Genomic DNA, 169,437 nt, shown 5'->3' with positions numbered 1-169,437 from the left:
ATTGCCGAGTTTCAAACAGCGGTTTCGGGTCTGGGCGGGGTGATTATCAATTCCGCCAACAGTTTCCGCACCGCTGAAATGTTTGTGCCGGTGTTGCTGATCATGATTGTTGCGGTGTTGCTGACCGCGATGGTCGGCTGGCTGGAAAAATTCGTCGCCCCGTGGCAGGCCGAAATTACACAGCATGAAAATGCCTGATCGTATGGGGCCGGTCCAATGACGGTCGTGCGATTGTCGATATAGGAAACCGGGCGTCTGTTATCATTTCAGACGCCCGGTTTTTTGTTTTCATATCAGATGGCGGTATTACAGCGCCTTGCCATCCGGTCCGAAGACGTGGCAGTGCGCAACATCGAAATGGGCCGGAATGGTGCTGCCGTTAAATATAACCTGTTGCCCGGCCAGCGACATGTTAATGGGCTGGCCATCGGGGCTGCGTGCATAAAGCAGGGTTTCATCCCCCAGATTTTCAACCAGATCTATTTGCAGGTCGGCCAGTTTGATCCCGCTACTTTCTTCCCGGTCCAGATGTTCCGGCCGAATGCCCAAGGTTACCGGCATGTCGGTTTCTACATGGCGCAAACCGCGTGGCAAAGTAACAGATGCCCCGCAGACGCGTATGGTTGTTGTTTCGCCATTTGTGGCTTCAACCATTCCTTCTAGAAAGTTCATTTTCGGGCTGCCGATAAAGCCTGCCACAAACCGGTTGACCGGATGATTATATAAATCAAGCGGGCGTCCCACCTGTTCAATGCGCCCGGCATTTAACACCACAATTTTATCGGCCATGGTCATGGCTTCGACCTGGTCGTGGGTAACGTAAATCATGGTGTTGCCAAGCTGACGATGCAGGCGGGCAATTTCAACCCGCATCTGCACGCGCAATTCGGCGTCCAGGTTCGATAGTGGTTCATCAAACAAAAACAGCTTGGGTTCGCGCACAATGGCGCGGCCAATGGCAACCCGCTGGCGCTGCCCGCCCGATAATGCCTTTGGCTTGCGTTGTAATAACGGCTCAATTTGCAACACGCGGGCTGCCTGTTGCACGCGTGGTTCAATATCGGCCTTTTTATAGCCCGCCGTTTCCAAACCGAATGCCAGGTTTTTATAAACCGACATATGCGGATATAGCGCATAGGACTGGAACACCATCGCAATACCGCGTTCGGATGACACGACTTCGTTCATCCTTTCGCCGTCCATCATCAAGGCTCCACCGCTGATTTCTTCCAATCCGGCAATCATGCGCAGCAGGGTCGATTTACCACAGCCCGACGGACCCACAAAAACGGCAAACTCACCCGGGTCGATTTGCAAATCTATGCCATGGATAACGTCAAATACACCGTACCGCTTTTCAACTTTTTCGAGAACCACGCTGGTCGTCATGATAGGCCTCCTCCCGAAGGGCTGGTCGTTTTGACCAGTGTTATTTGGTTTTTGCGCGCCATGACGCGTATTTGGGGCTATCGGTATTTACCGGTAACGCCACTTGCGCCCCGCTGTCCGATGACTGATAAATTGCGGTTACCAGTTCCAGCGCACGCCTTGCATCGCTGCTGCTAACGGGCAGGGGGCCATTGCCGCATAAATAACGATGAAAATGGTCCATTTGGGTGGTGAAACGCGGGCTTACCGGTTGCCAGTCGCCAATGACTTCGTCAATCTGGCGCTGAACGGCATCATTTGCGGCCAAAATTTTCCACGGGTCCTTGCCCGGGGCATAGGGTTCGTGGCTGCTTTCGAACGTCACATTTTCAAAATGTAACCGCAGGCGGCTGATCTGTTCTTGTGACCCAAGGGTGCAAGACAATGTAACAAAGGCTCCATTCGCCATTTCAAGGCTGGCACTGGCGCAATCTTCCACTTCAATGTCATTGACGCGCGTGGCAACCCTGCCAAAAACCTTGGCTGCTGGCCCCATCAGGTGCATCATCATATCATGGAGATGCAGGGCATGGGTCACCAAAACCCCGCCAAGTTCAGTGTCCCATTTACCCCGCCACGGCACAGCGTAATAATCTGCCGTGCGCAGCCAAAATGTTTCAACCGACCCCATATAGGCTTTACCGGCAATTCCGGCTTCGATAATGCGTTTGGCCTTTTCAATGCCATCGCCATACCGATACTGAAAAATCGGCATCAGGGTGCCTTTGGCGGTTTTCTCTGCTGCCATAATTGCATCCACATCGGCTAGCGACCCGGTCAGCGGCTTTTCGCAAATCACATGTTTGCCGTTGGCAAGGGCCGCAACCACCTGTTCGCGGTGAATGCCCGGCGGGGTGCAAATGTCGATAATATCGATATCGTCATTTTGCAAACATTCCTCAAACGATGTGGTGCGAACAGGAATGTCAAATTCATCGGCAACAGCGTTCAGGCGGTCTTCATTTAAATCGCAAATGGCGGCGACTTTGAATTTGTCGGGGTGGGGCACATATCCTTCGATAATGTGCGATTTGCCAATGCCACAGCCGATAACGGCAACGTTTTTGCGGCTCATGTTATTTATCCTCCGAACTGGCAGTGTTTTCGGCTATTTTTTGCGCGCTTAAAGCCAGTTCCATGGCGTTAAAAACCCGGCTTTGCGGAATGGCGGTTTCGGTGCGATCGCGACTATCGGCCAAAAACTGTTTGCCAAACGGTAATTCGACATCGTTGCAATCAATATGGCGCACACCTTTCTTGTCGGTCAGGAACAAATGGTTTGGCCCCTCGCGTCCGCCAATATCGATGTTTTTGCGAATTTCAATTGCCCCATGCGTGCCCGTAATCATCAACCGGCCATCGCCCCAGCTTGGCAATCCTTCGGGGGTAAACCAGTCCACATGGATCAGGCCATTGGCATTGTCGGTTGCCATGTGAATATCGCCGCTATCTTGCAATCCTGGGCTGTCGGGATTGGCGCGGTTGCTAACACTGGCCGACAGTATTCGGGCGCTGTTGCGATTGGCAAAAAACAAAAACTGTTCGCACTGGTGTGATGCAATGTCGGTTAAAATGCCGCCATAAAGCGACCGGTCAAAAAACCAGCCCGGCCGCGTTGGTTTGCGCAAACGATGCGGGCCAATGCCCACGGTATGAATGACCTCGCCAATGGCCCCATCCGCCACCAGTTGTCCGGCCTTTACCGTGGCGCGGTTTTCAAAATGTTCGGAATATAAAATATTATATATCCGTCCGGTTTCGGCCTGCACGCGCTTTACATCAGCCAGTTGATCAAAGCTGACCATGCCGGGCTTGTCGCTTAAAACGTCCTTGCCATGCTGCATCGCCTTAATTGAAATACCGGCACGTTCGGCCGAAATTGCGGCGGTAACAACGACGTTAATGCTGCTATTTTCGAGAATGGCGGCAGGGTCCGTTACACGTTTGGCATCGGGGTATTTTTCACCAAATTCCCTGGCAAAAGCCTCGTCTTTTTCAAAAAACGACACCAGTTTCGCCCCGGCCCGGATCAGGCAGTTGCACTGCCCGTAAATATGGTCGTGTTGAATGCCAATGGCGGCAAATTTTATGTCAGTCATGATTACTCCACATCGGTGTGGTCACATCAAAGATGTATGGGGCTCAGCGTTTCAGGCCGGTTGTGGCAATGCCTTCAATCAGCAGGCGCTGGAAAAACAGAAAGAAAAAAAACACTGGCACCAGCGACAGGGTCGACATGGCAAACAACCCGCCCCACTGCGATGATCCCGAGCTATCGACAAAGGACCGCAAGCCAAGCTGCACCGTGTAATTGTTCATATCGTTCAGGTAAATCAGCGGGCCAAAGAAGTCGTCCCAGGTCCAGAGGAAGGAAAATATCGCCGCTGTTGCCAATACTGGTGTTGAAAGCGGCAGCATGATTTTCCAATAAATGCGCCAGGCGCTGCAGCCATCCATGCGGGCAGCTTCGTCCAGTTCACGCGGAATGCCGCGAAAAAACTGCACCATCAGGAAAATGAAAAACGCGTCGACGGCCAAAAATTTTGGTACCACCAGCGGCAATATCGTGTCGACCCAGCCCAGTTTTAAAAACAGCACATATTGCGGGATCAGCGTCACATGATACGGGATCATCAACGTGCCCAGCATGATGGCAAACCAGAAATTGCGACCGGCAAATTTTAGCCGGGCAAAGGCATAGGCGGCCAGTGAGCAGGCAACGACATTGCCCGCAACCGACAACACCGAAATCACCAGCGAATTCCAGAAAAACTGGCCAAATTCAACCCGCAGCCCGGTCCAGCCTTGCCAGTAGGATGAAAGGTCGATGCTGGACGGCAACAGCGAGGTTGAACTGAAAATCTCGGCTTCGGGCCGGATGGATGCTGATAACATCCATAACAACGGATAGAGCATGATGATGGAAACCACCATCAACAACGTATGGAAAAGCAGGCTGACAAACCGGCTGCGGCGCGGTGAAATGCTGTCATCCTTGCTGAAAATAGCCAGACTAGTCATCGTAATGCACCCAGAAACGCGCGGTTAGGAAGGAAAATGCCGTGAACAGCGCAATGATCACCACCAGCACCCATGCCAGGGCCGAGGCATATCCCATGCGGAAAAAGCCGAACGCTTCCTGATACAGATACAGGGTATAAAACAGCGTCGAGTTGATCGGGCCGCCCGTACCGCCTGAAATGATGAAGGCGGGTGTAAAGGCCTTAAAGGCATCAATCGTTTGCACAACGGCGTTAAAGAAAATCACCGGCGTTAACAAAGGCAGGGTGATTTTGATGAACTGGCGCAGTTTCGATGCCCCATCAAGGCTGGCAGCTTCATACATGTCGGTCGGGATTTGGCGCAGACCGGCCAGAAAAATGATCATGGGCGAGCCAAACTGCCAAATGCTGAGAATAATCAGTGTCCAGATCGAATAGCTGGGATGGCTGATCCAGCTTGGCCCCTGAATGCCAAATTCGGCCAATATGCTGTTAACCAACCCGTCGCTGGCAAAAAGCTGGCGCCACAAAACAGCAATGGCAACGCTGGTGCCCAAAAGCGATGGCAGGTAAAACACGGCCCGATAAACCGGCAGGCCACGAATGCCACGGTTAAGAACCACAGCGACGCCAAGGGCAAACGCCAGTTTCAATGGCACTGAAAACAGCACGAAAAACAGCGTCACGCCCATGGAGGCGGCAAATTTCGGATCAGACGTTGCGATCCGTACATAATTTGCCATGCCGACCCAGTTCGGGGATCGCAGCAGGTCAAAATCGGTGAAGGACAGATAAAACGACACAATCGCCGGACCCAGCGTTAGCCCGAAAAAACCGATAAACCACGGCAGCAAAAACATATATCCCGGGCCGCTGCCTTGCCATGTCCGGCCAAACCAGCTTGTCGGTTGCGGTTTGCGTTGCCGATGTTGGGGAACTTGGGGCGGGTGGTGCGGCGGGCCAGCGGCGGCGATTGCCACCGCAGGCCGCCCGGTCATCTTGTTTCCCATAACGCCTAGCTCCGCTCGAGGATGGCCTGGGCATCGGAAACGAAGGCCGCACCGGCATCTTCGGGCGATGCAGTATCAAAGCCGACTTCTTCGTTTTTGCGTTTGATCATTAGCTGGATTTCACCAGCCCCCTTGGGCGGCGGAGGTGGCAACGGACCGACAAATTTTTCCCCTAGCGATCCAATATATTCAATCTGGATGCGATCGGCTTCTTTGGCTTCCTTTTTAAGAACGGCGCGCATTTTCGATGATTCCGGCACACCGCGTTCCACGTCGAGCACGCGTGCTGCATCGGGATCATTGACAAAAAAGCTGACAAATTTTGCCGCCGCTTCCGGGTTTGCGGTATCGCCGGCGATGCTAAACAGCATCGATGGCTTGCGATATTGCCCGGGATGTGATTCCCCTGATTTTACCGGGTAGGGGCCCATGGTTAGCGGGTCCTTGTTAATCGCTTGATAGCCAACCAACTGATTGGAATGGGCAAAACACGCACCTGCCCGGCCTTGTGATAACGGGCTGGTTTCAATGGTTAACTGGTCAAGCGACTGCACATCGGCCGGGACACAGGCGCCCCGCTTGCGCATATCGACCCAAAAGGCAAACCATTCGCCAGCATCTTTTCCATCAAATCCCAGCTTGCCATCAGCATCATAAAGTTGCTTGCCGCGCTGACGCAGCCAGGTTTCAAAGGCAGGTTCAAGCCCACCCTGATCGGCACACCCATAAAAACGGCTACGTTTGGTGGTGTTGGTCAGTTTTTCACACTGGTCGCCAAATTCTTCCCATGTCTGGCCGGGCTGGGGCATATCCATGCCTGCTTCTTGCCAGGCCGCCTTGTTAATCATCATGGCAACCGAATTGGCCCCCAGGCTAATGCCATAGGTTTTGCCGTTCACCTGGCCGCCCGCAACGCTGTCCTTGCTGAAATCCGACACATCAAGCGTGCCGTCTTTCATATATTTATCAAGCGGCAGCAACACATCGCGCCGGGCATATTCAAAAATATAGCGGTAATCCATCTGCATTACATCCGGGGCATTCCCCCCCGATGTCTGGGTGGCCAGCCGGGACCAGTAATTGTCCCAGCCCGCACTTTCACCATCGACCTCAATTTCCGGGTGTGCCTTTTTAAAAAGTCCGACTACCTTGTCGGTTCGTTCTGATCGGGCCTGTGATCCCCACCATAAAAGACGCAAGCGAACATCCTGGGCCAATGCAATGCGCGGATTAAGCATACCAACAGCCAGCGCACCCGCCCCGCTTGCCAGAAATGCACGCCGGTTAATCGAAAACGTCATCGTCATCCTCCCTGCTGCTTCGCCATTCAAGTGGCGTTTTTTGTGGTGTGATGGATATAAATAACTGTTTGGTTACAATTAGGGCGATTGCTTTGTCAGGTGTCAATACTTTCCTGAAAGGAAATTTTATAATAAAACGTCTGTATAGGTAGATATTAATTAATTGAGAGAAGTCTCCGTCACATGCCGTTCCAAAGAGCGACAGTATGGGCGGAATGTATATTTATGCCGCATTGCATTGTTATTTGTGCGGTGCAAAAGGTCATGGTATTCCGGCCTCGAAAAAACACCATGACCTGTATTTTTATTCTGGCGTGATCAGTTCCGTTCCAGAATTTGTGACGCCTGCTCAACAAGTCGTGCCCCGGCTTCTGCCGGGCTCATGATATCAAAGCCAACCTGTTCGTTGACCTGCTTGAACAAAACTTCGATCTCTCCAGCACCAAGAGGCGGTGCTGGCGGCAACGGCCCCACCAGGTCATCGCCAAGCGATGCGATATATTCAACTTGCATTTTATCGCCGTCGCTAAGCTCGGATTGAACCGTTTTGCGAACAGCTGCAGAAACCGGCACGCCGCGTTCAACACCCAGTATTTTGGTTGCCTCGGGGTCATTGACAAAAAAGCTGACAAATTCAGCCGCTTCCTCGCCATGGTCCGAACTGTTTGCAATCGAGAAAAACTGCGATGGTTTTAGATACTGCCCGGGATGTTCTTTGCCCGCCATAACCGGATAGCAGGTCATGGCAAGGGGATCCTTGTTAATCGCGATATAGCCGACAATCTGGTTTGAATGCACAAAACAGGTGGCCGCGTGGCCGGTCGACAGCGGGTTGGTATCGATGGTGTCTTTATATAATGACTGAACATCTGCCGGGACACATGCCTTGCGTTTGCGCATATCGGCCCAGTATTCAAACCATTCGGTGATTTCCTTTTCACCAAAATCCAGTTTGCCGTCAGCGGTATAAAGCTCTTTGCCGTGCTGGCGTTGCCAGCACTCAAACGCTTTGTCCTGGCCGCCTTCATCGGTACAGCCATAAAAATTGCGTCTTTTTGTTTTGGCCGTCAGTTTTTCACATTGATCGCTATAGTTATCCCAGGTCATGTCAGCATGGGGAATATCTATGCCTGCTTCTTCCCAGGCAGCCTTGTTGATCACCACGGTGGCGGAGTTTTGCCCGAGATTGACGCCATATAGCTTGCCGTCAACCCGGCCACCATCAAGGCCGATTTTGCTGAAATCCGAAACATTCAACGCACCCGATTCAATAAACGGGTCCATCGGTGCCAATACACCGCGCCGGGCATATTCGAAAATATAGCGGTAATCCATTTGGATCACGTCGGGCGAATTACCGCCAGATGTTTGTGTCGCCAGCCGGGGCCAATAATTGCTCCAGCCTGCACTTTCGCCCTCGATGGTAATGTTCGGATGGGCTTTGGTGTAAAGATCGATCACCTTGAATGTGCGTTCAGCACGGTTTTGCGAGCCCCACCATAATAAACGCAAGGCTGTTTTATCCTGGGCCAGCGCAATACGCCCGCCCAATATCGTAAGGGATGTGGCACACGCCCCTCCGGCAATAAATTGCCGACGATTGATATTTAAATTCATTGGTTATCCTCCCTGAGTAGCCGTTTTTTGTTGTGAGGCCTGCGGTAGAACTTGAATTAAATAACCAATTGGTTACAATTAAACGGATGCATCCGGCACCTGTCAAGAAGTTGTTTGTAATTTAAGCATGTGTTGTTGATATTTTTTACAAGTGTGCCCGTTGAGGGCACCTGATATGGTTTTTCAGGCCAATTTGAATACTGACAATTAACAACCGGGGGATGAATGACCGACTCGCCGACTAAGCCGAAACCGGTTAAAGCCAAATCAAAAACCAGCCAGCGCGACCCCGAACGAACCCGCGCCCAGATCCTGGAGGCGGCGACAAGCGAATTCGCCGAAAAAGGAATTGGCGGCGCACGCGTTGATGCCATTGCCGCGCGCGCGGGTACCAATAAAAGAATGCTGTATCATTATTTTGGTGACAAGGATCAGCTCTATACAGCGGTTTTGGGCAATGCCTATGCCGGTATCCGAAATGCGGAAAAAAAGCTGAACCTTGCCGGGCGTACGCCGGAGGACGGCATTCGGGAACTTGCTTTATTTACATGGCATTATTTCGTTGATCATCCCGAATTTCTCAGCCTTTTGGGAACCGAAAACCTGCACCGCGCGGCATATCTGAAACAGCTTTCCTATATTCCTGAAATGCATTCCCATTTCATCAGCGAACTTGCGCAGGTGCTTGAACGCGGTGAGGCAGCAGGCATTTTTCTGGCCGGGACTGACCCCCTGAATGTTTATCTGACAATGGCTTCAATGACCTGCTTTTATCTGAACAACCATTACACATTATCGACGATTTTCGGTCGGGAACTTATGGCGCAAGATAGCCTCGATGCGTGGAAACAGCAAATCGTCTCTGTGACCCTGGGATCTATCCGGCGGCGTTAAATAGTATCTCCCTGTTGTTTTTTCTGTTGACAAGAAGGTCAGTGCTTGGCCTTCTTGTAACCAGTTAGTTACGTCGATGAAGGTGCCATCAAACAGGTATCGACAAAGACAGGCGAACGGACGGGAGGAACAAATGACCACTATCGGGACCATCCTGCACGGTGTTACCGGGCGCATGGGTTATAATCAGCATCTGGTGCGCTCTATACTCGCCATTCGCGACCAGGGTGGTATTGAATTATCCTCGGGCAAACGGCTTCAGGTCGATCCGATCATTGTCGGTCGCAACGCCGATAAAATCGCAGCTCTGGCCAATAAACACGGCATAGAACGCTGGACGACAGATCTTGATGCTGCCCTTGCTAACCGCAACGACAGGATCTTTTTCGATGCCGGTACCACCTTGATGCGGGCCGAATTGCTGTCAAAGGCGCTTGATGCTGGCAAGCATGTTTATTGCGAAAAGCCGATATCGGATGATTTGCAGGTTGCCCTTGATCTTGCCAAAAAGGCGCGGTCATCGGGCCTGAAGCACGGGGTCGTGCAGGACAAGCTGTTTTTGCCCGGCCTGCGCAAACTGGCCCTTCTGCGGGATTCAGGTTTCTTTGGCGAAATCCTCTCGGTGCGTGGTGAATTTGGCTATTGGGTTTTTGAAGGGGACTGGGGCGTTCCCGCCCAGCGACCATCATGGAATTACCGCAAAGGCGATGGCGGCGGTATCATCCTCGATATGCTGTGTCACTGGCGCTATGTGCTCGATAACCTGTTTGGCAATGTAAAATCGCTTTCGTGCATCGGGGCGACACATATTCCCAAACGTGTTGACGAAAACGGTCAGCCTTATGCGTGTGATACCGACGATGCCGCCTATGCCACGTTCGAGCTTGAGGGCGGGGTTATTGCGCAAATCAATTCTTCATGGGCAGTACGGGTGCGCCGCGATGATCTGGTGACTTTTCAGGTCGATGGGACCCATGGTTCCGCCGTGGCCGGGCTTACCAAATGCTGGACCCAGCACCGGGTCAATACCCCTAAACCGGTCTGGAACCCTGATCAGCCCCAAACGATTGATTTTTACAAAACCTGGGACGAAGTTCCCGATACGCAAAATTTCGACAACGGCTTTAAGGCCCAATGGGAAATGTTCCTGCGTCACGTCGCCGAAGATGCCCCGTGGCCCTATGGCCTTGAAGCGGGTGCCAAGGGCGTGCAACTGGCCGAACTTGGCCTTAAATCCTGGGCCGAACGCCGCTGGCTTGATGTTCCCGATCTGGAGTTTTAAGCCATGCCTGCGCTTGATTTGCCCCAAAATGGTAAACTGGTTTCCTATCAGCTTGTCGGTGATCCGATTGCCTTAAAAAAACGGCCAGCATCGTGTTTTCCGCGTATTGCCTATGCTGCCGCCCATGTTGTTGCTGACCCCATGGTGGAACATAATCCGTGGCTGGAACCCGCGATCGATTGGGATCGTAGCTTGGCATTTCGCCACCGGTTATGGGATTTGGGCCTTGGCGTTGCTGAATCGATGGATACCGCCCAGCGCGGTATGGGCCTTGGCTGGAACGAGGCCCGCGACCTGATTGTGCGCTCGCTGGCGGAGGCGCAAAACCGCCCCGGTGCCCTCATTGCCTGCGGGGCCGGGACAGATCATTTGGCTGTTAGCCCTGATGTCACAATTGACGATGTGATCGCCGCATATGAACACCAGATCGAGGCGGTTGAAACCCATAACGGGCAAATCATTTTAATGGCCAGCCGTGCGCTTGCTGCCATTGCCCAAGGGCCAGACGATTACGCCCGTGTGTATGGCCGTATCCTGTCGCAGGTCCGCCAACCGGTGATTATCCATTGGTTGGGGGAAATGTTCGACCCTGCCTTGCAAGGATATTGGGGCAGCAACGACCACATGGTAGCAATGGAAAACTGCCTTGCCGTTCTCAATGATAACGCCGCTAACATTGATGGCATCAAGGTTTCCCTTCTGTCGAAAGAAAAGGAAATCATCATGCGCCGCAAACTGCCCGACGGCGTGCGGATGTATACCGGCGATGATTTTAACTATGCTGACCTGATCGCAGGCGATGACCACGGCCATTCCGATGCCTTGCTTGGCATTTTTGACGCCATCGCCCCGGCCGCTTCGGCTGCTCTGGAAGCCTTGGGGGCAGAAAATCACGATCAGTTCTATGATTTGCTAAATCCGACCGTGCCGTTATCACGCCATATCTTTTGCGCACCGACGCGGTTCTACAAAACCGGCGTGGTCTTTCTGGCCTATCTCAATGGTTTGCAGGATCATTTCACCATGATCGGCGGTCAGCAATCGACGCGCTCGATCTCGCATCTGGCGGAACTGTTCCGTCTGGCTGATCAGGCCCGCGTGCTGGCCGACCCGGACTTGGCAATTGCGCGGATGAAACCGGTTCTTGCCATGCATGGCATTGGCAACGGCAACGGCAACGGCAACGGGCATCAGAGGCATAAATAATGGATATTTCACCCATTCATATTGTTGATATTTCAGCCTTCGAGCGCACCACGCCCTTTCGTTTTCCATTTCGTTTTGGCGTGGCAAAGGTCACACAGGCACCGCAATTGTTTGTCCGCGCGGTAATAGAGGACGGGCAGGGACGCACCGCCACCGGACAAGCCGCCGAAATGATGATGCCCAAATGGTTCGACAAATCGGCAAATCTTTCGACCGATGACAACATTAACCAACTGCGCCTGTCGGTTAAGCTCGCCATGCAGGCGATGATTGCAGCCGGGCAATCCAGCCCGTTTGGCCTTCATGCCCGGGTCGAGGCCGCCCATCATGAAACCTGTGCCAGCCATCAATTGCCGGGGCTGGTTGCATCATATGGGTTGGCGTTGGTGGATCGTGCCATTATCGACGGTTTTTGCCGTTTGCATGGCCTGACCATTGCTCGGGCTATACAAACAAACGCCCTTGGCATTTCAACCGACACGGCCCCTGATTTACATGGCTTTGATCTGACCGGATTTTTGGCAAGCCTTGCCCCGCAACCCACAATAGCCATTCGCCATACCGTTGGTTTGGGCGATGTTTTGTGGAACCGCGACCTTACCGATGCCGAACGATTAAACGACGGCCAGCCGCAAACACTGGAAGACGTGATTGCTGCCTATGGGCATACCTTTTTCAAACTAAAGGTATCGGGCGAGGTTGGTGCCGACCTTAACCGGCTTGTCGCGATTGCCGGGGTTCTTGATCAAAAGGTGGGGCAATATCAGTTGACCATCGATGGGAATGAACAGTTTGAAAATGCCGATCAGGTGGCCGGACTGATTGACCGGATTATGACCGAACCGCGCCTGAAAAATCTGTGGCAATCGACTTTGTTTCTTGAACAGCCCATTGCGCGGGCCAACGCCCTGATGCGCCCGCTGGGCGATCCTGGGGCGCGGGTGCCCTTTGAAATTGACGAAAGCGACGACAGTATGGGCGCTTTTCTGGCGGCAAAGGATATGGGTTATCGCGGTATTTCGTCAAAATCCTGCAAGGGGTTTTATCGCGCCCTGTTAAATTGCGCCCGTGTGGCTCATTGGAATGCCAAAGCGGGAGCAAACCGGTTTTTCATGTCGGCCGAAGACCTTACCACCCAAAGCGGCCTTGCCTTGCAACAAGATCTGGTGCTGGCCAGTTTAACCGGTGCGCGCCATATCGAACGCAACGGCCATCATTATGTTGCCGGTATGGCCGGGGCACCGCAGGCCGAACAGAACGCCTATCTGGCACAGCATGGCGATCTTTATCACGCCAATGCGGCAGGGCAGGCGCGCCTGAACATTCAAAACGGGCAGGTATCATTGGCAACGGTTGCGGCGGCAACGGGCCTTGGCTGTGCAGTGACACCGGACTGGTCGGAAATGACGCCATTGGCGGACTAGGCGACATCAAAATACATTCCGGCCACACCGGGTAAATGCAGGGAGGATAAACATCATGTCTGTCGATGGATTATCGATTAATCTGGCCACCGTGCGCGAACAATGGGGCTTTGCCGCGGCTGTTGACGGCTGTTTGCGCCATGGCATCACCGCCATTGCCCCGTGGCGCGAACAAATTGCCAAAATCGGCCTGGCCGAGGCCTCGCGCATTGTGCATCAAAATAACCTGCATCTCACCGGGCTCTGTCGCGGCGGTTTTTTCCCGGCCGCCACGGCTGAAAAACGCTCCGCCGCGCTTGACGATAACCGCCGCGCCGTTGACGAAGCCGCCGAACTGGGCGCCGATTGTCTGGTGCTGGTGGTGGGCGGGCTTGCCGAAAATTCCCGCGATATTGTTGCCGCCCGGCAAATGGTGGCAGACGGACTGGATGCATTATTGCCCCATGCGCGGGCCTGTAATGTGCCGCTGGCGATTGAGCCGCTGCATCCGATGTATGCGGCGGATCGGGCCTGTGTAAACACATTGGGACAGGCGCTTGATATGTGCGAATTGCTGGGCGAGGGGGTCGGTGTTGCCATTGATGTTTATCATGTCTGGTGGGACCCGGACCTTGCCGCACAAATTGCCCGGGCGGGTAAAATGAATGCCATTCTGGCCCACCATATTTGTGACTGGTTGGTGCCGACCCGCGACATGCTGACCGACCGGGGCATGATGGGTGATGGTGTGATTGACCTTCCCGCCATTCGCCGCATGGTCGAGGCTGCCGGGGGGACACCCAAACAGGAAGTCGAAATTTTTTCCGCGCAAAACTGGTGGCTAAAACCCGGCGACGAAGTTTTGAAAGCCTGTATCGACCGATATGAAAATTGCTGTCAGTCCGATAGCCCCGCCTAGATAACACGACAAAAACAACCGGAAATCCATCTCTCGCCCGAACCGGGGGATGAAAAACCAGAATTTCCAAACCGCGTCTGGATGGCATTTTTGCATAACGGGAGTTTTCACGTCGTCCCGCACGCGCGGCGACCTGTCAGAGAGGATCAACGTCATGGCTGAAACTGATACAATATCTGGAACAGAAAGAAGAAGTTACGTTTTAATTGGCACGGGTAACCGGGGCACGACCATGTGGGGGCGTGATTTGCTCGCAGGCTGGTCGGAACATGTCGACCTGGTCGCGATCATCGATAAAAACCAACTACGCGCCCAACGCGCCCGCCACATGATCAAAAGCAACGCACCGATATTTTCCAGTGTCGAAGATATGCAAAAAGCAGGCATTTCCCCGCAACTGGCCATGGTCTGCACGCCCGATGACACCCACGACGAAATTGTGGTGAAAATGCTCGATGCCGGGGCGGATATCATCACCGAAAAACCGATGACGACCACGGTTGAAAAAATTCGACGGATGTTGGAGGCCGAGGCGCGCAGCGGCAAACGCATCGACGTATCATTCAATTATCGCTATTCGCCGACAGCGGCGCGCATCAAGGAACTATTGATGTCCGGCGTGATTGGCAAGGTGACATCGGTTGATTTTCACTGGTATCTTGATACCGCACACGGGGCGGATTATTTTCGCCGCTGGCACGCCTATATCCGCCATTCCGGCAGCCTGTTTGTCCATAAGGCCACCCACCATTTTGATCTGCTCAACTGGTATCTCGACAGCACGCCACAAACAGTGTCTGCCTTTGGTAAACTGCTAAATTACGGCAAAAATGGCCCGTTTCGCGGTGAGCGCTGCCAAACCTGCCCGCACACGGCTAATTGCGATTATTTCTTCGATATTTCGAGCGATCCATTCCTCGATGCTCTGTATGAAGACCCGGCATCGGAAGACGGATATTACCGGGATCGGTGCGTTTTTCGCGAAGATATCGACATTCCCGATACCATGGTTGCCACTATCGGCTACGCCAATGATGTTCAGGTGTCTTACTCGCTCAACACATTCCAGCCGATTGAAGGGCACCATATTGCCTTTAACGGCACCCAAGGCCGGATCGAGTTACGCCAGCACGAAGATCAACCGTGGGATATGCCCGACCAGGATGAAATTTTGCTGATCCGCAACTTTCCCAAACCGGGCGAAGAAAAACTTGAACGCATCATTGTGCCGCACGCCGAAGGCGGCCATTACGGCGGCGATAATCTTATGCGCGATATGATCTTTAAATCCGGCCAAAATGATAAATTGCATCAACGCGCCGGAGCCAAAGCAGGGGCGTATTCCGTCCTCTGCGGTATCGCCGCGCTCAAAAGTGCGCAAACCGGCGAAATCGTTAAAATTGACGACTTAATGCCCGATATCGGGACGTAAACTTCTGGCCAAAAGGCAATAAAAGCAAAGCAGGGATACACAGCGGGTGTCCCTTCTTTGCGGCGTTTAAACCCTAATTTGATATATTTTTACGGCAAAGCCGCATATGCTTGTTACGAACCATATCGCAAAATCGCAGGACAAAATCGCAGGACAAACGTTATGACGGATAAATCTGTACGTGTTCCCGGTCCGGATCATCCAATTGATATCGCACCTGCCACAACCCGGATGACGGTGACGTTTGCCGGGCGTATCATTGCCGATAGTGCAGCGACCCTCATCCTGCGCGAGGCGGGATATCAGCCGGTTTATTATTTCCCGCGTGGCGATGTAGACGCCGCCATTCTCGTTTCGTCCGATAAAACCAGCTATTGTCCTTATAAGGGCACGGCAAGTTATTTTACGATCAATGCCGACGGGAAAACGTCGCCAAATGCAATCTGGACATATGAAAATCCCCATGATGCCGTTCTGGCGATCAAGGACTATGTCGCATTTTATCCTGATCGCGTGGCGATTACGCACGTCGAATAAAGCGGTGATCATTGCGCAAATGCGGGCGGTTATTGTCTTGAAAATCGGCGTTTTTCGCTTGTAAATGAACTTTTGGCAGGGTGATTTGAACCTCCTGACATAACGGTGGCAGTTTTGCATTGATGCTGTGAAAATCATGCACGATCCTGCAATCGGGTTAGTTCCTGCCTTGTGCTTTTCGCAGTCTCGGGCATTCTTGCCTTCTAACCTGACCGGCGGAGGACTGTTTGAGCCAATCTGAACCCCTTGCAGAAATTGTCCGTATTATTGAACGCTTCGTCAACGAAGATGGTCAAATTCCTACAGCGATCGACAATCTGACGATTGGTCGCAAAACTGAAACCACCCAACCCGTGCATACCGCCCAGTGGCCGTGTTTTGCCATGATTGTTCAGGGTTCCAAGCAGGCAACTGTAGGTGCCCAAAAACTGTCTTACGGGCCGGGCGATTATGTGGTGGTATCGCTCGATATGCCGGTCCAGTCCTGGGTCGTGCAGGCAAGCCCGGAAAAACCGATGTACGGGCTGGGTCTGGCGATTAACCATGATGCCCTTAAAACCGTTATGACGCGGATCGCCTTTGATAAACGGCATCTTGATAAAAGTCCCGGTTTTGGCATTGCCGTGCATAAAGCCCCTGACGGGTTACTTGACGCGGTATTGCGCATGATGCGTTTGCTTGAACGCCCCGATGACGTGGCTGGACTTGCTTGTCTGATCGAGGAAGAAATCCTTTATCATTTATTGCGTGGGCCATTTGGCAGCACCCTGTTGCAAATTGCCACCGCACAAAGCCCGGCCAACCGTGTTGCTGGCGCCATTGCGTGGCTGCGCGAGAATTTCAAGCAACCTTTGCGCATTGAAGACCTTGCGAAACATGTGGGTATGAGCGCGTCATCGCTGCATCACCATTTTAAAGCAATCACTGCGATGACGCCGATGCAGTACCAGAAACAGTTGCGTTTGCGTGAAGCCCGGCGGTTGATGCTGGTGGAAAAGCAGGATGTTGGCATGGCTGGATTTATGGTGGGCTATGACAGCCCGTCACAATTCAGCCGGGAATATAGCCGCCTGTTTGGCCTGTCGCCGTCGCGCGATATTGCCGCCCAGCACCGCACCGTTCATACCTGACCGGGCGGCCTGAAAGACAGGCTTGGCAGAGTGACAAATTGAGCAGTAGGCATTGGCTGATAATCTGTAATTTGAGGTGCTTCTATCATGCGTCTCCCGTTCCAAAGTCAGGCCAGGTGCCGATTTGGGCGAACATGCCCAGCAAATCTTCAAGGTGCCATGTTCGCGACAGACGGTCGCCGGTAAATTCGTGAAATTCATGAATAACGATATCAATGGCCTTGCCGGTGGGAGCAATGCCCATAAGGGGACCATCATGGGTGCCGGTCATGCGCAGGCGCACAGCGGCACGGTCGGCCTCGGCGACGATGTTTTCAATAGTCAGGGCAAGGTCGGGAAAGGCGGTTCGGAACATGCGAAACACCGGCTTGATGCCGTCGCGGCCCGGTTGCTGGCCCGGCCCCAACGGGATGTCATCCCAGTTTTCGATCAGAGCGTGATCGACAAGGTCGACATTATCGCTCGCAAGGGCGGCGTATAAGTTTTCCAGGGCGCGTTTTTGGCCGTTGGTAAGTGCCATTGCTTGTGATGCGGGAATTGTTGGAAGGGTCATTTCAGGCTCCGGTTCAAATTGTGATGACCCGAAGGTAGGGCATGGCTTATCATAATTGAAATCGATATTAGTTATTTGGAATTATCAATTTAATGAATTATGCAGGATTTGATTTGAACCTGATTGTGGCGTTTGATGCCTTGATGGCGGAACGCCATGTGACGCGGGCGGCCCAGCGGATTGGATTGACACAACCCGCCCTGAGCGCGGCCCTGAACCGGTTGCGCCATATTACCGGCGACGAGCTTTTTATTCGGGCACCAAGAGGTTTGATGCCAACGCCGCGTGCGATGGATCTGGCACCAGCATTTCGCACCATACTGGCAACCGTTGATGGTGCCTTGTCCTTGCAAACCGTATTCGAACCGGCCTCGTCGCAACAGGTATTTTCGCTGGCATTGGCGGAGCACCCAACCCAGGTGTTGCTGGTGCCGCTGGAAAAGGCATTACGCGCCATCGCCCCTGGCATGGATTTGCGTATTCGGGCTTTGCGCAATCGTCAGGATGCCATTCGGATGCTGGATGAAGGGCAGGCTGATTTGGCAATTGGGGTGTCGCCGGGCAGTGAAGCGCGTATTTTATCGCGCCATTTATGGACCGAAGAGTTTGTTGGCATTGCCCGCAAGGGAACCGATGTTTCGCGGTTTGAAAAATCGGCACGGGACTATGCAGAAGGCCGCCATGTGCTGTTTTCGCCCGAAGCCGAGGATCGCGGACTTGTGGATGCGGCCCTTGCCAAAGAGGGGCTTAAACGCCGTCTTGGCGTTACGGTGGCTTATACATATGCCGTGCCGTCGCTGGTGGCGCAAAGCGACATGCTGGCAACCGTTTTAGGCGGTATTGTGCATGGAAGCGGGTTTTCCGATCAACTTACTGTTTTTAAGCCACCGTTTGAATTGCCGAGCATATCCTATCAGTTGCTTTGGCATCGCCGGACCGATGCCCACCCGGCGCATTGCTGGTTCCGGGATGTAATTGGAACGTTATGTGGAAATTTTTAACGCGAAAGTGACAGCCGTTATGCCGAGGGCCACGCGTTGAGGGCCTGCTCGGCCACAGTTTTCAGTGTTTCGCGGCTAAAACCGGCTTTGGCCTGAATGGCCATGCCATGCACAACAGCCATCAGGAAAGTCGCCAGGGCTGCGGGTTTTGCTGTTTGGGGTAAATCGCCTTCGGACTGCGCCTGCTCAAATCGGGTGCGAACTTTTACTTCGGCTTCGGCGCGGGCGTCGATCAGGGCCTGGCGCACGGGTTCGGCGTCATCCGAACCGGCAAGAGCGCCATTTATGCCCAGACAGCCGGTATGCTCCGGATAGCGGGTATTAAGCTCGATCGATTTATACAGCAGATGGGCGGCAACCGCGCGGGCGGTTGGCAATTGCAGTGCTTCGGGAATGAAATCCATATAGCGGTCATAATAGCGTGCCAGGACGCGGCGAAACAGTTCTTCCTTGTTTCCGAATGCCGAATACAGCGCGGGACGTTCAACGCCGGCAGCTTCTGTCAGGTCGGTATAAGACGCACCTTCATAGCCTTTGCGCCAAAAAACGCACAAGGCAGCATCCAGTGTTTTTTCCACATCTATCTTGCGGGGGCGTCCCATCAGTTTGAACCGTCATTTTTCATAATGACCATTATTAAACAACTTGACAGCCCATGTCCAGTTTCGTAACAGTCGTTATTATAATGATCATTACAAAAGTAAGTCCCGGATTTTTCCCCACAGGAAACCGGGGGTTTCAAATGGAAAGAACTGACAATGACCAAATCTCTGAACGGAAAAGTTGCTCTTGTTACTGGCGGATCACGCGGCCTTGGGGCCGTGGTTGCAGAACAACTTGCAGATCGCGGAGCAGCTGTCGCCATTACATATGCAGCATCTGCAGACAAGGCTGAGGCTGTGGTGGCGAAACTAAAGGCCAAAGGGGCACGGGCGATTGCGATCAAAAGTGACCAGTCGGACCTTGCATCGGCAAAGCCGTTGATTGAGACCGTGATTGCCGAGTTTGGCCAGCTTGACATACTGGTTAACAATGCCGGTATCGCTATTCAGGGGCAACTGGTGGATGATCCTGAACTGGATGGGGATAAGTATAATCGCCAGTGGCAGGTCAATGTTCTGGGCACCATTGCCAATACGCGCGCTGCCGCGCTTAAACTGAGCGATGGCGGGCGTATTATCTTTATTGGTTCTTTGCTGGGATCGTATGTGCCGTTTGCCGGTGTTGCCGATTATGCCGGTAGCAAAACCGCACTTGTCGGCTATGCGCGAGGCATTGCCCGTGATCTTGGCCCGCGCAATATTACGGTCAATGTTATTCAGCCGGGCATCATGCCAACCGATATGGCGGCGGATGTGGCAGGCGAATTGCCTGATCGTGACGCCATTTTGAATATGCATCCGATCCGCCGGATTGCGACATTGGAAGAAGTGGCCGAAACGGTTTGTTTCATTGCTGGGCCTTCGGCAGGCTATATCACCGGTGAAACCATCAATATTGCTGGTGGGCTGGCGATTTAAGCGCCTTTCGGGGGGTGTTGGGCCCGTGTCGGGTATGTGATTGTGACGTGATTATCAGCGCATAGCAGCATAGGCCGGGATTTTGCAATAAACGGCATCGATCAAAGGTCGATGCCGTTTATGTTTTTCTCATGCCAAAGTGAAAGCGCTTTCACTTTGGCATTTGATGCCGGGGCGGGGGCATTTGCCGTCATACTTACAGGCACCGCCAGCTTGTTCAATCGGCACTTTGGGCGGCTTTCATCAGGCGGTCAAACGTGAAGGCTTCAATCGGGAAGTCGGTGCCGCCTTTGGTGGCAAGGTCGGCCAGAATTTCGCCAATCACGCTGGTGAATTTAAAACCGTGGCCCGAACAGGGCGATGCGACTATGACGCGGTTTTCGCCCGGCAAATGGTCGAGCAGGAAGTTTTCGCCGGGCAGCATGGTGTAGCGACAGGTGGTTTCGTTAACCCGGCGCCCCTGCATGCCGGGCAGGCGTTTGGCGGCGAAATCGTCAAGTAGGGCGCGGTCGGCGTCATTGACAGCACAGTAGGGGGCGTCGGGGTCGATGCTTTCCATAAAATGGGCATGACGGCCAATTTTAACCCCATCCGGGCCGATTTCGGGGAAGCCGAAAAACGAGCTGTCGGTGCCTTCGTCGCGCAAAAAGGCGGGCATGCGCAGCGGGTCGGTGACAAAGCCGTTGGCGGGGCGATACCACGCCACAACCTGACGGATGGGGTTGGTGATGTTTTGCAGTGCCGGGATCAACTGCGATATCCAGGAGCCGGTGGCAACAATGACCCGGTTTACCCGGTACTTCTGGTCGCCCACAACAATGTTAACGCCATTATCATCGGGTGCAATTTCCTCGACCTTTTCACCCAGATGCAGGGCTGCACCATCGGCGGCAGCCATGCGCAGATATCCCCAGATGGCACTTTCGGGTTTGAGCCAGCCGCCATTGGGGTCGAGGATCGCGACTTCGTCGTCGTCGAGCCCGAAAACCGGAAACCGTTTGCGCATCTGATCGGCGAAAAGCGTGTCGCTGGCGAGACCGTAAAGGTCGCATGAAGCGCGGGTGCCGGTGATGATTTTGCTGTCGGGCTTGCCGATTTGCAAAACGCCGGTGACGTGCAAAATGCGTTCGCGCAGGCGATTTTCAAGGCCGCGCCAGTTTTCATAGGCGCGGTGCAACAACGGCACGTAACTTGGGTCTTCAAAATAGCCAAGCCGGATCAGGCGGCTGTCGCCGTGCGAGGAGCCAAGGCCGTGGGCGGGACTGGCAGCCTCAAACCCGATAACACGGACACCACGGGCAGCCAGAAAGGATACGGCGGCACTTCCCATCGCGCCAAGGCCGATAACGGCAACATCATACGGGTTCGACATGTGGAAATCCTTGTTACCTGACGGTTTGTGGCTTGATCTTTGGCATACAATATTAACGCCAAAAGGCAAGTGCTGGAGGTGGTTTTAGCAGCGGTAAAAGGGTTTAGGCCATTGCCGGGATGGGGGCAGGTTCGCTGGTGGCGATGAGATGACGCAGGGTTTCAAGATCGTCGCCCAAGGCGTGATCGTCGCGATAGAGGGGCAACAGATTACGGACCTGATGATAGATGGCGTTGGTGCCCGGGGCGCGCATGGCGGCACTGTCGCCAGCATCGGCATCGGCGCTAACCAGATCGGCGGCCTGAACGGCGGCCATGAGTTCGATCGCCAGCACCTGTTCGGCGTTATCAAGGACCACAAGCAGTTTGTTGGCGGCTGCCGTGGGGTGGGCAAGGTAGTCTTCCTGAAGGGCAGATGTGATGCCGCCATCGAGGCTGGCCGGGGCACCCAAACGGCGGTTTTCAGCGGCAAGGGCGGCAGCGGTATATTGGGCGATCATAAGACCGGAGCCGACGCCGGGATCGTTGGTGAGAAAGGCCGGAAGGTCACTGACCAGCGGGTTTACCAGCCGATCCAGCCGGCGTTCGGACAACATGGAAAGCTGACAAACGGCGATGGCGAGGCCGTCGAGCGCCAAGGCCAGCGCGGGGGCGACAGCGTGGGCCTCGGAGGCGACTTTGGGGTCTTCCGGGGTGCCGTGAACAATCGGGTTGTCGGTGACAGAGGCCAGTTCCTGATCAACGATTTGGGCGGTATTGGCAAAAACATCGCGCACAGCGCCGTGGGCGTGCGGGGTGGCACGCAAACTGAGCGCGTCCTGGGTGTGTTTGCCAATCGAAAGGTCAATCCGGCGGCTGTGGGCCAGACGGGCGCGCAGTGTTTTACCGACCTGCTGAATGCCGATGGATTTGCGAAGGGCGAGAATATTTTCATCGAACGCCGCCATTTGTGCGCCTGATGATTCCAGTGTGATGGCGGCAACCGCATCGGCCCAGTCGGCCAGACGATAGGCACGTGCCAGCGCAAAGGACCCCAACCCTGCCGAACATGACGTGCCGTTAACCAGACTGAGGCCTTCCTTGGCTTGCAGGACCAGCGGGGCAACGCCGATTTTTGCTAGCGCATTGGCACCTGACAGCATTTCGCCGTTCAGCGTTGCCCGGCCTTCACCAATCAGCACCAGCGCAATATGCGCCATGTGAATGAGATAACCCGCCGACCCCTTGGAAGGAACGGCGGGGATGCAATTGTGATTTAACAGGGCCTGAAGGGCGGCGACGGTAGCCGGGCGGACACCGGAGTAACCATGGGCGAAATTGTTGATTTGGGCGGCAATGATGGCGCGCACTGCCGGGGCGGGCAACAAAGGACCGGTACCGCAGGCATGGCTGAGGATGATGTTGCGCGACAATTGCGCCTGCGCGTTTCGGCCCACCACCGTATCGGCCAGCGCACCGACGCCAGAGGTAATGCCATAGGCATGGATGCCGCGGCTGACCAGGGCTTCGACAATCTGGCGGCCTTTGACGACGCGGTCATTGGGGGCGCGGGCAATTTCAAGCGGGGCACCGTGGGCGATGGCGGAAACATCGTGCCAGGTCAGGGTGTTATCAAGGACAACATTACGCAGCATGATGTTCGGTTTCCATATGACGGATGAATTGCCGGAAATGAGGGGAGCCTTTGCCGCCAAACATGTCTTGCGGGGGTCCGTCGCAATCGATTTGGCCGTCGCGCATGAAAATGACGCGGTTCGACACATTGCGGGCAAAGCCCATTTCGTGGGTGACGACCAGCATGGTCATTTTTTCAGCCGCCAGATCGCGCATGACGTGCAGAACTTCGCCCACCAGTTCCGGGTCCAGTGCCGAGGTGGGTTCGTCAAACAGGATGACCTTGGGGTGCATGGCAAGGGAGCGGGCAATGGCGGCACGCTGTTTTTGCCCGCCCGACAGATGGGCGGGGTAGTAATCCTTGCGATCGGCAATGCCGACTTTTTCAAGCAGGGCTTCGGCCTCGGCCACGCAGTCGGCACGGGGGCGTTTTTGCACCTGAACCGGGCCTTCGATGATGTTTTCAAGAATGGTCATGTGCGACCATAAATTAAACGATTGAAACACCATGCCCAGTTCGCTGCGGATGCGGTCCAGTTGTTTGCGGCTGGCGGCACCGCGCCCGCGTGGCGTGGTTTTCATGGCAATTTCTTCGCCATTGACCACGATGTCGCCATCGTCGGCGGTTTCGAGCAGGTTGATGCAGCGCAAAAAGGTAGATTTTCCTGACCCACTGGCGCCTAGCACACTGATAACATCGCCGTCATGCGCATCAAGCGAGATGCCGCGCAAAACCTCGTGGGTGCCAAAACTTTTGCGGATATTGCGAACGGAAAGCCTGGGGGTGGCGGACATGGGACGATCCTTTTTAAAGAATGCCGGTGTTGGTGCTGGTTCAGGGGGGGGGTCGGTACAGGGCCGATTGCGGGTTACGGGCGCGCCCCGAAAAACGCCGACATGACCGAGGGCTTGCGCTCTGCCGGGCGGAGATTGTGGCGGTTCAACCGGTGTTCGATCAGGGCCAGCACCTGTAAAATCAGGAAATTAAGGATCAGATACAGGGCGGCCGCACACATGAAAACTTCCATGGTGCGATAGGTTTGCGAGATCAGCCGTTGGGCAACGCCGGTTATTTCCCAAACCGTGACCAGACTTGCCAGCGCGGTAGATTTCACCATCAAAACGATTTCGGTCGAATAGGCGGGCAGGGCATGGCGAAAGGCGATGGGGGCGATGATCCGGCGCAGCAACAAAAAGCCCGACATGCCGGCAGCACGGGCGGCTTCGATTTCGCCCGGTGGAACAGCGCGCAGGCCGCTTCGGAAAATTTCGGCGGAATAACCCCCGGTGCACAGCGCCAGCGACAAAACCGCACAAACAAAAGGTTCGCGAAGGGCAGGCCAGACAATGCTGTGGCGAATAACGCCAAACTGGCCAAGACCATAAAACACCAGAAACATCTGGATTAACAGGGGAGATCCGCGAAAGACAAAGATGTAACCTTTGGCAAAGTTACGCGCGACGATGTTGTTGCTGACCCGCATGGTGACGATTAATAACGCCAGCAAACCGCCAAAGAAAATGGACAGCGAAAACAGCCCCAGCGTGGTGGGGGTGGCGGCCAGCAGGGACTTCATCGTGGACAGAAGAAACGGAAAATCCATGATCGCCCCCTATACCTGACCCATGCCGCGTGGCATGGATTTGTTGCTTTTGCGTTCGGCGGAATTAAACACCCGCTCGGAAAAGCTGGTCAGCACCAGATAAAGCACCCCGCCAACGATATAGAACAGGAAATATTGGCGGGTGGAGCCCGCTGCGACCTGGGTGGTGCGCATCAGTTCGGCCAGACCAGTGACGGAAATAAGGGCTGAATCCTTAAGCGACAGCTGCCAGACATTGTTAAGCCCCGGAATGGCAAAGCGCAGGATTTGCGGCAAAATGATGCGGCGAAGGCTGCGGAGCGGCGGCATGCCGATGGAAGCGGCAGCTTCGATTTCGCCCACGGGTATGGCGCGATAGGCGCCGCGGTAAACTTCGGCCTGATAGGCACCGGAAATAAGACCCACGGCGAGCGCCCCGGCGAGAAAAGACGGCATGCCAAGAAAGCCTTCGATGCCGATGGCCTGACCAATGGCCGTCACGGCACTGGAGCCGCCAAAATAGATTAGATAAATGATCAGCAGTTCGGGGACGCCACGAAACACGGTAGTATAGGCCGTACCCAGCATGCGTGACCACCAGCGATCGGACAGTTTGGCCGCCGCAACAATGGCGCCAATAACCGCCCCGATTGCCAGAGAGGCCAGGGTGACACAAAGGGTTAGCGCCATGCCAGTCAGGATAAGGACGCCCCAGCCTTTGTCGCCAAAACCAAGTAGATCAATGATTTCCATGTGCCAGGCCTTCGTGTTCCAGGATGGCTTGGGGCGGTACTGTGTGCGCCGGTTGCACCAACAGTAACGACGACGGAAAGGGAGCAGAAAGCGCGGTTTCATCGCGCGGCGAAAACGCGCTTTCTGCCTTGGTATCGGCCGGGATTATTGCGGGCTGACGTCGGTGCCAAACCATTTCATCGACAGTTCTTCAAGCGTGCCATCGGCAATGGCGGCTTTTATCGCGTCGTCAAACATGGCTTTGAGGTCGGTATCTGCCTTGCGCAGGCCCAGGCCTTCGCCGGTGCCAAAAACGTTACCGGCGATTTCGGGGCCGGTGATGGCCATTTCTTCGTCGGCGGTTTTAAAGGATGCCAGAAGGTTGGTGGTGTCGTCGAAGCCAAGATCGATACGACCGGTTTGCAGGTCGAGATCGCGTTCGGCGCCGTTTTTGTATTCGCGGATGGTGGCGACATCCTTGAAATTGTCATAGATGAATTTGGCGTAAACCGTACCGGCCTGAATGCCGATGGTTGCGCCATCAAACGCCTTGCGCATGGCGGCGATCTGTTCTTTGCCGCCGGAATAATCCGGGGCCATTTTAATAACTTCGCCGGTGCCAAGCGCCTGGGCATAGTCGCTTTCGACCGGGGCGGCAAAGGCGGCATGGGTATTGGCATAGGGGATCGAGAAGGCGATGATTTTTTCACGTTCCGGCGTGATCGACAGGGCATCCATGACCACATCGTATTTGCCAGCATTAAGGCTGGTGATCATGCTGTCCCAGTCGGATGCGACCAGGGTGCATTCCACTTTCATGTGGTCGCACAGATAGTCGGCCAGTTCGGGTTCAAACCCGGCCAGCGAGCCATCGGGGTTGGTGCTGTTCCAGGGCGCATAGGCCCCTTCGAGCGTGATGGTTACGTTTTTCCATTCTTTTGCCTGTGAGGGCGTAACACCGGCAACGGCGCAAAGGGCAGCGGCTGCCAAAAGAACTTTCCTGAACATCTTTTAAAATCTCCTGCGAACGACTGAAGCGAATAGACCCTGATAAATTCCGACACACCCTGATATATTTTTTACGTCGACTTGTCAGCGTCAGGGGTGGGGCTGGAACATTTTTCTTTGTGGTTGTATATGTAACATATGACACTTTTTTACGCTCATCAAATAAAAAGTGTATTATATGTGCAGTGCAAAAACCACGCAGGAACGGGTGATAATGACAAAAATCAACGCGCAGCGGCCAGCCCGGCAAAAAAAGACCACGTCACTGTTTGCGGGTGAAACATTGCGTGAGGGGCGGGAGGGCGGCGGACCGTTATATATTGAGGTCAAGCAGATGATTTTAGACCGGATCCACCGTGGAGAATGGCCGCCTAATCATCGTATTCCGTCAGAAAACGAACTGGTATCCGAGCTTGGTATTAGCAAGATGACTGCCAACCGGGCATTGCGCGAACTGGCCCACGAGGGCGAGCTTGTACGGGTGCAAGGGGTTGGGTCTTTTGTGGCGCAGAAAAAGGGGTATTCGGCCCTGTTTGAAGTGCGCAATATTGCCGAGGAAATCGCCGAACGCGGCCATGTTCACGCGGCATCGGTGGTGGTTTTAGCCGATCAGGCAGCATCACCCGATGTGGCGGATGCGCTTGATATTCCCATCGGGGCGGCGGTGTTGCATTCGCTGATTGTGCATCGTGAAAATGATGTGCCCGTGCAAATCGAGGACCGGTTTGTAAACCCCGAACTGGTGCCCGATTATTTATCGCAGGATTTTGCCGCGATTACGCCAAATGTGTATTTGTCGCAAGTCGCCCCGCTGACCGGCTCGGAGCATGTGGTTGAGTCGATATTGGCCCAGCCGTGGGAGGCAAAGTTGCTGGTTATTTTGCCAAACGAGCCATGTTTAATGATCCGTCGACGGACCTGGTCGGCAAACGGAATCGTTTCGGCGGCCCGCCTTGTTTATCCCGGCACACGGTATCGGCTGGAAAGTCGGCAGGGTAAAACAACCACAGGCTAAAAACAGGCCGAAATTTAGATTTAGTTGTATATGGGACTAAATCCCTGAGGATTTTCCCGTCGGGTCGCTCGGGGTGAAACGGGCCACCAGCGCGTGGCGGTCACCCGGATAGGTCAGGCGGACATGGGTGACCGGGCCGTTATGACTCCAGGTGCGGCGTTCGATAACCAGACAGGCGGTACCGGGATTAACACCCAGGGCCTCGGCATAGTGGCTGTTTGCGCCAACGGATTTGATCAGATGTTCGGCTGTGGTCCAGGGGATGTGGCTGGTGAGCCACGGACCGGGGGCGGCGTCGACGAAATCCTCGTCGCGGGCGTCGGGGACAACGGCAAGGTTGATCAGGCGTTCTTCAAGGCAAAAAACACCCGGCCCGGCATAGTGTTTGCCAATCACTTCAATCACATTCCCCGCATCGGGCAATTCCAGATTTTTCATGTCAATGGTGGTGCTTGTGCGCTCGACACGGCTGGCACGGGTATAGCCATAGTGCAGGCCCAGTGACTGAACCTCGGACTTGATATCGTGAATTTCGAGGACGGCCGATTGTGCTTGCGGCTGGGTCACAAAACTGCCCGATTTTTTGCGCCGCTCGATCAGATTGGCTTTGGCAAGCTGGCTAAGCGCCTTGTTCACCGTCATGCGCGAACAGCTATAATGTTGAGCGAGGTCCATTTCATTGGCGATGCGATGGCCCGGCGGCCATGTGCCAGAAAGAATGTTGCCTTCGATATCGTTTATGATCTGCTGATGCAGGGTGGGTGCCTTATTTGCCCGCATGGATTATTTTTCATTTCCGGTTGGTATGCCTGCGATCTTTTTAACCGATAGGGCAGGGCAAAGGAAAACAAACTCGTGAAAACCATGCCGACTTATTTTGACAGCAGATTACACATGGTTTTTTGAAAACGCGGTGCGATCTGGTCGCGGGCGATGTGGCGGCCATCCTGAACAACTTTTTTGCCGCGCACCCAGACATCGCCGACCGTGATGGTTTCAGCAAAAATCCATGCATCGAGGATATGATCCTCAGCCAGATAGGACGCCTCGCGCGTATCAAGGGCGATGAAATTGGCGGGTTTGCCGGTGGCAATGCCGCTATCGGTTGCCAGGGCCGTGGCCCCGCCAGAAAGCGCATGGCTAAACAGGGTGCGCCCGGTGGAGGAGGATATATTGGCAATGGCATTGCGCGAGTTGTGGTGCAGGCGCTGGGAATATTCCAGTTGGCGCAGCTCGGACGGAATGCTGATTTGCACGTTTGAATCCGACCCGATGCCAAATTTGCCGCCCTGTGCCAAAAAGGGTGCGGCGGGGAAAGTGCCATCGCCAAGGTTGCCTTCTGTAATGGGGCACAGCCCGGCAATGGCACCGGTTTGCGCCATGCGGGTTGTTTCATCGTCGGTCATATGGGTGGCGTGGATCAGGCACCATTGTGCGGACAGATCGGCGTGGTCTAATAACCACTCAACCGGGCGCTGGCCCGACCATGCAAGGCAGTCTTTGACCTCGAGAAGTTGTTCGGCGATGTGAATATGGACCGGGTTGGGGCCGACCATTTGCGAGATTTTGGCGAGTTCATCGGGGGTGACAGCGCGCAGGCTGTGCGGGGCGACACCAACGACCATGCCATCGTGATTTTGTGCCGTGATGTTGCAGGCCGCAATCAGCTTTTCGAACTGATCGACAGAATTGATGAAGCGGCGCTGCCCGTCGGTGGGGGCGGTGCCGCCAAAACCGGCATGGGCGTAAAACACCGGCAGCAAGGTAAGGTCAATGCCGGTGGTGGCACTGGCACTGGCTACACGGTCGGCCATTTCGGCGATATTGGCAAAGGGGGTGCCGTCTTTATCGTGATGTAGATAATGGAACTCGCCGACACGGGAAAAGCCTGCTTCGAGCATTTCCATGTAAAGCTGGCTGGCGACGGCCTCGACATCGTCGGGCGTCATCGACAGGGCGAAGTGATACATGTTGGTGCGCCAGCTCCAGAAGCTGTCGCTGCCGGTGCCGCGCATTTCGGCGAGACCGGCCATGGCGCGCTGAAAGGCGTGGCTGTGCAGGTTGGGCATCGCAGAGACAATAACGTTATGGCATTCGTCGCCGGGCCGGGCCGGGCAATCGGCTTCAAGGGTGCTGATATTACCATCTGTCAGGGTCAGGCGGACATTTTCTAGCCAGCCATTTTCACCCAATAGCGATTTTGCGTGCAGCGTTGCCGTACCTGTTGCCATGTCCCTGATCTCCGCTTCGTGCCCGATTTATGCGGGCGGCAAGAAATATGTTGTTTTGCGTTCTATTATGTATATACATAAAAACAAGTAAGGAAAAGATACAATTCCAATCAGGTGATCGCAAATTTTACGCCCGGCGACGGCAGGCCCTAATAAAACGGCCCTGTTGCCACTGGCGAAAAACACGCAAACGAGGCGGGAGACATTCCAGCATGAGTGTTTTTGACGTTAAAACCGGTTCATCGCCGGTGATATTGGCCTTTCCCCATACCGGTACCGATGTGCCAGGCGATGTGTGGGCAAAGCTGAACGATAATGGCAAGATCCTTGCTGATACCGACTGGCATATACACAATCTGTATGGCGACTTGTTGCCCGGTGCGACCATGGTGCGCGCCCTTTTTCATCGTTACGTGATTGATGCCAACCGCGATCCGTCGGGGCAAAGCCTGTATCCGGGGCAAAATACCACCGGGCTGGTGCCAGATACCGATTTTGATGGCAAAGCGATTTGGCAAGACGGGTTAAAGCCCGATGAAGCCGAGATCAAACGCCGCTATGAGCTGTTTCATGTGCCCTATCATCAGGCGTTAAAAGCCGAGGTTGAGCGGGTGAAAGCGCAGCATGGTGTGGCGGTTTTATATGATTGCCATTCGATCCGCTCGCATATTTCGTTTTTGTTTGACGGCACGCTGCCCGATTTTAACATTGGCACCAATAACGGCACCACTTGCGACCCCCGAATTGAGCAGGCGGTTGTCGATGTGTGTGAACATGCCGACGGGTTTACATCGGTGTTAAATGGCCGGTTCCGGGGCGGCTGGACGACGCGGCATTATTCGAACCGCGATAATAATATTCACACGATTCAAATGGAACTGGCGCAGGCGTCGCATCTGGCGCGTGAGACCCCGCCCTTTGACTATGACGCCGCCCGTGCGGCCCCGCTGCGCAGCCACCTGAAATCCATTTTGCACAACATTGAACAGATCGCCTTTGATCTTGCTAGGGGAAATTGAACCATGACCAATTCGCGCCACAATATCCGTGAGATTATCGCGCCGCATGGTAGTGAAATTACTGCCAAATCGTGGCTGACCGAAGCGCCAATGCGCATGTTGATGAACAATTTGCACCCCGATGTGGCCGAAAACCCGCATGAACTGGTGGTTTATGGCGGCATTGGCCGGGCAGCGCGCACCTGGGAAGATTATGACCGCATTATTGTGTCGTTAAAATCGCTGGAAGATGACGAAACATTGCTGGTCCAGTCGGGCAAGCCGGTGGGGATTTTTCGCACCCACAAGGATGCGCCCCGGGTGTTGATTGCCAATTCAAACCTGGTGCCGCATTGGGCGACCTGGGACCATTTCAACGAACTCGATAAAAAGGGTTTGATGATGTATGGGCAAATGACCGCCGGATCATGGATTTACATTGGCAGCCAGGGCATTGTGCAGGGCACTTATGAAACCTTTGTCGAAGTGGGACGCCAGCATTACAATGGCGATCTGGCCGGCAAGTGGGTTTTGACTGCGGGCCTTGGCGGCATGGGCGGGGCACAGCCGCTGGCCGCTGTTATGGCCGGGGCGTGTTGTTTGGCGGTTGAATGTAACCCTGAGAGCATCGATTTTCGCCTGCGGACCGGCTATGTCGATGCCAAAACCGACAGCCTTGATGAAGCCCTTGAGATGATCGCGCGCTGGACCAAAGCCGGTGAAGCAAAATCGGTTGGGTTGCTGGGCAATGCGGCCGATGTATTGCCCGAACTGGTGCGCCGGGGGGTGAAGCCCGATTTGGTAACCGACCAGACATCGGCCCATGACCCGATAAACGGGTATTTGCCCCAAGGATGGACCATGGGCGAATGGAAAGCCACGCGCGAAAGCGACCCCAAGGCGGTTGAAAAAGCTGCCCGTGCATCGATGCGGGTGCATGTGGAGGCGATGCTGAAGTTTCATGAACAGGGTATTCCGACCATTGATTACGGCAATAATATTCGCCAGATGGCCAAGGAAGAAGGGCTGGAAAATGCCTTTGATTTTCCGGGGTTTGTCCCGGCCTGTATTCGCCCGCTTTTTTGCCGGGGCATTGGGCCGTTCCGCTGGGTGGCCCTGTCGGGCGACCCGGAAGACATTTACAAAACCGATGCCAAGGTGAAAGAAATTTTGCCCGATAACCACCATTTGCATAACTGGCTGGATATGGCGCGCGAACGTATTTCGTTTCAGGGCCTGCCGGCACGTATTTGCTGGGTTGGGCTGGGGGAGCGTCACCGGCTGGCCCTGGCATTCAACGAAATGGTGGCATCGGGCGAGCTGAAAGCCCCGATTGTGATTGGTCGTGACCACTTGGATAGTGGATCGGTGGCATCGCCGAACCGCGAAACCGAAGCCATGCAGGATGGATCGGACGCAGTTTCGGATTGGCCGTTGTTAAACGCGCTGCTTAATACCGCGTCGGGGGCAACCTGGGTGAGTTTGCATCATGGCGGCGGGGTGGGCATGGGCTTTTCGCAACATGCGGGCATGGTGATTTGTGCTGATGGCAGCGCAGATGCCGCACGACGCCTCGAACGTGTGTTGTGGAATGACCCGGCAACGGGGGTGATGCGCCATGCCGATGCCGGTTATGACATTGCCATTGATTGCGCGCGCGAACATGGCCTGCGCCTGCCCGGTATTTTGGGCAATTGATGATGGCTGATCATTCGGCCATTCGCATTTTGCGCGCGCAGGATTATCGCCGGATGCCGTGGAAAAACGGCGGCGGGGAAACGGCGGAAATCGCCGTTTTCCCCGCCGGTGCCGGGCTGGAGGATTTTGTCTGGCGGATCAGCATGGCAACGGTTGCCAGTGATGGCCCGTTTTCCAGCTTTTCCGGGATTGACCGGACCCTGTCAATTTTGCAAGGGGCGGGGATGATGTTGACAATCGGGGATGAGGGGCCGGTAACCCTGACCCCAGGCGCACAGCCATTTGCATTTCCGGCCGATGTTGCGACATCGGCGATTTTGATTAATGACGTGATCACTGATTTGAACGTGATGACCCGGCGCACAAAATGCGACCATAGGGTGACCCGGCATCGATTTTCTGGCAAATGCCAGCTTGAAACGGTTGCCAGCGGCATTCGCATATTATTGTGCCAAAGCCCGGTTACCATTGCATGCGGTGCGGATGGCAATTACGCGATGGGGGCCTATGACGCCCTGATCAGCGATGAGGGATCCCTGCGAATGGTGATGGAAGGTGGTGGGCCGTCGGTGGTTTACGAGATTATTTTAACACCGCAAGACTGACCGGTTTACCGGCAAATCGGCAGATACTGTACATAAAATAATTTGTGCAGTATTTTCTTTTTTTGATACTATACTGCACACAAAATAATTTGTGCAGTATGGTGCGATATGGCGGAAACTTGCCAAAATTTAAGCGCGACGGCGGTTGCGACCTATAGTGATTTGTTGCGTCTGCTAAAAGACGCGCAGGTTTTGGATGTGCGCGGCACACCGGAATTGCGCATTCTGAACGGTCGGGAATACTGGTATGATCGCTATCGTCTGGGCACAGATACCATTGCGCGGTTTATTGGCCCCAATAATGACGATATTCGCGAACGTATTGCGCGGATTGCCGCGATTAAAGCCGCGCAGAAAGACCAGGAAAAACAATGCGGGCGATTATTGCGCATTTTGCGTGCCGAAGGCCTGTTATCGGTTGATCGGGGTACGGGAAGCCTGCTGGCGGCGATGGCGCGGGTCGGGGTTTTTCGCCTTGGGGGGGTGTTGGTTGGCACCAATGCCTTTCGCCTGTACGAGGGTGAATTGGGCATACGGTTAGGTGCGGATGACGTGGCGATGACCATGGATGTTGATATTGCCAGTTTCGAACGCTTGTCGCTGGCGATTGGCGACCATGTTGATGAAGATCTGGCGGCAGTTTTTGCCGATTTGAAATTTGAAGCTGTCCCCTCGCAGGAAGGCCGCACGTTCTGGCGCTGGAAACAAAAGCAGGACGGATCGTTGGTTGAATTTTTAAGCCCGTCCTTTGACGAGCGCGAAACGGTTAAAAACCTTCCGGCGCTTGGCGTTAGTGCGTTGTCCCTGCATCATTTGAATTATTTGATCGCGGATCCGATCAAGTCGGCGATTTTATATCGCAATGGCCTGTTGGTGAACGTGCCGCGACCCGAACGGTTTGCCATTCACAAGCTGATCGTCGCTGACCGGCGCCATGGCAGTGAGGCCGCCTTAAAACAACGCAAGGACCAGCGACAGGCAGCCTTGCTGATTGAGGTTTTGGCACAGGACCGGCCGTTTGATTTAAAGGAAGCATTTGAGGATGCGCAGGATCGTGGCCCCAAATGGCGCAACCGGATTGACAATACCTTGGCCAAAATGCCGGTGACTGCCGACATTTTGGCCCGGTTGTAAAACCCGATTTACCAGGGAACTGTGCGCCCCAGATAATCAAGATATTCCAGCCCCGGTTTGCCGTGTTTTTCGAGCAGGACAGTGACAAGGCTGGGGATGCTTTCGTTAATTGTCAGCCGGGCGTCTGGCCCGCCAAGGTCGGTTTTGACCCAGCCCGGTGCCATGACGCAAAAGGCGCGTGATCGGGTGGCGTTGGTGGTCTCGCGGGCGGCGAAGCTGCGCATGAACATGTTAAGGGCGGCCTTGGTACCGCGATAAAGCTCGCGCAGGCCGGTTTCATTATTGGCGATGCTGCCTTGCCCGGATGACATAACCCCGATGGTGCCGGTGGCGGTAACACAGGCTTTTAGCGTTTCAATCACCCGCATCGGGCTAAGGGCATTGGTGATCATGAGGTCGGTGAAGTCTTTGGTCGATATTTCGCCGATTGTCTGGTTTGGGTCCGGGTTGGCGGTGCCGGCATTGACAAACAGAATATCGAATTTCCGATCTGACAGGCGCTGATGCAAAGCGCAGAGTTGATCCGGTTTGCAAATGTCGAGAATTTCAATTTCAAGCTGGTTTTGATAGTGGGCTTGCAGATCGTGAAGCAAGGTGTGGCCGCTGCCATCACGGACTGTGCCAACAACGTTCCAGCCTTTTTTCAGAAATTCTGCCGCCATCGCATGACCAAGGCCCCGCGATGCACCGATGAGAAGGATTGTTTTGGTCGGCGTATTTGATGTGGTGTTGGGCATGGATTGGTGTCCTTTGCGGGTGGGGTTTAATGCAAATATAGACACTTCAATCATGGGCGCCAGACGCAGCGAAAGCAGATTATAGTTGCGTCAAACGCTAGGTCAGGTGCCGCGAATGAGATAGGCTGTGGGCATGAACAATATTGATGTTGATCTTAATCTTCTGGTCGCGCTGGATGTGTTGCTGGCCGAAAGCAGTGTGACGGCGGCCGCTCAGCGCCTTGGCCTGAGCATATCGGCGATGAGCCGCACCCTTGCGCGGTTGCGCGCCGCAACCGGTGATCCGTTGCTGGTGCGCGCCGGACGGGGAATGGTGCCGACACGGCGGGCAGAAGAACTGCGCGCGCATGTTCACAGGCTGTCGCGTGATGCGCAAGCCGTGCTGCGCCCGCAGATGAACGATTTGGATGTCGGCGGACTTGAGCTGACATTTACGATGCGGGTTAGCGAAGCCTTTATGGAATTTCTATCCGGCCCGGTTGTGGCGGCAATAAGCAAGGCAGCGCCGGGTGTGTGCCTGCGTTTTGCCCCCAAACCCGACAAGGATGCGGGCCCCTTGCGCGACGGGACGATTGACCTTGAAATAGGGGTGATTGGCACAACCGCGCCCGAAATTCGTACCCGGTTTTTGTTTAATGACCGCTTGGTCGGGCTTGTGCGAACGGGGCATTGGTTGTTGGCGGCGGGCGGCGTGATCCGCCCGGAAGCCTATGCCGCATGTCACCATATTGCGGTATCGAAAGATGGCAATACGGCGGGGCCGATTGATACGGCTTTACACGCATTGGGGCTGGCGCGATCGATAAAGGTTGTTGTGCCCGGATTTCCTGATGCGATGCGGATTGCGCGGCAGTCTGACCTGGTGGCGCTGGTGCCGCAATCCTGCGTTGGCAATAAACAATTGCCCGATCATGATGCGATGTCGGGTCTTGCCAGTTTTGAGCTGCCGGTTGCCACACCTGAGTTCAAAATATCGGCAATGTGGCATCCGCGCATGGATGCCGACCCGGCGCATAAATGGTTGCGGAACACAGTGATGAATGTGTGCCGAACGACCTATTTGCACCGGTGAGGGTTATTAGTGCAAAGCCGGTGTGACTGGCATGACTATTCGGATTTGACCACACAGGGGCGCCACGGTTTCCACGGGTGGTAATTGGCGAAAAAATCGTGCAGGAAGGTATCGACTTTTTCGCGGTTATCGGTGCGCGCAGCCGGTTCCATATCGGCATCAAGACGGGCACAGTTTTGGGTAATCGCATCGCCAATTTTTTTCCAGTCGATATTGGCATCGTGGCCGGGCAGGCCCGAGGCAACGGCGCACCAGCCAACCGCTTGGGCACGGTCGTCGGATTTTTCGTAATCCTGCGCCAGATAGGCCGCTGCGTGTAATTCGCCATGTTCGGCGGCCTGACGAAGCCATTTTTCGCGCGCGACAGGGTCGGCGGTGAAACGGGTCGCGATCATGGTGGCGGCACGCGGGTCGCCTGCGGACCAGGCGTTATCAAGGTGTTGCCGGGCGGCGTCTTTGCGGTTGTTTTGCAAATCATCAAGGGCCAGCCACATCAAGGCCTGACTGCTGCCCTTATGGGCGGCATTTTCATAAAGTGTTTGAATATCGTGGCGGGACCCTTGCAGGGCTTCGAGGCGGCGGGCCTGTAGAATTTCGGCATCGGGGAGGCCTGCCTGTGCGGCATGGTCAAGCATTTGCCAGCCTGCATCCTGATCGGCGGGCATGCCAATGCCATTGATCATTTGGCACGACAGCAAATATTGCGCGGTTGCATTGCCTTGTTTGGCAAGCGGGGTAAAGACGCTGGCCGATTTTTTAAAATCACCGTGACGATAGGCATTGACCCCGTCATCGAGCGACGATGCCGCCGCCGCAGATGCAAGACCGGGGAATGTTACGACGCACGCCACCGCGAGAGCCGTTTTGCGCAGGGGCGATGTAAAATGGCGTGTCATAAATTTCCTGCCTGATGATGCAAAGGGGAGGCCGCGCGCGCGCAGTATAACATGCGATACCGGGTGTTTTGGACCCTGAATATTGCGAATATTGCTAATTTTGGGCGATTTTCAGGGATGTTGAGGTGGGAGAAGGGGGAAGCCGAAAGCGCAGACACCTTCGGCTTCCCTTTGCCGTTTTACGAGCAGTTAGTTTGCCCGGCCTTCACGCCATGCCTGGATCAGATCGTCATATTTGACGGTCTCGCCCTGGGGCTTTTCGTTATCAATTTTCGGTTTCGGCGCACCGGGCTGGTCAAACCAGTACTGGGCGTCTTTTTCCTCGTTCAGTTTCGGGGCGCAATCGCCACCGATACCGGCACGACCAAGACGTTCCATCACGCGGTCCATTGCACCGGCAAGATTGTCCATGGCTTCCTGCGGGGTCCGTTCGCCGGTAACGGCTTCGGCCACGTTCTGCCACCACAATTGCGCCAGTTTGGGATAGTCGGGCACGTTGGTGCCGGTCGGCGACCAGGCCACACGGGCCGGGCTGCGATAAAATTCGACCAGACCACCCCATTTCGGGGCGATGTCGGTCATGGCCTGGGTATCAAGATCGGACTGACGGATCGGGGTCAGGCCAGTCAGGGTCTTTTTCAGCGACACCGATTTCGAGGTGACAAACTGGGCATAAAGCCAGGCTGCCTTGCGGCGTTCAAGCGGGGTGGATTTCATCAGCGTCCAGGACCCCACATCCTGATAGCCCAGTTTCATGCCTTTTTCCCAATACGGGCCGTGCGGCGAGGGGGCCATACGCCATTTCGGGTTGCCTTCGTCATCGACAACCGGCAGGCCTTTTTTGGTCATGTCCGCTGTAAAGGCGGTGTACCAGAAAATCTGCTGGGCGATGTTGCCCTGTGCGGGAACCGGGCCAGCTTCGCCAAAGGTCATGCCGGCTGCTTCTGGCGGGGCATAAGCCTTAAGCCAGTCGATATATTTGGTAAGGGCATAAACAGATGCCGGGCTGTTGGTGGCACCACCACGGGTGACACTGGCCCCAACCGGTGCGCAACCATCAACGCGGATACCCCATTCGTCAACCGGCAGGCCGTTGGGCAGGCCCTTGTCGCCTTCGCCAGCCATTGACAGCCACGCATCGGTAAAGCGCCAGCCAAGGGACGGGTCTTTTTTACCATAATCCATATGGCCATAGACCTTGTGACCGTCGAGTTCCTTTACGTCATTGGTAAAGAATTCGGCGATGTCCTGATAGGCAGACCAGTTAACCGGCACGCCAAGATCGTAGCCGTATTTGTCCTTGAACTGCTTTTGCAGGTCTTCGCGCTGGAACCAGTCATAGCGGAACCAGTAAAGGTTGGCGAACTGCTGGTCGGGAAGCTGGTAGAGTTTGCCATCCGGGCCAGTGGTGAAGGACAGACCGATAAAGTCCTTTAAATCCAGTGTTGGCGAGGTAACGTCCTTGCCTTCGCCAGCCATGAAATCGCTGAGTGGCACCACGGCATTATAGCGGAAATGGGTGCCGATCAGATCAGAGTCATTGATATAGGCGTCATAAATATTGCGGCCAGACTGCATCTGGGTTTGCAATTTTTCAATGACGTCGCCTTCGCCGATCAAATCGTGGGTCAGCTTGATCCCGGTGATTTCAGAAAAGGCTTTGGCCAGGGTTTTGGATTCATATTCATGCGTGGTCAGCGTTTCGGAAACCACGTTGATTTCCATACCGCGAAATGGCTCGGCTGCTTTAATCAGCCATTCCATTTCTTTCATCTGGTCGTCTTTGCTGAGGCTAGAGGGTTGAAATTCACTATCGACCCACTTTTTTGCCGCATCGGTATATTGGTCGGCCATTGCCGGGTTGGCAAGAACTGCCAAACCCAACGCAATTGCAACCGCACTACCCCTGATAACGGCAGAGGAGCCTTTGGCTGTAACGATCATGTCGTTCCTCCCTGTTGGTCTTCCGTTAAATTGCCAGTTTTAAATCCGGCACACCAAAACGGGGGAAGACCGATGCCCGCCCTGGCGAAGGATAAAAGGTGCCCGCGACGGTGTAGGACACATCACGGCCACCCGATGAATTTAACCCCAGCGCATGACGACAAGCAGCCAGACGAGCGCGATGCCCGATGCGATCAGGACTGTTGCGTCGCTAACGGCGAGCCAGGCAAGATGGATGTAAGCCGCACCAAGCAAACTGATAAAAAGGCGGTCGCCCCGCGTTGTAACCAGCGGCAAAAATCCCCGGCGCGCAATGGTGGGCGAAACCGCCTGCCAAACGCCCATGCCAACCAGCATCAAGGCGATGCAGGTGAAGAAAACTGCTGTAACCGGTGTCCAGGCCATCCATGACATTGTTTTAATTCCTTTCTTTACCGATCAGACCCGGCCCATCGCGAAGCCTTTGGCGATGTAATTGCGCACAAACCAGATTACCAGCGCCCCCGGCACAATCGTTAACACCCCCGCAGCCGCAAGCACGCCCCAGTCCATCCCTGATGCCGAAACCGTCCGGGTCATGGTGGCGACAATTGGTTTGGCGTTAACCGAGGTCAGGGTGCGCGCCAGCAGCAGTTCAACCCAGCTGAACATGAAGCAGAAGAACGCCGTTACCCCGATGCCCGACCGAATAAGCGGAATAAAGATGGTGGTGAAAAACCGCGGGAATGAATAACCGTCGATATAGGCGGTTTCATCGATTTCCTTGGGAATACCCGACATGAAACCTTCGAGGATCCAGACAGCAAGCGGCACGTTAAACAGGCAATGCGCCAGCGCAACCGCAATATGGGTGTCAAATAACCCGACCGACGAATAGAGCTGAAAGAATGGCAACAGGAACACCGCAGGCGGTGCCATACGGTTGGTCAAAAGCCAGAAAAACAGGTGTTTGTCGCCGGTAAAATTATAGCGCGAAAACGCATAGGCCGCCGGCAATGCCACCGTGAGCGAGATCACCACATTGATGGCGACATAGATCATGGAATTGATATAGCCCGAATACCATGCCGGATCGGTCAGGATGGTGGCATAGTTTGCCAAAGTCGGGTTATCGGGAAACAGGGTCATGGACCCAAGAATTTCGGTATTGGTTTTAATCGACATGTTGAACAGCCAGTAAATGGGCAGCAACAGGAACAGGATATAAACCAAAAGGGCGATATGACGTTTCTGGAACTTCATTTTAGTGTTCCTCCCGCTGTCCGGCGTTCATAACGACGGTATAGAAAACCCAGCAAACCAGTAGAATAATCAGGAAATAGATCAGCGAGAACGCCGCCGCCGGGCCAAGGTCAAACTGGCCCACGGCCATGCGGGTCAGATACTGGCTTAGGAAAGTGGTGGCGTTGCCCGGACCGCCGCCTGTTAGCACGAAGGGTTCGGTGTAAATCATGAAACTGTCCATGAAGCGCAGCAGCACACCGATAACCAGAACCGACTGCATTTTCGGCAATTGAATAAAGCGGAACACGGCCCAGCGCGATGCGCCATCAATTTTGGCGGCCTGATAATAGGCATCGGGGATAGAGCGCAACCCGGCATAGCACAAAAGCACGACCAGACTGGTCCAATGCCAGACATCCATGACCAGAACGGTCAGCCAGGCATCAACCGAGCTTTGGGTGTAGTTGTAATCAACCCCGAGCATGTTAAGCACATAGCCACCCAGCCCGATATCGGCACGACCGAAAATTTGCCAGATGGTGCCGACCACGTTCCACGGGATAAGCAGCGGCAGGGCCAGCAAAACCATGCAGGCCGAAACGCCCCAGCCCTTGCGCGGGAGCGTGAGTGCAATGCAGATGCCCAGCGGAATTTCGATCAGAAGTACACTGAATGTATAGCCGATCTGGCGCAGAAGGGCTTCGTGCAGGCGGCTGTCGTCCAGCACCTGTTTGAACCATTCGGTACCAACAAAGAACCGGTTGTCGGGGCCAAAAATGTCCTGCACGGAATAGTTTACCACCGTCATCAGCGGAATGATGGCGCTGATTGCGACGATGAAAAACACCGGCAGTACCAGAAACCAGGCCTTGTTATTGGTGATTTTGTTCATTTTCCCGGCCCCCCTTACGCGACCAACTGACTGTCGGCATAAATTTTGGTCCATTGCTGCGGAAAGCGCAGAATGCCGTTTTGCCCGCTAATCTGCTGGTCTTCGCCGACTTTTACCTTTAGTTCGGCATTGCCAAACCGGGTGGTGGCGATTTTGAACTGGCCCAGATCCTCGACCTTGACGATGTTAACGGGAATACCGTCGTCACCGACAACCGCTGTTTCGCCTTCCAGGCGGACAAATTCGGGGCGAATGCCCAGTTCAAGCTTGCCGGTGGCCTTGCCAAGGGCGGTCATTTGCGTATCGGACAGGGCAATGCGCTGTCCATCAACCCAGGCGGCACCGGCATCGATGTTACAGGGCATGAAATTCATGCCGGGGCTGCCGATGAAATAGCCGACAAAAGTATGGGCCGGGTTTTCAAACAGTTCCTGCGGGGTGCCAAGCTGCACCACCTTGCCGCCATACATAACAACAACCTTGTCGGCAAATGTCAGGGCCTCGATCTGATCATGGGTGACGTAAACCATGGTCGGGCGCAGTTTATTGTGAATTTCCTTAAGCTTGCGGCGCAAAACCCATTTCAGATGCGGGTCGATAACCGTAAGCGGTTCGTCAAACAGGATGGCGGAAACGTCATCGCGCACCAGCCCCCGCCCCAGCGAAATGGTTTGTTTTTCATCGGCCCCCAGACCGCGCGCCTTTTGTTTGAGCTTGCCGGTTAAATCGAGCATCCCGGCGATTTCGTGAACGCGTGACTTCACCTGTGTTTCGGCAATGCCACGGTTGCGCAAGGGGAAGGCGAGGTTATCAAACACCGTCATGGTGTCGTAAATAACGGGGAACTGGAAAACCTGGGCGATATTGCGCTGTTCGGGGGCGAGACCGGTGACATCCTTGCCATCAAACAAAACCTGCCCGTGTGACGGGGTGAGCAGGCCGGAAATGATGTTTAACAGCGTGGTTTTGCCACAGCCCGACGGTCCAAGCAGAGCATAGGCGCCGCCATCTTCCCAGACATGTTCCATGCGGCGCAGCGCATAGTCGTCGTCGCCCCTGGGATCAGGGAAGTAGGAATGGGCCAGGTTTTTAAGATCGATACGTGCCATTTTAAATCTCCGGGCTCAGGCGGCCTTGCCATTTGCGATTTCAACAGGGGGCGCTGCCATAAGCCGGTTATCGGCATCAAAAACAAACAGGCGTGACGGGTCGAGATAGAAGGTGGAGGTTTCGCCAAGGCGCGGATTGTGAACGCCTTCTTCCTGAATGACCCAGGATGCATCGTTGAAATGCACATGAACGAAGGTTTCAGACCCGGTGATTTCGGCCAGTTCGACATTGCCTTGCATGGCGATGGCGTGCGGGCCGGGATTAACCACGGATAAATGATTGGCCCGAACGCCAACGGTGCAATTGCCGGTGCTGATACCTGACAAATGACCGGCCAGCGCGATATTGTGGCCGCTGGCAAGCGACAGAGTGCGATCAGCAATGTGACCCGCGATCAGGTTGATGGGCGGATCGGAAAAAATGAGGCCGGTTTCGACCGTGGCCGGGTTGTGAAAAACGCTGGTGGTGGCGCCAAACTGGGTAACGCGGCCTTCATGCATGACGGCACATTTACCGCCCAAAAGCAGGGCCTCCATCGGTTCGGTGGTGGCGTAAACCACAATGGTGTCGCGCTTTGCCAACAGGTTTGGAATTTCTTCGCGCAGTTCTTCGCGCAATTTATAATCCAGATTAACCAATGGTTCGTCGAGCAAAAGAAGCGTGCAATCCTTGACCATGGCGCGCGCCATGGCGGTGCGCTGTTGCTGCCCGCCCGAAAGTTCCTGGGGCAGACGGTCAAGCAGATGTTCGATATGCATCAATTCGGCGGTTTCGCGCACGCGGCGGTCGATTTCGGCCTTGTCGGCCCCCTGAAGTTTCAGCGGCGATGCGATATTGTCGTACACATTCATCGACGGGTAATTGATGAACTGCTGATACACCATGGCGATGTTGCGTTTTTGAACGCGTTGGCCGGTAACATTGGTGCCATTAACCAGAATACGCCCGCTGGTTGGCGGTTCCAGCCCGGCCATGATCCGCATCAGGGTGGTTTTCCCCGCCAGAGTTCGGCCCAGAAGGACATTGAACGAACCTGGTTCCAGTGTCATCGACACATCGTCGATATGGGTGACACCTCCCATGGTTTTGGTAATATTTTCAAGCGTCAGGGTCATTTGTCTTCGTTTCCTTCGCCAATCGGGGCGGTTAGGAGGGAGGGGTTGTTTTTGGCAAACCAGTTGGCGATGGCGGTTGCGGTATCCTGTGTCACATGCAGCCCAAGTTTGGAGCGCCGCCATAAAACATCGTCAGCGCAGCGTGCCCATTCGTGCTTCATCAGGTAGCGCAGTTCGTTTTCATAAACGTCGCCGCCCAGATGTTGGCCCAAACCGGCGGTATCAGAAGCATTGGCGATTATTCTATCGCTCAGTGTGCCGTAATTTCGCACGTAACGGTAGAGCTGTGCAGCGGGAAGCCAGGAAAATCGTTGCTGCATTGCGGCAAGATAGGCATCGAAATTGCCATTGGGCATGTCGCCACCGGGAAGCGGGGTGCCGCTGGTCCAGGGGGCTTCGTCATTGCCCAGATAAGGCGAGAGGCGGGCAAGGGCGGATTCTGCCAGTTTGCGATAGGTGGTTATTTTGCCGCCGTAAATGTTAAGCAGCGGGGCTTCGTCGTTTTGCTGGTCGATTTCCAGAACATAATCGCGGGTGACGGCGGAGGCATCTTCATCGGCATTGCCATAAAGCGGGCGCACCCCGGAATAAGACCAGACAACGTCGGTGGGCGTTATTTTGCGCGAAAAATAGGTATTGGCGAGGTCGCATAAATAGGAAATTTCGTCGCTGCCAATGGCAACCTTGGCGGGATCGCCTTTGTAATCGCGGTCGGTGGTGCCGATCAGGGTGAAGTCCTGTTCATAGGGGATCGCAAAAACAATGCGGCCATCGGGATTTTGGAAAATATAGCAATAATCGTGGTCAAACAGCTTGGGCACGACAATGTGGCTGCCCTGAACCAGGCGAATGCCCTGTTTCTTATGGGCGTCGACCTTGTTTTCCAGCAATTCGGCGCACCACGGCCCGGCTGCATTGACCAGGGATCGGGCGCGAATTTGCCGTTCTTCGCCATTTTGACGCACGGTGACAATCCATAAATCACCTTCGCGCCGGGCCGACAGGCATTCGGTGCCAACATTAATCTCGGCCCCGCGATTTTGCGCATCGATTGCGTTTAAGACAACAAGGCGGGCATCCTGTACCCAGCAATCGGAATAAACAAAGGCCTTGTCCATGCCCGGTGCCAAGGGCGCCCCGGCGGGATGGGCCGCCAGACGCACGCCTTTGGAGCCGGGGAGTTTTTTGCGCCCCCCGAGATGATCATAAAGAAACAGGCCCAGCCGGATCATCCATGCCGGGCGCAGCCCTTTGACATGGGGCAGCACAAAGCGCAGCGGCCAGATGATGTGCGGGGCCGCATTAAGCAGGACTTCGCGTTCGATCAGGGCTTCGCGCACCAGCCGGAATTCGTAATATTCCAGATAGCGCAAACCGCCATGAATGAGCTTGGTGCTGGCCGAGGATGTGGCAGAGGCAAGGTCGTTTTGTTCGCACAAAAAAACCTTTAATCCACGCCCGGCTGCATCACGCGCAATACCTGTGCCGTTGATGCCGCCCCCAATAATGGCAACGTCATATGTGTCTGAAGTGAGCAACCGCTTCCTCCCTGATTGCCCGGATTATTGACCGCTGGTATCAGCTGTCGTTCCTTATTTTCACAAACGTTACAAACATGTAAAATTAAACGCAAGTGAAAATAAAATATTCGATAAATTTTCAACGAATTTGCGCAAAAGACGTCGATAAGTGATTGTTTTTGCATTTAAACTTAAATAGAAAAAACAATCTCATGTTGATAAATATAAGCGACATGCTACCTGATGTGTACGGTCCATTTTACAGAATCGTTGCAAATTGAAAATATCAGCGGGGTGTGATTATGGCGTTGCGGTCAGGCTTGCACGCACTAAAACCTTTGATATCTCGGCGAAAACGGGGAGTTAACGACCGGTGCGGTCATGCGGAAAGGCGCGCGAATGACGAGTGTGGTGCGGAAACTTCGCATTGCATTACGGGTAAAAAGGCACATGGGTAAGGGGGAAGGGTTCTGAGTGCGGATAATTGCTGTTTACCGCGAAAGTTGGATAGCAAGAATAGAATTATCGACAAAATGTTTGCGATGGCACAGGGCGTCAAGGCGTATTTTTGTATATAAATTTTCGAAAATGAAATTTTTTGGAAAAAGAGAGAGGTTTGTTTCGGAGCAATGGCACACAAGTGCCGCCGACAAGCCCGGGGACGGCGGATTAGCCCATAAAAAAGCTGACGGATTTGTGGTGAAATCCGTCAGCTTTGGGTGTGTTCGGTTATACGCTATTTCAAGAACCGCAAATTACCAGTTTACATGGAGCTTGAGCAGGGCTGTGCGGCCTTCGGCGTAACCGCAGGAAAATTCTGTCTGGCAGCCCGCGACATAGGTTTTGTCAAACAGGTTGGTGACGTTCAAATCAACTCCCCACATATTGTCAATGGCGTAGCCAATTTTGGCGTCATAAACAGTTGCCGAGGGCACCTTGTACTTGTTGGCATTATCTGCCCAGGTGGCACCCTGATATCGTGCGCCGCCGCCCAGTGTAATGCCGTCGAGAACGCCTTGGTCAAAGGTGTAATCTACAGCAAGGGCTGCCTGACGTTCGGGGAACAGATAGGGGGTTTTTCCAACTGTTGTGGCGTCGTTATCCTTGGTGATTTCCCCCGCCATGGCGGTAAAGCTGGCGGTCAGTTTGAGGTTGCGGGTCAGGTTGGTTTTGGCTTCAAATTCAAGGCCCTTGGAATTAACCTCGCCAAGCTGTGATTTGTTAACGCCAGAGCCGGTGACGACGTTTTGGCGGGTCAGGTCAAACATCGCGACGGTGAACAGGGCATCGAAGCTGGTGGGGGCATATTTCAGGCCGACTTCATATTGTTGCCCGGTTTCGGGCTGCATTAATGCGCCGTCATTGGTGGTATCAAGCACTGGGTTAAACGAGCTGGAAACGCTGGCATAAGGGGTTAGGCCGTTATCAAAAAGATAAGCCAGACCGGCGCGACCGCTCCATTCGCCTTCGGTGCTGTCATATTCGGTGGTGCCTTCGGATTTGGTTGACAAATAATCGTAACGGCCGTTCAGGGTGGTTAACCAGCCGTCACCAAACCGGATTTGGTCCTGGGCATAAAAACCGACCTGGTTCATGACCAGATCCTGATCGATATAGGAAGACCGTGCCCCCTGGGCGCTGGCATCATATACCGGGTTAACCGCATTGATGGTGGTGGCCGAGCCGGACAGTTGGACCTGATCCATGTCGTAGCGTTTGTAATCGATGCCGCCCATCAGGGTGTGGTTGAGGAAGCCGGTATCGAATTTTTGTTCAAGCTGGTTATCAAGCCCGATGGTGTTGACCGTGGTGCGATGTTCAAAATTGATGCGGCTAAGGTCATAATTGCTGCCGGTTGGGGTGGCGCTGTAGGAATCATAACCATAGGCATAAAGTGACACTTCGTGAATTTCGGCGCGACCGACACGCAGGTTCTGACGGAAGGTCAGATTGTCGTTAATGTCGTGGGACAGCTCGTACCCGGCGCTGTATTGGCGGCGCAGATATTTATCCAGCCCGGGTTCGGTGAAGTTTGAATCCGGGTCTATTTTGCCAAACGGCGCATCAACCACGGTGCCCGTATAGGGCAAAAACGCGCCGCCATTATGGGTTTCGTCCATAAAGGTATAGTTGGTTAAAATGGTCAGGCTGGTGGTATCGTTGGGCGTCCAGGTAAAGCTGGGCGCGATGCTGCCTTTAAAACCTTCGGAAAAATCGGTGCTGCCATCGCCATCTGAGATAATGCCGCTGAGGCGATAGGCGGCAACATTGCTGAGCCGGTCGCTAAAATCGATGCCGGTGGACATTTTGCCGGTGTCGGTGACGCTGGCATCAACATGGCGCAGACGGTCGCCGGTTGGGCGTTTGCTGACATAATTGACCAGGCCGCCGGGATTTGCCCCGCCATATAAAACCGACGATGCACCGCGCAAAACTTCGACACGTTCAAGGTTATAGCTGTCGACATAAAAGCCGCCAAAACCGTAGCTGTAATTTTGCAGCCCATCCATATAAACGCCGGTTGCGGTTGCCTGAAAACCGCGAATGAAGATCCAGTTGGTGTCACTGTCAGGCCCGAAAGGCTGGGTGTAAACACCGGGGGTGTAGCGCAGGGCCTCGTCAATCTTGGTGGCACCTCGATCATCCATTTCTTCACGGCCAATGACGGAAACTGATTGGGGGACTTCGCTGATCGGGGTGTCGGTTTTTGAGCCTGCCGAGGTTTTTTGCGCGACGTATCCGTTCACCGGCGAGATTGCAGTTGATTTGTCCTGCTCGCCGTCAATGACGATGGGATCGACGACAACTTCTGCGTCATTGCTTTGGGCGTGCGCGAAACTGGTATAGCTGATGGAAAGAAGTGCGGCCGTGCCCAGAAGAAACGATTTTGACCACGGATGTGTCTTGAAATTCATTTCGGGGATTTCCCTGTATCGGTTGCCATTGTGAATGTGACAATGCGATAGCACGAGAGCAGACGGGGAATATTGAAGCCTATTTGGCTGTATTGAACAGATTTTGGTTTAATTTCATAATGTTTGTTCTTTCCGCCATGCGCCGGGCGTGTGGCCAACAATTTGACGGAAAACACGGGTTAAATGGGCCTGATCGGCAAAGCCGACATTGGTGGCCACACTTGCCAGCGAAACGTCGCGATCCTTTAGCATTTGTTTTGCCTGGGCAATTCGGGCTTTCATTTGCCATTTGTGCGGCGGCATCCCGGTTGACTCGCGAAAGGCAGAACAAAAATACGATTGCGATAAACCCGCCATGCCTGCCAGTTCATCAAGCCGGATAATGCGATCGCAATTTTGTTCAATAAAATCGATGGATTTGCGCAACTGGTGGGGGGCAAGTTTGCCGCGTTTGCGTTCGGGCTCGTTCTGGCATTGGGGTGCAAACAGAGCCGCAGTCAGGGCCGAAACCAGACTTTCGCCATACAGGTCGTTTTCCGGGCTTTGATGATTAAAATCGTCGGCAATCAGTTTGACCAGCGACTTGATGCGCAAATCACAAAATTTGATCCGAGGGGTTTCGACGGCACTTCGGTTCAAATCGCAGGAAAAACAGGTTTCCACCTGGGCCATATCAAGGTGAAAATCGAGATGGCGCAATTGGCACGGGCCGCTGATTTGCGATGAAAGTTCCATCCCGGCGGGAATGTAATACAGACACCCGGCTTCTTGCTGGCGATTGCGGGGATGGTCTGATGCTGCCGGGATATGAAACTGCCCTTCACCAATACATTCAAGCACCGCGACAAGGCGAGGGGCCTGCGAGACATAGGTGCCGGTGGCATTTTTGTCGCAGGAAACATGCCATAGATCGGTTATCCCTGTTTTCCAGCGGCGATAACGTAAATCTTCCATGATCGAAATGCCTTCGATCCGGCTGGTCATGCGGGGATGGAATGTCATGCTTGGCACTCCTGCCGGCGCGTTGGGAAAGACATTATTGTCTGGTCATTACCCAATATACGCGAAGATCAACTGCAAACAATAGTAATTCGCATTATTATTTGCGGCATGTCCCAATCAGCGGATATCTCGCCGCTTAAATTGCGCCCTTTTCCGTCAAAAATCGGGAATTTCGATGTCGAGCATGGCGGAGGCAAGGCATTTGCCGTGGGCATCGAGGGCGAGCGACCGGGTGACGCCGCCACCCAGAGCGTTGTGCAAAACGAAATTTAACGCGCCAAGTTGGGGCAGTTCGTAGCGTTCGATGGGGCCGCCCGCGATATTGGCAAAACGTGTCGCAACCTGTTGCGAGGTCAGGATTTTGCGCAACAGATCAAAATGCGCACGGTCATAGGCGATGACGGAAATGTTGGAGATATTGCCCTTGTCGCCAGTACGGCAATGGGCGATTTGATGGAGCCGCATGGGTTAAACCTCCAGCATGGTGAGGGTGGGCGTGATCAGGGTTTCGTCAAGCAGGCCCGATACAATGCCGACAATTTGCCGGGCGGACCGGGTGACGCCGCCGCCCGCCGCCGGGCCGTTTAGATACAGGCTTTCGACTTCTTCGCCGATGCGCCGGGCGTCGGCCAATGAGGCTGTACGGGCGGTGAAGCGGGCGCGGATTTCGGGGATGCGGGTGGTGTCGCCCTCGAACGCCCCCAAAACAGCATCAAGCCCGATCAGATCGCAGCGTATTTCCTGACAAGTGACATTGGTGATGTTGAGACGCTCACGAACGATATCCAGCGCGAGGCGACCACGCGCAACACAGCCCGCACCGGCATAGGATATTTGCCCTTCGCCGATGAATGAATCGACATAGCCAACCGAAACTTTCAGCGTGCTCGTCCGCGCATGACCAGAACCGCCGGTGATGGCAACGCGGTCTGGCCCGACCTGTTGGATATGGACGCCGGAAAAGTCGGCGATGACGTCGGGTTGCAAATAGCTGGCGGGATTGTGGACTTCGTAAAGCAATTGTTCGCTGCAGGTGGCGACGCTGACAATGCCGCCGGTGCCCGGTGTTTTGGTGATGATGGCATCGCCGTTTTCCGATACTTCGGCCAAGGGAAAGCCCAGCCGGGCAATGTCGGGCACGTCCTTAACCCCCGGATCGGCGAAATAACCGCCGGTAATTTGCCCGCCACATTCCAGCAAATGGCCGACCAATGTACCCCGGCCCAGTTTTTGCCAGTCATCCATCGACCAGCCAAATTCGTAAATCTGCGGGGCGAGAAACATGGCGGGGTCGGCCACGCGCCCGGTTAAGACAATATCGGCACCCTGTACGAGGGCTTCAACAATTGGCCCGGCGCCGAGATAGGCATTGGCGGAAATAACCGGTTTGTTAAATTGCGCCAATGTTTCGCCGGTTTCCATCAGGGTAAAGGTGTTCGGGTTTAGCTGGTCGTGAACATCATCACCGCAGACCACGGCAATGCTCAGGCCGGTTAAGCCCAGTTCGCGGGCAATCTCGAGCGTGCGTTGACCGGCCATGACCGGGTTTGCTGCGCCCATATTGGAAATGATGCGGGTTTTGTTGTGATGGCAGATCGGCAAAACTGCGCGCATACGACGTTCGAGCAAGGGGTCATAACCCGCGTCCGGGTCGGCCATGCGGGCCTGTTGGGCCAGGGCGATGGTGCGTTCGGCCAGACATTCAAACACCAGATAATCAAGATTACCATTTTGCGCCAGTTCGACGGCAGGTTCGATACGGTCGCCGGCAAAACCGGCCCCGGTGCCAATGCGCAGGGTTTTCATGACCGGGCCTCCTGTGCGGGTTTATGGGCCCGGGACCAGTAATAGCAGCCTGCCAACACGGCAACGGCGATGATCGGGGCCAGCACAAACGACCAGATGGCAAGGGCGATGCAGACCAGCAAGATGGCGCGATCCAGCCAGATATGGCCCAACAGCCGTTGCCCGCCCAGCAGGGCCGGAATGGCGAAGACCAGCACCAGCCCGGAGATGCAGGCATTAATGACCTCAAGGGCGCCGCCCCGCCCGGTCATGCCGGGATACAGGAGCAACAGGAACGGCACGATATAGGTGACAGCACCCAGACGAACGGCCTCGACCGCGGCGGGCAGCCAGTTGGTATTGGCAATGCCGGAAGCCACAAATACTGCCACGCAGACCGGTGGTGTTATGACCGAAATGGTGGCGAAATAAAACACGAACAAATGCGCGGTTAACGGATCAACCCCGACATTGATCAAGGCGGGGGCCAGAACAGCGGCGACCAGAACATAAGCCGCCGTTGTGGGCAGGCCCATGCCCATGATCAGGCAGACAAGCGCGACAATTAACGCGACCAGCACAATGGAATTACCGGCTATGGCAACGATCATGGAGCTAAGCGATACGCCAATGCCGGTCATATTGATCATGGAAACCAGAATTTGCGCCCCGGCCAGCAACACGCCGATAATGACCATGCCTTTGCCTGCATCGGCGATGCCATCAATTACGCGCCGGGCCATTTCCGCCGTGGTGAGTTTGCCAAGCGATGTGCCAACAAAGGCAATCAGCAAGCCGACAATGCCGTAAAAGGCGGAGGTGGCAACCGAACGGCCCATGAAAATGCCAATGCCCAGCCCGGTAAGGGCGGCGATAATGGGCAGAACCCGACGCCACTGCAAAATATGGGACCATGCGGGCAGTTCATCATCGGGGACAAGGCGCAAGCCACGCCGTACCGAAATGATATGCACGGTGACAAAAACCGACAGATAAAACAGCAAGGCCGGAATGATGGCAGCGACCATGATGTCGACATAGGAAATGCCAAGAATTTCGGCCATGACAAAGGCGGCAGCCCCCATGATGGGCGGGGCAATTTGCCCGCCGGTGGAGGCGACGGCCTCGACCGCCGCTGCAAACGGGGCGGGATAGCCCAAGCGTTTCATCATCGGGATGGTGAAATTGCCGGTGGTGGCAACATTGGCAACGGCGGAACCCGATATCATGCCAAACAGGCCGCTGGCGATGGTGGCGATTTTGGCCGCCCCACCGGGTTGGCGACCGCCCATGCGCATGGCAAGGTCCATAAAACTTTGCCCGCCGCCGGTATGGAGCAAAAGCGCGCCAAATAGCACAAACGCCGCAATAACCGTGGCGGCAACGCCGGTAAGCATGCCCCAGATGCCCAGATCGCCAAGAAAGATGGTTTCGGTGACAAAGGCGCTGTCAAAGCCGCGATGGCCAAGAATACCGGGCAGGTTTTGCCCGAACAGGGCATAGGCGAGGCCAATAATCACAAGCAATGGAAAGATAATGCCAACTGCCCGGCGGCCAATTTCAAGAACCGAGATCACAAGGCAGGTTGTGAGCACCATGTCGTAACTTGTGGCCCAGGGCAGGGTGGTCATGATTTTATCGTAATTGATAACGATATAGCCACAGGCGATGAGGGTGAAGGCAGCAATGAGGATGTCGACGAACAGCCCCATTGGCCGCCATTTTGTGTCTTTGCCCAGCGGATAAATTGCCAGACCAAGACAGACAACCAGAGCGAGGAAAATCGCACGCTGTATCAGACTTTCAAAAGGGCCAGATGCGGCAGTGTAAAAGACAAAAGCCCCCACAAGCACAGCAAGCCCGTTTTGCACACGCAACAGCATGGCGAATTTCCTCCCGGTTGGTCGTTGTTTTTATTGTTATGATTAATGTTGCCTAGGTGCGGTCAGCTTTTGGCAGGGTCCAGGCGGGCTGGAATGTCATAGCCATGTTCGCGGAACCATTTGGCCGCACCGGGATGGAACGGGATGGTGCCATATTGCAGCGTCAATTTTGCCAGATCGGCCCCTTTGACGCTGGCCATGGCTTCGCCCTGAACCGTTTTATCGGCCATGATCGCATCAACAATTTTATAGGCGGCATCTTCGGACAATTTCATGCCTGCCGCAACACCAACACCAAAGCTCCATGTGGAGTAAGCCGGGATGCTGTTGGCGGTGTCTGCCGGAATATCGACGAGCGAAATATCGGGCATTTTGTCGCCCAGTGTTTTCTTTTGATCGTCGGTCAGGCTTAGGACACGGATCGGCGTAAAGGTGGCGATATCTATGGTGGAGCTGTCGAGTTTTTCACCGGCACCTGATTTTACATAACCGGCCAAGCGGTTATCCTTGATCATGTCGACAACGTCGGTGGTGGAGCCACGGACATAATCGGCCGACAGACCAAGGGTTTTAAAAACGGCTTCGGTTGTGCTTTCGGTGGCAGAACCCTTGATGCCGGGGTTAAAGCGAACACCGGAAAGCTCAGCCAGATTTTTAACGCCGGAATCTTCGCGGACGATAACGTTTTGCGGCGCGCCGGTATAAACCCACAACAAGCCGATATCGAGCGGATGACCTTCAAATTTGTTGGTTCCGGCTTTGGCGTGCTGGGCAACGTTGGTGGTGACAAGGCCAAGGTCGATCTGGTTGCGTTCGATGCGGCGCAAATTGTCCATCGTGGCGCCGGTTTCAACAACCGAGGCTTCCAGCCCGTCGGCCTTCTCGTTGATCAGTTTGGCGACGGCAACGAAATAGCCATAATGGCTGGATGAAGCCGAGGTGGAGCCAACAAGAAGTTTTTGCTGGGCCATGGCCGGAAAAGACAGGCCAATGGCCAGCGCGCCCGCAAGCGCGAGTGATTTGAGTTTCATAGCTATTCCTCCCTAATGCCCGTCTGGCGGGCTTTTCTGTTTATTACGACAGATTATTGGTTTTGTTTTTCGTAACGTTCAAAAGTGTGCCTGATAAGTTTTATTGCTTGAAGTGAAAAAAACGAGATAATTAATGCATGAAACGCATCAATGTTGATATTGACGAAATGCGGGCCTTTCGCGCCCTGGTCGAAACCGGCAGCTTTCGCACCGCTGCCGAAGATGTTGGTGTGTCACCATCGGCATTAAGCCGCCAGATTACGCGGCTGGAAAACCGGGTGGGCAGCCGCCTGTTTGACCGCGATACCCGCAATGTGGCGTTAACCCCGCAAGGGCAGGTTTTTTTGCGGCTGGCAGAGCGGATTTTAAATACCACCGAAAATGCCATGGCCGAATTTACCGCCTATCAGGCCGCACGGCGCGGGCGGCTGACCATTGCCGGTTTGCCATCGGTGACGGCAGGGTTATTGCCCAAACTGGTGCAGCAGTTTTTAGATGCCCATCCCGATGTCGATGTGCAGATTAATGATGTACTTTCCAACGGGATCATTCGGGAGGTTGAACTGGGTGAAGCCGACCTTGGCTTTACCGCCGGTGCAGTCGAGGTTTCGGAACGGTTGTCGTTTCAAAAACTGTTAACCGACCGGTTTGTTGCCGTGGGCGCGCCGGGCGGCCCGCTGGAGGAACGCCGCACATATGGCTGGCATGAGTTGGTCAGCCAGCCATTTGTGGCAATGGCGACAGGGACGAGCGTGCGCACATTGACCGATGCCGCCTGTGCCCAGCAAGGGTTGCTGTTTCGACCCCGGTTTGAAGTATCGCATCTGGCAACGGCCGGGGCGTTTGTATCGCAAGGGCTGGGGGTGACGGCATTGCCCGCCCTGACCTTGCCGGTTTTGGGGCGCGAGCCGCTTATATTTCGGTCGCTGGGGCAACCGGAGCTGTTGCGCGATATCGGGCTGATCTGGCGGTCGGGGCGGACATTGTCGCCCGCCGCGGTTGCCTTTTTGGAACTGGTGCGCAAAACCGACCTTGGCGCACAGATCCCCGACCCGTTCGCCGGGTAGGTGATTTTCAAGGCCCGATGTCGTAACAGCAATTGGTGTTTGAGCGTGATGGCGGCGTTTGTACCACGACAGTTTTCGTTGCACTGCGGCGTTCAACCGCAGATGCAGCAATTTTGTAAAATTCGGCCAAAGGTCGAAAAGGTGTTGAACAAAAGGGGTAATTTGGCCCATCTTCGCGCAGGATTGGAATTGATTGTAATTAAAAAACTCAGAGGGCGTCCATTATGAAAAAAATTGCCATGATCGCAGCCTTGATGGCAGCGGTAGGGGTTAGCGGTGCTGCACAGGCAGCAGATGTTACCTTGCGGATTGCATCGCAGCTTCCGCCGAAAAGCCACGTTGTTCAAAATCTTGAGCTGTTTAAAAAAGAAGTTGAAGAAAAATCGAACGGCGACATTGCAGTTGAAATTTATGACTCGGCAACCCTGTATAAAGACAAGGAAATTCCCAGCGCCGTTGGGTCAGGTTCCATTGAAATGGGCTCGGCATCATTAAGCCGTTATGCCGGTGACGTCCCGGCTGTTGATGTTTTCTATCAGCCGTTTGTGATTGATTCCGAAGCCAAGGTTCGTGAAGCTGTGGCTCCGGGGTCATCGGTGCGTGGCCCGCTTGATAACGCCATTGCCGACACCGGATCGACGGTTTTGTGGTGGCAGGCCTATGGCGGCACCGTCATGCTGTCCAAGGGTGCGCCGATTCATACGCCGAAGGATCTAGAAGGCAAAAAAGTGCGCGTATTTGGCAAGTCGCTGGGCGAATTTGTGGAAGCCGCCGGTGGCGCGCCGACCCTTATTTCCGGTTCGGAACAGTATCTGGCTTATCAGCGTGGCACTGTTGATGTGGGCATGACTGGCATTTCCGGCGTGAAATCGCGCAAATTGTGGGAAGTGATGGACACGGTTACCGTTACCAACATGGCCGATGTTGAATTTCTGGTGATGATCAATACCGATTTCTGGAACGGCCTGACCGATGGCCAGCGCGGTATTATTTCAACCGCAGCGCGCGATGCCGAAAAGGATGTTCGCGACCGCATGAGCGCGATTGAAGCCGCCGCATTCAAAGAATCGGAAGAAGCCGGGATGACGATTTACACCCCGACCGACGAAGAAGTGAAACAGTGGCGTGCGGTTTCGCAGCCGGTTTATGATTCATTTCTGAAAGATGCCGGCCCGCTGGGCAAGGAAGTTTTTGACGCTGCGAAGAAACTTTAAGCCTTCGTCATTTCCTTGAAGATTGACGCAAGGAACACCGCCGGTGCCATTGGGCGGGCGGTGTTCCTGTCTGTTTAGTTCCGTATATTCACCATATGAAAGGTGAGGGTGGCGTTTTTGGCCGTCCGTCACGCATTGTCCCACGATGTATAAACGATTTATTGTTTCACTGGCCTGGATCGGCGCGCTGCTGTTTGTGGCGTCGGGTCTGATGCTGAGCTGGGAAGTGGTTGCCCGATATTTTTTTGTCAAACCAACCATCTGGGCGGCCGAGCTTTCGCAGCTTTGCCTGATTTGGGGGGCGCTGATCGGCATGCCGTGGGCGTTGGCAACCCGCCGCCATATTGCGGTTGATGCCATAACCCGGCTGTGCAGCCCGACAATGCAACGGATGCTTGAAATTCTGGCGATGACAATAATCGCGCTTTTTGCGGTGATCGTGACGTGGAAAGGCTTTGATATATTTTATGAAAGTTTTGAACGCGGACGGACAACCGGGTCGATGCTGGATTTACCGACCTGGATTTCTGAATTGCCGGTAGTTATCGGTTTTGCCTTACTTGCTGTTCAGGCAGTGATTGAAATTGTGAATGTCCTGCGGGGCAGGGAAATTCCGCAAGGGGCGCACGAATGACCATTATTCTGACGCTGATTGCGCTTTTTGCGATTTTGTTAATCCGGGTGCCGGTGGCGTTTGCCTTGGGCGGGCTGGGTCTGGCGATGTTGATGCTGGGCGGCTTTTCGCCGTTAATGGCACCCCAGGCGATTTTATCGACGCTGGACGGGTTTATCCTGCTTGCCGTGCCATTATTTTTACTGATGTCGAACGTTTTGTTGCAGGCCGGGGTGGGCAAGGATTTGTTCGCCGCCGTTAGTGCGTGGGTCGGGCATTGGCCGGGCGGGTTGGCCGTGGCGACGATTTTATCATGCGGGGTTTTTGCCGCCATTTCGGGGTCATCGGTGGCAACGGCGGCAACCATTGGCACGGTTGCCATCCCGGAAATGATTAACCGGGGCTATAACAAGCGCTTTGTTTATGGCTTGCTGGCGGCGGGTGGCACATTGGGTATTTTAATTCCGCCGTCCATTCCGTTGATTATTTATGGCTTTGTCACCGAAGAATCAGTGATTTCGCTGTTTTTGGCCGGGATTGGCCCGGGCATTGCCCTGTTGGTGCTGTTTATCATTTTCTCAATGATTTATGCCCGTTTTGGCGGTCAAACGCCGGAACCGAAAAAAAGCTGGAACGAACGCTGGGCCGCAACATTTAAGGCCTTTCCGGCGATATTGCTGGCGGTGTTGATTATTGCCGGTATTTACGGAGGTGCCTTTACCCCGACCGAGGCCGCCGCAATTGGCTTTTCGGCCTCACTGGCGATTACGGTGCCGGTTTTGCGCCTGCCTGCAACCATGCTGGTGGCGGATGCGGTTTATTATCTGGTTTTTGGCGGGCAGGGGCCGGTTATTGGTTATTTTATCGTGCCAATGCTGGTTTTTGGCCTGTTTCGAGGCTTTGGCGGGCTAACCAACCGCATGAATATCCGCGTGACCATGCCTGCGTTGGACTGGAACGGAATTAAACGGGCCGCCTTTGAAAGCATGGCGACCACAGTTGCGGTGATTTTGATCATTGCCGGGGCCAAGGTGTTTGGCAAGGCGATTACGCTGTATCGTATTCCGCAGGATATTTCGGTTCTGATCAGCCACAATGTCGATACGCAACTGGGTTTTGTGCTGGTGGTATCGGTTGTGTTGCTGTTGATGGGCTTGGTGTTTGAAGCTCTGTCAATGGTGCTGATCATGACGCCGGTATTGTTGCCAGCGGCGATGGCGCTGGGCATCGACCCGATCTGGTTTGGGGTTTATATGGTGATCATGGTTGAATGTGCGCTGATTACGCCGCCGGTCGGGATGAATTTGTATGTTATTCAGTCGGTAGCAAAAACAGCGTTGGGAGAAGTGTCAAAAGGGGTGTTTCCGTTCATCCTGTTGATGTTTTTTACCGCCTTTCTTTTATATGTCTGGCCCGATCTGGCCCTGTATATTCCGTTTAAAATGTGATGAAAATGACACCTGCAAATACCCTGCGTGCCATGCTGGCGCGCGATGAACTGATTACCATGCCGTGCTGCTTTGATGCGCTTTCGGCCAAACTGATTGAACAGGAAGGCTTCGGCCTGACATTTATGTCGGGCTTTTCGGCCGCAGCGGCGCGGATTGGCGAGCCGGACCTTGGATTAATGTCATACGGCGAAGTGCTGGACCAGGCGCGCAATATTACCGATGCGGTTTCGATCCCGGTGATTGGTGATGGTGATACCGGCTATGGCAATGCCATGAATGTAAAGCGCACCGTGCGCGGCTTTGCCAAGGCCGGTTGTGCCGCGATCATGATTGAAGACCAGGTGGCACCCAAACGCTGCGGCCATACCAAAGGCAAGGAAGTGGTAAGGCGCGACGAAGCGTTTGATCGCATTCGGGCCGCGGTTGACGCGCGGGATGGCGGGGCCGATATTTTGATATTGGCACGCACCGATGCCCGCCACGAACATGGTTTGACCGAAGCCATTGACCGGGCGGCGAAATTTGCCGAATTGGGTGCGGATATCCTGTTTGTCGAGGCCCCCAAATCGGTTGATGAAATGCGCACGATCTGTGATGCGTTGCCCGGTGCCAAGATGGCCAATATTTTGGAAGGTGGCGAAACACCGGATTTATCGCCAGCCGAGCTTCAGGAAATTGGCTTTAAAATTGCGGCTTATCCCTTGTCGTTGATGGCAGCGGCAATGAAGGCGATGGTGCAAACCCTGCAATTGTTAAAAGCCGGATCCCCGCGCAGTGACATGCTGATGGAATGGCCGGAATTGCGCCAGCGGATCGGGTTTGATGATTATTACGAACAATCAGCACCCTATGCGACATCGCGCCGCGATTAACAGGGCGCACTGAATTTTGGGAAACCTCGCAGGATGATGGCCTGCGGGGTTTTGTTGTTTATGGCACGGAGGTTTAAAGGCTGGTGTTAACTGATAGCGAGATGGTTTTGGGTTGTGGTATCAGACTGGTGCCGGTTCGGCGTTATGTGTGTGGCATGGTTGTGTAAGCCCGTTGCAACAATTGCAATGGCAAGACAGATCCGGGCGGAATCATCGGGTGTGGTGCCGTCGGTGGCGTAAGAGAGAATTGTGGTTTCGCCAGAATGGAACCTGATTTCGCCCGGGGTTGACGCAGGATCAAAAACCAGCGGCGCGTTGGCGAGGATGCCCGCTTTTTTAAGCGCCTCGCGCAGGGACCAGATGCGGGTGGCCGCTAAATCCAGGGGTTCGTCGAAGGTTTTTGCGATGAATTTGGCCTGTGCCATGCCAGTTTCCGCCAGCAGGGCGGACCATTCATCATCAGTCTTTTGCTGGACGGTTTGCAAATCGCAACCCGCAGATTGGTGGCTGTCGGTGACAAGTTTCCAGCCATCGCAATAGGATGACGACCTGAAGCGGGCATCGGCTGACGGGTCGGGTTTACCGTCTGGCCGGTGATCGGGCCGGTGGGTAAGGCGGCTGGCGGGCGTGCGATGTTGCCAGCGGTCATGAAAGGGAAAGAGCGTCAGGTGCATATCGGCTGTGGGCAGGTGTGCTGCGATTTTGCGTTCAACAGAGCTGGCCAACAAGGGAAGAGCGGTTAGTTTTAAGCTGACCGGGGTGCCGATTGCGCGAAGTTTAAGGCCGCGCCACTGTTCAACCGCCAACCCTGTTTCATCAAAAATAACAAGGTCGTAGATCAGATCAGTGCCAAGGACGGCGATTTCGGTGGCATACATGCGATAGGATTTATGCGGATCAAGCGGCGAGAGGGCGATTTCGTTGACCGATATCGGGATGACAGTTTGATGGGGAATGCAGGCCTGAACCGCATGCAGGGCGGCATCACGCGCACCGGCATCGCCCAGAACAAGGGTTTGTGGCAAGTTGCTTGCAAACCAGTTTTCGGGTTTGGCGGGGGACAGCGAGACCAGACAGCGGCGGGCCTCGATTAACTGATAGCCCTGTATCCGTTGGAAGCGGCCCTTTTGAAACAGGATGTTTTGATAGAGGTCGGATGCGGGGTTAAACGGCGCGATTATCGGGGCTTTGGCAACAGTTTTGATATCATCCGGGATCGGGGCAAAGGGCCTTGCAGGGGAGATATGGCACCGTGCAGTGACGTGATTTATGTGAAAGTCGGTGGTTGAACAGCGCAGGGCGAGCGAAAATTCCGTTGCTGTTATCGCAAGGGCAACCACCCGGATGGTGACAGGGCCATAGTTATCAGCAGCATCATCGTGCGAGGGGATGATGGCCTTGGCAAAATTGACGTCATTAAACACCAGTGATGCAGATGATTGTCCCGTGCTGGCAAGGACATGCACGGCGTTGCTCATGGCTTCTAGCGCCATGACGGCGGGGAAAACCGGTTCGCCGTTTAAGGTATGATCGGTGAGATAGGGGTCAGTTTGGGGCGATATTTGAAAATCGCTGATCCATTCGACATCAGGGTAATGAACCCGGATGTTTTGGGAAAAACGATGTGGCGTGGCCGGGGACGTGGCATGATTGAGGGTGCCAGATGTGCCATAACGTCCTGATACGATGAGGTTCGTTGGTAAGTTAACATCGTTTATAATATGCAGGAATTCACGCACGCCATCGTTGATCGAAATGGGCGAAATGCCCTGTGCCAGCAAGGTATCAAGACTGCCGACCCGTTGGCCCATACCCACCCCGGCCCACACTGACCATTCGATTGTTTTGCAATGGCACGCCGGGTGGTTTGTCTGAAAGTCGGCGATTTTCTGGCTGAGCCATTCGTTGCACAGCGCATAATCGGCCTCGCCGTGCAGGCCCATGCGGGCAATGATGGAGCCAAAACCGACCAGCAATTTGAGCTGCCCGGTGTGGATTACGGCCAGCACATTGTTCAGCCCGGTGATTTTGGGGGCCAGTGTTGCCTGAATGTCGCCCACGGTTAAATTAGCAACAGTTTTGGGGTTGTTGATACCGGCCCCGTGCAAAATGGCGGCTACCGGATGGCCCAGTTGTGTGGTGCCAGCGGCAACGGCCCGTTTAACATCGGCCAGCACGGCGATATCAGCGATTTGATAGCTGGTATTAATACCGGCATTGGCAAAGCGTTTCAGGTTGGCGGCCAGTTCGGCATTGTCGGCGGGCGAGGACCGACCCAGCACCAGAAGCGCGCAGCCCGATTGCCGGGCGAGTTGAAAGGCGCATTCGGCACTAATGCCTTTGCCACCGCCCGTTACCAGCAAAACATCATCTGTGCCAAGGATCGCGGGATGCGCACCTGAACGGGGTGCTACCCGCTCCAGACAAGGGATTGTGCGGGGATGATAGGCGGAAAGGGAAACCTCGGAATAACCCGGTGTGGCGGCGGTGATTTCGCCGATGATGTTTGCTATCATATCGGCGCTTGTATCATCAGTTAACGGCGATGCGAGGGTGATGATCAGCGTATCAATGTCGCTATTTTCAAGGAAGAACGATTTTACAAACCCGCTGACCGAGCCGCCCGATTGTAAAATAACCAGTTGAAACGGCGCTTTGGCCGCGTTGTTGCGGGTTATGGCACTTTGGCAGGCGGTTAACAGGGCTGAGACATCCAGACTGGAAGGATTGTTGATGCACAGCAGTGCCCCGTTGCCACAGGGTTGCGCGTTTAGCTGTGCGAGCAGGGCATGTTCGGCGGCACTCAACTTGCCATATCCTTGCCATTGACCCGCAAGAGCAGAAGAACGTAGCGACGGTAAGGGGGCGGGATGATTTTGAAATTGAAAATAACGCACCCAATTTTCGATACCGGCGGGCGCGCCTTGATGCGCGGTGCGACCGTTGTTTTCGGAATTGGCCATTTCGGTGATGGCTGCGGCGATATCGCCAATTTTACCATCGGCAAATTCGGTGGGGTCGACCAGCAGGGGCACACCAATGGCCGAGCTTAGGCGGGTGACGATTTCGCCAACGGTGATGGAATTTAAATGCAGATCGGACAACATCCGGCTGCTTTCTTCGAGCGACCATGACGGCAGGCCGGTGCGCTCGGCAATGATGGTGCGCAAATGGGCGAGAATGCTGGCACCATCGCGCGAGACGGAGGGGGGCTGGTTGGTGGTTTGGATGTCATTTAGGGCGATTTGTGGCTCGGCGTCCGTTGGGGTCTGGGTTGCTGCCGGGATTGTTTCGCACGGATTGGCGATGAATTGCGGGTTCCAGTCCCAGTCGAATTTTTTGTGAAAGCGTGTTTGATACAGGCGGCCCATATTGGGCGCACAGCCAAGAATGAACGCAGCGGCGGCAGCGCGCAAAAATGGATCAAAACTGGCACCGCCCACATCCATCGAAATGGCAGGAACATCACAAAAGCTTGCCGTGATTTTTTCGAGCAAGCTGCCGGGACCAACTTCGATAAACAGGTCGGTATCAGAGGCGGCGTGTTTTACCGCGTCCATGAACAGCACGGGCGAGGGAATTTGCTGGCACAGATAGGCGTTGATGGTTGTGTCGGGTGGTAACGGCGCGCCAGAAACGGTTGAGATGACAGGACGTTGGGCCGGGTTAAAGGTGAATTGCGCCAGCATTGTTGCCAGGCGGGTTGAAACGCCCGCCATTGCCGGAGAGTGAAACGCCTGATGCACGCCTAAAACGGTGCAGGCGGTGCCCTGCGCGCGAAGATCGGCGACAAACTGGTGAATGGCATCATGGTTGCCGGAAACAATGGTTTGCCGGGGGCCGTTGAGATTGGCGATGAAGATATCCTTGCGGGTGCCAATGGCGCCTTTGGTCCCGTTTTCATCAGTGGCAATGGCGGCCATTGCGCCCGATGTGTTGGCATCCGATGCCATTGCCAAGCCGCGCATGGTGGCAAGCTCCTGCAATGTTGGCCCGTCAAAATGCCCGGCCCAATGCAGGGCGGCAAGTTCGCCCAGACTGTGGCCGACGGCGACATCGCCCGTTATGCCCACATGTTTGAGCATTTCCAGCCCGGCAAGCGAGGCGGCAGCGATGGCGGGCTGGGCAAAGTCGGTATTGCTGCGGTCCTTGAAATCCTCAAGCCTGGCGTCTTCAAACGCCAGGCGGACGGCAGGGAAGCGACGTTCATAAATGCCGCCATGGCACCGCGCCGGGGCACCCTGACCGGAAAATAGCAAGCCGATTTTGCCGGTTTCAGGTTTGCTGGAGGCAAAAATGCCCTCGCTGGCGGCGATGTGAAGGCTGTTATCGGGCATTGCCTGCACGGTTGATTTCAGGGTTTCGAGTTTCTGCGCCAGCGCATCGGGGGTAGCAGCAACAAGGGCGGCCTTCCAGATGAATTGGGAATTAAGCGATGCGCGATGCGCCAGTTCGGCGGCAAGGTCGATTAATTCGGCGCGCGAGCATTTGGCAGCGAAGTCGGCGACGTGGTTCAGTGTCCACATCAAGTCGGCCTGGCGGGCAGCGGCGAAAACGAAAATTTCGCTGTCCTGAAATGCTTCAAGGTCTGTTCGTTTTTGGGTTCCCGCACCGTAGACCGAGGTTTTGGTGGCCGCAGGGCCTTCGGCCAGTGTGATATGGGTGTTAATGCCGCCAAACCCCATGGCGCTGACCCCGGCACGACGTTCAATGCCATCAGATTGCCAGTCATTGATCTGGTTGGAAGGGGCGAGGTTGCCTACGTTGTTTTCAAACAGGGCATGGGGGCGTTTGCAGGATGTGGTCGGGGGCAGGATGTTTTGGCTTAAACATTTGCTGGCGCGTAATAACCCGGCAATGCCGGCTGCGGCCTTGGTATGACCGATATTGGCCTTGATCGAACTGATAATGGCGGGCTGGATTGTGCCATCATATTGTTGGCGGGCGTTTATAAGAGCGGTGAGTTCGGCGGTATCGCCAACCTTGGTGCCCGTGCCGTGGCCTTCAAAATAGCCGACACTGCCAATATGGTAGCCCGCCCGGTGATAAGCGCGTTGCATGGCCAGCATTTGCCCGGCAGGTTCGGGCCGGGTTAACCCGCCACTGCCATCGGATGACACACCCCACCCCCGGATGACGGCATGGATATGTTCGCATTGTTCAATTGCGTCGTCATAACGCATCAGGGCCAGAAAACCACAACCTTCGCCAGGCCAGAACCCCTGTGATCCTTCGTCATAGACCAGCATATCGTCGCGCGCCAACGCCGAAGTACGTGAAAAACCGGTCAGTTCAAACGGATCGAGGCTAAGATCTACGCCACCGGCAAGAACCATATCGGCATCGCCCATGGTCAGGGCTGTGCAGGCATCAATTACCGAGATAAGCGATGAAGAACACGCGCCATCAACGGTGTAGCCACCACCTTTAAAGTCGAAATGGTTGCAGATGCGCCCTGCGATGGTGTTGGCAAGCCCGCCCGCAAGGGTGTCTTCGTTCGGAACCGGAAAGGGGGCTTTGTAACTGCCTTCAAGGTGGCGTAAAAACCGAACAAGGGTATCGTTTGTGATATCGGGATATTCGGTGCGCATCTGGCGTTCGACCACGCCGCGGACATAAGGCCAGCGTAAACGCATTAAATTGGCGCGCGAAAATTCGCCGGTTAATGTATTGCCAATGACGACACGGATGCCCTCATTGGCAACAATGGTGCTGCCTTTGCGAAAACGAATACTGTCGATAGTTTCGCGCGCAACAGTTAGCGCCAGCCAATGAGTAAGATCGGTTGCATCATAGCTTTGGCTGGAAACGCGAAACCAGTTGCGGTCAAACTGAAAGCCATTTAGCACGGCGGCCTGATTGGTATAGGCGCGGTCCAGTGCGTGGCCAGATGCGTCAAAATAACCCGCCGCAAGGCGTTCGACCGGGATGGTGCGAAAAGATCGGCGCTGGGCCAGGGCATTTTCAAATAATTGATCAGGATTATCGGCATCAGGATAACGACACGCCATACCAACAATGGCAATCGGGCAGTTTGTTGCGGGTTGTTGCATGGCTTTGATCCTGCGGGTTTTTGGGATGCGAAAATATAATGGTGGGCGATGGCACTATGCCCGTGGCTGACCCATCTGGCGGGGGCGTATAACCAGATGGGTCAGCACCGTTCAGGCCCGTGTTATTTCATGGTAACCGGCGAAGACGGTGCATTGCCAATCGGGGCTTCGGTCGTGACAAGCACCTGGGTCAGGGCTTTGCCTGCGGCTGAAAACCATTCGTACTGGGCGGTTTGGGCATTAAGCGCCATGACACGCGAGATCAGCGTGCCTTGATAAACAAAGGCTTTTTTGCCCGGCGGGCAGGAAAACGACATGCCCTGGGTGCGGGTGGTGTTCCATTGTTCACTGAAAGACAACGCGAAGGTTGTTTCAACGGAGGCCGTGACAATTTCAATGGAAATACCAACCGAGGTTTTCACGCTGACGCTTTGTGTCGTGGTGAAGGTAAAACCATTGCTCACCGAGACGTTGTAATCGCTGGTGACTGCCGACTTGGTGTTGTCGAGCGATGCAATGATTTCAAGGTTGGGGCTGTAGAGAATGATCGACAGCATCTCATTGGTCGTGCTTTGGGCCGGAACACCTGCGTTGAAGGTGGTCTCGTTTGGCACTGGCATGACGTCGAAAATTTTCAGGTCGTGAGTGGAAGGAGGTCCGAAGGGCATGTGAAGTCTCCAAAAGAGGAAGGGTGAACACAAATTTGAACGATTACGATGATCGCGGGTTTAGCTGGTGCGGCAGGAAGGTGCGCTTGCGGCGTTGATGGCAAAATGCTGCAAAACGGAACTGTATTGCTGGCACAGAACACCCGGGTCGGTGTAGAGCACTGACCACGCATTCATTTTCAGGTAGGTGGCGTGGGTATCGCCGCCGTCTTTGGTTTTGCGCTTGTAATCTTCGATGGTCAGATGCCAGGAAACCGTCAGAACGCCGATGCCATCAGCCATGCCGGTTTTCGGGTCGTAATTATCGACAAGGTCGATGACGCGGCTGTCAGAGACATCGTAGTTGGAGATGTTGGAATCGTTTAACGGCTGGATCACGTTTGAAAGTGTTGCCGTCATGGTGGGTTTGTCGAGCCCTTTGACCAGGGTGGAAGATGCCGTCAGGCCAACCTGGACAAACAGTTTCTGGATGGCTTCGGCATTGGGATAGTTGCCACTGGTTGCCGGGGGCGAGTTTTTAACGCCGGTAAAACCGTTGCTTGATTTGTTGTCGAACAACCAGTTGAAATGATCCTGATACTGGATAATTTCGAGGTTGGGGCCATAGCCTTCGGCATCGTTGTTATCGGGGATGGACCAGTTGCCTGTTGCGGCACTGGTCATTTTCGGGACAGCGGTTGCCGCCGTAAACAATGTCACAGGTGCCACAGCTTTCAAGCGATTGGCATTTAACGGGCTGGTGTGTGGTGCCTTGATGGCCATCGACTGAATAGCGCCATCGGGCAACTGCGATTTTACATTTGTGATGTAGGTGGAGAGGTTTTGATCGTTGATCTGCGCGCAGCTAAGCCCGATATTTTCCAGGCTTTTTTTCAATGACGCATTGTCAAACGGGGTCGGTGTTGCCTTGTTCAGCGTTCCGACTTTGATTTTAGCACCGGGACCGAATGGCATTTTAAAGCTCCTGTTGTTTGGGTGGGTTCATGTGTCGGGGCATGGGAAAATTGTTGGTGTGAATGCCCAAATAAAATCTGTCGGTTGAAAATCGGCAAATACGCATGCGCAGGCTGCTGGCACATGGTGGCCCAGCCTGAACGCTGTTTTGCACCCGGTGATGGCATGACAAAACAGCCCTGAAACCAGTCGGGCGCGGGTTTTCAAATGTGTTAAAAACAACAACGATGCGTTTGATCTGAAGGATTTAGCGGCGGCATGCATGCCCCATCCATCTGCCCCCATCAGACGGGGGCACGGCGGCTTTGTGACAAATGCCGGGCGGAAAATGTTGGCAGAAATGCCAAAAAAGGTCGGTGTAATATTGCGGTTGGAGAATTCTGGCCAGCCGGATCGACCATTCTCACGGGTGTATCTGGCCTGATAAATGGCGGCATTGTGCCGATCATGCCGGAGGTAGGGCAGTTTTGGATATGCGGTTAATAGGAACGCAAAAAGACGGGCTGTAAATTATTTTTCAAGGGGCAGCCTGCGCGTTCACACCACCCGCGAGGTTTGCCTGCAGGTGTCGTCAGTCTGCCAGACGATAAAATGCGCCCTTAATTTTTGTAGAATTAGGCAATAGCCAGCTTGTATCTGGCAAGCGGGATACTGGTTGCTTCGGCTATGATGCGCATTAGTATTAACAAAAATGGCATAACCGGTAAGACAGTGAAATTTGGTGTTCTTTTAAAAGAAATGAAATGATCGGATATCAGAGGTCTTGTGCCCGTCAATTGCGCGGCGAGTTTATGACCCCGGGATTTCGAAAAATGTACCCGGTGGAACCGCACTGACCGGCACCGACAAAATAATACGTAAGCAGGCTTACCGCTTACCGTTCGGGCTTCGGGTTTTCGCCAGACGAAGGCCCCGTAACATATTCGCATTGAAGGAGAGAGCAGTGCAGTATCAGCTTAAGATAAATGGAGAGACCCGGACCGTCGATGCGGAGCCCGGGACGCCGCTTTTGTGGGTTTTGCGGGATGGTCTGGAACTGACCGGCACCAAATTTGGTTGCGGGGTCGCTTATTGCGGGGCCTGTACCGTGCATGTCGATGGCAGCCCGACGCGGTCGTGCCAGACCTTTATTGAAGATTTGGTCGATAGCGAAATTACCACCATTGAAGGGGCGCAGGACAAAGTTGCACAGGCCGTGCAGGCGGCGTGGCGCGAAAAGGATGTGGTGCAGTGCGGCTGGTGCCAGTCTGGCCAGATCATGTCGGCGATTGGTCTTTTGAGCGAAAACCCCAAACCCAGTGATGACGAAATAAAGGATTACATGCAGGGCAATGCTTGCCGTTGTGTGACCTATGTTCGCATCAACGACGCTGTCAAACTTGCGTCACAAAAGCTGGAGGCCTGAGCCATGAACATTAATGTTTCACGTCGTGGTTTTCTGGCCGGATCGGCCGCAACAGCGGGCGCTTTGCTGGTGGGCCTGAATGCCAAGGGCGTTTTGGCCGCAACCGCAGAAACCGCACCGGTTACCGATTTTAACCCGTTTGTAAAAATTGATGCCGATGGCACGCTAAGCGTGGTCATCAAGCATTTTGAGATGGGGCAGGGCACAACCACCGGCCTGACGACCCTTGTTGCCGAAGAACTTGATGCTGACTGGGCACGGGTTACCACCGAATTTGCCCCGGCAGATAACGCCAAATATGCCAACCTGTTTTTCAGCATTCAGGGGACAGGCGGGTCAACGTCGATCGCCAATTCCTATATGCAATACCGCGAAGCCGGGGCGGCTGCGCGCGACCTTCTGGTGCGCGCTGCGGCACAAAACTGGGGTGTGGACCCGGCAAGCATTACCGTTGAAAAAAGCATTTTGTCATCTGGTGATAAATCGGGCCATTTTGGCGAATTTGTTGCCGTTGCCAGCACCTTAACGCCGGTGGAAAAGCCAACGGTTAAAACCCCGGACCAGTTCCGCCTGATCGGCGATGCCACCTTGCACCGCAAGGACAATATTGGCAAAACCAACGGCACCGCGCAATTTGCCATGGATGTGAATTTGCCCGGCATGGTGTATGCCGCCATCCAGCGCAGCCCCAAATTTGGCGGTACTGTTACCGGTTTTGATGACAGTGCGGCTAAAAACGTTGCCGGTTTTATTGCGGCACAAGTTTTGCCCAACAAGGCCGGTGTGGTTGCGTTTGCCAAAAACACCTGGGCTGCTTTTCAGGCCCGGGATGCCTTAAGCGTGCAATGGGATTTGTCCAAGGCGGAAACGCGGAACACTGCCAAAATGGTTGAAGACCACAAGGCGTTGCTTGATAAACCGCAATTTAACGCCAGCCCCGAAACCACCCTTGACGAAGTGGCACCGGTTATGGCCGGGGCCGCGAAAACGATTGATGCCGAATTTACCTTTCCGTTTTTGGCGCATGCCGCACTGGAAGCCTTAAACTGCACCATCGAGCCGACCAAAAACGGCGTGCGCGTGTATGATGGTTGCCAGATGCCCGCCTTGACCCGGCCCACCGTTGCCAAAATTCTGGGGCTGGAACCGGCACAGGTTGAAATTAAAACCCTGTATGCTGGCGGGTCGTTTGGCCGTCGTGCCAACCCCGATGCCGATTACAATGCCGAAGCAGCATTGGCATTTGCAGTTTCGGGGCGCAAGGTGCCGGTCAAGCTGGTGTGGAGCCGCGAAGACGATATGCGTGGCGGTTATTACCGGCCAATGGCGGCACATCGGGCAAAAATTGGCCTTGATGGTGATGGCAAGGTAATTGCCTGGGATCATCGTGTGGCGGTTAAATCGATCATGAAGGGCAGCCTTTTTGAAGGCATGATCAAAAATGACGTTGATCCGACATCGGTAGAAGGCGTTACCGAAAGCCTTTATTCGGTACCGAGTTTCGGCATTGGGCTAAGTGATTTTCAAACCCCGGTGCCGGTTTTGTGGTGGCGGTCGGTGGGCAATACCCACACCGCCTTTGCCATGGAAACACTGATGGATATGCTGGCCCATGAAACCGGGCAGGACCCGATTGACATGCGCCTGGCGATGCTTGACCCGCAAGGGGCCAGTCAGGCCCGCATGATCAATGCCATTAAACTGGTGCGTGATATTTCGGGCTGGAAAAAAGGCGACAAGCGCGGTTTTGCCTGCCATTTTTCGTTTAATACCTGTGTTGCGGTTGTGGCCGATATTACCGTTAAGGACAGCAGCGTTCATGTGAACAAGCTGTTTATGGCGGTTGAATGCGGTGTGGCGATTAACCCCGACGTGATCAAAGCGCAGATGGAAGGCGGGGCTGGCTTCGCCTTAACCGCGATCATGCGCAATGAAATTACGCTGGCCGACGGTGAAGTCGAACAGCAGAATTTCCCGGACTATGAATTGTTGCGTAACGGGGAAATGCCTGCGGTTGAGGTGGCGATTGTTAAATCGAACAATGCCCCCACCGGTGTTGGCGAACCGGGTGTTCCGCCAACCGGCCCGGCGCTGGCCAATGCCATTTTTGCCCAAACCGGAAAACGCATTTTTGACCTGCCAATGACCAAGGCCGGTTTCGAATTCGTGTAACGCGCGGTCTGCCCGAAGGGAATGCCATCGTCAATGGCGCCCTTCGGGCAGGTTCCTCCTTTTGCGGGAGCCTTTGATGAGCAACCAGTTATCGGCCATGCTTGGCGCATGGCATAAGGACCGCACCGGCACAGAATGGGTTTTAGGCACGATTTACAAAACCGAAGGATCTGCCTATCGCAAGGCCGGGGCGATGATGATGATTAATGGCCGGGGCGAGCAATTTGGCCTGTTAAGTGGCGGCTGCCTGGAAGCCGATATTATTCGCAATGCGCGGCGCGCGATGGTGAGCGAAAAAACCGTTAAACTGGTTTATGACGGCAATGACGAAGATGATTTGTCGTTCCGGCTGGGCGTTGGCTGCGGCGGCACGGTTTATATTATGTTGCAACCGGTAACCGTGCAAAACGACCTTGGTTTGGCCGACCTGTGTGCTGCGTTACACAACCGGCAAAGCGGGTTTTATCGCCAGCAGATAGATCAGCCCGGCGGGTATTTTTCGGAAACGCCAAATGTTGTTGGCCATCATGCCCATGTGGAGGGCGCAGCAGGCGAAGAACGGCTTGTAACGCCGATCCGGCCTGAACCGCATATTTTACTGGTCGGCGGCGGGCTTGACGCCCGGCCGGTCGTGCATATTGCCCGGGAAATGGGATGGCAGGTGAGCCTGGCCGACCCGCGCCCGGCCAACGCACGGGCAGAACATTTTTCAAATGTCGCAGCGATCTTTCGCACCCTTAATCATGACCTTGCCAGTTATGTAAACACCAACCGGGTCGATGCGGCAATTTTAATGTCGCACAGCATTCCAATTGATGGCAAAGCCTTAAATATTCTGGCCAGCAGTTCGGTGCGGCATGTTTCCGCCCTGGGCCCGGCCCATCGGTTTGAACAGGTTTTGGGCGAAGCCGGGCTTGCCCGCGCGCAATTGCCATTTTCGGTGCAAAGCCCAGCCGGGCTGCCTTTGGGCGGCGAATTGCCGGAAAGCATTGCGCTATCGATGCTGGCAGGAATTCATCAGGCCCTTCATGCCCTTTATACCAAAGCGGATGTGCCTGTGATGGTGCGTGCCGCAGAATAGCATTGCGGGCGAACGCAAGGTTTTGCCGCCATCGTATCGTGATACGCTGTTTTGATATGATTATGGCGATGGAGGTGGGGTGTCTGGATCGCATCGGAAAAGCGTTCCAGCCTCGTTGCGAATGATTTTTTCCAGATCATCAAGGGCACCAATTGCGGCGAAGCCTTTTTGGTTTGCAGCAAAGCTGTTTGCGGCTTCAATTTTCGGGCCCATCGAACCAGCGGGGAAATCGGCCGGGTTAAGGGTACCAGGGGCGGCATGGCGAACGGGTTGTTGGTCGGCTGTGCCATAATGCAACATAACAGCGTTAACATCGGTCAGCAAAATCAAGCCGTCGGCATCGACATCGCGGGCAAGAATGGCCGATGCCCGGTCTTTGTCGATGACAGCTTCCACCCCGTGCCATTTGCCATTTTCATCCAGCGTCACCGGAATGCCGCCACCGCCCACGGCGATAACAATGGTGCCGCTGGCCGACAGGGTAACGATAGAGCGTTGCTGCAAAATCCGTTTTGGCCGGGGCGAAGGGACAACACGGCGTTTTTTGCCGCCGTCTTCCACCATCGACCAGCCATATCTGGTTTGCAAGGCACTGGCTTCGTCATCGGAATATTGCGGGCCAATCGGTTTGGTCGGATGGGCAAAGGCAGGGTCGTCTAAGGCGACCTCTACCTCGGTTAGAAGGGTTGCAACATCGCGGTCTTTGTGCAGGTTATTGCGCAGTTCGGTTTCAAGAAGGTAGCCGATCATACCTTCGCTTTCGGCATCAAGCACATCAAGCGGATAACCGTCGACAGCGCGATAGGTAGCGTTTTGCAAGGCGATCAGCCCGACTTGCGGGCCATTGCCATGGGTGAGGATAATTTCGTGATCGCTTGCCAGCCGAGCAATGCCAGCCGCCGCCACACGAATATTTTCCCGCTGGTTTTCAACGGTCATTTTTTGACCACGGCGCAACAAGGCGTTGCCACCCAAAGCAATGACCAACCGCATGATTTTCAGGCCCCCATTGTTGCCACAAGAATGGCTTTGATGGTGTGCAGGCGGTTTTCAGCCTGATCAAAGACGATGGAGGCGGCGGATTCAAAAACCTCCTCGGCGACTTCCATGCAACTGATGCCAAATTTTTCCTGTATGTCCTTGCCTGCAGTGGTGTCTGCATTATGAAATGCAGGCAGGCAATGCATGAATTTAACAGCCGGGTTGCCGGTGCGTTTCAGAAGGGCGTCGTTGATTTGATAGGGGGTTAAAAGACGAATACGGTCTTCCCAAACCGCGTCATCCTCGCCCATGGAGACCCAAACATCGGTATAAACAAAATCACACCCGGCAACACCTTCGTCAATGTCATCGGTGATGGTGATTTTGGCCCCGGTTTGTTGGGCAATTTGCCGGGAAGTTTCAATCAGTTCTGACGATGGCCAGCAAGATTTTGGCGCGCATAAGCGCACATCCATGCCCATTTTGGCCGCACCAATCATTAGCGAATTGCCCATATTGTTGCGCGCATCGCCGAGGAAGCAGAATTTCACGCTGTTGAGCGGCCCTTCAAAATGTTCGCGCATGGTCAGAAAATCTGCCAGAATTTGTGTCGGATGAAATTCATCGGTCAGGCCGTTAAAGACCGGCACACCTGACCATTGCACCAGTTCTTCAACCGAACTTTGGGCGTAACCGCGATATTCGATGCCGTCATACATGCGACCTAACACCCGCGCACTGTCCTTGACGGATTCCTTGTGCCCGATATGCGACCCGGTTGGTCCCATATAGGTCACAAGGGCACCCTGGTCGTAGGCGGCGACCTCGAAACCCGACCGGGTACGGGTTGAATCCTTTTCAAACACCAGAACGATGTGTTTGCCGGTCAGCCGGGGCTGTTCGGTGCCCGCCCGTTTGGCGGCCTTCAGATCGACCGACAATTGCAGCAGATAGCCGATTTCGGCCGGCGTGAAATCAAGCAGTTTAACAAAACTGCGACCTTTGAGGTTAAATGCCATTTTCGTTTTCCTTACAACCTGTTACGCGTCACGTTCGATGGGGCAGCTCATGCAGTGGCTGCCACCGCGCCCGCGGCCAAGCTCGGATCCTTCGAGGGTAACGACCTCGACGCCAGCCTTGCGCAGCAGTGTGTTGGTATAAACATTGCGGTCATAGGCAACGACCACCCCGGGTTCGAGGGCCAGAACATTGTTGCCATCGTCCCATTGCTCGCGTTCGGCTTCGTATGAATCACCGCCGGTGGGTACAACACGCAGCTTTTTCAGGTCCATCGCGTTGGCGACGGTTTCAACAAACGACACCTTTTCGGCGCGCACATCAATGGTGCCCTCGGTCTCGCCCGGGCGAATGGAGAACGCCTTGATCCGGTCAACAACACTGGGGAATGTTGTGACCAGATCGCGGTCACAGAACGAAAATACGGTATCAAGATGCATGAAGGCGCGATCCCGCGGGAAGGCCGCCGCGATAACGCGGTCGACAGCACCCTGGCGGAACAGTTCGCGTGAAAGAGATTCAACAGCCGTGGGTGTCGAACGTTCGCCCATGCCGATCAGAACCGTTCGGTGGCCAATTGGCATAACGTCGCCCCCTTCAAGGGACAACCCCGCCTGGGCCTGTTCATTTTCACCCCACCAGATCGAAAAATCGGCATCGCGGAACATGGGGTGAAACCGATAGATCGCTGCCATGTTCAGGGTTTCCTGGCGGCGTGCGGGCCAATGCATGGGATTAAGGGTGACACCGCCATAGATCCAGCAGGTGGTATCGCGGGTGAAAAGCTGGTTGGGCAGGGGGGGGAGTACAAAATCATGCGGCTCCATCAGGGCGATGGGCAGGCTTGTGCTTTTAAACGGCAGTTCTGCAACGGCAATACCGCCGATCAGGTATTCGGCCAGTTGCTCTGCCGCCATTTCGTCAAGCCATGCCAGCATTTCATTGCGCAAAACAGCGCCCAGATGGGCAACAGCCAGGCGTTTATCAAGAAGCCAGCTTCGCGCGTTTTTATCCTTTAGCGTGTCTGACAACAGGTCCTGAACCAGATGAACCTTGATGCCGCGCGTTTGCATTTCATCGGCAAAGGCCTGATGTTCCTGGCGAGCCTTTTTGACCCATAAAATGTCGTCAAACAGCAGGTCCTTGCAGTTTGCCGGGGTTAGACGGCGCAAAGACAGGTCGGGGCGATGCACGATTACTTGTCGCAGCGCACCACATTCGGACTGAACAGAAAATTTTGTCATGTTACGCGGCCTTTCAGATAAAATTCGGGTCTTTAAATCCTGCTTGGTCTTTGGTCAGTCTTCACGCACCACATAGGTGTGATAGACCACGCGGTTCTGGTTATCGTGTTCTTTGTAAATGCCCTGAATTTCATATTCGAAGCCGGGAAACAGGTTGTCGTTTTTCTCGAACATCCTGAAATAGTCAAGTTGCGGGCGGGCATGTTTTGAATAGCGTTCACCAGGGACCATCACGCCAATTCCCGGCGGATAAACCACGGTCAAGGTTGCCGCGATCCGGTTTTCCAGTTCGGAAACGGGGATATAATCCACCTCGTTAGCAACAAGGGCGGCGTGCGCCTTTTGCGGGGTTAACGCCAGTTCGGGAAAATGGCCCAGTTCAAACTGGTTGCGCTGCAGGGATGAAAGTTTGTGCAGTTTAAAAAAGGCATGCATTTCCTTTGCCAGCGTCTGGACACTGATATTGCCGTACCTTTCCGGGTATGCTTTGACCTTTATGGGCATCATTTGTGACAGCGGTACATCTTCATCAAACAGCTTTTTGAAGTCACACAAAGCGGAAAGAAGTGTTCCCGCCTTGCTGCGTTCAATCGCCGGGGTGACAAGAAACAGAATGGAATAAATGTCGTTTTTCTCGCAAACAATGCCGCGTTCGCGCAGGAACTGGGCCAGCAGGGGGGCTGGAATGCCCAAAGGTGCGAAGTCGCCGGTTTCACGATCGAAGCCTGGCATCAGCAATGTCAGTTTGTTGGGGTCTGTCATGGCAAGGCCATTGGCCATATCGCCAAAACCATGCCACTTGGCATTGGGTGCCAGGGCCCATGCCGCCGGGTTCCGCGCCAGTTCAGACGTTTCGACATCCTCCCAGGCGTGCTGTTCGTCCGGGTTGCCTGATATTGAAATATGACCAGGAACAAACGGGTCGAAAAACCATCCGCCATCTGCTTCATAGCGGCGTTTGTAAAACCGGATTTTTTTGCGGATTTCAATCGCCGTTCGAATGGCCTGATCCCACAAATAGGTGCCGTTTGGCCCTTTCATCATTTGTGCGCCAACATCAAGCGAGGCAAAAAGCGGGTAAAACGGCGAGGTCGAGGCGTGCATCATGAACACCTCGTTAAAGCGCCGATGCGACACCAGCCGGTTCTGGCTGGCGATATGGCTATCCTTGACGTGGATTTGTGACGCCTGTGAAAAACCGGCCAGCTGTTTATGGGTCGATTGGGTGGCAATCAGGCCCGGGGCGTCGTCGCCAAGGTTTTCCAGCCCCATGGCAAAATGGTCTTTGAACAGGGGGTGGAATTTCATGAAGCCTGCCCAAGCCTCATCAAACAAAATATAGTCGCACAGCTTGCCAAGTTTTTCGATGATCTGGCGGACATCGTAAATTGTGCCATCATAGGAACAGTTTTCCAGAATGGCCAGGCGGAACGGGCGTTCGCGTTTCCAGGCATCGGGGTCGTTAACCAGCGGATGGTCCTTGATGCGCTGGCGCAGTTCATCTTCTTCCAGTGCCGCCATGTCCATCGGACCGATCAGGCCATAGGAATTACGAATAGTGGGAATGTAAACCGGAATGCCGCCTGCCATCATCAGCGCACCGTGATGCTGGGATTTGTGATTGTTGCGGTCAAACAACACCAGATCACCGGGGCTGATCAGCGCGCCAGTGGCAATTCTGTTCGAGGTCGATGTCCCATTAAGGACAAAATAGGTGCGTTCGGCGCCGAAAATTTCGGCGGCCTGCTTTTGCGCTTCAAGGGCAGGGCCTTCGTGGATTAAAAGGTCGCCTAACTCCACCACTGAATTGTCAAGATCGGTGCGAAAGATGGCTTCGCCCATATAATCGAAGAAAACCCGGCCCACCGGACTTTTGCGATAGAACATGCCCCCTTCATGGCCGGGGCAGGTCCAGACCTCGTTGCCCGCTTCGGCATATTCCAGAACTTTACCAAAAAACGGTGTTTTGTGCTGGTTGGCATATTCGTGAAAATGTCGTGTCACGAATTTGGCAATGAAATCGGGGGTGTCTTCTTCAAGGTAAATGACACCGCGCACACGCTCGATCAGGGTGGGGTCAAGTTCGGTTGATCCCAGTTGGGACGCCAGCACAAATACCGGCGGTGCCAGCCCCATCACAGCAAGCTGATCGAGGAAACCTTCCAGTCGGGTTATTTCTTCGGGTGTTTGTCCGGCGATCAGGAAACAGCCAAAGTTAACATCGCGGGCAAGCTGTATTTCCGCTTCCCTGATGCTGGATGTTCTGACGACTTCGGGCCCCAGTTTTTCGATTTCTGACAGGATTTCAGACAGGGCCGAATTCTTTACGTCATGATCGCGGCTTTCGGGTTCTACAACCATGAACTTGAAAAGGTCATAAAAACTCATGCGGATAGCCTTTCAAAGGAGGGGCCGAAGGGTGGGGCCAACAGGAGGCGTTGGTAGTGTTGCACACCGAGAAGTGCATGCCGGACACAAGATAACGACTGCGCCCGGCATGAAATGTCTCAAAGTCCGATACGGCCGCTGGCAAACAGGTAGATTGCAACTATGGCAAGCACGGTCATCAGAACGGCAATGACCTTTTCGACAAGGTGGAACGCCGGGGCATGGGGTTCCCAGCTATGGCGTGCCCACCAAAATACCGGAATGCCAAGTGCATAGACGATTGTCGACATCAGAAAGTAGGTCGGACCGGCGGCGTAAAGAAGCCACAAGGAATAGACCGTGCCCAGAACTGCTGTTGTGATGGCGGCATTACGCGATGAAATACCGACCGTTTTGAATTCAGGGGCGAAAGCCAGCTTGCACAGATAAAGGGTGCTGGCAACATAAGGCGGCAACACCATGACACCGGTAATACTGATCAGGAAAATCCAGGCATCATGGGCATAGAGAACAACAAATATTGTTACCTGCATGACGATGCTGGAAAGCCACAATGACGGGGCAGGTGTGTGCTGTTTGTTTTCCCGCGACAACATTTTAGGGAAAACACCGTCGCAGGCCGCAGCAAAGGGAACTTCGGCAACCAGAATGGTCCATGCCAGCCAGCACCCGAGAACAGAAACCAGCAGCCCGAGATTGACAACAACAGCCCCCCAGCCGCCAACGATCTGGTCAAGGATATAGGCGGTTGAGGGATTGGGCAGGGCGCTTAACTGTGCCTGGGTCATAATGCCAAAGGGCAAAAGCGAGATCAGGGCATAAATGATCAGGCTGACGATCAGGCCGATCAGGGTGGCACTGCCGACCAGTTCGGGTTTGCGCGCCCGTCCCGATATGACTACAGCACCTTCAATGCCGATAAACACCCACAATGTGACCATCATGGTACCTTTGACCTGGTCAACAATTGTGCCCAACCCCTGTTCTGTCCCCCAGGCGTCAAAGGTGAACTGGTCCCAATGGGCAGCAATTGCGGTGACGATCAGGATCAGGATAATCGGAACGATTTTGGCAACGGTGGCAACAACATTAAGCGAACTTGCCTGTCGCACACCGCGCAAAACCAGAAAATTCATCGACCAGATCAAGACAGAGCCACCGACAACAGATTGCCAGTTGCGGCCGTCGCCAAAAACCGGCCAGAAATAGTTCAGGGTTTGCATGACCAGGACGGCGAAGGCCACATTGCCAAATGCCGCCGAAAGCCAATAGCCCCATGCCATTTCAAAGCCGATAAACCGGCCAAAACCATGGCGGGCATAGGCATAAATGCCGGTGCTGAGTTCGGGCTTCTCATCGGCCAGAATGCGAAATGAGTTGGCCAGAAAATACATGCCGATGCCGGTAACAATCCAGGCTACAACCACGGCAATCAGGCCCGCACCTGATGCCATGTTTTGCGGCAGGTTAAAGACCCCACCGCCAATCATTGAGCCGATAACCACAGCAACCAGACCGGCCAGCCCGAGCTTTCGGGTGTCAGGATTGGTGTCGTGAATGGTGGGTTTGTCAGTCATGGAAAACTCCCTTGATCATGCTCACTCCCCGCATATCCATTCGGTCAGGAAATGATGTTTCCGGGTCGATCAGGCGCCGGATTTGTTCAGGACATATGTGTGATAGGTCGGAAGGCCCCGTTCGTCGCGGTCGGTTTCGACACCGTGGGTTTCGTGTTCAAAACCGGGAAAACGGGTATCAAATTTTTCCATTGCCGACAGATAGTCGAGAATGGACTTGGAAACGCGGGTGATTTTTTCACCGGGCATCAAGACAGGGATGCCAGGCGGGTAAGGGACAATTTGTACGGCCAGCACCCGGTCCATAATTTTGGAAACCGGCAGTCTTTCGACATCGCCTCTGACCATTTGATTATAGGCATCGCGTGGCGTCATTGCCGCGACGGGCAGTTCCATGAAGGCCGCATCAAGATGATCCAAAAGGGCGGTGTCTGCCAGAAAGGCATGCATTTCTGTGGCAAATTCTTTAAGGCCCAATCCCTGATAGCGTTCGGGGAAAGAACTGGTCAGGGCCGGGAGGACCTCTTGCAGCGGGGCATTGCTGTCGTAAGCATCCTTGAACTCAAGCAGTGCGCTAACAAGCGAGCCCCATTTGCCTTTTGTGATACCCATCGAAAACAGGACCAGGATGGAATAGGGCTCGGTTTTTTCGACAACAATGCCGCGTGCATCGAGAAATGCCGAAACAATTGCGGCTGGAATGCCGTCTTTTTCAAGACTGCCCGTGGCATCAATTCCAGGGGTTAGCAGTGTCACCTTGATCGGATCAAGCATGCAATAGCCAGCCCCGAGATCGCCAAAGCCATGCCAGGTGCCATCCTTGGCATCCAGTTGCCAAAGTTTCGGTTCTGTCGTCAGGTCGTCAGGGTTTGCATCAACAAAAGCGGCTTTCCCAGCCTGTTGAGGCTGCCAGGTTTCGAACCACCAGCCGTGGCTGTCCTTGCCAAGAAGTTCCTGACCAATGCGGCCTATTTCCTGACGAAAATCAATGGCTTCGCGAATGCACTCATCTGTCAGGGCCGGGCCGGCATCGTGCATCATTTTTGTCGAGATGTCAGTTGATGCCATGATGCTGTATTGCGGTGATGTCGATGTGTGCATCATGAAGGCTTCGTTAAACAGGGCAAAGTCGATGGGCTTGCGCCCCTGGCGCACATGCACCATTGACGCCTGAGACAGGGCGGCCAGCAGTTTATGGGTCGATTGTGTTGCGGTTACTGTCGGGTCGGTGGGATGGCGGGGTTCGTTGTGCATGCCGAACCGCCCGGCGTAAATCGGGTTAAAACGGGCATAGCCATACCATGCTTCGTCATAATGAATGCGATCAACGCTTTGGCCTAAAAGTCGGGTTGTTGTTGTGATGTCGTAACATAACCCGTCATAGGTGGAATTGGTCAGAACTACCAGAACGGGCTTTTCCTGACCCTTTCTGACCAAGGGGTTTGCCTTGATTTTGGCGGCAATCGCTTCTGGCGTCATTTCTTCGCGCGGGACCGGGCCGATCACACCCCGGCGATTGCGCCGTGGCATCAAATAGACCGGGACAGCGCCGGTCATGTTCAGCGCGTAGTTCAACGATTTGTGACAATTACGGTCAACCAGTACCACGTCCCCATCGGTGACAAAGGCGTGCAATACCATCTGATTGCTGGCGGAACTACCGCCAACGGAAAATACCGTGAAATCCGCGCCGAACGTTTTAGCCGCGAATGTTTCGGCGTCTTTTAACGGGCCAGAATGATCATTAAGCGAGCCCAGTTCGCCGACCGAAACCGAAAGGTCGGAACGCAACATTTCTTCGCCGTAAAAATTAAGGAAGGCGCTGCCGGCTGCAGTTTTACGAAAGGCTGTTCCGCCTGTATGGCCCGGTGTATGCCAGGAATATTCGTGGGTTTTGGAAAAATTGACCAGCGCCCCGAAAAAAGGCGGCAATACGGTGTCGAGATACCGGCGTGCGGCGGCAACAATGCGCCCGGCGATAAAGGCCGGGGAATCTTCAAACAGCCAGATATACCCTTCGGTTTCCTTTAATAGCGAGACGGGAAGGCGGCCAATTGCCGTGCGCGATGTGGCGATGAAAATCGGCAGATAGTGGCCATGGCGCCGGATTGCTCGCACCAGTGCTTCAAGCTCGTCAAAGTTTTCCGTCTCATGATCCAGGCCCAATATCGCGCAGCTCATTTGGGGTGTTGCGGCAATATAGGCAGCGCCCTCGGCCACGCTGTGAACAAGGTCAACGGTTAAATCGGACGCAACAACATCATCTATCAACAAGCGCGCGCGGTTTGCCAGCGGGCTATCGGGATGATTTGTTCCTGTAACAATTAAAACGGGAAAATTTTGCCCAAGGTGACGGGGCATTGGGGAAGAGGGCATGAAAATGCCTCCGGTGGGTGAAGGAGGGAAAGTTTTAAGTATAAGAGGATCTTGAAGCTGGATTTATTGCTATAGTTAAAATCATCCCAATTCATTGAGCTATATCAAAAATTAGTAAATTACAATGTTCGTGTGCGATCGGACCTTCGCTGCCGGGTTAAAAAACACGTCATAGTTGTGATTAAGGCAGGGACTTTGGCGGCAAAAACATCTAACTGAATGAGGTTGATGAGAATTCCAATATTGGCGATTTTTTTGAGGATTGATATCGTTATTTGTCATAAGATATATTATAGAGTATTTTGATTGGTCCTCAGGTCAGAGGATCCGGGTTGTTTATCCTTCAAACATGCCATCTCTGAGATGATAAAGGCGGTCTGCGATGTGGAACCACCGGTCATCATGCGTGACGCAAATAACAATTTTTCCCTGATCGCGCAGCTCGGGCAACAGGGTTTCGTAAAATATCTTGCGAAAATGAGGGTCCTGGTCAGCCGCCCATTCATCGAGCACGAGGATCGGTTTATCTTCGAGCATGGCCGTAATCAGCATCAGGCGTTTGCGTTGCCCCTGTGACAGATCGGTTGTTGAAAATGCGTGATTAACCAGTTTGACCTTGTTGGCAATTTCCATTTTTTCAAGCAGGGCTTCGGCGCGTGCCGGATCAACCGCGTTAACGCCGTAAAGTTCACCAAATAAATGATAATCGGTGAAAACGGTTGCAAAATTATCGCGATAAGCCTGCAATCTGGCGTCTGTTATGTGCACATCATCCAGGGTGATGCCCCCGCTGTTCGCCACACGCAGCCCGGTGAGAAGCGAAATCATCGTAGATTTTCCGGCCCCGTTACCACCAGTGATAAAGGTGACTTCGCCCCGGTTAAATGTTGCATTCAACGGGCCGAGGGCAAACCCGCGCCCTTCGACCCCACCGGTATAGGCAAAGCACAGATCGCGAAGGGCAATTTGGCTGATGGCATCTTTGGCGGGAAGTGCTGCCGTATCGGCGTCGGTTACATTGCTATTTGGGGCCACCTGCCCGTCATTCGCCGTGGTCAAGGCGTCATCAAGCCGAGAAATTTCGGTAAGGGCGGCCTCGGCGTTGCCAAAGGACGGAATGGCAAACAGTAACGTTCCAATGGGGCCAATCATGAAAAGGGCTGCTGTCGTCGTCTGGGTGGCGACGTCATGGTAATCGGTGGTGAACAGCGGTATCACAAACACCATCAGCCCCATCATGACGTAAAACGCGAGCTGAATTAAGGCGAACTCGCGGCCCCATTGACGTTTGATGGCTGTTTTTGCAATGCGGGTGCGATCCGAAAGGCCGTGCAACTGCGCCATCAGGCCATTGCGGCGCCTCCGGTTCATCCGAACTTCCTTGAAGCCATGCAGCAGGTCTGTCAGGCCGCCAAACAGCTGGTTTTCTTCTGCCTGAGCGTCGCGTGTCGCACTGCTGACCTTGCGCACACGGTGCAAATGAACCGCTGCAGCAATTACGGTAAATGCCATCACCATGAGAAACGCCGGTATCGACAGCCACGCCATATAAAAGCAGACAAAAACCAGCAATACCATTTGCTGTATCCCGGTAAGGATCACAGGCAGAGATGCGGAAACGGTTTGCATTTCCTGGGTCAGCGCGTTTTGCAGTGGCCCCTGCCCGATATCGGCAAGAACGTCTGGCCCGGCCTTGCGCACGTTATCAAACAGGCGCAAACGTAAATTGTGGAGAATATGTTCGGCTTCGCGGGCGACGACGACATCCGATTGCCGTTGGGACCAGCCAAACGCCAGCAAGGATACGCCCATCAAGGCGAGGAGCCGGAGGCTAACCCGCCCTTCGGCCGCTTGTTCGGCAGCCATATTGACCACCATCAGGATCATGGTGGTTGCAATGCCGGACAGCGCCGTGAGCATAGAGACACCGCGCAGGCTTACCCTTGTTCTTTCGCGGATCAGGTTCAGCAAAATCACGATTTATACCCTTCCATCGGGGGTGACGGAAGAACTTGCGGTGATGTCTCGCAATTGTCCGGTATCGAGATGCAGGCGGCGATCCGCGGCATCGAAATAATGATCGTCATGGGTTACCGCAACAATAGTTTGACCACGGGTTTTAAGTTCCGGCAAAATGACACGATAAAACTTTTCCCGGAAATGCGGGTCCTGATCGGCAGCCCATTCGTCGAGCACCAGAACAGGTCGTTTTTCCAGGATGGCGGAGATCAGTGCCAGGCGTTTTTTTTGCCCTTGGGACAGATCCTTGCGCACAAACCGGGGATGTTCGGCCGGTTTGGCAACATTGTCGCCCTGCGGGGCTTCACGTGGCGGCGGTATTTCAATGCCGGTAATATGATCAAGTTCAAAAAGATGCAGCCAGAACGACGCTTCATCGCGATTAATTTCGCCCTGCCCGTAGAGATGCGAGAACAGATGATAATCTGAAAACACGGTGGCAATGAGACTGCGATAGGCCTCGATGCTTTGCGGGCCAAGGCGCATACCGTCAATTTCAATATGTCCCTCGGTCGGACGATAAAGAGCGGTGAGCAACTTGATCAGCGTTGACTTTCCAGAGCCGTTGCCGCCCGTGATGAAAATCAGATCGCCGCGGGTAATATCAAGGGTTATCGGGCCTAATTCAAAGCCGTGATACGGGTCATGATGTGCATAGCTGAATGTTACTTCATGGAAGCGAATGTGTGAAAAATCGTCCCGGACCAACGCATCGTTGCCATCGGCGATGGGCTCGGCCATGTCAAGCAGATCGGCATCAAGGGTGGACATGCGGATGGCCGCACTTTCGGCCATCCCCAGAACAGTCCAGCTTTGCACGACTGAACTTATCGGGCCGATCATGAACAATACTGCCGTGCTGACCTTCATGACAGTGCCGGAAAAGCTGGGCGAATATACCGGCACGATAAAGACGATCACCGCAAGCAGAATGTAAAAGGCCATCATGCCCATGATTTGCTGGCGGAAAGTAAGGTCGTGGGCCTTGATGGCAATGTCTTCTTTCTCTGTCGATGTTGCCATAAAAGCAACATGGAGCGCGTTGCTGCGCGCTGACGACATTCGCACTTCCTTGATGCCGTAAAACAGATCGGCAACCCGTTCAAAGAGATTGTTTTCGGCCTCGCCAAGTTTGTGATAGCAGGCCGAAAGTTCTTTGCCCATCCGCAGATAGATTGTTGTTCCGATCGCGATTACGGCAACAATCAGGAAAAAGGCCAAGGGCGATAACCACAACACATACAGCATTACCGCCACCACAAGCAGCAGCGAGCGGAAAGCATGGGCCAGCAGTTGTGAGTTTTGCGAAATGATCTGGCTGCTTTGGGTGATGCTTTCGTAAAGGCGGGTCTGGCCGAAACGTTCGATCCGGGCGAAATCAGCATTGGCCAAGCGGTCCAGCAACCGGGTGCGGACACGATTAATGCCGTTTTCGATTTGTGCCCCGATCCGTGCGACCAGATAGATTTCGGATAGAAAATAAATGGCCGCCACAGCAATAAAGGCACCGGCGAGGAACCAGTTCACCTCGTCGACAGCATCGCGTTCAATCTGTTCGGCAGCTGCGTTGACAATCGCAAGCAGAACCGCACTGCCGCCGCCCGCAAGGCCACCAGTAATCGTCAGCCGGGTGAACAGCCTGTTATCCCCTGACGACAACAGATCAAGCAACTTCATTGGTTTGCAGTCCCCCTCGGTCCGGCCATTAAGATGTTGAGTTTTGGGCCGGTTCTTCTAACGACTGTAGCTGCGGCCTTGGATGCTGTCCAGTCATCGCATCAGTTGAAAGCAGTTCTGCGGGCCGGGCATAGTGGGCTGGCATCGGGCCTTCGCTGTTTACGACCAGCACCGTACTGTTGTGATCCAGACCATAACCCACCCGTAAAGCAGGATTTTGCGCGACATGCCAAAGCCCGGCAAGGCCGGCGATTCCAGTATCCCAACAATCAAGCGGGCCGTCGCCCCCAACCCCTCTGGTCAGCGCGGTTTGCGCCGTCAAAGCAGTGGTATCGTCGATTGCGACGCTTCCGCGGGCAACGGTTTTAAGGGTATCGAATGCAGGAAGACTTGGCCGACCACAGGACAAGCCGACCATTCTGGTCAGCAACTGGCCAGAGACCGAGACCGGCACACCGGCGGCAAGGCTTTGTTTAACGCAGGCAGCCTCGGTGGCTTCAACTGTAATAACATCGGGTTTGCGCCCGCTTTCATGCCAGAGGCCAAGGACACAGCCTGCCGCCATGCCCCCGACCCCACATTGCAAGAAAACATGACTGGGCCATTGGCGTGTATCGGCCAGTTGACGGGCACATTCGATGCCCATTACAGCGTACCCTGCCATGATATCGCGGGTTACCTTGATGCCACCATGATAGTCGGTGTCGGTAATCAAAAGTACGTCCGGATCACGTGCCGCATTTTCAGCCGCGATGACAGCGTCGTCATAGGTGCCATTGATTACCACGATTTCGGCACCGTTATCGCGGATGCGCTGTACCCGGCCAGCATTGACATCCTTGCCAACATAAATGCGCGCCCGGCAGTTAAATTTTGTTGCCGCCCATGCCAGCGCAAGCCCGTGATTGCCATCGGTGGCCGCAACGGCCGTAAAGCGGGTGCAATCTGCACTGCCCGGCACCAGCCCGAGGTCGAGCAATTGCTGCTTTAACCCGTAAGGCGCCCCCAGAGCCTTCACCCCGCCAAAGCCAAAGCGTTTGCTTTCATCCTTGATCAGAACGGCTCCGATACCGAGATGCTGTGCGAGACCGGGTGCAAACAATAACGGGCTTGGATGGTATTCTCCCCAGCTCGAAATCAGTTCAAGCGCCCGGTAAATTTCCTCTTTACCAGGTATGAGGGCGTCAACGCCCATGATCGGTTCGTTCACCAATTTAGATCTGCCCCAAATATATTCCGACGGGATGGAACATCATCCCTGATGATCGCAACCATTCTGCCCCAAAAGCAGCCGCTAAACGGCTCCTTCACAGGTGATATCATCATTCTCGCGGTATGGCGAACAGTGAAAATGCAATTGGGAAGTCATGTTTGCCCCCCGCCCCGAAATTGACAGACGACCACCGATGGCGCATCTTGAGCCTCGACGGGAAGTGCCACGATCCATTAAACTTGTTGCGGCAACCGGGGGTTATCAAGCTGATTAATGCAGTGGGAAAAAATGGGAAACATGTTCTGGCCTTTTAAAAACAGCCTTTTGGCCAGCGTGATTGTGTTGGTATGTGCCGGTCCGGTTTCTCTGGCATATGCGCAAGGGGACAACCCGGCGGCGTCTTCGCCAGCCATGGCACCATTGGCGAATTCTGCGGCAATTGAAGAAGCGAGCGATCTGTCTCCGCGTCTGTCGACCCAACAGGTCGTTAAAACCAATATTGACCAGTTCGACGATCAGCTTTTGCAAACAACGCGTGACAAATCTGAAATGATTAACGGGCTGATTTATAAGCCCGATGCCATTCCGCTGTCACAATATCGTCAGGATTACATGGGCGTGGGCGGCGTTACCCAGCAGATTTCCGAGGATGGTGATAAATTGCCATCCTATTACATTGCAATTTATAGCGGCAGTACCAGTGGTGTGTATTTTCAGGTGGCCGCAAAAATTTGCGAATTGATGCGCCAGACCTATGCCGAACATCGCGTGCATTGCGTCCCCCTGCGGTCACAGGGCGTGGGCAGTAATATCGAACTGATGAAAGAAGGCCGCGTACAGGTGGCCATTGTTCAGTCAAATACCAACTGGGAAGCGCAAAACGGTGTTAATCCGATACCGGGTGCCAGGTCTGTGATGTCGTTGCACGATGAAATGGGGCTACTGGTTGTTCGCAAGGATGCCGGTATTCATTCAATTGCGGATTTGCGTAACAAACGCATCAATATCGGCCCGGAGGGATCGGCCTCGCGGGCATTGTGGCTTCAGCTTTTAAAGCAATACAATATCGGCGAGAAAGATCTTGGTCAGATTTATGGCGTGGCCCAGGATTACAATGGTATTGGCATTTGCGGGAAGTATATCGATGCGTTTGGCCTGTGGATTGGTCACCCCGCGCCCCCCATTCAGGACACCTTGGGCTGCAACGCAACGGTTGTGGGTATGGGCGGTGCGCCAACCGAAGAGCTGGTGCGCCAAAACAGCTATTTCTTTAATCAGGTTCTGCCCGCCAATACCTATGAAGGGCAGGACAAGCCAATTAAATCTTTCGGTTTCAAGGCATCGCTGATCGCGTATGAACCGGCAAATCCCTATGTGATATATTGGCTGACGCGCATCGTGCACGAACATCTTGATGATTTGCGCAAAATGATGCCGATGTTTTCAAGTGTTACGGCAGACGATATGTTTACAAAAGGTAATTTCCTGCCTTTTCATAAAGGTGCGGCGTGTTATTGGGAAACGGATAAACATGCGTGCGATTGGCAGACAAAGTATGTCTTGCGTAATGCCCAGGCTGCCAACGAAAACAACATCATCAACCTTCCCCAGCGCAAATACCACCAGATCAATTGATCAACTGGCGATAAACCCGATCTGAACTTGATCATTTTCGATGTTCCAGCTCACACCGATTGCACCGCGTGCGAAAAACGCGCGTTGACGCGCCAGATCGTCAATGTTCACCCAGTCTATTGTGGTGAGAGTTTCCTGCGCGGCCAAAACCGGGGGCGAATTTGTGCCAGCGGACACATCTTGCCGCATCAAATAACGGATACCGCCAAATTTTTCGATGATGCCGCAAATGGTAAAGCCACAAGACATCAGACTGCGCAAGCTGGGAAGATTACCCGGTGCGACGGTTGACAGCATAATCTTGCGTCCATGTACCTGTGCGGTGGCCAGCCTGTGATCAATCATTTTACGGTGCCACCCCTGCCCGCGCCAGGCAGGGGCAACGGCGACACCGTCAATATGGGCGACATCGGCAAGTTGGTCTGATGGTAACTGATGGTCGGTGCCAAAATTGGGATCCCCGGCTCGCGGCAGCCCCAGAATACTGTAGGCGATTAAGTTTTCACCATTAAAAGCACCGTAAATTTGCCCGCAATCCGAGATATGATCGGCAAAGAAACGATCTGTTTCCTGTGCAGCAAGGCCTGCAGGCAGCAGGCTCAACACCTTGTGATGAAGGTCAATGACGGCACCAAGATGCCCCTGGCCCAGACGAATGATATCTGTCATTGCACAATTTCTGCATAATCAAGCAGCGGCAATGGCGGATAGAGTTTTAGCCGCTGCGCGGCTGACAAGCGTATCAGATAGGAAAACCGGTTCAGCGTTTCAATTGGCAAATCGCCTGGACGGGCTCCGTCCATCAGGATGGCTGCGGCCTTGCTGGCGGCAAGACGACCCACAAGGTCATAATGGCTAACCAGCCCGAACATCGCGTGGCCTTCGCGCACTTCGAGTTCGGTTGCACTAAAAGTGCCAAGACCATTGGCGAAACCGGAATCGGTTAAAACATCGCGATAGGTCCCGATAAAATTATCGGGACCTATATAGAGGAAATCCGCCCCTTTTTTTGCCAGATCGGTCACAGCCTGGGGAATACGTGCCGGGTCCGGCTCGCCGGTTTGCCCAAGCGGGGCTGCAAGCACCTCAAACGACATTTCTTCGCCCAGAAGTTTCAGATCAGCGATGTTTGAGACCGAATTGCTTTCTTGCAAATTGTAAACCACACCAAGGTGGCTCATGGGGCGATACGCACGAATGGCATTGATTTGCGCGGCCAGCGGGGCAATGTGACTGGCGCCGGTAACGTTCGGGCGCGTTTGCCCGACCGGTGCGGCGATGCCTGTTTTCCAGGGGGCGGAAACCATCACAAATACGACCGGAAATTCTGAAATGTTGCGTACAGGGTCAACATCGTCATATCGCCCCACTGTCGCCATCGTTACCCCTGTTCCCCATGTATAAACAAGATCGGGCGGGTTTTTGCGAATTTGTGCAATGACATCGGGGATGGCGGCGATATTGCGATCAATATTGTAAACCTGAAAATCGACAGGGATGTTGCGGCTGTGAAAATAGCTGCGGAACCCTTCTTCGACCTTGGTTTCACCACGCCACAAGATCATGGCAATACGAAACGGATGATCAGGCGATGGCGCACTGTTTGCCGTCTGCGCGTGCGCAGAACTTACTGGAACAACGGACATCAAGACCATGAGGACAAACACAAGAAAGCGGATCATTGCGCGGCCTCCGATTTGGCAGAAGGCGTATCGTGGTTTTGGTCAACCGGCATTCGTCCAATCAGGACTTCAAAGCACACAATGCAAATGGCCGCCCCGCAACCAAGATAAAGAATTGCCTGACCTGCACTGAAATAGTGCACCAGCGTTGCCGCAATTAATGGCCCGGTGGCACCGCCAAACCTTTCTGCCAGACGTAACACTGCCAGAACAGGGCCGGTGCCGTGTTTGTCGGTAAAATCGCGGCTGAGTTTAAGGCTGGCTGAAACCTGTGCAGGGATCGATGTGGCCTGCGCCAGCCCGAGCATACCAACCGCAATTGCCACTACGATATCAATTGGATACAAACCGGCCATGAGCAAGCCGACCGCTGTTACCACGCCGCCAATGCCCACGGCACGGGTTTCCTTTTTCGAACGGTCCGTCCAGCGTGCTGCGAACCAGCCCGATAACAAAGCAACCAGCCCGTACAACATAATAACCCGGCCGATTTCAGCGATGGTTGCCCCATCCTGCAATAACAAAACCGGCACCAGATAATATAAAAATGCGCTCAGGATCAGTTTGGCGGGCATGGCCGCAAACAGCACCAGTATTTGCAGGGGCCTGTTTTTTAAAAGTGCAGCAAAGGCGGCCCGGGTTGGCACCGGTGGCGCCTTGTCGCCGCGCACCTTGCTGTCCATGAGGAAAAACGCCAGCGCCACGGCAACGACAGCAACCCCGGCCCCCATGGCAAAGGTAAATTCCGCGCCAAAAAATCCGGCGATAATCCCGCCAACTGCCGGGCCGCAAATGTCGGCCAGCATGATCCCGCTGACCATCATTGCCGTGCCTTGCGTCCGGTTCTGGTCGTTGGTGGCATCGAGCACATAGCTTTGACAGGCAACAAAGGTTGTGGCGTAACCCAGCCCGGACAAGGCGCGCCAGACGATAAGGTCCCAAAACCCAACAGCACCTGCGGTCCCCAACAACCCGACCGTTGCCAGAAATGCACCGATCAGATACATACGCAATGAACCAACTTTGCCTTGCACAAGGCTGCATAACGGCATGGCAATTGCCACCATCAGCAAATGCACCGCCATAACCGTACCGGCACCGAGTTGCCCGCCCATGGTATGTGCCGAGAGTTCATTGAAATAGGTCGGCATGATGGGGCGTGCGAGTTCTTCGGCAAGAATGAACATGAACGCCAGCAACCGCACCCCGACCAACCGAACTTCGCGTTCGGAATGCGGGGTAATGCCGGCTTTTTGGGCTGTGCTGGTGACCAGTGAATTGATCCGCCCCATGAACAGGCCGATATCGTCGCGTGAACTTTGCCCGTGCAACAATGTAAATTTACGAGCATGAATATTTGCCAGAACCCGGCTTGCCACCTTGACCGGCAAGGTGACATTGACTGTCAGAACAAGCAGCATCAGTTCAAAGGACAGTGCCAGTGCGATTAATAGAATAATTCCGATATCGAACAGGTTATCGGTTAAGGGCCGCATCAAAGCCGCGCGATCATGCCCAATGACAAGACCGGGGGGCGTGGTGGTGTCGCCTGTTGCGGCAGTCGTTAATTCCAGAGGAATGCGTGTCAGAATAAACCGGCTTTGCTTCTCATCGCCTGACGGTGATGACAGGCTTTGACTGAATTCCGACGACGCCAGACCACCACTAAAAAGGATTTGACCCTCTGCAGACACGATGGCACCGAACAGAAGGTCTGGGTCGCCTTGTTGCATGCCTGTAACCAGATCACCGAAACCGACTATTCCGTCCAGCGGGATGCCGAGGCTGATTGCCCGGTCAATTTTTTCGGCAAGAACCTGGGCTTCAATTGTCGCCTTTTTGACAGTTTCCCCGCGCAGGTCTTCGCGTGCCAGATCGGCAGCGCGCCAGGAAATGCCAATCAGCGCAATGAACAGCGCGATCACACTGACGAGCAGCAGAACCCAGATGGTTCCCTTTGGCAGAAGCCCGGTACGGGCCCGAACATGCGCTTCTGTCATGCGTTTTTACCTTTGTGGTCCTGATCATCGACAAACGATGAATCCGCATCACTTGCGGATGTCTCGTTCGGGGATGTTTTGGACAGTTGATCACGCATATCGCGGTACAGGGAAATCATACTCATTTCGCCGGCTGTCAGCACATCCCCGTCATGGGCGGGAACGCGGGGCGGCTGTCCATCGAGGGCACGTTCAAAGTCTTCGTTCAATTCGACAAACACGCGATGACGCCGCCGCATCAGGATAAATAAAACAATCAGAACCGGGATAATTGCCCCCATACCGAACAAGGCCGCCTGCCACATTTTGGTCGAGGCGTGCGAAAGTTTGGCTGTGGCTTCGGAAATATCGGCGATAAGACGAATATATCCGGCGCACTGCCCGACGCTGTCGCGCAAAAGTGTTCCGGCAATCGCGCGGTTGCCGTCAAAACTTTGCCATTGATCTTCTGGTGCGGGCGTAAAGGGAATTGTTGCAACCGAAGCAGAAAGGCCCGGTGGTGTCCGGGATTCAATGACAGAGCCATTGCAGTCCAATACCTGTATCGCTTGAATATCCGAGGACATCCCCAGACGCCGACCAAGCATGGCGTCGAGGTTTTCCATATTTTCGATGCGAAGACCCAGGTCGAGACCAGAAACAATATCGCGTTGCGTTTCAGAGAGAACCACTGTCAATCGCTGCGCCAAAAGATGATGAAGGGTCTGGTCGAAACGCAAAAAATTTAGCACTGTGGTCATGGCAATTGCCGAGCCAAGAACCAAAAACAGTGCCAATCCGATCTTGAACGCCAAATTCACAAGCGTGCTCCGGCATAATCGATGACCATGATGTCATCAATGTTAAGTTTAAATTTCATAGGATAAAATGTCTCCCCGTCTGCATGTTTGCCTGTGTCCCAGCTGCCGTCAAGCATTCACCCTAAAAAAGTTTCAAGTCACTATCTTGACTTGATAAGGTTTGCAGTGCCGGTACTTAGCCGGTATGGTTTAACTCCCTGCTGCGATCGGAGAGCTTCCCGTCATGAGTGCTGAAAAACACGCGGAATTAAAACAGAGAAAGCAACATCGCGCAGCAGGTGCTGTTGTGCGCCGCAACACGATGTGGGCTGTCGGGGGCAGTTTTATTCCGATACCCGTGCTCGACAATGTCGCAATTGTTGCTGTGCAGCTTAAGATGCTGGCAGAACTGAGCGATATATACGACGTGCCGTTTGATCGGAATAGCGGCAAATCGGCGATTGCCGCCCTTATTTGTAGCCTGGGCAGTGGTGTGTTGGGTAAATCACTGATTGCAACTGGTGTTTTTGGAAGCATGGCAAAAGCGGTGCCCGTCGTGGGGTATGGACTGATGGTGCTGACCTTGCCGGTTTTTAACGGTGCGACAACCTATGCGCTGGGCAAGATTTTTCAGCAGCATTTTTCGGCGGGGGGGACCATCCTGTCATTTGACCCTGGAAAGACTGAACAGCATTTCCGCGAAAAATTTGCGGAAGGCAAGGAATTTGTGACGCGGCAAAAAGTTGCTGCCTGATCTGACTGACTAACTAATAACAATCCGGGCATGACCGGAAAACGTGATACCGGAATATCGGGGCGAAATACCGGATCCATAGGGGAAGCAAAAATGCAGTTCGTCGTTCTCATTCTTTACGTGATTGCGGCCGCTATATGCGGCATGCTGGGGCGCAATACAGCGTTCGGCTTTGTGGGGCATTTTATCGTTGCTTTATTAATCACCCCGATCGGTGATTTTCTTGTGCAAATTGTTGCGCGTCCGTCGCGCGAAGTACGCAGGAAAATCAAAGAATATGACGTCGAATAGTATGCAGTCGCAGCTACTGGCATTTTCTGCTTTGAACGAGACATTTAATGGTTGATAGCGCCGACACGGCAACTGCATCTCCCGGGGTGAATGACGACACGCCGCACCGCAAACCTGGCCTTCGTGCTGCCCTTAACAGACCACTCGACTGGCTGGCCCTGTGGTTGCGCCGGCACCGGACCACTATTCTGGTTTCGTTGCTGTTTATCGTTATTGGTTTGATTGCTCTGGCACCGCAAATCTTTATTACGGTTCCCTCTGGTCATGTCGGGGTGCTGTGGTATCGGTTTTTTGGCGGCACAGTTACGGACCGGACCTATGGTGAAGGCATTCATATGATCTTCCCGTGGGATGAAATGTATCTTTATGATGCCCGGCTGCAAAACCAGTCGCGCGTCTATGACACAATTTCGTCGAATGGCCTGTCGATGAAGGTCGACATTGCCGTGCGGTATCGTATCAACCGCGACAATGCCGGTATCTTGCATAAACTGGTTGGCCCGCGTTACCCCGAGGTGTTGGTCTATCCGGAAATTGGATCACATGCGCGGGAACTGATTTCGCGTTATACGCCCGAACAGCTTTATACCGAAACTCGCGCCTTTATTCAGGCGGAAATCCTTGAACGCATGGTGAACCAACTGGGATCGTCGCTGGTTAATCAAAGTTTCCGGGGCAAACTGGTGAGCGTCGAAGATGTTCTTATTCGCTCGGTAACATTGCCGCCCCGGATCGCGGCCGCGATCGAGCGCAAGGCCGAACAATACCAGGTCATGCTGGAATATGATTTTCGTTTGGCGCGTGAAGAAAAAGAAAAACAACGGAAAAAAATCGAAGCTGAAGGTATTCGCGAATTTCAGGATATTGTTGCCAAGACAATCACGCCGGAATATCTGCGCCTGCGCGGGATCGAAGCCACCATGGCGCTGGCAACATCGAAAAACAGCAAAACCATTATCATTGGTGGTCGGGATGGTTTGCCTGTGATCCTGAATACCGCCGACAGTAACATCAATAGCGACAGGCCCGCCGACGAGCGCGCAGAAAAGGGTGATAAATCGGCAGAGCTGAGCGGCGATACGGCCAACACCCTGCCATCCGGGCAGCAACTTAATGCGCGGATGGCCGATGTTGCACCGCAAAGTGCAATATCACCTGGCTTCACCGAGACAGAAGGCCCGGCAGGCGCGGTTGATGGCATGCCAAACGGCGCAGCAAGCCGTTCGCAAAAAGGTACAATATCGCCAAATGGTACATCTGCTGCCGAAGTCATGGGGCCGGATGGCGAAAGACAAACCGGCACGTCCGATGCCGGTAAAAATACCGGAAATTGATATCGTCCGGCCTGATATCTGTTGGGTGTCACGTCACCTGGAATCAAGCCAGATCATAAGTGGCCCATTGGATAATGAGATCGTCTGAGATGATAAAGTCTGCATGGCTGGCGCAAACGGCACGACACGCGGATGCGCATACACGCCTGTTCTGTTTTCCATGTGCGGGTGGCGGGGCATCGTTTTATCGGTCGTGGAAGGCAAAACTGCCTGTCGAAATTGATGTTATTCCAATTTGCCTTCCTGGCCGCGAGCAAAGAACAGCCGAACCGGCCATTGATAATATTGCCGGTATGATCCCTGCCCTTGCGGATGCTATTTTGCCGTTGCTTGACAGGCCGTTTGCATTTTTTGGTTATTCGATGGGGGGGATGATTGCCCACCATCTGGCGTGCCGATTGGCCGGGGACGGACACCCGAGCCCTGACCATTTATTTATCGCAGCCTTGCGTGGGCCAAACATACCGTTGCGACGTTCGCCTGTGCATTCCCTTTCGTCTGAGGCGTTGTGGGATGAAATTGGCCGATATGGCGGGACGCCGCAGGAAATTCTTGAGAGCGCAGAATTCAAATCTTTGCTTGAGCCGTCGTTGCGGGCTGATTTCAAACTGGCGGAAACAACATTTTCGGGGGACCAGCAAAAACTGACATCCGCGATTACTGTTTTCGGTGGCATGTCAGATAGCAGCCCGATACCAGAAGAACTCGAAGGCTGGCGCGAAGCAACAACCGGGCCAGTTAAAACGCATCTTTTTGACGGCGGACATTTTTTTATAAATATGCACGATAATGCTTTGCTTTCCATCATTGCCAATATTCTCGACCGTTAAAAATGCCGGTTTTGATATATTAGAGAAAATATCACCACGCGCAGCGAAAAAACAATCTGTCGGAATAATAACTTCTACGCGTTGCGGTCACAGAAAAGTTGGAGTAAAGTGCTAAAGATATCTTATTTATAATTATTTAGCCCACTGACCCACAGGCACTTGTAAAGAGGCGATTATGAGCGAAGCAGAGACTGTCGAAGAAACTGATGAAGTTACAGTAGCAGTAGCAGAAACGGACGAGATTCGTGCTTTGTCCCGTGACTGCATTCATCGCCACAGCGCCTATGCTGCGGTCGGTGGACTTGTTCCGATACCTTTCTTTGAAATGGCCGCCAGCAGCACCATCCAGCTGCGTATGATCGCAAAACTGTGTGATGTTTATGGTATTCCTTTCTCGGAAAACACAATTAAAAGTGCTGTAGCAACGCTTGTTGCAACTGTTCTTCCTGCAAGTGGCGTTGGTCTTGCGGCCACAAAACTGATGCGTCGTGTCCCTGTTGTTGGGACGGTTTTTGGTCTGATCGCCATGCCATCCTTTGCCGCAGCTTGCACCTATGCACTTGGGCGTGTTTTCGCATGGCATTTTGCCCGTGGTGGCACCACCAGTGATTTCAACGCAGAAGAAATGAAGGACCGCTTCAAAAACGAATTTGCCGAAGGCAAACGTAAAGCGACCGACTTCGTTAAGGGCGAGACCAAGACGGCTTCAGCTAAAACAACTGGTAATGCCGCCACCGCAAAAGCCTGATTTTTGCCAAAGCTGGCGACCCGGATTTTGAATGCCCAAAGCACGCTTTGGGCATTCTTTTTTTATGCATCCGATGACGCCATTTCACAATTGACGCAGAATAACAAAATGAGCAATCCGCAAGCAGTGAGAATTCATTCTCTGGCACTTGTACGCCCTAAAGACGGCGGAAGTTTTGCGTCAGATGATATCTTGCGAGCAACGTTAGTTATAATCGATCTGGATCATCTGACAGCACAAACGGCCGACGAGATGATTTCAGCGCTTTTCCATAAAAACGAAATTGCGCGGCTGCATACTTTTGAACATGCCAAACGCCGGCAAAGTTTTGCGCACGGCCGACTGGCGGGGAAACTGGCTGTCAGGGCACATTGCGACGATCTTGAGCCGCAACAAATACAGATTGAAAACGGCGTTTTTGATCAGCCCATCCTGACAAGCACCCATCCGGAAATTCATCAATTGGGTGTGTCCATTTCCCACTCCGATCACTATGCCGCAGCGTTGGTATTTCATCGCGCACACCCGATGGGGATCGATGTTGATTTGCCGTCACCTGCCGATATCGGGCCGGTGCTGGCAGGTTTGTCGCGCCGGGAAAGAAACGTGCTTGAAGAATTAAAGCTTGATGACCGTGATGCCGCCGCCTTGATGTGGGTCGCACGCGAAAGCCTGGCCAAAACCCTGACAACAGGATTGATGACGCCGTTATCGGTGTATACACCATCATCAATCACCTTGCAGGACGGCGTTTTTGTGGTGTTTTACGAAAACTTTTCCCAATACCGCAGCCTTGTCTGGCACGGGGTCAAAGGCTGGTTGGGCATAACTTTGCCGGGCGAAACCGTTTTTTTGCACAGTCCGGATTTTAACTGGTCATAATTCCGATCAGCACCGATAACAAACAAGCGGAGAAAAGGCAGGGTGCGTCTCTGCCCCTGCCCTGCCCGATAACCGTTATTTATTTTCCGCAATATGGCTGCGAATACATGAGGCGACCTCGATAATATCGGGAGCCATCATCATGGAGCCGTGCGTTCCTGGCACCCATTTTAGCACTACTTTATCGCCAACGAATTGTTTCCAGCCGCTATAGGGATCGCCATCGATACCTGGTGCCGCCCGGCTTGCTGTTGTTGGGCGCACCAGCAACACATCAATATCGGCAAGTTTCGGGGGCACATAGTGGATCGCGGCGATGGCATTGTTTTGGAATACCGCAAGCAAACGGCGAATAACATCACGATCCGCATTTTGCGGTAACAGATGAGAATCCTTTCCCTGTTCCAGCAGGTAATCGATTCTTTGTTCCGGTGTCATGACACGCAACTGATCTGCTTCGAGTATTCCCAGTTCGGAAAACATGTCGGCAAAATAATCGGCTTCGTCCTTGCGTAAAAGTTCCCGGACGGAATCCGGGATGGCTACCGCATCAAGCAAGGTGACGCTGCGAACGTCAATCCCGTTTTGTTGCAATCGATAAGCGGCTTCGAAAGCAAGAAGCCCGCCAAAGCTCCAGCCGGTAAGATGAACAGGCCCTTGCGGCAGTGCTTTGCGAATATGGGGCATGTAAGCCGCAACCATTTCCTCGACTGTCGGATACAGGTTTTGCCCTTCTTCAAGACCTTGAGCTTCTACCATGTAAACAGGTTGCTGCGGGCCCAGTTCACGCGCCAGCGTTTGATAACAAAGAATATTGCCGCCAACAGGGTGAAAGCAGACCATGGGAACAGCTGATCCATCGGCATGCACCGCCACAAGCGGGCTTTTGGCGTTTTGTGTTTGTTGGCGTTCAGTTATCCGGGCGGCGAGTTTCGCCACGCTGGAGCAACTAAACAGATCGCTGAGCGGTATTTTGACATCTGTCGCACGGTTGATTTTTGACAAAAACTGAACAGCAAGGACGCTGTGGCCGCCATGGTCGAAGAAGTCGGCATCGGCATTATCAATTGCACAATCGAGCACATCGGCCATCAAGCTGGCGACAGTACATTCCAGCGCATTTGACAGTGGCTTGGCCGGACCGACGTGGCGTGATGCCGATGTGTCGTGAGGGGCAGGCAATTTTGAAATATCGGTCTTGCCGTTGGCTGTTAACGGTATGTCGTCTACACAAATCAGGTGGCCCGGAACCATATAGGCGGGCAAGATTTGTTCAAGTTGTGCACGGCAGGAAACGGCATCAAACCCGGCATCGGTTATCAGATAAGCAATAATATCGGTACTTTGGCTATTTTTGCCATTGTGAACAAGCACCGTCGCCCGCCGCACCAGCGGATGACGGGCCAGTGCATTTTCGACTTCGCCCAATTCAAGCCGGTTCCCCCGCACTTTAACCTGTCCGTCTTCGCGGCCAACAAAAATGATCTCGCCGTCACTGCGGCGCCGGGCGATATCACCACTGCAATACCATCGGGACCCATCAGCCTGGGTAACGAATTTTGAGTTTGTCTGGTTAATGTCGTTAAGATAACCCTTTGCCACACCGGCACCGCCAATGCGAAGTTCGCCAGGCACCCCATCGGGGAGTGTTCGGCCCTGATCATCACAAATGGCGATGGCCACACCGTTAATGGCTTTGCCAATCGGCGGCGGCAGGATTTGACGATAATTGTGCGCTGTCATTATGTACTGCGCGGCAGACACACAGCATTCTGTCGGACCATAGGCATTGACCAGTTTACAATTGCCATGTTCGGGGAAAGCAAAAAAACGTTCGACCAGATCGTCTGAAACCACTTCGCCACCAAGAACGACCATCCGGGCATGACAGTGCAGATGATTTTCCTGCCAGTAATCAAGCATCAGGAAAAACAGGCTTGGGGTGGTGTCAAACTGATCTATGCAATGTTCAACGATAAAACGGTGCAGTGCTTCGGGGTCGGTTCGTGTTTCAAAGCCGGGAATATGAACGCTGTGACCGTTCAGGATGGCGGCGAAAATTTGAACAATTGATCCATCAAAAGCAAATGGGGCAACACAACTAAGATTGAGCGCAGATTGGGGGTTGTCCGCGCCAATAAGTTCAAGCTGGGTGTCCAATACCGATTGGGCGAGATTGACCACGGACCCGTGTTCGATCATGACCCCTTTGGGGGTGCCGGTGGTGCCGCTGGTAAACAGGATGTAGGCGATATCGGTGGTGTTGATCGCAGGCGAAGATGACAGGGTATCGGCGGCGCTTACGATATGCGTGGCATCATAACGCTGTCTTTGGCCGCCCACGGGTTCGACACGGCTGTCTGGTGTCAGCACAAAATCGAAGGTGTAGGGGGCAGGATCAAACCCCGGTGCATTAATGGCCGATCGCTGTACCCTGAAGCCGCCCTGTTCTGCCGCCCAGTCATTAAGGAACGCCTCGGGCACAAAAAGATCTTCGAGAAAATCAAGACGTGTGGTGTACCCTTTGCCGGCATTGTCGCGTGCAAACGCCGCCAGATCGGCAAGGTAGTCGTCGCGCCGCTCTGCATCCCAGACATTGCCGAGATAAATCGAGCCATTTGGTGCCAAAAGCCGAGCCGCCTTGGCAAGAACCTGCCGCAGGTATCCAAAACCGGGAAAGTTTTCGATGACACTGTTGAGGATGATCAGATCGAACGATCCGGGCTCGTAAACATCGATATCGTGTGCGGCAAGCTGGCGGCTCATGACGTGGGTCATTCCGGCCCCGATCGCCAGTGCTTCTGTGCGTTCGACGTTGCGACGTGACAGATCGGTTGCAACATAACGCCCGACGACCGGCGCAACATGCTTCATGGTGAAGCCCGAGGCACAGCCGATTTCAAGAACACGTGCATCTTCGGGCACAAGATTTTGAATTTTGGCACGGGCGTTTTCGCCAAACGCATCCATTGCGTTTTGGGCAATCGGCATTCCGGTAAAGGCACTTTTCCAGCCGCCCGCCAAAACGTTATCGGCGTCATCCCCTGCCAGGTGGTCCCACAGCTCAACGGACATCAACGATCCGGGGGTTTCCGATATGGCATCAATATCGCCGTGATCAAGACACAGAATATGTGTCAAACAGAGGCAGCGCCATTGTAACTGATGCAAATCGCCGACATGTGCGCCATCAGAAATAACCAGTGCCGGTGCGGCATTTTGGACCATTGCAACGCGGCGGCGCAAGGGCACATTTGGGTCCAGCGGGACAAAGGCGTGGCCTGCCTTCAAGACACCAAGAATGGCAATAATATAATGGCGGTTCCGTCCGGTCATGACACCGACGGGCTGCGTTTTATCCAAACCCAGATTGCAGATAAACTGTGCAAGCCGGCTGCTATCGCGGTCAAGTGCATCATAGGTCAGGGTTGCATCTTCGTCGGCGATGGCGACCCGATCAGGACAAAGGCGGGCAATGGCGGAAAACCGTTCGGTAATACTGCCAGTCGTTGCATCTGGCGCACTTGCATCCATTTCCCGGGACGTATCGATATTGTCAAAATCGAAGTCAAAATCGGCGATTTTCATTGAGAAGTCCCTTTAGATATCCTGCGCTGCGGCGCTGGCAAATTTACCAAGGAAGGCAAGCCAGCGCTGCATGGTTTCTGCGTCAAACAAATCGGTGTCATATTCCAGTGTGAAGCGCGCCTGATCGGCTTCTTCTGCCAGAAAGAGAATAAGATCGTGCTTTGCCGTTGTGTTATCGACAAAGGCATCGAGGTTGGTCGGCAAAATACCCGCCTGCCCGGCAGCAAGAAGCGGCAGACCCGCCGTTTGATCGTTGCCGGGAAGATCGCCGAACCGTTGATATTCGAAGACAACATTGATCAGGGGCTGCCTGTTGGAATGACGTTTGGGCGCAACCGCGCGGACCAGTTCGTCAAACGGATAATCCTGCCGGTCCAGCGCCGCAACGATATTGCCATGCAGCTCTGTGATCAGGGAGGTTAGTTCGGTTGTTTCATCAAGCTGAACCCGGATCGGTAACACATTGACAAAGAAGCCGATTAAACCTTCGGTTTCGGTGCGTTCGCGCCCGGCGACACCCATGCCGATGACCATGTCTTTTTGGCGTGTCAGGCGGTAAAGCACCGCCGAAAACAGGGCCAGACCAACAGCCGACAGCGTTGTCTTGCGGGTTTCGGCAAGTTTGTGCAAACCGCGCAACACGTCGGGTTCAATTTCCAGATGGGCGTGCGCACCGCGATAGGATTGCACCTCGGGTGCTTTGCGATCCGTTGGTAATTTAATGTGATCAGGTGCGCCAGTTAGTTTTTCCTGCCAGTAAGCGGCGGCATCCGACCATTCCTGCCCGGTTTGCCAAAAGGCGAAATCCTTGTAGCTGATCGGAAGCGGCACCAGATCGGCGGTCTTTTCGTGCAAGGCGGCCTGATATAATACCCCGAGTTCCTGCAAGACGACACGCGACGACCAGCCATCGCCGACAATATGATGTGTGCCAAGGACCAGCAGTTGTTCGTTGGTTGCAACTGTAATGACATGCGCCCGGATTAACGGGGGGCAGTCAAGGGTGACGGGGTTTGCGGCTTCTTCCCGGGTCAGGCGAAGTGCCTCGCGGGCCGGGCTTGCGTGACTGGAAACATCACTGGTTTTGACGATTGGTGCCGTAACCGGGTGAATTCTTTGTGTGATAATGCCGTCATGTTCTTGAAATTCTGTTCGTAATGTTTCGTGGCGTTTTGTCAACAACATCAGTGCCTGTTGCAAGATATCGCCACGCAACGTGCCGTTACAGCGCAACACAAACAACATGCCGTAAGCACCGCTATTGCCATCCATGCGCGACAGCAGATAAAGCCGTTTTTGCGCGTGGCTAACCGGGTAATGGTCCATTTTCGGGGCGGTTGGGATGCCACGTTCCTTTATGTCACCGTCCGGGTTTTTCATATCATTTAGGTGGCGGGCCAAAGCTGCAATCGTCGGATTGGCAAAAAAGTCTGCCATACTAAACCGGTTTCCGGTGCGATCAGCGATGCGATTTACAATCCGGATTGCCATCAAACTGTGACCGCCAAGGGCGGCAAAGCCAACGTTACGGTCCTGAACTGGCACCTGGAAGACATCGCTAAAAATATCGGCGATAATTTGCTCGGCGGGGGACAGCACGGCATCGACATCAAGTCCGGGCAGTGCGGCCGGGGATTGCGTGCGAACCTGTTCGAGCAGGATCTTGCGATCAACCTTGCCGTTGGCCGTAATCGGAATATCGGTTATCAAATGCCACCGGGTCGGGACCATGTACCCGGGTAAACGGGTGCCAACCCAGCGTTGCAATTTGGAAATGACCATGCTGGCATTGTCTGCGTTATTACCTGCGATCTGTTGAACACAGGCAATAATTTCACCGCCGTTTAAACCATTGGGGTTGAACAGAGCCACGGCATTTCGAACGAATGGCGCTGTTTGTAATTGCTGTTCGATTTCATCAAGTTCAATCCGGAAGCCGCGCAGCTTGATCTGGTTGTCCCGACGTCCGCCAAATTCGATCCGGCCATCCCGGGTCCAGCGGGCAAAATCGCCGGTACGATAAAAACGCCCCCCTGCCCTGTCAGGATCGGCGACAAATTTTTCGGCTGTTAAGGCGGGCTGGCACCAATATTCCCGCGCCAGTCTGTTGCCACCGATCCATAATTCGCCCCAGACGCCGACCGGCGTGCGCACGCCTTGTGGATCGTAAATAACGGTTCGGGTATGGGCGATCGGCCGTCCAATGACGGTAAAATCGGTATCATCGCGAAGGTCGGCCAAAACGATGGGGCAGACAGCAGCAAATGTTGTGCTTTCTGTCGGGCCATATACGTTAAAGAGCCGCGTATCGGGGCACATTTCCAAACATTTGCGAACATGCGATTTGCTAATATTGTCGCCGCCAATCATCAGGTTTTTCAACCCTGCCAGGCTTTTGGCATTGTAATCTGTCTGGCGGTTAAACAGGCCCACACTCATGAACATTGTGGTCACGGCCATTGTGGTCAACGCCGTGCCAAACAAGGCCGGGTCAAGCAATGTATTGCGGTCAATGACCGCAATTTGGCCGCCGTGTAAAAGGGTTACCCAGATTTCAAAGGTTGCGGCATCAAATGCCAAAGGTCCGGCCTGCGCAATGACATCGCCGGGCGCAACATTTACGTAGTCCGCCCCCGCAACAAGCCCGATGACAGCCCTTTGTTCAATCAGCACACCTTTGGGTTTGCCAGTTGAGCCCGACGTATACATCAGGTAGGCCGGGCTTTGATCGGTATTGTTCAGATCAGGGGCTGTGAATGAAGCATCACTGCCGGAAATGTCCGCGACAGGACAAATTTTTGCGGCCAGGCCGGCCAAATCGCCCAGAGAATCTTTGCCAATATCATCGACAAGAACGAGCCGGGCGGCACTATCGGCGAGGATAAACCGGTTGCGGTCCGCTGGATAAGCAGAATCGAGCGGGACATAACCCGCGCCCAAGGCCGCAATACCCAATATAGATGCAATCGCCTCGCGGCCACGTTCGATATGCAGTGCGACGAGGTCGCCTTGTTTGATACCGGACGTTTCAAGATGGTGGGCGATCTCCCCTGCCCGCGACATCAATTGCGCATAGGTCCAGGTGCCGGTTGCATCGCGCACGGCACAGCGGTCGGGGGATGTGGTTGCCTGTTGTGCAAACAGGGAATACAGCCCCCGGTTTTGCGGCACAATAATATCGGGGCCGTTTTCCCATGCTTTTATGTTTGCCGCCTGATCTGTGGGCAACAGGTCCATTCGGGCAAGTTGTTGCGCATCGTCGTGGATTAAGCGGCGCAAACTGGTCGTGAAGATCCGGCCCAGGTCTTCCATCCGGGAGCGGTCAAACAAATCGGCATAATAATCAAATGAAACCGACATGCTGTCGGGGAGATCGCGGATAAAGATCGCAAGATCGTTTTTACAATGATGGCGCATCAAACCAAGCGGACGGATATGCGCGTTATCGTGCGCCGGCGATGCCTGATAGTTCATATAAGACAATGATATTTCAGATAATAATGTGCGATCAGGGGCCGCCGGAGGGGATAAATCATCAAGCAATTTATCGAGGAAATAGGCCCGGTGGCGCATGGATTCCACATGCCGGGTCTGCATTTTGGCGAGCAGGCTTTTCACTGTTTCGCCGTCGTCAATTTGCATGCGCAGTGGCAATAGTGAAACCATCATGCCGGGCACATCGCGGAAACCCGTTGCGTCGCGCGAGTCTACTGGAACACTGATAACCAGATCATCTGTTTCAGCCAACCGGGACAAAACGGCAAACCATGTCGAAAGAATCAGGGTAAACATGGTTACCCGCTGCCTAGCTGCAAACTTGCGGGCATCGCTCAGCAATTCGGGATCAATTTCGAATGTGGTAATTTCACCCTTGAAGGTGTGATAGGCAGGCCTGCGACGGTCAGCGGGAAGATTGATTGTTGGCAACGCCCCCTGATAGATCGATTGCCAGTATTCTTTGGCCTCGTTTAATTGCGTCTGATTACCGTCCTGATGGCTCCACCATGCGTAATCGCTTAGCTGGTATTTCAACGGAGGAAGGATTTGACCGCGATACAGTTCAAATAAATCTGAAAACAGACGTTCGGTTGTAAAGCCATCGGCCAGCACATGATGAATATCAAAGAACAATGCTGTTTGCCCTGCCTGATCAAGCAGGAATTTCCAGCGAACGGGAAGCCCGTCTTCAATATCAAAAGGCGTTACAAGCCCGTCGAGTGCATTTTCAAGGGGGCTATCAATCCTGATGGGAACCAAATCAGGCAGGACCTGGTCTGGTTCCATGACCTCCATTTCCCAGGTGTCGCCGCTGGTTAATATCCGGGTGCGCAGGATTTCATGACGCAAAACCAGTTGCCGAATGGCATGACGCAATTGATCAAGGTTTATCGTGTCATCAAGCAAAAATACGTGCGGCAAATTAAATGCCGTCCCCATGTTTCCCTTTTGCGCTGCATTCAGAACAGATAGCTGTTCCGGTGCGACCGGGAATTTTTTAGCAGCTGGTGCGTGCCGGGGGTCTTGCGTGCCGATAGTTACGATTGCCCGGTGCGTAAAGGCTGCCGGCGCTTCATGAAACACGCTAACAGGCAGTTTTTCCATGGCGTGATATGCGTGCAGGTCAGATGAACCATCGAACAGTTTTTCGCCAAGGCTGGCAATGGTGGCATTTTCAAACAGATCGGTCAGGTTAAGCTGATAACCCAACTCGCGCGAAATTCGGTCAACGATCTGCATCCCGGTGATGGAATCCCCGCCCAGCGCATAAAAATTCTCGCCCGGTTCAACCACGTCATAGCCAAGTGTTTCGGCCCAGATCCGGCTTATTTTGCTTATCGGATCTGTTTTAACCGGCGCTTGCGTTGCATCCGGATCGGAAACAGTGCTTTTCGCCGGGGTATTAATGCCCGCCAAACCGGAAATAGCCGCAACAGATGATGCCGAAAAAAGATCGGAAATGCTAAGGGACAAATCAAATTCGGTATTGATCCGGTCAATGATTTGCATGCCCGTAATGGAATCACCGCCAAGAGCGAAAAAGTCATCGTGACTGTCGACGGTTTCATAACCAAGGGTTTCGGCCCAGATTGCGGCAACAAGCGATGTGCCATCGGGTGCCGGACCAATCGGGGGTTTTTCCGAAAGCGATTTTACAGTTTGCGCAGGATTTTGCGGTTTTGCGGCATTCACCACTTTCGGATCAAGGATGGTAATCTGTGTCTGATGGCACGACAGGGCGCTGCGCCAGATTGTTCGGGCTTCTGCTGGCGTAATCCATGCTCCGGCTTGCAGGGCCACATTGTTGCGCGCTGCCATGCCCTGCTCAGCCAGCGTACACCAGTCGATGACTGTGGCCGGGCGCCCCTGCTGGCGCCTGTATATGGCAAAGCCGTCTAAAAATCCGTTTGCGGCACAATAGGCGGACTGCCCGGCGGCACCGGTCATTGCCGTCAGGCTGCCAAACAGGACAAAGGCCTGCACCGGGTCGTTAAGCGTCAAACGATCAAGGTTACGGACGCCGGCAATTTTTGCCAAAAGCGCATTTTCAAAGCCTGCCATATCACGCACAGCCAGAAAACCGCCGTCGGCAATACCGGCTGCATGTGCGACGGCCGTAATCGGCCCCAGTGTTGCCCTGATCGTTGCAAGTGTGACATCAAGCGATCGATCATCGGCGACATCACAGGAAAATACCGTAATTTCGATGCCGTCATGACGTAGCGACCGGATCTGTTTTTTCGTATCTTCGTCAAGGTCATGTTCGGCCCGGCGCCCGACAAATGCCAGCGCAACCTTGCCACCTGCCGCCATTTCCCCGGCGAGGGCCAAACCAAACCCGCCTGTACCGCCCGTTACCACACAAACCCCGTGATCGGGCCATGTCGGGGTGCCGGACATGTCACCGGTATCAAGTGATTGCAAATTGCGTATATAACGCTGGTTATTGCGATAAACAGCAATCGGGTCACGGGCTGGTTCCGTTGCCAGTTCCGGTGCGACATATTTCGAAACAGCGTCTGGTGCTATGTCGGCATAACAAATGGAAAGTCGAGGTTCTTCGTGTGCAACGGCCAGAACAATGGCAGCGGCGGCGGTTTGATCCGGGTCGATGGCGACATCATCGCCGGTTGCAAAAGCGCCGTGTCCGAGCACAACCAACCTTAGTTTGCCGCTGACGGATCGAAGAATATTGCGCAATACACCGGCTGTGCGACGTACGGCGTCTGTCCCCGGGGAAAGTGCCAAAACCGTCTGAGACACCCCGGTGAACACGGAACTGGAAAGTGTGTCGGGGTGAATGCACCGGCAATTTTCGGGCAATGACCAAAAATCACCATCGGTGATGAAAAGGCAATCGTGAGAAAGGGCCCGTGCGGTAAAAGCTGCGGGCGTCCAGCATGTTTTTAAAAGTTCGACACTCTTTTTATCAGATGCGTGCCGTAACTTTCCAAAACGAATACCTTTAACCGCAAGCACCGCCTGCCCGGTTTTGGCATCAAACAGTGTCACATCAAAACTGCCGGACGGTTGCAATTCGCCACAAGCAACAACTTCCGAACTTGTGCCACCATATACCGTTATCTGGTCAATCCCGATGGGTAAAAGCCCGCCTTCCCCTTCGCCTAGGGCCATGCTGCACGCGGCATCGGCAAGTGCGGGATGGAACAGCCAGCTTTGCAGATCTGCGTGGTAATCTGGCTGCAAACGAAGATGGCGGATGGCGGTTGTTCTGGCGCTGTCGCAAGACATTGAAACAATACAATCCCAGCGCGAACTGATCGAAATCGCCCCGAACTGGCCGGTAAATGCCGCAAGTTGAACCGGAACTGTGGCTTTGGCGGTGATCAGATCCTGCGACAGGATATCGGCATTTTGCAGTATTTCGGTTTGCTGCCAATCCGCACTGGCAAAAACACGCCATTGGCCGTTTTTCAACCGCCCGCCCAATTCTGCCCGCCCGTCATTACCAAGCGACAATGTTACCTTGCCATCGGGTATTGCCCCGGCGACCAGGGCGTGGTGCCAGCTTAATGCAGTAATTTTAACAGGCCCGGCATTTTTGCCCAATTCAATTACGGCCTGCGCAATCAGGGCGGGAACAGCCATACCAACCAGTGTTGGCTGACCGTTCAATTTATGTTCGTTTACTGGCCAGAATGCAGGATCTTGGATGTTAATCGCGAAACTGTGCGCAGTTGCGGTTTCAATCGCCCCCTGAAAAACGGACTTGGTGGTTGCGGGTTTGACAGCAAATTCCGGTTTACAGATTTTTTTGACAAACGGCGATGGTGGCAAGGAAATGCGCTGCGCCCGATAATTAACCGGCCACGACAGCAAAGCTCCGGCCAGATATTTGGCGATGGCGGATTGGGCATCTACCTCGTTAAAAACAACTGCGTCCACCGTCCCGGTATTGATCACACTTGCACTTGCACTTGCACTTGCACTTGCGATTGCGGTTGACGGCGAATGGCCATGAACAAATTGTTCGAGATGACCGAGCAATTCTTCGCGGCTGTTAACCGCCACCGCAAAGCGGTGTTTCAAGGCATCGCGACCAAGGGCAAGGGTGAAGGCAATATCGCGCACAGCCAGTTCGGGGTTGTGCGCGATTTTGTGCAACAGATTGCGGCCATAAGCCTGCAACGTGTCCGGGTTACCTGCGGATATGGCAACGATAAAACAATCTTTGGTGGTGTCTTCGGTGTTTTGTATCTTCGGCGCGGCAGGTGCAGCCTCGATGATGATATGGGCGTTGATGCCGCTTAACCCGAACGAACTGACCCCGGCCCGGCGCGGTGTATTACGGTCTGGCAGCTTTGCAAGGCCGTTACTGACCCGAACAGGGGCGCGGAGAAAATTGATCTTTTTGTTCGGGGCATGAAAGAACGGCTGCGGCGGTGCCTGATCATGCTGCAGAACCATAATGGCCCGGGCAAGACCAAGAGCGCCAGCCGCGCCGTCAAGATGACCATAGTTCCCTTTGCCCGACCCGATGAAGGCCGGATCACCCGCCGGGTCTGTCCCGGCAAAGGCACGGGTAAGACCATCAATTTCAATCGGGTCACCCAGTGCGGTTCCCGTGCCATGGGCTTCGAAATAAGACAGGCTGGCAAGGTCGATATCGGCGGCCAGTGCAGCCTGGCCGATGACATCGGCTTGCATGGCCGGATTGGGGGCTGCGGCCCCGCTTGATGTGCCATCCTGATTAACGGCACTGCCGCGAATAACAGCATGAATGTTGTCGCCGTCCTGTAAGGCCGCACTCATTGGTTTGAGAACGAAAATTACACTGCCTTCGCCCATGCCGGTGCCATCGGCATTTTCATCGAAGGCGCGCGTGCGGGCGGTTGATGAATCGATGGTGAACCCTTGCGTCGCATCTGGCGGGCATGGCAGCAATTTTGCCCCACCGGCAATTGCGATGGAACATGACCCGTCGCGCAGGTTTTGACAGGCATGATGAATTGCCACCAGGGACGATGAACAGGCGGTATCAATGACATGGGCAGGCCCGTGCCAGTCCTTTACGAAAGACAATCGTGTGACGATATTGGACGGCACATTCAGGGCAAACGCCTGTTCGGCCTTGTCTGGCGGAAGATGTTCCATCGCAACCCGCCAAACCGGGTTTGCACCGCCGCCGGCAAAAACACCTACTTTTTGGCCACGCAGGGCGTTGCCACCATATCCGGCGTCTTCTATTGCCGTTAGGGCTGTTTCCATAAACAACCGTTGTTCGGGGTCTAACAAGCCCGCATCAACCGGGGCCATCCGGAACCGGACCGTATCAAATTCAAAGATATCATCGAGATAAGCCGCTTCGCGGAACTTGTGAGGAACCGGTCGTCCCATCACGGCAAGAAGGTCGCGCGTTTCTGCGTCACGCAAAGCGGGTAACGGACGGACAAGGTCCTTACCTGCGGCAATATCCTGCCAGAAACAGTCAAAGTCATCGGCACCGGCAATTCGTATGCCCATGCCGATAACGGCGATTGGTTCGTTATTGGCAAAATTTCGTGTAGTTCCTGCTGGTGTCACAGCCACAGTCACAGCCTGACCGAGCAGATGTTCGGCCTGACGGGCGATGGACGGATTGGCAAACAGATCAGCGATACTCATCTTGCCGGGCCAAATCGCATCTATTTTTTCAAACAGCCGCAAAAGCAGTAACGAGTTTCCGCCAAGTTCAAAAAAACCGTCATCGCGCATCGGGATAATACCCGGCAAAACTTCCTGCCACATCGCGCACAACTGCGTTTCAAGATCATCAAGCTGTGACGCATTTCCGGAAACTACCGTTTCGACAGTTTTTTGGCTACCAGGGGGCCTTTTTGCCATGGTCATGGGCAGCCCCGACAAGGCCTTGCGGTCAACCTTGCCGCTGCTGGTTTGTGGCAAATGATTGATGGTGAAAAAGCGCGCGGGAATCATGTATTCGGGGAGGTGCTGGCGTAAATGGTCGCGCAGATCAGATACAGTCAGATCATTCGACCCTAGAATAAAGGCATGTAATTCATCAAGTTCGCCGACCTTTACGGCCTTGACCGGTGCGCGTTCAACCAGTGGGTGGCTTTCAAGCGCGATTTCGACTTCGCCGCATTCAATACGGAAACCACGAATTTTGACTTGATGGTCAATACGGCCCAGATATTCAACCGTTCCATCCCGGCGCCAGCGGCCAAGATCACCGGTGCGATACAAGCGATCGCCCGGGTTTTTGGGGTCTGTCGGGAATTTTTCTGCACTTAGTTCAGGACGATTACGATAGCCGCGCGCAATTTGGACGCCACCCAGAATGATTTCGCCGGTCACACCAATTGGCAGAGCTTTCATTTCCGGATCAAGGATTTGAACTGTGGTGTTGGCAATCGGTTTGCCAATGGGCACGACAGCTCCGGTTTCATGGGGCGAACAGGCCTGCCATGTTACATCAACTGTGGCCTCGGTCGGACCATATAGATTGTGCAGTTCGGTGCCAAAGCGGGCATATAAAAGCGCGTTAAAACGCCGCACTGTTGCAGAATCGAGTGCTTCACCACTGGCAAAGACCCTTTTCAGGCTGGACAGTTTGTTGATATCCACCATGCCGCTTTCGACGGCGAACAAGAACGTCGCTAACATTGATGGCACGAAATGTATGGTCGTGACCTGGTGCTGACAAATCGCATCGGCGATTTGCTGCGGGTCGCGCTCGGCACCGGGGGTTGGCAGAACGACCTTTGCCCCGGTCCATGACCACCAGAACAGTTCCCAGACGGAAACATCAAACGTAATCGGCGTTTTTTGCAAAATAACGTCTTTGGGACCAATCGGGAACGCATCCTGCATCCACAATATGCGGTTCAGCACGCCCCGATGGGCAATTTCAACACCTTTGGGGCGGCCAGTTGACCCGGATGTAAACAGCACATAGGCCAGATCATCCGGCCCGGTTGCAAGTTCGGGTAAATCGGCCTCTTCGCAACCGTCAATCAGCACGGTTTTATGACCGGCAAACAGTTCGGCACAATCTGTTGTTGTCACCACGGTTGCTGCGGCGCCCAGGTCTTCGAGCATATGCTGGCGACGTTGTGCGGGATGATCGGGATCAAGCGGACTGTAGGCTGCACCCGCCAAAAGCGTACCGTAAATTGCGGCAAGCATATTGACCGACCGGCGCACGGCAATGCCAACAACATCGCCAGGCCCGACCGATGCGGCCTGCAAGCGGGCTGCAATTCCGGCTGCGCGACGGGCAAACCGGACATAGGTTAATTCTTCGCCATCATCGATGACAGCACTGGCCGTTGGTGTTTTGTGAACCTGATCAAGGAACGGGGCCGGAATGCTGCGCTCGACCGCAAAATTTCGTCTGGTTGTGTTAAACTGGTCAATCAGCACCCGTTCGGCATCGGGCATCACAGCAAGACGGGCAATGGGCGTGTTGTTTTCTGATGCTAGCGCATCCCGGCACAGGATATTTAACCGGGCGACAAAAGCGTGGATGGTGGCGCGATCAAAAAGGGCTGTATCAAATTCAACCTGACCACATAGCGCACCGTTTTTGCGCCAGAAATAAAAGCCAAGATCAAATTTGGCATAGGGGAACCGGCTTTCAACAAGGGAAAGTTCGGCATTGCCAAATTGTCCCATTTCAGGCAGCGCGTCCTGCCATGCAACCAGCACATCAAAAAGCGGATTGCGCGACAAATCGCGCGGCGTTTTCACCGCATTGACGATGGTTTCAAAGGGTATCGCCTGATCAGACTGTGCATCCATGACGGTTTTACAGGTTTGGGCAAGATGTGTCGCAAAGGATGCTTGTGGATCAAGGTTTTGCCGCAACGGCACTGTATTGACAAAAAAACCGATCACGTCATCGAGCGCACCATGCTCGCGCCCTGCTGTTAACATCCCAAGCGAGATATCGGTCTGGTCGCAATGGCGGTAAAGCAGCACCTGCACCAGGGCGGTTAGAATATTAAAGGCGGTGGTTCCATGATGATCCGCTGCCCTGGCAACCAGCGTTGCAGTATCGGCGTCGATTTCAAAATCAAGAAAATCACCATCAAAGCGCCGTTCGGCCGGTCGTGTATGGTCGGTTGGCAGGTTCAACGGTTCGGGCAAGGGAAGCAACCGGTTTTTCCAGCGCGCAATTGCCGCTATGCCCGCATTGCTTGTTAAATGAAGCTTCTGCCAGTTGGCAAAATCTTCGTAATGCCGTTTCAGACCGGGTAATGCCGGGGCCGTTGCCCCGGTTGCGGTTTTATAAAAAGTCGAAAGTTCGCGCAAAAGAGTTGGCATCGACCAGCCATCGCAAATGGCATGATGCAATGAAATCATTAACCAGTGGCGATCGGGGGCCAGTGTGATCAGGTCGGCACGCGCCATGGGTGCGTTATCAAGATCGAATGGTCGTAATGTTTCCTGCGCGACAAAATAGCGGGCGGTTTCTGCGTCCATATTATGCAAGCGCAATTTCCAGCCGCCACTTGGCGCAAGATACTGGCTAACCCCGTCAATATGATCGGGATCAACCCGGAAACGCAGGCGCAAGGCATGTTGCCGTTCTTCCAGAGCAGTAAGAGCGTGCTGCAAGGCACTGATATCAATGGCGCCGTTAATTTCAAGCGTGGCAGGAACCGAATAAACAGCCAGATCCGGCTGCATCCGTTGCAAAACCCACAACCGGGCCTGCCCGCTAGACAAAGGAAAGGTATTTCCCTGAACACGCGACAGCGCAATTTCTGCCGGTGCGCCCTGGCCTTTTGCCACCAGTTGGGCAAGATTTGCCACCGTACGGGCGCTAAAAATATCCTGTAATTTTGGACGGAAGCCGGTTTCTTCTTCAATAAGCCCCGCAAGCCGCATCGCAATCAGGCTATGTCCGCCAAGTGCGAAAAAATCTGATCCCGGTGTGATTCCGCGGGCACCAAACAGGGTTTTGAACTGCCGAATGATAAATTGTTCCGCAGCGTCAACCGATATTGCTTGAATATCGTGTTGGATCGGTGCGGCCGAAAGGATTTCGCGCAGTTTGCGACGATCCACCTTCCCGTTCGCAGTAACAGGCAAGTGATCAAGAACTACAATACGTTCCGGAACCATGTAAGCCGGCAAATGACCGGCAAGCATCGCAGTCCATGTCTCGCGTTCGTCATTATCAGCAGCAATTGCCGCCCCCAGAACGGCATCAGCACCTGTGCCAACCGGGAGCACGCAGGCATTGCGAATATCATCCAGGGCAACAAGCCCCTGTTCAATTGCGCCAAGTTCGATCCGATGGCCGCGAATTTTAATTTGGCCATCATTGCGACCGCCAAATTCAATTACGCCATCAGCGCGCCAGCGCGCCCGGTCACCGGTTTTATATAGCCGTTCACTTCCAAGTGCAGCGACCTGGATAAAGGCCTTTCCTGTGCGTTCTGGTGCGCCGGTATAGCCCCGCGCCAAACCGTCACCTGCGGCATGAAGTTCGCCCCAGCAATTGATCGGCGCAATTTCGCCCCTTGCATCGAGGATATAAACGCGGGTGTTGCCAATTGGTGTGCCGATTGGAATGGCCGCCGATGTAATGTCGTGATCCGTAATCGTATGAAGACAGGTGAATGTGGTATTTTCAGTCGGACCATATCCGTTCATCAGGATCAGGTTCGGGCAAGCCGTTCTTACCTTGCGCAAATGCACCGGACTTAGGGTTTCGCCGCCACTTAACAGTCTGGTTAATGACGCAAAAGTTCCCGGTGCCTCATCTGCGATACGGTTAAACAGGCTGGCCGTTACCCACATCGTTGAAATGCCACCTTTGGCGACCGCTTGTTGCAAGGCTTCGGGGTCAAACAGCGCATCATTGTTGATGATACACAGCCGCCCGCCATTTAAAACAGCCGCCCAGATTTCCAGCGTTGCGGCATCAAAGCCAAGCGATGCCGCCTGCGCCACCACATCATCTTCATTAAAAGGCAGCGCTTTATTGTTTGCAACCAGCCGCACAACCGCACGGTTTGGAACCATCACACCCTTGGGTTTCCCCGTTGACCCCGAGGTAAACATCACATAGGCCAGATCGCTTCCTGCGCGGACACAAGCCTGCCTTTGGGTAGCTTTTCCATTCGGTGCGCCGTTTGGCAACTGGTTGATCCGGAAGGTTTTTTCAAGTTCCTGCAAGCGGTTATATTCGCGTGTATCACATAGCAGGGTTTGCGCGCCGCATTCGGACATAAGGCCGCCAACGGCCCCGGCGGGCAATGATTTGTCAATTGGCAGATAGGCAGCACCATGCCATGCAATTGCCAGCAACATCGTAATGCTGTCTATTCCACGCTCGGCTGCCAGACCAACAATGTCACCCGGCATCACGCCGATGTCATCAAGCTGTTGGGAAATGACGGCAAGACGCGCGCCCAATTCGCGATAGGTTATGGTCTTGCTGCCATCATCAAGGGCAATATGACCGGCAAAATGCGGATCATTGGTTCGATGCGACAGCAATTCACCCAGACCGCAATCACGCGGATAATCCGATCCGGTATCGTTTAGCGCCGTTAAAAGGTGCTGTTTTTCGACGGCGGGTAAAAATTCGACCCGGCCCAGTGGTTGGCTCGGGTTTTCTGACCATGTGCAAATCAGTGTCATAAAACGATCGGCGAAACTCTCGATCCATGCCGGGCCATAGAATGACGTGTGATATTCAATTGCCAGATGCGCCCCTGCCCCGCATTGTACAAATGCGATCATCAAAGGGAATTTGCCCGCGCCAAAATCAACATCATCAATATCGTGAATGTCTTCGTTGATTTCGATGATACTGACGGCATCAAACGGCAAGCCTACGGGACCTTGCGCCATCCGCGAAAGGTCCCGGGTCAGATATGACAGGGGATAGTCCTGGACGTCCATAACCGACAGGATTTCCCGGGCAACCTTGTGAACCAGATCGTCAAGGCCGCACGCCATATCGGGTGTGATGGCAAGCGGCAGAACATTGGCAAAACAGCCCATAGACTGCCTGGCATCCTGATCCACGCGCCCCCCGAACGGAAGCGCTAAAACGGCAGATCCGTTTTCCTTGTGTCGGGCGATGACCGCAATGGCAAGGGCCGTCCAAAGAGCGGTTTGAGTGGCACCTTTGCGATATTGTGTCAGTGTTGCAAGCGCATCTGCCTGCTGTGCTGTGAGCCGCAAGAACAGACGTTTACCCTGTCCTTCGTTGTCAGCAAGCGGGTCGGTTGACAATTGCGGTGCAAGTAATTGTTCAGCCCGATCCTGCCAAAACGCCTGGGCATGTTTGCCCCGCTTACCCCCGATATCCTGACGGGCCTGTTCGGCAAGTTTGCGAGCACTAACGGTTACAGACGGTTCACTGCCAGAAAGTTCTGTTGTGATTTCCTTTTCCAGAAGCGCAACCGACAGCCCGTCAAAACACAAATGATCAATTGCTATCGCCAGAAGAGGCGGACGGGTTTGTGACTGTTCCAAATATCCGAACCGGGCCAGCGGGCCGGTTGCAAGGTCGAACAGCCCGTTGCGAATGTCCTCGAAATGGTCGAGACGCCGCAGCGGAATGGTCATATGTGTGTGCACACGCTGAACCAGTTCACCTTCGCGTTCGACAAAGGTTGATCGCAACGTTTCATGCCGGGCGATGACCCGCTCAAGCGCCCCTTGAAGGTCGGAAAATGCGGTATTTCGGGGAAGACGGACGCTGGTGACAATATGGTAGCTGTCATTTACCGGAAGGTCGCGACGGGCCAGCCATTGGCCTTCAATTGCCGGATGGGCTGCAAAGGACGAAACAATACGGTTGTTCCCCTGACTGGATCCGGCACCCGATACATCGCCATTGATTGCCTTGCCAAGGTCGTGTCCGGGGGCAAAATCAATATTGCCTCCCGCGACCCAGATTTTCGCAAGGGCGCGCAAAAGGGGCGTGGTGGTGCTGTCGATCTGATCTGTTTTTGCATCTGGCGCGGGTTGAAGGCTTATGCAGTGGCCCGCCGTGACACCGTTAACCGCGGCAAGCCTGCTTACCGTAGTGCCCGCGCCACATTCAACCATCAGGGCATCGGGTTCTTTTGCCATTATCCCTTTAATATTGTCGGCAAAGCGGACGGCGTTACGTAAATGGCTTATCCAGTAATCCGGGTTTGTCGCATCGTCGTCAGAAAGCCACTGACCGGACAGATTGGACTGCATCGGAATTTCAGGTGCGCAAAGAGTGGTTTGTTCAACGACTTTGCGAAATTCGCCCAGGATAGGGTCCATCATCGCGGAATGGAACGCATGGGAAACAACCAGACGGCGGCCGGGCTTTCCCTGTGCGTGCAGATAACTCTCAAGTTTATCGATACAGGACACCGACCCCGCCATCACATGCTGGCGCGGACCATTCACACTGGCAATTGATAAGTCCGGCCCGAACAGCGCCAAAATATCGGCAACACCTTCTTCGGCCATCGACACGGCATACATGGCACCGGGACCGGTTTTTTGCATTAAGCGGCCGCGCATAACCACCAGCCGCAATGCATCGTCAAATGACATAACCCCTGCCAGGCAGGCTGCCACATATTCACCAATACTATGCCCGGCCAATGCCGCAGGTTGCACCCCCTGGCGCATCAGATAATCGGCCAGGGCATATTCAAAAATGAACAAAGCGGGTTGTGCCCGTTGGGTTTCGGCAAGGCGTTCGACGCCGTCCGCCCCGTGGCCCGGTGCCAGCAAAAGATCGCGCAGGTCCTGTGGCCCGGAAAGGGCGGCGACAGTCTTGCAGGCGTGGTCAATCAAACCGGCAGAAACAATGTCGGCGTCATAAAGTGCGCGTGCCATACCCGGGCGTTGCGACCCTTGCCCCGGAAATAACAGAATGACAGGTCGGGAATTGGTCGAGGCGACGCCGTTAATACGCATTGGTGAATGGGGGTCGCGCAACGCCTGACAGGCAGTGTCCCGGTCCGTCGCGATAATCGCTGTCCGAACCGGACAAAGCGGCTGCCGAGATAATACGTTTGTCAGATCACCAACATCTGACACATCACCAATACCATATAAACTTCTGTAATATAAGGAAAGTTTTTGCTCCAAATCGGGTGCCGTGTTGGCCGAAAATCCCAGAAGACGGGGCGTCGCCGGGGAAAAAGGAGACATTTCCTGATTTTCTTGCGCGGCATCCATGCCGTTATCAGCCGGGCGAATTGGGGCCGCTATTTGTGTGGCGAACACGTGGCGGGCAAACATTTCAACTGTCGGATATTCAAAAATCTCGACCGATGTAATTGCGCGACCGGCAAGTTTTGAAAAAGCATATTGCGCACGCGGCACCAGTAACGAATGTGCCCCGATTTCAAACAAATTGGCATTTGGCGCAATAGCGTCGATTTGAATCAGTTCCTGCCAGACACGGCTAACTTCTTTTGCCAGTTCCTGTTCATCGGGCGATGCTGTTTTAACCGGGGAGATGCAAGATGTAAGTTGGTGCGTTGCATTGGTGTCCGGCGCGTCATCGTGCAAACCCGGAAAATTGAGGTGACTTTGTTGCGGTGTGATGATTGCACTTGGGGTACATTCGAAATTGGCAATGACAACATCTAGCAGACCCTGAAACCGCGTCGCGATTTTGCCAACAGTTTCCTTATCAATACGATTTGCATCATATTGCCAGGTAAATTCGCCATCGCGTTGGTCCGGGGAGATGTAATCTGTAAAAAAAAGCAGGCCAATATCGGTGACCGGTCCGGTATAACTCGTCACGCGTTTTGCTTCGAGGCCCTTAAAATCAAGCGGGGTGTCTGCCTCAAGACCGTTGAAAAAGGCACCGTTTCCCGAAAGGCTTTTATGGCCCAACTTTGCCGCCCGCATGCGCAGCGGGCTTAACCGAATATGGCGTACATCGCGCCGGACGCGCGTAAAAATGTTTTTCGCCAGGTCCGAGAAACGGTCGTATTTGTCAAGATCAACGTCAAATGGCACAACGCAGGAAAACGTGCCCAACATATTGCGCTCGTTGCGCCCGATCCGGTTCAGAAGCGGTAGTGTTATGGTTGGCTTTTTATTGCCGCTGATTTCGGCCAGCAAAATGGCAAATGTTGCCATGACAACAGACGTTTGAGATGTGCCGCTTTGTTTGGCGACACGCTGGATATCGGCCAGTTTTTTTCGGCTGATGACTTGGGTCATCTGAAGTTGTCGTGTGACGACACTAAGCGCGCGCGACGAAAAACGTGTTACCGGATTATCCTGTGCCAAACGGTCCTGCCAATAGGCAAGGTCACGCGCATATGCCGCGCTATCGGGATAGGCAGCGTCTGAAGCAATGAAGTCGCGATAGGGTTTGAAGCCAGATGCAGGAACCTCGATGTCTGACGTTATGGCATTGTATATTTCGCTAACCCGCTCCGCCATTAAATGCCCGGTATATCCATCACATACGAGGTGGTGATAAACCCGAACCCACCAATACTGGCTATCGCCCAGTTGTAACACCTGGTGTCGGCAATGTATGCCATTGTCAGGATCAAGCGGTCGGGCCCGAAACCGTTCGACCTCGTCACACGCAGAGGCATCGATATTGCCAGCGAAACGTAAATCAACGATGCTGAAATCGGTTGGCAATACAGCAGCAGCAAAAAACTGTGATATTTCACCATTGCGGCTGATAAACCGCAGACGAAGAGCATCGTTCTCCTGGTCGGTACGGACAATCGCCTGATGCAGCGCATTCACGTCAAGCGGGCCGTCAAACTTTATGACATTGCAGATGTTATATCGTGCCGGATCATTTCCTTTGTCCCGGTCCAGCCAGATGGCCGTTTGCGGTGACGTAAGTGCATAGTGATCGTTACCGACCCCGGTATTGTGATGTTCTCGTTCTTCACTCAACGTCTGGCCCCTCAAACGTTGTCCCCAACGCCAACCGCTCAATTTAAGCGCGTCAGTTCCCTAAGTCTTTCTGTGATTGAATCTTTGTAATTTACATCCAACCCTTAGCTTCGATTATGCCTTTGATTTACCCGCATTTTCAAGTGACGCCACTAAAAAATTTTAATTTTAATTTTAATTTGTAATCGACAAAGAACAAGCAGCAACTGTAGGTTATTGAAATGCTTGTCTCAAATTATCGTCCCCGCATATGGGGGAAAAATCAGGGCATTTGCAATCTAGCTCCTTCTTATTTGTCTTTTATTTTTCAGCACGATATTTGCGCAAATAACAGGTTTGTGACTTTTTGCATGGGGTGAAAATCCTGTCAGACCATGATCACTGATCCGGCCAATAACCTGTTGAAAGCTGATTATTGACGGGTTTCCTGTGCCATGACGGTTTTGCAGGCTTTCACCAGAATTCGCCCCATCTCCAAGCCGTTTGGGCCGGGTAATTTCCAGGGTCGATGCCGCACGATCACGGGCTGGATTGGAAAACGACCTGTCGCACCTGCAAACCTGTTCTATATATTCTCTGTAGTGACGATGATTTTGGCCTGTGCGTTATCCGAAAAATACGCAGGTTTGATCCGCATAAAGTCTTTAACACCTTGGCTTTCAAGTGGATGGGAGATGTCGTCGCATTTCTACTGCCCTTTTGACTTAAGATTTCTGCCAAACGCGAGCCAATCCGCAATAGATTTTAAAATTGCCGTTATTTACCAAAGGCGAACCAAGAGCAGGTTACCTGCCAGCGACGACCGAGGGAGATTTGGGGTGCGAATGACAGCCCATGATAGAACCCATGCTGTGTCCAGGACTGCTCATTTATCTTTGGGCGGTGGCCTGTATGGTGTCAGTTCCCTTGGCTCCGATGGTCAGAGACGTAGAGACGCGTGCGCCAGGTTTCAATCCGGCAGAAATGTTGCGGTCCCTCGGATGCAAGCACATTATAAACTTTGCTGCCCCCGCTCCCATGCCGTGTGCACCGGCCCGAGGCCCCCATTAGATTCCGAGGTATCCGAACATGCGTTTGTCCTCTGACATTCAGGCCCTTGTGACACAGCGCGAGAAAGACAAATGTCTGAACGCGCCGTTTTATAATGCGGCTGAAATCCTTGATCTTGACCTTGCGGTGATTTTTGGCCAGCACTGGATTTTCGTTGCCGTGGCACCAGAGCTGCCCGAGCCGGGGGACTGTGTGACGGTTGAGGTCGGCAAAGCCTCTGTTTTGCTTTTGCGGGGCGACGATATGGAAGTTCGGGCCTTTCACAATGTGTGCCGCCATCGTGGCGCGCGGCTGATTGATGAGCGTGCGACCACAATTGGTAACATTGTTTGTCGCTATCACGGCTGGTCCTATAACGAAGACGGTGCCCTTATCCTTGCCGAACATATGGGAGCCGATTTTGATAAAAGCTGCCATGGCCTTAAACCTGTGCATGTCCGCTCGATCGCCGGATTGATCTTTATTTGCCTGGCAGAAAACCCGCCTGCCGATATCGAGGAAATGGCGCGTGTGATGGAGCCCTATCTGGCACCCCACGATATTGCCAATTGCAAGGTTGCCCATAGTTCGGATCTGATCGAAGAAGGCAACTGGAAGCTGACGATGGAGAACAATCGCGAGTGTTATCACTGCGAAGGGAACCATCCGCAATTAACGGTGCCGCTTTCTGAATTCGGCTTTGGTTTTTCACCCGATGAAATGGACGAACGCCGGTCCGATGATGTTAAAAAATACACCGATTCCATTGAACGCGATCACAAACACTGGGAATCCTGTGGCCTGCCGTCGGCCGAGGAAGAGCATCTTGCCAATGTGACGGGGTTTCGCACCATGCGCCTGCCATTGATGTGGGCCGGTGAATCCCATACGCTTGATACCAAGGTAGCCTCCAAAAAGCTGTTGGGCAGTTTCACCGACCCGAAACTTGGTGGGCTAAGTTTCTGGACGCATCCCAATTCGTGGCACCATTTCATGAGTGACCATATCGTTACCTTCTCAATCCTGCCAATTGCCCCGGACCGGACCCTGGTTCGCACCACATGGCTGGTGCATAAAGACGCGATCGAAGGCGAAGATTATTCGCTAGATAACCTGACGCAGGTCTGGACGATGACCAATCTGCAAGACGCGATGCTTGTCCGTCTGGCCCAGCTTGGCAGTGAACAGCCCGCCTATGAACCTGGCCCCTACTCCCGCTTTACCGAACCGCATGTTGAAGCGTTTTGTGACTGGTACATCAAACGCCTGCAAGATCATTTCGCTTCTAGCAAGACTGGAATAGCTGCCGAATGAGCCGAAGCCCGCAAACCGAGGCAGAGCAAAACATCGCCCTGCTGGCCGATGACAAATTTACAGAAATAACACGCGTTCCGATCTGGGACCCGGAGCAGGACGATGTGCTGGTGTGCCGACAGGTGCGCCAGGAAACCCACGATGTGAAGACTTTTGTGTTTTCAGGCCGCGAACCACGGGCGTTTCGGTTTTATCCCGGGCAATATATGACCTTCGAACTGCCGGTCGAAGGCAGGGTGACGCGCTGCTATACTATTTCGGCATCGGCCGCACGCCCGTACCGGGTTGAAATTACGGTCAAACGGGTGCCGGGCGGGCCGGGCTCTAACTGGCTGCATGATTATATGATTCCGGGCAAGGAAATTACTGTTTCCGGCCCGGCGGGCGAGTTTACGACCGACGCCACCACCGAAGAAAAATTGCTGTTTTTATCGGCGGGCAGCGGCATTACGCCGATGATGTCGATGACGCGCACGGCGTGTGATTTGTCCGAACCCTCGGACCTGCATTTTATTCATGCCGCACGGATGCCCTCTGACATCATTTTCCGCGACGAACTGGCCCTTCTGTCCGCCCAGAACCCGTCGCTAAAACTGGCATTTACATGCGATACCACCTTGGCCAGCCATAGCTGGAGTGGTTATACCGGGCGTCTGAGCCTTCCCATGCTGTCCCTGATGTCGGCTGACTTTATGGATCGCAAAATATTTTGCTGTGGCCCTGCCCTTTTTATGGATGGGGTGCGCAACATGTTGAAACAGGCTGGTTTCAACATGGAAAAATATTATGAGGAAAGTTTTGATTTTGGCGCTGAAACAGCCGGAACCCACGAAGAACCGGCATCTGTCGCCCCGGAAATCAGCGATCAGCTTTTCCGCGTCAGCTTCCCTAAAACCGGACATGTGGTGGAATGCGGGCCGGGCATGACCATTTTGTCAGCCGCGCGCGAAGCCGGGCTTATGCCTGTATCATCGTGTCAACGCGGTATTTGTGGCACCTGCAAATCGAAGCTGCTTTCGGGCCGGGTTGACATGCAACATGGCGGCGGCATTCGCCAGCGCGAGATTGATCAGGGTAAAATCCTGATCTGCTGTTCCAGCCCGCTCTCCGATATTGAGGTCGAGCTTTGACGGCAGCATCGGCAGTATCGGTTGCCACCACAGCCGGATTTACGCCGGAAAATTAATCTTCGGTCGTGGCAGGATGGCGCAATGCTTGCGGGGTGCCGCCATAACGACGGCGAAACATGCGGCTTAAATGCGAAGAGTCACAAAATCCGCAATCCACTGCAATCTGTGCGACCGATTTTTGGCTTTTCTCGATCAGATGGTGGGCCAGATCAAGCCGGATATTAAGGAAAGCCACCTGCGGGGATGTGTCCAGACTGAGGCGGAAATGGCGTTCGATCTGGCGTTTGCTGTTGCCCATGCGCCGGGCAATTTCCTGAACAGAAATTGGCGTATCAATATTTTGCTGCATGATCAGCAAGGCGCGCTGCACAATCGGGTCGCGTGTTTTAAGGTCAAGCGGGATGCCGGGCTGGGGTTTTTCCGCCTGAAGGGCATCATCAATGATCATGATATGCAGGCTTTTGTTGGCCTGTGCGCGCCCGACATGTTTATCAACCAGATATGCGGCAAGATGCGCCGAACTGACCCCGCCAGAACAGGTTAGCCGGTCACGATCAACAACAAAAATCTGGTCGGCCACCGGGTCAAGCCCGTCAAACTGTTCCATAAAATCGGAATGGTGAAACCAGCTGACACAACAACGATAGCCGTTAAGCAACCCGGCCTGATGGAGCAAAAACGCCCCGGTACATACGCCGACAAGCGGCACGCCAGCGGCGGCCGCCTCGTGTAAAAAGCGATGATAGGCGGGGCTAAGGTTGGGTGTTTCATCCATAAGCCCGCCAACCACAACGATATAGTTAAAACGGCGCGGATCCCCCAGACGTTCTTTGGGCTGCACCGAAATGCCGCTGCTGGAGGGCACCGGGTCCATTGTGTCAGACACGATGGTCCATTTGCACAAAATAGGGCGGCTGCGGTCCCCTTCGTCGGCGGCAAGGCGCAAGACATCAACGAAATTTGCAAAGGCACAAAGGGTGAAACGATTGGCAAGGATAAAACCGACAGACAGGCGCACGGCCTCTGCCTTGGGTTTTTGGGTGCGCGTCGTGGATGCCCGGTTTGGCAGCACATTGGCACTGGGGGAATGAATATTTGCTGCCATCGAACCTCCGATACAAACAAGGTTGTTGTATTTGTCGTAGCCGTAATCTCACTTTGACGCAAACATTCTATGTTTCGGCGCAACAAGCCGCCAGATTATTGCGCAAGAACCGCAAAACCAGTTTCCGCCGCGCCAAAACTTGCAATATGGCAATGAAAAATGGACAGAAGATTCGCGTCATCAAGCGCGGTTGCCACGACAGCTGGCACCGACGACAGTCCCGGAAATTGTCCCGCCGACCCTGTCTATGGCCGATGATGCCATTAAGAGCGTTCGCTTTGAAATGGCTTTCATCTTGTTGAAATGGAACAGCCCCAGTGAGCGACACGTCATACATCCTGCGTATTGCCTGTGAAGACCGGCCCGGTATTGTCGCTGCTGTTACCTCGGCATTGGCGTCGCGCAATGCAAACATTGTTGAATCCAACCAGTTCTGGGACCGCCAGACCAACCAGTTTTTCCTGCGGATCGCAATCAGCACCCCGGCAGATATTGATAAATCACAGATAGAGCTGACCCTCGGCCCGGCGGTTGACCGGTTTAATATGAAACTGAAGGTTCAGGACCTGTCGCGGCGTCCCAGGATCATCATCATGGTGTCAAAGTTTGATCATGCGATGTTGCATCTGCTTTATCAGATCAAGGTGGGCTGGCTTGACGCCGAGGTTGCGGCCATCGTTTCCAACCACGAGGATGCCCGCAAGATTGCAAATCAGGAAGGCATTCCTTTTCACTACATGCCGGTGAACAGGGAAAACAAGGCTGAACAGGAAGCTGCCCTGGCCGATCTGGTTAAGGAAAGCAACGCCGAACTGATTGTGCTGGCACGTTATATGCAGGTTCTGACCAATGAATTTTCCACCCGGTTTTTTGGTATGATCGTTAACATCCACCATTCGTTCCTGCCGTCCTTCAAGGGAGCAAAGCCCTATCATCAGGCCTATGAACGCGGGGTGAAACTGATCGGGGCGACCGCCCATTATGTAACGCCCGACCTGGACGAAGGCCCGATTATTGAACAGGAAACCGAACGGGTGAACCATTCAATGTCAGCCGAGGATTTTGTCGCCACCGGTCGCGATATTGAGGCCCGGGTTCTGGCACGCGGGGTCAAATATCACCTTGAGGGGCGCGTGATGCTGAACAATCACCGCACCGTGGTTTTTACATCATAAACCACCAGCTTTGCAAAAAGAAGGAATGAGAGACATGGCTGCATTTCCCGACAGGGCTAAAGTCGTTATCGTGGGCCTCGGCGGTATCGTCGGGGCTTCGGTTGTGCATCATCTCATTGAAAATGGCTGGGATGATATTGTTGGTATCGACAAATCCGGTATCCCTACCGATATCGGCTCGACCGCGCATGCGTCCGATTTTTGTTTTGCCACCAGCCACGATCTTTTGTCGTGCTGGACGACGATGTATTCCATCGATTTTTATGAAAAAATGGGCCATTACGCGCGGATTGGCGGGATTGAAGTGGCCCGGATTGGCGATGATGAACGCATGGCCGAACTTAAACGCCGGGTCGATTCCGGCAAGGCCTTTGGCACCAATGTTAAAATCATCAGTGCGGCCGAAGCCAAGGAAAAATTCCCGCTTCTGGAAGAAGACCAGATTCAAGGGGCGATGTGGGACCCCGATGCCGGCCTTGTGACCCCGCGGTCGCAAACGGTAGCAGGCAAGCTGGTTGATCAGGCGATTGCATCGGGCAAACTGACGGCCTTTGGCAATACATCCGCGCTGGAACTGATCAGTGAAAATGGCCGCATTACGGCTGTTCGTACTGAACGCGGCACCATTCATGCCGATTACGTTGTGGTCTGTGCCGGGCTTTGGGGCCGTTTGATTGCGGAAATGGCAGGCGAAGATCTGCCCGTGATGCCGGTTGACCACCCACTGACATTTTTTGGACCGTATAACGAATTTGCCAATACCGGTGTCGAAATTGGGATGCCGCTTTTGCGCGATCAGGGCAATTCGGCCTATATGCGCGATACCGGCGACCCCAAAAGTACCGAAGGCGGGCAAATTGAATGGGGGTATTACTACGAAGAAAACCCCCGGCTGGTGCATCCGCGCGAAATACTTGAAAAACATCAGGCGCGCCTGTCGCCCTCGCAACGTGACCTGGAACTTGAAGATGTGATTGAACCGCTGGAACGGGCAATGGAATTGACCCCGATCCTGACGGAACTGGGTTTTAACGAAAGCCATTCGTTTAATGGTCTTTTGCAAGCCTCGGTCGATGGGGGCCCGTCAATGGGGGAAAGTCGCAAGTTGCGCGGCCTTTGGTACGCGGTGGGTATATGGATCAAAGACGGGCCGGGCATGGGCAAGCTGCTTGCTGACTGGATGACCGAGGGTCGCACCCATATTGACCACCACGCAATTGACTTTACCCGCTTCAACGAATTCCAGTTAAACGAGCAATATATTTACGATCGGTGCTGGGAAACGGCGAAAAAGATCTATAATCCGCCGGTCCACCCGCGCGAACCCTTTGGCAATGCCCGCAATATTCGCCGATCGCCGTTTTATGACCGGGAAGTCGAACTGGGCGGGTATTTTATGGAACTGGGTGGTTGGGAACGCGCGCATGGCTATGCCGCCAACGAACATTTGCTTGAAAAATACGCCAGCCAGGTGCCGGTGCGTGAAAACGAATGGGATACCCGCCATTTCTGGCGTGTATCCAATGCCGAACAACTGGAAATGAGTACGGATTGCGGCATTATTAACCTGTCGCATTTCCACATGACCGATATTGCCGGGCCCGACCACGTTGCCCTGATGGAATGGTTGTGTGCCGCCAAAATTGACGGCGATGGCAATATCGGCAAAGGCATTTACACCCACATGCTCGATGATGATGGCAATGTGCGGGCTGATTTTACCGTGTTTCGGATGGAAGACCGTTGCCGTATGGTCAATGGTGCCGATGCCGGGCCGCGCGACCATATCTATATGAAGCGCATTGCCGAGGATAAGGGCTTTGACGTTACCATTACCGATGTCACCGAACACTTCACCACCATTGGTATCTGGGGACCAAATGCGCGCGTGAACCTGCAAAAAGTGGTCGAAGACGCCGATGCTCTCAGCCTTGAAAACTTCCCGTTCGCGGCCATCCGCGAGATAATAATTGCGGGGAAAAGCGTTACTGCCTTTCGCATTTCCTATGTTGGGGAACAGGGCTGGGAATTGCATATGCGGTATGAAGACGGGCTGGCGGTTTGGGATGCGTTGCGGGCCGCTGGTGTGATGGCGGTTGGCGTTGAAACCTATGCAAATTCACGCCGGCTGGAAAAATCGCTGCGCTTGCAAAATGCGGACCTGATCACGCAATACAACCTTTATGAGGCCAACCTGGCCCGGCCCAAGGTGAAAGAAGCCGATTTTCGCGGCAAGGCAAAACATGTGGAATACCGCGCACGCGACCATCAACCCGCCATGCTGTGCACACTGGTGATGACCGATAATATCGATGGCCACGGTGTTGCCCGTTACCCGCTGGGATCATTGCCGGTTATGGACCCAAAAACCGGCGAAACCCTGATCGATAGCTTGGGCCGCCGGTCTTATACGACTTCAATCGCCTTTGGTCCCAGCATTGGCAAAAACATCGCCCTGGCCTATTTGCCGCACGCCTATTGTCAGGAAGGGCGCAAACTGACCATTTCCTATTTTGACGAGATTTATCCCGTCGAGGTGGTCGGCATTGGATACAAACCGCTTTATGACCCGGAAAACCTGAAGCCGCGGAGCTAACGCGCGTTTAGGATGGCAGATACCGAAAGGGGCAGACCGCAAGATCTGCCCCTTTCGGTATGCTTGTGCGCAGGTAAAGCTGGCGGGTTATTGGGCGGCCAGTTCGGCGCAACCGGTTTGAATAAGACCGATCACATGCGGGGCAAAGGAACGCCATATATCAAGGCGGAAGCGGGTTTCGCCATCCCGCCACAGAACGGTTGAAACCCCGTCGAAAACTGTGCGGCACCCGGTGCCGATGGCAATTTTGTCGATATCACGCGGGCAGCCGATACTGAGAAGGTCGACGGCACCTGGTCCTTCGATTGATATGGTCACTTCGCGGGCAGAAATATCCGTCAGGCTATGGGGCACTTGAGCATAAATGGCGGCACAGGCATTTATCAAACGCACGCTGTCGTTCGCGTCGGTCTGGATCTGCCATTCATCGGGGCCAAGGCACATCACCTCAACCGTTTCATGATGGGCGCACGCGCCAATTCGGGTTGGCAAATCCACACCAATGGCAGTTGAAACAGCCGGGATATCCGCTGCGCGCAGACGCAGTGAAAACCGTGCGACCGGTGCCATCAGCGAAACCGAAACAACATCGCCTGAAACAAGCTGGCCCGGCGTAAATTCAGGTGTAAGTGCCATCATCATATCGTTCCCGGGTTAAAGTTTCAGCCGTGCGCCGTCGGGGTCGTAAAAGACGGTCCCGGTGACGTCGGCGCTGATTACGCCTTCGGGCATTGGAATGTAAACAGTTTCGCCCACGCGGTTATGCCCGTTTTCAAGCAGCGCAAAAGCAATCGGCCTGCCCACAGCATCACTGTGATAGGACGACGTCACATGACCCACCATTTTCATGGGGATGGGCTGGTTGGCGTCCAGCACCAGTTGTGCGCCTTCTTCAAGCAGTGTTTTGCCATCCTGTGTTAACAGGCCAACAAGCTGCTTGCGACCGTCTGCTACAAGGTCGGGCCGTTCCAGCCCGCGTTTGCCGACAAAATCGGGTTTGGTTTTGCCAATCGCCCAGCTGATTCCCGCATCGTATGGCGTAACCGTGCCGTCTGTATCCTGCCCAACAATGATGTAGCCTTTTTCGGCACGCAAAACATGCATCGTTTCGGTGCCATAGGCACATATGCCATATTGCTGGCCCGCATCCCACAGGGTTTGCCAAAGGGCGCGGCCATGACAGGCGGGAACGTTCACTTCGAAACCAAGTTCGCCGGTAAAGCTGACGCGAAACAACCGGGCCGGAAAACCCGCCACCGTGCATTCCACAATCGACATATGGGGAAAGGCTTGATCGGAAATGTCCTGGCCTTCGACAAAAGGTTCCAGCAACTTGCGGGCGTTGGGGCCATTAAGCGCAATCGTCGCCCAGTGTTCGGTGGTTGATGTTAACCACACCTTCAGGTCCGTCCATTCGGTCTGAAGGTAATCTTCCATCATGTTTAAAACACGCGCCGCCCTGCCTGTGGTGGTGGTGATGTGGAAGCGATCAGTGCTTAAACGGCCAATTACACCGTCGTCCCGAATAAAACCGTCATCGCCCAGCAAAAGCCCGTAGCGGGTTCTGCCCGGTGCCAGTTTGGTCCAGGGGTTGGTGTACATGCGGTTCATAAACTCAACCGCATCGGGGCCCACAATTTCGATCTTGCCCAGTGTCGAGGCATCAAACATGCCAACCGCCGAACGGGTTGTTTTGCATTCGCGCGAAACGGCACCGTCCATATCTTCGCCGTTTTGGGGAAAATACCGGGCGCGTCGCCACATGCTGACAGGCTCAAACACCGCACCGTTTTCTTCGGCCCAGCTATCAATCGGGGTTTTGCGCGTAACGTCAAAATGATCGCCGCGATGATAGCCGACAAATGCGCCAAACGATGTTGGCGTGTAAGGCGGGCGAAACGTGGTTAAGCCTACTTTTGGCTGCGGCTTGCCCAAGGCATCGGCGGCAATGTTCAACCCGTTCATATTGGACATTTTACCCTGATCGGTTGCCATGCCATTGGTGGTATAGCGTTTTACATGCTCGATCGAATGCATGCCTTCGCGCACGGCCAGGCGCAAATCCTTGGCCGTTACATCGTTTTGGAAATCGACAAAGGCGCGTGCCTTGCCAGGATCAAGATCAGTTGGCAGTTCTGTGTGGCTGACCCCGGTGCCAACGCGGTCATTGGTAACGTCATACACGGTGTTGGTGGCAACCTTGTCAAGAGTACGGGCCGCCACCGCCCCCATCGCGGCACCGTCATTCAATGCTGCGGCAATTCCCCAAAGGCCCCTGCCCGCCCCGGCAATTTCGCAATCTTCGGTTTTGCGATCAGGCAAAAATGTTTGCATATCTGCATCCCAGGTAAGCGCGCCTTTGGTATGGGAAAACAAATGCAGCGATGGCGTCCAGCCACCCGACATTAACAGGCAATCGCATTCCAGCGTTTCAGGCGCGCCAACCTTGCCATTGATAACAGGGTTTATTCGCACCGATTTAATACGCAAACGCCCCTGTGTGCCGGTTGCGCTATAGCCCGACAAAATCCTGATTGATCGTGATTTTGCGCCGGCCACCAGCTCGACAGCGGGTTCGGCACGGGTATCAACAATCGCCTGAATTTTCGTTCCGGCATCGGCAAGGTCAAAGGCGGCGTACCAGGCGCTGTCGTGGCTGGTCACCACAACGGCGTTGTTGCCGACACGGACGCCATATTTGTTCAAATAGGTTTGCGCGGATCCCGCCAGCATCACACCGGGGCGATCGTTGCCATCAAATACCAGCGGTTTTTCCAGCGCACCCTGCGCCAAAATAACCTGCCTGGCCCGCACCCGCCACAGGCGTTCGCGCGGCATGTTTGCATTTGGTGATGATAAATGATCGGTCAGTTTTTCGCACAGGCCGACCATGTTCTGGTGATAATAGCCAATCGCTGTGGTGCGGGTCATAACGCGCACGCCCAGCGATATAAGTTCGGCAACCGTCTGATCAATCCATTGCCATGCCGGCACGCCGTCAATGATGGTTTGTGGTTCGCTTATCAAAGTGCCCCCTGCTTCGGGGTTTTCATCGACCAGTGTGACGCGCAAACCGGCACGGGAAGCACTTAATGCCGCGGCCAAACCAGCGGGACCAGCCCCAATCACCAGCACATCGGTATGCAGATAGCGCGAGGCATATTTATCCGGGTCATTTTCGCTGGGCGACACACCAAGCCCGGCCGCTGAACGGATAAAAGGCTCGTACACCTTGTCCCAGAACGATTTTGGCCACATGAAGGTTTTGTAATAAAACCCGGCTGAAAACAGCATATAGGCGCGATCATTTACCGCGCCAATATCAAACGACAGGCTGGGATACCGGTTTTGGCTGGTAACTTCCAGACCGCTCCAGATTTCCTGCACGGTGGCGCGGGTGTTGGGTTCAAACTGCCCGGCACCGCGGCGTGTGCCGACCAGCGCATTGGGTTCTTCCGACCCGGCGCAAACGGCCCCGCGCGGGCGGTGATATTTAAACGACCGGCCCATCAAATGAATGCCATTGGCCAACAGGGCAGAGGTGATTGTGTCGCCTTTATACCCTGAAACGGTTTTGCCATCGAACGTGAATTCAACTGGCGTTGTGGGGTCAACACGACCCTGCCCGGGAATGCGAAAGAGGTTCATTTCGATTTCTCCAGCAAGTCGGACAATTCAGGGCGTTTTTCACCCGCCTTGTAGGTGATCAGGAAACGGTCGCTGACGGTATCGCGCACCGCATTAAAAAACCGGCCGCAGCCATGCGAATGACGCCAGCGTTCATAATGCGGGCCTTTAACGTTGGTGCGGATAAACAGAAAATTGCGCCATTCTTCATCACTGACCGGGCTTGAGGCATCAGGCCGCGCAATATGGGCTTCACCAGCATAGGTAAATTCCAGTTCCGGCAGGGTTTGCGCGCAATAGGGGCAATGGATCAGCAACATATCCGTTCTCCTTAGTGCGCAACGGCGGCGGCAGCGGCTTCGTCGATCAGACGTCCGGTGCCAAATCGCTCTAGCGTGAAAGGGGCATTAATGGCGTGGGGTTCGTCTTTGGCCACGGTCCATGCCAGCATGTGTGCCGCCCCCGGTGTGGCCTTGAACCCGCCCGTGCCCCAGCCGCAATTTACATACAAACCCGGCACCGGGGTTTTACCCAGAATTGCCGAACGGTCTGGCGTCACATCAACAATGCCGCCCCATTTGCGCAACATCCGCATTCGGTTAAAAATCGGGAAAATTTCACAGATGGCCGCCACTGTATGTTCAATCAGGGGCAAGCCCCCGCGCTGTGAATAGCTGGTATATTGGTCGGTCCCCGATCCGATTACCAGTTCGCCCTTGTCGGACTGGCTGATATAGGCATGAACGGTGTTGGACATGACAACACAGGGTAAAACCGGTTTTACCGGCTCGGACACCAGCGCTTGTAACGGGTAACTTTCCAGCGGAAGCCGCACGCCAGCCGTATCCATCACAACCGATGTATGCCCCGCTGCCGATACCGCAACTTTTTTTGCCCCAATGAAACCGCGCGCGGTTTCAACGCCGGTAACATGCCCGTCCGGGCCGCGGCGAATGGCGGTTACCGGGCAGTTTTGAATAATATCAACCCCACGCATGGCGGCTGCACGGGCATAGCCCCAGGCAACCGCATCATGGCGGGCGGTTCCGGCCCGGTTTTGCAACGCAGCTCCCAATACCGGGAAGCGTGCAGTGGGCGAAATATCAAGCGGCGGGCAAAATTCCCTGGCTTCTTGCGCGCTCAGCCAGCGGTTATCAACACCGTTTAACCGGTTGGAATGAATATGACGCTTGAAACTTTGAACATCATGAACGTTATGCGCCAGCATCAAAACGCCGCGCTTTGAATACATTACGTTGTAATTCAAATCCTGGCTTAAGCCATCCCACAGATCAAGCGCATGGTCATACAGACGTGCGCTTTCATCATACAGATAGTTAGAGCGAATGATTGTGGTGTTACGGCCAGTATTACCCCCGCCAAGCCATCCCTTGTCGATCACGGCAACATTGGTAATGCCATGTTCCTTGGCCAGATAATAGGCCGCGCCAAGGCCATGCCCGCCAGCACCAACAATGATGACGTCATATTCGGCTTTTGGCTGGCTGTCCGGCCATTGCGGCGCCCAGTTTTTGTTCCCGGTCAGCGCGTTTTTCAAAAGCGATAGCGCAGAAAAATGGGTCATGAAAAGCCAGCCCCTGAATTTTTTGATTTTGCAACTGTATCAAGGGGAACATGACACGAACCGGAAAAATGCGACACTTTCATTGTATGATTGCGCACCGGTCCAGTTTGTTTAAGAAACAGCCTTATGACCCTGCCGTGCCGGTGATGAAACATGCGGGTCAACGGATATTGACCGCCAGGCACAACAAGCCCGGCGGTCAATATTCATGGTGGCGTCATACGCAGCAACGAGATTGCGATAAGGGCTAGATCGCCTGCCCGCCAGAAACCTCAATTCGCTGGGCATTCACCCAGCGGCTATCTTCTGAAAGCAGGGTGGCGATCATGGGACCGATATCGTCAGGAACACCGACACGACCCAGCGATGTCATTTCAGCAAAAACCTTGTTCAGATCGGGCATATCGCGCACGGCACCGCCCAGAAAATCGGTTTCGATGGCCCCGGGTGCGACGGTGTTAACCGCAATGCCGCGCGCGCCCAGTTCTTTCGCCATATAAATACTCAAGACCTCGACGGCGGCCTTAACGGCCGAATAGGCCCCAAAGCCGGGATAGGAAACCCGTGTCAGCCCCGAGGACAAATTTACAATCCGCCCGCCATCGGCAAGCCGCGGCAGCAAGGTTTGGGTCAGAAAAAACACACCTTTGAAATGAACATCGACCAGTTTATCGAACTGTGCCTCGGTGGTTTCAGCGATTAGTGCCATGTCCCCGTGACCGGCATTATTAACCAAATGGTCGAAGGTTTCACGTTGCCAATGTTCTTGCAAACAGGGGATCAATTTTTTGGCGAAAGAAGCAAAGCCTGAGACGTTACCAAGGTCAAGTTGCATCGCAACGGCTTTGCGGCCCAGCGCCTGAATTTCAGCGACAACAGCTTGCGCTTCAACCTTACGGGTTTGATAGGTAATGATCACGTCGCTGCCCTTGCGGGCGATGCTCAGGGCGGTATTACGGCCAAGGCCGCGGCTGGCACCGGTAACGATTGCAATTTTAGTCATGGACAACTCCTATTGTTTGCAGGTGTTGTGTCTTCTAGCGCTTAACGGGCGATCGCGTCGTTGCCGGAACCTCCACATGGTTAGCCTATTCCTCCAATCGGGATTTACCATGCCGGTGCAATAAGGGTATGGTCTGGGCATGACCAGTCAGCTTTTAGCGAGTGTAAAAACATACGCGGCCGCAAATGCCAACCGTGGCGGCATTGCCCAAACCCCCATTCCGGGGCTAACCACCATTTGTGCAACGGCACCTGGGGGGCTTGATTATGCCATTTCGCGGCCTTTGGTTTGTCTGGTCGTTCAAGGCGGAAAACAGGTGGCAATGGGGGCCAATAACCTTACATTAAAGGCGGGCGATACCCTTTTGATTACGGCTGATGTGCCGACCGTCAGCCAAGTTACACAGGCAAGCGAAACGGAACCTTATCTGTCGCTGGTACTTGATCTGGACCGTTCGATTATTGCCGATCTTGCGGTGCAAATGGCGGCACCAGCCGACACCAACGACATTGCCGTGCGCGCAGCACCTACCGAACCAGACGTTGCCGAGGCAGCCTTGCGGTTGATACGATTATGCGAGCGACCTGAATCGATAAAAATTCTGTATCCGCAGTTGGTGCGTGAACTGCATTACTGGTTATTGATCGGCCCGCATGGCGCGGAAATTCGCCAATTGGGCTGGCCTGATAGCCACAACCAGCGGATTGCCCGGGCAATTGCCCTTATGCAGGCTGAGTTTAATAAAACCCTGACTGCCGACCGCCTTGCCGATACTGCAGGCATGAGCCCGTCATCCTTCTATCAACACTTTCGCGCCGTAACGTCACTGTCGCCCCTGCAGTTTCAAAAACAGTTGCGCCTGATTGAAGCCCGGCGCCTGATCATGTCGAAAGCGATGACCACAAGCAGTACGGCCTATGCCGTGGGGTATGAAAGTGTGTCGCAGTTTACCCGCGAATATCGCCGCATGTTCGGCCTGCCCCCGGCAAAAGACCGCGATAGCCAGTTGTTTGCGATTATGGAAACTGGCTGATATGTGCCTGCATTCCCAGACCGTTTTTACACCGGCACCATAAAGTCGGGCCGGTTGGGCAGATGGCTGTCTTGCAAGTCCGAGAGACGGCGCAAGGTGGTTTCGCGCGCGCGCATCAAATGCTGTTCAAGAAGCGACGATGCCGCCATGGCATTTCCCGCTTTTAGCTCGAAGGCAATGGCGAGATGTTCGGTGATGGTGCTTTCGACAATGTCGTAGGACTGGGTTGCGACAAAGGAAATGTGGGTTGAAATCAGCGGTAACTGGCTGCGATGAATGGCATCGTTCATCGGGCGATTATCGCCGCCAAGAATAATATCAACGTGCAAATCCTTTTCCAGCCGCAAAATATCATCCGTCGTTACCGTTTCAATCCGGCGCTGGGCGGCTTCAAGGCGGGCAATCATTTTACCAAGCGATGATTTTTTAAGGGTCCCGGCCACCGTGCGAAGCGCCAAAGGTTCGAGTGCGCAGCGCATGGCGTAATGGTCGCGAATGTCCTTGTCGGTCATGGGGCCTGCCTGCCAGCGACCATTGGGTAATTGGCATACCAGCCCGACCCGTTCGATCCGGCTTAGAAATTCGCGCGCAATCGTGCGGCTAACACCATAGTGCCCCGCCAGCCGCGCCTCGCTAATGCGATAGGTGCCAAAGACCAGGGCCGATGCCACGGTCAATTCGGCTTCGTCAAATATACGCATGCGCCAGTTGCGGTTGCCCAGCACGCCTTGCAGTTCGGGATCAATATCAAGGTCAAGCTCGCCAAACCGTGCCCCATCTGGCGCAGCGTTGCCGGTGCGCACATATCCCTGCCCGCTGGCACTGACAAGTGCGCCTTCTTCTTGCAGACGGGCAAGGGCCGCGCGCACCGGCACCCGCCCGATATCAAGCATTCGGGCAACGTCGGTTTCGCGAATGCGGACCCCGCAGGGAATCCGGTCCTGGGCGATGTTTGATTTCAGAATTTTATAAACCGCATCATTGATGCGCGGTGGTTCGGTTTTCATCCGGGCCCTCATTTTCCCCGTTTTATCCCCTGCGATCCGGTATTTCGTCAATTCATTTAAAATGGATATTGCGCTCAATATCCATTTTTGCTAGGTCTCGTATCCAACAAAAGCAAAAACACGCCACACCGATATATTTCCATGGGAGGAAACCCGATGTCTTTTTCACTGCGCAAAATAGTTCCTGCTGTCACATTGGCGGCATCGCTGACGCTAGGGCTGTTCACCACGGCACAGGCGACCACAATTTTAAAATTCGCCCATGTTTATGATGAATCAACGCCGTACCATAAGGTGCTGCTTGACGCGGCCAGGGCGATTAAAGAACAGACCGATGACCGCTATGAAATGCAGGTTTTTCCGTCATCTTCGCTGGGCAACGAAGAAGCCATCAATGAAGGCCTGTCACTGGGCACCATTGATCTGATTTACACCGGCCCGGCCTTTATGGCGCAAAGCTATCCAGAGATCGGCATTCTGGATTATCCGTTTGTTTTTCGCGACTTTGATCATTGGCAGGCCTTCTGGAACAGTGCCCTTCGCGATGAAATGGCAAAGGGCTATCAGGACGCGACCGGCAACGTCCTGATCACGCACACCTATTATGGCACCCGTCAGGTAACCGCGAACAAGCCAATCCTGAAACCTTCCGACATGAAGGGCCTTAAAATTCGCGTCCCCAATGCTCCGGCTTATACCCTGTTCCCCACAGCTGTTGGCGCCAACCCCACCCCGATGGCCTTTTCCGAAGTTTATCTTGGCCTGCAACAGGGTGTTGTCGATGCCGAGGAAAACCCGCTGCCCACCATCAAGGCAGCCCAGTTTTACGAAGTCCAAAGCGATATCAGCCTGACAAGCCACACCACAGCAACCCTGACCACGATTATGTCGGGTGTGACCAATGACAGCCTTTCAGATCAAGATCGCAAAATCATTTTCGCCATCCTGAAAGATGCTTCTGCCAAGGCAACACAGGATGTTCGCGATCAGGAAGCCAGTCTGGTCGCCTGGTTCAAGGGCAAAGGTGTCAATGTCCATGACGTTGACCGTCAACCCTTCATGGATATCGTCCAGCCGCTTTTGCAGAAGGACAACATGCCGTGGTCGCCAGAGACCTTCAAACGTCTTGAAGCAATCGGGCAGTAATATCCTGTCATGCAGGGCGAACGGCGCAGGTGCCGTTCGCCTCCCCCCGGTCAAGCGTGGTGAAGGTGGCAATGAACAACCTCTCATACGACCAGAAGATTGCCGAGGAAATCACCTCGCAAATCGACGCTCAGCAAACCGACATCAGCGATATTTCATGGTGGGATGCCCCTGTTTTTGCAGTGTTCTGGGCGCTTATTCTTGTCGTTTTCCTACAGTTTTTTTCGCGCTACGCGCTTAACAGTTCTATCCCCTGGACCGAAGAAATTGCTCGCTATTTGTTAATCGTGGTGACGTTTTCCGGTGCCTTTATTTGTGCGCGCAAGAAAAGCCATATCTATCTGGATTTCTTCCACCTCTACATTCCCAAAACAGCATCCCGCTTTCTGTTTTTCCTGATGGACATGATCAGTGCGGCGTTTTTTGGCTATGCCGCATGGTCGGGGGCCGCACTGGCCAATCGTGTCGGGCATCAACGCATGATCAGCATAGATGTGCCACGCGGATACCTGTTCTGGGCCGTGGTTGTCTGCCTTGCCATTACCGCACTTGTCACACTGGTGCGTGGTTTTCACACCCTGCGGAGGCCCGCCCCATGAGCCTTGCTATCATGTTTATTCTTCTGGCAGTTTTGCTGGTGTGTGGTGCGCCGGTTGCCGTTGCCCTTGCCGGGTCATCGCTGGTTTACCTGATCATCGCGGGCATGCCGCCGATCAGCATGCTGCATAATATGATCAACGGGGTTAACAGCTTTCCATTGCTCGCCGTGCCGTTTTTCATCATGGCCGGTCATTTGATGAATACCGGCGGTATCACGGTGCGCATATTTAACTTTGCCCGCGCCCTTGTCGGTTGGCTGCCCGGCGGGCTGGGTCATGTTAATGTCGGTGCCAGCGTGATTTTTGCCGGGATGTCGGGCGCGGCTGTCGCCGATGCCGGGGGCCTTGGCAATGTTGAAATCAAGGCCATGCGCGATGCCGGGTATGAAACCGGGTTTGCCGTGGGCATTACGGCGGCCTCTTCCACCATTGGTCCCATCATCCCGCCGTCCTTACCTCTGGTCCTGTATGGCGTTATTGCGCAGGTCTCGATCGGGCAGCTGTTTTTGGCCGGTGTGGTGCCGGGTCTTTTAATGGCCGTTGCCTTAATGGCAATGGTAGCGTGGTATTCGCACCGCCGGAACTATCCCAGGGACCGTGCCTTTTCATTGTCGGGCCTTGGCACGGCCAGCAAGGATGCCTTTTTACCGATGATGACCCCGGTGATCATTATTGGCGGCATTTCCACCGGCCTGTTTACCCCGACCGAAGCCGCCGTTGCCGCGGTGGCCTATTCGCTGGTGTTAGGTCTTGCCGTTTATCGCACATTGACCATCCGCCATTTGTTGCGCGTGACCATGGACACCGTTGAAACAACAGCGGCGATTATGCTGATTGTGGGGGCGGCGGCAGTCTTTGCCTGGATTTTAACGGCCAACCAGTCGGCGCAGCATCTGGGAAATTTCGTTCTTGGTTTTACCGACAACAAATACCTGATCATTTTCATGATGATGGTTCTGGTGCTGATTGTTGGCTGTTTCATGGAAACAATTGCTGCGATTACCATTCTGGTGCCGGTTCTTCTGCCCATTGCCCACACGGTGGGTATTGACCCGGTTCACCTTGGCATCATCGTTATCCTCAACCTGATGTTAGGGCTGTTAACACCGCCGGTTGGCATGGTGCTTTATGTGCTGTCGCGCGTATCGGGTGTGCGCTTTGAAGAATGCGTCAAGGCAACCGCACCTTTCCTCATCCCGCTTTTGATTGTGCTGTTTTTGCTGGCCTTTATCCCGCAACTCAGCCTTGCCCTGCCCCAATTGCTTTATCGCTGAAACCGTATTTAAAGGAACTGGTCAATTGAAAATCACGGCCCTTAAAACCTTCATCCTGCATGTTCCTGTTACCCGCAACGGCGTTTCAGACAGCACCCACACCCTGACCCATTGGGGCGCGCCGGGGGTGATGATTGAAACCGATGCCGGGATTATCGGTTATGGCTATTCGGGCACCCATGCCCATTTGCCGACCGACCGTTTGATCACGCAATGCATTGAAACCTGCTTTGCTGATTTGATTATCGGGCGCAATCCGCTGGAGGTGACCGCCCTGTGGCGTGAAATGGAACGTTTCCCGCCAGTGCAATGGGTTGGCCGGGGCGGCATAACCCACCTTGCCCTTGGTGCCATTGACGTTGCGCTGTGGGATATCAAATCGAAGGCCAGCGGCATGCCGTTGTGGCAGGAAATGGGCGGCAATGCCCGTAAAATTGGTGCTTATAATACCGATGGTGGCTGGCTGAACTGGCCAATGGAAACCCTGATTGATGATTGTCGCCGCCTTGTGCAGGATGACGGTTATACCGGGGTTAAAATCAAGGTGGGCAGCCCGAACCTGAGCACCGACATCAAGCGCCTTGAAGCCGTGCGCAAGGCCATTGGCCCTGATGTTACCCTGGCGGTTGATGCCAACGGGTTGATGGATTTGCCAACGGCAATGCGGTTTGGCAAATATCTGGCCGATACCGATGTGATGTGGTTTGAAGAACCGCTTTGGTATGATGATGTGTTTAGCCACAAGCGCCTTGCCGAAAGCATCTCAACCCCGATTGCCTTGGGCGAGCAGCTTTATTTACCCCACAATTTTGCAACCTTTATCGAGGCCGGGGCCCTGCATTATGCCCAGCCCGATGTTGCCCGGTTAGGCGGCATTACCCCATGGATACAGGTTGCCGATATGGCCCTGAATTATGGATTGCCGGTGGTCTCGCATGTGGGGGACATGATGCAAACCCATATCCACACCGCCATCGGCCATCCATCCAACACCATGCTGGAATATATCCCGTGGCTGCGTGAATGCTTTACCGACCCGGCAACAGTTAAGGACGGTTATTTCCTTGTGCCCCAACAACCCGGTGCAGGCACCACCTTGCGTGACGATGCCCTTGATCGTTTTGGCGTGGCATAAAAGGCAGGTAACAATCATGAATACACACATGAAAGCCATATGTATTGACGCGCCGGGCAGCATTTCGCTGACCCGGCGGGCCATTCCGGCCCCCGGCCCCGGTGAAGTGCGCGTTCGTCTGCTTTATGTTGGCTATTGCGGGTCCGATCTTGGCAGTTTTCAGGGACGGAACCCGCTGGTGAATTTTCCACGGGTTCCCGGACATGAACTTTCGGGCATTATCGACGATATCGGCGACGATGTCCCCGCATCCCTTGGCGTTGGGCAACGGGTGACCATATTGCCCTATTTTAATTGCGGCACATGTTTTGCGTGTCGCAAAAACCGGCCCAATGCATGCCGCAATAATCAGACGATGGGGGTGCAACGTGAAGGGGCGCTGGCGGAATATACCTGTGTTCCCCACAACCATATCATCCCGGTTAACACCCTTTCCCCGCGCGACACGGCATTGATTGAGCCATTGGCGGTCGGTTTTCATGCCGTGGAACGGGCGCGGATTGAACCGGGCGAAACCGTTGCGGTTTTAGGTGTGGGCATGATCGGGCTGGGCATTGTTCTGGCCGCCCTGCGCAAAGGCGCGCACGTGATTGCCGTGGATCTTTCAGCACAGAAACTCGAGATCGCCCGTCAGTTAGGGGCGGTCAATATGGTTAATGCCGCCACCGAAAATGTCGTTGATCGCTTGCTGGCCCTGACAAACGGCGACGGCCCGTCAGTTATTCTGGAGGCCGCAGGCAGCCCGCATACCTTTCGTCAGGCTGTCGATGCGGCATCGCAATGTGCCCGCGTGGTTTATGTGGGTTACACCAAGGTGCCGGTCGAATATGAAACGCGCCTGTTTGTTTCCAAGGAAATTGAAATTCTGGGGTCACGCGGGGCAACGCGCGATGATTTCAAACACGTCACCCGGTACCTTGAAGATAACCCGGCCTGTGCCGATATCATCATTTCAAAAATCGTGCCGATTGATACCGCCGATGCCGCCATGCGCGAATGGGCAGCGGCCCCTGGTGCGATTACCAAAATTCTGATCCGTTTTGGCGATTATCAACCCGAAAACGGGGATGAAAAATGACGATGAATGCCTTTTCGCTGGCCGGTCACCGTGCCCTGATTACCGGGGGCAGCGGCGGCCTTGGCCGTGCCATTGCCAAATGCTTTTTCAGTGCCGGGGCCGAGGTGATCCTGACGGGCAGCAACGAGCAAAAACTGGCGATGGCAAAACAGGATTTGGGCGATAATGTTGGTACAATTGCCTTTAACGTAACAGATACGGCAAACGCCAAGTCCTTTGCCCGTGATGTTGAAAGCCGGTTTGGCCCTGTATCCATTCTGGTCAACAATGCGGGCAATACCGTCAAAAAACCGTTTGCCGACATGACGACAGATGATTTTACCAGTGTGATGAACACCCACGTTACCGGTGCCTTTGCCCTTAGCCAGGCGTTTTTACCGCAGTTAAAACAAGGGGGCCGTGGATCGTTGCTGTTTACGGCATCGATGGCATCGTTTTTGGGGATACCGCATGTGATTGGTTATTCGGCCGCCAAGTCAGCCTATGTCGGAATGGTGCGGTCGCTGGCGACCGAGCTTGCGCCCGAAAATGTCCGGGTCAATGGTGTGGCGCCGGGCTGGATCAAGACCGATTTGTTTGAAAAAGCCACCAAAACCGACCCGGCCCGGTTTGAAAAAATCAAGGCGCGCATCCCGATGGACCGCTTTGGCACGCCCGAAGATATTGGCTGGGCGATGACCTATCTTGCATCGCCAGCGGCGCAATATGTTACCGGGGAAATTCTGGTGGTTGATGGCGGGGCGTTACACGGGTTTTAGCCGGAATTAAAGCCCCCGTTGCGAAACGGGGGCTTTAAGGTTTCTACAAAACTGGCGTTATCGCCACGGATTTACGGCGCGCCGGTCAACCACATCAGGCACGATGCCGCGTGCCGCGTTCGACACATGATCCATAACATTACTGGCAGCAATATCTTGCTGGCGGTTGATCATGCGGTGTTGACGTTCGGCAAATAACGGGGCGCGGGTTGGCAAATCCGCCGGGTTGGCAACAATTTCCTGCCCGGCGACAAATGCATCGCGGTCCAGCCAGTCCAGCGTCAGTTTTGTTAAATCAAGGCGCAGCACATCGCCGTTTTGCAAATGTCCAATCCCGCCCCCGACAAAAGCCTCGGGCACCATATGGCCAATGCAGGCCCCCTTGGTAACACCCGAATAACGCCCGTCCGTGATCAGCATGCTCGATGCTTCAAGAATGCGGTGATGGCGCAGGTTTTGCGATGGCGCAAACATTTCGGGCATGCCATAGGCCTGTGGCCCCTGCCCGCCAATGACAAAGGCGAAGGATAACAGGCCCTGTGCCAGCATATCGTGCGATGATGTGCCATCCGTAACGTCACCGCCATTGCGTTTAACGATAGCGGCAATCAGTTCAGGGTCGACACCCTCGGTTTTCATCAGGCGGTCCACCATATCGGCGGCGGCAAAATCGGCGTTGCACAGATGTTCGTTTTCGTAATACCGCACGATAAAAACATGGTCGTTAAAATGGCTAAGCAAATGGTCGCTCATGCCCGATGTTTTAACCGCACAGTTTTCAAAAAAGCTGCCGGTGATCACATCCACCCCGGATCGTTGGCGAACCGGCGTTGCCCGAATAACCGATTTATCGCCCAGCGAAAGATCGACAGGGTTATCAAGGTTGGCAATTCGTTCGGCCCAGCTTTTGCCCAAAATGGTCGGGGCATCAAGGTCCATTTCCACGCCAAGGTCGCTTAGCACACGGTAAATGCTTTCCATGCCCCGGTTTTTGCCTTCGGCCATTTGTTGGGCCAAAACAAAGGTGTCGCGGTTTTCGGTCAGGCTGTGGGCGAAAATTTCGGGAACCGGCGTTGTGGTGCGCACGTCCTGATAATCGTCAATCGTAATGTCAAACCCGGCATAGCGCATCATGAACGGCAGATGCAGCAACATATTGCTGCTCGAACCGGTGGCATTATGGACACGGACAAAATTGGCAAAATTGCGCTTTAACAAATTGCTGATCGCATATTCCGGTTTGTTGAAAGCCGAAAACAGCGCATCAATCCCGACGGCAACCGCGGCAAAGGGCGGAACATCGGTGAGCAGTTCCAGTTCGGGCGGGGTTAGGCCGAATGCGGCCAGCATGGTGCGTGATGAATTGCCAGTACCGTTAAACGCACAAATGCCGCCCTTGGAATCACAGGTGGCGGCCGCCAGTTCGTCAAGCACGCGGCGTTCCGTCGCACTGTCAATAATGCCAATCAAACGGGCGCGTTCAAGCAGACCGGCAAAGGCCTCGTCTGACGTGCATTGCAGGATGTAGCGCATATTTTCGCGGATATCGCCGCCAAGGTCATCGTGCCCGGCATGGTCGGCATCATCGGCAATTTTATTGAGCAACCGCCTTGTGCCATCGGGTATTTCACCGCCTTTAAGCACATGCGACGGTGCAAACACCGCCCAGACCGGGGCCTGATCGCCGCGATGGGCGCGGGCCAGATCGGCCGCCGCCAACCCGGCGACAACAGCGGCAGGTGATTTATCGCACCCGGCAATCACGTAGGCTGCATGATAGCTGTGGCCTTCAAAGGTGATATTAACCGCCGCTGCCGTATTATTGCGCGATACCAGCGAATAACTTTGACCGATATTGTTTTGCGCTGTGCCATCACAAATAACCGGGACATGAAACAAAAACGGCACCCCGCCCTGCTCCCATATCCGAATGGCGGCCATTAATGCCTGGGGCCGGTCAAGCAGATGGGCGGGGTGGTCTGGTGCCCCGGCAATGATGGCGACCCGGGGCCGGTTTTCAACCAGCCGCCCGACAATATCGTGAATTTCCGGCACATTGAACTTGCGGTCCCGGGCGACGACGGGGTTTTCGTTTACGGCATCGCGCAGCAAACGCACCACGGTAATGGGTTGGTTGGCCAGCCCCTGAATACAATCGCGATAAGGGTTGGCTTGTTCGCGAATGATGACCGGTTCGTTTTTTTGCGGGGCAGTGTGCTGGGGCATGATCAACTCGAAATTTAGCGGGAAGCAACAAAAGGCGGGTTCGGTTATGCCAGTTTAACAAACACGGGCATATCCCAATGTGAAGTGCAAAGACGGTTAAACCAGCCCGCCATCGACAATAAAGCTTTGCGATGTGCAGGCCGACGATACATCTGATGCCAGAAACAATACCATTTGTGCAACATCTTCACCGATCAGGCGGCGTTTTAAACATTGTTGTTCCTGAATGCGGGCTTCGTCTTCGGGGGTGATCCACAGGTCAAGCTGGCGCTGGGTCATGATGCAACCGGGAATAACGGTGTTAACACGAATGCCATCGCGCCCCCAATCACGCGCTAACGCACGGGTCATGCCAATAATGCCCGCCTTTGCGGTTTCGTACCCTACCAGATCAGGCAACCCCATCAAATAACTGACCGAACTGAAATTAATGATGCTGCCGTGCCCTTGTTCTGCCATTGCCGGGGCAACCGCGCGCGAACAAAAAAACTGGTGCGACAAATTAACATCCAGCCGCTCGCGCCATTCCGCCGGGCCGGTTTGCGCCGGGCTGTGGCGGTCATCGCGGGCGGCATTATTGACCAGCACATCAATCGTGCCAATCCGGGTGGCAAGTTCGCCGATGGCAACGGGAATGGCGTCCTGATTGCGCAGGTCTAGCGACATATAAACCGGGCGAACAGCAAGTTCCTGTTCGATCAGGTCGCATAGTTTTTCCCCGGCACTGTCATCAATATCAAAAAAGCCGACAGTGGCCCCCTGGGCACAAAAAGCCCGCACTAGTGATGCGCCAATTCCCGAGGCACCCCCGGTGACGAGAACGGTTTTCCCTTTAAGATCATGGTAACTGGCGGTCATGGCGTTTCCTGATTTCTTACTTATTTTTGGTTGGTGAATTAAATTTTGCGATGCAACATGCTTTTTCATCAAAAATCCAATCTGTGATGACAGGGTTTTGGCAAAAAAGACGCACAAATGCATATTTTTTAATTCATGGACTAAAAAAAATTTGACAGCGCTGGCCGGACACGTCAACATTTTTTCGATAATAAAAATAAATGTCGCACCAAGCACATTCATTCAGGGAAGAAACAAATGAAAAAGCTCCTCTCCTCGGTCGCCCTTGCGGGCACCGTGTTGCTCTCTACACATGCATTTGCTGCCGATCTGGTTGTCGGGGTCAGCTGGTCCAATTTTCAGGAAGAGCGCTGGAAAACCGATGAAGCCGCCATCGTCAAGGCACTGGATGCCGCCGGTGCTGACTATATTAGTGCCGATGCCCAAAGCTCGCCCAGCAAACAGCTAAGCGATATTGAAAGCCTGATCTCGCGCGGGGCAAATGCCCTGATTGTGCTGGCACAGGATTCATCCTCGATCGGGGCTGCCATTACCCAAGCGGTTAATGAAGGCATTCCGATTGTCGGGTATGACCGCCTGATCGAAAATCCGAACGCCTATTACATTACCTTCGATAACAAAAAAGTCGGCCAACTGCAGGCCGAGGCGGTTTTTGCCAAGCAACCCAAAGGCAATTACGTTTTCATCAAGGGCGCACCGACCGACCCTAACGCCGATATCCTGCATCAGGGCCAGCTTGAAGTTTTGCAAGCTGCCATTGATAGCGGCGATATCAAGGTTGTTGGCGAGGCCTATACCGAGAGTTGGCAGCCCGCCATCGCCCAGCGCAACATGGAACAGTTCCTGACTGCGGCGGACAACAAGGTTGACGCCGTTGTCGCATCGAATGACGGCACAGCAGGCGGCGCGATTGCCGCCCTTGCCGCACAGGGCATGCAGGGTATTCCCGTTTCCGGGCAGGACGGCGACCATGCCGCCCTTAACCGGGTTGCCTTGGGCACACAAACCGTTTCGGTCTGGAAAGACGCCCGCCTTTTGGGGCAGCGCGCGGCCGAAATTGCGGTTGAGCTGGCCAAAGGCACTAAACTTGGCGATGTTAAAGGCACGCAGGACTGGAAAAGCCCGAACGGCACAATCATGAAATCCTATTTCCTGGATCCGGTTGCCATCACCCAGGACAAGCTTGACCTTGTGATTGATGCGGGGTGGGTTAGCAAGGATGTGGTGTGCAAGGGTGTGACAGACACCAAGGTCGCCGCCTGTAACTAGGCGTTTGTCCTTTCATTCGACCTTGCGAAACCACGGGGCCGGAGGTGCGAGCTTTCCGGCCCCGCTGCCTGACGAGCACATTATATGACCCAACTTCTTGCCAAAATGGAAATTGACCGCCGCCTTGTCGGTCTGGCCGTGGTTTTGCTGATTATCTGGATCGGCTTTGACCTGGCATCGGGCGGGCGTTTTATAACGCCGCGCAATATGTTTAACCTGTCGGTTCAAACGGCATCTGTTGCTGTTATGGCCTGTGGCATGGTGCTGATCATTGTCACCCGTCATATTGATTTGTCGGTTGGTTCCATTCTTGGCGTTCTGGCCATGATTATGGGCGTGATCCAGACCGATATTTTGCCGCAATTTCTAGCCTATAACCACCCAATGACCTGGATTATCACGCTGTTTGCCGGGCTGGTGATTGGTGCGCTTATTGGCGGTATTCAGGGTGTTGCGGTTGGCTATCTCGGGGTGCCTGCCTTCATTGTGACGCTTGGCGGCTTGCTTGTGTGGCGCGGTGCTGCGTGGTGGGTAACACAAGGGCGCACTGTGGCCCCGCTGGATGCCAATTTTATTCTATTGGGCGGCGGCATTAATGGCACGATCGGCGCGATGTGGAGCTGGATTGCCGCCATCGTTGCAATAGCTGCGATTATTTATGCCGCGATCATGGATCGACGGCGCAGGCTTTCGTTTGAATTTCCGGTCAAACCGGTGTGGGCGGAATGCACCAATGCTGCGGTCAAGGCCGGTCTGGTTCTGGTCGCGGTGATTACGCTGAACGCCTATTATTTGCCATCGCGTGCCGCAGAAAAAATTCTGGCGCAGCGCGGCCTGCCCGCGACCCCGGAAAACCTTGAAATTTCCCATGGTATTGCGATCCCGCTTCTGATTGTTGCCGTTGTTGCCATTGTTTTAACGGTGGTTGCCAAACGCACGCGATTTGGCCGCTATGTTTATGCCATTGGTGGCAACCCGCAGGCGGCTGAGCTGGCCGGGGTTAATGTCAAACGTATGACCGTTGCAGTTTTTGCCCTGATGGGCCTTCTTTGCGCGGTCAGTGCTGCCATTTCATCGGCGCGGTTGCAATCTGCCGGGAATGATCTGGGAACGCTGGATGAATTGCGCGTGATTGCAGCCGTTGTCATTGGCGGCACATCGCTAGCGGGCGGGGTTGGTACGATTTACGGCGCGCTGATCGGGGCGCTGGTGATGCAAAGCTTGCAAAGTGGCATGGCACTGTTGGGTGTGGATACATCGTTGCAAAGCATCGTTATCGGTCTGGTTCTGGTCCTGGCGGTGTTTAGTGACAAATATTTCCATCGCCGCTACAGCGATCCAACGGCATAAGGGAGGGCTGGACCATGTCTGACAAGGCAGCACATAAAAAACCATTGGTCGAAATGCGCGATATTCACATCAGCTTTGGCGGTGTGAAGGCAGTTGACGGGGTGTCGATTGATCTTTACCCCGGCGAAGTGGTGGGTGTTCTGGGCCATAATGGTGCGGGAAAATCAACCCTGATCAAGGTTTTGTCGGGCGCCTATACGCCCGAACGCGGCCAGATCATTGTGGATGGTCGCGAGGTGAAAATTGAAAATGCCCGCGATGCGCGCGACAATAATATTGAAACGATCTATCAAAACCTTGCGCTGGCCGATAATCTGGATGCGGCACAGAACCTGTTTTTAGGCCGTGAAATTGTGACACGGGCCGGGTTTCTTGACGATGGGGCAATGGAACATAAAGCCCGCGAGGTTTTGCACCGCCTTAACCCGAATTTCAAAAAATTCAATTCCCCGGTATCGGCCTTGTCGGGCGGGCAGCGGCAATCGGTTGCGATTGCCCGCGCCCTGTTGTTTGAAGCCCGCATTCTGATTATGGACGAACCCTGTGCGGCCCTGGGCGTGCAGGAAACCCGGATGGTGGGTGATTTGATTGACCAGCTTAAAAAAGACGGGCTGGGGATATTGCTGATCAGCCATGATTTGCACGACGTGTTTGATTTGTCCGACCGTTTGCATGTTATGAAAAATGGCAAGCTGGTCGGCACGGTTAGCACGCGCGATGTGACCCATGATGACGTTCTGGGTATGATCATTCTGGGTAAAATGCCGGAACACCTTATGCATCTTGCCGGACCCGGTGCCACCAATGTGCCCGCCCATGTTGCATAACGGCTGACATTTCAACCGCAACAGGGCTGTATTTTGTGCCGCCGTGTCACGACTGTGGCCAGCGGCATGGGGGCGTCATTCACATTCTTGCCGCACAGGAATTACTGTAATACACAGCTATAAATACCGGGGCGGCGAATATCACCGCCCCGGTGATGAGGTCTCTTTCACGCGCGGGCTGCCGAGCCGTGCCGATCCGTAAACCGCATACCAACAGGCCCCGTTCATGAGCCGTCGCGCCGCCGCCGACATACCGCGCCAACCCTCACAAATTGCCATTTTACGGTATTTGCGCATTCATGGCCCCGCCGCGCGAATTGATATCGGCACGCAAACGGGGCTTAGCCCGGCGACAGTAACGTCGTTAACCGCAGATTTAATGGCGCAGGGGCTGGTGCAGGAAACCAGCAGTGCCGGCAATGGTGGCAGCGGAAATGGCGGCCATGGGGCGACACGCGGCCGACCAAAGGTGCTGCTTGATCTGGTGGCGTCGGCCGCCTATGTGGTTGGTGTTAAACTGACGATTAACCTGATCGAGATCGCCCTGGGGAACTTCAAGGGTGAAATTGAGCGTTGCACCCGCCACCGCCTGAATACCCGTGATCTGGATGAACAGGGCCTGATTGCAAAGCTGTGTGAATTTATTGATCAGTTCGTGGCTGAAAACCCTGAACTATCGCCACAGGGTATGGTGGGCATTGGTATTGCCGTTCAGGGGGTTGCAGATAGTAACAGCGGCGAAATTATGTGGTCGCCCGCATTGCGACTGCGCCAGATTGCCATCACAAAACCGCTGCGGGACCGTTACGGCACCAATGTTCAAATGTCGAACGACGCCAATTGCATTGCAACCGCCATTACCCAGGATAACAGTTTATACGGCAATGGCGATTTTGCTGTGATCATGCTGGGCTATGGTATTGGCATGGGGCTGGTGCTGAACGGGGCTGTTTACAACGGACCGTTCGGGGCGGCAGCCGAATTTGGCCACACAAAATATCAAACCGATGGTCCTTTGTGCAATTGCGGGCGGCGCGGCTGTCTGGAGGCCTATATCGGCGATTATGCTATTCTTCGTGATGCCAGCGCGCTGATTGATCTGCCGCCAGAGATGTATATCGCCAATCCGTTACACCCCGGTGAGGACCAGATGATGGATCTGGTGCGCCAGGCCCGCGACGGAAATGAAGATCTGGCAGATTTGTTTCGTCATGCGGGCAAAGTTCTGGGTTATGGCATTGCCAACCTGATTGCCTTGCTGGGGCCCGAACGCATTTTAATCACCGGGTCTGGCGCGCGGGCTTACGACCTGATGGAACCCGAAATCCAGCGCAGCTTGCACGATGCCCAGGTGCCGGAACTGCGCCGGGGCCCCAAAATTATTCATTTGCCGTGGGACAAGGACATTGCCCTGCAAGGTGCAATTGGCCAAAGCCTGTTGCGTCATGACGAAAACATGTTTGTTTTGCCGTCAGGCAGCACAAAATAAACACCCCTGCCCCGGTTACGACCGCCAGAAGATGGACGGTCAGGTTTTTGCAGGTTTAGCTGATATTCGTCATTTCGTTTAAGCGAAAATCGACCACAGCCCCGTCGGTTGCCTGCGCATAGGCGGCAATATGCGGGGCTTGCATATGTGTTTGCCATAACGCACGGGTTTCCCAGATTTCAAAAAACATAAAATGTGCCGGATCCTCATTATCGCGATGCAAATCATAACAAATGCATCCTTCTTCGGCGCGCGTCAGGGGGACAAGTTTTTCCAGCTCGGCCTTGACCAGATCAATCTGGCTGGGATCGGCATGAATATTGGCGACGATGGTAAGTTTGCTCATAAAGTAATTCCGTAAAATCTGTGATGATAAATACCGGTTGCTTAATACAGGATAACATTGCGTGGGTAGCAGCATAACCGGGATAATTGTTTGAATGAATTAAATATATAGAACAATCAGATGCGTTAGTTTCTTGCCCGTTTAACGACGTTGGCGGTGCCATCGCTTACCCAGGGGCGCCCCTTTTCATCAATGGCGACGTAATCGGCGCTGATATTATTAACACGGTCAAAACTGTGGTTAATGCCGTTCCATTTGAGCAGGCCGTTATCCAGATCTCGGATGTAAACGGTACCGTCGGTTTTACCAACCGCAATGACACCTGCTTTTTGGCCCTGTGCCGGACGGGACTGGAATTTTTTGCCGGTCCATTGTTTAACAACATTGTCGCTGTCGATGATCCAGATGTCATTCCCCGGTCCGACAGAAACTTTGTAAATTTCATTGTCATTGCTAAACTTGGTAAAGTTTTCCGAATTAGGCGCTTTGGAATACAGATACCAATCCGAGCCAAAATCAAAAATGGCAAATACGGTGCCATCCGGGCTAACAGCAACATCTTTGGGCTCTGCATTGGCAATATTATACTGTTTGATAACCCGATTGCGTTCGCGCAGCAAAGTGCGTGTTTGCATGCTGTCGGCATAGGCCCAGATGTCGCCATTCGGGGCAATATCAAATGAAAGTACGATTTCCTGATTGGTGCCAAGCCGGGCATTGGCGCTGACAAATTTCCGTTGTCGGGGACTGTATTTTTTAATTTCCGCGTTATAGGCCGTTGCCCAGATGATGCCATCTATATCGCTGGCAAGCACGGCAGATGACGACCCAAGGCCGGGTGCCGGGACAGAGTCGAAGGTAATATTTTTGGAAAATGTAAAGCTTGACGGGCTGCTGGCAACGGTTGCCGTTGCCCCGATGCCTGTGGTGCCGTCTTCATCGGTGGTGGCGGCTTCTAGCGGGTCGTCGCTTTCGTCGCGATCAAAAAACGTCGATGCCAAAACAAGCTCGTTATCGGTAACCACCCACGGGTAGCCCATTGGCCCAACGGCCACATCAGCGGGAATTTTACCCGCAGTTTGCACAATATCAAACCGGCCATCTTCGTTGAGGCGCATCAGGTGGTGGCTGTCCGATACGATAAAAACACTGCCATCCGGGCCAACTGAAATGGCATTGGCTTTTTGGGGGTATACCTTGCACGGTGTGACGTCACAGCGTTGCACCAGTTTATCGGTGCGCACGGTCCAGGGGGTGCCATCCGGCCCGGTCGCGACCCGGCTGATCCGGGTGCCGGGAACAGGTTCAAACCGGGTTTGGGCCGCATTAAGCCTGAAAAGACGACCGGCAGCATTTGTGCCCAGTACGGTGCCATCATACCCGACGGATATATCAGACGCGGTGGCATTGTAAATTTGCCGCCATCTTTTACCGTCGTGGCGAAAGACGCGCCCCAGTGCCGACAGGCCCCAAGGGTGGTCGTCCTTGTCAACGCTGATGCGCACCAGTGTGCCGGGAAAACTGTCAAACTGTCTTTTGCGGTTGGACCAGCGCAAAATATTGCCGCCATCATCCAGACCAAAAACGCTGCCATCGGCACCGATAGCAAGCGTTTTCGCCGTTTTTTCGGTGTTTATAAAGGTTAACTTGTCGTTGGTGGTGATGGTAACCGGATCAACGAAATCGGACCGGGCAGCATTATTGGTTCCGGCACTGTCGGATGTGCTGGTAATGGCTGGCGGGGTGTTACCAACAACGATGGGCGGGGCCTCGATACTTGCGGCATTGGGTTCTGATGCCGCAGGGACGCTCGCCGATGCCTGCGGGGCAATAACGGGTTGCGTCTGGGGTTGTTCGGCTTTCGGGGTTTTTACGGTATCTTGTTCAAGGCTGCTTTCTTCATCCAGTAAACCGCCATTGGCCAAAATAACACCGTCCTTGACCGCGGCCCATATTTTGCCATCGGGGGTAACGCCAATTGTCGTGGCATCGCGTGCCCCATCAATGATAGCCCAGCTTTTGTCTTCTGCATTCCACAGTCGGATCAGGCCGGTAGCATCGGCTATCACGACAATATCGGTGGAGCCAATGGCAATATCACGGGCCAGACCGGGCAGTGTTAACCAGTTTTTACCATCGTATGATCTGATATGCCCGTCCGTGCCAACAACCCATGGCAAACCGTTACCGTCGATAGTAAGGCGGGCGGCGTTACCGTCAAACGGTTGCCATTCATTGCGCAGCGCATACCATTTCAATATCTGGCCGTTTGACTTGGCGGCATAGACATTTCCGGCAATGTCGGCGGCCACATCAACCACACCCTTGCCCCGGTCTTCCCACCACAAACCATTATAATAAAAAACAACACCCTCGGCGCTGACAGCCCACGGGCGGTTGCCCAATGCGGCCGAAATGCGGACAAAGCGGCCAGACATCCGCCGCCAGCGTTGTTCAACCCGGTCCCACCGCCACGGCGTGCCATCTGTGCCAACGACATAGGCCTGCCCATCGGCATTGATGGAAATATCGGCCGCTGTGCCCGGCATTTGCCGCCAGGTTGATTTGCCGTTGTCTTGGGCCTGTGCAAATGCACCGGGCATCACAAGCAACGCAAGAACCATACATAAAGCCAGAAAGCGACGCATGATGTGCCTATCCAAATTGACCCGAAAATTTAAATGTTGTTTCCCGGTTTAGTCCCCAGCAATCGCTTGCGCACCGAGGCAATATGCTGTTGTCCGTCGGGATCGTTTTGCCACGCCTCGATCTTGACATCACCAGCGCGGAACTCTTCGAAAAAGTCCTGGGTTTCCAGTTTTTCGCGCAACAAATCAAAGGTCGGGCGGGGTGTGTACCAGTCGCCATGGCGTTGTTCGAGATGTTTAAGCTCGCGCTCGAGTTCCGTCATTTTTTCATCTGCCTTCGCACGATCAGCAACCCCCTGGCGGGTATAGGTAGGGCGGCGCGGCGTCATCAAAATCAGGATAGAACGTTCAAACTGGCGCTCAACACGTTGGGAAAAAAGATACTTTACCAGCGGAATATCCATAAGGCCCGGCACACCATCGGCTGATCTGGATGTTTCGCGTTCGCTAAGCCCGCCCAAAATCAGGGTTTCCCCGAATTTCATGGTGACGGTCGAATTGACATTGGTTTTGGTGGTATCAAGACGAAATTCAAACACAACAGAATTGGACGGGTCGGTCAAAAAGGTGCGTTCAGCAACCACATGCAGGCGGATCAGATCGTTGGGTAAGATTTCAGGCGTTACGGCCAGTTTTACGCCAACCTCCTTTTGCACCGAGACACTGTCGCCACTGCCCCCCGATACGGCGGCCGCGAGAATTTCGGTGCCCGAAAAAAACTCTGACGTTTGCCCGGCTTGTGCCACCAGACTTGGTTTTGCCAGCACCTGGTTATTGGCATCGGCCGAGTTGGCAATGTTGAGCGAATAGGTCACCGCCGGAATGCTGATTTGCCGGGTAATGGTTTGGGTGCTTTCGGCAAGGCCGCTATTGAGGAAATCCTTGGTGCGTGAACTGCCATAACCAAAACCGGCAGCCCCGGTTAACGGATCGCCAAATTGCAGTTGCAGCCCGTTGAGCAGATTAATGCCGCGTGAATTACGAACATCTTCCTGTGTGCCTATCAGGACCACGTCGACAACCACCATGCCGGTATCAATAAACTCGCCGTCAACATTGCCGACCTGACCTTGCGCCTGCCCCGGCCCTTGCCCTTGTGATGGATATTGCGTTGATGGCGCGCCATAAGGATCAGTCGTTCCGTAGGGATCTGTCGTTCCATATGGGTCGCTGGCGGCGGGGGGATAATTGCCTGTTGAACTATCGGGTTCCAGGGCGTCGGGCGGAATATAAGCGTCGCCGTTAAACTGGGCCTCGATTATTTTTGCATCCGAATTATAAAACGACTGCCAGCCCGCAATCCGGTTTTTCAGATTTTTGGTTTCGCCTTTATTCATGACGGCTTTTTGATAGGCATTGGCAAATTCCGTCGCGCCGGCGCGGTCGTCCATTGCCGATAACGACAAGGCGGCTGCTTTCAGGATTTCGGGGTTGTTTCTGGTTTCGGGGGCGACTTTCATCAAATGGCGCAAGGCGGCTTCGGATGTTTTCGGGTCCCGCGCATAATAGGACGCCGAGGCCAGGCTATAGAGCACGGCGGGATCGTCGCCTTGATGCACGGCCACTGCGGCAAAGTTTTCCTGTGCCAGTGTAAAACGCCGCTGATCAATGTAAAGCAAGCCCAGTTGATACAGCGCGGACAGATTACCCGGATCAAATTTTAGCGATTGTTTATAGCCCTGTTCGGCCAGCTCGAACTTTGAGGCATCGCCGCGCACCCCCATCAGATGATAGGTCAGACCGTTTAAAAATTGCAGGTCCGGGTTGGTCACATCAAGTTTCAGTGCCAGATTGATCAACCGTGAGGCATCGGGAAGATGACCGTTATTAAGCGCATCGATGCTTTGGCGGACCAGCATTTGAATTGCGGTATCGCCGGTGGGCATGCCAACCACCGTTTTGGGTGCCCCATTGTCCCCCTCAATGGTCGCGCCAATGGTTGAGCCCGTTGTCTGGCAACCGGCAAGAGCAATGAGAGATACACCCATGAGAGCATTACGATAGAGCATACGACTGGTTTGTCGTGGCAACGGAGATGGAAAAACTGGCACTGCTTGGCCCCCCAAATAAACCTGTTTTCTTCCGGCACCCCAATGTTACCGAAAGATATTCCCCCTGAATGCGGCGGATCGGCCCATTTGTGATGCGCCGATCCGCCGTGAGATTTGTTGATTGCGTGATCGCTAGGATTGCGACCAGATCCGCCAGATTTGCGATGGCGTTTGTTTAAGCCTGCAGGCACCAAGTGTTACCAGCGAGCCGTTTGCCGGTTTGGCATCATTAACGTTCATGCACAAACGTGGACCCGGGCCGACAAAGCGGATCTGACCCAACTTCTCCAAAGCCCAGGTTTTAAACTTTGCATCGGTGCATTTTTTAAGCATGACCGACGCATTGGCAGACGGCCGCGATTCCAGAATGCTGACGCAATAATCCCCGGCGACATTTAGTTCGCCAGTGCGTTTGTCGGGCACCACCCACGGGCTATCGGGTGTTTTACAATCGCCAAGCGCCATGCCGGGCACATTGCCCCCCCCGTTGGTCAGGCACAGGCCTGGTATTGCGGTAAATTCGAACCGGAACCCGCCTTTAGGCTGTACCGCCTGCTGCACGGATGCAATGGCAGCATTGGAGGTGCTGCTTGCGTCAATGACAGAAGATGACAGCGGTTTGCCACCTGTAATGGTTGGCATTTGTGCCGTTTCAGTACGTTTTTCGCTGTCTTGAGCTGCTGCCAGTTTTTTCCGGAAGTCGGCACTGGCGGGCGTTTCGGCACTGGTAAGCGTCATCCAGTGAAACAGAAACTGTTCTTCGCCGGATTTTTCCTGCAGCAGCAGGGGGATGTCGGCAGGTTTACTGGCGATACCTTCAGCCTGCCGGATTTTGCCTTCGGTGGCTTCGATCTTGATGTATTTATCAAGTTCCATTGCCAGCGTGACAATCGTGCTGACGGCGGTCAGCGCAGGGCCGGCTGCAGCAGAAACAAGGCGGGAGCCCGTGACGGCAACTTTACCGACGGGGGTTGCGATTTTAAACAAGGCTGTTGCTACTTTGGCACCACGGTTGGCGTAAGGAGCCAAAAACTTGAACGATTTTGCAAGAAAGATTGTTCCGACACCTGACCCGACCATGGCTGCCATTGACCCTCCTTGCATCGTTGAGGCCACGATTTTATTAAAATCAGGTGGTGTGGCGACAGCGCCGATGAACATCGTCATGTTGTTTTTGGACCGCGAGGCCTGATCGACGGTTCTGGTTTTCATCCAAACGTTGAAAGCCTGCCGGGTTTGGCTGGCAATGAACTGGCGGTTCCATTGAATTTGCTTGCCAATATCGCTGAGTATTTTCTTTTCAATGGCCGTGCGTTGCCCTGCCGGTTTGCGAGCCGCTGCAAGAATTTTAGCGGCAATCACTGCGGGCAGAACGTCGCTTTTCCACGGTTCGTTTTCTAATATCAACCATGCCGTTTTTTTAATTTCACCCAAATTGGCGCCCGCAACCTCTGAAGTACCATCGGCAATAGCGGCATCAAGTTCCTTGCGGTCCCGGATCAGGTCAATCGCCATGTCTTCAATCGCGGGACTAAGGCCGAACAGGCCCGGCATTTGTCGGGTCGGGGTAATCCATTTCATTTCCTGGGTTTCACACGCTTTGGCGGTTTTTACACCATATACGGTACGGATGAAATTGGGCGGGCAGGACCAACAGGTCCCACCATCGACAAAATCGAAATGATCACCTGCCTTGCAGGTCAGGGCTTCAATTTTTTTAGCCGGCTGGAATTCCAGAACCTGCACGCAAGCCCGGTTGCTGGTTACGTTGTTTGCGCTACGATTAAACCCTTCGGGGCAGGTCCAGCATTCGCCGCCATTGCGCGGATCGGTGAAGGAACCAGGAGGGCACGCACTGCCTTTGAAGGTCGCGCTAACGGCCTTTTTCATAACTTTGCCGCAAGCATTCCACTTGTCGACCCCGGCGGCTGTTCTGCCGTAACCCGAAGGGCAGGACCAGCATTCGCCGCCATTGCGTGGATCCATAAACGAGCCGGAAGGACAACTTTTTTTCGCCAAAAAAGTCGCGGCGACGCTTTGTTTGGAGACTTTTCGGTCGCAGGCCTTGTCGCTGGTAACGGCCTTTCCATTGCGGTTATAACCTGTTGGGCAAGAATAACACGACCATGTGCCGATATCAAAAAACGACCCCGGCGAACATTTGCCGACCGCCTTGGACACAAATGTGGCGGGCTCACGTCCGCATGGTGGTTGCAACTGCCCGTTGGGCGTGATGCCGCCACATTCGGGCTGCCCTTGCAGGCTTTTCCAGTTCGGATTGGCCTGCGCGCTATGCGCCCAGAACCCGAATAACATTAAAATAACGAATAACAGCCCAACATGTTTCAGTTGCGCCCTCAGATCACTCATCTGCTCAGCCCCCGATCTATCTGATCATCTCCCTGATAACGGCGTTGTATAAGGTGCCGTTTCAGATGTTTGTCAGGGCAGGACATTTCCCGCCCGTAAATATATTTGATCAGAAATAAGAGGAAGGCAGGCGTCTATCTACGCGAAAAACGGATGTTTATCCGTTTCTTGACACTAAGTGGATAGGGGTTGCGCCAAATGGATAGGGACTGGAGTTTAGCGGTGCTGTCGCAGGGTTTCGGACGGCAAGACACCGAATTGCCGTGCGTAGGATCGGGCAAAGCGGCCCAAATGTATAAAGCCCCACTTAAAGGCGATATCAGACACCGTTACCCCCCTTTCTGCCGCAAGCAGATCTGTGTGAGCATGGCCCATGCGCACCGATTTGACATATGCCATCGGTGACATGCCATAGCTGGCATTAAATGCCATTTGCAAGGTTCGGTAGCTGCACCCTGCATGCGACACCAGATCCTCAAGCGTGATCGATATTGCGGCATGGGCATGAATATAATCGCGCGCACGTTTGACATAATGGGGAACGGCGGCAGATTTTGGCGTGCGATGCAGCAGATCGGAACAGGAATTAGGCAGTAGCATCAGAACATTTGTTAACAGCAAATCGCGAAGGCCATTGAGGATGATGCTGTTATTAACGTGATGAAGGGGATTATCGAGGACATGGGTGATATAGTGCAGGGTATCGCGGACATGCCCGCCACTTGCCGTGCTGAAATCCAGTCCGGTATCGAATTCCAGATCAAAGATTGACGTGGCGTCGTCGATCAATGTCCGGCAGTGTTGTTGCAATAAACCAACAGGCAGTTGCACGCCCAGACTGGCGAATTTTTCTTCACATGCCAACAAGGGTTTGCGCATGTCGCGCATCAGGCCCTTGTCGCGGGTTATTTCGTGGTCCTGCCCGCGATGATTCACGGTGCCTGCCCCGCCAGTTAAAACCAGCATGAACAGCGAATTGGTTTCGCTTTCCGGTGTCTGGATTTGAAGACGGACATCACCAAAAGACGCATGGATGAAATTTAAATCGGCGAAAGAAACGGTGTGAACCGATACGTCGACCTCCCCTTGTCGGCCAATGACGTCAATGGCATCAATACAGTTTAAATCAGCCAGAAGTGCGCGCGTTTCATGAAGATTGCGCGAAGATAAAACCTGGTGGTTTTTAAGATATGTCACCCCAATTCCCCGTGGTTGACATGAGAACCGTCAATGAGGCATCCAACTGTCGCATCTTGCTCCATAATTATGGGGCTGATCTGGATAGTTCCAATTTTGTAATAAGTTATGGCATTCTCTCAAAACGTTCAAGCACAAGCGACGTCTCCCGCTTCGAAAGTCGAATGACTAGAGCATGTTTCCTTTAATGACCATTGCAGTAAGGGCCCCGATTATGCCCTACGCATTTACAAACATATCGGTGATCTGATCGCACAGGTCTTCAATTTCGTATGGCTTGGGCAATACGCCAATTGCGCCCAACGCATAATATGTCTCGACCTCTTTGTCTCGCACACGGGCAGTGGCAAAAATTACCGGTATTTGTGCATAGGAAGGATTGGATTTAAGTTTCTTTATGATGGTCGGACCGTCGTCGTCTGGCAACATGACATCAAGAAGAATTAAATCAGGCTGGTTGTCGTTAAGGGTGTTAAATAACGACTGACCGTCAGGGAAAACCACCACATCGAAGCCGCCAATCTCGACCAACGCCATCTCGATGATGAACTGAATATCGATATCATCTTCAACCACATAAATTCGCTTTAAGCTTTCTTTGTCAGGCATTTCTCTCACTCAACCAGTAAAGATTTTTTTTATGTGAAGTGCCGTCATGCTGTGCCATTACGGCGAACATTTCGGTTGGGGAACGTCTTGTGATTTCGGGCGGTAATGCTTCCGTCGGTATCTTTAAAAATGCGCCGCTTTCCAGATAGAGCACGGCTTGTGCAGCGCTTGATAAGCCAAAAAACATCACATTTTCGGTATCTTCGGCCTGTTTGCCTAATGTCCGCATTACCTTTTGGTCAAAAGGCCCGGCGGCAAACGCAATGTCATTACTTGCTGTTGGACATGGGCTGACATTTTTAACCGGTAAATCGATATGAAATATCGACCCCACGCCAAGACGGGACCGGTACTGGACACTGCCACCATTACCTTCCATCAATGATTTGGTAATTGCCAGGCCAAGCCCGGTTCCGCTTTCATTTTTGGTGTTTGAACCATCGGCCTGCCAGAAACGGCTAAACATGAAGGCCCGCAGGGCCGGTGCGATACCAGGGCCCTGATCGATCACAGAGACCCGGACGTTATCGCCAACCTTGGCGAGCACCACATCAATCACGGTTTGCGGACCACTGTATTTCGCGGCGTTAGACAGAAGATTGTTAAGCACCTGCATCAACCGGCCTTCGTCCCCGGCAATTTCAAAGCTTTGATTTGAGGGAAGAAGCCGAACCTGTTTACCGTGCTTGCGAATGTAGGGTGTACAGGAATTGATAGATGTTTGAACCAGTTCTTCAAGTTTCAGCGGCTTGATAGTGAAACTCATCTTGCCATTCTCAAGCTTCTCGAGATCAAGAATATCGTTGACAAGATCGCCCAGCCGTTTTGAATTTTCTTCTGCAACATCAAGCAGTTTTTGTAACCGGTTCGATCCTGGCACCACCGGGTCGCGTTTTGCCAGCGCCAGTGCCCCCCTGATAGAGGTAAGGGGAGTGCGTAATTCATGGCTTACAGAAGACACAAACTCCTCTTTAAGACGTTCAATTTCCTTGCGCTCGGTGATGTTACGAATAAGGAGCGTCATAACGCATGTCTCGGCGATTTCCATTTGTTCGCCAATCGCATATTCGATCGGCACCGCTTTACCCCGCGCAGGATGAAGCACCGCTTCTTTCAAAGTGCGGCGCTGGTCATTGCGAAAATCGTTGGAGGTTGGAACAAGAAAAACGTCAAGATCGTCAATGTCGATCAGGTCGACAATATTTTTACCAATCAACTGACTAGCCGGACAAGCAAACAGTTTGACAGCGGCATTATTACAAGATTGAACGTTCCCCTGCACATCTATTGTAACAATACTATCAACGACATTATTTAAAATAGACTGGAGTTGGCTGGCACTATCTCGCAAATGCAATCGGGCTTCATCAAGCTCGCGTGTTCTGGAAATCACGCGGGCTTCAAGGACGCTATAAGACACGTTGATATGGCCAAGCATCTCGCGAAAACTGCCTGCGAGGCGCCCAACCTCGTCATTGCCCAAATCGGGAAGATCAACATCGAAATAGCCCTCGGTTGCAATCCGGGTGGCAGCCCGTTCCAGCGCACGCAGCGGGCGACTAAGTTGCCGCCCCACCAGAACGGCGACAAAAACGGTAAGGGCAATCACAATAACCGCCGCGATGCCGATATTCATAATAAGGCGCTGCATTGGCATCAATGCCTCGGCCGCACGCCGGGCCACATGCAATGTCAGGCCCAGTTTGTCCATCGGTGTTTCCAAAGCCACATCATATTGCCGGCTCAGAATTTCCTGATTTTCCGGCCACGGCCAATTACCAACCTTGACACCGGTGCGGTCGGTTAATTTGAAATAAAACAGCGATTGATCATTAACTTTGAGAATATCGGGGAAATTATCAAGATGGACACGGCCGAGCAGAACGCCTTCGGGCCGTTGTGTCGCCTCGTAAAAAACCGGATAGGTGATGGCAATATAAGAATCCTGCGCCTGTTCGTGGTGATGATAATCGGCGTTGGAACGCCCGTTGATGACCTCGTTAAAACCGGCCTCGCCCGCGATATCTTCCTCAACTTCAGGGCTGGAGCGCGCGATCAGTTTGCCCTTAAAATCAAACAGGCCAACATCAACCAGCAGACTGTCTGAAATGCGAAAGTCGCTTAAAAACGGTGTCAGATAATTGTCCCGCCCGTAAGAATCCACGATGCCGTTTATCACCAGGCTGGAAGCAGCCATGTTTTTAAGGTTGTGATGAACAGCGCCAAGATACAAGCTGATACGCTGCGCCCCCGTTATGGCTTCGCGGTCAATCTCTTGTTGTACTTCCAGCAATAACTGGTTTCGAACAAAAAGTGTCGCATAAACCCCGACAATCAGGGTAACGCAAACCGTCATGGCAGCACTGCCCAGCGCAAATTTCCGGGCAAGAGCAAGATTTGACCAATATTTTTTGAACACTTGCTACCCCCCGTCCAACACCTTATGGCTCAATCGGAATAATCGTACCATCGGAGAGAAACCGTCCGATAAAAACATCTTCGGAGCGGAGCGCTTCATGCGAAGACGGCGAAAACGGGCGCGAAAAATACCGTGTGAGGCCATCATAATTACGAACCTGTTCCAGAGCGTTACGAACTTCTGCACGATCAGGACTGCCAGAGAGATTGATGGCATTCGCAAGAATATGCGTAAGATCATAGGCATGCGAAAACCCGACCTGGGACGGAATGTCAGAAGCTGTTTTCAGATCAAAAATCCGGCGGGTCCGAGCCAGTACATCAAGCGCCCTTTGATCGTTGCGGTTTACAAAGGTAAAGGTCTGAACAACACTGAGATCGACGCTGTCGAGGGACGCGCCCGCAAGTTTGGTAAAATTTCCGCCAGTGATACCCCAGTGGGATAATAATGGAATTTGGATATCTGCCGGATACGACGCCGCAGATTTAGCGATCTGTGCGCCTTCACCTTCATTGGCAACCATTAAAACTACATCGACATTCTTTGCCACCATGGCCCCATAGCGGGTACCCAGGTTCGAAGCGCCAAGGTTGTACCAGCTTTCCTCAACAATCGAGATATCGGGATATTGCAGGACCTTTTGCGCGGCGGCGGCCTTGCTACTGCGCCCCCAGCCATTATTGGGCACAATCAGGCCCAGCCGTGACCACCCTTTGCTATGGGCAAAATCGATCATTTTGTTTAGGGCCCAGCTATCCTTAAGCGACAGCCGGTAAACAAAGCTGCCCGCCGGGGTTTCAGGAATTATATCATCGGCGGCCGCCCACGGGTCGAGCAACGGCACGCCAAGGTGTTCGGCCTGCGCGGCCATTTCCAGTACAACAGGGCTGAATTTTCCGCCAAATACGGCGACAACATCTGGCATCGCCGCGAGATCACGAAAATTAGCCACGGCGCGCGCCGGGATCGAACCACTATCGCGTGTGATCAATTCAAGCATCCGCCCGTCAAGAACACCGCCAGCTTCGTTTACTTCATCGATTGCCGTTTGAATGCCCATTTCAATTGCACGCGCCGAGGTGCTGGTCCTGTGGCCAAATTCCGCTGTTAAACCAATGAAAACGTTAGTTTGTTTTGCATGTGCAACAGGTAACATCACAATGCCCAGCGACCAGAGAACAACCCCGACCAGACACCATTGTGCCGATTTCAGGCACATATTGTTCATCTGCTTCACCTGCCCTCACCGTTCGCGAAACGCGCTATCGAAGCTTTTAACAACCGGCGACATGATGGCGGCCAGAAGAGTTTTTTCACCCGTCAGAATATCGGCAATTACGGTCATGCCCGGCGTAATGGTAAGGTCGGTATTATCGCCAACATGGGCACTTTCAAGAATAAGGTCTGCCTTGTAAAAGGGCACTCCGTCTTCATCAATAAAGGTTGTCGGCGAAATTTGAGAGATCTTGGCCGGGATTGTTCCAAAACGGGAATAATCATAGGTCAAAACCTTCACATTGGCGGCCTGCCCTACATGAACATGGCCAATATCCTGTGTTGAAATACGGGCTTCAACTTGAAGCTCGGTATTATCGGGCACAATTTCCATCATCGTTGCACCGGGCTCGATGACCCCGCCAATGGTTTTCACTTCCAGCCCCTTGACCCGTCCCGAAACCGGGGCACGCACCAAAAGCCGGTCCACCCGGTCGCGCGCCCGAACAATAGCCACCCGCACTTCCGCTGCTTCCGAGGCCAGTTGGCTGAGCTCTGCGGCAATTTCGGAATGATAACGCGCCATTGTTTCAACCACGCGCTGGCGTATTTCGCCAATGCTTTCACCGGTCCGCGATGCTTCAAGCACAAGGGCTGCCCGGCTGTCGACCAGACTTGCAAGTTCGCGTTCATCTTCTATCAGGTCCATGCGGGGAAACAGCCCCTTTTCAACCAGCGTCCTGCGCCCCTTGACCTGTACATTCTTGAGCCGGATCTGATCAGAAATGCCTGAAGCCTGACTTTTCAATGTCGCAAGTTGTGCTTCGCGTTCCTTCACTTGCTGATTAAACACTTCAACCTGTGATGCCACGGTTTCACGCTTGGTCGACAGTTCATACTGGGCCGCACGGGCGATATCCTCATAGGCGGGGTCAAAATCTTTGATTTCAGGCAGATTATCGCCACGCGCAGCGGTCAGGAACCGGATGCGAAACTGCAAGCCCATCAACCGCGTTTGCAACTGGTCAAGTTCAGACTGCGCGATATGGGGCGAAAGCTCGACGACAATGTCGTCTTTGTTCACATACTGGCCTTCGCGGACATGAATGTTTGAAACGATCCCGCCTTCCAGATGTTGCACCGTTTGCAAGGCACCAGATGGTACAACTTCGCCCGAACTGGCCGAGATTTCTGTTATCGGCATAAAAGCTGACCAGGTTATAATCGAGCCCAGAATAACGAACAGGGAAAAGGTAGATATCATCGACAGTTTGCTTGATGTTTTGCGATCAAACAATTGACTGGCGGTGATTGCGTTATTGTTCCAGGAACCACTCCCCGAGGCTGGTGAGGCATTATAAGTTGAGTTTTGAGCTTTCATGAGCTGATGGCCTCTTTCTGGAGAGCGATGTCTCTTGGCGTGCAATCGCGAACAATCGTTCCCTGGTTCATTATAAAGATGCGGTCGGCAATCGTGATGTAGTCCGGTTCATGGGTGACTATAATTACGGTGGAATTATCGCGAACCCTGCGGATGGCGGCCAGGAATGTGGCCCGTGCGGTTGCCGATGAAGCGTCTGGTTCGTCAATCAGTAACAGTCGTGATCCCGACATAAACACACGCATTAAACTGATACGGCGCAAAAGCGAGCCATCTTGCGGCAGGTCACACACCCGTGTTTCATAGCCCGCGACAAGACGCGTAATGTCATCATGAACATTATGCTGTTCGCAAGCAGCCAGGATTTCGTCGTCAGACAGGTATTCACGACCCATCGCGACGAATTCACGAATTGTGACGGGCAACATGTTAACGTCGCGCGACAAATATGCGATGGACTGAAGCAAGACCGATTGCGGGATCTGGGCTGGAAAAACACCATCAATTGTGACCGTGCCAAGCGGCGGAGCATTAAGACCGGCGATCAGATCAAGAACAGTCGATTTGCCAGCCCCGCTTGCCCCGGTAATCACCACCAGTTCGCCGGGTTTGATTTCAAAGCTGACATTGCGTAAAGCCGGGGCCTGCCCGCTTTGGTAATTAAACAAAACAGACGAAAAGCTGACCCGACCATCAATACCCGCCCCCTGCCCGCCAAGGGCATTGCCGCGTGAGGGTTCGCCCTGGGTGGTGGTGGTGAAGGTGGCATCTTCGATCAGTTTCTTGATTTCATCGCGGCGCAATGCGGCTTCAAGTACCGAGGGCACAGGCGCCATCATGCGCCAGACCACGGCCACAACCGCAATAAGAGCGCCAGGTGTGAGGGCAGCATTCATCACCATGACAGCGCCAAAGGCCAGCGATATTGTCACGATCAGGGATGTCATCGCGTTTGTGGCAATGCGCGCATAAGAAAACGTTTTCTGGCGCTGCATTTCCGCCTCGGCAAGGCGGGCAGAGGCGTTGGTAAACCGGTGATGAAAGCGTGCCGCCCCCCCATCACGCTTGATCACAAATAACCGCCGCGACAACTCGTCGCAGATGATGCCATATTCTTCGGCCCGCCGGAGCGACGCTTTGGTTCGTTCGTCGGCATAGGACAGTACCCGTAAAATAATGATGCTGCCGACCGCAAGTATGATCATGGGGATAAGTGCCAGCCATCCTGCAAGAAGGCCGAGCACCGCCGAATAGGCAACAAAAATGGGAATCTCGAGGATCGCGGTGCCAATCGGGCCGGTGATGATATTGCTTAGCCGTTCATGATCTTTGATAATGGCAGACGCATCACGACTGTTAAAGCGACGTGCCAGTGACATGGGAATTTGCAGCAGGCGCAAATTGCGCGCCACACTTACTTTAAGATCAAGAAACGCGGCCGCATTCGACAAGATATGGCTGCGCAATGTGCGCAAAACAAACTCTGCGACGGCAGCAATAACCAACCCGCCAGCCAGATACCACAAAGTATCAAAACTTTGGGTTGGCAAAACCTGCGCATAGACCACCAGCGTGAATATTGGCAGCGCTAAGGCCAGCATACTTGCAAAAAATGTAATGCTGGCAAGTTGGAAAACCGAGTTTTTTGACCCTGACAAAGCCGTTCTAAGCCAGTTAAACCGGGCGGAAACGGCTTGGGTTTCACCTTTGCCCGGCGCGCTCCCTTCTTGTAATATCAGCGCCCGCCCCCGTGTTGACAGGTCTGGCATGGCGTGCTCAAGGCCGGTTTCTGCCGAAAGACAGCTAATCTCGCCATCGGGCCCGGGAATGAAGATATGAAGGTCACCCGCTTTTGTTTCAAACGCGAACAGGTTTTCATGCAAAAGCAGGTCTTCAAGCTGACGCTTTTGTATTTTTGGCGTCATTGACAGAAAAAGTGAAATTTCCGAAAGATCGTCAAGGCCGATGACCGTGCTGGCGGGCCGAAGGCTGGCCATATCAATGGGCGTAATGCTTGCGCCTGCAAGATAAAACAGTTTGCGAACACCATCGAAACGCAGGTTGTTTAACAAATTGCCTGCACTGTCCACACTCGGGGTCAGCCCAGGTGGCATCATTGAAACGGCCATATTACACATCCTCCGACGAATGTTTTTTTGGTTCTTCGTTCTGGTCCCTGGAGATGATTTTGGTGTTTTCAACAACCAGCACGCGATCCGAAATGCCCGTTAACGAAGGACGGTCGCTCAGGATGATAATGGTCGCTCTTTTTTTCAGCATTTTCAAAATTTGCGTGAAACGCAGTTCGGTGCGTGCATCAAGCGGCAATGTTGCATCATCGACAATGATAACTTTGTTGTTTGCGGCAAGCCCGCGAACAATGGCAACTTGCTGCAGCAACCCTTCGGGCAGTTTGGTCGGATCATCCCCCACCAATGTGCTGTATCCCTCGGGCAGGCGCTTGACGAGAATATCCAGACCAATCAAATGGCACAGATAACGAACATCGGCATAGCGGTCTTCCATGCCACAGCTCAGCACGTCCATCATGGGGCCGCGGGGCAATTGCGGTGCCCGGCCAATAACGGTTATCTGGTCGCGTATTTCATCGGCATTTGTCGCACCAAGTACAATTTTATCAAACGAAACACTTCCGGTATAACTGCGCAGACCCAGAAGGGTATGCACCAGTGCCGTTTTTCCCTGGCTGGACTTGCTGGTGATTGCAATTGTTTCACCAGATTTAATCGTCAGGTCAATGTCGAGAACCGTCTTGTCGCGCTCGTCTCTGGTCCAGCATTGCGCCCGAATGAGCGGTGCCTGTTTGAACAGCCGTTTGTCGGCTTTGCCAGACAAGGTTTCAAAGCTGTCCGTGCCCAAACGGGCACTCGATTTTGCGTCCCGATCATTACGTCCGCCGCCGATTGCCAGTTCATAGACACTGCGCATTGGTTCCAGCGCCCGCCCGGCCAGCAATGTAAAGGCTGCCAGCCCGCCATGTGACAGATCACCGTCAAGCACAGCACAACTTCCTGCAACAACGACCCCGCCAATCATGATCTGGGAAAACAATCCGTAAACATTACCAATTGTCATTGAATATTGCTTTTGATTGCGAAACCAGAACGCCTGGCGTTCATACAATCTTGAAAGACGGTTCAGCAGCGGAATTTCAACGGCTAGAATTTTTATCTGCGCCAGGCTGTCAAAAACACGATCCACAAAATCCCGTTTTTGCGCGCTGCTGGTACGCAATGTCCGAATGGCCTTGCGATGAGACATACCAAGCAAAATAGCCCAGATGCCAAAAACCAGACAAATACCGATTGGCAGTAAAACAAGTTTCCCGGCGATAAGCCCGATCATGCCCAGAAATGCGAAAGCAAAGGGGATGTCCGCGACGTTTTTGATAAAAAGCATCTTGCGCGCCAGCCCTGGCGAGCTTTGCGACAAAGACCTGAGCAGATCATCAAGGGACATACTGATGCGGGACGGATTTTTTCGCGACAAAAGTGCTTCAACATGGCGTGTGCGCGCCAAATGATCCAGTCTCGCGGTCAGCCGTGATTCAAGAGACAGGCGCGTTAACCGTAATACCAGATCAATCCCGATAACAACGGCAATACCGGCGATTAAAACAGCAAGTGTCGGCAAAGACTTGTTGGGAATAATCCGGTCATAAATCATCAAGATTGCGAGCGGCACAGCAAGCGACAGAAAATTGATCATCGCCGCCGACGTTACGATTGCACAGGCTTCAGAAAACCTTATGCCATTTTTCGTCTCCCGGGGGGGCCGCATATTCTCGGACACCCTGATATTTTCAGTCGAAGAAACTGCCATGTGACGCTCCCGCTTGATGCCCCGGTCTGGCGCATACAACTTCATTGCGTCACAGAATGCCTTAAACAGCTTAAAGCTGCAGTTTGACGGGTGTTTGTATATTGTTATTCAATTGTAATTGAGCATTTCTGCGAACGTTAAAACCCCGTCATTCCCCGCTTTATGGATCGTCATGCGGCTGAGAAGTATTTAAATCGTTCTCTTCATCTTCGGTTTTCGGCACCTGATAAATATAGCCAACACCCCTGACCGTCTGGATCAGTTTTGGCTGCGAAGGGTTTGCTTCTATTTTCTTGCGCAGGCGGACAATCATAATATCGATGCTTCGATCCATATATTCCCATTCGCGCCCGGCAATCACCTGCATCAGGTCATTACGGGTTAAAACCTGCCCGTCATGGCGCACAAGATATGCCAGCAAGGTCGCTTCATTGGCAGATAAAACATGTTGTTTACCGTCCTTGCGCGTCAGCCGATAGGTGGATGTGTCAAGTTGCCAATCCGCAATATCAACGATCGTCTCGCAAATTTCGCGATCTGCTTCTTTAGGTTGTATCTGCTCTAATTCCCCCGGGCCAACCGCCTTGTATCGCCGCAGGACACTTTTTATCCGGGCAAGTAACGAACGTGGTTCTAGCGGCTTGACCACATAATCGTCAGCGCCCAGTTCCAGCCCGACAATCTGGTCGATATCTGTGTTCTTGCGCGAAATCAGAATAATGGCTGTATCCGATGTCTCGCGAAGACGGCGGGTAATATCAAAACCGTCGCCATCAGGTAGCAAGATATCAAGCAAAATCAGATCAAAGCTACGCCGCAACAGATGTGCCTGCATCTCCCGTTCAGATGCAGCAACATCAACATCATAGCCTTCATCGTTCAGATATATCTCCAGCAAATTCGTTATATCCGGATCGTCATCTACAATCAGAATACGTCGTGATAACGGCAAGAATACCCCCAGTCGAATAACTTCAAGGTCTACAAAACGATAACATTTCGAAACCACCCCGGCATTTCTTTTCGCGTCCTATGGTAGCATGATCACATCGCACTCATTTTTTAGCAATGCATTTGCGACAGTCAAACAGGACAAGGAAGCGCGATCATGGCCTTTTCCCCCGAACAGACCCAGTTTCTGGTCCCTAAACTTTCGTCTGATAGCAGCCCCTTTTCTATTGCATTGCTACGTCAGCAGTCTGCTTTGGCCAACGTACATACCGGTGACCGCGATCCTTACGATCCCTTTAGCGCTGTTGTCGATCAAAGTGGCGGCAGCCTTCCCACACAGTTTTCCTCTGTTGGAGGGACCGGTACACAAAGCAACCTGTTTGGCGCGTCTTCGTCAACAAGTGAGGTGGCGTTCGGATCTTCCAACCCTTTGGCAAGTAATATTGGTGCCGCACCCGTTATTGCTCAAAACAACAATACAGACGCCGCCTCATCTGCGGCCACACCAGAGTCCGGGCGTTTCTATACGCCTGAAGCACCAGGTTCGACCACACCATCCGTTTTAGCCCCGTCAAACAATGCTGCTGCGCCCAGCCTGGCTCCCTTCACGGGCGGCAGCCTAAGTCCGCAAGCCGATATTCCAGCACCTGTGGCCCCCCCGACCCTCGCCACAATAGCGGCCATTGGCGATGAAGACGGCGCGATTGTTATCGATATCGATGCTGCGAACACCGGCGCGGGCGAAACCCTGTCAGTAACAATCGATAATATCCCGGAAGGGGCCGTGCTCAATGCCGGCACACTCAATCCCGACGGCTCTGTAACGCTGACCCCGGCCGAACTGACGGGACTGACACTGACCCCCCCGGCAGATTTCAGCGGCAGTTTCGATCTCGCCATTACCGCCACCTCGACCAATGGCACCAATACAGCCATCGCGACCGACATTCTGAGCGTCACAGTCGATGCCGTCGCCGACACCCCCGATCTGGCCGTGACCAATGCGAACGCTGGCGAAGACACCCCGATTGCGCTTGATGTAACAGCCACCTCTCCCGATACTGTCTCGGTCACCTTTGCCGGTGTGCCCGACGGTGCCGTTCTTAGTGCCGGAACTGATAATGGCGATGGCACCTGGACCGTTGATGCTGGCGATCTTGCCGGACTGACATTGACCCCGCCCACCGACTTTAATGGCAGCTTTGATCTCGCCGTGACCGCGACAGCGAGCGATGGCACCGACACGGCAATCGCCACAGATACGCTCAGCGTCACCGTTGATGCCGTTGCCGACGCACCGGTTCTGACTGTTACCAATACCAGTGGCGCCGAAGACACCCCGATTGCGCTTGATGTAACCGCCACCTCTCCTGATACCGTCTCGGTCACCTTTGCCGGTGTGCCGGAAGGTGCCGTTCTCAGTGCAGGCACCGACAATGGCGATGGTACATGGACGGTTGATGCGGCTGATCTGGTTGGTCTCACCTTGACGCCACCAGCTGACTTTAGTGGAACG

At 53.9% G+C, this 169,437-nt stretch carries 118 protein-coding genes and 1 pseudogene; 48 read left to right on the top strand and 71 right to left on the bottom strand.

Going from position 1 to position 169,437, the window contains the following annotated elements:
• Positions 1-198 (top strand): annotated as a pseudogene (locus TMES_RS17260) (hypothetical protein); the annotation flags it as partial.
• Between the two features lie 108 nt (positions 199-306).
• Here TMES_RS17260 and TMES_RS17255 read toward each other — a convergent pair.
• The 7 genes from TMES_RS17255 to TMES_RS17225 all read right to left on the bottom strand — a co-directional run bounded on the left by TMES_RS17255 (position 307) and on the right by TMES_RS17225 (position 8,358).
• Positions 307-1,389, bottom strand: a complete 1,083-nt coding sequence (locus tag TMES_RS17255) for an ABC transporter ATP-binding protein (RefSeq protein ID WP_085584842.1) — start codon at positions 1,387-1,389, stop codon at positions 307-309.
• 40 nt (positions 1,390-1,429) lie between these two features.
• Positions 1,430-2,503 (bottom strand): Gfo/Idh/MocA family protein, encoded by a 1,074-nt coding sequence (locus TMES_RS17250; protein WP_085584840.1) that lies wholly within the window; start codon positions 2,501-2,503, stop codon positions 1,430-1,432.
• Position 2,504: 1 nt separating this feature from the next.
• Positions 2,505-3,527, bottom strand: coding sequence for a Gfo/Idh/MocA family protein (locus tag TMES_RS17245; protein ID WP_085584838.1), 1,023 nt, complete (start codon positions 3,525-3,527; stop codon positions 2,505-2,507).
• A 43-nt stretch (positions 3,528-3,570) separates the two neighbouring features.
• The gene (locus TMES_RS17240; RefSeq protein ID WP_085584836.1) at positions 3,571-4,449 is read right to left on the bottom strand and encodes a carbohydrate ABC transporter permease; all 879 of its coding nucleotides are present in this window, start codon (positions 4,447-4,449) and stop codon (positions 3,571-3,573) included.
• On the bottom strand, positions 4,442-5,440 hold the full coding sequence (locus tag TMES_RS17235; RefSeq protein ID WP_245835499.1) for a carbohydrate ABC transporter permease: 999 nt from the start codon (positions 5,438-5,440) through the stop codon (positions 4,442-4,444). The genes TMES_RS17240 and TMES_RS17235 overlap by 8 nt, the downstream gene beginning before the upstream one ends.
• A gap of 5 nt (positions 5,441-5,445) precedes the next feature.
• Complete coding sequence (locus TMES_RS17230; protein ID WP_085584834.1) at positions 5,446-6,741, bottom strand: ABC transporter substrate-binding protein; 1,296 nt, start codon at positions 6,739-6,741, stop codon at positions 5,446-5,448.
• Between the two features lie 318 nt (positions 6,742-7,059).
• Complete coding sequence (locus TMES_RS17225) at positions 7,060-8,358, bottom strand: ABC transporter substrate-binding protein (protein WP_085584832.1); 1,299 nt, start codon at positions 8,356-8,358, stop codon at positions 7,060-7,062.
• Between the two features lie 225 nt (positions 8,359-8,583).
• On the opposite strand from TMES_RS17225, the gene TMES_RS17220 reads away from it, so the two are divergent.
• From TMES_RS17220 to TMES_RS17185, 8 genes are all read left to right on the top strand, one after another.
• Complete coding sequence (locus tag TMES_RS17220; RefSeq protein ID WP_085584831.1) at positions 8,584-9,252, top strand: TetR/AcrR family transcriptional regulator; 669 nt, start codon at positions 8,584-8,586, stop codon at positions 9,250-9,252.
• A gap of 133 nt (positions 9,253-9,385) precedes the next feature.
• Positions 9,386-10,534: a Gfo/Idh/MocA family protein gene (locus TMES_RS17215; RefSeq protein ID WP_085584829.1), complete on the top strand. Its 1,149-nt coding sequence runs from the start codon at positions 9,386-9,388 to the stop codon at positions 10,532-10,534.
• Between the two features lie 3 nt (positions 10,535-10,537).
• Positions 10,538-11,740, top strand: a complete 1,203-nt coding sequence (locus TMES_RS17210) for a dihydrodipicolinate synthase family protein (protein ID WP_085584827.1) — start codon at positions 10,538-10,540, stop codon at positions 11,738-11,740.
• Positions 11,740-13,164, top strand: coding sequence for an enolase-like domain-containing protein (locus TMES_RS17205; protein ID WP_085584825.1), 1,425 nt, complete (start codon positions 11,740-11,742; stop codon positions 13,162-13,164). Before TMES_RS17210 ends, TMES_RS17205 begins: the two co-directional genes overlap by 1 nt.
• A 55-nt stretch (positions 13,165-13,219) precedes the next feature.
• On the top strand, positions 13,220-14,062 hold the full coding sequence (locus TMES_RS17200; protein WP_085584823.1) for a sugar phosphate isomerase/epimerase family protein: 843 nt from the start codon (positions 13,220-13,222) through the stop codon (positions 14,060-14,062).
• 154 nt (positions 14,063-14,216) lie between these two features.
• On the top strand, positions 14,217-15,494 hold the full coding sequence (locus tag TMES_RS17195; protein WP_085584821.1) for a Gfo/Idh/MocA family protein: 1,278 nt from the start codon (positions 14,217-14,219) through the stop codon (positions 15,492-15,494).
• 162 nt (positions 15,495-15,656) lie between these two features.
• Positions 15,657-16,031, top strand: coding sequence for a DUF427 domain-containing protein (locus TMES_RS17190; protein WP_085584819.1), 375 nt, complete (start codon positions 15,657-15,659; stop codon positions 16,029-16,031).
• A gap of 227 nt (positions 16,032-16,258) precedes the next feature.
• The gene (locus TMES_RS17185) at positions 16,259-17,161 is read left to right on the top strand and encodes an AraC family transcriptional regulator (protein WP_085584817.1); all 903 of its coding nucleotides are present in this window, start codon (positions 16,259-16,261) and stop codon (positions 17,159-17,161) included.
• Between the two features lie 85 nt (positions 17,162-17,246).
• Here the strand turns inward: TMES_RS17185 and TMES_RS17180 are convergent, their stop codons facing one another.
• Positions 17,247-17,714: an ester cyclase gene (locus TMES_RS17180; protein WP_085584815.1), complete on the bottom strand. Its 468-nt coding sequence runs from the start codon at positions 17,712-17,714 to the stop codon at positions 17,247-17,249.
• Between the two features lie 92 nt (positions 17,715-17,806).
• Here TMES_RS17180 and TMES_RS17175 point away from each other — a divergent pair, with 92 nt between their 5' ends.
• On the top strand, positions 17,807-18,715 hold the full coding sequence (locus tag TMES_RS17175; RefSeq protein ID WP_085584813.1) for a LysR family transcriptional regulator: 909 nt from the start codon (positions 17,807-17,809) through the stop codon (positions 18,713-18,715).
• 17 nt (positions 18,716-18,732) lie between these two features.
• On the opposite strand, the gene TMES_RS17170 is transcribed toward TMES_RS17175, so the two are convergent.
• Positions 18,733-19,317, bottom strand: coding sequence for a TetR/AcrR family transcriptional regulator (locus tag TMES_RS17170; protein ID WP_085584811.1), 585 nt, complete (start codon positions 19,315-19,317; stop codon positions 18,733-18,735).
• Between the two features lie 156 nt (positions 19,318-19,473).
• On the opposite strand from TMES_RS17170, the gene TMES_RS17165 reads away from it, so the two are divergent.
• Entirely contained in the window at positions 19,474-20,235 is a 762-nt protein-coding gene (locus TMES_RS17165) for an SDR family NAD(P)-dependent oxidoreductase (protein WP_085584809.1), read from the top strand.
• 217 nt (positions 20,236-20,452) lie between these two features.
• Here TMES_RS17165 and solA read toward each other — a convergent pair whose 3' ends face one another.
• From solA to TMES_RS17135, 6 genes are all read right to left on the bottom strand, one after another.
• Positions 20,453-21,607 (bottom strand): N-methyl-L-tryptophan oxidase, encoded by a 1,155-nt coding sequence (gene solA, locus TMES_RS17160; RefSeq protein WP_085584807.1) that lies wholly within the window; start codon positions 21,605-21,607, stop codon positions 20,453-20,455.
• 103 nt (positions 21,608-21,710) lie between these two features.
• A complete protein-coding gene (locus TMES_RS17155; RefSeq protein WP_085584805.1) occupies positions 21,711-23,240 on the bottom strand; it encodes an HAL/PAL/TAL family ammonia-lyase in 1,530 nt (509 codons plus the stop codon).
• A complete protein-coding gene (locus tag TMES_RS17150; RefSeq protein ID WP_085584804.1) occupies positions 23,230-24,015 on the bottom strand; it encodes an ABC transporter ATP-binding protein in 786 nt (261 codons plus the stop codon). The genes TMES_RS17155 and TMES_RS17150 overlap by 11 nt, the downstream gene beginning before the upstream one ends.
• 74 nt (positions 24,016-24,089) lie before the next feature.
• Entirely contained in the window at positions 24,090-24,824 is a 735-nt protein-coding gene (locus TMES_RS17145) for an ABC transporter permease (RefSeq protein WP_085584802.1), read from the bottom strand.
• A 9-nt stretch (positions 24,825-24,833) separates the two neighbouring features.
• Entirely contained in the window at positions 24,834-25,556 is a 723-nt protein-coding gene (locus TMES_RS17140) for an ABC transporter permease (RefSeq protein WP_085584800.1), read from the bottom strand.
• A gap of 144 nt (positions 25,557-25,700) precedes the next feature.
• Complete coding sequence (locus TMES_RS17135) at positions 25,701-26,543, bottom strand: transporter substrate-binding domain-containing protein (protein ID WP_085584798.1); 843 nt, start codon at positions 26,541-26,543, stop codon at positions 25,701-25,703.
• A 214-nt stretch (positions 26,544-26,757) separates the two neighbouring features.
• Between TMES_RS17135 and hutC (TMES_RS17130) the strand changes: the two genes are divergently transcribed.
• A complete protein-coding gene (gene hutC, locus TMES_RS17130; RefSeq protein WP_085584796.1) occupies positions 26,758-27,558 on the top strand; it encodes a histidine utilization transcriptional repressor HutC in 801 nt (266 codons plus the stop codon).
• Positions 27,559-27,594: 36 nt separating this feature from the next.
• Here the strand turns inward: hutC (TMES_RS17130) and hutC (TMES_RS17125) are convergent, their stop codons facing one another.
• Positions 27,595-28,338, bottom strand: coding sequence for a histidine utilization transcriptional repressor HutC (gene hutC, locus TMES_RS17125; RefSeq protein WP_085584794.1), 744 nt, complete (start codon positions 28,336-28,338; stop codon positions 27,595-27,597).
• Positions 28,339-28,430: 92 nt separating this feature from the next.
• Positions 28,431-29,789: a formimidoylglutamate deiminase gene (locus TMES_RS17120; protein WP_085584792.1), complete on the bottom strand. Its 1,359-nt coding sequence runs from the start codon at positions 29,787-29,789 to the stop codon at positions 28,431-28,433.
• A gap of 212 nt (positions 29,790-30,001) precedes the next feature.
• Here TMES_RS17120 and hutG point away from each other — a divergent pair, with 212 nt between their 5' ends.
• The 4 genes from hutG to TMES_RS17100 all read left to right on the top strand — a co-directional run bounded on the left by hutG (position 30,002) and on the right by TMES_RS17100 (position 34,224).
• A complete protein-coding gene (gene hutG / locus TMES_RS17115; protein ID WP_085584790.1) occupies positions 30,002-30,808 on the top strand; it encodes an N-formylglutamate deformylase in 807 nt (268 codons plus the stop codon).
• A gap of 3 nt (positions 30,809-30,811) precedes the next feature.
• Complete coding sequence (gene hutU, locus TMES_RS17110; protein ID WP_085584788.1) at positions 30,812-32,485, top strand: urocanate hydratase; 1,674 nt, start codon at positions 30,812-30,814, stop codon at positions 32,483-32,485.
• Positions 32,485-33,090, top strand: a complete 606-nt coding sequence (locus TMES_RS17105; protein WP_245835498.1) for a HutD/Ves family protein — start codon at positions 32,485-32,487, stop codon at positions 33,088-33,090. Before hutU ends, TMES_RS17105 begins: the two co-directional genes overlap by 1 nt.
• Before the next feature lie 108 nt (positions 33,091-33,198).
• Entirely contained in the window at positions 33,199-34,224 is a 1,026-nt protein-coding gene (locus TMES_RS17100; RefSeq protein WP_085584786.1) for a nucleotidyltransferase family protein, read from the top strand.
• Positions 34,225-34,232: 8 nt separating this feature from the next.
• Here TMES_RS17100 and TMES_RS17095 read toward each other — a convergent pair whose 3' ends face one another.
• Positions 34,233-34,961, bottom strand: a complete 729-nt coding sequence (locus TMES_RS17095; RefSeq protein WP_085584784.1) for an SDR family NAD(P)-dependent oxidoreductase — start codon at positions 34,959-34,961, stop codon at positions 34,233-34,235.
• A gap of 133 nt (positions 34,962-35,094) precedes the next feature.
• Here TMES_RS17095 and TMES_RS17090 point away from each other — a divergent pair, with 133 nt between their 5' ends.
• Entirely contained in the window at positions 35,095-36,033 is a 939-nt protein-coding gene (locus TMES_RS17090; RefSeq protein ID WP_085584782.1) for a LysR family transcriptional regulator, read from the top strand.
• Positions 36,034-36,068: 35 nt separating this feature from the next.
• On the opposite strand, the gene TMES_RS17085 is transcribed toward TMES_RS17090, so the two are convergent.
• The 14 genes from TMES_RS17085 to TMES_RS17020 all read right to left on the bottom strand — a co-directional run bounded on the left by TMES_RS17085 (position 36,069) and on the right by TMES_RS17020 (position 53,350).
• A complete protein-coding gene (locus TMES_RS17085) occupies positions 36,069-36,929 on the bottom strand; it encodes a tetratricopeptide repeat protein (RefSeq protein ID WP_245835497.1) in 861 nt (286 codons plus the stop codon).
• A gap of 189 nt (positions 36,930-37,118) precedes the next feature.
• Entirely contained in the window at positions 37,119-38,873 is a 1,755-nt protein-coding gene (locus tag TMES_RS17080; protein ID WP_085584780.1) for an ABC transporter substrate-binding protein, read from the bottom strand.
• 141 nt (positions 38,874-39,014) lie between these two features.
• A complete protein-coding gene (locus TMES_RS17075; RefSeq protein WP_085584778.1) occupies positions 39,015-39,287 on the bottom strand; it encodes a DUF2160 domain-containing protein in 273 nt (90 codons plus the stop codon).
• Positions 39,288-39,311: 24 nt separating this feature from the next.
• Positions 39,312-40,115 carry a carbohydrate ABC transporter permease gene (locus TMES_RS17070; protein ID WP_085584776.1) on the bottom strand — a complete coding sequence of 268 codons (804 nt, stop codon included), beginning with the start codon at positions 40,113-40,115 and terminating at the stop codon, positions 39,312-39,314.
• 1 nt (position 40,116) lies between these two features.
• On the bottom strand, positions 40,117-40,989 hold the full coding sequence (locus TMES_RS17065) for a carbohydrate ABC transporter permease (protein ID WP_085584774.1): 873 nt from the start codon (positions 40,987-40,989) through the stop codon (positions 40,117-40,119).
• A 14-nt stretch (positions 40,990-41,003) separates the two neighbouring features.
• Positions 41,004-42,098: an ABC transporter ATP-binding protein gene (locus TMES_RS17060; RefSeq protein WP_085584772.1), complete on the bottom strand. Its 1,095-nt coding sequence runs from the start codon at positions 42,096-42,098 to the stop codon at positions 41,004-41,006.
• Between the two features lie 15 nt (positions 42,099-42,113).
• Positions 42,114-43,214, bottom strand: a complete 1,101-nt coding sequence (locus tag TMES_RS17055) for an ABC transporter ATP-binding protein (protein WP_085584770.1) — start codon at positions 43,212-43,214, stop codon at positions 42,114-42,116.
• Positions 43,211-44,752, bottom strand: a complete 1,542-nt coding sequence (gene glpD / locus TMES_RS17050; RefSeq protein WP_085584768.1) for a glycerol-3-phosphate dehydrogenase — start codon at positions 44,750-44,752, stop codon at positions 43,211-43,213. The genes TMES_RS17055 and glpD overlap by 4 nt, the downstream gene beginning before the upstream one ends.
• Before the next feature lie 737 nt (positions 44,753-45,489).
• Positions 45,490-47,649, bottom strand: coding sequence for a TonB-dependent siderophore receptor (locus TMES_RS17045; protein WP_085584766.1), 2,160 nt, complete (start codon positions 47,647-47,649; stop codon positions 45,490-45,492).
• A 114-nt stretch (positions 47,650-47,763) separates the two neighbouring features.
• Positions 47,764-48,651 (bottom strand): helix-turn-helix domain-containing protein, encoded by an 888-nt coding sequence (locus tag TMES_RS17040; protein ID WP_085584764.1) that lies wholly within the window; start codon positions 48,649-48,651, stop codon positions 47,764-47,766.
• Positions 48,652-48,807: 156 nt separating this feature from the next.
• Positions 48,808-49,116 (bottom strand): AtuA-related protein, encoded by a 309-nt coding sequence (locus tag TMES_RS17035; RefSeq protein WP_085584762.1) that lies wholly within the window; start codon positions 49,114-49,116, stop codon positions 48,808-48,810.
• Positions 49,117-49,119: 3 nt separating this feature from the next.
• A complete protein-coding gene (locus tag TMES_RS17030; protein WP_085584760.1) occupies positions 49,120-50,457 on the bottom strand; it encodes an acyclic terpene utilization AtuA family protein in 1,338 nt (445 codons plus the stop codon).
• Positions 50,454-52,319 carry a TRAP transporter permease gene (locus TMES_RS17025; RefSeq protein WP_085584758.1) on the bottom strand — a complete coding sequence of 622 codons (1,866 nt, stop codon included), beginning with the start codon at positions 52,317-52,319 and terminating at the stop codon, positions 50,454-50,456. The genes TMES_RS17030 and TMES_RS17025 overlap by 4 nt, the downstream gene beginning before the upstream one ends.
• Before the next feature lie 62 nt (positions 52,320-52,381).
• A complete protein-coding gene (locus TMES_RS17020) occupies positions 52,382-53,350 on the bottom strand; it encodes a TAXI family TRAP transporter solute-binding subunit (RefSeq protein ID WP_085584756.1) in 969 nt (322 codons plus the stop codon).
• Positions 53,351-53,487: 137 nt separating this feature from the next.
• Between TMES_RS17020 and TMES_RS17015 the strand changes: the two genes are divergently transcribed.
• The 5 genes from TMES_RS17015 to TMES_RS16995 all read left to right on the top strand — a co-directional run bounded on the left by TMES_RS17015 (position 53,488) and on the right by TMES_RS16995 (position 58,567).
• Positions 53,488-54,417: a LysR family transcriptional regulator gene (locus tag TMES_RS17015; protein WP_085584754.1), complete on the top strand. Its 930-nt coding sequence runs from the start codon at positions 53,488-53,490 to the stop codon at positions 54,415-54,417.
• Positions 54,418-54,641: 224 nt separating this feature from the next.
• Positions 54,642-55,631, top strand: a complete 990-nt coding sequence (locus TMES_RS17010; protein WP_085584752.1) for a TRAP transporter substrate-binding protein — start codon at positions 54,642-54,644, stop codon at positions 55,629-55,631.
• A gap of 145 nt (positions 55,632-55,776) precedes the next feature.
• Entirely contained in the window at positions 55,777-56,265 is a 489-nt protein-coding gene (locus tag TMES_RS17005; protein WP_085584750.1) for a TRAP transporter small permease, read from the top strand.
• Positions 56,262-57,692, top strand: coding sequence for a TRAP transporter large permease (locus TMES_RS17000; RefSeq protein WP_085584748.1), 1,431 nt, complete (start codon positions 56,262-56,264; stop codon positions 57,690-57,692). The genes TMES_RS17005 and TMES_RS17000 overlap by 4 nt, the downstream gene beginning before the upstream one ends.
• Positions 57,693-57,697: 5 nt before the next feature.
• Positions 57,698-58,567 carry an isocitrate lyase/PEP mutase family protein gene (locus TMES_RS16995; RefSeq protein ID WP_085584848.1) on the top strand — a complete coding sequence of 290 codons (870 nt, stop codon included), beginning with the start codon at positions 57,698-57,700 and terminating at the stop codon, positions 58,565-58,567.
• 86 nt (positions 58,568-58,653) lie between these two features.
• On the opposite strand, the gene TMES_RS16990 is transcribed toward TMES_RS16995, so the two are convergent.
• From TMES_RS16990 to TMES_RS16980, 3 genes are all read right to left on the bottom strand, one after another.
• Positions 58,654-64,620: a type I polyketide synthase gene (locus tag TMES_RS16990; protein WP_085584746.1), complete on the bottom strand. Its 5,967-nt coding sequence runs from the start codon at positions 64,618-64,620 to the stop codon at positions 58,654-58,656.
• Positions 64,621-64,742: 122 nt separating this feature from the next.
• Positions 64,743-65,288 carry a hypothetical protein gene (locus TMES_RS16985; RefSeq protein WP_143589702.1) on the bottom strand — a complete coding sequence of 182 codons (546 nt, stop codon included), beginning with the start codon at positions 65,286-65,288 and terminating at the stop codon, positions 64,743-64,745.
• Positions 65,289-65,348: 60 nt separating this feature from the next.
• Positions 65,349-66,242, bottom strand: coding sequence for a hypothetical protein (locus TMES_RS16980; RefSeq protein WP_085584742.1), 894 nt, complete (start codon positions 66,240-66,242; stop codon positions 65,349-65,351).
• Positions 66,243-67,185: 943 nt separating this feature from the next.
• On the opposite strand from TMES_RS16980, the gene TMES_RS16965 reads away from it, so the two are divergent.
• From TMES_RS16965 to TMES_RS16955, 3 genes are all read left to right on the top strand, one after another.
• Positions 67,186-67,647 (top strand): (2Fe-2S)-binding protein, encoded by a 462-nt coding sequence (locus TMES_RS16965; RefSeq protein WP_085584736.1) that lies wholly within the window; start codon positions 67,186-67,188, stop codon positions 67,645-67,647.
• Between the two features lie 3 nt (positions 67,648-67,650).
• On the top strand, positions 67,651-69,819 hold the full coding sequence (locus TMES_RS16960) for a xanthine dehydrogenase family protein molybdopterin-binding subunit (protein ID WP_085584734.1): 2,169 nt from the start codon (positions 67,651-67,653) through the stop codon (positions 69,817-69,819).
• Between the two features lie 76 nt (positions 69,820-69,895).
• Positions 69,896-70,900, top strand: coding sequence for an XdhC family protein (locus TMES_RS16955; protein ID WP_085584732.1), 1,005 nt, complete (start codon positions 69,896-69,898; stop codon positions 70,898-70,900).
• A gap of 60 nt (positions 70,901-70,960) precedes the next feature.
• Here TMES_RS16955 and TMES_RS16950 read toward each other — a convergent pair whose 3' ends face one another.
• The 9 genes from TMES_RS16950 to TMES_RS16910 all read right to left on the bottom strand — a co-directional run bounded on the left by TMES_RS16950 (position 70,961) and on the right by TMES_RS16910 (position 85,389).
• Entirely contained in the window at positions 70,961-71,893 is a 933-nt protein-coding gene (locus tag TMES_RS16950) for a carbamate kinase (protein ID WP_085584730.1), read from the bottom strand.
• 5 nt (positions 71,894-71,898) lie between these two features.
• On the bottom strand, positions 71,899-72,900 hold the full coding sequence (argF, locus tag TMES_RS16945) for an ornithine carbamoyltransferase (protein WP_085584728.1): 1,002 nt from the start codon (positions 72,898-72,900) through the stop codon (positions 71,899-71,901).
• A gap of 21 nt (positions 72,901-72,921) precedes the next feature.
• A complete protein-coding gene (gene arcA / locus TMES_RS16940; RefSeq protein ID WP_085584726.1) occupies positions 72,922-74,142 on the bottom strand; it encodes an arginine deiminase in 1,221 nt (406 codons plus the stop codon).
• A gap of 54 nt (positions 74,143-74,196) precedes the next feature.
• Positions 74,197-76,530 carry an Orn/Lys/Arg family decarboxylase gene (locus tag TMES_RS16935; RefSeq protein WP_085584724.1) on the bottom strand — a complete coding sequence of 778 codons (2,334 nt, stop codon included), beginning with the start codon at positions 76,528-76,530 and terminating at the stop codon, positions 74,197-74,199.
• A 119-nt stretch (positions 76,531-76,649) separates the two neighbouring features.
• Positions 76,650-78,107, bottom strand: coding sequence for a basic amino acid/polyamine antiporter (locus tag TMES_RS16930; protein WP_085584722.1), 1,458 nt, complete (start codon positions 78,105-78,107; stop codon positions 76,650-76,652).
• Between the two features lie 69 nt (positions 78,108-78,176).
• Positions 78,177-80,483 carry an Orn/Lys/Arg family decarboxylase gene (locus tag TMES_RS16925; protein ID WP_085584720.1) on the bottom strand — a complete coding sequence of 769 codons (2,307 nt, stop codon included), beginning with the start codon at positions 80,481-80,483 and terminating at the stop codon, positions 78,177-78,179.
• Between the two features lie 336 nt (positions 80,484-80,819).
• Positions 80,820-82,460 (bottom strand): cyclic peptide export ABC transporter, encoded by a 1,641-nt coding sequence (locus tag TMES_RS16920; RefSeq protein WP_143589701.1) that lies wholly within the window; start codon positions 82,458-82,460, stop codon positions 80,820-80,822.
• Positions 82,461-82,463: 3 nt separating this feature from the next.
• Positions 82,464-84,179 carry a cyclic peptide export ABC transporter gene (locus TMES_RS16915; RefSeq protein ID WP_085584716.1) on the bottom strand — a complete coding sequence of 572 codons (1,716 nt, stop codon included), beginning with the start codon at positions 84,177-84,179 and terminating at the stop codon, positions 82,464-82,466.
• Between the two features lie 28 nt (positions 84,180-84,207).
• Entirely contained in the window at positions 84,208-85,389 is a 1,182-nt protein-coding gene (locus tag TMES_RS16910) for a diaminopropionate ammonia-lyase (RefSeq protein WP_143589700.1), read from the bottom strand.
• Between the two features lie 300 nt (positions 85,390-85,689).
• On the opposite strand from TMES_RS16910, the gene TMES_RS16905 reads away from it, so the two are divergent.
• Positions 85,690-87,027: a TAXI family TRAP transporter solute-binding subunit gene (locus TMES_RS16905; protein ID WP_158091265.1), complete on the top strand. Its 1,338-nt coding sequence runs from the start codon at positions 85,690-85,692 to the stop codon at positions 87,025-87,027.
• Here the strand turns inward: TMES_RS16905 and TMES_RS16900 are convergent, their stop codons facing one another.
• Genes TMES_RS16900 through TMES_RS16885 form a run of 4 tightly spaced genes read right to left on the bottom strand, consistent with a single transcriptional unit; the run spans position 87,028 to position 91,509 of the window.
• Positions 87,028-87,696, bottom strand: coding sequence for a GNAT family N-acetyltransferase (locus TMES_RS16900; protein WP_085584710.1), 669 nt, complete (start codon positions 87,694-87,696; stop codon positions 87,028-87,030).
• A complete protein-coding gene (locus TMES_RS16895; protein ID WP_085584708.1) occupies positions 87,693-88,709 on the bottom strand; it encodes an ABC transporter substrate-binding protein in 1,017 nt (338 codons plus the stop codon). The genes TMES_RS16900 and TMES_RS16895 overlap by 4 nt, the downstream gene beginning before the upstream one ends.
• Entirely contained in the window at positions 88,706-90,709 is a 2,004-nt protein-coding gene (locus TMES_RS16890) for an MFS transporter (protein WP_085584706.1), read from the bottom strand. The genes TMES_RS16895 and TMES_RS16890 overlap by 4 nt, the downstream gene beginning before the upstream one ends.
• The gene (locus TMES_RS16885) at positions 90,706-91,509 is read right to left on the bottom strand and encodes a hypothetical protein (RefSeq protein WP_085584704.1); all 804 of its coding nucleotides are present in this window, start codon (positions 91,507-91,509) and stop codon (positions 90,706-90,708) included. The genes TMES_RS16890 and TMES_RS16885 overlap by 4 nt, the downstream gene beginning before the upstream one ends.
• Before the next feature lie 223 nt (positions 91,510-91,732).
• Between TMES_RS16885 and TMES_RS16880 the strand changes: the two genes are divergently transcribed.
• From TMES_RS16880 to TMES_RS16855, 6 genes are all read left to right on the top strand, one after another.
• Positions 91,733-92,242, top strand: coding sequence for a YcjF family protein (locus TMES_RS16880; RefSeq protein WP_085584702.1), 510 nt, complete (start codon positions 91,733-91,735; stop codon positions 92,240-92,242).
• A 30-nt stretch (positions 92,243-92,272) separates the two neighbouring features.
• Complete coding sequence (locus tag TMES_RS16875) at positions 92,273-92,533, top strand: hypothetical protein (RefSeq protein ID WP_245835496.1); 261 nt, start codon at positions 92,273-92,275, stop codon at positions 92,531-92,533.
• 47 nt (positions 92,534-92,580) lie between these two features.
• On the top strand, positions 92,581-93,867 hold the full coding sequence (locus TMES_RS16870) for a prohibitin family protein (protein WP_085584698.1): 1,287 nt from the start codon (positions 92,581-92,583) through the stop codon (positions 93,865-93,867).
• Positions 93,868-93,956: 89 nt separating this feature from the next.
• Positions 93,957-94,697 carry a thioesterase II family protein gene (locus TMES_RS16865; protein ID WP_158091264.1) on the top strand — a complete coding sequence of 247 codons (741 nt, stop codon included), beginning with the start codon at positions 93,957-93,959 and terminating at the stop codon, positions 94,695-94,697.
• A gap of 175 nt (positions 94,698-94,872) precedes the next feature.
• On the top strand, positions 94,873-95,445 hold the full coding sequence (locus tag TMES_RS16860) for a YcjF family protein (protein ID WP_085584694.1): 573 nt from the start codon (positions 94,873-94,875) through the stop codon (positions 95,443-95,445).
• Between the two features lie 252 nt (positions 95,446-95,697).
• Positions 95,698-96,327, top strand: a complete 630-nt coding sequence (locus TMES_RS16855; RefSeq protein WP_143589699.1) for a 4'-phosphopantetheinyl transferase family protein — start codon at positions 95,698-95,700, stop codon at positions 96,325-96,327.
• A 75-nt stretch (positions 96,328-96,402) separates the two neighbouring features.
• On the opposite strand, the gene TMES_RS16850 is transcribed toward TMES_RS16855, so the two are convergent.
• Positions 96,403-99,915: an AMP-binding protein gene (locus TMES_RS16850; RefSeq protein ID WP_085584690.1), complete on the bottom strand. Its 3,513-nt coding sequence runs from the start codon at positions 99,913-99,915 to the stop codon at positions 96,403-96,405.
• Positions 99,916-99,927: 12 nt separating this feature from the next.
• On the bottom strand, positions 99,928-118,278 hold the full coding sequence (locus TMES_RS16845; RefSeq protein ID WP_158091263.1) for a non-ribosomal peptide synthetase/type I polyketide synthase: 18,351 nt from the start codon (positions 118,276-118,278) through the stop codon (positions 99,928-99,930).
• A gap of 1,068 nt (positions 118,279-119,346) precedes the next feature.
• Here TMES_RS16845 and TMES_RS16840 point away from each other — a divergent pair.
• Together TMES_RS16840 and TMES_RS16835 are read left to right on the top strand one after the other, a co-directional pair.
• The gene (locus TMES_RS16840; RefSeq protein WP_085584686.1) at positions 119,347-120,621 is read left to right on the top strand and encodes an aromatic ring-hydroxylating oxygenase subunit alpha; all 1,275 of its coding nucleotides are present in this window, start codon (positions 119,347-119,349) and stop codon (positions 120,619-120,621) included.
• Positions 120,618-121,751: an FAD-binding oxidoreductase gene (locus TMES_RS16835; RefSeq protein ID WP_085584684.1), complete on the top strand. Its 1,134-nt coding sequence runs from the start codon at positions 120,618-120,620 to the stop codon at positions 121,749-121,751. Before TMES_RS16840 ends, TMES_RS16835 begins: the two co-directional genes overlap by 4 nt.
• 52 nt (positions 121,752-121,803) lie before the next feature.
• On the opposite strand, the gene TMES_RS16830 is transcribed toward TMES_RS16835, so the two are convergent.
• Positions 121,804-122,856 carry a GlxA family transcriptional regulator gene (locus TMES_RS16830; protein WP_085584682.1) on the bottom strand — a complete coding sequence of 351 codons (1,053 nt, stop codon included), beginning with the start codon at positions 122,854-122,856 and terminating at the stop codon, positions 121,804-121,806.
• Positions 122,857-123,173: 317 nt separating this feature from the next.
• Here TMES_RS16830 and purU point away from each other — a divergent pair, with 317 nt between their 5' ends.
• Together purU and TMES_RS16820 are read left to right on the top strand one after the other, a co-directional pair.
• Positions 123,174-124,031: a formyltetrahydrofolate deformylase gene (gene purU, locus TMES_RS16825; RefSeq protein ID WP_085584680.1), complete on the top strand. Its 858-nt coding sequence runs from the start codon at positions 123,174-123,176 to the stop codon at positions 124,029-124,031.
• Positions 124,032-124,065: 34 nt separating this feature from the next.
• The gene (locus tag TMES_RS16820; protein ID WP_085584678.1) at positions 124,066-126,627 is read left to right on the top strand and encodes a GcvT family protein; all 2,562 of its coding nucleotides are present in this window, start codon (positions 124,066-124,068) and stop codon (positions 126,625-126,627) included.
• A gap of 87 nt (positions 126,628-126,714) precedes the next feature.
• Here the strand turns inward: TMES_RS16820 and TMES_RS16815 are convergent, their stop codons facing one another.
• The 5 genes from TMES_RS16815 to TMES_RS16795 form a co-directional block, all read right to left on the bottom strand.
• Complete coding sequence (locus tag TMES_RS16815; RefSeq protein ID WP_085584676.1) at positions 126,715-127,269, bottom strand: sarcosine oxidase subunit gamma; 555 nt, start codon at positions 127,267-127,269, stop codon at positions 126,715-126,717.
• Between the two features lie 12 nt (positions 127,270-127,281).
• Positions 127,282-130,275: a sarcosine oxidase subunit alpha gene (locus tag TMES_RS16810; RefSeq protein ID WP_085584674.1), complete on the bottom strand. Its 2,994-nt coding sequence runs from the start codon at positions 130,273-130,275 to the stop codon at positions 127,282-127,284.
• Positions 130,272-130,574, bottom strand: a complete 303-nt coding sequence (locus TMES_RS16805; RefSeq protein WP_085584672.1) for a sarcosine oxidase subunit delta — start codon at positions 130,572-130,574, stop codon at positions 130,272-130,274. Before TMES_RS16805 ends, TMES_RS16810 begins: the two co-directional genes overlap by 4 nt.
• A gap of 11 nt (positions 130,575-130,585) precedes the next feature.
• A complete protein-coding gene (locus TMES_RS16800) occupies positions 130,586-131,839 on the bottom strand; it encodes a sarcosine oxidase subunit beta family protein (RefSeq protein WP_085584670.1) in 1,254 nt (417 codons plus the stop codon).
• Between the two features lie 247 nt (positions 131,840-132,086).
• The gene (locus TMES_RS16795) at positions 132,087-132,842 is read right to left on the bottom strand and encodes an SDR family oxidoreductase (RefSeq protein ID WP_085584668.1); all 756 of its coding nucleotides are present in this window, start codon (positions 132,840-132,842) and stop codon (positions 132,087-132,089) included.
• A 139-nt stretch (positions 132,843-132,981) separates the two neighbouring features.
• Here TMES_RS16795 and TMES_RS16790 point away from each other — a divergent pair, with 139 nt between their 5' ends.
• Positions 132,982-133,875, top strand: a complete 894-nt coding sequence (locus tag TMES_RS16790) for an AraC family transcriptional regulator (RefSeq protein WP_085584666.1) — start codon at positions 132,982-132,984, stop codon at positions 133,873-133,875.
• A 26-nt stretch (positions 133,876-133,901) separates the two neighbouring features.
• Here TMES_RS16790 and TMES_RS16785 read toward each other — a convergent pair whose 3' ends face one another.
• Complete coding sequence (locus TMES_RS16785) at positions 133,902-134,882, bottom strand: GntR family transcriptional regulator (protein WP_158091262.1); 981 nt, start codon at positions 134,880-134,882, stop codon at positions 133,902-133,904.
• Positions 134,883-135,038: 156 nt separating this feature from the next.
• Here TMES_RS16785 and TMES_RS16780 point away from each other — a divergent pair, with 156 nt between their 5' ends.
• The 6 genes from TMES_RS16780 to TMES_RS16755 all read left to right on the top strand — a co-directional run bounded on the left by TMES_RS16780 (position 135,039) and on the right by TMES_RS16755 (position 140,872).
• Positions 135,039-136,028: a sialic acid TRAP transporter substrate-binding protein SiaP gene (locus TMES_RS16780; protein WP_085584662.1), complete on the top strand. Its 990-nt coding sequence runs from the start codon at positions 135,039-135,041 to the stop codon at positions 136,026-136,028.
• A gap of 71 nt (positions 136,029-136,099) precedes the next feature.
• On the top strand, positions 136,100-136,627 hold the full coding sequence (locus TMES_RS16775; RefSeq protein WP_085584660.1) for a TRAP transporter small permease: 528 nt from the start codon (positions 136,100-136,102) through the stop codon (positions 136,625-136,627).
• Positions 136,624-137,901, top strand: a complete 1,278-nt coding sequence (locus TMES_RS16770; RefSeq protein WP_085584658.1) for a TRAP transporter large permease — start codon at positions 136,624-136,626, stop codon at positions 137,899-137,901. Before TMES_RS16775 ends, TMES_RS16770 begins: the two co-directional genes overlap by 4 nt.
• A 25-nt stretch (positions 137,902-137,926) precedes the next feature.
• Complete coding sequence (locus TMES_RS16765) at positions 137,927-139,036, top strand: mandelate racemase/muconate lactonizing enzyme family protein (protein ID WP_085584656.1); 1,110 nt, start codon at positions 137,927-137,929, stop codon at positions 139,034-139,036.
• Positions 139,037-139,052: 16 nt separating this feature from the next.
• Complete coding sequence (locus TMES_RS16760) at positions 139,053-140,114, top strand: zinc-binding alcohol dehydrogenase family protein (protein ID WP_245835495.1); 1,062 nt, start codon at positions 139,053-139,055, stop codon at positions 140,112-140,114.
• Positions 140,111-140,872: an SDR family NAD(P)-dependent oxidoreductase gene (locus tag TMES_RS16755; protein WP_085584652.1), complete on the top strand. Its 762-nt coding sequence runs from the start codon at positions 140,111-140,113 to the stop codon at positions 140,870-140,872. The genes TMES_RS16760 and TMES_RS16755 overlap by 4 nt, the downstream gene beginning before the upstream one ends.
• A 57-nt stretch (positions 140,873-140,929) precedes the next feature.
• Here the strand turns inward: TMES_RS16755 and TMES_RS16750 are convergent, their stop codons facing one another.
• Both TMES_RS16750 and TMES_RS16745 read right to left on the bottom strand, forming a co-directional pair.
• A complete protein-coding gene (locus TMES_RS16750) occupies positions 140,930-143,098 on the bottom strand; it encodes a dihydroxy-acid dehydratase domain-containing protein (RefSeq protein WP_085584650.1) in 2,169 nt (722 codons plus the stop codon).
• 96 nt (positions 143,099-143,194) lie between these two features.
• Positions 143,195-143,956 carry an SDR family NAD(P)-dependent oxidoreductase gene (locus TMES_RS16745; RefSeq protein ID WP_085584846.1) on the bottom strand — a complete coding sequence of 254 codons (762 nt, stop codon included), beginning with the start codon at positions 143,954-143,956 and terminating at the stop codon, positions 143,195-143,197.
• Positions 143,957-144,193: 237 nt separating this feature from the next.
• On the opposite strand from TMES_RS16745, the gene xylF reads away from it, so the two are divergent.
• The 4 genes from xylF (at position 144,194) to TMES_RS16725 (ending at position 148,891) form a co-directional block, all read left to right on the top strand.
• Entirely contained in the window at positions 144,194-145,225 is a 1,032-nt protein-coding gene (gene xylF / locus TMES_RS16740) for a D-xylose ABC transporter substrate-binding protein (RefSeq protein ID WP_085584649.1), read from the top strand.
• An 84-nt stretch (positions 145,226-145,309) separates the two neighbouring features.
• Complete coding sequence (locus TMES_RS16735; protein ID WP_245835494.1) at positions 145,310-146,575, top strand: sugar ABC transporter permease; 1,266 nt, start codon at positions 145,310-145,312, stop codon at positions 146,573-146,575.
• 14 nt (positions 146,576-146,589) lie between these two features.
• Positions 146,590-147,402: an ATP-binding cassette domain-containing protein gene (locus TMES_RS16730; protein ID WP_085584647.1), complete on the top strand. Its 813-nt coding sequence runs from the start codon at positions 146,590-146,592 to the stop codon at positions 147,400-147,402.
• A gap of 226 nt (positions 147,403-147,628) precedes the next feature.
• The gene (locus TMES_RS16725; RefSeq protein ID WP_085584645.1) at positions 147,629-148,891 is read left to right on the top strand and encodes an ROK family transcriptional regulator; all 1,263 of its coding nucleotides are present in this window, start codon (positions 147,629-147,631) and stop codon (positions 148,889-148,891) included.
• Positions 148,892-148,946: 55 nt separating this feature from the next.
• Here TMES_RS16725 and TMES_RS16720 read toward each other — a convergent pair whose 3' ends face one another.
• From TMES_RS16720 to TMES_RS16665, 12 genes are all read right to left on the bottom strand, one after another.
• A complete protein-coding gene (locus TMES_RS16720; RefSeq protein WP_085584643.1) occupies positions 148,947-149,237 on the bottom strand; it encodes a putative quinol monooxygenase in 291 nt (96 codons plus the stop codon).
• Between the two features lie 125 nt (positions 149,238-149,362).
• On the bottom strand, positions 149,363-151,885 hold the full coding sequence (locus tag TMES_RS16715) for a tectonin domain-containing protein (RefSeq protein WP_143589698.1): 2,523 nt from the start codon (positions 151,883-151,885) through the stop codon (positions 149,363-149,365).
• Between the two features lie 29 nt (positions 151,886-151,914).
• Positions 151,915-153,873 carry a hypothetical protein gene (locus TMES_RS16710; protein ID WP_158091261.1) on the bottom strand — a complete coding sequence of 653 codons (1,959 nt, stop codon included), beginning with the start codon at positions 153,871-153,873 and terminating at the stop codon, positions 151,915-151,917.
• Between the two features lie 195 nt (positions 153,874-154,068).
• Positions 154,069-156,306 (bottom strand): ricin-type beta-trefoil lectin domain protein, encoded by a 2,238-nt coding sequence (locus TMES_RS16705; protein ID WP_085584637.1) that lies wholly within the window; start codon positions 156,304-156,306, stop codon positions 154,069-154,071.
• 216 nt (positions 156,307-156,522) lie between these two features.
• Positions 156,523-157,503, bottom strand: coding sequence for a helix-turn-helix transcriptional regulator (locus TMES_RS16700; protein WP_085584635.1), 981 nt, complete (start codon positions 157,501-157,503; stop codon positions 156,523-156,525).
• Positions 157,504-157,722: 219 nt separating this feature from the next.
• A complete protein-coding gene (locus tag TMES_RS16695) occupies positions 157,723-158,112 on the bottom strand; it encodes a response regulator (RefSeq protein WP_085584633.1) in 390 nt (129 codons plus the stop codon).
• A complete protein-coding gene (locus TMES_RS16690) occupies positions 158,105-160,531 on the bottom strand; it encodes an ATP-binding protein (protein WP_085584631.1) in 2,427 nt (808 codons plus the stop codon). The genes TMES_RS16695 and TMES_RS16690 overlap by 8 nt, the downstream gene beginning before the upstream one ends.
• 22 nt (positions 160,532-160,553) lie before the next feature.
• Positions 160,554-161,759, bottom strand: a complete 1,206-nt coding sequence (locus TMES_RS16685) for an ABC transporter substrate-binding protein (protein WP_085584629.1) — start codon at positions 161,757-161,759, stop codon at positions 160,554-160,556.
• 15 nt (positions 161,760-161,774) lie between these two features.
• The gene (locus tag TMES_RS16680) at positions 161,775-163,010 is read right to left on the bottom strand and encodes an HlyD family type I secretion periplasmic adaptor subunit (protein WP_158091260.1); all 1,236 of its coding nucleotides are present in this window, start codon (positions 163,008-163,010) and stop codon (positions 161,775-161,777) included.
• A gap of 113 nt (positions 163,011-163,123) precedes the next feature.
• Complete coding sequence (locus tag TMES_RS16675; protein ID WP_158091259.1) at positions 163,124-165,256, bottom strand: ATP-binding cassette domain-containing protein; 2,133 nt, start codon at positions 165,254-165,256, stop codon at positions 163,124-163,126.
• Position 165,257: 1 nt separating this feature from the next.
• Positions 165,258-166,856: an ATP-binding cassette domain-containing protein gene (locus tag TMES_RS16670; RefSeq protein WP_158091258.1), complete on the bottom strand. Its 1,599-nt coding sequence runs from the start codon at positions 166,854-166,856 to the stop codon at positions 165,258-165,260.
• Positions 166,857-167,130: 274 nt separating this feature from the next.
• A complete protein-coding gene (locus tag TMES_RS16665; protein ID WP_085584621.1) occupies positions 167,131-167,979 on the bottom strand; it encodes a response regulator in 849 nt (282 codons plus the stop codon).
• A 99-nt stretch (positions 167,980-168,078) separates the two neighbouring features.
• Between TMES_RS16665 and TMES_RS16660 the strand changes: the two genes are divergently transcribed.
• On the top strand, positions 168,079-169,437 hold a 1,359-nt coding region (locus tag TMES_RS16660), incomplete at its 3' end, for a hypothetical protein (RefSeq protein ID WP_211275942.1).

Origin of the sequence: Thalassospira mesophila, from assembly GCF_002115755.1 — a bacterium.
In the GTDB taxonomy this organism is placed as follows: Bacteria; Pseudomonadota; Alphaproteobacteria; order Rhodospirillales; family Thalassospiraceae; genus Thalassospira; species Thalassospira mesophila.
This window is presented reverse-complemented; position numbering and strand designations above follow the sequence as displayed.

Excerpts from the sequence above, each read along its gene's own strand:
- TMES_RS16810 (WP_085584674.1), bottom strand. The coding sequence starts at position 130,275 with ATGAACCTCTTTCGCATTCCCGGGCAGGGTCGTGTTGACCCCACAACG.
- solA (WP_085584807.1), bottom strand. The coding sequence starts at position 21,607 with ATGTCGAACCCGTATGATGTTGCCGTTATCGGCCTTGGCGCGATGGGA.
- TMES_RS17105 (WP_245835498.1), top strand. The coding sequence starts at position 32,485 with ATGATGGCTGATCATTCGGCCATTCGCATTTTGCGCGCGCAGGATTAT.
- TMES_RS17085 (WP_245835497.1), bottom strand. The coding sequence starts at position 36,929 with ATGACACGCCATTTTACATCGCCCCTGCGCAAAACGGCTCTCGCGGTG.
- TMES_RS17235 (WP_245835499.1), bottom strand. The coding sequence starts at position 5,440 with ATGGGAAACAAGATGACCGGGCGGCCTGCGGTGGCAATCGCCGCCGCT.
- TMES_RS17090 (WP_085584782.1), top strand. The coding sequence starts at position 35,095 with ATGAACAATATTGATGTTGATCTTAATCTTCTGGTCGCGCTGGATGTG.
- TMES_RS16785 (WP_158091262.1), bottom strand. The coding sequence starts at position 134,882 with ATGAAAACCGAACCACCGCGCATCAATGATGCGGTTTATAAAATTCTG.
- TMES_RS16745 (WP_085584846.1), bottom strand. The coding sequence starts at position 143,956 with ATGACCGCCAGTTACCATGATCTTAAAGGGAAAACCGTTCTCGTCACC.
- TMES_RS17195 (WP_085584821.1), top strand. The coding sequence starts at position 14,217 with ATGGCTGAAACTGATACAATATCTGGAACAGAAAGAAGAAGTTACGTT.
- TMES_RS16760 (WP_245835495.1), top strand. The coding sequence starts at position 139,053 with ATGAATACACACATGAAAGCCATATGTATTGACGCGCCGGGCAGCATT.
- argF (WP_085584728.1), bottom strand. The coding sequence starts at position 72,900 with ATGGCATTTAACCTCAAAGGTCGCAGTTTTGTTAAACTGCTTGATTTC.
- TMES_RS16835 (WP_085584684.1), top strand. The coding sequence starts at position 120,618 with ATGAGCCGAAGCCCGCAAACCGAGGCAGAGCAAAACATCGCCCTGCTG.
- TMES_RS17180 (WP_085584815.1), bottom strand. The coding sequence starts at position 17,714 with ATGACCCTTCCAACAATTCCCGCATCACAAGCAATGGCACTTACCAAC.
- TMES_RS16790 (WP_085584666.1), top strand. The coding sequence starts at position 132,982 with ATGACCAGTCAGCTTTTAGCGAGTGTAAAAACATACGCGGCCGCAAAT.
- TMES_RS17000 (WP_085584748.1), top strand. The coding sequence starts at position 56,262 with ATGACCATTATTCTGACGCTGATTGCGCTTTTTGCGATTTTGTTAATC.
- TMES_RS16730 (WP_085584647.1), top strand. The coding sequence starts at position 146,590 with ATGTCTGACAAGGCAGCACATAAAAAACCATTGGTCGAAATGCGCGAT.
- TMES_RS16775 (WP_085584660.1), top strand. The coding sequence starts at position 136,100 with ATGAACAACCTCTCATACGACCAGAAGATTGCCGAGGAAATCACCTCG.
- TMES_RS16840 (WP_085584686.1), top strand. The coding sequence starts at position 119,347 with ATGCGTTTGTCCTCTGACATTCAGGCCCTTGTGACACAGCGCGAGAAA.
- TMES_RS17205 (WP_085584825.1), top strand. The coding sequence starts at position 11,740 with ATGGATATTTCACCCATTCATATTGTTGATATTTCAGCCTTCGAGCGC.
- TMES_RS16725 (WP_085584645.1), top strand. The coding sequence starts at position 147,629 with ATGAGCCGTCGCGCCGCCGCCGACATACCGCGCCAACCCTCACAAATT.
- TMES_RS16900 (WP_085584710.1), bottom strand. The coding sequence starts at position 87,696 with ATGACAGATATCATTCGTCTGGGCCAGGGGCATCTTGGTGCCGTCATT.
- arcA (WP_085584726.1), bottom strand. The coding sequence starts at position 74,142 with ATGACAAAATTTTCTGTTCAGTCCGAATGTGGTGCGCTGCGACAAGTA.
- TMES_RS16930 (WP_085584722.1), bottom strand. The coding sequence starts at position 78,107 with ATGACTGACAAACCCACCATTCACGACACCAATCCTGACACCCGAAAG.
- TMES_RS16865 (WP_158091264.1), top strand. The coding sequence starts at position 93,957 with ATGATAAAGTCTGCATGGCTGGCGCAAACGGCACGACACGCGGATGCG.
- TMES_RS16780 (WP_085584662.1), top strand. The coding sequence starts at position 135,039 with ATGTCTTTTTCACTGCGCAAAATAGTTCCTGCTGTCACATTGGCGGCA.
- TMES_RS16890 (WP_085584706.1), bottom strand. The coding sequence starts at position 90,709 with ATGACAGAAGCGCATGTTCGGGCCCGTACCGGGCTTCTGCCAAAGGGA.
- TMES_RS16770 (WP_085584658.1), top strand. The coding sequence starts at position 136,624 with ATGAGCCTTGCTATCATGTTTATTCTTCTGGCAGTTTTGCTGGTGTGT.
- TMES_RS17145 (WP_085584802.1), bottom strand. The coding sequence starts at position 24,824 with ATGGATTTTCCGTTTCTTCTGTCCACGATGAAGTCCCTGCTGGCCGCC.
- TMES_RS16925 (WP_085584720.1), bottom strand. The coding sequence starts at position 80,483 with ATGCCCTCTTCCCCAATGCCCCGTCACCTTGGGCAAAATTTTCCCGTT.
- TMES_RS17150 (WP_085584804.1), bottom strand. The coding sequence starts at position 24,015 with ATGTCCGCCACCCCCAGGCTTTCCGTTCGCAATATCCGCAAAAGTTTT.
- TMES_RS17025 (WP_085584758.1), bottom strand. The coding sequence starts at position 52,319 with ATGCTGTTGCGTGTGCAAAACGGGCTTGCTGTGCTTGTGGGGGCTTTT.
- TMES_RS17155 (WP_085584805.1), bottom strand. The coding sequence starts at position 23,240 with ATGCTGCGTAATGTTGTCCTTGATAACACCCTGACCTGGCACGATGTT.
- TMES_RS17135 (WP_085584798.1), bottom strand. The coding sequence starts at position 26,543 with ATGTTCAGGAAAGTTCTTTTGGCAGCCGCTGCCCTTTGCGCCGTTGCC.
- TMES_RS17140 (WP_085584800.1), bottom strand. The coding sequence starts at position 25,556 with ATGGAAATCATTGATCTACTTGGTTTTGGCGACAAAGGCTGGGGCGTC.
- TMES_RS17220 (WP_085584831.1), top strand. The coding sequence starts at position 8,584 with ATGACCGACTCGCCGACTAAGCCGAAACCGGTTAAAGCCAAATCAAAA.
- TMES_RS17030 (WP_085584760.1), bottom strand. The coding sequence starts at position 50,457 with ATGAAAACCCTGCGCATTGGCACCGGGGCCGGTTTTGCCGGCGACCGT.
- TMES_RS17040 (WP_085584764.1), bottom strand. The coding sequence starts at position 48,651 with ATGACATTCCATCCCCGCATGACCAGCCGGATCGAAGGCATTTCGATC.
- TMES_RS17240 (WP_085584836.1), bottom strand. The coding sequence starts at position 4,449 with ATGACTAGTCTGGCTATTTTCAGCAAGGATGACAGCATTTCACCGCGC.
- TMES_RS17060 (WP_085584772.1), bottom strand. The coding sequence starts at position 42,098 with ATGGCACGTATCGATCTTAAAAACCTGGCCCATTCCTACTTCCCTGAT.
- TMES_RS16870 (WP_085584698.1), top strand. The coding sequence starts at position 92,581 with ATGGTTGATAGCGCCGACACGGCAACTGCATCTCCCGGGGTGAATGAC.
- TMES_RS16830 (WP_085584682.1), bottom strand. The coding sequence starts at position 122,856 with ATGGCAGCAAATATTCATTCCCCCAGTGCCAATGTGCTGCCAAACCGG.
- hutU (WP_085584788.1), top strand. The coding sequence starts at position 30,812 with ATGACCAATTCGCGCCACAATATCCGTGAGATTATCGCGCCGCATGGT.
- TMES_RS16710 (WP_158091261.1), bottom strand. The coding sequence starts at position 153,873 with ATGGGTGTATCTCTCATTGCTCTTGCCGGTTGCCAGACAACGGGCTCA.
- TMES_RS16875 (WP_245835496.1), top strand. The coding sequence starts at position 92,273 with ATGACCGGAAAACGTGATACCGGAATATCGGGGCGAAATACCGGATCC.
- TMES_RS17255 (WP_085584842.1), bottom strand. The coding sequence starts at position 1,389 with ATGACGACCAGCGTGGTTCTCGAAAAAGTTGAAAAGCGGTACGGTGTA.
- TMES_RS16800 (WP_085584670.1), bottom strand. The coding sequence starts at position 131,839 with ATGACCCATTTTTCTGCGCTATCGCTTTTGAAAAACGCGCTGACCGGG.
- TMES_RS17175 (WP_085584813.1), top strand. The coding sequence starts at position 17,807 with ATGAATTATGCAGGATTTGATTTGAACCTGATTGTGGCGTTTGATGCC.
- TMES_RS16990 (WP_085584746.1), bottom strand. The coding sequence starts at position 64,620 with ATGCAACAACCCGCAACAAACTGCCCGATTGCCATTGTTGGTATGGCG.
- TMES_RS16715 (WP_143589698.1), bottom strand. The coding sequence starts at position 151,885 with ATGCGTCGCTTTCTGGCTTTATGTATGGTTCTTGCGTTGCTTGTGATG.
- TMES_RS16950 (WP_085584730.1), bottom strand. The coding sequence starts at position 71,893 with ATGCGGTTGGTCATTGCTTTGGGTGGCAACGCCTTGTTGCGCCGTGGT.
- TMES_RS17225 (WP_085584832.1), bottom strand. The coding sequence starts at position 8,358 with ATGAATTTAAATATCAATCGTCGGCAATTTATTGCCGGAGGGGCGTGT.
- TMES_RS17170 (WP_085584811.1), bottom strand. The coding sequence starts at position 19,317 with ATGGGACGCCCCCGCAAGATAGATGTGGAAAAAACACTGGATGCTGCC.
- TMES_RS16670 (WP_158091258.1), bottom strand. The coding sequence starts at position 166,856 with ATGATCAATTTTCTGTCGCTTGCTGTGCCGCTCGCAATCTTGATGATT.
- TMES_RS16705 (WP_085584637.1), bottom strand. The coding sequence starts at position 156,306 with ATGAGTGATCTGAGGGCGCAACTGAAACATGTTGGGCTGTTATTCGTT.
- TMES_RS16960 (WP_085584734.1), top strand. The coding sequence starts at position 67,651 with ATGAACATTAATGTTTCACGTCGTGGTTTTCTGGCCGGATCGGCCGCA.
- TMES_RS16980 (WP_085584742.1), bottom strand. The coding sequence starts at position 66,242 with ATGCCATTCGGTCCCGGTGCTAAAATCAAAGTCGGAACGCTGAACAAG.
- TMES_RS17065 (WP_085584774.1), bottom strand. The coding sequence starts at position 40,989 with ATGAACAAAATCACCAATAACAAGGCCTGGTTTCTGGTACTGCCGGTG.
- TMES_RS16755 (WP_085584652.1), top strand. The coding sequence starts at position 140,111 with ATGACGATGAATGCCTTTTCGCTGGCCGGTCACCGTGCCCTGATTACC.
- TMES_RS17230 (WP_085584834.1), bottom strand. The coding sequence starts at position 6,741 with ATGACGTTTTCGATTAACCGGCGTGCATTTCTGGCAAGCGGGGCGGGT.
- TMES_RS16750 (WP_085584650.1), bottom strand. The coding sequence starts at position 143,098 with ATGCCCCAGCACACTGCCCCGCAAAAAAACGAACCGGTCATCATTCGC.
- TMES_RS16895 (WP_085584708.1), bottom strand. The coding sequence starts at position 88,709 with ATGATCCGCTTTCTTGTGTTTGTCCTCATGGTCTTGATGTCCGTTGTT.
- TMES_RS17020 (WP_085584756.1), bottom strand. The coding sequence starts at position 53,350 with ATGAAACTCAAATCACTCGCGCTTGCGGGCGCGCTGGCCATTGGCCTG.
- TMES_RS17005 (WP_085584750.1), top strand. The coding sequence starts at position 55,777 with ATGTATAAACGATTTATTGTTTCACTGGCCTGGATCGGCGCGCTGCTG.
- TMES_RS17075 (WP_085584778.1), bottom strand. The coding sequence starts at position 39,287 with ATGTCATGGATGGCCTGGACACCGGTTACAGCAGTTTTCTTCACCTGC.
- TMES_RS17080 (WP_085584780.1), bottom strand. The coding sequence starts at position 38,873 with ATGATCGTTACAGCCAAAGGCTCCTCTGCCGTTATCAGGGGTAGTGCG.
- TMES_RS17070 (WP_085584776.1), bottom strand. The coding sequence starts at position 40,115 with ATGAAGTTCCAGAAACGTCATATCGCCCTTTTGGTTTATATCCTGTTC.
- TMES_RS16855 (WP_143589699.1), top strand. The coding sequence starts at position 95,698 with ATGATTTCAGCGCTTTTCCATAAAAACGAAATTGCGCGGCTGCATACT.
- TMES_RS16720 (WP_085584643.1), bottom strand. The coding sequence starts at position 149,237 with ATGAGCAAACTTACCATCGTCGCCAATATTCATGCCGATCCCAGCCAG.
- TMES_RS16685 (WP_085584629.1), bottom strand. The coding sequence starts at position 161,759 with ATGAACAATATGTGCCTGAAATCGGCACAATGGTGTCTGGTCGGGGTT.
- TMES_RS16795 (WP_085584668.1), bottom strand. The coding sequence starts at position 132,842 with ATGACTAAAATTGCAATCGTTACCGGTGCCAGCCGCGGCCTTGGCCGT.
- TMES_RS17055 (WP_085584770.1), bottom strand. The coding sequence starts at position 43,214 with ATGACCCTGACGCTTGAAAATATTACCAAAACCATGGGAGGTGTCACC.
- TMES_RS16820 (WP_085584678.1), top strand. The coding sequence starts at position 124,066 with ATGGCTGCATTTCCCGACAGGGCTAAAGTCGTTATCGTGGGCCTCGGC.
- TMES_RS17010 (WP_085584752.1), top strand. The coding sequence starts at position 54,642 with ATGAAAAAAATTGCCATGATCGCAGCCTTGATGGCAGCGGTAGGGGTT.
- xylF (WP_085584649.1), top strand. The coding sequence starts at position 144,194 with ATGAAAAAGCTCCTCTCCTCGGTCGCCCTTGCGGGCACCGTGTTGCTC.
- TMES_RS16955 (WP_085584732.1), top strand. The coding sequence starts at position 69,896 with ATGAGCAACCAGTTATCGGCCATGCTTGGCGCATGGCATAAGGACCGC.
- TMES_RS16860 (WP_085584694.1), top strand. The coding sequence starts at position 94,873 with ATGAGCGAAGCAGAGACTGTCGAAGAAACTGATGAAGTTACAGTAGCA.
- TMES_RS17100 (WP_085584786.1), top strand. The coding sequence starts at position 33,199 with ATGGCGGAAACTTGCCAAAATTTAAGCGCGACGGCGGTTGCGACCTAT.
- hutC (WP_085584794.1), bottom strand. The coding sequence starts at position 28,338 with ATGCGGGCAAATAAGGCACCCACCCTGCATCAGCAGATCATAAACGAT.
- TMES_RS17250 (WP_085584840.1), bottom strand. The coding sequence starts at position 2,503 with ATGAGCCGCAAAAACGTTGCCGTTATCGGCTGTGGCATTGGCAAATCG.
- TMES_RS16805 (WP_085584672.1), bottom strand. The coding sequence starts at position 130,574 with ATGTTGCTGATCCATTGCCCCTATTGCGCGCAAACCCTGCCGGAACTG.
- TMES_RS17190 (WP_085584819.1), top strand. The coding sequence starts at position 15,657 with ATGACGGATAAATCTGTACGTGTTCCCGGTCCGGATCATCCAATTGAT.
- TMES_RS16915 (WP_085584716.1), bottom strand. The coding sequence starts at position 84,179 with ATGAAGTTGCTTGATCTGTTGTCGTCAGGGGATAACAGGCTGTTCACC.
- TMES_RS17045 (WP_085584766.1), bottom strand. The coding sequence starts at position 47,649 with ATGAATTTCAAGACACATCCGTGGTCAAAATCGTTTCTTCTGGGCACG.
- TMES_RS17120 (WP_085584792.1), bottom strand. The coding sequence starts at position 29,789 with ATGGCAACAGGTACGGCAACGCTGCACGCAAAATCGCTATTGGGTGAA.
- TMES_RS17095 (WP_085584784.1), bottom strand. The coding sequence starts at position 34,961 with ATGCCCAACACCACATCAAATACGCCGACCAAAACAATCCTTCTCATC.
- TMES_RS17200 (WP_085584823.1), top strand. The coding sequence starts at position 13,220 with ATGTCTGTCGATGGATTATCGATTAATCTGGCCACCGTGCGCGAACAA.
- TMES_RS17165 (WP_085584809.1), top strand. The coding sequence starts at position 19,474 with ATGACCAAATCTCTGAACGGAAAAGTTGCTCTTGTTACTGGCGGATCA.
- TMES_RS16850 (WP_085584690.1), bottom strand. The coding sequence starts at position 99,915 with ATGAAAATCGCCGATTTTGACTTCGATTTTGACAATATCGATACGTCC.
- TMES_RS17035 (WP_085584762.1), bottom strand. The coding sequence starts at position 49,116 with ATGCGGCTCCATCAAATCGCCCATTGCCGTACTGGCGACAAGGGCAAT.
- hutC (WP_085584796.1), top strand. The coding sequence starts at position 26,758 with ATGACAAAAATCAACGCGCAGCGGCCAGCCCGGCAAAAAAAGACCACG.
- TMES_RS16905 (WP_158091265.1), top strand. The coding sequence starts at position 85,690 with ATGTTCTGGCCTTTTAAAAACAGCCTTTTGGCCAGCGTGATTGTGTTG.
- TMES_RS16815 (WP_085584676.1), bottom strand. The coding sequence starts at position 127,269 with ATGATGATGGCACTTACACCTGAATTTACGCCGGGCCAGCTTGTTTCA.
- TMES_RS16695 (WP_085584633.1), bottom strand. The coding sequence starts at position 158,112 with ATGCCTGACAAAGAAAGCTTAAAGCGAATTTATGTGGTTGAAGATGAT.
- TMES_RS16935 (WP_085584724.1), bottom strand. The coding sequence starts at position 76,530 with ATGAGTTTTTATGACCTTTTCAAGTTCATGGTTGTAGAACCCGAAAGC.
- TMES_RS16880 (WP_085584702.1), top strand. The coding sequence starts at position 91,733 with ATGAGTGCTGAAAAACACGCGGAATTAAAACAGAGAAAGCAACATCGC.
- TMES_RS16735 (WP_245835494.1), top strand. The coding sequence starts at position 145,310 with ATGACCCAACTTCTTGCCAAAATGGAAATTGACCGCCGCCTTGTCGGT.
- TMES_RS16985 (WP_143589702.1), bottom strand. The coding sequence starts at position 65,288 with ATGCCCTTCGGACCTCCTTCCACTCACGACCTGAAAATTTTCGACGTC.
- TMES_RS17215 (WP_085584829.1), top strand. The coding sequence starts at position 9,386 with ATGACCACTATCGGGACCATCCTGCACGGTGTTACCGGGCGCATGGGT.
- TMES_RS17210 (WP_085584827.1), top strand. The coding sequence starts at position 10,538 with ATGCCTGCGCTTGATTTGCCCCAAAATGGTAAACTGGTTTCCTATCAG.
- TMES_RS16675 (WP_158091259.1), bottom strand. The coding sequence starts at position 165,256 with ATGGCCGTTTCAATGATGCCACCTGGGCTGACCCCGAGTGTGGACAGT.
- TMES_RS17245 (WP_085584838.1), bottom strand. The coding sequence starts at position 3,527 with ATGACTGACATAAAATTTGCCGCCATTGGCATTCAACACGACCATATT.
- TMES_RS16995 (WP_085584848.1), top strand. The coding sequence starts at position 57,698 with ATGACACCTGCAAATACCCTGCGTGCCATGCTGGCGCGCGATGAACTG.
- hutG (WP_085584790.1), top strand. The coding sequence starts at position 30,002 with ATGAGTGTTTTTGACGTTAAAACCGGTTCATCGCCGGTGATATTGGCC.
- TMES_RS16680 (WP_158091260.1), bottom strand. The coding sequence starts at position 163,010 with ATGATATCTACCTTTTCCCTGTTCGTTATTCTGGGCTCGATTATAACC.
- TMES_RS17015 (WP_085584754.1), top strand. The coding sequence starts at position 53,488 with ATGAAACGCATCAATGTTGATATTGACGAAATGCGGGCCTTTCGCGCC.